Consider the following 224978-nt stretch of genomic DNA (forward strand, 5'->3'; position numbering starts at 1 on the left):
TCCGCGCTCTCCCTTCCTTTCCGTGTTGGTGGTGGGTCCTCCGGCCCCCACCCCCCCCCCCCCCCCCCCCCGGGGTGGGGTCAGACGGCTTGCTGGGCGTTGTAGACGTTGATCGCCGCGTCGCCGAAGTGCGGGCTGCGCTCCTCGTCGGAGTTGTCGTCGGAGTGGTAGCTCACGTTGCCGACGAGGTAGCCCCAGCCGCGGGCGAGCTGCAGGTCGTCGAGCCAGGGCCGCCGCTCGCGCCGTGGCCCTGGTCGCAGTGGATGGCCTCCTGGTCGGGCTGGAACGGCCAGATCCCCGGGCGCCACGTCGTCCCGGTGCAGTAGCGCAGCTGCTGCCCGGTGATGCCGGGGCGGGCCGGGTGCGTGTCGAACGGGTAGCCGAACTCGTAGACGTTCCAGTCGTAACCCTGGCCGAACTTGTAGCCCTGCCAGCCGGTCGCGTTCGCGACGCTCACACCGTTGCCGTTCGGCCACAGCGAGATGGCCGCGAAGTCGTAGTCGCTGTCCTTGCCGTCGAAGTAGCCGTTCGGTGTGGACAACGACTTCCAGGTCCACCGGCCCAGCGGCTCGCCGGAGCCGGCGTAGTCCGGGACGAAGACGAAGTTGCTGTACCAGTGCTTCGCGCCGTCGGTGACGCAGTGCCCGGCGGTCCAGACCATGCTGCGGTTGGCGGAGCTGATCACGCTGGCGGTGCACTGGTGACCGCCGTCGGGCTCGTCGAAGTAGAGCTTGCCGACGGTCGACGCGGGCATCTGGCCGTGCGCGGTCCAGACCCCCGACTGGCTGAGCGAGGTGAGCGCGGGCGGGCCCTGCGGAGCGGACTTCGGTCCGGCCGCGCCCGGCGCGGAAGTCGCCGGCAGGACGTGGCTCTGCGGTTCGGCGCCGTGCCGCTCGGCGGGCACGTCGGCCGGCTTGGCGGCGCGCATCCGCTCGGGTGTCCACTGGCTCAGGACGTCCTTCGCGGGTGTGGTCGCCTGCTGGACGACTGCCGCGGATGCCTTGCCGGGCACCGCGTCGGCTGTCGTCGCGGCTTGCGCCGTGCCGTGGACCAGCATTCCCCCGAGCACTACGACGGCAAGGACCGCCCCTGCCGATCGGGTACGTCTCACTGGGCACCTCCAGGTTCCCCCGGGCGGTGGTCCCGCCCGGCAGCCAGCCTCCCGCCGCGCGCCGGGCGGCGACACTGGACCTTGGAGTTGCGCCGTTCAGGGGAGACCGGGGTGCTCCGGCCGGGAGCTGAGCAGGCCGGCGACCGAGCCCGCCTGCAGCCGCGACTCGACGCGCAGCTTGATCAAGACGTTGCTGACGTGGAACTTCACGGTGCGCTCGCTGATGCCCAGCCGGCGGGCGATGCCGCGGTTGGACAGGCCGTGGCCGAGCAGGACGAGGATTTCGTGTTCCCGCCGGCTGAGCCTCCCGACGCGTTCGAGGACCTGGCTCCGCCGGTGTTCGAGTGCCACGAAGTCGTCGTTCATGTCATCCCCCCAAGCCGGAAACCCGCACCGAGAAGAGGGGGCAGGAAGGGGCGCAGATACGCCTAGTCGTCCGGACCGCTCTGGTGGCGCATGTTTTCGTCGGCCTGCCGGATGCGGTCGGGCGTCCAGTGGCGGTCGACCTCGGCCGGGTCCTGGGGGTTGGTGTGCACCACCGGGGTTTCGGGACCGGGTTGCCTCGCGGCGGCGGCGGCGCTGAGCCCGGCCGCCGCGAGACCCGCGATCACGGCGAGCACGACGAACGCTTTTTTCCGGGACATGGGAACCACCCCTCCGCCGCCGCAAGAATACCAGCGGGAAAGGACGGGCAGACCGCGTCAGCCGGGCGAGCCCACCGCGCAGACCTTGATCGGCGCGGCATGCACCGGGTCGAGGGCGCCCGAGACCAGGTGCCAGACATTGAGGTCGTACGCCTCGCCGATGTGGCCGACCGGGTCGAACGGGCACGAGTCCTGGACGTAGATGTTGTGCACCCCCGGCTCGCGGATGAACGACGTCTCCGTCGGGGTCACCAGCTCGTCGTAGCGCGAGGTGATGATCGTGTAGCCGATGCCCGGCTGGGCGACCGGGCCGGTGTTGAGGGCGACGATCGCCGCGCCGCCGTCCAGCTCGTCGGCGAAGATCGGGAGGCCGATCGTCTTCACGATCGTGTCCCAGGTGCCCTTGCCGAGCACGGTGTAGGCCAGCGTCAGGAGCCCGGACGCGTTGGCGCCGTGGGTCGGCGGGGCGATCGCGACGACCTGGCCGATCTCGCTCTGGATGCCCTGCATCTTGGCCAGGTAGATCGACTGGAGACCGCCTTCGGAGTGCCCGACGACGTCGACCTTGGCCGCGCCGGTCGCCGCGCGGACCTTTTCGACGAAGTTCTTGATCTCCAGCGACGACTCCGCGACCGGCTTGAGGCCGCCGACGAACGGGAACTGCGGGTAGGCGCCGTAGGTCAGCGAGAACGTGCAGTACCCGCGCGCGGCGAGGTCGGCCTGCAGGAAGTTGAGGTCTTCGTAGTAGGTGGCGAAGGTGCCGTGGAGCAGCACGACCGGGTTCGGGTGGGCGGCGCTCGGGTGGCAGCCGAAGTTGTTGTTCCCGCCGCTGGGCGCGGCCTGGGCCGGGGCCGCCGCACCCAGGGCCAGCAGGCCCGCGATCCCGAGTCCGGCCAGCCATCGTTTTGTTCCCCGCGCCATTCCTCGCGCCATTGCGAAGTCCCTTCGTCTGGTTGCTATGCACAGCATGAACCACACAATCAAGGCTGTCTGCTGGCAGAACGCGCAGAAACTTGCCGTGGCCGTTTGTGCATGGTGACAATACCGGGCATGGAAACCGTCGACAGGTTGTTCCCTCGGACGGGTGAGATCGCCACCGCGATGATCACCCGGTGTGCCGCCGAGATCCCGGCGTACCGGCTGCTGCCGGAGAGCGTGCTGGCCGGCGACCTGGTCGCGAACGCGCGGGCGGTGTTCGAGCTGTTCTTGACCACGGTCGCCGAGGACCGGCGGCCGACCGAGGACGAGCTGGCGCTGCCGATCGTGTGGGGCGCCGAGCGGGCGCGGGACGGCCTGCCGCTGGAGGCCGTGCTGAAGATCTACCCGCTCGCCGCCGGCGTCGCGTGGGAGCAGGCCGACGGCGACCGCGCGGTGCTCGGCGCGCGGATGCTGGACTTCCTCGGCGAGGTGATGCCGCGGGTCGCGTCGGCGTACCTGCGCGAGCGCGACGCCCTCGACTGGGAGCGGCGGGAGGACCGCCAGAACCTCGCGGCCAGCCTGCTCGCCGGCCGCCCGGTGCGCCACCGCGAGCTCGCGCCGAGCTACGACGTCGTGGTGTTCCACCTGCCGCTGCGGCCGGCGCCCCCGGATTCCCGCGAGGCGACGGACCTCTTCCGCGCGATCCGGTCCGATTTGGACGGTCAGGCGGGTGTCCTGGTGACGTTCAAGGGGGACGGCGGTGTGCTGCTGGTGCCCCCGTCGTCTTCGGCATCCTCGGCAGACGAGGTGGCGGCGCGGGTGGACGTCCTCTGCGGCCGTCCGTGCGTCGCGGCGTCGGCCCGCGCGGGTGCGCTCGAAGACATTCCCGCGGCGCATTCCGAAGCCGTGGAGATCCTGGCGCTGGCGGAAAGCCTGCGCCGTCCGCCGCGGTTGTACCGGCTGGCCGACCTGGCGATCGAATACCAGCTGGCCCGGCCGAGCCCGGCGCGGGAAGCGCTTGCTGCGGTTCTTTCGCCGCTGGAGGACCATCCGCACCTGATCGACGCGTTGCGCGCATTCGTGACGTCGGGCTACAACCGCGGCGAAGCGGCGACGGCGTTGAACATCCACCGCAACACGTTGACCTACCGCCTCGGCCGCATCCAGCTGATCACGGGTTACGACGCAACCCGCCCGGCGGACGCCCGCCACCTGGCCGCGGCGATGACGGCTTACGACATCAGCCGCCAGAACGGGTGAATGTCACGGGATAACGTTCGCGTCGCGATTCCCCCGGATCAAGTGCGCTTTCCGCCGTCCACCCGATTCCTGGGGCGGACACGGAAGATGCCGATCGTGGCAGCCACCTGACCCGGACGAAATGAGCCAGCCCATGCGCATCCTCCGCGCGACCGCCGCCCTCTCCGCCGTTCTCGCGCTGGCCGCCTGTGGCCTGCCGCGCACCGTCGCCGGAAGTCCCGCTCAGGCGCCCGCCACCGCGACCGTCACCGCGGCGGCCACGCCCACCGTCACCGTCGCGCCGCCGCAGACCGTTGTCGTGCAGCCGCCGCAAACCGTTGTTGTCGCACCGAAAGCCGTTGCTTCGAACCAGTGGTACGCGCAGCCGAGCTGGATCGCCGCGCAGCCGTGGATCACCATCACCCCTTCGGCCGGGCAGACGCCGTGCCAGTGGCTCCACGCCCGCGGGTACTCCTACGCGCAGGCGTACGCCGCCTGGGCGCAGAACGGTTATCCGGCCGGCTGGTCCGCCACCAACGACGGTTACCCGTGCCAGAAGTCCTACGGCATGCAGCACTGACCGACCCACGCGCGGACGACGTCGTCGAGCACCTTCAGGGGCAGCTGACCGCCGCCGAGCACGACGCCGTGGAAGTCCTTGAGGGAGAACGCTTCCCCGAGCGTCTCCGACGCGAACCGGCGCAGGCGCAGGATTTCCAGGCGGCCGGTCATGTACGCCAGCGCCTGGCCCGGCGACTCGATGTACCGGTCCGTTTCGGACTGCACCTCGACCTCGCTCAACACTGTGTGGGCACGCAGGAACTCGACGCACTGCTCACGCGTCCACCGCAGCGCGTGCAAACCGGTGTCGACGACCAGGCGCGCCGCGCGCACCGAATCCTCGGCCACCATGCCGAGGCGCATCAGGTCGCTGGAGAAGAGAGCCATCTCGTCGGCGAGCCGTTCCGTGTAGAGCGCCCAGCCCTCGCTGTACGCGGTGATCATCGCGATGCGCCGCAGCCGCGGCAACCCGGTCAGCTCCTGCGTCAGCGACTCCGCGAAGTGGTGGCCCGGCACGGCTTCGTGGAACGCCACGGTCTCGGCGATGAACCGGTCGCGCGTGCGCACCTCGTGGGTGTTGGTGTAGTAGACGCCCGGGCGGGAGCCGTCGAGGGCGGGCGGCAGGTAGTACGCGGGCGCGGCGACCGGCGCTTCCGCCTCCGGGACCGCTCGCACGACACATTCGGCGGCCGGGACGCGGGGAAACCAGCCCGGCGCGGCGGCGGTCGCGCGGGCGACGGCCGAGCGCGCGGTCTCGAGCATCTCCTCGGCGTCGCGCCAGCGGAGGCTTTCGTCGGTCCGCAGCCGGCGGCGCACCTCGGCCGGGTCGGTCAGCCCGAAAACCCGGCTGCCGAGCTCGGTGTACTCGGCTTGGAGCCCGGCGAGGACGTCGAGGCCCAGCTGGTGGAGTTCCTGCGGGGTGTGGTCGGTGGTCGTGTGCATGCGCGCCAAAGCCGCGTAGTGCGCTTCGCCGCCTTCGAGCCAGCAGATCCCCGGCTCGTGGTCGGGTCGGCCGCGGCCGGCCAGCTCGGTCGCGACGAACTCGCGGTAGCGGGCCAGCGCCGGCCGCACCACGTCGGCGACCAGCCGGTCGCGGCGCTCGGCGCGGTCGCCGGTCAGCGGCAGGGCGAACGGCTTGTCCCGCGCCAGGAACCGGTCCAGGAACCCGATCGTCGTGTGCGCCATCCGCTCGACGTGCCGGTGCGAGCCGGCGCGCTGGCGCTGGGCCAGCGCGGCGTAGAACGCCGGGAACGCGGCCAGCCGGGCCAGGAAGTCTTCCTCCGCCTGCGCGCCGGACGTCGTGAGCTGCGGCAGGAAGGTCAGGAGGCTGGTCCCGGCCGCGAACATCGGGTCGGCCAGGGTGAACTCGACGTCCCGCGCGTCGAGCCGCGCCAGCACCGCCTCGGCCTGCTGGACGACCACGCCGAGCGTCACGCGGTCGGCGTCGGGCGAGACCCGCGCCCGCGCCAGGACATCGGCGGCGCGGGCGCGCAGCCGCGCCTGGCCGGCCTCGCTCGGGTCGCCCAGCTCGGCGTCGTGCCCGGGGATGCCGACGAAGGTCGCTTCGAGCGGGGACCAGGTGGCCAGGATGTCCACGAGCTCGTCCGCGAGCGCGGAAGCAGAAGTCATCCGGTCATTGTGTCGGCGCGCTCACCCTCGATCGAGGGGATTTCGCACCCCCGGAAACGAACCGGGCCGGGAGCTTCGCGCTCCCGGCCCGGCCGGCACCTAGGTCAAACTCGAACAAGGTCTCGCATCAGGATCCTTCGCCCCGTTGGGGACCCACCGCACGTTCGCGAACGACGCCTGGAACGCGGCGTCGGTGTAGACCAGGAACGGCGTGTTGATGTGCTCGAAGTCCAGCCCGTTGTTGAAGCAGGACAACGGGATCTTGACCGTCGTCTTCGGGCCGCCCGCCAGGTCGGTGAACAGCTTCGTCGCGTTCACCTCCGAGAAGCACGGGTAGACGCAGTGCATGCTGATCACCGTCCGGTTGACCGGCGCCTGCTGCACGATCGTGTCGAACTCCAGCGCCCCGTCCGCGTTCAGGTAGCTGCGCAGGTCGTTCGTGCCCGCCGTGTTCTGCATGTAGAGCTGAGCCGCTCCGGTACCCGTCCAGGTCGCCTTCAGGCCGTCGCCCTGCACGTTGACGTCCGTCGGGACGGTGTTGATCTCGGGGTGGTCGGCCGCGCCGTCCGGGCCGATCACGGTGCCGCCCCAGTTCGAAGCCGAGCCGATCTGGCTGGTGTACGGCGCGACGTCGGTCCGGTCGTAGATCGACAGGTCCTCGGTCGCCGTCCCGCCACCGCCGGTGGACCCGCAGGTCGCCGGGCCGGGGGTCTCGTCCAGCTGGCCGATCGTGACGCGCTGGCCCGTCTTCAGGCCGTAACCCAGCTTGAACAGCGGGTCGTAGTCCGGCGACCACGGGTTGAGCGGCGACTGGCACGCGCTCTTCGGCCACGAGTAGGACAGCTTGGCCGTGTACCCGCCGTTGACGTCCTTGCCCTTGACCATCAGGTCCGCGACGCCGCCGCCCTCGGAGCCGGGCAGCCAGGCCGCCACGAACGCGTCGGAGCGGTTGATCTCCTTGTTCATGTACAGCGGGCGGCCGCCGACGTAGACGGTGGCGACCGGGGTGCCCTTGCCGCTGACCTTGTCCAGCACGGCGAGGTCCTCGGGGTAGAGCTTCGACGCCTCGAGCGTCTTGCGGGTCAGGTCGCCGACACCCTCGGCGTACGGCGTCTCGCCGATGACCGCGATGACCGCGTCGTAACCCTTCGGGTCGGTGTTGCCGGTGGCGTCGAAGGTGACGTTGGCGTCCCCGAGGTCCTCCTTGAGCCCCGCGAGGATCGAGGTGGCGTTCGGGAAGTCGGCGTTCGTGTTGCCGGTGCCCTGCCAGCTCAGCGTCCAGCCGCCGGTCTGGTTCTGGATGCTGTCGGCGCTCTTGCCGACCACCAGGACCTTCGACTTCGGCTTGAGCGGCAGCACGTTGCCGTTGTTCTTCAGCAGCACCTGCGACTCGCGGGCGGCCGCGCGGGCCAGCTGGTGGTCGGTCAGCGCCTCGGCCGACTCGGCGAACGAGCGGTCCGACGGCGCCTGCGCCTCGAACAGCCCGTCACGCAGCTTGACGCGCAGGATGCGGGTCACGGCGTCGTCGATCCGGGCCATCGGGATCTGGCCGTTCTGGACCTGGGCGATCGTGTTGGTGATAAACGCCTTCCAGTCGGCGGGCACCATCACGATGTCGATGCCGGCGTTGATCGCCTGCGGGCAGGAGGAGTTGGTGCAGCCGGTGACCTGGCCGATGCCGTTCCAGTCGGACACGACGAGGCCGTCGAAGCCCATCTTGCCCTTGAGGATCTGGTTCAGCGCCTTGTCGCTGCCGTGCAGCTTGCCCTCGTTGATGCCGAGGTCGGTGTTGGTCCAGCTGTTGAACGACACCATCACGGTCTGGGTGCCGGCGGCGAGCGCGCCGTAGTAGCCCTGGCCGTGGATGTTGATCATGTCGGCTTCGGAGGAGGGGTTGACACCCTGGTCCTGGCCCTTGAGCGTGCCGCCGTCGCCGATGAAGTGCTTGGCGGTGCCAATGACACCGTCGCGGCCGATGCGCTTGGTGGCCTCGTCCTGGAGGCCGTCGATGGCCTCGTAGCCGTAGGCGCGGGTGATGCGCGGGTCCTCGGAGAAGCCTTCGTAGGTGCGGCCCCAGCGGTCGTCCTGGACGACGGCGAGGGTCGGCGAGAACGCCCAGTCCTGCCCGGTGGCGCGGATCTGCCGCGCGGTGGCGGCGGCGACGTCGCGGGCCAGGCACGGGTCGTGCGCCGCGCCGAGGCCGATGTTGTGCGGGAAGACGGTGGCGCCGTAGACGTTGTTGTTGCCGTGCACGGCGTCGATGCCCCAGATGACGGGGATCTTCGTGCGGCTCGACTTGGAGGCGTACCAGTAGGAGTCGGCGAGGTTCAGCCAGTCCTGCTGGGTGGCGTGCTTGTTGCCGCCCGGCCACGCGCCGCCGCCGTTGAGGACGGAGCCGATGGCGTACTGCTTCACCTCGGCGGGGGTGATCGAGGTGATCTCGGGCTGCGTCATCTGCCCGACCTTCTCCTCCAGGGTCATCCCGGAGACGATCTGGGCGATGCGCGCCTCGTCACCGGCCTTGCCCTTGAACCGGCTGTCGACCTTGGGCCAGTCCGCGAGGGTGGGCAGGCTCGGCTCGATCTTGGCGCAGCCGTACTTGTCCTTGGCGGGCTGCCCGATGACGGGCTGCTCCGCGGCTTGGGCCGCTTGGGGGATCGCCTGCGCGACTCCGCCCAGCAGGCTGAGGCTCATCAGGGTGACGAGCGAACTTCGGCGCGCACGGGACCACGCGCGGGATCTTCTGGCCATGGTCTGGTCCATTCTGCGATGAACGGCGGACCGGCCGATCCTCACCGGGCGAAGGGGACGGCGTCAATAGTTTCGGACGCTTGCGGGGCAAGTTAATTCTCGACATAAAATAAGAGTCGCCCGGTGGTTGGGCGCGTCTAGCGGGTGTGGTGCTTGCGGTCAAGGTGCTGCGGGGCAAAGGTCTTGCCCGGGATCACGGGTGCTGCAGCATCTCCGCGATCGCCTGCACCCGGACCAGCGTGATCCCGCCCCGCTGCTCGACGGCGAGCGGGTGCCCGGTCGGCTCCACCTCGACGAGCGGCCGCTCACCCGGCGGCCGTGTGTGCAGGTTGATCTTGAGGTTCAGGGTGCCGGGCTCGTAGCAGGGCAGCTCGGTCGTGAGCCACCCGAAGTACGGCTGTTCGCTCACCCGGTCCGGACGATCCCAGACTTCCTACGCGCGGAAGAAGTTGTCCTTGCTCACCGAAACCCAGACACCCCACTCGAAGTCGGTGTCGGCGTCGAGGACCGGCAGCACCAGGCGGCCGCGGAGAAAGAAGTGCTCACCGCCGATCACGCAGCGTTCGGGTTCGAGGACGCTGTCCGGAAGGCCGTCCTGCCAGGAAGCCGGCGCTGGAGCGCTGTAGGCGAAGGGGAGTTCGTCGTGTCTCTCGCCGCAGCAGGTGCAGGTGTACCCCAGGTCGGTCGTCATGGTGACAGAGTAGGAGGCACGAGCCGAGGGCTGCCCCGACCGGGCGAACTTCCGGTGCTCGGCCCGAAAACTGCGATCCTGGAACGATGGCGGATGGTTCAGGGGGAAACCGGCTGCTCTCGAACCGGACGATCGCCGTTTCGGCGGTTGTCCTGGTCCTCGTCGCTGCGGCGGCGTGCTGGGTGTTGCTTTCGCTCTACGGCCAGGGGACCGACGCCGACAAGGCGCGGCTGGAAAGCGTCAGGACAGTCGGCACGATCGTCCTCGGCGCGGGCGGGTTCATCGCCTTGCTGCTGGCCGCCCGACGGCAGCAGACGGCCGAGCAGGACGTGGCCACCAAGCGGAACGACCTCCTCCTGCGTGAGCAGGCCAACGAGGACGCGCGCCACGACGCCGCGGAGCGGAGGATCAGCGATCTCTACCTCAAAGCGGTGGAACAGCTGGGTGCGGAGAAGGCGCCAGTCCGGCTGGCCGGACTGTACGCCCTGGAGCGGCTCGCACAGGACAACCACGCTCACCGGCAGACCATCGTCAATGTGATCAGTGCGTACCTGCGGATGCCGTACGACCCGCCGGCCGAAGGCGCCGAGGAGCCCGGCCGGGCCTGCCTGGAGGAGCGCGAGGTGCGGGTCACCGCCCAGCAGATCCTCACCGACCATGTCGCTCCGGCAGGGGCCGACCGTGCCCGGTTCTGGGCCGACCTCGATCTGGACCTCGGCGGCGCCGTGCTGATCGACCTGAAGCTCCACGACTGCTCGTTGCGGAACGCGAACTTCGCGCGGGCCAGGTTTGTCGGGCAAGCTTCCCTGCTGGGCATCAAGTTCCACGGGAGCACGAGGTTCGACGACGCGGTGTTCGAGGGCGAGGCGTGGTTCGCGGAGGCGGAGTTCTCCGACAGCACCCGGTTCGACGGCGTCACGTTCCTCCGGGACGCGAGGTTCGACGAAGCCAGGTTCTTCGGAGCGACTGTGTTTCGCGACGCGCGGTTCCATGGCTTCGCGCGGTTCGAGAAGGCCGAGTTCGCGGGCAAGGCCATCTTCAGCAAGGCCACGTTCGCCGGCGGCTCGGACTTCTCCCGTGCGCGGTTCGCCGACGAGGCCTACCTGCCAGGGGTCGACTTCGGTCGTGACGCCCGGTTCGTGGAGGTCACCTTCGCCCGGGAAGGCTGGTTCATCAACGTCGAGTTCGGCGGTTACGCCGACTTCAAGGACGTGACGTTCAGTGAGGACGTCCGGTTCGTCGACTGCCTGCTGGACGGCGTTCCCTACAGCCCGCCGGAGTGGAGTCCGCGGCCACCGGACGACGACTTCGACTGAACGGCGTCAGCCGAGCACCGAGCCCGGCAGCTCCTCGAAGATCAGCCACGTCCGCGTCGACCGGACCCCCTCCAGTGCCTGCAGCCGCTCCAGGACCACGTCCCTCAGCGTTGTGTTGTCGGGTGTTCGCACCAGCAGCAGGATGTCGAAGTCGCCACCGACCAGCGCCACGTGGTCGACGTACGGGATCGCGTGGAGGTCCGTGGCCATCGTGCGCCAGGACGTCTGCTCCACCGTCACCATGATGTACGCCGACGTGCCCAGGCCTGCCCGGCGTGGGTTGATGCGGGCGCCGAAGCCCGTGATCACCCCTTCGGCCATCAGGCGCTCCAACCGCGCGTACGCGTTCGTGCGCGAGATGTGCAGCTTCTCCGCCAGCGCGCGCACCGCCAGGCGGCCGTCCGCGGACAGCTCCGCCAGCATCGCGCGGTCGACCTCGTCGAGGGCCGGGACCGTTCGTCCCGTGAGGCCGTCCAGCGGCTGGGAGGCGGAAGACGTTTGGTCCGGATAAGGGCCTATTGAAGGCCGTTTGTCGCTCATTTCCGCCAACCCTTGAACAGACGACCACAAAGAACCACCATTTCAGCATCATATGTCTGCGAGAGGTGGTGTGCGTCATGGCCGCGGAGACCCTGCTGCCGTCCGTGTCGCCGGTGCGGTTCGTCGCCGAGGACGGGACGCGCGTCGAGCAGCACGGCGAGTACGCCGAGCCCACGAAGGACCGGCTGAAGGCCGTCTACCGGCAGATGGTCCTGGGCCGCCGCTTCGACGTCCAGGCGACCGCCCTCACCAAGCAGGGCCGTCTCGCCGTCTACCCCTCCAGCGCCGGCCAGGAGGCCTGCCAGGTCGCCGCCGCGCTCGCGCTCCAGGACAACGACTGGCTCTTCCCGACCTACCGCGACTCCGTCGCCCTCATCGCGCGCGGCTTGAAGCCCGGCGAAGTCCTGACGCTCCTTCGCGGCGACGCGCACTGCGGCTACAACCCCGTCGAGACGCGCGTAGCGCCCCAGTGCACTCCGCTCGCGACGCAGACCCTGCACGCCGCCGGGCTGGCCCACGCGATGCAGCGACGCGGCGAAGACGCCGTCGCGCTCGCGCTCATCGGGGACGGCGCCACCAGCGAAGGCGACTTCCACGAGGCGCTCAACTTCGCCGCCGTCTTCAAGGCGCCCGTCGTGTTCTTCGTGCAGAACAATCGCTACGCCATCTCCGTCCCCTTCGAGAAGCAGAGCGCCGCGCCCGCGTTGGCGTACAAGGGAATCGGCTACGGCATGCGCTCGGAGCAGGTCGACGGCAACGACGCCGTCGCGGTGCTCGCCGTTCTCGACGACGCCGTGAAGCACGCCCGCGAAGGCCACGGCCCGGTCCTCGTCGAGGCCCACACCTACCGCATTGACGCCCACACCAACGCCGACGACGCCACCCGCTACCGCGACGCGGACGAAGTCGCGAAGTGGCGCGAAGCGGACCCGCTCAAGCGCCTCGAGACCTACCTCGGGGACGCCCTCACCGCGCACGAAATCGAGCTCTGCCACGCCGAAGCCGAAGAGTTCGCCGAGTCCGTCCGCGACACCCTGAACGCCGACGCCGAGCTCGACCCGATGTCGCTGTTCGACCACGTCTACGCCGAGCCGACCCGCCAGCTCGAACTCCAGCGGGCCGCACTGAAAGCCGAGCTGGAGGCCTGATGACGACCACGATGGCGCAGGCGCTCAACGCCGCCCTGCGGGACGCGCTCAAGGACGACGACCGGGTGCTCGTGTTCGGCGAGGACGTCGGCACGCTCGGCGGCGTCTTCCGGGTCACCGACGGCATCACCGCCGACTTCGGCGAGGACCGCTGCTTCGACACCCCGCTCGCCGAGTCCGGCATCGTCGGGTTCGCCGTCGGGATGGCGATGGGCGGCTTCCGCCCGGTCGTCGAGATGCAGTTCGACGCCTTCGCCTACCCCGCGTTCGAACAGATCACCTCGCACGTCGCGAAGCTGCGCAACCGCACGCGCGGCGCGCTCTCGCTGCCGATGGTCATCCGGATCCCCTACGCCGGCGGCATCGGCGGCGTCGAGCACCACTGCGACTCCAGCGAGGCCTACTACACGCACACGCCGGGCCTGCGCGTCGTCACGCCGGGCACCGCGCAGGACGCCTACGACCTGCTTCGCGACGCCATCGAGTCGCCGGACCCGGTCGTCTTCCTCGAGCCGAAGGTGCGCTACTGGTCCGGGGAAGAGGTCAGCTTCACGCGCAGCGGCCCGGGCATGGACAAGGCCGTCGTCCGCCGCGAAGGCAAGGACGTCACGCTCATCGCGTACGGCCCGATGGTCGCCACCGCCCTGGAAACCGCCGAAGCCGCGAAGGAAGAGGGCTGGGACGTCGAGGTGGTCGACCTGCGCTCGCTGTCGCCGTTCGACGACGAGACCGTGACGGCTTCCGTGCGCCGCGCCGGCCGCGCGGTGGTCGTCCACGAGGCCGCCGGCTTCGGCGGGTACGGCGCCGAGGTCGTCGCTCGCGTCACGGAGCAGTGCTTCCACCAGCTGCACGCGCCGGTGCTGCGCGTGACCGGGCTCGACATCCCGTACCCGGCGCCGAAGCTGGAGCGCCACGTGCTTCCGGACGTCGACCGGATCCTCGACACGATCGCGCGCCTGCAGTGGGCCGACACCCCGGTGGTGGCCGGTGCCTGACTTCCTGCTGCCGGACCTCGGCGAAGGCCTGACCGAGGCGGCCATCCTCAACTGGCACGTCACCGTCGGCGACACGGTCAAGATCGACCAGATCGTCGTCGAGGTCGAGACGGCGAAGGCCGCGGTCGAGGTGCCGGTGCCGTTCGCCGGCGTCGTGTCCGCGCTGCACGGCGAGCCGGGGCAGCTGCTCCCGGTCGGCGCGCCGCTGTTGTCCGTCGGCGGCTTCGCCGAACCGGGCGTAGCGACATCGAGTGGCAGCGGCAACGTCCTCATCGGCTACGGCACCGCGCCGACGACGCGCCGCAAGCGCGTCCGCCGCGCCGAGGCTCCCGCGCCGAAGGCCAAGGCGCCCGGCGTGATCTCGCCGTTCGTCCGGAAGCTGGCTTCGGACAACGGGATCGACCTCACGACGGTCACCCCGACCGGCCCGGGCGGGATCATCCGCCGGACCGACGTCGAAGCGCTCCTGAAGAAGCCGCAGGCGGAAGGGGAGCGCCGGATCCCGCTGACCGGCGTCCGCAAGGCCGTCGCGACCAAGCTCACGACGTCGCGGCGCGAGATCCCCGAAGCGACGGTGTGGGTGGACGTCGACGCGACCGAGCTGGTCGCCGCCCGCGCGGCCCTCAATGCCAAGACCGACCGGCCGGTGAGCCTGCTCGGGCTGATCGCGCGGTTCACCGTCGCGGGGCTCAAGAAGTTCCCGGAGCTGAACTCCCGCGTCGACGGCGACGAGATCGTCCTGCTGGACAAGATCCACCTCGGCTTCGCCGCGCAGACCGACCGCGGGCTGGTCGTCCCGGTCGTGCGCGACGCCGGCGAGCTGTCCACCCGTGACCTTTCGGCGGCGATCGGCGACCGCGCCCGCACCGCCCGCGACGGCAAGCTGCCGCCCGCGGACCTCACCGGCGGCACGTTCACCGTCAACAACTACGGCGTCTTCGGCGTCGACGGCTCGGCCGCGATCATCAACCACCCCGAGGCCGCGATCCTCGGCATCGGCCGGATCATCGACCGGCCGTGGGTGGTCGACGGCGCGCTGGTCGCCCGCAAGATCTGCGAGCTGACGCTGGCCTTCGACCACCGCGTCTGCGACGGCGGCACGGCGGGCGGGTTCCTCCGGTTCGTCGCGGACTGCGTCGAGTCGCCGGTCACGGCCCTGGGCGACCTCTAGCGACTCACCGCGCGCATTGGCCGGATGTGACGGCCGTGGCACTTAAAGTGTTCGCGTGACGACTCCAGCCCAGCACGACCGGGACCAGGCGGAAGCGCGCGTGGGCCGGCTCAAGCAGGACCTGCGCGACGGGCTGGTGACCCCGCCCGCCGACGTCGAGGTGATGGACGAGCTCGTCGCGACGGCCCACCGGCTGCTCGACGCCGAGCTGGCGTTCGACGAGGCGAAGCACCGGCTCGCCATCGCCGAGCTCGAGTCGCGGCACGCGGCGACGCAGCGCGCGGTGGTGTACTTCGCGGCCGCGCCGGTGCTGGTTCCGCTGGTCGCCGCGGCGCTGGTGCTGTTCGACGTGCTGTCGCCGGTTTGGCTGCTGGCGTTCGTCCCGCTGTTCGCGGCCGGGCTGTGGATCGGCTTCGGCCCGGTCCGGCGGGTCGGCGAAGTCATCCGCGAGCGGACGCGGGCCGCGTGGGCGGGCAGCATCACGGCCGTCGTGTTGGTGGCGGCGCTGGTGCCGTGGGCCGGGTCGGTCGTCTGCACGGTCTTGGCGGCGCTGGGCGTCGCGGCCACAGCCGCGTTGCTGTGGCGGGAAAGCCGGATCCCGTGAGCCACGGTTACGCGACCTACGGCGACGACCCCGGGTTCGAGCAGGAGTACGACGGCTACCCGGAGGCCGCGGACCCGACGCGCCGCGACCTCGACGAGCTGTTCGCGGCGGTCGACGGGCTGCGCGTCGCGGTCGAGGAGGCCGACGACCGCGACCGCGGGCTGCGGCAAGACGTCGCGGACCTGACCGACCGGCTCGAGCGCGGCGGCGGGCACCGGCAGGAGGACCGCATCGACGTGCTCGGCCGGCAGCTGGACCGGTTGCAGCAGCAAGTCCAGGCCCTGGAACGCGCGGTGCGGGTGTCCGACGGTGTGCCCCAGGTGAACCTCGACGACGTCGGCGCGGAGACCCGGGCGCTCGCGGCGGAGGCGGCGCGCTGGGACGACCTGCACAAGGAGCTCGTCACGAAGGAGCAGCGCGCCCGGCACGAGCAGGAGATCGCGCGGCTGGCTTCGGTGCACGAAGCGCAGGCCCGGTGTGACTCGGACCTGCTCGAGGTGATGCGGGTCCTGGCGTCGACGGACCGCGCTTCGCGGGCCCGAGGGGACGCGGAGTCGTCGTTGCGGGCGTTGTCGACCCGGCGCCGGACGCTGCTGGACGAGGAGATCCCGGCGGCGTCGGAGGCGGCGGACCAGGCGCGGCTGGCGTTGCGCGAGGCGGACGCGGTCGAGGCCCGGATCGTGCCCCAGCTGGAGCGCGCCGAGCGAGCGTGGCACGACCTGCAGGTGCGGCTGCGGACCCGGATCACGGACGCGCTCGGCTCGAACGCGCTGCTGCCGACGTGGTTCGGCCACGCACTGGGGGTAGCCCCACCGGCGGGGGCCGCGGGCGACACGTGGATCCGCACGGCGGCTTCGGTGCTGGCTTACCGCGTGACGTTCCGCATCGTGGACCCGGCGCTGCCCCTGGGCCCACCGGCCGGCGAGAACGCGGACACGACGGAACGGCGCTGGACCTGGCGCGCGAGGCTGGAAAGCGACTTGGACGAGCTGGCTCTCTAGCGAAATCCGCCCCGGCCGCCACCGGTGATGAACTACGTTTTGATCATGTCCTACCGCGACGCGACGGCCCACTACACCTCGCCCAAACGGCGTGATCCGGTCAAGACGATGCTGGAGGAACCGGTCACCCACCGGGTTCTGCGGGACGCCATCAGCCGGATCCGGCGCGAGCCCGGCCGGCCGCTGCGGGTGGTCGACGTCGGTTGTGGGACCGGGGACGGGCTCGCCCTGCTGACCGAGCCGCACGGCGCCCTCGCGCCGCTCACCGACGAGCACACTCTCGACTACCTCGGGGTCGACATCGATCCCGACATGGTCGAAACCGCTCGCGCGCTCCACGCAGGACGGCGGGCCATCTTCGCCGTCGCGGACATGCGGTCAGAACTGCCCGCGGGCGACTTCGACCTCTACCTCTCCTGCGGGGTGCCCTACTCGCACCTTCCCCACGAGGACGTCGTCGAGGTCCTCACCGGCCTCATGCGGCGGATCGTCGAGACCCGCGACAGCGCGGTGCTCGTCGTCGACGTCCTCGGCCGCTACTCGGTCGAGTGGACGCCGAAGTGGCCGGAGACCCGCTGGTCGTACAACATGAGCTTCTTCGAGGACGCGACCGAAACCCTTCACGACCGGATGAGCTTCTTCGACCGCGGGTCGCTCGACGCGGCGCTCGTCGAAGCCGCGATCCGGGCCGGGGCCCGGCTGAGCGGGACGACGTTCACCGACCGGTCGATCCTCGCGGGCCGGCACACCGCCACGCTGTCCTTCAACCCGGCGATCCCGCCCTACCGCACCCTCCTCAACGAGCTCGCCCGCGGCGCCACCGACGTCGACCCCGCCCGCCTGCGGTTCGAGCCGCCCGCCGGGCACGCGCCCCGGCCGGTCGAGCTGTTTTTCAACGCCTTCGCCGAGCGCTGGAACCGGATCCTCGCCGCGGCCGCCTTGCCGTCCGCCGAGCACGCGAAGGAGCTGGCGAGGTCGCTCTTCGCGTGGGAACAGCAAGCCCAGCAAGGGCTCGGGGTAGGGCACTCCCTGATGGCCACCGTGGTCGTCGAACGGCCCACCGTCACCTGAGCGCCGACTCCAGCTGCCGGTGCAGCTCGCCGAGCCGGGACTCGCCGGGTTCGCCGGGTGGGAAGCGGCTCAGGATGTCGCGTACCTCCGGTGGAGCGTGGTCGAGAGCCCAGCGGATCTCGGCCGCGGCGTCACCGCCGGCCAGTTCGTGCGCCAACGCCGTCTGCTGCGCGGGGCCGACGATGTGCTTCACCTGGTGCGGCGACTCCAGCGGGTGCAGGTAGGCCGCGCCCGCCGCGCCGACTGCCGCACGGGCTGCGGCGGCCGCCGCCGGGTCGGAAGTCGCGCCTGCCGCCTTCAGCGCCGCCCACGCGGCCGTGCGCAAGGCTTTCGTGCGGGGGCCGCCCGTAGCGAACTCCCGCGCCGCCGCGATCGCCGCCGCCGGGCGGGGGTCGTCCGGGATCAACGGCAGCGCCCGCGAAGCGCAGTCGGCGGCCCAGCCCGTCAACGCCCGCAGCTCGTCGAGAGTCAGCTCCATGTGGCTGAAGCGTATCTTTGAACCGCCGGTTGAGACTTCAGACGGCCGCCGGCACCCGAAGCGGACGTCGCAGGCGGTTGAACAGCTTCGAGTTGTTCAACGCGAACACCCCCACCGTCGCGCCGTCGCGGTGCCAGGTCGCCACGAAGGACGCGTCCGAAGGCCCGCCTTCGACGAACGTCAGCGTGTCGTCCGGGCGGGGGTGCCCGGCCAGCTGCAACCGTCCCGCGTACTGGTCCGACCAGACGTACCCGCTGGGGGTGTACGTCCGCGAGGTCTGCCCGGACAGGAGGTTCGCCACCGCGACCGGCGCCTGCTCGGACGCGTTCGTCCAGTGCTCGTGCCGCCGTCCCCCGTACCGCGCGACGTCGCCCACGGCGACCACCGAAGGCAGTTCCGTGACCAGGCCCGCGTCCACGCAGACTCCGTCGGAAACGGTCAGCCCGGACCCGGCCAGCCAGTCCGTCGCCGGGGTCATGCCGACGCCGGTCACGACCACGTCGGCCGGGACGAGCGACCCGTCGGCCAGGTGGACGCCCGCTTCGGACATGCCCGTCACCGACACCCCGCAGCGCAGCTCCGTGCCGTGCTCGGCGTGCAGCCGCGCGCAGACCGCCGCCAGGTCCGGGCCCAGCACCGGCGCGAGCGGCGCGGGCAGCGCTTCCAGGACGACCACGTCGAGGCCCAGCGACCGGCACGTCGAGGCCACCTCGGCGCCGATGAACCCGGCGCCGACGATCGCCACCCGGACCCCGGGCACCAGAGCCGCGCGCAACGCGAGAGCGTCGTCGATCGTCCGCAGCGTGTGGGCGGTTTCGAAGCCCGGCAAGGTGCGCGCCCGGCCGCCGGTGGCGATGACGACGCCGTCCGCGTGCACCGAGCCGCCGTCGGAGAGGCGGACCCGCCGGTCGGCCGGCTCCAGCGCCGTGGCCCGCGCGCCGAGCCGGAAGTCCAGCGCCAGCGACGCGAGATCGCCGGCGTCGAGCAGCTCCAGCGACGCGCGGGAAGCCGTCCCGGCCAGGAAGCCCTTGGACAGCGGAGGCCGGTCGTAGGGCAGGTGCGCCTCTTCGCCGACCAGCACGATCCCGCCGTCGTAGCCCTGCGCGCGCAGCTCCTGCGCGGCGCGGACACCGGCGAGCGACGCGCCGACGACCGCGATGCGCTTCACGCGGCGTCCTCGCGAGCCGTGCCCTCCACGTAGACGACACCTTCGTCGACGACGACCGCGTACGTGCGCACCGCTTCCTTCGCCGGCAGGCAGCTCGGCATGCCGGTGCGCAGGTCGAACAGCGCCGCGTGCAGCGGGCACTCGACGAAGCAGCCTTCGAGCCAGCCGTCGGCGAGCGAGGCGTCCTGGTGGGTGCACGTGTCGTCGATGGCGTACAGCTCCCCGTCGTCGGTGTGGAACACCGCGATGGCGGGCGACCCCGGGATCCGGACGGACTCACCCGGGGGCAGCTCGTCGACGGTGCATGCGCGAATCATGAGTCCTCCGAGACTGTTGCGCATAGGGGAACATCGACTGTGATCCGCAACAAAGTCTGAGTCCCGTGAAGCGCGTCGTCAAGGGGCTACGGCCGGGTAGTTTTCGTTACCCGCTGGCGGATATCCGGGCACGCCGAAGGCCCGTACCGAGGATGGCGGTACGGGCTGCGACGTCGGAGGCTAGTTCTCCCCGTGCCGGTAGAACGGCGTCTTGATCGGGGCCAGCGGGGTGTTGCCGAGGATGAGGTCGGCCGCCTTCTCGGCGGTCATCATCACCGGCGCGTAGATGTTGCCGTTGGGGATGTAGGGCATGACCGACGCGTCGACGACACGCAGGCCCTCGGTGCCGTGCACCCGCATGGTCTGCGGGTCGACGACGGACTTGTCGTCCACGCCCATCTTGGCCGTGCACGACGGGTGCAGCGCGGTCTCGGCGTCCTTGGCGACCCAGTCGAGGATCTCCTCGTCGGTCTCCACCGACGGTCCCGGCGAGATCTCCCCGCCGTTGTAGGTGTCCATCGCGGACTGGTTGAGGATCTTCCGCGCCACCCGCACGGCTTCGACCCACTCGCGCCGGTCGTTCTCCGTGGACAGGTAGTTGAACTTGATCGCCGGGTGCTGCCGCGGGTCGGTCGAGGTGAGTTTCACCGAGCCGCGCGTGTCGGCGTACATCGGGCCGACGTGCACCTGGTAGCCGTGCCCTTCCGTGGGCGCCGAACCGTCGTAGCGGATCGCCACCGGCAGGAAGTGGAACATCAGGTTCGGGTACTTCACCTCGTCGTTCGAGCGGACGAACCCGCCGCCCTCGAAGTGGTTCGTGGCGGCCGGGCCGTTCCGCAGGAACAGCCACTGCGCGCCGATGTAGGGCCGCTTCCACTTCGCCAGCGACGGCTGCATCGACACCGGTTCCTTGCAGGCGTACTGGATGTACACCTCCAGGTGGTCCTGCAGGTTCTCGCCGACCCCCGGCAGGTCCTTGACGACGTCGATGCCGAGCTTCTCCAGGTCCGCCGCGTTGCCGACGCCGGAGAGCTGCAGCAGCTGCGGGCTGTTGATCGCCCCGCCGCAGAGGATGATCTCCTTGCCGTAGACCTCACCCGGCACGCCCCGGCCCTCGGCGTACTCGACGCCGATCGCGCGGGTGCCGTCGAAGAGGATCTGCGACACGAACGCGTGCGTCTTCACCGTGAGGTTGGGGCGGTTCTCCACCGGGTGCAGGTAAGCGCCCGCCGCCGACAAGCGCCGTCCTTTTCGGACGTTGCGATCGAAGGCCGCGAAGCCTTCCTGCCGGTAGCCGTTGACGTCGTCGGTGCGCGGGTAGCCCGCCTGCTCGGCGGCGTCGAAGAAGGCCTGGAACAACGGGTTCGACGCCGGGCCGCGCTCGAGTTCGAGCGGCCCGTCGTGGCCGCGCCACTGCCCGTCGGGAGCGTCGGCGAGGCAGTTCTCCATCCGGTTGAAGTACGGCAGGCAATGGGCATAGTCCCAAGTGGACATTCCGGCGTCGCCGGCCCAGCGCTCGTAGTCCATCGGGTTGCCGCGCTGGAAGATCATGCCGTTGATGCTCGACGACCCGCCGAGCACCTTGCCGCGCGCGTGGTAGATGCGGCGGCGGTTCATGTGCGGCTCGGGCTCGCTGCGGTAGCCCCAGTCGTAGAACTTCGACCCGATCGGGAAGGTCAGCGCGGCCGGCATGTGGATGAAGACGTCCCACTTGTAGTCGGACCGGCCCGCTTCCAGGACCAGGACCTTGTTGTTCGGGTCGGCCGACAGCCGGTTCGCCAGCGCGCAGCCCGCCGAACCACCGCCGACGATGACGAAGTCGTAGTTTTCACTCATGCGTCCTCCTCAGCCGGGCAGTGAGTCCGGGGCGTTGTCCGGCATGTGCTCGGGGCTCGTGTGCGACGAGCCCCAGGTGCGGCGCCGGACGTAAAGCATGATCGCACCGATGATCACTATCAGCCCGGTGACGATCACCGCGCCCCACTGGAAGTACCAGTGATCGTCGCCGTAGACCTCGGCGCGCGGCCAGATCAGGTTGACCGTCATCGCCCCGCCGTAGAGCACCGCGACCAGGTTCACGAACGTGCCCCAGCGGCCGAGCTTGAAGTACGGGCCGTGGCCCGGGCGCGGCCACTGCCCGCGCAGGCGGCGCAGCAGCATCGGGCCGGTCACCATCAGGTAGGGGATGTAGAACAGGATGATCGCCGTCGAGGTCAGGATGAAGAACGCCCGCTGGTTGCCCAGGTTGATCAGCAGCACCACGACGGTGAGGCCGCCGGTGAGCAGCGCCGGCAGGATCGGCGTCTTCGAGCGCGGCGACACCTTCGCCATCGCCTTGCTGAACGGCAGCCGGCCGTCGCGGGCCATCGCCCACGCCATCCGGATCGCCGCGGTCTGCACGGCGAGGCAGCACACGGTGATCGCGATTGCCGAGCAGATCAGGAAAGCGTTGCCCAGTCCGGTGCCGAGTGTGCTCTTCAGCAGGTACGGCATGCCGGAGGTGCTCAGCTCTTCGGCGTTGATGTCGCCGACGGCCATCATGCCGACCAGCATCACCAGGCCGCCGACGATGAACGACGCCGTGATCGCCCGCAGGATCGCGCGCGGCGCGTGCTTGCGCGGCTGGGTGGTCTCCTCGGCGAGCGAGCCGGCGGTGTCGAAGCCGTAGAAGACGTACGCGCTCATCAGCGACGCCACCAGGAACGCCCCGAGGTACCCGAGCGAGTGACCGTCACCGGTGGCGTGCGTTTCGAAGACCACCTGCGGGCCGCGCTTGATGTGGATGGCCAGCGCGATGATCAGCAGGATGACCGCGGACAGCTCCACCGCGACGCCGAAGTTGTTGATCTTCGCCATCAGCTTGACGCCGATGACGTTCACGATCGTGGCGAACACGACCAGCACGAGGGCCAGGATGATGGCGTTCTGCGCGCCGCCCGGGGTCGACGTCAGGCCGGCGTCGGAGTCGCTGCCGACGATCTGGAACGCGGTCGAGACCTGCGGCAGGATGATCTGGTAGGCCACGGCGACCGCGCCGGCCGTGACGATCGCGCCGATGATCATGATCCAGCCCGCGAGCCACGACGTCGCGGGTTTCGCGATCTGTTTCGCCCACTGGTACACCGATCCGGCGAGCGGGAACTGGCCGGCGAGCTCGGCGAAGCACAGCGCGACGGCGAGCTGGCCCAGGAACACGAGCGGCCAGGTCCAGATGAACGCCGGCCCGCCCGAGCCGAAGCCGAAGAAGAACAGCTGGAACACACCGGTCATGATCGAGATGTAGGAGAACCCGGCGGCGAAGCTGGAGAACGAGCCGAGAGAGCGTTCGAGCTCCTGGCGGTAACCGAACTTCTCGAGGTCGGAGCTGTCGTCCGGGGCAGGCCCCCCGCCCGCCGGCTTTTCTTGCGTGGTCATGGCAGCGTCCTTAAGTGGTGGGGATCAGCCTTTGAACCAGTGCTGCGGAACGGGATCGATGTTCTGGTAGACGTGCTTGCTCTCCTGGTACTCCGCCAGCCCGGACGGTCCGAGCTCGCGGCCGATGCCGGACTTCCCGAACCCGCCCCACTCCGCCTGCGGCAGGTAGGGGTGGTAGTCGTTGATCCACACGGTGCCGTGGCGCAGGGCCCCGGCGACCCGCTGGGCGCGGGACGCGTCCGACGTCCACACGGCTCCGGCGAGCCCGTACTCGGTGTCGTTGGCCAGCGCGATCGCGTCGGCCTCTTCGGTGAAGCGTTCCACGGTGACGACCGGGCCGAAGACCTCTTCCCGGACGACCGCCATGTCTCCTCTGCAGTCGCTGAACACGGTCGGGCGGAGGAAGAAACCGTTTTTGTACTCCGGTCCTTCGGGGCGCTTGCCGCCCGCCCGGAGCGTGGCGCCCTCGGCGAGAGCGCTTTCGACGTACCCCTCGACCTTGGCGCGGTGCTGCGCCGAGACGAGCGGGCCCGTCTCGGTCGCGGGGTCGAGGCCGTCGCCGACCCGGATCCGGTCGGCGCGCGCGGCGAGGTCCGCCACGAACCGGTCATGGATTCCATCTTGGACGATCAGGCGGGCGCCCGCCGAGCAGACCTGTCCCGAATGGACGAACGCGGCCATCAGCGCGTAGTCGAGGGCGGTGTCGTAGTCGGCGTCGTCGAAGACCACGTTCGGGTTCTTGCCGCCGAGCTCGAGGGCGACCCGGCGGACACCCTTGGCGGCGGCCGTCATGATCTTCTCGCCGGTCGCGTAACCGCCGGTGAAGGAGACGAGGTCGACGGCCGGATGCTCGACCATCGCCGCGCCGACGTGGCCCGGCCCGAGCAGCAGGTTGACGACGCCCGGTGGGGTGCCGGCTTCTTCGAGCAGGGCGACGAGCTTGATCGTGGTCAGCGGCGTCACCTCGCTCGGCTTGAGCACGATCGTGTTGCCGGCGGCCAGCGCGGGGGCGACCTTCCAGGACATCTGGAGCAGCGGGTAGTTCCACGGCGCGATGAGCGCGCAGACCCCGACCGGCTCGTGCACGATCCGGCTCACGACGGACGCGCTGCCCGCGTCGACGAGGCGTCCGGCGTCCTTGTCGGCGAGGTCGGCGTAGTAGCGGAATACGTTCGTGACGTCGTCGATGTCGATGCGGCCTTCACCCAGCGTCTTGCCGGTGTCGAGGCTCTCGGTGCGGGCCAGCTCCTCGCGGTCGCGGACCAGCAGGGCGGCGACTTTGCGCAGGAGCTCACCGCGTTCGGTGGCGGTGGTCCGCCGCCACGGGCCGCCGTCGAAGGCCCGCCGCGCGGCGCCGACCGCGGCGTCGACCTCCTCGCGCCCGGCCTCGGCGACCTGCTCGATCACCTGGCCGGTGGCGGGGTTCAGCACGTCGGAGTGCGTGCCGGCGTCGGACCAGGCCCCGTCGATGTAAAGATCCTTCATGCGGCCCCTTCCGGATCGGTAGTGGCTGCTTCGTGTCAAGAGTGCGTACATTTGTACGCGATACGTGTACAGATGTCCACAAGGGGGCTCGATGGCGAAGAGCGAACCCGCCGCGGCGAGGCGCCGCGGCCCGAACGACCCCGAACGCCGCGCGCGCATCGCCAAGGCGGCGATCGAGGTGGTCGCGCAGCGGGGGATCGACGGGGTCACGCACCGGTCGGTCGCGGCGGCCGCGGGGGTGCCGCTCGGCTCGACGACCTACCACTTCGCGACGCTGGACGACCTCCTGGAGGTCGCGCTGGTCGAGGCCGCGGAGAAGAATGTCCACGCGCTGAAGGAGTGGGAGTCCGCCCTCCCGCCGGGCGCCGACTTCGCCGCGGCGCTCGCCGACCTCGTCATGGGGTACGTCAACGAGCAGTACCGCGACACGGTCGTCGAGTACGACCTGTACGTCGCGGCTTTGCACCGCCCCCGGCTCCGCAAGGCGAGCGCGGCCTGGGACGAGGCGCTGATCGCGTTCTTCGGCTCCCGCACCGACCCCCTGACCGGCCGTCTCCTGGCCGGCCTGTTCTGCGGCCTGCTGATGCAGGCGGCCCTCGCCGACCCCCGCCCGTCCCGCGAGGAGATCGAAACCCTCTTCCGCCGCGCCATCCACGGCCCCGCCAACCCGTAACTCGCGTGATCCGAGAGGCATCACTCGTGATTGAAGGGGCATCACGCGTGATTGGAGAGGCATCGCGCTGATGCCCGCTCAGTCACGCGTGATGCCCGCCCAATCACGCGTGATGCCCGTCCAGTCACGGGTGATGCCTGAAACCTGCCGGGGAGTCTTGGTGGGCGTTGAAAAACCTTTCTTGACAGCGTTGCCGGGTGGCAGTCACTCTGTTCCGGAGTGAGCAACAAGACGCGTTCTGCGCAACTCCCGTCCTGATCCGCGGAGAGGACCACGCCGGTGACCACTACCGATCTGCCGCCGAGCCTGCTCGCCACGCTGCCCGGCACCTACTACACCGACCCGGCGATCTTCGCGCTGGAGCAGGCGAAGATCTTCGAGGCGGACTGGTTCTGCGCCGTGCGCAGCGCGGACCTCGCCGGGCCCGGGGCGTTCGAGACCGTCCAGGTCGGGAAGGAGAGCGTGCTCGTCTCGCGGGGGCGGGACGGGAAGCTCAGCGCGTTCCTCAACGTCTGCCGCCACCGCGGCGCCCGGCTCTGCACCGAAGAGTCCGGCACCGTGAAGCGCGCCTTCCAGTGCCCGTACCACGCCTGGACCTACGGCCTCGACGGCAAGCTGGTCGCCGCGCCGAACCTCACCGGCATGCCGGACGTCGACCGCACGACGTTCGGCCTCACCCGCGTCCACCTGCGCGAATGGCTCGGCTACGCCTGGGTCTGCCTGGCCGACGAGCCGCCGCCGTTCGACGGCTCCGTCGTCGCCGCGGTCACCGAACGGCTCGGCGGCGCGGAGGCGATCGAGGCGTACGGCGTCGACGGCCTCGCGCTCGGCAAGCGCATCGAGTACGACGTGAAGGCGAACTGGAAACAGATCATCGAGAACTTCATGGAGTGCTACCACTGCGCGACGATCCACCCGGAGCTCACCGAGGTCCTCCCGGAGTTCGCCGACGGTTACGCCGCGCAGTACTACGTCGGTCACGGCGCGGCGTTCGGCGGGGACGTCCAGGGCTTCACCGTCGACGGCAGCGAGGGGGTCGACCGCCTCCCCGGCGTCACCGAAGACCAGGACCGCAAGTACTACGCCATCACCGTGCGCCCGCAGGTGTTCGTCAACCTGGTGCCGGACCACGTGATCCTCCACCGGATGTTCCCGCTGGCCCCGGACCGGACGCTGGTGCGTTGCGACTGGCTCTACCTGCCCGGCGTGGTCGAGTCCGGCCGCGACCTGACGCGCTCGGTCGAGCTGTTCCACCGCGTCAACCTGCAGGACTTCGAGGCGTGTGAACGTTGCCAGCTCGCCATGGACTCACGCTCCTACGCCGGCGGCGGGGTGCTCGTGCCCAGCGAGCACCACATCGGCGAGTTCCACGACTGGGTCCGCACCCGGCTGGGGTTCTAGGTCAACGCCCGGATGGCGGCCTCGAACCCGGTGACGTGCGCTTGTGTCAGCGCGGCCGCCTTCTCGGCGTCACCCTCGATGATCGCGGTGAGGAGGGGGACGTGCTCGTCGACGTGGCCGGCCATCCCGGACAGCCGCGGCACGAACACGCACCAGATCCGCGTCGCGAGGTTGTCGTACCGGATCAGCGTGTCCTCGAGGAACGGGTTGTGCACGCACCGGTAGATCGCCCGGTGCAGGGCGAGGTCGGTGCGCAGCAGCTCGGCGTTGTCCCCGCTCGGGACACCGGCGTCGAGCTGCGCGCGCAGCTCGGTGAGCGTCGCCCGGTCGGCCGCGGTCGCGCGCTCGGCCGCGGCAGCCGTCGCCATCGGCTCGAGCGTGCGCCGGACCTCGGAGATGTGGGCGAGGTCGGAGATGTTGACGTCGGTGGCGAACGTGCCCCGCCGCGGGTAGGCGACGACCAGCCGTTCGGACTCCAGCCGTTTCAGCGCTTCGCGGATAGGCGTGCGGCCCATGCCGAGCGTGGTGCCGAGCCACTCCTCGTTGATGGGCTCGCCCGGCCGGATGTCGAGCATGACCAGGCGGTCGCGGACGAAGACGTACGCCTGTTCGGCCAGCGACGGGGGATTGACCTGCGGGTGCATGCCGCTTAGCCTACATCGACGATTGATATATCAGAAGTCGACCACGGAAGGTTCGTGATGACCTCGACGATCGCCCCAGAGCTCGACCGCTCCCTAGCCGGCTACGACCCGGCCGTGGCGGAAGCGATCGGCGAGCGGCCGGCGCACGTCACGACCACCACTCCCAAGACCCTAGGGCCGTCCGCAGCGCGGAGGCACTGGCTGAGCGGCTCCTGTTCCCGCCGGAGGTCTCCGTGCTGACCGGTGGAACCGGCGTCCGCCTTGTGACCGCCTTGGCCGAGCAGTTCCCGCCCTACCCGCAGGAGACCCGATGACCCGCACACCCGGCGCGGACCTGCCCGAGCACCCGGACTTCCTCTGGGACAACCCCGAGCCCCAGCGCGCCTACGACGTGATCGTGGTCGGCGGCGGCGGGCACGGCCTCGCGACCGCGTACTACCTGGCCAAGGTGCACGGCATCACCAACGTCGCTGTGCTGGAGAAGGGCTGGCTCGCGGGCGGCAACATGGCCCGCAACACCACGATCATCCGCTCCAACTACCTCTGGGACGAGAGCTCCGGCATCTACGAGCACTCCCTCAAGCTGTGGGAAGGGCTCGAAGAGGACCTCGGCTACCCGATCCTGTTCAGCCAGCGCGGGGTGCTGAACCTCGCGCACAGCCTGCAGGACGTCCGCGACAGCGTCCGCCGCGTCGAGGCCAACAAGCTCAACGGCATCGACGCCGAATGGGTGGACGCCGACGGTGTCAAGGAGATCTGCCCGATCGTCAACACCTCGCCGGACGTCCGCTACCCCGTGCTCGGTGCGACCTTCCAGCCGCGCGCGGGTATCGCGAAGCACGACTACGTCGCTTGGGGATTCGCGCGGGCCGCGCACGAACTGGGGGTCGACCTCATCCAGAACTGCGAGGTCACCGGTATCTCCACGGTGGACGGCCGGGTCACCGCGGTGGAGACGTCGAGGGGCCGGATCGCCGCGGGCAAGGTCGCGCTGTGCGCCGCCGGGCACTCGTCGGTACTGGCCCGCATGGTCGGCCTGGACCTGCCGCTGGTCTCACACCCGTTGCAGGCCTTGGTGTCCGAGCTGCTGGAGCCGATCCACCCGACCGTCGTGATGTCGAACGCCGTGCACGTCTACGTTTCCCAGGCGCACAAGGGTGAACTCGTGATGGGCGCCGGGATCGACAGCTACAACGGCTACGGCCAGCGCGGCTCGTTCCACATCATCGAGCAGCAGATGGCCGCCGCGTTGGAGCTGTTCCCGGTGTTCGCGCGGGCGCACCTGCTGCGGACGTGGGCGGGCATCGTCGACGTCAGCCCGGACGCGTCGCCGATCATCGGCCTGACCCCGGTGGAGAACTTGTTCCTCAACTGTGGCTGGGGCACCGGCGGGTTCAAGGCCACGCCAGGTGTCGGTGACGTCTTCGCGGCCACCATCGCGCGGGGCAAGCCGCACGAGTACGCCGAACCGTTCACTTTGGACCGGTTCGCCACCGGTGCCCTCGTCGACGAACACGGCGCCGCCGCCGTCGCGCACTGAGTCGTTCAAAGCAGGAGTGTCCCCATGCAACTGATCCCTTGCCCCTGGTGCGGGCCGCGCGAAGAAGCCGAGTTCCACTACGGCGGCCAGGCCCACGTTGCCTACCCGTCAGATTCGGCCGCATTGTCCGATGAGGACTGGGCCAAGTTCGTCTTCTTCCGCGCCAACCCGAGCGGGCCGCTCGCCGAGCGCTGGAGCCACTCCGCGGGCTGCCGCCGGTGGTTCAACGCCGTGCGCGACACCCGCACCCACGACCTCCTGGCGGTCTACCGCCTCGACGAACCCAAGCCGGTGATCCCATGACCCGACTGTCCGGCGTCCCGCTCAAGTTCACCTTCGACGGCCGCGAGCTGACCGGTTTCCTCGGTGACACCCTGGCTTCCGCGTTGCTGGCCAACGGGATCCACCACGTCGCGACCAGCATCAAGTACGGCCGGCCGCGTGGCATCGTCGCGGCGGGGGTCGAGGACTCGAACGCGCTGGTGCAGATCGAAGCGCCGTTCCCGGAGCCGATGCTGAGCGCGACCACTGTCGAGCTGTACGACGGCCTGGAGGCTCGCGGCCTGCGCGGGCAGGGGCGGCTCGCGACCGAACCGGACCCGGCGCGGTACGACACCAAGCATGCCCACTGCGACGTCCTGGTCGTCGGCGCCGGTCCCGCCGGACGCGCTGCCGCGGCCGAGGCCGAGGGCCGCGTGCTGCTCGTGGACGACCAGCCCGGCGGTGAAGCTCCGGAGGGCGTCCGGTTCCTCTCGCGCACCACGGCGTTCGGCGTCTACGACGACGGGTTCGTGCTCGCTTTGGAGCACCGGGGCGAGCCCGCCGCGCCCGAACGGATCTCGCGGCAACGGGTGTGGCGGATCCGGGCCCGCAAGATCGTGCTGGCCACCGGCGCGCACGAACGGCCGATCGTGTTCCCGGACAACGACCGTCCGGGCATCATGCTCGCCGGTGCCGCGCGCACGTACCTGAACCGCTACGGCGTCCTGGCCGGGCGGCGGGTGGTCGTGTTCACCACCAACGACTCCGCGTACGAAGCCGCGTCCGACCTGGCCGCGGCCGGCGCCGAGATCGTGCGGATCGTCGACGCCCGCGAGGGCTACGGCGTCATCGGCACCGACGGCGGCACCCACATCACGGCCGCCCACGTCGCTCCGCTGGGAGAAACGCAGGGGGAGCGGGTCGAGTGCGACCTGCTGCTCGTGTCCGGCGGCTGGAACCCGGCCGTGCACCTCTACAGCCAGGCTCGCGGCACGCTGCGGTACGACGGCGGGCTCGGTGCGTACGTCCCCGACGGTGAGCTGCCGAACGTGAGCGTTGTGGGTGCCGCGGCGGGCGAAGGACTGCCGGAGACGAAGATTCTCTGGCAAGTGCCCGCACCCGAGTCCGAAGTGGACGCCCGGTTTGTCGACCAGCAGCGCGACGCCACCGTGTCGGACGTTCTGCGCGCGACCGGCGCCGGGCTTCGCTCGCTGGAGCACATCAAGCGCTACACCACCATCGGCACCGCGCACGACCAGGGCAAGACGTCCGGTCTCCTCGCCGCGGGCATCACCGCCGAAGCCCTCGGTGTCGACTTGGCGACCCAGCGCCCGACGACGTTCCGGCCGCCGTACACGCCCGTGTCGTTCGCCGCGCTGGCCGGGCGGAACCGCGGTGAGCTGCACGATCCCGTGCGGGTCACGATGATCCACCCGTGGCACGTCGAGCACGGCGCGGAGTTCGAGAACGTCGGCCAGTGGAAACGGCCGTGGTACTACCCGCGACCCGGCGAGTCGATGCACGACGCCGTCCAGCGCGAATGCCGGGCGGCCCGGACCGACGTCGCGCTGATGGACGGGTCCACTTTGGGCAAGATCGACGTCCAGGGTCCGGATGCCGGCGCGTTCCTCGACATGCTCTACACGAACATGATGAGCAACCTCAAGGTCGGCCGGATCCGCTACGGAGTGATGTGCGGCGTCGACGGCATGGTGATCGACGACGGCACGGTAATCCGCGTCGGCGAGGAGCGCTTTCTCGTCACCACCACAACCGGGAACGCGGCGATGGTGCTCGAGTGGATGGAGGAGTGGCTCCAGACGGAGTGGCCGCACCTGCGCGTCTTCGCGACGTCGGTCACCGAGCACTGGGCCACGATTCCGCTGGTCGGACCGCGTTCCCGGGAGGTCCTGGGCGCGCTCGCACCGGGTCTTGACGTGAGCAACGAGGCGTTCGGGTTCATGACCTGGCAGGACGCCGAGGTCGCCGGGCTGCAGGCGCGAGTCTGCCGGATCAGCTTCTCCGGCGAGCTGGCGTACGAGATCAACGTGCCTTCGTGGTACGGGCTCGCGCTCTGGGAGTCCATTGTGGAACAGGGCGCCACGCCCTACGGCACCGAGACCATGCACGTCCTGCGCGCCGAGAAGGGCTACCCGATCATCGGCCAGGACACCGACGGCACGGTCACCCCACAGGACCTCGGCATGTCCTGGGCGGTGTCGAAGAAGAAGGCCGACTTCCTCGGCAAGCGCTCGTTCGCCCGTGCCGAGAACAACCGCCCGGACCGCAAACACCTGGTTGGTCTGCTCCCCGTCGATCCGTCGGTGCTGCTGCCGGAAGGGGGCCAGGTCATCGAGTCCGAAACCGTGCCCGAACCACCGGTGCGGATGCTCGGGCACGTCACCTCCAGCTACGACAGCGCCGCGCTGGGCCGGACCTTCGCGCTGGCCCTGGTGCGCTCCGGCCGTGAGCGCGTCGGCGAGACGCTGTACGTCCCGGTCGGCGACCAGGTCGTGCCGGTGACCGTGACCGAATCCGTGCTCTTCGACAGGGAAGGAGCCCGCCGTGACGGTTGACGCGGTCGAAGAACCGTTCCGCACCCAGCTCACCGTCCGCCTCCGCGACGGGCACCGCCTGCTCGGCGTCGACCTGCCCGGGCCGTGCACGTTCACCAGCACCCACGGCGTCGACATCCTCTGGATGGGCCCCGACGAATACCTGGTGCTGGGCCCCGCACTTTCACGTGAAAGTGCGGAGCTGGAGGCTGCACTTTCACGTGAAAGTGCGGCCGTTGTGGACGTCTCGGCTCAGCGGAACGTTGTGCGGCTCACCGGGGCGCACGCCGCCGACGTGCTCGCGCACGGGTGCTCGATCGACCTGGAGATGTCCCCGCCAGGCACGTGCGTGCAGACGTTGTTCGCGCGCACCGGGATCGTGCTCATGGTTCGCGAAGACGGGTTCACAATCCTCGTGCGACAGTCCTTTTCGGACTACTTCAAAGCCTGGCTGGCCGACGCGAGTCTGGAGTACGTCTCGTGACCTTCACCTTGACGCTCAAGTGCCCCGAACGCTCGGGCATCGTGCACGCCGTGACGACGTTCCTCGTCGGGCAGGGCTGCGACATCGTCGAGCACCAGCAGTTCGACGACGACGTCCGCGGCTCGCTATTCCTCCGCACGTCGTTCACCGCACCCGAGACGACCACAGTGGACAGTCTGCGCCGCGACTTCGCCGTGGTGGCCGGGGGCTTCGGGATGGAGTTCGACCTCTCCGACGGGACGCCACCGCGGCTCCTGGTGATGGTGTCCAAGTTCGGGCACTGCCTCAACGACCTGCTCTTCCGCTGGCGCGCGGGCAGTCTCGGCGCGGACATCGCCGTGGTCGTCTCCAACCACGAAGACCTGCGGCCGATGTGCGAGGCGGCCGGGGTGCCGTTCGAGCACGTGCCGGTGACCCCGGAAACCAAACCCGAGGCCGAACAGCGGCTGCTCGACCTCGTCGGCGAATACCAGGCCGACCTGGTGGTGCTCGCTCGGTACATGCAGGTGCTGTCCAACGACCTGTGCCTCAAGCTCGAAGGCCGCGCGATCAACATCCACCACTCGTTCCTGCCCGGCTTCAAGGGCGCGAAGCCCTACCACCAGGCCTACGACCGCGGGGTCAAGTACGTCGGCGCGACCGCGCACTACGTCACGCCCGACCTCGACGAGGGCCCGATCATCGAGCAAGAGGTCGCGCGGGTCGACCACACCTACTCGCCGCGCGAGCTGGTGACCGTCGGGCGCGACGCCGAAGCCCTCGCCCTCTCCCGCGCGGTGCGCTGGCACTGCGAACGCCGCGTCCTGCTCAACGGCAACAGCACCGTCGTTTTCCGTTAGGAGTCCCGCCATGACCGCACCGAAAGTCGTGATCATCGGCGCCGGCATCGTCGGCGCGAACCTCGCCGACGAGCTGACCGCCCGCGGCTGGGCCGACGTCACCGTGCTCGACCAGGGCCCGCTGCCGCGCACCGGCGGGTCGACGTCGCACGCGCCCGGTCTGGTGTTCCAGACGAACGCGTCCAAGTCGATGACGGAGTTCGCGAAGTACACCGTCGCGAAGCTCCTGGAGCTGGACTGCTTCCTGCCGGTCGGCGGCATGGAGGTCGCGACCACCCCGGCGCGCTGGGAGGACCTCAAGCGCAAGCACGGCTGGGCGACGTCGTGGGGCGTGCCCGGCTCGATCATCGATGCCGGCGAGTGCGTCGACCGCTGGCCGCTGCTCGACGGCTCGCGGGTCTTCGGTGCGCTGCACACCCCGACGGACGGCCTGGCGCGGGCCGCGAAGGCCGTCGAGGTCCTCGCCGAACGGGCCACCGCGCGAGGGGCCCGGTTCGTCGGCTCGACGCGGGTGACCGACGTCCTGCAGGAAGGCGGGCGCGTCACCGGCGTCCGGACCGACCAGGGTGACTTCCCCGCGGACGTCGTGGTGTCGTGCGCCGGGTTCTGGGGGCGTGAGATCGGCGCGATGGTCGGCATGGACGTGCCGCTGCTGCCGCTGGCCCACCAGTACGTCAAGACCGGGCGGGTCGACGAACTGGTCGGGCGCAACACCGAAGCGGTCGAAGCGAGCCTGCCGATCCTGCGGCACCAGGACCAGGACCTGTACTTCCGCGAGCACGTCGACCGGATCGGCATCGGGTCCTACGCGCACCGGCCGATGCCGGTCGACGAGTCCACTTTGGACCCAGCGGTGACCGAGACCGCGATGCCGTCGATGCTGCCCTTCACCGAAGACGACTTCGCGCCGTCGTGGGAGGAGAGCAAGCTGCTGCTGCCCGCGCTGCGGCAGACCAAGGTCGAGGAGGGCTTCAACGGGATCTTCTCCTTCACCCCGGACGGCCAGTCGCTGGTCGGCGAGTCGGCCGACGTCCGCGGGTTCTGGCTGGCCGAGGCGATCTGGGTGACGCACTCGGCGGGCATCGCCAAGGCGGTCGCCGAGCTGCTCGTCGACGGGCACTCCGAAGTGGACGTGCACGACATCGACGTCCACCGCTTCGAGGAGGTCCAGCTCGCGCCGTCCTATGTGCACGAAACGGCGCAGCAGAACTTCGTCGAGGTCTACGACATCCTGCACCCGTTGCAGCCCAAGCTTTCCCCGCGCGACCTGCGCGTGACGCCGTTCCACGTGCGACAGCGGGAGCTGGGCGCGGTGTTCCTCGAGGCGGGCGGCTGGGAGCGGCCGCACTGGTTCGAGGCCAACGCGCCGCTGTTGAAGAAGCTGCCGCACGACGCGCTCCCGCCGGCGCGGGACGCGTGGTCGGCGCAGTTCCACTCGCCGATCGCGGCCGCCGAGGCCTGGCACACGCGCAACGGTGTCGCGATGTACGACATGACACCGCTGAAGCGCGTGGAGGTCAGCGGAACCGGGTCGCTGGCGTTCCTGCAGTCGCTGACCACGAACCAGCTGGAGAAGTCGGTCGGGTCGGTCACCTACACGCTGATGCTGGACGACGCGGGCGGCGTCCGCAGCGACGTCACCGTGGCCCGGCTCGGGCCGGAGCGGTTCCAGGTCGGGATCAACGGGAACATCGACGTCGACCACTTCGTGAAGCACGCACCGGCCGGGGTGCAGGTGTGGGACACCACCGGCGGCACGTGCTGCGTCGGCGTGTGGGGACCGCTGGCGCGCGACCTCGTCCAGCCGCTGAGCCGGGAAGACTTCTCCCACACGGGGTTGAAGTACTTCCGGGCGCGCGAGGCACGCATCGCCGGGGTTCCGGTCGTCGCGATGCGACTGTCCTATGTGGGCGAACTGGGCTGGGAGATCTACACCAGCGCGGACAACGGCCTGCGGCTGTGGGACGCGCTGTGGGCGGCCGGTCAGCCGCTCGGGGTGGTCGCGGCCGGACGCGCGGCGTTCAACAGCCTGCGCCTGGAGAAGGGCTACCGGTTGTGGGGCACCGACATGACCACCGAGCACGACCCGTACGAGGCCGGGATCGGCTTCGCGGTGCGTCCGGCCAAGGGGCCGTTCGCCGGCAGTGACGCGATCGCGGGACGCAGCGAGGAAGCCGCGTCACGGCGGCTCCGGTGCCTCACGGTCGACGACGGCCGCACGGTCGTGCTGGGCAAGGAACCGGTGTTCGTCGACGGTGTCGCGGCGGGGTACGTCACCAGCGCGGCCTACGGCTACACGATCGGCCGGCCGATCGCCTACGCCTGGCTCCCGGCGTCGGCGGACGTCGGCGGCAGTGTCGAAATCGAGTACTTCGGTCGCCGGGTCGCGGCCACCGTGGCCGCCGAGCCACTGGTCGACCCCGGCATGGAACGAATCCGGCGGTGAGTCGTGCGTGACCAGATCCTGAGTGACTTCCTGAAGGCCCTCGCGTCCGAGGCCTCCCCGGGTGGCGGGGCGACGGCGGCGTTGCACGTTGCCCAGGCCGCCGCCCTGGTCGGCAAGGCGTCGCCCGACGGGCGCGAGGCCGGGGCGCTGAGCATGCACGCGTTGCGGCTGGCGGAGAAGGAGGCGCACGCGGCGGCCATGCTCGCCCGGGCCCACCGGCTGCCGCCCGGCGAAGCGCGGGAGCTCGCGGTGACCGAGGCGCGCCGGCGCGCGTGCGGACCGGCGGCGGAGGTGATCACCGCCGCGGCCGCCGTGCTGGACCTGGCGGACCGGGTGCCGTCGGATCTCCTGTCGGCCATCGACCTGGCGGCGGTGGCGGAGGCGGCCCGGGCCGCGGCGACGACCGCTGGGATCAGCATCGAGATCCACTCCGACGCGGCCGCTCCGCCCGAGGTGGCGGCCGTGGGCGAGCACGCGGACCGCCTGACGGCTTTGGTCCGGCGGGGGGTGGTTCCGGCGTAACGTGGATCACGTCGGCATGCCGGAAGGTCGTCGCGGGTACATCCACAGCAACTCCATGGATCGACGCCAGGAAATTCTCAGGATCGCGGCGTTTCCTGGAGGGGCCGGAGGCTGGTCGAGGGCTGGAGCTGTGCATGAGTGAGTACGACCGAGGACCGCAGGGCGGCGGCGAGTACCCGTACGGCTACGGCCAGGGTGACCCGCGGGGCCACTACGGCCAGGGGTACCCGCAGCAGCCGTACGACCAGGGGTACCCCCAGCAGCCGTACGACCAGCACGGCCAGGCCCGTGACCAGTGGGGACGCCCGTACCCGCCGCAGTACACCCAGCCCCAGGGCTTCTACGGCCAGGCTCCCGGTTACGGCTACCCGCCGCCCGTTCCGCAGCCCCCGCGCCGGCGGCCGCTGCGCGCGCTGACCGTCGCCGTTGTCGCGGTCGCCCTCGCGGTGGTCGCCGGGCTCGGCATCGGGCACCTGATCTCGGTGAACAACCCCACGGCCGCCGGCAACCAGAACTTCGGCTTCTCCGGGCAGCCCACCGCGTCGGCCACCGTGCTCGACGTCGACGCCGTGTCCGCGAAGGTCAACCCGGCCATCGTCAACGTCAACACCGAGCTAGGGCTGCAGGGCGCGGCCGCGGCGGGCACCGGCATCGTGCTCACGCCGGACGGCGAGGTGCTCACGAACAACCACGTCGTCGCGGGCGCGACCAGCATCAAGGTCACCAGCATCGGCACCGGCGACACCTACAAGGCCGAGGTCGTCGGCTACGACCGCAGCGAGGACATCGCGATCCTGCAGCTCCAGGACGCCTCGGGGCTGCCGACCGCGTCGATCGGCGACTCGTCGACGGTCAAGGTCGGCGACCAGATCCTCGGCCTCGGCAACGCCGGCGGCAAGGGCGGCGACCCGGTCCCTGCGCCGGGCACGGTGAGCGCGCTCGACCAGTCGATCACCGCCTCCGACGAGTCCAGCGGGGCGTCCGAGCAGCTCACCGGGCTGATCCAGGTCCGCGCGAACATCGAGTCCGGCGACTCCGGCGGCCCGCTCGTCAACGCGAACGCGCAGGTGATCGGCGTCGACACCGCGGCGTCCACCGGCTACCAGCTCAACGGCCGCCGCAGCGGCGCGGGCGGCCAGGGCTTCGCGATCCCGATCAACCAGGCCGTCGACATCGCGCACAAGATCGTCGCGGGCACGGCCACCGACAAGATCCACATCGGCAAGACGGCGTTCATCGGCGTCTCGGTCGCCGACGGCCAGGGCCAGGGCGCCCAGGTGCGCGACGTCGTGGCGAGCGGCCCGGCGCAGGACGCGGGCCTGGCGGCCGGCGACGTGATCACGGCCATCAACGGCACGCCGGTCGACTCGGCGACCACGCTGACCACGGTGATGGACACCCACCACCCGGGTGACCAGCTGACGCTGACGGTGTCGAACGCCGCCGGCGCTCAGCGGCAGGTTTCGGTCAAGGCGATCGAAGGGCCCGTGGGCTGACGCAGCGGGACCCCGGCGTTCACGCATCGCCGGGGCCCCGCTGTCAGCCGGTCACTTCGCGGCGACGCACCCGCGGAAGGCGGACCAGGTGGCCGGCGTGACCACGAGGGTCCCGCCGTCGCGGTCCTTGGTGTCCCTGATGCCCACAACCGGGGCACCGAGGGCCACCTCCACACAAGTACTTTCGCCGCCACTGGACCAGCTGGACTTGCGCCACGCGGCGCCCGACAGCTCGTCGTAGCTCACTGTCATCCTCCTGCCGCCAGAGCGTCTATACGTTGCTCCAGCAGCGCGATCGTCTCACGCTCACCGGCGGCGTTGATGGCCAGGGAGTCGAACGTCAAGCGATAGACCTCGAGGACGGTCGCGCCGGACAGACAGTCCGTTCGCGTGAGATCTTCGATATTGACCCAGTGCGTGGCAGTGCCGCCGAGGTCGAGTGTCAGCAACGTGAAGGGGACGCCCAGAGCCGCATGCTCACCCGCGCTGAACGGAAAGATCTGCATCGTCACATTGTCAAGATCGGCGAGTTCTCGCAGGTGTCTGAGTTGTTCGAGCATTGCCTTCGGACCGCCGGCCATGATGTGGAGTGCGGCTTCGCCGAGCACGAGGTGAACCCGCGGTGGGCTTTCGCGGTGGAGCAGGCCACGCCGCCGCATCCGTGCTTCGACGACCTTCTCGACATCGGCCGCCGCGACCACGGGTGACCGTGAAATCAACCGGCGGGCGTATTCCTCCGTCTGGAACAGGCCGTGGATCAGCTCGCCCTGGAAGATCTCCAGCTTGGCCGCGTCCTGCTCGAGGCCGAGGAACGGCCTGGACCATTCCGGAACCTTGCCGTAGCTGCCGCGCTTGCGGGCCTGCTGGCCGATCTCGCGCAACTCGGCCGCGGTCGCTTCGTCGGCACCGAAGAGGTCCAGCAGCTTGTCGACTTCGGCCACCTTCAGGGTGGCCTGTCCGTTGTCCACCCGGCTCAGCTTCGAGAGGTCCCAGCTCATCTCGCGCGCGACCGTCTCGCGGTCCATGCCGGATGCGTCGCGCAGCGCCTTGAACTTGCGCCCCAGCGAGACGCGGTACGCCGCGGGCCCGGTTCCACTCATGGCGCGAAGGCTATCGCGCGCCCGAACTCGCCTCGCGTCCTGGTTGTGTAACTTGCATATGTAGGTTTACTGTGTGACTCACATCAACAACGTTCAGTGCGGGTAAGGACCGAAGATGAGCACTACAACGGCGGCAATGGACCGGATCGAGTACGCGGGCGCAAGCTGGTTCGCACGGCAGGACATCCAGTCCGGCGAAGTCCACTGGTTCTATGGGCCGCGGCTTCGCTCCGGCGCCGACAGGGCCTTTGCCTGGTGCGGAGTCCGGGAAAACCGCGCGCCGGTGTTCGCCGAGGCGGATCAAGCCGGCGCACCTCTCGGGAACGCCGCGCCCTGCACAACGTGCTCATGTCTTGCGCCGCTTCCGGCCGGGAGCGACCGGTGACCGCGCTCGACGAGCGATCCCGGACCTCCGCTCCGCGGCCGGTGTGCACCCGCTGGGAGTGGCATCTCTTCGAGGCGGACGGGTGGGCGCACCTGTACCCGGTCGCCGACCTGGCGGATCCGCGGCAGGAACTGCTGCGCCCGTGGTGCCTGTCGGGCGTGCCTTTCTCACTTGAACACGACCGGCCCAGCATCGATCGGCGCCGCCTGTCGACGCCCGGGCACGGCTGGACGTGCCCGGCGTGCGCGGCTCATGCCGCCATGAGTATTTCGTGGCCGGGAACGCCGCTTGCCGGGCAGTTCGCCGGCGACTTGTTCGAGGTGGCAACGCCGGTGAGCACGTTCGACGACCGAACGGAGCCCCAGCCATGACCGATGCGGCCCCTTTGCCGGCACTCATCGTCCTCGCGAGCGGACTCCGCGAGGCCCGCACCCGGCGCGGTATCAAACTGCGCCGGCTCGCCGACATGGTCGACCTCCACCCGGGTGTGCTGTCGGCCTTCGAGCTCGGCAGGCGTATCCCGCCGGACACCACGGTGGCGCACATCCTCGGCGTTCTGAGGTCCCCGAACAGCGTGCGCGACCAGCTCGTCGACCTTGCCCGGCGGGTTCATGAACGCGACTTCATCGACCACAGCGGGCGCGACGAAGATCTCCTGCACGCGACGTACGAACAGCGAGCGACGCATGTGACCGAGTGGTCGCCGTCGCTGATTCCCCAGGCGCTGCAAACCGTCGACTACGCCTATGCGTTGCGGGAGACCGGTCTGCTCAACCCCGACACCGCGGACATGCGCTCCCTTGCCCGAACGGTGCAGCAAATCACTTCGCCGGGCGAGCCGGGGCCGCGGCGCACGTTCTTGATCGGCGAAGCCGCTATGCGCGCCGAAGCCGGTTCGCCGGCCGTACTCCGCGACCAGCTCGACGCGGTGACAGCCATGACGCGGCATCCGCGCACGACCGTGCGCTTCGTTCCGACGACCGGTTGCCCGCCGGGCCTGGTCGAACCGTTCATTCTGTACGAAGACCGCGCCGGTGCCGTGGCGGTCGCGGTGCGGCATCACCAGGGCGCTGTGTTTCTCACGCACGACACGGCCTTGGCGACCTACCGGGACACCGCTCGATCGCTACTGCGCCGTGCAACAGGCAACGCGTGGGCTTGACAAGAACTCCCGGCCGGCGAGCCTTGCCTTCCGTTCAGGTGGCGCGCCGGCCGGGTTCCAGCTTCCCGCTCGCGGGGAGGCCGGCGCCCCCGGCGGTTCACGCAGCCGGGGGCGCTGTGCGTGACAAAGCGGCTAACGCAGCGTCTCGTTCAGCACTTCGCGGTGGGTCCGCTTCGCCTCGAGGTAGCGCTCGCGGCCGGCGTCGGTCAGGGTCACAAAGATCCCGCGGCGGTCGACGTCGCAGAGCGCGCGCTGGACCAGGCCTTCCTTCTCCAGGCGGGCCACCAGGCGTGAGGTCGCGCTCTGGCTGAGGTGGATCGCGCCGGTGAGGTCGGCCGAGCGGCACTGGAAGTCGCAGGTCGCGAGCCGTTCGAGGGCTTCGAACTCGTTCGCGCCGATGCCGTGGCGCTCCTGCAGGCGGCACTCGAGCGTGCCGAACACGGCCGAGTACCGCGCCAGAAGCTCGTGCCACTCCTGCACCAGGCCTTGCTCAGCGACGTCGCTCACGGCGACCAACTTAGCATGCGCGCACATCAGATGCAAAGACATTAAATGCTTAGACATTAGATGCGTATGCATGTACTGTCGCCGCCATGAGCTCTTCCGCTGCCTTGTCCACCACCTCGACCCGGTGGGACGCACGTCTCTGGGGTGTCCTGCTCACCGTGTCGATCGTCATCGGCCTCGACGCGCTCGACGTGTCGATGGTCGGGGTCGCCCTCCCGGCCATCCAGGCCGACCTCGGCCTGTCCACGAACGCGCTGCAATGGGTCGTCAGCGGGTACGTGCTGGGGTACGGCGGCCTGCTGCTGCTCGGCGGCCGCACCGCCGACCTGCTCGGCCGCCGCCGGGTGTTCCTGGTCGCCGTCGCCGTGTTCGCGCTGGCCTCGCTGCTCGGCGGCCTCGTCGACGACGGCGCGCTGCTGATCGCCAGCCGTTTCATCAAGGGACTGGCCGCCGCGTTCACGGCGCCGGCCGCCCTGTCCATCATCACCACGACGTTCCACGAAGGCCCGGCCCGCAACAAGGCGATCAGCATCTTCGCCGTGTTCGGCGCCAGCGGGTACTCCGCCGGGCTGGTGTTCTCCGGCCTGCTGACCGAGGTCGGCTGGCGCTGGACGTTCCTGCTGCCCGCGCCGATCGCGCTGGTCGCGTTCGTCGCGGCCTGGAAGCTGATTCCGTCCTACCGGCGCGAAGAAGGCCGCGGGTACGACTTCCCGGGCGCCATCACCGGCGCCGCCGGCTCGCTGCTGCTGGTGTTCGGCGTTGTCGAGGCGCCCGAGATCGGCTGGGCCGCGCCGCGCACGCTGATCACGTTCGCCGTCGCGCTCGCCCTGCTCGTGACGTTCGTGGTCATCGAGAAGCGCAGCGCCCACCCGTTGCTGCGGCTGGGCATCCTCAAGTCGGGGCCGCTGGCGAGGGCGAACCTCGGCGGCGCGCTGTTCTTCGGCGCGTACATCGGGTTCCAGTTCGTCGTGATGCTCTACCTGCAGCGGGTCCTCGGCTGGTCCGCGCTGCAGACCGCGCTCGGGTTCCTGCCGGCGGCGCTGATCGTGGCGTTCGGCTCGCCGCGCATCGAGCCGCTGATCGACCGGGTCGGCACCCCGCGCACGATCTTCGCGGGCGTCGTCGCCCACGTGCTGGGCTACGCGCTGTTCCTGCGCGTGGACGAGCACTCGGGTTACGCGGGGTACGTCCTGCCCAGCATGATCCTGCTCGGCATCGGCTTCACGCTGGCGTTCTCGTCCCTCAACATCCAGGGAACAGCCGGGATCCCGGACGACGAGCAGGGGCTGGCCGGTGGCCTGCTGAACACGTCGCTGCAGGTCGGCGGCGCGATCGGGCTCGCGGTGGTGACGGCGGTGCTGACCGCCAACGGCGGCCGTGAGGCCTCGCCGGCCGCGTTGCTGACCGGGCTGACCCCGGCGTTGAGCGTGGTCACCGGGATCGCGGTGCTGGGCCTGCTGATCGCGATCAGCGGCCTGGTGGCCCGCAAGCGCCCGGAACCGGTCGTCGAAGAGTCCGTCCCCGAGGATGACCTGCTGGCCCTCGCCGACTGACACCGAAAGCGGAAGAACCACCATCGCCGGGGGATGGTGGTTCTTCCGCGTTCAGGCCGGGACCGGAACGGCCCGGCGCGTGCCGCTGAAACGCAGGGCCGCCAACGCCGTCAGCGCGATTCCGGCCGCGGCCAGCAGAACCGCCGTGCGCAGACCGTCCACTACGGACGTTTCCGAGTTGGCCACCGCGACGAACACCGCCAGGCCCACCGAACCGCCGACCTGCCGCGCGGTCGAGGCGACGCCGGCCGCGATGCCCTGTTCCCGGGCGGGGATGCCCACCGCCGCGGCGCCGAACATCAGCGTGTACCCCGCGCCCTGGCCCAGTCCCAGCACGACCAGCGCCGGGACCAGCCCCAGGTACGACGCGTCCGCGGTCATCGACAGCCCGAGCGCCACCGCCCCGGCGCCGCCGACGACGAGGCTCACCACCAGCGTCGGCCGGGTGCCGTAGCGGGTGGGCAGCCGGCCCGCGGCCTGCGAACCCGCGGCGATCGCGACCATCGGGACGCCGAACGCGAGCCCGGTCGCCAGCGCGCCGTAGCCGTGCACACCCTGGAAGTACTGCGTCAGGAATTACAGCAGCGTGCCGAACGTGCCCATGTAGAGGAACGTCACGACCACGCCCGTGCCGAGGTTGCGCTCCCGCAGCAGCCGCAAAGGCAGCAGCGGGTCGAGGCCCCGGCGTTCGATCACGGCGAACGCGGCCAGGAGCGCCACGCCCGCCGCCGCGGCCACCAGGACCACGGCCGACGTCCAGCCCAGTTCCGGGCCTTCCACCAGCGCGAACACCAGCAGCGTCGTGCCGAGCGTCGCGGTCAGCGCGCCGCCGAGGTCGAACCGGCGGCCCGGCTCCCGGGCGGGATCCCCGGCCAGCAGCGGGAAAGCGAGCACGGCGGCCACCGCGGCCAGCGGGACGTTCACAAAGAACACCGCCGCCCAGCCGAACGCCTGCGTCAGCACCCCGCCCAGCAGGGAGCCGAGGATCATGCCGCTGCCGCCGGCGGTGCCCCAGACCGCGAACGCGCGGTTGCGCTCGCGGCCCGCCGCAAAACTGGTGCTGACCAGCGTCAGTGTCGCGGGGAACAACAGCGCCCCGCCGAGGCCCTGCCCGGCCCGGGCGCCAACGAGCAGGCCCGGGTCGGCGGCCAGCCCGCCGGCCAGCGACGAGCCGGCGTAGAGCGCGCAGCCCAGCGCGAACACCCGCCGCGGGCCGAACAGGTCGCAGGCCCGCCCGCCGAGCAGGAGGAACCCGCCGAACGCCACGGCGTACGCGCTCACCACCCACTGCAGGCTTTGCGCGGAGAAGCCGAGTTCGCGGCCGATGTCCGGTAGCGCCACGTACACGATGTTGTAGTCGAGGGAGATGATCAGCTGCGCGAACGCCAGCAGCGCCAGCACCGCGCCCGGGTGGCGGGTCACCGGGCCACCCGCTCGTCCGTGCCCGGCACCTTCGCCGTGGTGATGGCGATGCGGTTCCACGTGTTGATCGTGAAGATCAGCGCGAGCAGCTGGGCGAGCTCTTCCTCGCCGAACTGGCCGGCAGCGCGGGCGTAGACGTCGTCCGGGACACCGCCGGTGGAGATCAGCGTGACGGCTTCCGTGAGGGCCAGCGCGGCCTGCTCCTTCTCGCTGAAGAAGCTCGTGGCCTCGTGCCACACGGCCACCATGTGCAGCCGCTCCTCGCTCTCGCCGGCCTTGCGGGCGTCCGAGGTGTGCATGTGGAGGCAGTAGGCGCAGCGGTTGAGCTGCGACGCGCGGATCTGGACCAGCTCGACGAGCGCGGGGTCGAGCCCGGCGCGGGCGGCGGCGTCGAAGCCGATCAGGGCCTTGAAGGCCTTCGGGGCGGTCTTGGCGAAGTTCACTCGGTTCGTCATGACCAGAAATCTAGGGTCCGGTTGACCCCCGTATAGGGTGCATTTCCGTGGCAGAATCGTGGGTCAATTCCGGCGTCGACCTGCACCTCGAGCTGACCGGCTCCGGCGGCAGGCGGGCCGCGCTCATCACCGCGCTGCGGGACGCCGTCCGCACCGGACGGCTCGCCCCGGGCACCCGGCTCCCGCCGTACCGCGCCCTGGCCGTCGACCTCGGCGTGGCCCGCAACACCGTCGCCGACGCCTACGCCGAGCTGGTCGCCGAGGGCTGGCTCACCGCCGTCCAGGGCTCCGGCACACGGGTCGCCGAGCGGGCCGAGCCGTTGCCGCGGTCGCGGACGCCGAAGAAGGCGCCGGGACCGCCGAAGCCGCGGCACAACCTGCGGCAGGGCCAGCCGGACGCGACGACGTTCCCGCGGGCCGACTGGCTCTCCGCCGCGCGCCGGGCGCTGAACGCCGCCCCGCACGACGCCTTCGGCCCCGGTGACCCGCGCGGCCGTCCCGAACTGCGGGAGGCGCTGGCGGGGTACCTCGCGCGCGCCCGCGGGGTGCGGACGTCACCGGAGCGGATCGTCGTCTGCTCGGGCTTCGCGCACGCGTTGCGGCTGTTGTTCCCGGCGGTGCTGCCGGGGCCCCTCGCCGTCGAGTCGTACGGCCTGGCGTTCCACCGCTCGATCTTCGCCGCGGCCGGCGTCGAGACGCTTCCCCTGGCCCTGGACGAAAAAGGCGCGCGCGTCGAGGAACTGGCCGTCGCGAACGTGCTGCTGACCCCCGCGCACCAGTTCCCGACCGGCGGGCCGTTGCACCACGACCGCCGCACGGCGGTGGTCGGGCACGTCCACGCGTCCGGCGGGGTGCTCGTCGAGGACGACTACGACGGCGAGTTCCGGTACGACCGCAAGCCGGTCGGCGCGGTCCAGGGCCTCGACCCCGAGCACGTCGTCTACGCCGGTTCGGTCAGCAAGAGCCTGTCACCGGCGCTGCGGCTCGGGTGGCTGGTGCTGCCCGAGCACCTCGTCGACGCCGTGCTGGCGGTGAAAGGGGAGCGCGAGGCGTGGGCGGGGGTGCTCGACCAGCTCACGCTCGCCGAGTTCATCACCGCGGGCAGCTACGACAAGCACATCCGGCGCATGCGGCAGCGCTACCGGCGCCGCCGGGACGTCCTGGTCCAGGCGCTCGCCGAGCGGGCTCCGCACGTCGTGCCCACCGGCGTCGCCGCCGGGCTGCACGCCGTGCTGCGCCTGCCGCCGGGCACGGAGAAGTCCGCGGTCAAGGCCGCGGCGTGGCAGGGACTCGCGCTGGACGGCCTGGCCGCCTTCCGCCACCCGGCCGCCACGATGTCCACATCGGACGGACTGGTGGTCGGGTACGCGACGCCGTCCGAACCCGCCTACACCGCGGCCGTCGACGCCCTGTGCCGTGCCTTGCCGCCCGCCTGAGCCGATACCACCGAGCGCCCCAATGTGGCCTTCGGTGCGTTCAACGCACCGAAGGCCGCTTTGGGTGCGTTCAACGCAACCAATGTGGCCTTGGGGCGTTAGCCGACGATGTCGACTTCGAAGGGGTCGCCGGAGCTGTAGTTGATGTCGGCCCACACCGCGCCCGGCAGGTCGTAGCGGCGGTGGGACGTCAGCTTGTTGTTGTACCCCGGGGTCTGCGTCGGGTTGTGGCCGACACCCTGGCGGTCGTTGCCCCAGGCGAAGATGTCGCCGACCCACATCGGCTTCGAGAAGCCGTCGCCGCCGAGGCGGGGCCGGACGATGACGGCCGCGCCGGGGCTGCCGGACAGGAAGACCCGCACGGTGTTCTGCTCGGCGTTGGGCGGGGTGACGGTGATGCGCTCCATGATCTCCACTCCAGTCGAGGCGGATCCGATGCCGTCCACTCCGGGCCAGTAGTCGACGACCGACGAGACGTCGTAGCCCGGGGCGACGTTCCCGCGGTACTGCTTGGCCACCGCGCCGTCGGGGATGGCCGGATCGCCGTTGTAGTGGGCGATCCAGTAGTGCGGCTCGGCCACGCCGGCGGACGAGAACGCCGACCGCACCGCGGGCCAGGTCGACAGGCTGCAGTAGATGGTCGGGTCCGCGCCGGACGCGCGGCGCATCCGGACCCAGCCCGGCGCCTCGCCCGGTGTGGCGTCACCGGGTTCGACGTCGAGGACGTGGCCGTCGTTCGTGCCGGCCTTCTTGACGATGGTGACCTTGACGGCGCGGGGGAAGCGCGCCCAGTCCGAGGCCGACCAGGGTTCCAGTTTGATCTTGTCGATGTATCCCGCCACCATCTGGGCGTCGCCGGGGATGTTCGCGGCCGTGACCGCGTCGTACATCGTGCGCACGGGTTCGGTCTCCGTTCGGTGCCATTCGCCGCTTGCGGGCACGGCGAAATCGTCCTGCGATCCGCCATCGTGCTGTTACCCACGTGGGACGGGCGTCAAGCGGGAAACGTTACGCAGTTCCTGTCAATCACCAAAACGGCCGCACCGCGCAATTCCTTCACCACCGGCACACACACCCACGGTCACCTTTCGCCCGCGGTACTGGCTTCCCGCTCACCCGGCTGGCAAGCTGCCAGCACTTCACCGACGGAAGGCACGTGCATGGCGGCACCCCCGGCGCGGTCCCGGCGCTTCGACGCGCGGGTCGTCGTCCTGAGCGTGCTGCTCGTGCTCGCGCTGCTCGCCTGGGCCGGCGTCGACTACCTGCGGGACCGGCTCGCGTCCGGCGGCTGTGACACCACAACGCTGGTGCGCATCACGGCCGCGCCGGACATCGCGCCGGTGCTGACCACGCTCGCGCGGTCCACACCGGAGCGGGACTGCTACCGCGTCGAGGTCACGGCGAGCGCGTCGCCGGCCACCGCGGCGGCGCTGGAAGCCAACGGCGCGAACGGTCCCGACGTCTGGGTGCCCGAGTCGAGCACCTGGCTGCCGCAGGCCCGTGACGGCGGCGCGTGGAACCTGCCGGAGACCGGCCAGTCCGTGGCGAGCTCGCCGGTGGTGCTGGCGCTGACCGACGACGTCGCGAAGCAGGCCGGCTGGCCGGGAAAGGCACCGTCCTGGTCGGACGTCCTCGCGGGAGGCGCGGTCGGGCTGCCCGACCCGGGGCGCGACCCGGCCGGGATCGCCGCGCTGATCGGCCTGCAGCAGCTGACGAAGAACGCGCCCGACCCGGCCGCCGCGTTCACCGAGGAGATCCGCAAGCTTTCGGCCGTGAAGGCGCCCTACACCGCGTCGCCGGCGTCGGAACAATCCGTGCTGGTCCGCAAGCTCGTCGCCGCGTACCCGGCGGCGGGGGTGCCGAGCTTCGACTACCCGTACGTCGTGCTGCCGCGCGCGTCGGAAGCCTCCCGGTCGGCGGCCGAACGGTTCCTGCGGCTGCTGCTCGACCAGGCCGCCACGAAGACGTTCGGTGACGCCGGGTTCCGCACGCCGGCCGGGCAGCTGCTCGGCGACCGGCCGGCCGACACGCGCACGAACGCCGCGCCGCGCCCGGCCGGGCCACCCGCGCCCGAGGCGATGTACGGCGTGCTCCAGGCCTGGGCCGGGGCGAACCTCAGCGCGCGCGTCCAGGTCCTGCTCGACGTCTCCGGCTCGATGGCCGCCACCGTGCCCGGCACCGGCCGCAGCCGGATGGCGCTCACGCTGGAAGCCGCGACGCAGGGGCTCGGGCTGTTCAAGCCGACGACCGAGCTCGGGCTGTGGCTGTTCTCCACCCGGCTCGACGGCGACAAGGACTACAAGGAACTGCTGCCGATGCGCTCGATCGCCGACCAGCTCGCCAAGGGCGGCCTGGCGACGCTGCAGGCGGTCAAGCCCAAGCCCGGCGGCGCGACCGGGCTGTACGACTCGATCCTCGCCGCGTACCAGAACGCCCGGCAGAGCTGGCAGCTCGGCCGGATCAACGTGGTCGTCGTGCTCACCGACGGCCGCAACGAGGACAGCGACTCGATCGGGCTGCCCGGCCTGCTCGCCGAGCTCGGCCGGCTGCAGGACCCGCGGAAACCGTTGCCGGTCATCGGGATCGGCATCGGCCCGGACATCGACGCGGGTGAGCTCGAGCAGGTTTCGGCCGCGACCGGCGGCGAGTCCTTCACCACGCCCGACCCGCGCAAGATCTCCGACGTCTTCTACCAGGCGCTGAGCAAGCTCATGTGCCAGCCGCCCGCCTGCAAGAATTGAGGATGCCATGTCTTTTGGGGCCGAGCCCCAAGCCCCCCTGGACCCCCCAAAGCAGGGGGTGCTGGAGACCGAAAACCCCGCGGCACGGGCCCGCCGAAGACCGTCCGCGCTGGTGCTCGTGGCGTTCGTCGCGGGTGCGGTCCCGTTCGCCCTGCACGCGTGGGCCGCGCTGCACGGGAGTTTCGCCCAGGACGACTTCGTCGTCACCTACCGGGCCGCCGCGGCCGGGCCGTTCGACCTCGGGTTCCTCTTCCAGGACTACCACGGGCACCTGCAGCCGGGCGGGTTCTTCCTCGCCGCGGTCCTGACGGCCTGGGCGCCGCTGAACTTCGCCGTGCTGATGGTGCCGCTGCTGCTGATGCGGGCGCTCGCCGCGGTGTTCTTCTGGTGCTTGCTGGTGCGGTGCTTCGGCGCCCGGTGGGCGATCCTGGTGCCGTTCACCGTGTTCAGCGCCTCGACCCTGCTGCTGGTGCCGACGCTGTGGTGGTCGTTCGGAGTCCAGCTGGTGCCCGTGGTGCTCGCCGCCGCCGGCGCGCTGCACGCCCACGTCCGCTACCTCGCCGACGGCGGCCGGTGGTGGATCGGCGCCTTCGCCTGGACGCTCTTCGGGCTCGCGTTCTACGAGAAGGCCGCGGTGATCCCGGTGCTGCTGGCCGGGGTGACCGTCCTGCTCGGACAGTCCTTCCGGGAGCGCGCCCGCTACTGGCTCGGCCACGCCGGCCTGCTGGTGGCGTTCGTCGCCGTCTTCTTCGCCTTGACGTCGAGCCAGGTCGGCGCGGGCGCGTCGCCGCTGTCGGCCGGGACGGTCGCCGACCTGACCGGCCGGATGGTCGGGGACACGCTGCTGCCGGGCCTCGCGGGCGGGCCTTGGTCCGGCCCCGGCCCGGGCGCGACCTGGGCGCCGTCGCCGTTCGTGGTGGTGGTGCTGCTGATCGCGGTCGCGTTGGCCCTGGTGGTCGCGGGGGTGCGGGCCGGCGGGCGGCGCGCGGGAGGCGCGTGGCTGCTGTTCGGCGCGCTGTTCGCGGTCGACGTCGGGCTGCTCGCGCTGACCCGGATGAAGGAGGTCGGGCCGGCCGCGGGCGACGATCCCCGGTACGTCGCCGATCTGGTGCTGGCGGCCGCCCTTTGTGGAGGGTTCGCTTTCCTGCCCCGCGGCGAAGTTGCGCCGTCCGGCGGAAAGCGTGAACGGCCGATCGCGGTAGTGGTGTGCGTGCTTTTGCTCGCCGGCTCCGCCGTGGGGTTCCTGCGGCTCTCCCCGCCGTTGCGGTTCGAGCATTCGGGACAGTACGTCGCCCACGTGCGCGCGGCCGTCGCCGAGGACCCGGATCTGGTTTTCTACGACACTTTTGTGCCCTCCGAGGTGGTCCACGAGTGGTTCGGCGCGGACTCGCGCGCGTCCCGGGTGGTCGGCCTGCTGCCCGGCACGCACTTCGACCAGCCTACGAGCCGGATGCACCAGCTCGACGCGACCGGCACGCCGCACCGGATCACCGGCGTGGAACCGGTTTCCCGCGGGGTGGCGGGCCCGGTGCCGAACTGCGGAACGGCGGTCGGCGAGGCGACGGCGCGCGTCGCGCTGGACACCCCGGTGCTCGGCCGGTACCTGCTGAAGATCGATTACTACACTTCGGACGGTGGGGAAGGCCTGGTGGACCGGACCCCCGTCTGGTTCCAGGCCGGGCTGCACTCGCTCTACCTGCCGGTGGACGGCCTGTTCGACCACCTCGACCTGCGGCTGTCGAGTGCGGGCGCGCCGGTGTGCGTCGCGAAGGTGGAGGTCGGGAAACCCGTCGTGAGTGGTAATTAGGGTTAGAACCCGAATTGCCACTCACGACATCAGTAGGGGTCGTACGGGCTGTCGTGGCCGAACAACCGGGCCACCGGCCGCAACCGCAGGCGCAGCAGCACCTTGATGCCGACGTTGCGCACGAACCACGGCAGCTGCGCGAGCACCCGCAGCCGGTCCGCCGCGGACGGCGGCGAAAGCCGGAAGCGCGCCAGCGACGTCGCCCGGTCCACATAGGTGTAGCGCCGTCCGAAGAGGACTTTCGCGACCGTGCCGAGGGTGACGCCGATGGAGGAGAAACAGTCGTGGACCAGGATTTCCGCGCCCGGCGGCAGGTGCGCCGACCAGCGCAGGTCGTCGGTGTAGGTCCAGTAGTCGTGCTTGCCGTCGATGTAAAGCAGCTGTAAGGGCCGGTCCCAGTCAGGACGCAGTGCCGTGCTGTAACCGGCGACGAGCTCGACGACGTCGTCCAGCCCGGCCCGGCGGATGTTGCGCTCGAACAGTTGCCGCGTCGGCGATCCGCCGAAGAGCCGGCCGTCGACGAACGGGTCGACGGCGATCACCGTGGCGCCCACCGTGCGGGCGGCGGCGCCCAGCACGATCGTGGATCTGCCCTGGTGGCTGCCGATCTCCAGGACCACGTCACCCTTCTCCAGCCGGCACGCGGCGTGCCAGAGCGCTTCGCCCTGCGCGCGCGTCATCCAGCCCTTGACCGGCTCGGCCAGAGCCCAGGCGTCTTCGAACGAGATGGCGCACCTGCCAGGAGTTCGGGGGACTCGAGGAAAATCGTCGGCACATGGTAGCCAGGTTTCGGCCTAGTATCTACCGGATGGTAACCGCCACTCGCGAACGAGCCCGGGACGACGCCCCGCCCTCCGGCGGCGCCCGGAAGTTCTCGATGGGCGCGTTCCTCCGCCGCCCGAGCACGTGGATCGTGCTGGCGCTGACCACGTTGTCGTTCCTGCAGATGCCGGGGAAGACGACGTTCGACACGAAGCTCGACCTCGCCGTCGACCCGCTCGCGTTCCTCGGCCGCGCGCTGCACCTGTGGAACCCCGAGGCCACCGCCGGCGAGCTGCAGAACCAGGCGTACGGCTACCTGTTCCCGATGGGCCCGTTCTTCGCGCTGTGCCAGGCCGCGGGGATGCCCGCGTGGATCGCGCAACGGCTGTGGGGCGCGATCCTGCTGTCGGCCGCGTTCGGCGGGGCGCTGCTGCTCGCGCGCGCGATGAAGATCGGCACCGAGCGCACGCGGCTGATCGGCGCGCTCGGGTACGCGCTCGCGCCGCGGATGCTGACCGAAATCGGTGGTCTGTCCGCGGAAATGCTGCCCGCCGTCTTGCTGCCGTGGGTGCTGGTGCCGCTGGTGCGGGCGGGGCGGACCGGCTCGCCGCGACGCGCGGCCGGGCTGTCCGCCTTGGCCGTGCTGTGCATGGGCGGGGTCAACGGCGCCATGGTGGTGATGGCGCTCGTGCTGCCGGGACTCTGGCTGCTGACGCGGAAGTGGACCCGCGAGCACGTCCGGCTCGTCCTGTGGTGGACGGTGTTCGTCCTCGGCGCGACGCTGTGGTGGATCCTGCCGCTGCTGCTGCTCGGTGAGTACAGCCTGCCGTTCCTGGACTACATCGAGTCCGCGACGAACACCACCGCGCCGACGTCGCTGTTCGAGGTGCTGCGCGGGACCAACCAGTGGGTCGCCTACGTCGTGCAGGGCACGCCGTGGTGGCCGGGTGGCTGGTCGCTGATCGACAACCCGGTGCTGATGCTCGCGACCGGGCTGGTCGCGGGCGTCGGCCTGTTCGGCCTGACCCGGCGCGGGCTGCCCGAGCGGCGGTTCTTGGTGCTGGGTGTGCTCACCGGGCTGACCCTGCTGACCATCGGGTACGTCGGCACGCTCGACAGCCCGCTGGCCGAGCAGGTCCGGCACCTGCTCGACGGGCCGCTGGCCCCGCTGCGCAACGTCCACAAGTTCGAGCCGGTGCTGCGGCTGCCGCTGATGCTGGCGTTCGTGCACGGTATCTCGAGCCCGGCCCGGCTGAAGTCCGCGCGCCGGTTCCTGCGGCCCGTGCTCGGCCTGCTGCTGGTGCTGGTGATGGCCGCGCCGGCGTGGCTGCTGAACCTGCGGTCCGGCCCGGGCTGGGACGAGGTGCCCGCCTACTGGCACAACGCGATGGACTACGTCGCGAAGGCCGATCCGAACGCGCGGACGCTGATGCTGCCGGCCACCGGGTTCGGCGAGTACGACTGGGGCCGCACGGTCGACGAGCCCGCGCAGGCGATCGCGAAGAGCCCGTGGGCGGTCCGCAACCAGGTGCCGCTGGGGTCCGAAGGCAATACACGCCTGATGGACTCCGTGGACGCCGCGCTCGCCGACGGCCGCGGTGATCCCGGGCTCGCCGCGCTGCTCGCGCGGTCGGGCTACCGGTTCTTGTTGCTGCGCAACGACATCGACCGGGAACGGACCACGGCTCCGCCGATCGCCACGCTGCGCGCCGGGCTGGCCGGATCGCCGGGCATCGGCAAGGCGGCGGAGTTCGGGCCGCTGGAGGTCTACGAGGTGCGGCAGAAGGTGCCGCTCGCCACCGCGACGTCCACAAAGGACGTCCCGACGGTCAGTGGCGGGCCGGAGAACCTGCTGCCGCTGATCGACTCCGGTCAGCTCGACCCGGCGACGCCGACCGTGCTGACCGGCGACGGCGGCTCGCCCGGCGGGCCCCGGCTGGTGACCGACGGCCTGCGGCGCGCCGAGCGGAACGTCGGCGGGGTGCGGGACAACCTCAGCCAGACGCTGACCGCCGGCGAGGCCTACCGTCAGCAGCGCGCGGCCGGGGACGTGCTGCCGTTCCCGGGGCAGGAGCACCAGACCGTGGCCGCCTACCGGGGCATCCGCTCGGTGACGGCGTCGACGGCCGCGTCGTTCGCCGACGCCTTCGGCGGCTCGGACCCGGGGCACCAGCCGTTCGCCGCGATCGACGGCGACCCGCGCACGGCGTGGCACTCGTCGTCGTTCACCGGGCCGATCGGGCAGTGGCTCGAGGTGGAGCTGGACACCCCGCGGCTGGTGACCTCGGTGGACCTGCAGATGGTGGACGACATCCGGGTGGGCTGGCCGGCGACGCGCGTCCGGATCACGACCGACAACGGCTCGGTCGACCAGCAGGTCGTCCGCGGCGCCGGAGCGCACAGCTACTCCGTCGCCGCCGGGGTGACGCGCAAGGTGCGGATCACGTTGCTGTCGCTGGTGGTCGGGCGGCAGGACGGGAACGTCGGCATCGCGGAGCTGGCCATTCCCGGCACCCAGCCGCAGCGCGCGCTGGAGGTGCCCGCGGACCTGCCGGCCGGCCCGGCGCCAGGGTTCGCCTTCACGCGCGGCGCGTCACCGCGGTACGCGTGCCTGCCCGCCGACGGCGCGGTGCGGTGCGACGCCTCCGCCGCCCGCGACGGCGAGGAGCCCGACGGCATCCGGCGGCTCTTCAGCACCACGGCCGAGCAGACGTTCCTGGTCGGCGGCTCGGTGCTGCCCGCCGGGGGCGGGAAGAACCCGGTGCAGCTGCCCGGGGTTTCGGTCGCTTCGACGTCACAGCTCGGCGGCGACCCGGCGGCGGGCGGGTTCGCGGCCGTGGACGGCGACGCGGGCACGACGTGGCGGCCCGACATCACCGACCTGCGGCCGACGCTGACCCTCGGGTGGACCGGGCCGAAGCGGATTTCCGGTCTGCACATCGGGGTTTCGCCCTCGAGCGGGGCCCGGGTGCCGCGGCAGGTGCAGCTGATCGGCCGCACGGGCAACCGCACCGTGGAGCTCGACGCGAGCGGGTCCGCGAGCTTCGAGCCGCTGGACACCGACCAGCTGCAGATCGTGCTGCCCGGGGACGACGACGATCCCACGGCCCGCTCGGCGGTGGGGATCGGCAACCTCTCACTGTCCGGAACGGACGGTCTGCTGCCCGGGCCGGACCCGGCGTTCACGGTGCCGTGCGGGTCCGGGCCGAACGTCCACCTCGATGGGCTCGACTACCGGACGTCGGTGCAGGGCACGCTGGCCGACATCACTGCGCACCGGCCGCTTCAGCTGCGGATGTGCCGCGACTCCGAGGGCGGGATCGTGCTCCCGGCCGGCGGGCACGAGCTGCGGACGGACCGGTCGGAGTCGTTCGTGGTGCAGGACCTCTGGCTGCGTCCGGCGACTACCGCGGCGCCGGCCGTGCACCGCGCGGTCCAGGTGGGCAAGTGGGACGCGGCGTCGCGGTCGGTGACGGTGGCGCCCGGCGAAGAGGCCGTGCTGGCGGTGCCGGAGAACGCGAACGCGGGCTGGACGGCCACTTTGGACGGTCGCGAGCTGACCCGCACCCGGGTCGACGGCTGGCAGCAGGCGTGGATCGTCCCGGCCGGCGCGGGCGGGGTGGTGTCCCTGTCGTTCGGACCGGACTCTTCGTACCGGCTGGGGTTGCTGATCGGCGCGTTGGCGGTGCTTTTGCTGCTGGTGGGGGTGTTCTGGCCGGCCCGGCGGAAGGTTTTCGCGGTGGCTCCAGGCGGGTCGCTGGTGCCGGTGGTGCTGATCGGGCTGCTCGTGGCGCTGGGCGGGATGCTGCCGGTGGTGCTGCTGATCGGGTGCCTGCTGGCGCGGCAGTTCTCCGAGCGGGCGCCGCGGTACGTCGCCGTGGGCGGGGTGGTCGTGGCGGTGGTGGTGTCGGTGTTCGGGCGGGTGCTGGGGCACGGGCAGGAGTGGGCCTACGGGCCGGTGACGCAGGCGGCGTTGCTACTGGCTGCGGCCGCGATGGTGTCGACCTGTGTGGACTGGTTCACCCGCAAAGATGTCGTGAGTGGTAATTCGGGTTAGAACCCTAATTACCACTCACGACGGCCGCGGCAGACCGGCGCGCTCGCAGCTCAAGCGCCACCCCGGCCACCGCCAGCCCGCCGGCACAGCAGGCCGCCACCGTCACCACCTGCGCCGCCGACGCGTGCAGCCAAGCCGTGATCAGCAGTGCCTCCACGGCCACCGCCGCCCACATCAGCACCGTCACGCGGCGGTCGCCGTCGGCCAGGCGCGCGTACAACAGGATCTGCACCAGCGCGAGCATCGACCCGGCCAGCGCGAACGGCCACACCGGCATCGTGCTCCCGGCGTACTTCCCGCCGCCGATCAACGCCAGCAGCGACGGGCCCAGCACCACGGAAACCAGCAGCACCACCGAGTCCAGCGCCGCGCACACCGCCAGCGCCACCGGCAGCACCCGGCGACGGCCGGCCGACAGCGCGAACCGGGGGAGCACCAGCACGCCCACCGCCTGCGGCAGCCAGTACGCGATCTTCGTGACGATCGCCCCCAGCGCGTACTCGCCGGCCGAAGCCGCCGGAAGCGTGTGCCGCGCGAGGACCAGGTCGAGGTTCACCAGGAGCACCAGCGCCAGCATCGCCTGGGCCGTGTGCAGCACCTCGGCGCCGTGGCGGTCGGACCACCGGGGACGCGGGCGGCCGCAGACCTGCCAGCCCGCCGTGACCACCGCGAGCGAACCGATCGCCGTGCCGGCCAGCGCGCCCGTCGTCGACCCCGAAACCAGCAGTCCTACCAGGGAACCGCCGACCTTGCCCGCCCCCTCCAGCGCGATCAGGCCGGCCAGCGTCGCGAACCGGTGGCCGCCCTGCAGGAGCCCGTGGAACAGCCCGAGCAGCGTCAACGGCCCCAGCGAGGCCGTCAGCAGCAACGCCGGCGCCAGGGAGCCCAGGTGCAGCAGGAGCACCAGCAACGGGCTGAGCGTCAACGCCGCCGTCGCGACGATCGCGCTGGTCATCAGCCCCAGCGCGAACAGCGAGCCGGTGTGCTGCGGCGAGCGGGCGACGCGCAGCGCGACCACCGTCTGCAGGCCCATCGCCGGGACGACGCCGATCACCAGCACCGCCAGCAGCGAGCTCAGCTCCCCGAACGCGCCGGGCGCGAGGAGCCGCGCGGCCACCAGGCTCAGCACGTAACTGCCGGCGTTGTTGCCCGCGAGCGCGAGCGAGACGAGGATCGCCGCGACCCGGTTGCCCGTCCGCGTCGGCACTTCGGTGTCTACGCTCAACGGCGGGCTCCCGTTACCGGCGGGTAATGACCAGGCACCATAACCGTGCCCGCACCGGAAAGGAAGGGCAGTGGACACACCGAGCAGACGCTTCGCGCTCCCCGTGCTGTCCGCGGTGCTGGCGTTCGCCGTCTGCGCGCCCCTGCTCGGGCGCGGGTTCGTCCTGAGCTACGACATGGTATTCGCGCCGCGGCAGTATTTTGTGCCGGACGCCTTCGGGCTCGGCGCCGTGCTGCCGCGCTCGGTCCCCGCCGACGCCGTCGTCGCGCTCGTGACCACCGTGGTGCCCGGAGACGTCGTCCAGAAGATCGTCTTGCTGCCGGCCATCTTCTTCGCCGCCCAGGGCGCCGGCCGGCTCGTCCCGACCGAACACCTCGGCACCCGGCTCGTCGCCGCGACGGCGTACGCCTGGACGCCGTACGTCGCGGAGCGGTTGTTCATCGGGCACTGGCCGCTGCTGCTGACGTACGCGTGCCTGCCGTGGATCGTCCGGGCGGGACTGTCGGCACGTGACCACGAGCCGAACGCCCTGCCGAGGCTGGTGCTCGCCTGCGCCCCGGCCGTGCTGACACCGCCGGGCGGGGTGCTCGCGGCCGCCGTCGCGATCGTGGCGGCCGGCCCCCGCCGGATCCGGCAGACGGTCGCGCTCTCCCTGCTGCTCAACCTGCCGTGGCTGGTGCCGGCGTTCCTCAACACCGGCGGCACGTTCTCCGACCCGGCCGGCGTCGCGGCGTTCAGCGCCCGCGCGGAAAGCTGGGGCCCCGCGCTGCTCAGCGTGCTCGGCCTCGGGGGCATCTGGAACGCCGAAACGGTGCCGGGCAGCCGGAGCATGCCGCTGATCCCGGTGCTCGTTCTCGTGGTCGTCACCATCGCGGTCGCCGGGTTCCGCCCGCTCGCCGCGCGGTGGGGGACCCCGCCCGTCCGCGCCCTGGTCCTGCTCGGCGTCGCGGGGGTGCTCCTGGCGTCCCTGGCGACGTTGCCAGGTGGGACGACGCTGCTGGACTTCGCGACGCGGCACGTGCCCGGCGCGGGACTGCTGCGGGACGCCCAGAAGTGGGTGGCCTGGTGGGCGTTGCCGCTCTCGCTGGGGTTCGCGCTGGCCATCGAGGTCGCCGCGGCGAAGCTGCGGACCGCGGGCGGCCGCGCCGCGCTGGTGACCGCGGCGGTCGTCTTCCCGCTGCTCACCATGCCGGACCTGGCCTGGGGCGGCTGGGGACGGCTCGGCACCGCGCAGTACCCGCCCGACTGGCAGGCAGTGTCCGAAGTGCTCGGTGACCGGCCGGGTGACGTGCTGGCGCTGCCGCTCTCGGCGTTCCGCGGCTTCGCCTGGAACGACGGCCGCACGCAGCTCGACCCGGCGCCGCGCGTCCTGCCGAAACCGGTGCTGATGGACGACGCGCTGCAGGTCGGTCCCGAACGCATCGCCGGTGAGGACCCGAGGATCGGCGACGTCCGCGCGGCGACGTCGGCGCGGCAGCTCACCGACGCGGGCATCGGCTGGGTCCTCGTCGAACACGGGACACCCGGCGAGGTCGACACGCGGTTGCTCGACGGCGCGACGGAGGTGTGGTCGGGTGACTGGCTGACGCTGTACCGGACCCCGGGTGTGCCGGCGGTGAAGGAGATCGTGTGGGCGCCCGCCTTGGTGGCGAACGGAGTAGCGCTCGGGTTGCTGTGCGTCGCACTGTTGTGCCGCATGTTACCGATGCGTACATTGGGCCGCGGCAGGAGTTCCCCGCCGCGGAAGGAGTGACACGTGGGCACGGTCATCGGCGTGGTCGCCGCCGTCATCATCGGAGGCGGCCTGGCGACGGGGGCGGGCTTCGCACTCACCAAGGGCGCGGATCCGGACAGCACCGCGCAGGTGCAGGAAAAGCTCAACGCGCCGTTGAAGTACAACCCCGCCGACCACCCGGCCAAGCTCTACGGGAACCGCTGACGCGGTGCCCCGGCTCGCCTCCGACCACGCGCACCGCGTCGTCGGGCTCTACGGCGACCCCACCGTTTCCTGGAGCATCCTCCTCGAAGCGGAGCTCGGCACGGCCGTGCCCGACCCGGAGAAGCTCCGCTCGCGGCTGGCTGCCGCCGCTCAGCAGCACCCGCATCTCGGTGTGCTGCCCGAAATCGAGCTGACCACCTCGGCCGACCTGCCCGCCGTGCGCGAGCGGTTCGCTGTCGCGCCTTACGAACGCGCCGATCCGCTGGTTCGCGTCGCCGTCTGTGTGGACGAGCTGACGCTCCTGGTCGCGGCACACCACGGCGCGCTCGACGGTCTCGGCCTGCTGGCCCTGCTCGGCATCCTCCTCGACGTCCCGGTGTCCTCGGGCGCGACCGGGATCGGCGAACGCGTGGCGGGCAAGGCGTTCCTCGTCTCCGCCGTCCAGCGGCTCGCTGAAGCGCTTTTCACGCCGCCCGCGCGGATTGCTCCCGACCGGGCCGCTCCGGCCGCGGGAGACGTCTTCGCGGCCGCGTACGAGCAGCGGGTGCGCCTGGGCGCCGCGGGGTTCGTCGCCGCGGCGGCCCGCACGACCGAACGCTGGAACCAGGCCCACCGGAAGCGTGCCGACCGGATCGTGGCGGCGCTGGGCGCGTCGTGGCGGCCGGGCGCCGCACCGGAACCCGTGCACGACAGCGCGTTCTTCCGGCTGCGGCTGGGAAACCACCCGGCGGCGGGCGACGTGGCGACGGTGCTGCACGAACAGCCGCCGGAGCCCGACTTCCCGGCCCGCAGCAGCCGGCTGGCCCGGCTGGGCACGCGCCTGCTGGCGAGCCGGCTCGGCTCGACGTTCCTGATGTCGAACCTGGGCGTGGTGTCCACGGGGGACACCGTGCGCTCACTGGCGTTCTACCCGGCGGCCAGCGGCCGGTCCGGAGTGGCGTTCGGCGCGGCGACCACCGGCGGCACCACGACGGTGACGGTCCGCGCCCGCCGCAAGGACTTCGACGCGCTGGCGGCCGCGCGGCTGCTGGGTGAGTTCCGGGACGCGGTGCGGGAGCAGGCACCGCGGCACTGACGTGCGTGACTCATTCATGGCGCTGGGCGAGCTCCGGGACCCGGGCCGGGACCAGGACCCGCGGCCGCGGCGCCGGCCGCCCGGAGACGTCCTCCACCAGCGAGGCGAACTCGCCGACACTCGCGTCCCAGCTGAACCGGCCGGCCCGCTCGGCTCCGGCCAGGCCCATCTCCGCGCGCCGCAGGCCGTCGGCGAGGAGGCCGTCGACCCGGGCCGTGAAGTCGTCGAAGTCGTCCGCCAGCAGGCCGGTGCGGCCCTCCACAATGGATTCGGCGACCCCGCCCGCCGACCGGTAGGCGACCGACGGCACCCCGTGCGCCGCGGCCTCCATGATGACGATGCCCCAGCCCTCCTTGACCGACGGGCACAGGTGCAGCCACGACCGCGCGAGCACCTCGTGCTTGGCCTGCTCGTCGACCCAGCCGTGCAGGACCACGCGGTCGGTCACCCCGCGCGACGCCGCGTGCGCGCGCAGCACCTCGTCCCACGGCCCCTGGCCGACGACCTCGAGCCGCAGCTCCGGCCAGCGCCGGGCGAGCTGTGCGACGACGTCGATGGCGTGCTCGATCCGCTTGTGCGGCACCAGCCTGCTCACCGCGACGAGCGTCGGCGAAGCGTCCCGTTCGGACACGCACACCGGTGGCGCGTCGAGCCCGTTCGGCACCACGCTCACCCGCGCGCGCTCGACGCCCAGCCCGGCCAGCTCGGCCTTGGTGACCTCGGAAACCGTGACGTACCGGCACTTCCGGAACAGCCACGGCGCCAGCCGCGACTCGATCCACCAGCCGGCCCGGCCCAGCACCTCGCCGAGCGCGCTGATCCACTGTTCCTTGTGGACGTGGTGCACGAGCACCAGCACGGGACAGCCGGCGACCAGCCGGGCGAAGAACGGCATGCCGTTCTGGACGTCCACCACGAGGTCGGCGCGGGCCCGGCGGATCGCCCGCAGCGCGTGCGCGTAGACGCCGAACTTGTTGCCCCGCCGCCGGTAGCGGACGCCGTCACGCCACTCGCCGTCGGTCGCGCCCGGGTAGGCGGCACACTGGATCTCGACCCGGTACCCCGCTCTCGCGAGCCCTTCGGCCATCCGCTCGACGTACCGCTCGGACCCGCCACCTTCGGGGTGGCCGGTGTCGCGCCAGTTGACGAGGAGCACTCGAGGTCGTTCCATCGGGTTATCCAAACGTTAGCGACGATGCTAGGTTACCGGTGCGTACACAGTAGAGGAACGTATTCGGGAAAGCGACGGTTCAATGGTAGGCAATCGGATTTCCCCCGTGGCCGGGCAGCCGCACCGCGCGACGCTCCGCCGTTCCGTGACGCTGTTCCGCACGTTCCTCACCGAACAGTCCGACCCGGACGGCTTCTATTCCGCGCTGGCCGCCGATTCGGTGCGGCAACTGGCCGCGCACACTCCGCTGTCCGGCCGCACGGTCCTCGACGTCGGCGGCGGCCCCGGGTACTTTTCGGACGCCTTCCGCGCGGCGGGCGCGGTGTACCTCGGGCTCGACCCGGACGTCGGCGAGCTGTCCGCGCGGGGTGAGCCCGGCGAGAACATGATCCGCGCCAGCGGCACGGAACTGCCGGTGCGCACCGGATCCGTCGACGTCTGTTACTCGTCGAACGTGCTGGAGCACGTCGCCGAGCCGTGGGTGATGCTCGAGGAGATGTGCCGGGTGACCAAGCCCGGCGGCACGGTCTTCGCGTCGTTCACGCCGTGGTACTCCCCGTGGGGCGGCCACGAGACGGCGCCGTGGCACTTCCTCGGCGGCGACTACGCCCGGCAGCGTTATCTCCGGAAACTCGGGAAGCAGCCGAAGAACAAATTCGGGGAAAGCCTGTTCCCCGTTTCGGTGGGCGCCGCGCTTCGCTGGGCGAAGGCGACGCCGCTCGCCGACGTCGTCGCCGGGTATCCGCGTTACCACCCGAGCTGGGCGATGTGGATCGTGCGGATTCCCGGCCTCCGGGAAATCGCGTCCTGGAATCTGGTGCTGGTGTTGCGCCGGCGGTGAATCAGGTCTGGGCGAAGACCACCTGACGCCGTTTCCGCGGCGCCGGCGGTTCGGGGCGCCGGCGCCGGAACAGCACCACGAGCGAGGCGATGATCAGCACGCCGCCGCCGATGCCGAGCCAGAGCGGGCCGGTGCTGGACAGGAACTCCAGCTTGCCCTTGTTCGCGTCCACCTGGTCGACCATCTGCGCGATGGTCCTGCCGTTGTAGGCGAGCGTCCCGTCGAACACGATCGTCGCGGTGGTGAGGGTGCGCAGCTCCTGGTGCTGTTGCTGCTGCTGCTTGACCTCGATGCCGGTGACCGGCTCGACCCACATCGTGTTGACACCGCGGTAGTAGAGGTCGGCCTTGACCGTCGGCTCGGTGCGGCCGACGAGCGCGCCCGGCACGTCCTTGGTGGCGATCTTCGTGTCGGGGATGTCCTGGACGTACCGGTAGGTCTCGATCCCGTTCACCGTCTCGGTGCCGACGTACTTGGCGGTGACGGCCTTGCCGGTGTTGTCGTCGTAGACCGGGTAGTCCTTCTGCTCGGCGCCGAACGGGAACTTGAAGTTCAGGCCGGGCTGCGCCTTGTAGTCGTTGGTTTCGGGCGGCTTCTGCCCGTCCTTGTCGGCCTTGTCCTTCAGCTCCGTGACGAAGCTGCTGTTGGCGTCGCACGGCGGGTCGGACTCGCCGTGCGGCTCGTAGCCGGCACCGGTGCGCCGGTCGAAGCAGACCTGCCGCTTGCTGGCGGAGAGCACGGTGTTGTCGGCGTCGTCGGTGACCTGCACCGCGAGGAGCCAGACCGCGTAGTCGGTGTCCTGACGCATCTCCGGCGCGGCGAAGTTCGCCTGCACGTGCCCGGTCGCGGTCAGCTTCGCGTCTTCGCGGATGTTCGAGACCGGACCGGATCCGTTGTCGGTCACGGCGAGGACCTTGCTCGCGGTGCCTTCCAGCACCGACGTCGAGTCCTGGTCGAGCGGCACCTTGGCGAGCTCGGGGTACACGTAGGTCGGGAGGAGCACTGCCCCTGCGACCGCAAACACGCCCAGTGCCAGCAAGATCAGGCCGAAAGCACGTCGCAACGGTCCTCCTGGGTCGTCGTCGACACCACGCAAATTACCCGGCGGTAATCAGTGCCCGGATAGTGGCCCGCGCCACGCCGCGCGTCAAAGTGTGACCGGCGGTCACAGCCACCCGGTGCGACCGGAAGGTGGCATGTGCGCGGCCGTTCGGACCAAGCGACCAAACATGTTTGTTCCCGGGCACAACGGGCATGGGCCCACCATCGGACGATCCTCACTCCGCCGCGCCGGACCACCAAGGAGAACTCCTCTTTTGCCCCAGGACCCATCGATGGTCGCCATCGCGGCGACCGCGCACTGGCGGGCCCGGATCGTGGCGGCGGCCGCGAGTGCGGGGATCACCCTCACCGATCCGCTGGCCGGCGTGCCCGGCATCCGCATGCTCGCCTGCACTCCGGGCGACCTCGGCGTGCTCGTGCCCCGGCTCGTCCGTGACGAAGTGCCGTCACGAGCGGCGATCGGCGCGCATTCGGACTCGATCGCCGACCCGGAGCTGCGTGACGCCGTCGCCGACGTCGCGGCGCTGCTTTCGTTGCACGGCAACGTGGTGCTTGACCTGGACGCCGGCGGCCGCCGGCGGGCCCCGGCCCGGCCGGACGTGGTCGTCTCGGCCGGTGTGGACCGTCCCCAGTGGACGGAGCCGGCGGTGACGCTCCCGGTGGGCACGGCCCGCCGCGGGGGCCCGCTCACGGTGGCGCTCACCGCCGGTCCCGGCTTCGAAGGCCTGCTGCTCGACCTGGCCCGGCTGGTGGAGGCCGACGCTTAGCGCGGACGGAACTCGGCGTCTTCGAAGGTGGGTGCGTGGGTGAAGGACGCCTCTTGGACGGTGTGGTCCTCCGGGAGGATCGCTCCGTCGAAGGCGGCCTTGCCGGCGAACGAGCTCCGCACGAATACCGTGTCGTCCCTGAAGTCGGTGCCGAAGAACTGGGCCTCACCGGAGAAGGTGACGTCACCGAACCACGCGGTGCTTTCGAAGATGCGGTAGCCCAGGAGGCTGAACTCGACGAGGGTGGCCCCGGTGAGGTCCAGGTCGATGTGGGGCCAGAACGTGGGTTCCGGGTGTCTCGGGTCCGCGCCGGGTTGAGGTGCTGGGTGAGGATCCACTGGACGGTGCGCCGGACCCCGCGTTCTTACCGGGTCTGGTCGGTCTGCGCGGCGACGCCCGCCGGCACCGGGCGAAGGCCGAGCCTGTGGGTGGTGACGAGCGGCCGCCGCACACCGGTCTTCGTCGGGTTTGCCGCCGCCCGAGGTTGTCCTGTGCGACGCGTTCGAGCGCGTTCTGCGCCGCTCGTCACCAATCCGGCCGCGGTCACGGCGGAAACCGGCACGTCGGGCTGATCAGTCGCGAAACGTGCGCCGTCCGTTGAGGACCAGCGCGACCGCGCCGCCGGTGCCGGCGCCGACCGTCAGCCCCGTCTTGATCAGTTCGATCCGGTCCGCGGCGGCGATCACCGCGACCGGCACGACGATGACGACGATGCCCCACCACCACGTCCCGCCGCGCCGCCGCCACCCGCGGCCGGCGCTCTTGAGCAAGTTCACGCGGCCCAGTCTGGCCGACCGGCTCAGCCGACGACGGCGGTGGCCCGGATCTCGACCCGCATTCCCGGCGCGCCCAGCGCCGTCACCCCGAGCTGCGTCCAGATGGGCGCGCGGTCGCCCATGCGCTTGCGGAACTGCTCGACCATGACCCGGGTGTGGTCGTCGCCGATGGTGTCGGGGGCGGTCGGGACGTGGAAGGAGTCCACCGCGACGACGTCCGCCCAGCCGGCGCCCGCCGTGGCGAGCGTGCGCTCGACGTTGTCGAAGGCCCGCACGATCTCGTCCTCGAGGGACTCGGGGAAGACGGTGTCGTCGTCCCAGCCGCCCTGGCCCGAGATCTCGACGCGGTCGCCGATCCGGACCGCCTGGCTGTAGTGCAGGGCTTCGAGGTGCCGGGGGCCGTAGCCGGGGGTGACGAAGAACTGCGGCATGGTGTTCCCTTCGGTTGACTTCACGCTTGAAGTCAACCTAGCACGGTTTTACTTCAAGCGTGAAGTCATGGGGGTCCGGGTAGGGTGCCGCCATGGCGTCCACCGACGAGCCCCGATGGCTCAACCCGGCCGAAAAGGAAGCCTGGACGGGCCTGGTTTCGCTCGTCCTGCTGCTGCCGGGCCGTCTCGAAGCGCCGCTGCAGCAGGAAGCGGGCCTGACGCTCTTCGAGTACCTGACGCTCAGCCACGTCTCGGAAGCGCCGGAGCGCCGGCTGCGGATGAGCGAACTGGCTTACCTCGCCAACGGTTCGCTGTCCCGGCTGTCCAATGTGGTCAAGCGGTTCGAGCAGCGCGGCTGGGTGGCTCGTTCGCCGGACCCGGAGGACGGCCGGTACACGCTGGTCACCTTGACCGACGCCGGGTTCGCGGTGGTCGAGGCCGCCGCGCCGGCGCATGTCCGGAGTGTGTTGCAGGTGCTGGACCCGCTGACGGCCGCCGACCAGCAGGCGCTGGCCCGCATCGCCGCGAAGCTCCGGGTGCGACCGGTGGACCTGGCCTAGTCGTCCACCCACTCCAGCAGGTCGCCGGGCTGGCACTCCAGGACCCGGCACATCGCCTCCAGCGTGCTGAACCGGACCGCCTTCGCGCGGCCGTTCTTCAGCACCGCCACGTTGGCCGGGGTCAGCCCGACCTTCTCGGCGAACTCCCCGACACTCAGCTTGCGCTTGGCCAGCTCGACGTCGATGCGCACGACGATCGCCATCAGATGACCGCTTCCAGGTCGGTCCGCAGGCTGGTCGCCTGGCGCAGTAAGGCGCGCATGACGATCATCAGCAGGCCGAGCACCGTGATCCCCACGGTCACCAGGAACAGCAGCATCGGCATCCCCGGGTCGTCCGCGTTGAAGCCGACGAAGATCAGCATGCCGACGACCACCAGCCAGGCCGCGCCGACGGCCCAGACGATCACGTCGACCCACTTCAGGGACGCCGTGGTGAAGATGCGGTCCTTCTTGACCAGCGTCAGCAGCTTCCAGGTCGCGACGACCACGACCTCGACGCACAGCACCAGGAACACCGCGATGGCGGTCAACGGCCAGCGCAGCGGCGCGTCGTGCGGATTCTGCGCCGTCTGGTAGGCGATCCCGCCCGGCAGGGAGAGCGTCTGGAACACGAGCAGGACGCCGAACAGCACGACGAGGAAGGCCCGGAGCGCCGCAACAGCGCGTCTTTCGGTGAGCATGCGACGACTATCGCCGGTTATCTATCGAAAGTCAATCGGTAGTTGTCGATTTACGATGGCTCCGGCTCGAGCCGCACCGATTCGAGGGCGACGTACAGCTCGCCGATGTCCGCCGGGTCCGTCAGGTCGCGCTTGGTCAGGTCCTGGACGCGGCGGAGGCGGTAGCGAACCGTGTTGGGGTGCACGAACAGCCGGTCCGCGGCCTCCTTCGCCGAGCCGTGGCCGGCGAACCACGCGAGCAGCGTGTCGAGCAGGACCTTGCGTTCCGCGCCGGGCAGGGCGAGCACGCCGGACAGCGCGGAGCGCACGACCTCGCGGGCCATGCCCGGCGCGGCCGCGACCAGCGTCGTCACCGGGGAGTCGCCGAACACGACCACCCCCGGGGTGGCCGACGGCAGCGACCGGCGGGCGATCCGGGCGCGGTGCAGCGCGTCCGGGACCTCGGGGAACCCGGTGAACGGCCGGCTCATCCCGGCCGCCAGCGGCAGGGAACCCAGCACCTCGCGCAGCCGCCGGACGTCCTCGATCCGGTCGATCGCCACCAGCCCCGCCTCGCCGCCGGGCCGCCACGCCGAACGCCAGCGGCGCGCCCGCAGGAGCGCCTCGACGGAGTCCTGCTCGTCCGGCTCGATCCGTTCGGTGACCACGACGACGAACATCCCCGCGGTCGGCAGGCCCAGGTCGCGGGCCGCGGCCTCCATCTCGGCCTGGCCGGTGAGCCGGCCGCGCAGCAGGTCTTCCAGCCGTCGCACGTTCGCGTGCGACGGCTCGGCCGCGACCTCGTCGTACGCCGTGGTCAGCGCGTCCGAGTAGAGGTCGATCGCTTTCCAGACGTAGGAGTTGATCTCGATCGTCCGGGCCGGGTTGAGGAACCCGGGGCCGGCGAGCTCGAGCAGGGCCTCGTAGACGAAGGTGCCGCCGATCCGGAACGCGCGCAGCACCGCGGGCAGCGGGATGCCCTGGCGCGCCTGGACGAGCCCGGTCTTGCGGGCGGCGTCGAGGGCCAGGCCGCGGCCTTCGGCCAGCGCCGACAACGCGCGTTCGAGGTTGGCGCGGCAGACCTGCCGCAGCTCGTCGGGGGCGACGTCGTCAACCTGGCGGTAGAACTCGTCTTCCGTGCTGAGCAGCCGGGCGAGGCGGTCGGAGAACTCCGGGAGCCGGGCCAGCATCTCGCGCACGAGCTCGCGGTGTTCGCGAGGTACCGGCCCGGCCAGAGTGCCCATCCCTCACTTTAGCTCGGGTCCGGGGTCGGGGACATGCACGAACTTGAGCAAAATTCATGTCCAACGGGTGATCGTCGGTGTGAGGGGTTGCTCTGCCTTTCATTGCCAATCCGGTCACAGCTACGGCCGCATGGCTCTCGGGCCACGGTTGCCTGGCGCTCGAAGGGCGGCCTGCCTTTGGCCGGATCGGCAATGGCACGATCGACCCATCAAGGCTTGCGCGCGGTCAGGTAGACGTGCGGCTCGGGCGTGGCGCCGGGGTGGTCCGGGACGAACTCCGCGTGCTCCTCGCGCACGATCTCCAGGCCCGCCGCCCGCAGGCGCTCGGCCAGCGCGTCGGCCGCGAAGCTGCTCGCGCGCACGGGGTGTCCCATGAAGACGATGTCGACGCCGTCCACATCGGCCGGCACGGTCGCGAACACCAGCAGGCCGCCGGGCTTCAACCAGGTCGCGCACCGGCCGATCATCGTCTCCTGGTCGGGCCGGGGGAGCTGCAGCATCGAGAAGAACGCCGTGATCGCGTCCCAGGAACCGTCGTCGAAGCTCAGCTCACGCATGTCCCCGAGCTCGAAGCGCGCGGCGGGCACCTGCGCCCGCGCGAGCTCGACCATCTTCGGGGCGACGTCGTAGCCGGTCACCTCGTGGCCCGCGGCGGCCAGCCGCTCGGCGACCGGGCGGCCGGTGCCGGCGCCGAGGTCGAGCACCTTCGCGGCCGCGGGCAGCGTCTCGAGCAGGTCGGTGATCGTGTCCCGCTGCGCGGTCGCGGCGCGGAAAGCGGTTTCGTAGTCCTTGCCGAGCGCGTCGAAGACCTCGGCGGCGGTTTCGGGACGAGTCATGGGTTCACCCTGCCAGACGTCGGGTTGCGCAACTTCTGTATTGATACGTGCAAGTACCGAGTAAATTTGGGCAAAATCGGGGCAACACCTTGTGGGTTCGGGTGTGCGCGACCTACTCTTCCGCCGCACTCCCGAGAGAATCGAGGCCGCGATGTCGCTGCGCACGTTCGGAGCCACGCTCGTCGCGGTGGTCACCGCGCTCGTTTCGGTCGCGGCCCCCGCGACCGCCGCCGCGGACCGGCCCGTCGTGACGCGCGCGGCGCTCGACCCGGGCCTGGTCGCCGGGCGCGGCGCTCCCGTCGGCTTCTTCGAACAGGAAGCCGAGAACGCCCGCACGAACGGCGTCGTGATCGGCCCGGACCGCTCGGCCTACACGCTGCCCGCCGAGGCGTCCGGGCGGCGCGCGGTCCAGCTGAGCGCCGGGCAGCACGTCGAGTTCACGCTGCCCGCCGCGGCGAACGCGGTCACCGTCCGGTACAGCATCCCGGACGCGCCGGGCGGCGGTGGGATCACCGCGCCGCTCGACGTCACCGTGAACGGCGCGCACCGGCAGCGGATGACGCTGACCTCGCAGTACTCCTGGCTCTACAACCAGTACCCGTTCACCAACGACCCGGCCGCGGACCTGCTGCACCCCGACTGGTGGATCACGGAGTGCTCGTGTGTGCCCGCGGCCACCACCCCGGCGCCGGTGATCACGAAACCCTTCCGCCCCAGCCACTTCTACGACGAGCAGCGCCTGCTGCTCGGCAGGACCTACCGGGCGGGGGACAAGGTCGAGCTGACCGTCCCGGCCGGGACGGCCGCCGCGTGGACGGTTGTCGACCTGCTCGACTCCGAACTGGTCGCGCCGCCGCGCGTCGACCTCTTCGCCGCGAACGTGCTGCTCTTCGGAGCCGACCCGACCGGCCGGCGCGACTCGGCCGACGCGATCGACCGCGCGATCGCCTTCGCCCGCCGGGCGCACCTCAAGGTCTACCTGCCGCCGGGCACCTACCAGGTCAACCGGCACATCATCGTCGACGACGTCACGATCGAAGGCGCGGGCAGCTGGTACACGATCGTCCGGGGGCACGAGGTCAAGCTGGACAGCCCGGCGCCGGACGGCTCGGTCCACACCGGAGTCGGCTTCTACGGCAAGGACGCCGCGGTCGGCGGCAGCCACGACGTCCACCTCTCCGGCTTCGCGATCGTCGGCGACGTCCGGGAGCGCGTCGACACCGACCAGGTCAACGCCGTCGGCGGCGCGCTCAGCGACTCCACTGTGGACGGTCTGTACCTGCACCACACCAAGGTGGGCCTGTGGTTCGACGGCCCGATGAAGAACACGCGCGTCACCGGCAACGTCATCGCCGACCAGATCGCCGACGGGCTGAACTTCCACACCGGCGTCACGGATTCGGTGGTGGCGGGCAACTTCGTCCGCAACACCGGCGACGACGGCCTCGCGATGTGGTCGGAGAAGACCGAAAACGCACGGAACACGTTCAGCCGCAACACCGTCCAGACCCCGGTGCTGGCCAACGGGATCGCGATCTACGGCGGCACGGACACAACCGTGTCCGGCAACCTCGTCGCCGACCCGATCCGCGAAGGCAGCGCGATCCAGGCCGGCTCGCGCTTCGGCGCCGAGCCTTTCACCGGGAAGCTGCGGATCACGGACAACACCACCGTTCGGGCGGGCACCTTCGAGCTGAACTGGCGGATCGGGCTGGGCGCGCTCTGGTTCTACGCGCTGGAGCGGGACATCGCCGCCGACGTCGAGGTCACCGGTGACCACTTCCTCGACAACACCTACAACGCGATCATGCTCGTCAGCGACTTCCCCGTGAAGGACAAGTACTCGATCACCGGGCTGAAGTTCGCGGACCTGCGGGTCGACGGCGCCGGGACGTCGGTGCTGAGCGCCCGGTCGGCCGGCTCGGCGTCGTTCCGGAACGTCGACGCGCGCAACGTCGGCGCGGTCGGGGTCAACAACTGCGGGTCGTTCAACTTCCCACCGACCGGGTCGGAGTTCGCGCTGACCGACCTCGGCGGCAACGACGGCGGCTGGCTCGCGCCGTGGCTGCTGCCGAACACCATCACCTGCGACGACCGGCCGCCGGTCGTCGCGCCGCCCGCCCCCGCCACCTGGTGAGTGCCCGCCCGGGGTCGTGAGTGGTAATGAGGGTTCTAACCCCAATTACCACTCACGACCAGCCGCGGCAGGGTCAGGCCGCTAGGGTTTGAGCGTGGCGGAGTTGCGGAAGGTCTTTGCGGGGATCGGCAAGAGCAAGGCGTTCGCGGCGGTCGGGCGCGCGCTCGCGCCGGCCGACCGGGTGCTGCTGCGCGTCAGCGGCGGCCGGTTCGGCGTCGGCACGGCGGTCGGGCTGCGGACCATGCTGCTCACCACCGTCGGGCGTCGCAGCGGGGAGCCGCGGCAGGTGCCGCTGCTGTACGTCGAGCGCGCCGGCGGGTACGTCGTCATCGGCTCGAACTTCGGCGGTGAGGCGCACCCGGCGTGGTCGGGCAACCTGCTCGCCGAGCCGAAGGCCTCGATGACCATCGCCGGCCGCGCCGTCGAAGTCACCGCGCGGCTGCTGGCCGGCGACGAGCGCCAGGAGATGTGGGACGCGGTCGCCGCGTACTGGCCCGCGTACGACCAGTACGCCGTGCGGGCCGAGCACCGCGAGATCCGCGTCTTCCTGCTGGAGCCGGTCAGTCCATGAGGTCGGTGTGCCGGATCCGGTACACCTGCAGCCGCAGGTTGTAGTACTTGTCGGTCTCGCCGACCCACTGCATGCCGAGCCGCTTGGCGACGGCGATCGCGCGGGTGTTGTTCGGCCGGGCGACCGCGAACAGCTCGTCGGTGTCCTGCGTGAACGCCCACTGGATGAGCGCCTGCGCCGCCTCCGACGCGTAACCCTGGCCCCAGACACCGGGGCTGAGCTGCCAGCTCAGCTCGAGGTCCTCTTCGTACGGCGGCAGCAGCCGGATGCCGAGGCCGCCGATCACGGCGCCGTCCTCCTTGCGCTCCACGGCCCAGCGCCCGCGCGGCGGCCAGAGGTTGGGCTGCGCCTCCTGCCACGCGTTCAGCACGGCGCGCATGGCGCCGACGTCGCCCACCCGGTCCATGGCCGGGGTCAGCCAGTGCGTGACGTCTTCCGCGCCGTAGATCTCGAACGCGGCTTCGGCGTCGTCCACCGTCCAGTCCCGGATCACGAGCCGGTCGGTGCTGAGCGCAGTCTCCATATCAAGACGCTACGCCGGGAGGGTCCCGATTGTTCCCACGGCAAAGTGCTCAGAAGGTGAACACTTCACCCCTGATGATGTGGGCATGGAGGCTTTGGAAGGCGTCGCGGTGCTGAAGGTCACGTCGGTCGCCGAGTGGCGGGAGTGGCTGGCGTCGTGCGGCACGACGTCGTCGATCTGGCTGGTGATCCGGCGCAAGCACAGTGCCGCGCCCGGCGTGCTGGTCCACGAAGCGATGGAGCAGGCGCTGTGCTTCGGCTGGATCGACAGCAAGGCGCTCCGGCGCGACACGGAGAGCACGTACCTGTGCTTCACGCCGCGCAAGCCGAAGAGCACGTGGAGCCGCGTGAACCGCCTGCGCGTGGAGCGGCTGACGTCGGCGGGGCTGATGACCCCGGCGGGACAGGCGATGGTCGACCTCGCCCGGCGGACGGGGACCTGGGACGTGCTGGCGCCGGCTCAGGACGGAGTCGTGCCGGCGGATCTGGAGCGGGCTTTCGACGCGGTTGCGGCCGCGCACTTCGCGGCGTTCCCGCCGTCGTCGAAGCGGCTGATCCTGGAGTGGATCGCGAAGGCCAAGCGGCCGGAGACCTGGCAGCGCCGGATCGCGACGACGGTCGAGCTGGCCCGCGAGAACCGTCGCGCGGCCCACCCGAAGGCGGCCTGGCGGGGCCTAGAGTCGGGCCGTGGACGAGATGCGTGACCTCCTGGCCCGGGCCGCCGAGCTGGCCGCCGACCACCGCGAAAGCCTGCCGGAGCGGCCAGTCGCCCGGTCCGTCGATCCCGCCGCCCTGCGTGCCGGGTTCGGGGAGCTGCGTGACGACCCCACGCCGCCGTCCGCCGTGCTGGAGGAGCTCGCCCGGGCCGCCGGGCCCGGGCTGGTCGCCACCGCCGGGCCGCGGTTCTTCGGGTTCGTCATCGGCGGGTCCCTGCCCGCCGCCACCGCCGCCGACGTCCTCACCGCGGGCTGGGACCAGAACGCCTTCAACGCCGTCCTCTCGCCGGCCGCCGCGGCCGCCGAAGCCGCCGCCGGTGACTGGCTGAAGGACCTGCTCGGCATCCCCGCCACCGCGTCGGCCGGGTTCGTCACCGGCGGGCAGGCGGCCAACACCGCCGGGCTCGCCGCCGCGCGGCACCACGTGCTCGCCGCAGCGGGCTGGGACGTCGAGCGGGACGGGCTCACCGGCGCCCCGCGCGTCCGCGTCATCGCGAGTGAAGAGCGGCACGCCACCATCGACCGGTCCCTGCGGCTGCTGGGCTTCGGCACCCGGGCCGTCGAGCCGGTGGCCGCCGGGCCGCAGGGCGCGATCGACGTCGCCGACCTCGCGCGCGTCGTCGACGCCGGCGCCGGGCCGGCGATCGTCTGCGTCCAGGCGGGGAACGTGAACACCGGCGCGTGTGACGACCTCCGCGCCGCCCGCGAAGCCGCCAAGGATGCCTGGCTGCACGTCGACGGCGCTTTCGGGCTCTGGGCCGCGGCCAACCCGGCCACCGCGGGCCTCGTCGACGGGGCCGGGCTGGCCGATTCCTGGGCCTGTGACGGGCACAAGTGGCTGAACGTCCCGTACGACTGCGGGTTCGCCTTCTGCGCCCACCCGGACGCTCACGCCGCCGCCTTCGCCAACCGCGCGGCCTATCTCACCGGCGCCGGTGAGGTGTCCGGGATGGGGGACCTGACGCCCGAGTCGTCGCGCCGCGCCCGCGGGTTCACGGTCTGGGCCGCGCTGCGCGAACTGGGCCGCGACGGCGTCGCCGAGCTCGTCGACCGCTGCTGCCGCCTGGCCCGCCGCTTCGCGCGGACGCTCGCCGACGGCGGCGCGGAGATCGCGAACGACGTCGTGCTCAACCAGGTCCTGGTGTCCTTCGGCGACGACGCCCGGACCGACACGATCGTCGGGAACGTCCAGCGCGAAGGCACCTGCTGGCTCGGCGGCACGACCTGGCGCGGCCGCCGTCTCCTGCGGATTTCGGTGTCCAACTGGGCCACCACGGAGGAAGACGTCGACCGCTCGGCCGCGGCGATCCTCCGCCTGGCCGCTCAGTAGCCTTCGCGCACCGAAAGCGAGTCCGTCCGCCAGCCGATCTTCTTCTCCGCGCCGGTCGGCCAGCTCGACGAGAGCCGCCGCCGGACGCTGCCGAGCGCGCCGAGCCGCACGAGGTCCACCCGGGATCCCTGCGCCGCCAACGAGGTCACCTCGGCCGCGGTGAGCGGGACGTAGTCGAAGTACTGCGCGTCCTCGCCGCCGGACCAGTCGACGAACTCGGAGAAGATCGCGGCGAACGCCTGGCCGCATTCGGGACATTCGCGCAGGGAGATGCCGAAATGCGACTGTTCGACCAGGCGGTGGGTTTCGCGCAGGCGGGTCGTGCAGAACGCCAGCGCGGTCAGGGCGTCTTCGCCGGAGCAGCGGGCGCAGCCGAACTCGGTCATCGCGGGATCATCCCATGCGGTGAATCCGGACCCGGCTCCGGGGCCAGTGCGAAACCCTTTGACCGCAACGATTCACCCTGGTCCGCAGTGGTCTGGACCTGTTAGCCTCAGCGCGTCCGACCGGCCGGCTCGCCGAAGGAGAATTCCGTGCTCCGCTTCAGGAAAAGCATCGCCGCCGCCGTAGTGGCGTTGGCCGGCGCCTCGGTCGTCGCGCCGCCCGCCGAAGCGGGGCAGTCCCAGGGCAAGGTGATGGCCTACTTCGCCGACTGGGACGTCTACGCCCGCAACTACCACGTCAAGGACATCGAGACGTCCGGGTCGGCCGCGAAGCTGACCCACATCAACTACGCGTTCGGAAACGTGACGGGTGGCGGCTGCGCCGTCGGCGACCCGTGGGCCGACCACGACATGCCCTACGACGCCGCCATGAGCGTCAACGGCCAGGCCGACAGCGGCACCCTGCACGGCAGCTTCAACCAGATCCTCCAGCTGAAGAAGCTGCACCCGAAGCTCAAGGTGCTGTGGTCCTTCGGTGGCTGGACCTGGTCGAGCGGCTTCACCGAGGCGGCGAAGAACCCGGCCGCGTTCGCCGAGTCCTGCTACAACCTCGTCAACGACCCGCGCTGGGCGGGGGTCTTCGACGGCATCGACATCGACTGGGAGTACCCGAACGCCTGCGGCCTGACCTGCGACACCAGCGGGCCGAAGGCGTTCACGGCGCTGGTCAAGGCGCTGCGCGACAGGTTCGGGCACAAGCAGCTCGTCACCGCCGCGATCACCGCCGACGGCTCGAAGAACGGCAAGATCGACGCGAACGACTACGCCGGGGCGAGCCGCTACCTCGACTGGTACAACGTGATGACCTACGACTACTTCGTCTCCGGCGCCAGCCCGACCGGGCCGACCGCGCCGCACTCGCCGTTGCGGTCCTACCCGGGCATCCCGACCGCCGGGTTCTTCGCCGACGCGGCCATCCAGAAGCTGCGCCACCAGGGTGTTCCGTCGTCGAAGATGTTGCTGGGCCTCGGGTTCTACGGCCGCGGCTGGGACGGCGTCACGCAGAAGCAGCCGGGCGGCGCCGCGACCGGTCCGGTGACCGGGACGACGACCGGCGAGGACGGCGTCGAGAACTACAAGGTCCTCAAGACGACCTGCCCGGCCAACGGCAAGATCGCCGGTACGGCGTACGCGAAGTGCGGCTCGCAGTGGTGGAGCTACGACACCCCCGAGACCGCGTCGGCCAAGGCCGGCTACGCGAAGTCGCAGGGGCTCGGCGGGGTGTTCGCCTGGGAGCTGTCCGGGGACACCACCAACGCGGAGCTGCTGCGGGCCATCGCGGGCCGCTGCTGAACCCCTTAGCTGGAGGGCCCGGGCGCGAACCCGCCCGGGCCCTTCGTCCACTCAGGACCGGGCCGGGAAGCCGTGCCGCCGGGCGCCGAGGACCACGGCGAGCACCGGCAGCAGGAGCACCAGCAGCGTCCACGGGAAGGACGCCGGCCCGGCGGCGTCGAGCAGCACCCCGCCGGCCACCCCGCCCGCGGCCATCGCGGCGTTCCACAAGGTGACGAGCATGGCCTGCGCGTTGTCCGCCGCCTCGCCGCCGGCGTTCCCGGCCGCCGTCTGCAGCAGCGTCGGGACACCACCCCAGCCGAGGCCCCACAGCGCCACCGCGGCGAAGACGAGCGCCGGGCTGCCCGCGAACACCGCGAGCAGCGTCGCCGCCCCCGCGACGAGGATCGTGCTCAGCACCATCAGGGTGCGCAGCGCACGGTCGATCACCGCGCCGACGACGAAGATCCCGGCCATCGACGCGACGCCGAACACGAGCAGCACGGCGTCGACCGCGGTGATCCCGGCGTGGCCGAGGAACGCGGCGATGTAGGTGTAGAGCACCGTGTGGGCCAGCACGAACACCAGCGTCACGGCCAGCACCGGCAGCACGCCCGGCACGGTGAGCGTGCGCAGGACCGGCACGCGGCCGCCGGCCTGTCCAGGCTGGTCCGGGACCCGCGCGGCGATCCAGGCGAGCAGCACGACGGCGATCACCGACATGACGCCGAACGCCGAGCGCCAGCCGGCCAGGCCGCCGAGGAACGTCCCGGCCGGGATGCCGAGCGAGAGCGCGAGCGGGATGCCGGCCATCACGACCGCGATGGCCTTGCCCTGGTTTTCCGGCGACGCGAGCCGGCGCGCGTACCCGGCCAGCAGCGCCCAGACGACCCCCGCGGCCACCCCGGCGACGAACCGGGCCGCCATCGTCAGCGCGTAGTCGGGCGAGAGCGCCGTGACGGTGTTCGCGACGGCGAACCCGGCCACCCCGGTCAGCAGCAAACGCTTGCGGGGCCAGGTCGCGGTGGCCGCGGCGAGGGGGATCGCGGTGAGGGCGGTGCCGAGCGCGTAGATCGTCACGGCCTGGCCCGCGGCGGGCTCGCCGACGCCCAGGCTCGCGCTCATGCCGGGCAGCACGCCGGCGGGCAGCGCTTCGGTGAGCACGGTGACGAACGCGGCGGTGGTGAGGGCGAGAAGCGAGCTCTTCATGCCGTTATGCTCGAACCTTCACATACGTGTGAAGGTCTACGTGAGGTGGCGCACATGCGGATCGGCGAACTCTCGGAGCGCACCGGCACGGCCCGCCGGCTGCTCCGGTACTACGAGGAGCAGGGCCTGATCATCGCCGCCCGCGGCCCCAACGGCTACCGCGACTACGCCGAGCCGTCGGTCGACCGCGTCATCCAGGTGCGCGGGCTGCTCGACGCCGGGCTGCCCACCCGGATCATCAAACAGATCCTGCCGTGCCTCGACAAGCCCCGCGCGATCCACTTCCCGGACGCGACCCCGGAGATGATCGCGACCCTGGAGGCGGAACGCGACCGCATGACCCGGCGCGCGGAATGCCTGCTGCGCAACCGGGACGCGATTTCGGAGTACTTGGACGTCGTGCGGGCCGGTTAAGCGGTCTTCTCGGGGTCCGCGGGCGCGGTCTGGCCGACCCAGTGCAGGGTGTCGGCTTCGGGCCACCAGCCGGGCGGCTCCGGCCGGGGGCGGGTGCCCTCCTCGGCCCACCAGCGCGGCGGCGCGTCGTCTCCCATGCGATCGACGGTAGGAGCCCGGACGGCGCGGCGCACCGGTCGAGGGCGGCCAACGTCCGGTTCCGGCCGGGCGGACAGTGGCCGGAACCGGACACTGGCCGAAGCCGCCCCTGCCGGTGAGGTGCCGGGGGTCTTACTTTGGGGCCGGGGAGATCACGGCGCGGAAGGAAGAGGCATGGCCAAGCGCGTGCTGGCGAGCTTGCTCGCGGCAGCGGCGATGGTGACGGTGACAGCACCGGTGGCCGCGGCGGACGGCGGTCCCCCGGGGGTGCGGGGGCCGGGGGTGTGCATCTGGATCTGGACCCACGGGCCGCCGGAGTGCAAGAAGCTGGAGTAGCGCGAGGTTCGGAGAGGTGGGTCGAGGTCGCGGCCGCGGGTTTGCCTGGCGGCGATTTTCGCCGGTTCGGGCTGCGATCCCGCGCTCGGCCTCGGCCCGGCCTGCGAGCCGCGCTTCGGGCCGCGCCCCGCGGTGCAGCCGGGCGTCGGCGATCTGCTGCTGAATTCGCCGCCGCGACCGGGCCTCAGCCCAGCCAGCCCAGCCGGGTCGCGGCGAAGACCGCCGCCACCCGGTTGTCCGCCTGCAACGCCTCCAACAACCCCTGCACGTGCCTCCGGACCGTTCGCTCGCTCACGTCGAGGTGGCGGGCGATCGCTCCGTCCGTCATGCCCGTGGCCAGGAGGTCCAGGACCTTCTCCTGCGTCGGGGTCAGACCGTGGCGGGGTTGCGCCGCCGGGCCGTGGACCGCCACCGACTGGCTCCAGACCAGCTCGAACAGCATGCGCAGGGCCGCCACGATCGTCGGGCTGCGGACGAACACCGCGCCCTCCATGCCGCTCGGGTCCAGCGGCACCAGCGCGGAATGCCGGTCCGCGACCACCATCTTCATCGGCAGCTCCGGGGCCACCCGCATGGTCCAGCCCGCCGCGACACTCGCGTCGACGATCTCCTTCGCGCCATCGAACTCCAGGGCCGCGCGCTCGTAGACGTTGCGCAGGCGCACTCCGCGCTCCGTCACCGCTTCGGGCAGGCGCATCACGGTGCTCGCGTCCGGCTTCCGGCGGAAGTGGCGCGTGGTGAACGTCAGGAACTCCTCGCGCGCCGACAGGCACAGCTCCAGCGACAGCGAGCCGATCCGCCGCGGGTCGGTGAGCACCTCGACCGCCGAGTCGCCGCCCGAACCGTTCGCGGCCCGGTACACCGCCTGCAGCATGTCGAGCTGCTGACGCGCGGCGACGATCTGGCGCTGCTGCTCCAGCAGCCGCTGCTGGGCGCCCAGGATGGCGTGGTCGACCGCCCGGACCGGCTCCATCGGCGCGATCACCGGGTCTTCGCGGTAGTCGCGGCGCACGAACCCGCGGTCGAACAGCTCCCGCATCTCCGGGCTCTCGGCCCGCGGGTCGTCGAGCGGCACCGGCCCGGTGCGCACCATCGTGTCGTACAGCGCGCCGGCGCCGGCCGTCAGCAGCCCTTCCAGCATCCGTGTCCCTCCGCGGCGGGGGCGGGGCCCGGCCGGATCCGGACGCTGACCGCTCTGCCACCTACCCTCACGCGCCGGACGGGGGAAAGGATTAGGCCGCTCGCGGAAATCGGGGGACCGGACCCGTCGTGGGGGCGGGTCCGGTCACCTCACCAGCGCCGCGAAGGGTCGATCACGTGCACGGCCGCTTCCTCCGCAGACGCCGCTCCTCCGTCGATCCCCGCGTCGGACGCGTAGAGCTCTTCGTCGCTGTCTTCGCCGAAGCCTTCGTCGGTCGCGACCAGGCGGCCCGCGCGGACGTCGCCGACCTCGTCGTCGATCAGCTCGCCGTCGGTGTCGTCGCTGTCGCCGAGGCCGTCACCCTCCTCGTCCTCGACGTCCGGGACCTCGCGCGCCAGCCGGCCTTCCCAGCTCTCGCCTTCGGCGGCCTCGCGCGCGGTGGTGCCCCATTCTTCGGTGCCCCGCGGGCGTTCCGGCGGTGAATAACCCTCCGCCTGCTCGTCGCGGTCGTCCAAAGTGTCCTCGGGATCGAGGATGCCTTCGTCGGCGTGGTCTTCGATGTCGTCGTCCATGCGCCCATCCTCGCGCAACTCCTTGGCCGCGGCGGGCGCGGGTGATATCACCGTGCAGGCCGCCGCACGGGCGGTGTTCCGGTGAAAGGTGATTCCCCATGCCGATGAGACGCAGGGTGCTGGCCGCGGGGCTGGCCGGGGTGTTCGGCGCCGCGCTGTCCGGGCGGACGGCCCAGGCCGCGCAAGCGACGCCGCCGGTGCGGCTCGACCAGCTGAACCTGGTCAACCTGTCGCACGTCAACGACCCGGCCACGACCAACGTGTTCCCCGGCGACCCGGCCTTCGAGCTGGAAACCATCGCCACGATCCCCGACGACGGCTACTACCTGCAGTTCGTCCGCGAAGGCGAGCACACGGGGACGCACTGGGGCGCGCCCGGGCACTTCACCACCGGCGAGCCGCTCGCGGACGACATGGACCCGGCCGATCTATTCCGGCCCGCCGTCAAGATCGACGTGAGAGCGAAGGCCGCGCGCAACCCCGACTACGCCGTCACGGTCGACGACCTCAAGGCGTGGGAGCGGAGCCACGGCCGGATCCCCGACGAGGCCGTCGTGGTGCTCTGGACCGGCTGGGACGCCAAGTGGGGCACCCCGGCCTACCCGAACACCGGCGCCGACGGCGTGCTGCACCAGCCCGGCTTCTCGATCCCGGCGGTGAAGTGGCTGATCGACACCGGCCGGCTGGGCCGCCGCGGCGGCACCGGCACCGACACGTTCAGCCCGGACGTCGGCCTCGACGAGACCTACACCGTGTCGAAGCTCGTCTACCGGCGCCACCGGATCAGCCTGGAGATCCTGGCGAACCTGAAGGCGCTGCCGACGACGGGGGCGTGGGTGCTGGCGGGCGGTCCGATCAACCGCAAGGGCGCGGGCTCGACGGCGACGATCTTCGGCGTGCTGCCGCCGGGAGTGCGCGCGAGCTGAGCGCCCCAAGGCGGCCTTGGGTGCGTCAGACGCACCGAAGGCCACATTGGGCGCGGTCAGTTCGCCGGGATCGTCGTGAGCCGTAGCGCGGACAGCGGCGCCGGGCGGCCGAACCGGTACCCCTGGGCAGCGGGACACCCCGCCCGGACCACCAGTTCGGCCTGCTCGGCCGTCTCGATCCCCTCGGCGACCACGTCGAGGTCGAGGTCGGCGCACAGCCCGACCAGCGACCGGCAGAGCGCCGCGTCGCGCTCCGGCTGGACGCCGGTCGTCAGCGCGCGGTCCAGCTTGATCAGGTCGACCGGCAGCGCGTGCAGCACGGTCAGCGAGCTGTACCCGGCGCCGAAGTCGTCGAGCGCCACCCGGACGCCGAGGGCCTGCAGGCGGCGGATCGCGGCCGCGCCCGCGGCCAGGTCGGGCACCGGCACCGTCTCGGTGATCTCGACGACCAGCCGGGACGCGGGCAGCCCGTACCGGCCCAGGGCCGCCGCGACGCTCTCCTCCAGCGCGGCCGCGCCCAGCCGGCTCGCGCAGACGTTGACGTGCACGGTCAGGTCCAGCCCGGCCGCGGTGATCTCGCGGCAGGCCAGGTCGAGCACCAGCGCGTCCAGCTCGGCGCCGAGCCCGGCGCTTTCGGCCGCGCGGACGAACGTCTCGGGCGAGACCGACGTGCCGTCGCGCGTGGTCCAGCGGGCCAGCGCCTCCACGGCCACCGGGGTCTCGTCGGCCAGCCGGACGATCGGCTGGAACACCAGCCCGAAGCCCTCCGGGATGCCGCCGGAAGCCCGGCGCAGCGCCGCCGGGAAGTCGGGCGGGCCGTCCTGGGACGGGCGGTAGACGACCGTCGTGTCCTTGCCCAGCCGCTTGCCCGCGTACATCGACGTGTCCGCGCGGCCCAGCAGCACGTCCGACGTCACCAGCGGCTCGGCCGGGTCCGGCACCACCAGGCCCATGCTCGCGCGGACCGGGACGAGCGTGCCGTGCACGGCGAACGGCCGCCGCAGCGCGCCCTGGATCCGGTCGGCGACCGCCTGCGGCGCGTCCAGCTCACCTTCCAGCAGGATCGCGAACTCGTCGCCGCCCAGGCGCGCCACCGTGTCGGTCGCGCGCACGCAGCTCAGCAGCCGCTGGGCGACGGCGTGCAGCAGGACGTCGCCGCCCGCGTGCCCGAACCGGTCGTTGACCTCCTTGAAGTCGTCGAGGTCGACGAAGATCAGCACCAGCGGCCGGTCGACGACCTCGACCGCGCGGTCGAGCCGGTCGGCGAACAACGCGCGGTTGGCCAGCCCGGTCAGCGGGTCGTGGTAGGCCTGGTGGGTCAGCGCCTGCTGTCCTTCGTAGACGCGGCGCAGCAGCAACCGGTTGTCCAGCAAGGAAAGCAGCTGCCGGGCGAGCACGAGGAACACCACGAGCACGCCGACGAACACCTCGACGCCGTCCGGGCCCGCGCCGGCCAGCAGCTGCCCGGTGATCAGCAGCGCGACGGCGGTGACCGGGACGTACGGCAGTGCCAGCTGCCACCAGTCGACCCCGCCCGCCGTCGCGGCGTCCTCACGGCGCCGCGCGCCCGGCGTCACCAGCAGCGCGAACGCGATGAACAGCGGCCCGAGCACAAAACCGCCGTCCGACCACGGCTTCATGCTCTCCGCGCCGATGCTGACCAGGTAGGCGAACACACTGTCGGACGCGGCCAGCGCGACGATCCCGACCGCGGCCAGCAGCAGGTTCGCGCGGTAGGGGCGGTCGACCCGGTCGAACACGACCAGCAGCACCGCGACGACCACGATCACCAGGTCCGACAGCGGGTAGGAGATGGCGACGGCCCAGGTCGGCTTGTCCGGCGCGGTGGCCCGGACCAGCTGCCCGAGCGCCGCGGTCCAGGTGAGGATGAACAGCGAGCCGGTGACGATCAGGCCGTCGAGCACCACCGCGACGCCGAAGTGCGCGGTCCACTGCGCGGGCTGGAAGCGTTCGCGGTCCGGCCGGATCCGCGCCCGGGCCAGCACGAACAGGGCGGCGAGCGCGAACACCGGGAAGCTCAGGTACCCGACGTCGGCCAGCGACGGCGAGGGCAGCCCGCGCCCGTCGACCAGCTGATACCAGGACCAGATGCACTGGCCGAGCGACCAGCCGGCCATGCCGACCGCGACCAGGACCCGCCACCAGCGCTGGTGGCCGCGGACCCGGCGGGCCACCAGGAAGCCGCAGACGACCGCGCCGACGCCGGCGCTCAGCTGCATGGCGTCGTCGATCCACAGCGCGAACGTGTCGCCCCAGAACGCGAAGCCGTTCACCACGACCAGGGCCACCGTGACGAGGACGAGCAGGACCGCCACTGGGTACCGCCGCACTGTCATGGCACCTCACGTGGGTCACCCGCCGGTCGGACCGGCAAACAGTACACCGCGCGGGCGGTGGCGCCGGCTCACCGCACCGGTGGCCGGCACCCCGCGTCAGGCGATGTCACGGCGGTGCAGCAGCCAGCCGCCGAGCGCCCCGAACACGAGCACGTAGCCGGCCAGCACGGCCGTGGCCTGCCCCGATCCGACGATCTGCCCGACGCCGGGCGCGTTCGCCCCGAACGCGGCGGCCAGCGCCCCGGCGTTCGGGCCGGGCAGCGCCTTCTGCAGCTGCGCCACCCAGTCGAGCAACGGCGCGGCGATCGAGGCGAGCAGGTTCTGCACCGCCAGCAGCCACACCAGGCCGAGGCCGATGGGCAGCGCGACCGAGCGCAGGCCGATCGCCAGCAGCACGCCGAGCGTGCCCCACATGGTCGCGACGAGCCACCCGGCACCGAGGCCGCGCAGGATGTCGGTGACGGGCGGCCAGACCGGCGCCTGGCCTTCGAGGGACGCGACGAGCGCACTCGCACCGGCGGTCGCGGCGAACAGCGCGAGCACCACGGCCAGCGCCGCGGCGGCGACGGTGACCAGCTTCGCGCCGTAGACCGCGACGCGCGAGGGGTGCTGCACGAGGATCGTCTTCCAGGTGCCGTAGCCGTACTCGCTCCCGGCGACCAGCACACCGAAGATCAGCGCGAGGGCGCCGACGAAGATCGGCAACCCGCCCAGCGCGCTGCCGACGAAGGCGTCGGGCAGCATCGCCGCCAGGCCGCGGTTCGAGCCCGGCGGCCCGGACGTCGCGCCGCTCAGGCCGGCGTAGGGGATGGCGTAACCGAAGGTCAGCGACAGCACAACTGCGACGGCCAGCAGCAGCCAGCTCGCCGGGCGGCGGGCCTGCTTGGTCAGCTCGGCTCGGATGTCACGCAACATCGGGGGTCCCTCCGGTCAGGGCGAGGAAGGTCTGTTCCAGGTCGGGTTCGTGCCAGCGCAGCTCGGTGACGGTGAGCCCGGCGCCGACCAGTTCCGCGTTGACCCGCCCGGCTTCGCCCGGGTCGACGTCGAGCTCGAGGGCGTTGCCGTCGACCCGGACGTCGCCGTACAGCCGGCGCAGGTGGTCGCGGGCCAGGTCGATCGGGTCGGCGACCACGCGCAGCGCGCCGCCGGCGCGCAGGTCCTCGACCGTCGTCTCGGAGACGAGGCGGCCGTGGTCGAGCACGCCGACGCGGTCGCAGATCTGCTCGACCTCGGCCAGCAGGTGGCTCGAGAGCAGCACCGTGCAGCCGTCCGCGGCGAGCTTGCGCAGGGTCACGCGCATGTCGGCCATGCCGGCCGGGTCGAGGCCGTTGGTCGGCTCGTCGAGCACCACCAGCTCGGGGTCCTTCAGCAGGGCCGCGGCCAGGCCGAGGCGCTGCTTCATGCCGAGCGAGTACGTCGCGTACCGGTCCTTCGCGCGGTCGGTGAGCGTGACGACGTCGAGGACTTCGTCGACGCGGCCGCGGCTCACCGCGGCGTGGTCGGCGAGGATCCGCAGGTTCGCCCGGCCGGAGAGGTACGGGTAGAAGGCGGGGCCTTCGATCAGCGCGCCCACGCGGGCGAGGCTGCCGGGGCCCGGTTCGGCGCCGAAGAGCCGGACGCGGCCGGACGTCGGCCGGATCAGGCCGAGCAGCATCCGCAGGGTCGTCGTCTTGCCCGCGCCGTTGGGGCCGAGGAAGCCGTAGACCTCACCGGCGCGCACCGACAGGTTCAGGTCCTCGACGGCGGCGGCGGGTCCGTAGCGCTTGGTCAGTGCGGTTGTCCGAACGGGCTCGGTCATGGTTCTCCTTCCGGAGGCGGCCCCACGGCTTGAAGACCGAGAGGACGCCGGCGAACAGCAACAGGCTCGGAGCGACGATCACGGGGTAGAGCAGGCCCTCGACGTCCTGGCCGGATCCGGCGGCCGCGGTGATGCCGGGCCGCAGCGCGACGAGGATCAGCACCGCCATCAGGACGTTGACCGCGAGCTTCGCGGCGACCCACCAGTAGCGGACGAGGCCGTACTTCGACCCGAGGGCGAGCACGGCGCCGGTGGCGAGCGCGAGCAGCGCGGCGACCAGCATCGGCCACACGGCGAACAGCTCCAGGGCCTTCAGGCTCGTCACGCGGACGGCGGCGTCGTCGGTGACCAGCGCGGTGCAGACCAGGATCCCGAGCACCGCGTCGATCCCGATCCACGCGCCGGTCGACACGATGTGCGCCACCAGCCACCACTTCCGGGACCGGTTCTTCAGCGTCATGGCGTCTCCTTTCCGACGCCTTACATCGTCTGGGTCCGGGCGCCTCCGGTCGTCCGGCTGCGGACGGCTCTTGCGGCTACGCCGGAGCGCGTACGCGGGTACGTTCGGTGTGGTGATCGTCCGCATCCGGGGGTACGCGCTGCCGCACGGCGAGTTCGTCGACCTCTACGCCGACGGGGACCGCTGGACGACCGACCCGGTCCCCGGCGCGTCGCTGGTCGGCGAGGGCTGGCTGCTCCCGGGCCTGGTCGACGCGCACACCCACCCCGGCGCGGTCGAGGTCGGGCAGCCGATGGACGCGGACCTGCTGCGGGAGCAGCTGCACCAGCACGTCGACGCCGGGGTCACGCTGATCCGCTCGCCGGGCCTGCCGGGCGAGCCGCCGCCGTGGTTCGGCGAAGACCCGGACGTGCCGCGGGCGCGGCACGCGGGCCCGTGGCTGGCCCAGCACGGCCAGTTCTTCGACGGCTGGGGCCGCCGCGCGGACCACGACGAGCTGCCGGCGCTGGCCGCCGCGCAGGCCGCCCGGACCGGCTGGGCGAAGCTGATCGCGGACTGGCGGATCGGCGACTCCGCGGTGCCGGTGGACGTGCTGCGGGCGGTGGTGCGCGAGGTGCACGCGGCCGGCGGGCGCGTGGCGGTGCACAGCCAGCACCCGGAGGGCGGCGCGGCGGCGGTCGCGGCGGGGGTCGACTCGCTGGAGCACGGCATGTGCCTCGACCCGGACCTGCTGGCGCGCATGGCCGCCCAGGGCACGGCGCTGACCCCGACGTTGTCGACGCTGGTCGCGGGCCTGCCGAACGCGCAGAAGGCGCCCGACAGCCCGAAGCGGACGTGGTTCCTGCGCGGCGCGGGGGCGCACGGCGCGCTGACGGCGGCCGCGGCGGAAGCCGGTGTGCGGGTGCTGGCGGGCACGGACTCCCTGCCCCACGGCGGGATCCACGCCGAGATCCGGGCCATGGCGGCCGCCGGGATGCGCCCGGAAGCGGCGCTGGCGGCGGCGTCGTGGAGCGCGCGCGAATACCTGGGCCTGCGCGGTCTGGAGCCCGGCGCCCCGGCCGACGCGGTGGTGTACGACCGGGACCCGCGGGCCGACCTGGACCAGCTCGCCGACCCGGTCGCGGTGGTGCTGCGGGGCCGTTGTGTGCGGAGCCGCGCTTGACCGCTGTCACAGTCGGCCGCTTCCGTTCGTCAAAGCCGCATGAGCACCTCATCCGCGCTGAGCGAGCGGCCGCAGCTGGTCGGCGTCGCCTACCGGCTCCTGGGATCGCTGAGTGACGCCGAAGACGTCGTCCAGGAGGCCTACGGGCGCTGGTTCGCGCTGTCCGAGCCGCAGCGCGCGGCGATCCGTTCACCCGGCGCGTGGCTCACGACCGTGGCCGGCCGCATCTGCCTGGAAGTGCTCGGCTCGGCGCGCGTCCGGCGGGAGCGCTACGTGGGCGAATGGCTGCCCGAGCCGCTGCCGGACGCCGGCCCGGCGGACCCGGCCGACCGTGTCACGCTCGACGAGTCGGTCACCATGGCGTTCCTCGTCGTGCTGGAGGCGATGACGCCGGCCGAACGGGTGGCGTTCGTCCTGCACGACGTGTTCGGCTATCCCTTCGGCGAGGTCTCCGGCGTCCTCGGCCGCAGCCCGGCCGCGTGCCGGCAGCTGGCGTCGTCGGCGCGCCGCCGGGTCCGCGCCGCCCGGGAGCCGGAGCCGTCCCCGGCCCGGAGCGCGGCGATCGTCCGGGACTTCAAGCTGGCGTGGGAGGCGAAGGACATCGAGGGGCTCGTGCGGCTGCTCGACCCGCAGGCGACCGTGACTGCCGACGGCGGCGGCCTGGTGAGCGCCGTGCTGCACCCGGTCACCGGCGCCGAGCTGATCGCGCGCCGCTCGGTCGAGATCGGCGCGCGGATCCTGGCGTCGACCGTCCTCCGGGAGCGGACGGTCAACGGCCGCCCGGGCCTGGTGATGGAGCGCGACGGCGCCGTCGTCACGGTGATGGCGTTCGAGTTCGCCGGCGAGCGGATCAAGCGGATCTGGGCGGTCCGGAACCCCGAGAAGCTCCGGCCGTGGTCGGTCAAGTGCTCGATAGAATGAAATTCGGCAACCACGAAGTGACGGGCGGTGCAGGTGACGGAGGCCAAGGAGCGGACCCGGGACCGGATCTCCCGCCGCCAGGTCGACAAGTTCGAGCAGCGGCGCGCGCAGCTGGCCGAGTCGGCTCTGCAGACGCTCGCCGAGCTCGGGTACGCGCGCACCAGCCTGCGTGAGATCGCGCAGAACGCGGACTTCTCGCACGGCGTGCTGCACTATTACTTCGCCGACAAGGTCGACCTGCTGACCCACTGCGTGCGGCAGTTCGAGGAAGTGTGCGTCACCCGGTACGACGAGATCGTCGCCCGCGCGCGGACCGCGGAGGAGCTGGAGCGGGACTTCGCGGCGGCGATGGCCGCGACGCTGCGCGCGGACGCCAAGATGCACCGGCTCTGGTACGACCTGCGCAACCAGAGCCTGTTCGAAGAGTCGTTCCGCGCCGACGTGCTCGAGATCGACCGGCGCCGCGAGGAGATGATCTGGCACGTCGTCTCGCGGTACGCGGACCTGGCGTCCGCGGCGGTGGACGTGCCGCCGCCGGTGGCGTACGCGCTGCTCGACGGCCTGTTCCAGCAGGCCCTGCTCCGGCACCTGGCCGGCGCGGAGACGGCGGCGGGGGAGCTCGACCGGGCGGTGCCGTCCGTGCTGGCCCGCCTGGTGGCCGGCTAGCTGCCCAGGCGCTCGTGCTGGGTCTGCGGCGGACGGCGCCGCGCCGATCAGGAAGAGCTGCGGCGCCCCGAGATCAGCGAGCGCCGCCGACGATCACCCGGCCGTGGTGACGGCTCCCGGGCGAGCGTCACCACGGCCCGGCGGTCAGCCGAGGAAACCGGCCAGCAGGGCCAGGACCAGCCCGATCGCGTGGGTCTGCATCGCTACCGCACCTCCTTCGCGGGCTCGGTGTGCGCGACGACCACGGGCGTGTCCGGCACGGGCGGTGCGGTGTCCCCGTGCTGCCCCAGCGCGACGCCGGCCACCAGGGCCACCGCCGTCAGCCAGAAAGCCAGCCGCAGGAGCTGCGAAAACGAACAGATGACCTTCATTTCGACTCCTTCGACAGGAGCGCACGAGGGCAGCGCGGGGCCACCCGGGAACACCCCGTGGTCTTGTGGGTTTTTCGCCGCGTAATCGATGCGGCCCACTCAGAATGCGGCCGCCGGTAACCGCGCGGCAAGGCGTTTCCCGTTTCCCGCCGAGGTGGGACGGGAAACCGCGGGATAACGATCCGTTTGCCGTGCCATGATCGACTGGACAGGGGCGGCGAGGCTGACGAATATTGATCCCCGTGCGTGGAACGGCGAGGGGAGGAACGGTGGACTTCAGCCCGGCGGACGTGGTCGGAGAGCTGAAGGTCCTGCGCAAAGGGAGGGGAATTTTCACCACACCGCTCGCGGATCGCGTCGGGCCCGCATTGCGCACCGTGTGCGGCATTCTGGAAGATGACGACACGGTGGAGATGCGGCGTAAGCTGTCGGGTCGTTTGCGCCCGCTCGTCGAGTCCTTGCCGGACGACCTGAAGATCGCCCTGCTCGCCGCGTTCGCGCTGGACGAGCGGGCGCGCAAGCCGTTCTACCAGGAACGGGTGCACTGGGCGGCGGTCACGATCGACCGCGACGACCGCACGGTGCGGCGGCGGATCGACGAGGGAATCGAGCAGGTCGCGGCAATGGCGGTCGCGGCGGGCGCGCCGGAAGCCCGGCCGCGCTATCCGAGCCGGAGTTGGCACACCGAAGAACTGCGCGTCTCACTGGCGCTGGATCAGCCGGTGGCGGAGGCGTTCGAATTCCGCCGGGTCGTCGCCGACGCCGACGAAATCGCCGAACTGGACCTGGCGTTGACGCTGACCGCGCCCGGCGAATCCGTCGAATCGGCGCGCGCTTCGGAACTCGAGGTCGATGTGTTCCACGGCGGTGTGCTGGCCGGTCGCGTGATGGAGTCGAGTGACCGCGTCGGGTTGTCGTTGCGCCTGCCGGAACCGTTGCGCCGTGGTGAAAGGCACGAGATCGGGCTGCGATTCCGTGCGCCGATGACGGAACCGCACTACGTGTGCGTGCCGCGCCATCCCTGCGATCTGTTCGACCTGCACGTCCGCTTCGGCGACCGCGTGCCGGACCGGATCGTCCGGCTGGAGAAGGCGTTCCAGGTCGACACGCGCGACCGGTCACCCCGCGGGACGGCCTTGGAGACGGACGGTTCGGGCGAAGTCCACGTCCGCTTCCGGCACCTGGCGCCGGGGTTCGCGTACGGGATCAGGTGGCAGGCCGGCTGAGCTGACCTTCGAGGGTCAGCACCGAGTCGACCACCGCCAGCGGCAACCGCACGACCCGTTGCGCGGCCCGGGCTTTGCCCCGAAGAGCCCCGACGGCATCCCGGGCGGCGTCGTCGACGAGGGCGGTGGCGCGTTCGCGGGGTCCCTTGCCGCTGAGGGCGAGCGCGAGCCCCAGGTCGAGGCGGCTCTCGACGGTTTCGGGGTGGCTCCGGCCGAGAAGCCGGATCTGCGCGCGGACGACGTCCTCGAGGAGGTCGGCCTGGCGGTCGAAGTCCCGCAGCCGGGCGTGGGCCAAGGCCATGGCGTGGCGGATCCGGTGGTTCAACGGGTGGTCGTCACCGAGGGCTCGCAGGGTGATCCGTTCGGTCTCGGCCAGGGCTTCGAGGTCCGGGTGGGCTCGGGCGCGGGCGGTCAGGGTCAGGGGGTGCTCGGGGCCGTGTCGGTCGATGTAGGTCTTGAGGAGTTCGGTGGGGCTCCGGCCGTTGGCCAGGTCCAGTGCGAGGGTTGAGTCGGCCTGGAGCAGCTGGGCTTCGGTGTGCTGGGGGTGTCGTTCGGGGAGCCGCAGTTCGAGTTCGGCGGCGACGTCGTGTGCCTTTTGGGGGTCTCCGGCGAGGAGGAGGCACTTGGCGCGCTCGAGGTCTCGTTCGGCGGTGGGAGCTGCGGCTTCGAGGAGTCTGAGGGCTTCTTGGACGTGGCCGCGGAGTCTTTGGGCGCGTGCTGCTGGGGTTCCTTCGGCGTGCGCGGTGTGCCAGAACGTCCGGTCGGCTTCGGCGTAGTCGCCTTGGCAGTCGAGGGCCTGCGCGGCGACCATCGCCGCGGCGTGTCGTCCGGGCCCGTCGAGGGCGAGGGCTTCCCGCGCGTGCTCGACGGCTTCCGCGTGGAGGCCACAGGCGATTTCGACGCGGGCTGCGGCGGTGAGGTCGGCCGCAGTGGCTTCACCGGTGGCGAGGATCGCGGCGTGGATTTCGCCCGCGGTGGCGGGGTCGCCGTGGGCTTCGAAGGCGGTGGCGACGGGGCGGAGCAGGCGGACTCGGTGAGCGGGTGAGTGCTCGGCGACCACGCGGGAGTGGGCGAGGAGACCGGCGTCGAGGACGGCTTGGGGTGCTTCGCCGAGGAAGGAGCCGAACTCACCCTGGGCAACCTCGACGGCGAGGGCTTGCAGCCACAGCTCCCCGTCGGCAGGTGGAAGGCCGCGGCGGGTCGGGGCGGCGGGCTCCCCTGCGGCCGGCGCCGGTTCGCTTGCGACCCGGGTGCTCGTTCCTTGGCTCGCGGGTTCCTCGGCGCTGGGCCACGGTTCGCGGCCGGTCGGCCTAGCGGACTCCTCAGCAGCCGGCAGTTCGCTCGCAACCTGTCCGCTCGACCCTTCGATCGCGAACTCCGCAGCGGCCGGCGGCGGTTCACTCACGACCCTCACTGCTCGGCTCGCAGTCTCCAGCTCTCCGGCGGTCCACGTCGCAAACCCGTGCCCCACCAGCTCCTCCACCGCCGCGTCGAACTCCTCCTCGCCCGGCGACCCCAACGCCACCCGAGCAACCTCCGGCGGCACCGGCGCCGGCGCGAGCACCCCGCCGAGCCGAAGCAAGTCGCGCGCCAACCCGCCCAACCCCCGGACCACCACCCGGATCGCTTCCGGCGCCGAATCCAGCACACCGTGCCCCGCGTCGGCCGCCGCTCGGATCGTCATCGGGTGGCCGTCGCCACCGCGCACCGTCCGGCGCTCCGCCTCGTCCGCACCCGGGCGGATCGACGTGAACAGCCGTAACCCCTCCTCCGGCGTGAGGCCGGGCAGGTCCACCGTCTCCGCGGCCCACAGCGACGGCGGGAACCGGCTCGTGACCAGCGTGCGCACCGAACCGGCCGGGACCAGGAGCCGGTCGAGGACCGCCGGGGGGAGCGCGGCCGGAAGATCGTCGACCAGCACCAGGACCCGCTCCACGACTCGGTCGGCGATTGCCGCGCGCAAGCGGTCGAGGTCCAGGCCGGACGCTGCCACGCCCAAGCCGACCGCCGCCCGGGCCAAGGCCAGGTGGAAGCCGGGCAGGAAGTCGTCCGGGGCGAGGTGGCCGAACGGGCCCGTCCGGAGCACCGGGCCGGGGAAGAGGGCCGCGTACTGCTCGGCCAGCGTCGTCTTGCCGATGCCGGGCAGGCCACCGACCACGACCAGCCGTCGCGCGTCCAGTGCGGTGTGGACTTCCCGCAGCTCCGCAAAACGGCCGATCGAACCCGGACCACGGGTGGCCGCTTTGCGGCGGACCCGCTCGACGAAGTCCGGCCCGGAATTCGCGCAATGGGTAAGGAGCACCCGGGCCCCGGCCAACGCCTCGACGCGTTCGCGCGTGATCATGTCGAATTCGTCGATACGGCCGTCGCGGAACACGCGCAGCCCGCCCGCCCGGAGTTCCTTTTCGACCCGGTCGGCCGCCTCTCCGGTGGCGCGGAGGAACACGTCGAACCGGTCCGCCGTGGTGCTCAATGGGTGATCATGAGTTCGGTCCCTGGTGATCGGCTGCCGTCACGCGCGGTGGATCGGCGCGCGGCGGGATTTCGCTACCGATTTCCGCCGAGTGGCGCGGAACTGTCCACTATTTGACCCGTGTGCGCCGGGTGACCGGCGGGGAGCCCGAACGGTTAACGGACAATTGCTGGACAAGAAGTACGCTCTTGCAACGTTGCTGGTCAGCGCCTCGATTACTCCGTATGTCGGATCGCGGATCGTCCAAGGACCATTGTGGTCCATTGTGGACGGCGGGTCCGGTGGACGGAGCGAGGAGGGAACCGTGGACACCACGACCTTGGAGACGCCGGCCCCGGTCGAGGGCTATGTCGTACTGGAGGAACTGCCGCGCCCGGACGGCAAGCTGACCAAGGAGCAGCTCGACCCGGTCGTCGCGGCGGCGCGGACCGGCGACCCGGACGCCGTCCAGGCGCTGCTGCGGCTCATCAAGCCGACGGTCGTGCGCTACTGCCGCGCCCGGATCGGCGGCCGGGACCTGTCGTACCTCTCCGCCGACGACGTCGCGCAGGAGGTGTGCCTGGCGGTGCTGAAGGTGCTGCCGAACTACCAGGACCGCGGCGGCTCGTTCCTCTACCTCGTGCGCGCGATCGCGGCGAACAAGGTCGCGGACGCGTTCCGCTCGGTCGCGCGTGACCGGTCGAAGCCGGTGTCGGAGCTGCCGGACCGGCCGCTGGGCGGCAACGAGCCGGAAGCGCACGTCCTGGAGCAGGACCTCGGCGTCCGCCTCGGCCGCCTGGTGGCGCTGCTGCCACCGCTGCACCGGGAGATCCTGTCGCTGCGCATCGTGGCCGGCCTGTCGGCGAACGAGGTGGCGGACGCACTGGGCATCTCGGCGGGCAACGTCCGCATCACCCAGTACCGCGCCCTGACCAAGCTCCGCGGCATGATCGGCGACGGCGAGCTCTGAGCGGGCCGCACGGCGTTAAGCTGGCCGTGTGGGAACCAGCGAAGCCGGGCTGTCTGGTCTCGCGAACCTGCCTTCGCCGCTTGCGGAGCTTCGTGACGAGCGGATCGAGCGCCGCGGTGTCCACTTGCAGCTCAAGCGGGACGACCTGATCAGCCCGGAGATCCCGGGCAACAAGTGGCGCAAGCTCCGCCACAACCTCGAAGCGGCCCGGGAAGAGGGCTTCACCAGGCTCTTGACCTTCGGCGGCGCGTTCTCGAACCACCTCCGGGCGACGGCCGCCGCGGGCCACCACCTGGGGTTCGAGACGGTCGGCGTCATCCGCGGCGAGGAGCACGAGCCGCTCAACGCATCCCTCGCCTACGCGGCCGAACGAGGGATGGCACTGACCTACCTGGACCGTGCGGCTTATCGGCGCAAGACGGAGCCTGCCGTGCTCGCGGAGCTGGTCCGCCGGTTCGGTCCCTGCTACGTCCTTCCCGAAGGGGGTAGCAACGGTCTCGCCGTGCGGGGGGCCGCCGAGCTGGTCGAGGAGATCACGACGGACTTCGACGTCATCTGCTGTGCCACCGGAACGGGCGGCACGCTCGCCGGTATCGCCGGTGGCCTGACCGGTCCCCGGCGCGCGATCGGGTTCGCCGTCCTCAAGGGCGGAGGGTTCTTGGCCGGCGAAGTCCGACGGCTTCAGCAGGACGCGTACGGGAAGGCCACCACGAACTGGACGATCGACCTCGACTTCCATTTCGGTGGTTATGCCAAGCGCAGCCCCGCGCTCGACCGGTTCATCGCCGACTTCGACGACCGGCACGGTGTCACGCTCGATCGGGTGTACGAGGGCAAGATGCTTTACGGGCTCTTCGAACACATCGAGGTCGGAGCCTTCGCGCCGGGCACTCGGATCGTCGCGGTGCTGAGCTAGCCGCTGTTTCACGCGTCCTGAGGGTCACTCCAGCCATTCGGTGATGAAGTGGTCGCTTTCGTGGATGTGCACGGCCTCGTAGACGCCGGGGCCGAGCACGGCGAACTTGTGCGGCGTCCCGGCCGGGACGACCAGGACGTCGCCCGCGGTGCCGTCGCGGTGGGTGTCGCCGATCGTGAAACGGGCGCTGCCTCGGATGATCACGAACGTTTCCGTGTACGGGTGGCGGTGCAGGCGCGGTCCGGAGCCGACGACGTCGCTGCTTTCGCGGATGACCGAGATCCCGGACCCGACGTCGCGCCCTTCGAAGTTGTCGCTCACTTCGCCAGGCTAGCCCGAAACGACCTTTCGCAGCTGGCCGAGCGCCCGGTGCTGGGCGACGCGGACCGCGCCCGGGGTCGACCCGACCGCCGCCGCCGTCTCCTCCGCGGACAGGCCGACCACCACCCGGAGGACGACGATCTCCCGTTGTTTGTCCGGCAGCACCTGCAGCAGCTTCGCCATCCGTTCGCCCAGCTCGCGCCGGAGCGCGTGGTTCTCCGGGTCCACGGCCGGGTCGACCTCGTCGGGCAGTTCGGCCACCGGCTCGTCCCGCTGGCGCGCGGCGGCCTTGCGGGCGGCCGCGACCTGGTGGCGGGCGATGCCGCAGACGAAGTTCGGGAACGGCCGGTCCGGCGGCCGGCCGGGCAGGGCCTCGAGCAGCGCGACGCACACGTCCTGCGCGACGTCGTCGGCCGCGTTCGCGCCGAGGCGGGCGCGGCAGTAGCGCACCACCAGTGGCCGCGCCGCGGCGAGCAGGCGGGTTTGCCGGGTGGTCATGACTTCCTCCCCACAGCGGACATCCGCGAGGGGGGCTACCCACTTTCGGCCCGGACCCACCCGGTCCGGGCGGATTCCCGGCTATTTCCGGTGCGGGCCCGCCCGGAACGTCGATTCGGAGGTCAACTCGGCCGGAGCCGGCGTCGGACAGGTGGCCACCGGAATGTGGGGAAAAGCGGCTCAGTGCTCCGGTGACCGGAACGCGTCCAGCACGCGACGCTCCCTTTTGGTCGGTCGGCCCGCGCCGCGGTCGCGCCGGGCGACCGGCACCACCGCCTCCGGGGACGGCTTCGGGGTCCGGTCGACGAAGCACGTCGCCGCGTCCGCCGCGCCGACGCGTTTCTGGATCACCCGTACCACGTCAAGGATTCTGGTCGTTCCGCCGACGCGCACGCGCACCTCGTCACCCGGCACCACCGTCGTCGCGGGCTTCGCCGGCTTGTTGTTCACGCGCACGTGTCCGCCCCGGCACGCCGCCGCGGCGTCCGGTCGCGTCTTCATCTGCCGGACCGCCCACAGCCAGCGGTCCACTCGGGTCGACTCCACAGTCGTCCATCATGGCCCATTCAGCGGAATCCCCGCACAACCCACGGATGTTACTTGCGGGTATATGTCGACTTGTCTGCACCACTGAGTTATAACCTGTTCTAATATACCTCAACGGTGAGGACTATCACATGCGTGACGAACCCGTGTGGAGAACAGCTTCTGACGCAGTTTCCCGCCGTCTCTTCATTGCTGGAACCGGTTCTATATTGGCGGCCGCGGCAGTGGGGGGCCGTGCGGCCGCCTCTCCGTCCCCCGCCATCGCCGACGCGGCGCGCGTGCCCGCCCTCGTGATCGGCTCGGGGTACGGCGGCCAGGTCACCGCGCTGCGGCTCGCCCAGGCCGGCATCGACGTCCAGCTGGTCGAGATGGGCATGGCCTGGGACACCCCGGGCGCCGACGGCAAGATCTTCGCCAACACGACCACGCCGGACCAGCGCTCGTTCTGGTTGCGCACCAGGACGAAGCAGCCGCTGTCCAACTTCCTCGGGTTCCCCATCGACAAGGACATCCCGAAGTACACCGGCATCCTCGACGCCGAGGAGTTCAGCGGCATCACCGTGTACCAAGGCCGGGGCGTCGGCGGCGGCTCGCTCGTCAACGGCGGCATGGCCGTCACGCCGAAGCGGGAGAACTTCGGCGCGATCCTCCCGACCGTCAACGCCGACGAGATGTACAACACCTACTACCCGCGCGCCAACGCCGGGCTCGGGGTCGGGCTCATCGACCCGGCCTGGTTCGACACCGCCGAGTGTTACCAGTACGCGCGGGTCGGCCGGAAACAGGCACAGCGGTCCGGGTTCCCGTTCGTGTTCGTCCCGGACGTCTACGACTGGAACTACATGAAGCAGGAACAGGCCAACACCGTGCCTCGGTCGGCGCTGGCCGGGGAAATCCTGTACGGCAACAACTACGGCAAGAAGTCGCTGCAGAAGACCTACCTGCCGCAGATCCAGGCGACCGGGCGCGTCACCATCTCGCCGCTGCACCGCGTGGCTTCCGTGGCACCCGCGTCCGGCGGCGGGTACACGGTGACGATCGAGCAGCTGAACACCACCGGCGCCGTGACGGCGACCAAGGTCGTGACGGCGGACAAGGTGTTCTTCGCCGCCGGCAGTGTCGGCACGAGCAAGCTGCTGGTGAAGCTGAAGGCGACCGGCGCGCTGCCGAACCTCAACGGCGAGGTCGGCAAGAACTGGGGTGACAACGGCAACGTGATGTGCGGGCGCGCCAACCACATCTGGGACCCGACCGGCAGCCTCCAGTCGTCGATTCCCTGCGGGGGCATCGACAACTGGGCCGCGGGCGGCGCGTTCGCGGAGGTCGCGCCGCTGCCGACCGGGATCGAGACGTGGGCGTCGTTCTACCTGTCCATCACGAAGAACCCGAACCGCGCGCAGTTCTCGTGGAACCCGGCGACGCAGAAGGTGGACCTGAACTGGCAGACGGCGTGGAAGCAGCCGTCGATCGACATGGCGAAGTCCATCTTCGACAAGATCAACTCGAAGGAGGGGACGATCTACCGGACCGACCTCTTCGGCGTCTACAAGATCTGGGGTGACCACCTGACGTACCACCCGCTCGGCGGCGCGGTGCTGGGCAAGGCGACCGACAACTACGGCCGGCTCACCGGGTACCAGGGCCTGTACGCGATCGACGGGTCCCTGATCCCGGGCAACACGAGCGTCAACCCGTTCGTCACCATCACGGCGCTGGCCGAGCGGAACATCGAGAAGATCATCGCCACGGACTTCTAGCGATGTCGTGAGTGGTAATTCGGGTTCTAACCCGAATTACCACTCACGAGCGGTGGGACGGCAGCACGCAGACGACGTCGAGGCCGAGGACGTGGTTCAGCCGTCCGAACGCGAGCCACGAGCCCAGGCACATGCTCAGCTCGACGATCTGCTGCTGGCTGTAGGCCGACGACATCCGCTTCCAGAACTCGTCGTCCAGGTTGTGGTGGTCGGTCGCGTAGCGCTCGGCGTACTCGGCCGCCAGGCGCGTGCGCTCGTCGAAGAGCTCCGTGGTGCGCCAGTCGGAAACGGCGTCGGCGAACTCCTCTTCGACCTTGACGCCGTCGCGTTCGGTGCGCCAGTCGAGGCAGAAGACGCAGCCGTTGACCTGCGCGATCCGCAGCCGCGCGGCCTCGAACTCCCGCAGCCCCAACGTGGTGTGCTCGTAGACCGCGAGGGAGAACTGCGCGGCGGCGATCCCGATGCCGGGCACCATCTCGCCCCACACGTACCCGATCGGGTCCTTGCCCTCGGGGATGTCGATGTTCACGAGCGCCTCCTTCCGAGCTTGCCGGCTGCCGGGCGCAGCGGGACGTCGAGTGCGTCGTAGAGACCGGGTTCCGCGGCGGTGAGCCAGTCGATCGCGCCGACGAGGCGGCCGACGGCGGTGGCGTTGCCGCCCGCGGACCGGTTTTCGCCTTCGTCGGAAGCTTCGATGCTGACCTCGATGCGCGGCCGGCCTTCGATGATCACGCGGTGGGCGCCGTCGCCGCTCGGCGGGGTCGGCCAGTCCGGCGCGCACGACGGGTGGATGCGGGTGACGTGCTCGATGACGATCCGCGGCTCGCCGTCGACGATGCCCTGCACCGCGAACCGGACCGCGCCCTGGGTGCCCTTTTCGAACTCGCCCATGGTCCGCGTGGAGACGGTTTCCTCGAGCGGACGTCGTTGCAGCGTCTCGCGCAGTTCGGACACCTCGACGCCGAGGCCGCGCGCGATCAGCCGGACCTGCCCGCCCCAGACCATCGACGGCACGCCGGTCATCAGCATCGGCGGGTCGTAGTCCATCGGCTGGCCCATGCCGACCAGGTACCGGACGGAGTCGGGCTGCTCGTAGGTCGAGTAGTCGAAGATCTCCTGGCAGCGGATGACGTCGACGTCGGTGCCCAGGCCGCTGATCAGCAGCGGCAGCACGTCGTTGCCCCAGCCGGGGTCGACGCCGGAGACGAACAGCGAGCCGCCGCCGTCCTTGACCGCGGCCAGCACCGGGTCCCGCAGCTCCGGCGGCGCGTTGCGCTGGTCGTAGAGCGGGTAGAGCGCCGGCGTGACGACCACCGCGCCCGCCCGGACCGCGCGCACGATGTCGGCGAGCGCGTCGTCGAACCGGATGTCGCCCGAAGCGGCGTACACGATCGCGCCGGGGCTCGCCGCGAGCACGGATTCGACGTCGTCGGTGGCGGTGACCCCGAGCGGGCCGACGCCGGCGAGCTCACCCGCGTCCTTGCCGACCTTGCCGGGGTTGTGCACGAGGACTGCGGTCAGCTTCAGCGCGGGATGGGCCTCGACGGCCCGGACTGCGGCACGGCCGACGTTGCCCGTGCCCCACACCACTGTGGCGATCATCTGCCCGAGTTTTCGCCGGTTCGCCGGAGTCCGGGAAGCGAATCGTTCCGGCCAGCGGACCGCGCGGACGCGGGTAGCATGCAGTGCGTCCGAACGTCGTATCGGAGGCCCGCTGAGATGACCATCGACCCGAAACCCCGCAGCCGCACGGTGACCGACGGGATCGAGGCCGCGCCCGCCCGCGGCATGCTCCGCGCCGTCGGGATGGGGGACGGCGACTGGCGCAAGCCGATCATCGGCGTCGCCAGCTCGTGGAACGAGATCACGCCGTGCAACCTGTCCCTGGACCGGCTGGCGCAGGCGTCCAAGGAGGGCGTGCACGCGGCCGGGGGCTACCCGCTGCAGTTCGGCACGATCTCGGTGTCCGACGGCATCTCCATGGGCCACGACGGCATGCACTTCTCGCTGGTTTCGCGCGAGGTCATCGCCGACTCGGTCGAGACGGTCATGCAGGCCGAGCGGCTCGACGGCTCGATCCTGCTGGCCGGCTGCGACAAGTCGCTGCCGGGGATGCTGATGGCCGCGGCTCGCCTGGACCTGGCGTCGGTGTTCCTCTACGCGGGCACGATCGCCCCCGGCTGGGTGAAGCTCACCGACGGCTCGGAGAAGGACGTCACGCTGATCGACGCCTTCGAGGCGGTCGGCGCGTGCCGGGCGGGGCGGCTCGGGACCGCCGACCTGGACCGCATCGAACGGGCCATCTGCCCTGGTGAGGGCGCCTGTGGCGGCATGTACACGGCGAACACGATGGCCTCGGCGGCCGAAGCGATGGGGATGAGCATGCCGGGGTCGGCCGCACCGCCGTCCGCGGACCGCCGCCGCGACCACTACGCGCACCTGTCCGGGGAAGCCGTGGTCGGGCTGCTCGAAAAGGGCATCACCGCCCGCGACATCCTGACGCGCGAAGCGTTCGAGAACGCGATCACCGTCGTGATGGCCCTCGGCGGCTCGACGAACGCCGTGCTGCACCTGCTGGCCATCGCGCACGAGGCGAAGGTCGAGCTGACGCTGGACGACTTCAACCGTGTCGGCGACCGCGTGCCGCACCTGGGCGACCTGAAGCCGTTCGGCAAGTACGTCATGAACGACATCGACCGCCACGGTGGCATCCCGGTGCTCATGAAGGCGCTGCTCGACGAAGGCCTGATCCACGGCGACGCGCTCACCGTCACCGGCCGCACCGTGGCCGAGAACCTCGCCGAGCTGGACCCGGACCCGATCGACGGGGAGGTTCTGCGCACCTTCGCGAACCCGCTGCACCCGACCGGCGGCATCACCATCCTGCGCGGCTCGCTCGCGCCCGAAGGCGCCGTCGTCAAGTCCGCCGGGTTCGACAGCGAGAACTTCGAAGGCCCGGCGCGCGTGTTCGAGCGCGAGCAGGAGGCGATGGCCGCGCTGACCGAAGGCCGGATCGAGGCGGGTGACGTCGTGGTCATCCGCTACGAAGGCCCCAAGGGCGGGCCGGGCATGCGCGAGATGCTCGCGATCACCGCGGCGATCAAGGGCGCCGGGCTCGGGAAGGACGTCCTCCTGCTGACCGACGGCCGGTTCTCCGGCGGCACCACCGGCCTGTGCATCGGCCACGTCGCGCCCGAAGCCGTCGACGCCGGCCCGATCGCGTTCGTCCGCACCGGCGACCGGATCGCCGTCGACATCAAGGGCCGCAGCATCGACCTGCTGGTCGACGCGGCCGAGCTGGCGCGGCGCCGGGAGGGCTGGGAGCCGCTGCCCAACAAGTTCCCGGAAGGGGTGCTCGGCAAGTACGCCAAGCTGGTCCGGTCGTCGTCCTACGGCGCCGTCACGAGCTGAGCGAGGGCGCGCTTGTCGACCTTGCCGACCTCGGTGAGCGGCAGCGCGTCGGTGAAGGTGACGCTCGCCGGGACGTAGTGCTCCTGGCCGAACTCGGCTCGGGCGTGCGCTTTCAGCTCGTCTTCGGTGACCTTTCCGGCGACGACGACGGCGTGGAGCCGGTCGCCCCGGCCGAAGACGGCCGCGCTCGTCACGGCCGGGTGCGCCGCCAGCGCGTGCTCGACGACGGTCGTGGGCACCTTCGAGCCGTGCTCGCCGACCACGACGACGTCGTCCGCGCGGTCGAGCAGGTAGAGGTAGCCGTCGGCGTCGAAGCGGCCGAGGTCGCCGGTGCGCAGCCAGCCGTCGCCGATCGGCTCGGCGCCCAGGTAACCATCCATCATGGACAGTCCGCGGACCAGGACCTCACCGTTGTCGATGCGGGCTTCCATCCCGGGGACGATCCGGCCGACCGAGCCGAGGAGCTCGGGGCGCGCGACGAGCTCGGCGGCGGAGATACTGGCGATCATCGGGGCTTCGGTGAGGCCGTAGCCCTGGCCGACGACCGGGCCGAAGACGTCGAGGGCCTGGGCGAGCCGGTGCGGCGGCAGCGGCGCGGCGCCCAGCGAGAGCGAACGAACGCTGCTGAGGTCGGTCGATCCCCGTGCCGGGTGGTCGAGGACGGCGGCTAGCCGCGGCGGCGTCAGCGAGAGCGTGTCGATGCGGTGCTCCTGGATCGCGTCGAGGACCGCGCCCGCGTCGAACCCGTCGTGGAGGACCACGGTGTCGCGCCGCAGGATGGCGCCGAGCACGGTGGCGTTGCCGGTCATGTGCGTCATCGGCGCGACGAGGAGCGTGCGCCCGGGACCGCCGGGATCCGGCGCGAAGATGTGCGCCATGCCGTCGTAGATGCCGCTGTGGCGGATGAGCTTCGGGGTGCCGGTGGTGCCACCGGTGGGGAAGAGGAGGCCGACTTTCCCGGGCAGGTCCAGGGGTTCGGGTTCGCCGTCGAGGTCATCGAGGGTTTTTGCGTCGGCGCCGGGCCAGTCGTGCGGGCGGTCGGTGACGACCGTGGCGCCCGCCGCGGCGGCGAGCCGGTCGCGGGCCGGCGCCGAAGCAGGGACGAGCACGACGGTTGCGCCGCGGATCAGCGCCGCGAGCTGCACCAGGACCGTCTCGGGCCGGTTGCGCAGGTCGATGGCGACTTTTGCGGCGTTGCCCAGGCCGCCGTGCAGGCGTCGCAGCCGGTCGCGGGCCTGGTGGTAGGTCGTGACGCCGCCGAAGTGGAACAGCGGCCGGTCGCCGCCGTCTTCGAGCGCGGCGAGGACCTTCGTCAGGAAGAAGCTCACCCGCCGGACGGTACTCAGTCCTGGTAGGAGAGCTTCGCGAGTTCCTCGTCGAAGTCGAACCAGTCGCTCTCGCTCCCGCCCGGGATGCTCTCGTAGGTGCGGTCGAGGAAGGCCGCGATCTCCTTCGCCGGCGCTTCGAGCACCGCGGCGCCGTCGGGCGAGTTCAGCTCCACCACGACCAGCGCGGGGTCGCCGGCCGGGCCGACGCGGACGTCACCGTCGCCGCAGCGGGCGAGCAGGCCGTCGGCGAGCAGGTCGCGGCCGAACAGCCACCGGACGGCACTCGGGCCGGCGTGCAGCACGACGGCGACCGCGTACGGGTCACGGGTGTCGTACTCCAGCTCCGCCGGCACCGGCCGCGGCGCCGCCCCGAAGGTCCGCAGGGCGAAGTCGATGCTGGCGCTGGTCACGCTGTGCGGGTCGGCCATGGGGACAACCTTTGCTACTCGTCGGTTAACTTCGTCGGGTTCCAGAGATAACCCATGGTGAGTTCAACGCCCAGCGTTCCGAAAAACTTTCACGCTTCAGAGTGATCAAGAAGTGCCGGAAGTCACCGGCGCTGGGAAAAAAGGGCAACCGGGTGACACACGGTGACTGCCTTCGGTCACGGCGGGTGGGTGCCGAGCCAGACATTCGGAGCTGCGGGCCCGGCGGACAGGTCTGAGCGCCGGAGTTGCCCCGTCCGAGTGGGACACGCCTCCTCGTGGGCTCCCGGACCAGTCCGCGCCGCCGACCGGCCGCGAACCCCTCGTACCGGCCGGAGGGCCGGTGGGTGAGGTGGAGGTTGCCGGGCATGGGTGAGCGAGGGCGGCTACGGCTGCAGACGGACGACAGCCCGTCGTCCGTCCCGACCGCCGAAGAGCTGCTACGGCGCGTGGCGGCCGGGGACGAACCGGCGTTCGCGTCGCTGTACGACCTCGTTGCCGGTCCGGTGCTGGGGCTGGTGACGCGCGTGCTGCGCAACCACGCCCAGGCCGAGGAAGTGGCTCAGGAGGTTCTGGTGGAGGTGTGGCGCAAGGCCACGAGGTACGTCCCGGAACGCGGCAGCGCGCTGTCGTGGGTGCTGACGATCGCGCACCGCCGGGCCGTCGACCGCGTGCGCTCGCACCAGGCCGGGCTCGACCGGGAGGAGCGGGCCGGCCGGATGGACGTCCAGCGGCCCTTCGACGAGGTCACCGAGTCCACCCTGGCCACGCTCGACCAGGAGCGGGTGCGCCAGTGCCTGTCCCAGCTGACCGAGCTGCAGCGCGAGTCGATCGTGCTCGCCTACTACAACGGCTACACCTACCCGGAGGTCGCCGAGGTGCTGAAAGTGGCGCCCGGCACCGTGAAGACGAGGATCCGAGACGGCCTGATCCGGCTGCGCGACTGCTTGGGGGTGGATCGATGACCGCCGAGGCGCACACGCTGACCGGCGCCTACGCGCTGGACGCCGTGTCCGATGTGGAGCGTGCCGGGTTCGAACGGCACCTCGAGGAGTGCGACGCTTGCCGGCAGGAGGTGGCCGAGCTGCGGGCGACCGGAGCCCGGCTGGGTGCGGCCGCGGCGGTCGACCCGCCGTCGTCGCTGCGGGCGGCGGTGCTCGCCGAGGTGGCGGCCACCCGTCAGCTGCCACCCCAGGTGCCGAAGCTGCCGGTGGCGCGGAAGCTCGGCCGCGCCAAGACCGGGGGGCTGCGGATCGCGCTCGTCGGCGCCGCCGCGGCGGCCGTCGTGGCGGTCGCGGTCGGGGTCACGAACGTGGCGACCGCCCCGCCGCAGCCGGTCGACTCGGTGCTGGCCGCCTCGGACGCTTCGGCGATCCAGGGCGTCGGCAAGGGGTCCACGACGCTGGTCGTTTCGCGCAGCCGCAACCAGGCCGTGCTGCTCGCCTCCGGTCTGCCGGTCCTCGACGCGGGCCACGCCTACCAGGTGTGGTTCCTCGGCAAGGACGGCGCGCGGTCGGCCGGGCTGATGCAGCCGGAGACCCCGGACCGGATGCGGCCGATGCTGGCCGGGCTGCCGGCGGGGGTCGACCGGATCGGCATCACGGTCGAGCCCGCGGGTGGTTCCGGCGGCCCGACCACGCCGTTGGTCAGCACGATTGCGCTCGCCTGACGTCGGGAAAGTGCCGCAAGCGCTTTCCTGACGTGCGTGACCCTCATCACCCGATCGAGTGCCAATCCGTTTCTCCCGCAGTGTCGAATGCCTCACAAGAAACAGTTCGATGAACTGTCCAAGCCGCTTATTGGAGTGATTTTCGTGACCAAGCTTCGTGTCGCCGGAATTGGCCTCGCCGCTGTCGCCGCCCTGTCGCTGACCGCGTGCAGCGGCAGCGACACCGCTTCCTCGGGCAGCTCCAGCGCCCCCGCGCCGTCCTCGTCGGCGGCCGCCCCGTCGTCCAGCGCCGACTCGGGCGCCTCCAACGGCATGACCACCAACGCCGACGTCTTCGGCCCGGCCTGCTCGCAGCTGCCGCAGGGTTCCGCGCCGGGTTCGCTGGACTCGATGGGCCCGCAGCCGGTCGCTTCGGCGGCGTCGACGAACCCGCTGCTGACCAAGCTGGTCGCCGCGGTGAAGGCCACCAACCTGGTGGACACGCTCAACAGCGCGCCGTCGATCACGGTGTTCGCGCCGGCCGACCCGGCGTTCGCCGCGCTGGGTGACGCGAAGTTCGCCGAGCTGGCGGGCAAGCCGGCCGAGCTGTCGCCGATCCTGCAGTACCACGTCGTCGGCAAGCGTTACGACGCCAAGGGTCTCGAGGGCGCTGGCACGCTGGAGTCGCTGAACACCGCCGGTGGTCCGCTGAAGATCGAGGGCTCGGGCGAGAACATGACCGTCAACGGCGCGAAGATCCTGTGTGGCAACATCCCCACCAAGAACGCCACGGTCTTCGTGATCGACAAGGTGCTCACCCCGGGCACCAACAAGTAAGTCAGGATTCGCGGCCCAGTTCCGGGCCGAGCCGTTCCGCGATGTCGGTGAGGATCTGCACGTAATCTTCGTGGTCGAAGGTGAACGGCAGGGCGAAAGCCACCTCATCGACTTCGCGGAATCCGGCGTTTCCGTGCAGTTTTTCGGCGATTTCCGCCGACGTCCCGACGAAGTCGGGGGAGAACAGCATCCGCGCCGGGCCTTGCGGCTCTTTTGTCCGCGGGAGTCGTTTCTCCGCATAAGCCTGGTACTTCACGCGCTGCTCCGGGGTCGCGCTGTCGGTCGGCACGACGACCAGGCCCTGGGAGACCCGCGCCGCCTCGCCGTCCGGGTGGGCGGCGCGGAACGCCTGGATGTGCGAGCGCTGGATCTCGGCGAAGTCCGTGCTCTCGCCTTCGGCCTTGACCACGCTGCTGGTCAGGAAGTTCATGCTGTGCTTGCCGGCCCACTCGGCCGAGCGCAGGCTCGCCCCGCCGTACCAGAGGCGCCGGCCGAGGCCGGGCGACTGCGGCTGCACCCGGTCGGAGAAGACTTCGAAACCCTGGGTGCCGCTGAAGCCGGTCGCCGGCTCACCGCGCACGAAGTCCAGCAGCCGCCGGACGCGGTCGTAGCCGAAGTCCTCGGCGTCGGCGGTGTCCGGGTAGAGCGCGCGCTTGACCTCGTCGTAGCGCATCGGCGGGCCGACGCTGATCCCCGGGTTGAGCCGCCCGCCGGAGAGCAGGTCGACGGTCGCGAGGTCCTCGGCGAGCCGCAGCGGGTTTTCCCAGCCGAGCGGGATGACGGCGGTCCCCAGGTCGATCCGGCGGGTCCGCTGCGACGCGGCGGCGAGCACGGCAACGGGCGACGAGATGCCGTACTGCAGGTGCCGGTGCCGCACCCAGGCGCTGTCGAACCCGAGCCGTTCCCCGAGCTCGATGATCTCCAGGGTCGACTCGTGCCCCCGCCGCGGGTCGGCCGCGTCGAAGAGGCCGATGGTCAGGAAGCCGAGCTTCCGCAGAGGTCGGGACACGGGATCGATTCTGCCTGCGGTGGGCGGGGTGGCCGCGGGTGTTCCACCAGGTGAACTACGCCGGGTCTCTCAGGCGGTCCAAACCGTCGAGAATGATGTCCAAGCCGAACTCGAACTCCGTCTGGTCGTCGCACCAGCCCAACGTCGAGTCCGGGTCGTCGTGGGCGATCTCCGTCAGCATGCCCACCAGGTTCGGCAGCTGGGCCGCCATTTCCGCCGGCACATCCGTCGACTCTCCCGCCGCCGGGTCGAACAGCTCCTGGCTGAACCCCAGCGCCCGGCTGCCGAGTGCGTGCAGGGCGTGGTGGACCAGGTCGTGGGAAAACCCGCCCTCGCGCATCAGGCCGACCAGCGCGTCGTAGTACCTCAGCACCGTCAGGCTCGTCGACGACCGCGTTTCGAACAGCTCCGGCGCCCAGCGGTGGCGGAGGAACACCTCGCGCGCGGTGAGGATCCGGCGGCGCACCGCCTGCTTCCAGTCAGCGGCGGGCTCGAGCCGCCCGACACTCTCGTTGATCTCCTGCGCGACGACCTCGACGATCCCGTCGAGCACGTCTTCCTTAGTCCGTGCTCGTCGGCGAGCGCGACCGCCGCGCGACATGAAAGCCCTGGTCCTGCGCGCGTACGGCACCCTGACCTTCGAAGACGTCCCCGATCCGGTGCCCGCCGCGGGGGAGGTGCTCGTCCGGGTGCGCGCCACCTCCGTCAACCCGTACGACTGGCACCACCTGAGAGGCGAGCCGTACATCGCGCGGGTGATGCCCCGCGGGTTCGGCCTGCGCCGGCCGAAGCTCGGCATCCTCGGCTGCGACCTGGCCGGACGGGTCGAGACGGCGGGCAAGATCTTCCGCCCCGGCGACGACGTCTACGCCCTTCTCCCCGGCGGCGGGCACGCCGAGTACGTCTGCGTGCGCGAGGACCTGCTGGCGCCGATGCCGGGGAACTTCACCCACGCGCAGGCCGGGGTCATGCCGGCGGCCGCCGTCACCGCGATGCTCGCGCTGCGCGGGGTCGAAGCGGGACAGCGGGCGCTGGTCAACGGCGCTTCCGGCGGGGTCGGCACCTTCGCCGTCCAGCTGGCCAAGGCGCTCGGGGCGCAGGTCGACGCCGTGTGCGGCGCGGCCGGCGACCTCGTCCGCTCGCTCGGCGCCGACCACGTCGTCGACTACCGCGAAGCGGACTTCACGCGCAGCGGGCGGTGCTACGACGTCGTGCTGGACATCGCGGGTGGCCACTCGCTCGCGGCGTGCCGGCGGATCCTGGCTCGGGACGGGGTGTTCGTCGCCGTCGGCGGCCCGGCCGGCCGGTGGCTGGAGCCGGCCGGGCACACGTTCGCGGCGCTGGCCGCCGCTCCCTTCGTCCGGCGGAAGGCCGTGCTGGCGGACGTGGTGGCCTGCCGGGACAAGAAGGCGATTCTGGCCGAGCTCACCGCGCTGGCGGAACGCGGCGCGGTCACGCCGGTCGTCGACCGGAGTTATCCGTTCGGCGACCTCCTCGCGGCGTTCGCGTACCAGGAAGCCGGGCACGCCAAGGGAAAAGTCGCCGTCACGCTGTGACCCCGGGAGGCACGCGCGGGCGCCTCCCGGGGCGGGCTCAGCCGTTGTGCGGGCAGTTGCCCCGGTAGTCCGAAATGGACAGGCTCGTGCTCGGGATCGGGCACAGGAACTGTTCGTACCGCGTGTCGTTGTCGATGAACCGCTTGAGCCACGACAGCGTGTACTTGGCGATCGTCGTGTTCGCCGAGTTCGGCGCGAAGTGGCTGGCGCCGCGCAGTTCCAGGTACGCTTTGTCCAAAGAGGACGGAAGGCTCGTGTAGAACGGGATCGAGTGTGACGCCACCGGCGCCACGGTGTCGGACTGCGCGCCCACGACGAGCGTCGGCACGCGCAGCGACGACCAGTTCTTCGTCAGGTTCCAGCCGGTCAGCGGGATCGCGGCCTGCAGGGACGGCCGCGAGCGCGCCGCCTCCAGCGTGCCGCCGCCGCCCATCGAGTGCCCGACGACGCCGAGCCGGCTGCTGTCGATCCGCGACCGCACCGAGCTCTGCTGCGTCAGGTAGTCGAGCGAGGCCAGCAGCTGGCGGCCCCGGCTGTCGGGCTGGTCGCTGGTGGTCAGCGTGTCGATGGTGAACACCACGAAGCCCTGCGACGCCAGCCTCGGGCCCAGCCAGGAGATGCTGGACTGCGTGGCCGTGAAGCCGGGCGCGATGGAGAGCGCGCCGAACGTGCCGGCGGTGGTCGAGGTCGGGTAGTAGATCGTGCCGCCGCCGAAGCCGGAGACGGCCAGGCGCGACACGGTGGTGGTGCTCGTCGCGAAGGAGCCCCGGCTGGCTTCGACGCTGGAGGTGGTCGGGGCCGGGCCCCGTTCGTAGGGGTTCGCCGCGGCCGGGGCCGGTGAAGCGACCCCGGTCGTGAGCGCGAGGGCGGTCAAGACCACACCGGCGGCCTTGGCGCGCCACCCCCGGCGGCGGGAAACGCTCTCACCCAGGCCAGACGGCGTCGGCGGGCTGGTGAGTACGGACATGGTTCGCTCTCTTTCCCCGGGCAGGCGAAAGCGCGCCCGGACAGGACGGGCAGACCGATGGAACCGTTGCGCGGCAACAGAAGAGCGTGCCGCAAGCGGGGTGCGGGGTAACCGCTTTCCCGTCGCCCTATGAAACACTTAGGCGAAATGTTCCACAACGGCCGAACGGGTGAGGAGTTGGCCGACTGGGCGCTGGTTCCCCATCCGGCCAGAAGTAGGCCGACCATCGAGCGGCAGGTAACCGTCGCCACAAAAGCCTTTCGGCCGTGACTGTGGTCGGATGGGGAACGATGGGCACAGTCAGTGAACGACGGCGGGCTCCAGCGCGCCCTGGACCAGCGTGTCGAGCAGCGTGGTCGCGACGGCGAGGTCGACGGTCCGCGCGGCCAGGACGTCGGAGTACAGGAACGACTCGCCGAGCCGGACGACGGCGAACGCCAGGTCCGGCAGGCCGACCAGCGGGGTCAGCCCGGCCGCCTCGGCGTCGGCGCGGAAGAGGTCGACGTGCGCGTCGACCAGGGCCGGCTGGACCGCGCCGCGCGGATCGGTGAGCACGCGCAGCGCCACCGTCGACTCCGCCTCGATCAGCTTCCGCATGCCTTCGTTGCCGGCGACTTCGCGGCGGTACTCCTCCATGACCCACAGGGACCGCAGCCGGCCTTCGGGGGTTCGCGCCGCGTCGCCGTGTTCGGCCCGCCAGTGGTCGAGGGCGCGCTGCCAGGTCCGGTCGGACAGCAGCCGCAGCCCGGCGCCCATCAGGTCGTCGCGGTTGCCGACCCGGCGGAAGAACGTCGTGCGCGAGATCCCCAGGTCGGCGGCCATCCGGCCGAGGTCGAGGCGGGTCCCGGCGAACAGCAGCCGCGCCGCGTGCCGGACGATGTCGTCGGTCGAGACGGTCACCGGCCCACCCTAGTCCGGGCCGGTTACCTTGAAGTGCGTGCCACCACCGGGGTTACCGTGGTGGGGTGCGCGTAGACATCTGGTCCGATCTCGTCTGTCCCTGGTGCTATCTCGGCAAACGCCGCTTCGAGCGGGCGGTGGCCGAGCTCGGTGTCGACGTCGAGGTGGTGCACCACTCGTTCCAGCTCGACCCGTCGTTCCCGCGCGGGGAGTCCCGGCCGACGCGGGAGATCCTTTCCGAGAAGTACGGGCGGACGCTCGAAGAAGCCGACGAGATGGAGGCGCAGATGGAACAGCGCGCCGCCGCCGACGGCCTCGAGTACCACCTCGACGGTGTCCACATGGGCAACACCGTCGACGGCCACCGGCTGGTGCACCTGGCCGCCGACCGCGGGCTGGCCGACGCCGTCGTCGACCGGTTCTACCGCGCGCACTTCACCGAGCGGCGCTCGCTGTTCGACCGTGACTCGCTCGTCGAGCTGGCGGCCGAAGCGGGCCTCGACGCCGAGGAAGCGCGTGCGGTGCTCGAGTCGGACACCTACGAAGCCGAGGTGGCGGCGGACGGGGAGCAGGCGCGGGCGCTCGGCGCCACCGGGGTGCCGTTCTTCGTGTTCGACAGCCGGTTCGGTGTCGCCGGCGCCCAGTCGCCCGAGGTGTTCACCCAGGTGCTGCGGCGCGCGCTGGAGCCCGCGGCGGGCTGAGCGTCAGCGACGGCGGCGGCTGCGCGAGAACCGCGAGCGGTCGGTGGCCACCCCGGCCAGGTGCAGGGCGACGCACAGCAGGCCGGCGGTGGTCAGCGTCCCGGTGGTGATGACCGGGCCGAGCCCGAACCCGGCGAGCTCCATGATCAGGGCCAGTCCGAAGAGCACGGCGGCGAGGATGGCGAGCACGATGGCCTCGTTTCTGCTGCGGTAGGGCCGAATGGTCCACACCACTGCGACATTCGCGATACCGGGGGATCCGGCTCGGTGGCCAGTAATGCCCCGGCTTCCGGACGGTCAAACGAGATTCTCGGGCGGGGGCGGCGCCGTGCTGGAGCGGACCACCAGCTCGGTCGGGACGCTCACCGGCTCACCGGCCTCCGCGCCCGTCTCGATCTCGGCCAGCAGCGCCGAAACCGCGTGCCGGCCCACCGCCTCGAACGACTGGCGGATCGTCGTGAGCGGCGGCCAGAAGTGCGCCGACTCCGCCATGTCGTCGAACCCGACGACGCTCACCTCGCCCGGCACCGACCGGCCCGCCTCGTGCAGCGCGCGCAGCAACCCCAGCGCCATCTGGTCGTTCGCGACGAACACCGCCGTCACCGCCGGGTCGGTCGCCAGGGTCAACCCCGCCTGGTACCCCGATGACGGCGACCAGTCGCCGGTCAGCACGTCCGGCACCACGCGGCCCGCACGCTCCAAAGTGGTCTGCCACGACTTCCGGCGCCGCTCGGCGGAGTAGGACTGCGGCGGGCCCGCGATGTGCCAGACCGTCCGGTGGCCGAGGTCGAGCAGGTGCCGGGTCGCCGTGGCGGCGCCGTCGGCCTGGTCGGTGTCGACGACCGGGTAGTCGTAGCGCGCGCTGGAGTCGATGACAACGACCGGAAGCCCGTGCGGCAGCTCGATTTCGCTCCGGTCGAGCTGGTGCTGCTCGATCAGGATGATCACGCCGTCGACGGCCTGCTCGTTCAACGTGCTGAACGCGCCGGTGACCTCACCCTGCGTCGGCCGCGTCACCGGCATCAGGATGATCGAGAACCCCTCCGGGACGACCGCCGCCGCGATGGCGTCGAGCGTGCGGCTGTTGCCGAACGTCGGCAGCGCCGAGATGATCACGCCGATGCTGCGGAACTTGCCGTTGCGCAACGCCCGCGCCGCGCTGTTCGGCCGGTAGCCGACCCGGCGCATCGCCGCGAGGACCCGCTCGCGGGTGGCGTCGTCGACGTTCGTCTTCCCGTTCGCGACGCGGGACACCGTCTGGCCCGACACGCCGGCCTCGCGGGCCACGTCCGCCATCGACGGTCCACGACGCGGGGCTGCAGCCGGCACGGGTACTCCTCGGGTGTCCTGGACATGTTTACGTCAACACGTTACCCTCCGGTCGTCCATGTTGACGTTAACATCCGCGCGAACCACCGGAGGGACGATGACGTCCACAGCGGCTCCGCCGATCCCGGCGCCGCCCCGCGCGAAAGCCGCCCGGCGCCCGAAGCGGCAGTGGCGCGGCTGGCTCTTCGTCGCCCCGTTCATGCTGGTGTTCCTGCTGACGTTCCTCGCGCCCGTCGGGTACGCGTTCGTGCTCAGCCTCTTCCGCGACCAGGCCTTCTTCGGCGGCACGGTGTTCGTCGGCGCGGACAACTACGTGCAGGTGCTCGGCGACCCGAAGTTCTGGGAGTCCTTCCGGCGGGTGCTGGTGTTCCTCGCCGTGCAGGTGCCGGTCATGCTGCTGCTCGCGCTGGTCGCGGCGCTCGCGATCGACAGCGCCCGGCTGCACACCGCCGGGTTCTTCCGGATCGTGATCTTCCTGCCGTACGCGGTGCCCGCCGTCGTCGCGGCCCTGATGTGGGGCTTCCTGTACGGCGACCACTTCGGGCTCGCGGCGGACCTCAACCACCTGCTCGGCCGGGACGTCGTGAAACCGCTGTCGGAGAACTGGATGCTTGCGTCCATCGGCAACGTCGTCACGTGGGAGTTCGCCGGGTACAACATGCTGATCTTCTACTCGGCGCTGAAGGTGATCCCGAAGGAGCTGTTCGAGGCCGCCGCGATCGACGGCGCCGGCGCGTTCCGCACCATCTTCAGCGTCAAGCTCCCGGCGATCCGGGGCGCGATCGTGATCGCCACGATCTTCTCGATCATCGGCAGCTTCCAGCTGTTCAACGAGCCCAACATCATGCGGACGCTGGCGCCGAACGTGATCGGCACCTTCTACACACCGAACATGTACGCCTACAACCTCTCCTTCGGCGGCCAGCAGTACAACTACTCCGCCACGGTCGCGATCGTGATGGGCGTGATCACCGCGGTCATCGCCTACGTCGTGCAGCTGCGCGGCACCCGGAAGGGGATGTGACGTGGCCGCGTTCTCGGTGACGCGGCCTCGCCGCTCGCGCGTCCTCACCGCCGTCATGGCGTTGTACCTGCTCTACACCCTGGTGCCGCTGGTGTGGCTGCTGATCAACGCGTCGAAGACGCAGACGGCGCTGTTCTCGACGTCTGGCCTGTCCTTCGGCGGCCCGTTCGCCCTGTTCGACAACATCGCCCAGACGTTCACCTACAACGACGGCATCTTCTTCCGCTGGCTGGGTAACACCCTGCTCTACGTCGTGGCCGGCGCCGGCGGCGCGACGGTCCTGGCCACCGCGGCGGGCTACGGCCTGGCCAAGTACCGCTTCCCCGGCCGCCGGGGTGTCTTCGCCGTGGTGCTCGGCGCCGTGGCCGTGCCCGGGACCGCGCTCGCCGTGCCGACGTTCCTGATGTTCAGCAAGCTCGGCCTGACGAACACCCCGCTGGCCGTCATCATCCCGTCGCTGATCAGCCCGTTCGGGCTCTACCTGATCTGGGTCTACGCCGCCGACGCCATCCCGGACGAGCTGCTGGAGGCGGCGCGGATCGACGGCGCGGGCGAGCTGCGGATCTTCCTCACCGTGACGCTGCGGCAGCTGGTCCCGGGGATCGTGACGGTCGCGCTGTTCACGATGGTGCAGACCTGGAACAACTACTTCCTGCCGCTGATCATGCTCAGCGAGCCCAAGTGGTACCCGCTGACCGTGGGGCTCAACCAGTGGAGCGCGCAGGCGAACGGCGCCGGCGCGCAGCCGATCTTCCACCTGGTGCTCACCGGATCGCTGCTCACGATCGTTCCCCTCGTCCTCGCTTTCCTGCTCATGCAACGGTTCTGGCAATCGGGGCTGAGCGCGGGGAGCGTCAAGCAATAGCCGTCACACCGTCGTGAAGGGACACTCGATGTCACGCATCCGCAGTCGCGCCAAGGCGGTCCTCGCCGTGGCGCTCGCCGCGACACTGGCCGCCGGCTGCTCTTCCGGGAGCTCGTCCGGGCCCGCCGCCGCGACCGGCACCCAGGACTCCGTCGACGCCGCGCTGAAGGCGGGCGGGACGATCACGTACTGGAGCTGGACGCCGTCGGCCAAGGACCAGGTCGCCGCGTTCGAGAAGGAATATCCGAACGTCAAGGTCAACTACGTGAACGCGGGGACGAACAAGGAGGAGTACACCAAGCTGCAGAACGCGATCAAGGCCGGCACCGGCGGCCCGGACGTCGCGCAGATCGAGTACTACGCGCTCCCGCAGTTCGCGCTGACCGACTCGCTGGCCAACCTCGACCAGTTCGGCTTCGGTGCGTTCGAAAAGGACTACAGCGCTTCGACGTGGTCGAGTGTTCGCGTGAACAACGGCACGTTCGGCCTGCCGCAGGACTCCGGGCCGATGGCCCTGTTCTACAACAAGGAAGTTTTCGACAAGAACGGCATCACCGTGCCGAAGACGTGGGACGAGTACGTCGCCGCGGCCAAGAAGCTGCACGCGGCCGACCCGGCGAAGTACATCACCTCCGACACCGGTGACCCCGGGTTCGCGCTCAGCATGATCTGGCAGGCGGGCGGGCGCCCGTTCAGCGCCGACGGCCGCACCGTCAAGATCAACCTGGCCGACGCGGGCGCGAAGAAGTGGACCGCGCTGTGGGACCAGCTGATCCAGGGCAAGCTGCTCGCCCCGGTCAAGGAGTGGTCCGACGACTGGTTCCGCGCGCTCGGTGACGGCACCATCGCCTCCCTGGTCACCGGTGCCTGGATGCCCGGCAACTTCAAGTCCTCGGTCCCCGGCGGCACCGGGAAGTGGGCGGTCGCGCCGATGCCGACCTACGACGGGCAGCCGGTGACGGCGGAGAACGGCGGCAGCACCCAGTCCGTGCTCAAGCAGAGCGCCAACCCGGCGCTGGCGGCGGCGTTCGTGCGGTGGCTCAACCACGGCAACGGCGTCAAGCCGTTCATCTCCAGCGGCGGGTTCCCGGCCACCACGGCGGACCTAACGTCGCCGGCCTTCGTCGACGAGGCCGTGCCGTACTTCGGCGGCCAGAAGATCAACCAGGTGCTGACGCAGGCGTCGAAGGACGTCGCCAAGGGCTGGACGTACCTGCCGTACCAGACCTACGCCAACAGCGTCTTCAGCGACACCGTCGGCAAGGCCTACCTGAACGGCACCGGGCTCGACGCCGGGCTCGCCGAGTGGCAGAAGGCGCTCGTAGACTACGGCAACCAGCAGGGCTTCACGGTCAGCGCCGGATGAGCGTCGTGATCGAAGGCGACGCGGGCGAGGTCGCCGGCCCCGTCCCGCGCCGCCTGTTCGGCTCCTTCGTCGAGCACCTGGGCCGGAGTGTCTACACGGGACTGTTCGAGCCCGGTCACGCCACTTCGGACGAACGCGGGTTCCGCGGCGACGTCCTGGAACTGGTCCGGGAGCTCGGGCCGACCGTCCTGCGGTACCCCGGCGGCAACTTCGTCTCCGCGTACCGCTGGGAGGACGGCGTGGGCCCGGACCGCCCGGCCCGGCTCGACCCGGCCTGGCACAGCGTCGAGTCCAACCGCTTCGGGCTGCACGAGTTCGCCGCGTGGGCCGAAGCCGCGGGAGCCGAGGTGATGTACGCGGTCAACCTCGGCACCCGCGGCCTCCAGGAGGCCGCCGACGTCCTCGAGTACTGCAACCACGCGGGCGGCACCGAGCTGAGCGAACGGCGGCGCGCGAACGGCGCCGACGAGCCGTTCGCCTTCAAGCTGTGGTGCCTCGGCAACGAGGTGGACGGCCCGTGGCAGATCGGCCACAAGACGGCCGGCGAGTACGGCCGCCTGGCCGCCGAGACCGCGCGGCTGATGCGGATGATCGACCCCGACGTCGAGCTGGTCGTCGCGGGCAGCTCCCACGCGGACATGCCGACGTTCGGCGAGTGGGAGCGCACGGTGCTGCGCCACACCGCGGGCCTGGTCGACCACATCTCGCTGCACGCCTACTACCAGGAGCTCGACGGCGACACCGCGAGCTACCTGGCCAGCGGGGCCGCGCTGGACCGGTACATCCGCGCGGTGGCGGGGATCATCGACGAGCTGGGGCTCGACGTCGGGATCAGCGTCGACGAGTGGAACGTCTGGGACCTGCGCCGCTGGAACGAGGCCGACCAGGCCCGGCTCGCCGCGGGCGGCTGGCGGGAGCACCCGCGGATCATCGAGGACGACTACACGGTGACCGACGCGGTGGTCGTCGGCTCGCTGCTGAGCTCGCTGGTGCGCAACGTCGACCGCGTCACGATGGCGAACCAGGCGCAGCTGGTGAACGTCATCGCGCCGATCCGCACCGAACCCGGCGGGCCGGCCTGGCGGCAGACCACGTTCCACCCGTTCAAGCTCGTCACGGAGCTGGCCCGGGGGTCGAGCCTGCGGCTGTCGGTGACCGGCGACCGCCTGCACACCGCTCGGCACGGGGAAGTCGACCTCGTCGACGCCGCCGCGACGCTCGGCGACGGGCGTGGCGCGGTGTTCCTGACCAACCGCGCGACGGCGTCGAGCACCGTCGTCGAGATCCGGCTGCGCGGCGCGCACTTCGACGCCGTCACCGCCGAAACCCTCACCGACGCGCAGCCGGCGCCACTGCCCGCCACCGCCACTTCCGATCCCGGAGGGACCACGATCACCGTGACACTGCCGCCCGCGTCCTGGACCGCGCTCCGGTTGGCGGGTCCGCATGCCTGAGTTCGTGCTGGGGGAGAACGACTTCCTGCTCGACGGCCACCCGTTCCGGATCCTTTCCGGCGCCCTGCACTACTTCCGGGTGCACCCGGACCTGTGGGCCGACCGGATCGACAAGGCCCGGCGGATGGGGCTGAACACCATCGAGACGTACGTGCCGTGGAACGCGCACGCGCCGTCGCCGGACGTGTTCGACCTCTCCGGCGGCCTCGACCTCGGCCGGTTCCTGCGGCTCGTCGCCGACGCCGGGATGTACGCGATCGTCCGGCCCGGCCCGTACATCTGCGCGGAGTGGGACAACGGCGGCCTGCCGGCGTGGCTGTTCCGCGACCCTGCCGTCGGGGTGCGGCGGTTCGAGCCGCGGTACCTGGCCGCCGTGCGCGAATACCTGAGCCACGTCTACGAAGTGGTCGCGCCTCAGCAGATCGACCGCGGCGGGCCCGTACTGCTCGTGCAGATCGAAAACGAGTACGGCGCGTTCGGCGACGACAAGCGGTACCTGCGCGCGCTGGCCGAGCACACGCGGTCCCGCGGGATCACCGTGCCACTGACCACTGTGGACCAGCCGGACATGCTCGAAGCCGGCAGCCTGGACGGCCTGCACCGCACCGCGTCCTTCGGGTCGAACGCCGAGGCGCGGCTCGCGACCCTGCGCGCTCACCAGCCGACCGGGCCGCTGATGTGCAGTGAGTTCTGGAACGGCTGGTTCGACCACTGGGGCGCCCACCACCACACCACCCCCGCCGCGGCCGCGGCGGCCGAGCTCGACACGCTGCTCGCCGCGGGCGCGTCGGTCAACCTCTACATGTTCCACGGCGGCACCAACTTCGGGCTCACCAGCGGCGCCAACGACAAAGGTGTCTACCAGCCCTTGGTGACCTCCTACGACTACGACGCGCCGCTCGACGAAGCCGGGGATCCGACCCCGAAGTACCACGCCTTCCGCGACGTCATCGCCCGCTACCACAAGGTTCCGGATTCGGTGCCGCCCCCGGCGCGGCCCGCCCCGGCTCTTCGTGCCGCGTTGGGCGACCCCGTCCGGCTGCTCGACGCGCCCGATCGCTGGGGCACCTGGGAGTTCCACGAGGAGGTTCCGGCGTTCGACGACCTGACACCGACACCGCGGCTGGCGTTGCTGCGCACGTCCGTGACGGGTGAGCGGCCCGGCGTGCTGACCTTCGGCGAGGTCCGCGACCGCGCGACGGTGTTCTTCGACGGCGAGCCCGTGGGCACGCTGCTGCGGGAGCACCACGACCGCGCGATCGCCCTGCCCCGGGCGACCGGCGAGCTGCTCGTGCTGGTCGAGGACCAGGGCCGGGTCGACTACGGCCCGCGCATCGGCGAGCCGAAGGGTGTCATCGGCGGCGCCGTCCTGCACGGTGAGCCACTGACCGGCTGGGACGTACTCCCGCTCGACCTGGCGGTGCTGCCCGAGCCGACTTATCGGTCCACTGTGGAGGGACCGGTCGCCGGGCCGGTGCTGCTGCGTGCTTCGGTGGACGTCGAGACGCCGGCCGACCTCTTCCTCGACACCGGGGAGTGGGGCAAGGGAATGGTGTGGTTCAACGGGTTTCCGCTCGGCCGGTACTGGCGGCGCGGGCCGCAGCGGACGCTGTACGTGCCGCGGCCGGTCGTCCGGGCGGGCGCCAACCGGCTCGTGGTCCTCGAACTGGACACGATGCTCGACCCGGCGGCCCGGTTCGTCCCGCGGCCGCTGCTGGGGCACACGGAGGCCTGAAAGTCGCTCCACCGGAACGAAAGGCAGTTCGACGATGAACCTGCGGCGTTTCCTGACCGTCCTTTGTGTACCACTAGCCGCGGCGGGAGTCATCGCGGCGCCGGCGTCCGCGGCCACCGCCGTGACCGTGAAACCCGACCCGACGTACCGGCAGCAGCCGTTCGAAGGCTGGGGCGCCAGCCTGGCGTGGATGGCCGAGGCGACCGGCGGGTACCCGGACGCGGTCCGGACCAGGCTGGCCGACCTCGTCTTCGGCGCCGACGGGCTGAACCTGAACATCGCGCGCTTCAACATCGGCGGAGGCAACGCGCCCGACGTCCCGCCGTACCTGCGTCCGGGCGGCGCTGTCCCGGGCTGGTGGCGGGCGCCGGCCGGCACCACCCGAGCCGACCAGGACTGGTGGACCCCGGCGACCCCGCCGAGTTCACCACCGCCGCCGACCCGAACCAGCGCTGGTGGGTCGACCGCATCAAGGACCGCGTCTCGAAGTGGGAGGCGTTCAGCAACTCGCCGCCGTACTTCCAGACGGTCTCGGGCTACGTCTCGGGCGGTTTCATCGCGACCGCCGAGCAGCTGCGCACCGACCGGATCGGTGACTTCACCGCGTACCTGGCGCAGGTGGTGCGGACGCTCGAACGCGCGCACGGCATCAGGTTCTCGTCGGTCGACCCGCTGAACGAGCCCACCACGAACTACTGGAAGACCACGCTGGGCGCCGACGGCAACCCGACCGGCGGGCGCCAGGAAGGCGCGCACGCCGGGCCGTCGGTCCAGGCGCAGCTGATCCCGGCGATGGCCGCGGCGCTGCCGGGGACCACGGTCTCCGCGCCCGACGAAACCAACCCGGACCTCTTCGCCGCGGACTGGGCCGGCTGGTCCGCCGCGGCGCGCGCGGCGGCCGGACGGCTCAACGTGCACACCTACGGCACCGGCAACCGGACGGTCCCACGGGACATCGCCAAAGGCGCGGGCAAGCCGCTGTGGATGAGCGAGGTCGGCGGGAGCTGGCTGGACCGGCAGGACTTCACCAGCATGGACCCGGGACTCGGGATGGCCGCGCAGATCACCGACGACCTCCGGCTGCTCGAGCCCGGCGCGTGGGTGGGCTGGCAGCCGATCGAGGACTACGACAACATGAAGCCCGGCGGGGAGACCGCGGCCGGGATGAACTGGGGCGAGATCCAGGTGCCGTTCGGCTGCTCGTCAGTGGACTGTCCGATCAGGACGAACACGAAGTTCGACACCATGCGGAACTTCACCCACTACATCCGGCCGGGCGACCGGCTGGTGGCGGTGAACGACCCCGCGTCGACGGCCGCGATGCGCGGCGAGAACCTGGCGACGGTCGTCCACACGAACTCCGGGACGACCGAGCAGGACGTCACGCTGGACCTGTCCGGCTTCGGCACGATCCGGCCCGGCGCCTCGGTGACGCCGGTCGTCACCGACGTCACCGGCGCGCTCAAGCGGGGCAAGCCGGTGCGGGTGACGTCCGGGCGCGCGACGCTGCGAGTGCCGGCGCGGTCGGTGACGACGTTGGTGGTCGACGGTGTCTCCTCGGCGGCCGCGGGGACAGGACTCGGCTCGGGCAAGCCGTTCAGCTTCACCGGCGTCCAAAGCGGAAAGTCCCTGTCGGCGGAGAACGGGGTGCTGCTCCAGCGCACGACGGACGCTTCGGCGGCCGCGCAGCGCTGGACGCTCACCGACCGCACGGGCCGCTACGGCAACCGCGACCGGTTCACGATCACGTCGGCGGCGACGGGCCAGGTGCTCGCCGCGTCCGGCGGGGCGGTGACCCTGGCGCCGCCCGGCGCGACCGGAGCTCTGTGGACGCTGTCGACGACCGGTGACGGCACCTGGACGTTCGTCAACGCCGCGGACGGGCAGCTGCTCGACGTCACCGGTGAGGCACGGGAGGACGGGGCGCGGGTGGGGCTGTACCGGCCGACGAACGGGCCGAACCAGCGCTGGCAGGCCGTGGCTCGCTGACCCGGGCGGGGCGGGCGGCCAGCAGAACACCCGCCCCGCCGAGGACCAGGCCGGTGATGGTGACGGCGTCCAGGGTCTGGCCGTTGATCAGCCAGGCCAGCAGCGCCGTGACGGCCGGGGTCAGGAAGAACAGCGTGCCGACGCGGCTGGCGGCCTGCTTGCGCAGCATGAGGTTGAGCAGGAGGAACGTGCCGACGGAGTTGACGAGCACGATCCAGGTCAGCGAGAGGCCGAACGCCGTCCAGTCGCCGACGTGCTGCGTCTCGAGCAGCAGCGACCCGAGTCCGACGACCGGCGCGCTGACCAGGAACTGCACCGCCGTGCTGCTGCGGACGTCGGTGCCCGTGGCGAAGCGTTTCTGGTACACCGTCCCGAAACTGAGGCCGAGGAGGCCGACGAAGCACAGGACGATGCCGAACGCCGAGACGTGCAGCTGGTCGGCCACGGCCAGCGCCACCCCGGCGCCGCCGATCGCGAAGCCGAGCCACTGCGCGCGGGTGATGCGCTCGCCGAGCACCCCGCCCGCCAGCAGGGCGATGACCACCGGGTTGAGGCCTTGGACGAGGGCGACGACCCCGCCGGGCAGACCGTGCGCGATCGCGACGTAGAACGCGCCGAACTGCACGGCCTGCATGAGCAGCCCGGTGACGGCGACGTGCAGCAGCTGCTTCCCGCGCGGCCACGGCGAGCGCGTGACGAGGGCGATCCCGGCGAGCAGCACCCCCGCGAGGGCGAACCGCCAGAACGTCAGCAGCAGTGGTGGCACCGCACCCGTCCCGAACACGGCGGCGATGAAGGCGCTGCTCCACAGCACCACGAACAGCGGGCGGACGGCCTGCTCTGCCTTCATCGGACTCCCCGGTAACCGGTCTGTGTAGTTACCGAGAAGCTAACAGCCTTGGCGGTAACCTGTCCAGGGGGTTACGCTGAGAGGGTGGAGCTCAAGTTCGGCACCGGCAACCTCGCCCTGGACCTGGTCGGCACGGTCGGCCACCGCCGCAGCGACGTCCAGGAGCTGCTCGCGACCCCGGCCGACCTGGCCCGCTGGGTGGCGGGCGCGGACCTGGTCAGCCGCCCCGTGACGGTTTCCGAGGAGGGGCTCGCGGCGGCCGTGCGTCTGCGCGAAGCGGTGTACCAGCTGGCGTTGGCGTCGATCGGCGGAACCGGCTTCCGGGCGGCCGACCGGAGGGTGCTGAACGAGGCGGCGGCGGGCCCGGTGGTGCGGACGAGCCTCGCGGAGGACGGTTCGGTGCGCCGGACCGGCGACCTGGAGGCGGTGCTGACGACGGTGGCTCGCGCGGCGGTGGACCTGCTCGGCGGCCCGGCGACGATCAAGGAGTGCGCGGCGCCGGACTGCACTCGGTTGTATGTCGACAACTCCCGGAAGCAGGCTCGGCGGTGGTGTGACATGCGGTCGTGCGGGAACCGGGCGAAGGTGGCGGAGTTCCGGGCGCGGCAGAAGGTCTGACCCGCGCCGCCCCGAGCGGCGGCCTGCGTTCATCCCGGGGGTACGGCCGGTAGAGTCCTCGCGGACCCGTTGAAACGCCAGCGGTGGTCTCGGTTGACGCTGCTGGCGAGCCCCTTCTCGTGCTCGCCGCTTGACGCATGGGGAGAGGTGGGCTGTGCCGAGCACCGGTGACGGCATGGCGGAGCGGGTCGACGAGCTGAACGCCGTGCTCGCCGACCTTGTCGGGGTCCTCGAATCGGCGTCCGGCACCCCGGGCCTGCTCGACGCCGTCTGCGGCGAAGCGGTCCGGGTGGTGCCCGACGCGGACCTGGCCAGCATCCTGGTGGTCCGCGACGGCTCGACGCAGACCGCGGCCTTCACCGACGAACGGGCGAGGCGCATCGACGACGTCCAGTACGCCGCGGGGGACGGGCCCGGCCTGCTCGCCGCGCTGACCGGCGAGGTCGTGCGGGTCGCGGTCGGCGAGACCGGGGCACGGTGGCCCGAGTTCGTCGCCGCCGCGAAGGAGCTGGGGGTCGGCAGTTACCTCGCGGTGCCGCTGCGTGTGGACGACACGCTCGTCGGCGCGATCACGCTGTTCGGCTTCGGGGCCCACGGCTACCACGAGTTCGACACCAAAGTGCTGCGCCTGTTCACCCTCTGCGTGGAGACGGTCCTGCGCCTGACCCGCCGCTACCGCGAAGCTCGCGGCCTCGCCGACGAGCTCAGCAACGCGATGGAGAGCCGCGCGGTGATCGAGCAGGCCAAGGGCATGCTGATGCTGATCCACCGGGTGAGCGAGGACGCCGCGATGCAACGGCTGATCGTGGAGTCGCAGCACACGAACACCAAGCTGCGCGACGTCGCGGCGCGGTTCACGAAGCGGATGAGCCGGCAGTAGGTCCCAGCGCGAACGCCGCGACCAGCGTCGCGGCCGGTGAACCACGTCGGGATCGGGAGCATCTCCAGCTTGACGTCGGCGCGCAGCAGCCGCACCGGCGCATTCGGGGTCGGCTCGGGCGAACGCGTCGACGTACCGGTCGAGCACCGCGCTCTGCCCGGCCGGTTCGGCCAGGTCCGCCTCCACCGGGTTCGCCTGGGCCAGCCGGTCGCGGGCGCGGCGCAGCGTGCTGTCGACCGCCGCCGACGTCGTGTCGAGCAGCTCCGCGACCTCGGCGGCGCGGAACGCGATCTTGTACAGCCGGCGCCGCACCGACGAACGCCGCTCGAACGCGGCGAACCCGCGCCACGCGCGTCGTGGATCGAGCCGAGCAGGCGGTAGCAGTGCGCGAGCAGCTCCGGCCGGAACGGCTCGGTCTCCGCGGCGAAGTCGGGCATGGCTTTCAGAGCGTACGCAGTCAGCTGGGGCAGGAGCGTGGCGAACCGGAGGCCGAGGTCCGCGCGGTCCGACTCCTCCGCGGCGTACGCGCGCAGGTACCGGATCGCGGCCTTCGCGCTCGCGTACCCGCCGCTGAGCGGTGAGCCGCCGATGGCCGCCCCGCTGGACGTCGAGACGACCACGCCGCCGGGCGCGAGGGGCTGCCGCAGCGCGGCGCGCGTCCAGGCGAAGACGTGCCGCGTGTCGACGTGCCAGTTGCGGCTGAAGGTCTCCCCAGGTCTGCTCGTGCACCGGCGCCAGGTGCGGCACGGCGCCGGCGTTGAGGACGAGCAGGCCGGGCCGGTGCTCGCGGAGCACGTCTTCGGCGAGGTTCTCCTCGGTGACGTCGGCGGTGAGCGGGACGAACTTCGCGATGCCGACGACGGTGCGTCCGGTGGCGACGAGGGCGGCGGCGATCGCGCGGCCGAAGCCGCGGCCGGCTCCGGTGACAACGGCGGTGGCAGGCATCAGGCTCTCTCGGGGTGGTTGACGCGGTGTGGACCGGATCAAGACCTGGGGGAGCGCGGAAAACCGTCGCGAGGTGACTCAGGTCACACGGACTTGGCGGACGGTCGCCGGTGCAGCAGGTCGAACCGCGACCACATCGCCTCCGCCGCCTCGATCGACTCGCTCGTGCGCGCCGGGTCGACCGCCGCCAGCTGGGCGACGATCGCCTGGGCCAGCGCCATGCCCGCGGTCAGCGACGGGAAGAACGTCACGCCCTCCGCCGGCACCATCAACACGTGCTCCGCGGCGCTCGCCAGCGCCGGGCTGGCCGCGTCCGTGATGGCGAAGACCCGCGCGCCGCGGCTCTTCGCCTCGTTCGCGGCCAGGACCGTGCTCTCGTACAGCCGCCAGAAGCTGATCGCCACCAGGACGTCGTCGGCGGTGAGCTTCGCGGTCTGGTTCGCGAGCTCCGCGTCGCCGCCCGTGACGGCGTGGACGTCGTAGCCCGCGAGCCGGGCGTTGTGCGCCAACGCGATCCCGACGGCCGCGTAGCTGCCGTCCGCGATCACCAGCGTGCGGCGCGCCGCGGCGATCGCGCGAGCGACCTCGCGCAGCACGCCTTCGTCGAACCGGCGGTTCAGCAGGGCCAGGCTGTCGAGGTCCCGGCGCAGCGACGCCGACCCCGGCGAGTCGACCCCGCGGTGCTCTTCGGCGACCTGCGGCGCGCTCAATGACGACATGTACCGGGCCCGCAGCTCCTGCTGCAGCGCCGGCCAGCCGGCGAAGCCCAGCGCCTGGGCCGTGCGGGTCACCGTCGCGACGTTGACGCCGGCGAGCTGCGCCAGCTCGGCCGTCGAGCCGAAGGAGGCCCGCCTCGGCTGGGAGACCAGCACTTCCAGCACCGCGGCCGACTTCGGCCGCAGCCCGCGCTCGGGCAGCCGGTCCCGCAGCCAGCCCTCGAAACCGTCGTCGGTCTCCGCCACCTCGGCCCCCTCCCTCGATCGCGTAGACCGTATCGCAGGAATGTCGTCCTGCAATGAACGTTGCAAAACTGCGGAAACGCAGTATACGTTGTCCGCACTCCCCACCCTTCGACGCTGGACACGGAAGGCGTTCCCCATGACGCTGCTGGCTCGACTGGATCGGCTCCCGCTGAGCCGGCCCCACCACAAACTGCTGCTCATCGGCGGCCTCGGGTACACCTTCGACGGCATGGACTCCGCGGTGGTCGCCTTCCTGCTGCCCAGCGCGAAGGCGGCGTGGGGCCTCGACAACGGCCAGCTCGGCCTGATCGGCTCGGCGACGCCGTTCGGCTTCCTCTTCGGCGCCGTCGCCGCCGGCCTGCTCGGCGACCGCATCGGCCGCAAGAAGGTCATGATGTACGCGCTGGCCTTCTACGCGCTGTTCTCCGTCATCGCGTCCTTCTCGCCCAACTACGAGATCTTCCTCGGCGCCCGGGTGCTGGCCGGCGCGGGCGCCGGCGCGGAAAGCGCGATCATCGCGCCGTTCCTGTCGGAGTTCGTCCCGGCCAAGCGGCGCGGCTGGTTCGTCGGCGCGCTCGCCGGGTTCTTCTCCTTCGGTTTTGTCGCGGCCGCGCTGATCGGGCGGTTCGTGGTGCCGTCGTTCGACGAAGGCTGGCGGGCCGCGCAGCTCGTCACCGCGTTGCCGATCGTGATGCTGCTGTGGTGGCGGCGTTCGCTGCCCGAGTCGCCGCGGTTCCTGCTCGCCCAAGGTCGGACCGCCGAGGCCGAAAACGTCGTCGCGAAGCTGGAGCGGGACGTCGAAAAGGCCACCGGCGCGGCACTCCCGCCGGTGCCGCCCGCCGACGCCCAACCCACGACCGAAACCCCGAAGGTCACCCTCTTCAGCGCACTGAAGTTCCTGTGGAGCCCCGCGATGGCGCGCCGGACGGCGGTGATCTGGACCGTCTGGTTCGTGATCACGTTCTCCTACTACGGCTTCTTCTCGTGGATCCCGACGCTGCTGGTGGAACGCGGCATCACGGTGACGAAGAGCTTCGAGTTCTCGATCATCATCTACCTGGCCCAGGTGCCCGGGTACTTCTCCGCCGCGTGGCTGTCGGAGCGGCTCGACCGCAAGCACACGATCGCGCTGTACCTCGCCGGTTCGGCGGTGAGCGCGTTCTGGTTGAGCCAGACGAGCGCGCCGTGGTCGATCACGCTCGCCGGGGCGGTGCTGTCGTTCTTCCTCAACGGCACCTACGCGGGTGTGTACTCCTACACCCCCGAGGTGTTCCCGACCTGGATCCGCGCCAGCGGCACCGGCCTGTCCAGCGCGTTCGGCCGGGTCGGCAGCATCCTCGCGCCGACGATCATCGGCCTGTCCTCGGCGAGCCTCGGCTTCGCCGGCGTTTTCGGCCTGACGACGGCGGTCCTGGCGGCCGGGGTGCTCTGCGTGCTCGTGTTCGGCCTGTCCACCGCGGGCCGGTCCCTGGAAGAACTGACCGAACACGGCGCCCCGGTGGCGGCCGCGAAGGAGATGACGAAGTGAGTCTGTCCACTGTGGAGGAACGGGTGCGCGACGCCATCGGGGTGCGCCTGTTCACGGTGCTCGCCTGGGTCCCGGAGCGCCGCGCGCTGCGGCGGGTGCACAGCAGCCACCCGGCGGAGTACCCGGTCGGCGGGGAGAAGACCGTCGAGGTCGCCGCGGGCTGGCTCGAGAAGTGCATCAGCGCGCAGCAGCCGTACTTCGGGCCGGACCGCGCGGCGGTGCGGGAGATCTTCGCCGACCACGACCTGATCGAGGGGCTCGGCTGCGGCTCGGTCATCAACGTGCCGGTGGTCGCCGACGGCCGGACGCTCGGGGTGCTCAACATCCTCGACGCGGAAGGCAGTTACGACGACGATGCGGTGGTGGTGGCCGAGTCGCTCGCGCCGCTGGCCGTGTCCGCCCTGCTCGACCTGGCCGTGCTCGAAGAGAAGGAGGAGAACCAGTGACCGGATCCCTGCTGCTGCGCAACGCCCGGCTGCTCGACCCGCTGTCCGGGGAGTACACCGAAGGCGACCTGCGCGTTTCGGACGGGCGCATCGTGGAGGCCGGGCCGGGTCTCGCTCCCGCCGACGTGCCGACGCTGGACGCGCGCGGCGCGGTCGTGCTGCCGGGCCTGGTCGACGCACACGTGCACGTGACGGCGTCGACGGCGGACCTGGGGTCGCTGCCGTCGTCGTCACCGTCCTATGTGGCCGCCCACGCGGCCCGCACGATGAGCCGGATGCTCGACCGCGGGTTCACCACGGTCCGCGACGCCTCGGGCGCGGACTTCGGGCTCGCCGACGCACAGGCGGAAGGGCTGTTTCGCGGGCCACGGCTGCTGTTCTGCGGGCGCGCGCTGAGCCAGACCGGCGGCCACGGCGACAGCCGCACCCGCGGCGCCCACGCGCGGGACGACCACCCGTGCTGCGCGGGCCTCGGCCGCGTGGCCGACGGTGTCGACGCCGTTCGCGCCGCGGCTCGCGACGAGCTGCGCAAGGGCGCCCACCACATCAAGGTGATGGCGTCCGGCGGAGTCGCGTCCCCGACCGACCGCATCGACTCGACGCAGTATTCGGCCGACGAGCTGCGCGCGATCGTCGAGGAGGCGACGGCCGCGAACCGTTATGTGGCGGCACACGCGTACACCGCCCGGGCGATCAACCGGGCGCTGGAACTGGGCGTCCGGTCGATCGAGCACGGCAACCTGCTGGACGACGAGAGCGTTTCGCTGTTCCTCTCGCAGGACGCGTTCTTGGTGCCGACCCTGGTGACGTACTGGGCGCTGAAGGAGGAAGGCCGCGAGCACGGCCTCCCGGAGTCGAGCTGGCGCAAGGTCGACGACGTGCTCGGCGCGGGCTTGGCGGCCCTGGAGCGCGCGGCCCGCGCCGGCGTGAAGCTGGTCTACGGCACCGACCTGCTGGGCGGCATGCACCGCCACCAGAACCACGAGTTCCGCCTGCGCGCCGAGGTCCAGTCTCCGCTGGACGTCCTCCGCTCGGCGACGTCGACGGCGGCGGACCTGCTGAACCTGACGGGCGAGATCGGCACGCTGGCCGTGGGCGCGCACGCGGACCTCCTGGTGGTGGACGGAGATCCGCTGGCCGACATCGGGGTGCTGGCCGAGCCGAAGCACTTCCGCCACGTCATCCAGGGCGGCGACGTCGTCGCCGGCTGACCCGCGGCGGCTCACGACCGGCGCCGGCCGAGGCGGAAGTGCTCGTCGCGCCGGCCGGGGCCGCCCACACTGACGACCAGCTCACCCGCGAGCACCGTGTTGCCGTGGTCGAAGCGGGCCCGGACCGGGCGCTCGTGCGCCGGAAGCCGGCTGAGCGAGGCCAGCTCCCGCAACCGCCGGCCCGTCGCGACCCACACGAACGCGGCCACGGCCGCGGGCCCGGCTTCGTCGTGGCCGAGGAGCGTGGTGTCGCCGGTGTGGTCACCGAGCAGCAGCTCCGCCGGGCCGATCACGACCGCCGCAATGGCCAGTCCGGGGTGCCGGTCGAACGCCGCGGCCAGTTCGGCCCGGCCGTCGGCGAAGCAGGACCGGGGTGGCGCGATCAAGGCGTCGGCGCGGCCGTTCCCGTTGGGCGAAACCTCGGTGACGACCGTGCCGCGGCGATGTCCGCACGTGAAGTGCCAGCTGTCATCGGGTGCCATCGTTTACTCCTCGTGGGTTGTCCAGTTGTTGTCACGAGGGTGGGCCACGCCGTTGAGAAAATGCTTTCGGCCTGTGGTTCCGCCGGTTGACAAATGATCAACGAAGATCGTCAACCGCGGCGCTGACGTGGTGTTTCCGGCGCGGCAGTGGGAAAATGGCCACGGAGGAGCGGGTGGTGAGCGCCCTTCACCACGGCGAAGGGGGTCGGGGTGGAAATCGGGTTCGGAATACTCGGGCAAACGGCCATGCTGCTGCACGGGAAAACGGACGTGAAGTGGGCCCAGCCGCGGTCGCGGCAGGTGCTCGCCGCGTTGCTGACCCACCCGAACCACCGGTTTCCCGTCGACGCGGTGGTGGAATGGGTGTGGGCCGACCACGAAAACGTGCCGCGCGGCGCCTTGGCGACCTTGCACCAGAACGCCGCGCACCTGCGCCAGGCGCTGCAGGCGAACCGCGTGCCGGCGCACGTCGGCGTCGGCAAGAACGGGTGTGTGGTGGAAATCGACCCGGCGCTGGTCGACCACGTCGTGTTCGGCACCGTGCTCGGCCGCGCGCGGGAGCTGCGTGACCGGGGTGACCACCACCGCGCCCAGGTCGAGGCGCAGGCGGCGATGCGGCTGTGGCGGGACGAGCCGCTGTTCGACCTGCGCACCCGGCGCGCCGATGACTGGCGCGCGCGGTGGCTGCGCAGCCAGTGGTTGCCCGCGAACGCCTTCCTGGTCGGCGAACTGCTCGCCGACGGCCAGGCCGACGTCGCGCTCGGCCGGCTGCTGGAGCTCGACCACGCCCACCCGCTGGAGCTGAGCCTGGCGAAGCTGCGGCTGCGGGCCCTGGTCGCGTCGGACCGGCCGGGTGAGGTGACCGAGTTCTACCTGGCGACGCGCCGGCGGTACCTCGAAGCGGGAGAGCAGCGAGCCGCCGACGAACTGCGGGCCGTGCACGAGGAGGTGCTCGACGGCGACGGCGGCTTCCCGCGTCAGGTGGTGCGGGTGCGCGCGGAAGAAGAGCCGGAACGCCCGGCGGTGTGGCACGTCCCGCCGGACTGCGACGAGCTCGAAGGCCGGGCCGGACTGCTCGCGGAGCTCGACGCTTTCACCTCCGACTCCAGCGGGGCGCCGCGCCCGGGGGTCGTCGTGGTGACCGGGGCGCCGGGCGTGGGCAAGTCGACGGCGGTGGTGCGGTGGGCGCACCGGGCGCGCCGCCGCTTCCGGCACGGCGTCGCGCTGCTGGACCTGCGCGGTGACAGCCAGGCGGCGTCCGCGGACAGCGGTGAGGTCGTCGACACCTTGTTGTCCCTGCTGGACTTCCCGGTCGACCAGGTGGTGAACCCGGTGGCGCGGGCGGCGAAGCTGTCGGCGCTGCTGCGGCAGCGGCCGCTGCTGGTGCTGCTCGACAACGTCCGCAGCCGCGAGCAGGTCGCGCCGCTGCTGGGGGTGCTGGCCGCGTGCACGGTGCTGGTGGTGTCACGCTGGCGGCTGCCGTCCCTGGCCGCGACGGTGTCCCCGCCGGTGGTGACGGTGGCGCCGCTGGACCCGCCGGCCGCGACGGCGTTGCTGGAGCGCCGGATCGGCCGCCGCGCCCGGGAGGACCGCCTCGGCGTGGCCGAGCTGGTGCGCGTCTGCCGCGGCAACCCGCTGGCGCTGACGCTGGTGGCCGACCGGGCGCTGGCCCGCACGGGCACCCTGCTCCCGACGTTGGCCGGGCAGCTGCGCGACGCGGACATGTTGCTGGACCTGGGGCACGAAGAGCGGAGCCTGCGTGCCGCGTTCACGGTGTCCTACCAGGCTTTGGGGCCGGGCGAGCGGCGCGCGCTCGCGGTGATCGGCGTCCACCCGGGCGCGGAGGTGACGGCGGAAGCGGTGGCGGCGGCAGACGGCCGCCCGCTCCCGGCGGTGCGGCGGTCGCTGGACGTGCTGGCGGCGGCGCACCTGCTGGAGCACCCCAGTGATCTGGACCGCTACCGCGTTCACGACCTCCTGCACGCGTACGCCGCTTCGCTGGCGGCGCAGCTGGAAGACGTCACAGCGGTGCGACGCCGGATGTTCGAGTTCTACTTGTTGATGGCCCGCGACGCGCACCGCGTGGTCTTCCCGCACAAGCCGCCGCCGCAGCTGCCGGCCACCAGCCTGAGGTGGCCGGGCGCCGGGTTCGCAGGCGCGGCCCCGGCCCGGCAGTGGGTGGTGCGCGAGAAGAACCTGCTGGTCGAGATCGTCGCGGTGGCCGCCGCGGCGGGGCTGCCGGAGATCACCTACCTCCCGGCGCTGTTCACCGAGCTGTTCATCGAGAAGGGGTACTTCGCCGATGTGATCAGTTGTTTGACGACCGCGATCCGCAGTGTCGAGGAAGTCTTGCCCGGGGCGGGTGATGCCGCTCCGCAGTTGCGTCAGGTGCTGGGCTCGCATTTGAACGACCTCGGGGTCGTCTTGATGCACGTCGGTGAGGAACAGCAGGCGGAGAGCCACCTCCAGCGCGCCGTGGTGCTGGCCGAACGGGACGGGTTTTCCCTGGGACGAATCGTCTCGACGTTGAACCTGGCGCGCTGGCACCTGCGCGCCGGTCGCGCGCCGGAGGCCGCGGTGCGGTGCCGGCTGGGACTGGAGCTGGCCTACGAGCTGGGGGAGCCGTCGTTGTGCGCGGGCGCGACCTACCGCTTGGCGAACGCGCTGGTGACCGCGGGCGGCTTCGACCAGGAGGCCTTGCGGCTGTACACCGAGGCAGTGGACTACCTGCGGGATTCGGACGACGCGACGGCACGGCTGCAGATCCACACGGCCCAAGGAGCGCTGCTGACGGACCTGGGCCGCTTACCCGAGGCGGACGAACAGTGCCGTCGTGCGTCGGAGCTGGCGCCGAAGAGCTTGAACCTGCCGTCGGTGATGAAGCTGAACACGGTGCTGGCCCGGCTGCGGCACGAGCAGGGCAACCCGCGGGCCGCGCTGTGGTACGCCCACCGCGCGGTCCAGCTGGCGGACCGGACCGGGCACGCCACGGGGCAGGCCAGGGCGTTGTCGACGCTGGCGGCGATCCTGCGTGAGCACGGGAACCGGACGGACGCCCGGGCGTTGTGGGTCGAGGCGGCGGAGCTCTACCGCGGCCGGGCCCGCGCCCAGCGGGCGGCGGAGCTCGACAAGCTGGTCGCGGAGCTCGACGCGGCGGAGCCGGTGATCCCTCCGGCCCGCGAGGGGGAGCCGGACACGGTGGCGATGCTGCCGCCTCGCCCCCGCCGGGACCGTTAGCCTGTCAGTCTTTCCGGTTGTTCGTGAGTTTCCGACGTCCACCATTCGCGACAACGGGATTCCCGGATTCCCTTGCTCACGTCGACCATGAGGGCCATGACTGTCCACAGTGGTCGACAACGCACTCGAAATCCCGGTTGGGCCGCTGGTGTAACCGCGGACACAAATGGTCGAATCCGCGTCATGGTTTCCCGGCAACCCACTCGCACCAGGGCAAGGCAAGCCACGCACCTAGCCAAGGAGCGAAGCACGCCATGACCACGATGTCACCACCCGGTTGGCGGTTTTGCCCGTCGGCAGCGATGTCGTTCGCTGGAAGCGGACCGTGCGACCAGCTGTTCGGGGCGGCGATGATCTGGTGAGCGACGAGCACAGAGCCTCGCCTTCGCCGGACCCGATCCCCGACGACGTCGTGCGGCAGCTCGTGGCCGACTACGTCGCCGGCGAAACCATCGAAAGCCTCGTCGGGCGCCATCCGTACAGCTACCGCCGGATCCGCCGGGCGCTGATCGACGCCGGTGTCACGCTGCGGCCGCCCCGGATTCCGTTGCCGCCCACTCCGCCCGGTCTGGTCAACGCCTACCGCGACGGCCGGACCATCCGGCAGCTCGCGGCGACCTACGGAATGTCCTACGGGCGAACCAGGAACATCCTGCTCGCCGAAGGAGTCGTCCTTCGGCGCCGCCGCCGGGACTGACGGCCGGCGGCGCCGGGCCCCAGCGGGGCCCGGCCCGACCTGGGTGCGGCGGGCTCTCACATGAGGACCCACCACAGCGGCATGAATGCACGCAAGGTGATATCTCCTTCGTGAATCAGGGACCGGCACCTTGCGTGACCATGAGGCGGATGAGGTGCGATCCGCGGGCTCATGAATCTCCTCGGGGTGGTTTTCTCGGTTTCATCCGGTCGGGGTTGGCAGAACCCTACAGGCGGATCAGGTGTGATCCGAGACCGGGTGTCACTCGGCCGAGAAGCACGTTCGAGGGAGTGTCACTCCATGGCCTGACCAGGCAACTTCGCTGCGGAGTCAGGACATCCCGCCGTGCCCGATGCTCCACTGTGGAGCGTCCACCGCGAACCGCGTGAACCGGACAGAGCAGCGCGGCCACCCGTCGGAGTGACGCCATTTCTCCGACGGGCCCGGCCGCGCCCAGGAATGCGAATACTTTTCACTCGATAGGGGACATCAAGCTGGTTCCGGTGATACCGACGGTGACTACCAGTTCCGCACCGCGGGTGCGTACCCCGCCGGTTTGTCCCCGATCTTGAGGTCCGGGCTGACGATCCAGTTCTGGTACCCCGGCGTGAACATCCGGTACACCGACGCCGGCGGCGCCGCGCTCGCCTCGTCCAGCAGGGTCCGCAGCTCGGCCGGGATTTCGAAGTCCAGCGCGGCCATGCTCTTGCCGAGCTGCTCGGCGCTGCTCGCGCCGACGATCGCCGACGCGATGCCCGGCTGGGTGGCCACCCAGTTGAGCGCCACCTGGGCCATCGTCACGCCCAGCTTGCCCGCCACCTCCTCGAGCGGCTTCAGCAGCTGCCAGTCGCGCTCCGACCACGTCTGCGACTCCGCCGAGCTGAAGCGGCCTGACGTGCCGTCGCGGTACTTGCCCGTCAGGAAGCCGCCCGCCAGGGGGCTCCACGCCGTGATGCCGAGGCCGAGGCCCTGGCCCATCGGGACGTGCTCGGTCTCGATTTCGCGCTGCACCAGGGAATACGGCAGCTGCAGGTTGATCATCGGCGTGAGCGAGTGCGCCTCGGCGTACGTCTGCGCCCGCGATGCGTACCAGCTCGGCACGTCGGACAGGCCTGCGTAGCGGATCTTGCCCGCGCGGACGAGGTCGTCGAGCGTGCGCACGACCTCCTCGACCGGGGTGAGCCGGTCCCACGTGTGCAGCAGGAACAGGTCGACGTAGTCCGTGCCCAGCCGCCGCAGGGACGCCTCGAGCGCGCGGATCATGTGCTTGCGCCCGTTGCCGCCCGCGTTGGGGTCGCCCGGGTCGACGCTGTTGGTGAACTTGGTGGTCAGCACGACGCGCTCGCGCACACCCGCTTCGGCGATCAGCCTGCCGAGGATGGTCTCGCTCTCGCCCGCGGTGTAGAAGTCGGCGGTGTCGACGAAGTTGCCGCCCTCGTCGAGGTACTTGCGGAAGATCGGGCGGACCTCGTCCTCGGTCTTCCCGTACGCGGCGTGGAACCCGCCGGTGCCGAAGTTCATGGTGCCGAGCGCGAGCCGGCTGACGCGCAGGCCGGAGCGGCCGAGCAGGTAGTACTGGTCAAGAGGCATGGAAAGTGCTCCTGGGGCGAAGAAATCCGTGGACCGTTTCAGCGTGCTCCCGGAATTTTGGACCCGCAAGTCCAGTCCGGGTGGGCCGGAACCGGCTCCGGCCCACCCGGGCTCACCTCAGCGGCAGCGGTAGCTCGACGCCACCGCCGGGTCGCCGTGACCGGTGTAGCGCGACACCTTCGGGTACGCGCACAGGTCGCGCGTCGCCTTCCCGTCGAGGGTCGCCGCCGCCAGCGTGGCCGGCGCCTTGCCGTGCTCGACCCAGCCGACCAGCGCGCCCAGCGCGTCGGTCGGCTGCGCGCCGGCGCCACCGCCGCAGTGCTCGACCCCCGGGGCGAGGAACAGCCGGTAGAAGTCGTTCACCCGCTGCGAACCGCCCATCGTGCGTTCCACCCGTTGGCGGTACTGGAGCGTGCCGCCGGGCGGGATCAGCTGGTCGTCCGCGCCCACGAACGTGAGCAGCTTGCCGCCGGCCCGCCGGAACGCCGACAGGTCGGGGTCGGCCGTGCCGATGACGTCGTCGTACTCACGGACCGACTGCCGGAACAGGTCGGTGAACTGGGCATACGTGAGCTTCGAGGTGTCGAAGCCCGGCTGCTTCGCCAGGAACGACTGCACCCAGAGGACGGCCACCTGGAAGCCCGGCGCGGTCAGCTCGCCGGTGACCGGGTCCGGCGCGGTCCCGGCCAGGTAGGTGAAGTCCGCGCCCTTCGGGAGGCCGTCCCAGAGCTTGCGGCCGCGCTCGTCGGTGGGGCCGGCCCAGATCTTGCGCATGACCTCGGCGTCCGTCGCCGTGACGGTGACTTCCTTGCCGTCGCAGAGCAGCTTCGTGCCGACCAAGCCGCGCGGGTCGTAGCCGCACTCGTCCGGCCGGTCGACGATGCCGTCGGTGACGCCGTCGCGGGCGTCACAGGCCTGGATCGCGGCCTGCCGGAACGCCGTGAGCACGCAGGTGCTGAGGACGTCGTGGTCTTGGTTCATCACGATCTGCGGCCAGAGCGTCGCGACCGCGAACTGCGTCCACTGGACGGCGGGCGCGTTGGCGAGGACGCCGTCGAAGTCGCCGGGGAAGCGCTGCGCCTCGGAGTACCCCTGACGGCCGCCGGTCGAGCAGCCGTTCCAGTAGGAGTAGGTGATCGGCCGGTGGTAGTGCCGCTGCGTGACGTCCTTGCCGATCAAGGCTTCTTCGTGCGCCGAGCGGGTGGCGAAGTTGGTCAGGAGCGTTTTGTCGACCTTCCCGCCGGGCGTCACCGCCCACGACGTGTCGAGGCCGTTCGTGGACACGCCGGCGTCGGTCGTCACGCCGCTGTAGCCGTCCTTGACCGCCTGGACGAGCGGGGCGTCGAAGTTGCCCGCGGCGTAGGCGCTGCCGCCGACCGCCTGGAGCCGTCCGGTCCAGCCGGTCTCGGGCAGCGCGACGGCGACCTTGACGTGGTCCTGGCCGGAGTGGGTCAGCGTCACGGTGATCAGGCAGTAGCCGGTCTTGCGCTCCGCGGTCACCGACTCGATCTTCGCGCCGGGCGGGGCGGGCACCGAGACGGCGGTGCAGGCCGGCGTCGCGGCCGCCGCCGGCGGGGCGAGCGGGACCAGACCGGTCAGCAGGAGCGGCACGGCGGCCGCCAGGAACTGGGGGAAACGTCTCATCGCTTTCCTCTGTGTGGGTTCCGTCCGATGTGGACGTGTGGTCAAGCTAGGGCGGCGGCCCGGGCGCCCGCGCCCGTCGGATGACGCTGTCGCCGTACGTCACTCGGCTCTGAGCTGGGGAAACGTGCCTTGGGTAAGGTCGTTTCCATGGTGCTGCACGGGCGGGAAGCCGAGCTGAAGGAGCTGACCGAGCTCGTCGACGGCGCGGGAGACCGCAGCGGCGTCCTCATCCGCGGCGAAGCCGGCATCGGGAAGTCCGCCCTCGTGGCGGAGACGGCGGCCGCGGCGTCGGTCGCGGGGCTGCGGGTGCTGCGGACGACGGGGGCCGAGGCCGAGCAGCACTTCGCGTACGCCGGGCTGCACCAGCTGCTCCACCCGGTCCGCGCGGGCGTCGCGGACCTGCCGGCACCGCAGCGCGATGCCCTCCGCACGGCGCTGGGCCTGGCCGAAGGCCCGGAGCCGAGCGCCTACCTGGTCGGCCTCGCGGCGCTGACGCTCCTGTCCGAGGCGGCGGCGGCCAAACCGGTGCTGCTGGTGGCCGAGGACGTGCACTGGCTCGACCGCGCGAGCGCGGACGTCCTGGCGTTCGTGGCGCGCCGGATCGAGACCGAGCCGATGGTCTTGGTGGCGACGTCGAGAGACGACGCGGAGACGCCGTTGCGCGACGCGGGTTTGGCGCAGATGCCCCTGGACCGGTTGCCTCCCGACGCGTCGGCCGATCTGGTGGACGCGATCGCGCCCGGGCTGGCCCCGGCGGTCCGCACGAGGTTGCTGACCGAGGCGGCGGGCCATCCGCTGGCGCTGACGGAGCTGCCTTCGGCGGTGGCCGAGCTGGACGGGCTGGACCTGGAGCTGCCGTTGACCGAGCGGCTCGAGCGGACGTTCACGGCTCGGGTCACGGGGCTTCCGGCGGAGGTCCGGACGGTGTTGTTGGTCGCGGCGCTGAACGAGGCGACTTCGCTGGCGGAGACGCTGGCCGCGGCTGGTGCGCTGCTCGCGGGGGCGGGTTCCGGTGGCGGCCGGGATGGCGGCCTCGGGCCGGGGCTCGCGCCAGGCGTAGCTCCCGCCGGAACCCCTCTCCGCACTCCAGCCGTGCCGGGGCCCGACATCCTCGCCCCCGCCGTCGAGGCTCGGCTGGTCGATCTCTCCGCCGGGGCCGTCACCTTCCGCCACCCCCTCATGCGCGCCGCCATTCCCGCCGCTGCCTCGCCCGCCGATCGGCGCCGCGCTCACCTCGCGCTCGTCGAAGCCCTTCACGACCAGCCCGACCGCAGGGCCTGGCACCAGGCCGCCGCCACCGCCGGGCCCGACGAAACCGTCGCCGCCGAACTCGAACGGACCGCCGAGCGCGCCCGGTACCGAGGCGGGGCCGCAGCCGCGATCGCCGCTCTCGAACAAGCCGCCCGGCTGAGCTGTGAGCCGGACTGCCGGGCCGATCGGCTGCTGCGAGCCGCCGAGCTCGCCGTGGAATCCGGCCGGCGGGAGACCGCCGAACGGCTGGTCCTCGCCGCCAAGCCGGCCGGGCCGCGGCGGAACGCCACCGCCGCCCGGCTGCTCAGCGAGTTCGAAGACGGCGTCCGGGAAGATCCCGCCCGTGTCGCCGAACTGGCCGCCCTCGCCACGACCGTCGCTAGGGACGGCGAGACCGATGCCGCCGCCCGGATCCTCTGGAGCGCCGCCATGCGGTGCTTCTGGATCGAACCCGGCGCGCCCGCCCGGCAGGCCCTCCTCGACGTCGCCGACCGGCTCCCTCTGCCCGATGACGACCCGCGCATGGTGGCCGTCACCGCCTACGTCGCGCCCTTCGAACGGGGTGACGTCGTGCTGGAACGGCTGCGGGAGCTGGTGGGCGCCACCGGCGCCGACCCCGAAGTCGACCGGTACCTGGGCAGCGCTGCCCTGCAGGTCGGCGCCTTCGACCTGGCCGCGCGGTTCTCCGCGGCCGCCGCACCCGGGCTGCGGGCCCAGGGCCGGCTCGGGCTGTTGCCGCGGGCGCTCGCCGTCCTGGCCTGGAGCCGGGTGCGGCTCGGCGATCTCGCCGGCGCCGTGCCCGCCGCGGCCGAAGCCGCCCGCTTCGCGCAGGAGACCGGGCAGCCCTTCATGTTCGGCCTCGCCGTCGCGGTCCAGGCCGAGATCGCCGCCCTGCGCGGTGACCACAAGCAGGCGAAAACCCTCGCCGACGAGGCCGAACGCGCCGGGCTCGCGGCCGGCGCCCGGCCCGTGCTCGCCACCGTGCAGCTCACGCGCGGGCTCACCCACCTGAGCGAGGGCCGCTTCGAGGACGCGTTCGCCGACCTGCGCCGCCTCCACGACCCGGCCGACCCCGCCTACCAGCTGGCCCTGCGCGCGTACTGCGTCCCGGAGCTGACCGAGGCCGCGGTGCGCGCCGGGCAGACCGAGGCGGTGCGCGACATCCTCGCCGAGCTCGAGCCGCCGGCCGCGCGCACGCCGTCACCCGCGCTGCACATCGGCCTGCGCTACGCACGAGCGGTGCTCGACCCCGGCGACGCCCGGTTCGCCGAGGCTCTCGGCGCGGACCTGACCGGCTGGCCCGCCGAACGCGGCCGCGTCCACCTGGCGTTCGGCGAGTGGCTGCGGCGGCAGCGGCGGGTCGTCGAGTCCCGGACGCACCTGCGCACCGCCCGCGAGACCTTCGACGCGCTGGGCATGACGGCGTGGGCCGAACGAGCGCGCCGCGAGCTGCGCAGCGCGGGTGAGCCGAGCCCGAACCGGGGCCCGGACGCGCGCGAGAAGCTGACCCCGCACGAGCTGAGCATCGCGCAGCTCGCCGCGGCGGGGCTGACCAACCGCGAGATCGGCCAGCGGCTGTACCTGTCGCACCGGACCGTCGGCACCCACCTGCACCGGATCTTCCCCAAGCTGGGCGTGAGCTCCCGCGCCGACCTCGCCGGAGTCGTGAAGCCCCTGGACGGGTGACTTACACCGGCTGCGTCGTCCGACGGGCGCGAAGATCACCCGAAGCTCCCTAACGTCGCGAAAGTCCCACGGTCTTTCGCACAGGAGCTTCCAGATGATCAGCAGGAGAAGGTTCGGGCAGGCGTTCGCGGCGGGACTGGCGGCGACGTCCTTGGCGGCCTGCTCGTCGGACGCGGCCACACCCGCCACCGCGTCCGGCCCGGACCCGCGCGCCGGGTCCGGTGAGCACACCTCGCTCGGCGAGCTCAAGCACGTCGACGCCGGGGTGCTGACCATGGCCTACGCCGAGGCCGGCCCGGCCACCGGGCAGCCGGTGATCCTGCTGCACGGCTGGCCGTACGACCCGCACAGCTACGTCGACGTCGCGCCGATCCTGGCCGCCGCCGGGTACCGGGTGATCATCCCGTTCCTGCGCGGGTACGGGCCGACGACGTTCAAGTCCGCCGAGACCGTCCGCAATGGACAGCAGGCGGCGGTGGCGCTGGACGTCGTCGCCCTGATGGACGCGCTCAAGATCGACAAGGCCGTGCTCGGCGGCTACGACTGGGGCGCGCGGACCGTCGACATCATCGCCGCGCTGTTCCCGGAGCGCTGCAAGGCGGTCGTCGCGGTGAGCGGGTACATCGTGACGAACCTGGTGGCGAACCAGCAGCCGCTGGCGCCGGTCGCCGAGCTCGGCTGGTGGTACCAGTACTACTTCGCGACCGAGCGCGGCCGCGCCGGGTACACCGCGAACCGCCACGACTTCAACAAGCTCATCTGGCGCAACGCCTCCCCGGCGTGGCACTTCGACGACGCGACGTACAACCGCAGCGCGGCGGCGTTCGACAACCCCGACCACGTCGCCATCGTCGTCCACAACTACCGCTGGCGGCTGAGCCTCGCCCCGGGCGAGCCGCAGTACGAGGCGTACGAACGGAAACTGGCCACCGGACCGGCGATCTCGGTGCCGGCCATCACGATCGGCAGCGACTTCGACGCCGCGGCCAAGGACGGCAAGCCGTACCGCGCGAAGTTCACCGGCAAGTACGAGCACCGGATCTTCGACGGCATCGGCCACAACGTGCCGCAGGAGGCGCCGCGGCCGTTCGCCCAGGCAGTCGTGGACGCCGACCGGATGTGAAGTCTGCCGCGGCCTGTCGTGAGTGGTAATTAGGGTTCTAACCCGAATTACCACTCACGACGACTTGCGCCGAGGGTGCGTCGACGGGTCACCGCAGCCGCCCGTCTTCCAGCCGGAGCCGGCGCTCGATCCCGATCTCCGCGAGGAAGCGTTCGTCGTGGCTGACCACGACGAACGCGCCGCGGAACGCCGTCAGCGCGCTCTCCAGCTGCCCGGTGCTGACCAGGTCGAGGTTGTTCGTGGGCTCGTCGAGCAGCAGCACGTCCGGCCGCTTGAGCAGCTGCGCGGCGAGACCCAGCGAGACGATCCGGCCGCCGCTGAGCGTGCTCAGCGACCGGTCGAGCCCGACGTCGGCGAGGCCGAGCCGGTCGAGCTGGGCGCGGGTGCGTTCCTCGACGTCCCAGTCGGTTCCGATGGTGGTGAAGTGGTTTTCGTCGACGGACAGGGGAGGTCCTGCGGGAGGGTAGCCGAGCACGCCGTCGACGGGGTGACACTGTCCGCGGACGGGGTCAGCACACCGGCGACGAGCTTCAGCAGTGTGGTCTTGCCGGAGCCGTTGGGCGCGACAAAACCGGTGCGGCCACTGGGACCTCGGAGGGTGAGGAGGAAAGGTGGTCGACAAAAGGCGGCCACACCGGTGCTCACCGGGGGCCCGCACACTCCGGAGCTATCCGGAGATGTCGACGTCACCTGCCACGACCGCGCTCCTCTTCGAAAGGATCTTCTCCCCGACGATGACACCCGCGCCGTGCCGAACTCCGGCTACGGCTCAGGCGAGTTCGGACGAGACGACGGCGGGCAGCTCGCGCAGCCGCTCGAGCAGGGGCTCGATCTCCTCGGTGCTCAGCAGCAGGGCGCAGACGAGGCTGCTTTCCCGGACGCCGTCACGGATGTCGACCGACAGTTCGTGCGCCAGGCGGCCGTCCCTGGCGAGCGCGGTGATGAGGGCCGGAACCGCCTGGGCGCCCCCGACGAAGTACGTCGCGATGCGGCGGCGCAGGAGCATGGGGGCGAAGGAAGCGGGGCTGGACATGGCTGGTCTCCACGGGGAAGTGCGGAAAGGGAGCGGGGCCAGGTCCGCCGAAGAGAGGTGCCGCAAATCCACGGGTCGCCAACGCTGCGCGCCGGCAACCTGGTTCAGCCGGCGCGCCGGGTTACGAGTCGCGAAGACTTGATCAGGCGCTGCACGGCGACAGGCTAACACGGGTCCGGGTGGGCGGTGCAAGACGCGGAGTCGGCCTGGGTGGGTGGGGTGGTGCGGGGCGGGGACTCGGCTCCGGCGAGCTACGCGGGGTGCGGAGTTGGCCTGGGCGGTAAGTGCGGCTCGGGTGGGCGGCGCGAGCCACGAACCTCAGCCCGGCCGGGCGCCGCAAGCCGCGCACCTCAGCCCGGCCGAGCGGTGCGAGGTGTGGAACTCTGCCCGGCCGAGCGGTGCGAGGCGCGAACCTCAGCCCGTCCGGGCGGCGCGAGCCACTAACCTCAAGCCCGGCCGGGCCGCGCAAGCCCCGAATCTCAGCCCGGCCGGGCGGTGCAAGCCGCGAACCTCAACCCGCCCGGATGACCGCCAAACCCAGCGGCGTGCTCTCGTGGATCTGCGACTTGCCCGCCCGTGTGCTCGTGATCAGCCCGCTCGCCCGCAGGATCGACGCGTGCTGGCTCGCCGTCGCCAGGGAGATTCCGGTCAGCGCCGCCAGCTCGCTCGTGTTGCACGGCGTTGTCGCCAGCGTCACCAGCACCCGGGCCCGCGTGGCGCCCAGCAGCGCGGACAGCGACGCCCCGGGCTCGGCGTCGCGGTCGAAGCGGGGTTGGCTGATCGAGTAGACGAGGACCGGGGGCAGGTCCGGGTCCTTGTACGTCGTCGGCATGCCGTGTGCGAAGAACGCCGGGATCAGACGGAGTCCTCGGCCGTCGAGGTGCAGCTCCTGCTCGACCGGGAAACGCACCCGCAGCACCGGTGGTGACCACGTGATGTCCGGGTGCAGAGTGGAGAGCAGCAGCTGCGGGCCGCCGCGGTCCAGGGCCGAGCGCAGCCGGAGCCGGTCGCGGGCGACCGCGGCGCGCACCGCCGGCCAGTCCGGCGCCAGGCAGTTCCGGTAGTAGTCGTGCAGCGATGTGCCGAGCCGCCGCAGTTCTCGCGATTCGCCGCCGGCGAGGCGGCGCAGCCACGGCTGGACGCGGGTGCCCTGCGCGACGAGCTCCGCGACGTCCGCGGCCAGCTTCGGCGACGGCGTCCCGAGCACCGCCGACACCCCGTCGGTGATCGTGCGGGCCCCCGCCGGGGTGAGGAAGTCCGGGCAGTAGCCGTACGGCGGGACGGCCGACAGCAGCAGCCGGCCCGAGTCGGGGACCGCGGAGCGTGACCCCCGGCGCCACCGGCCGAAGAACGGCTCGCCTTCCGGCCGCCGGATCCGGTAGCTGCTCATCAGCAGCTCCCACATCGGGTCGGCGTCCTCGGCGATGGTCAGCTTCGCCAGGTCCGCGTCCGTGAAGTGAACTCTCAACATCGCCGCTGTGCCCCCTTTCCGCGCCGAGGGTAGCCGGGGGAGGAATTCACCGGATCCCCGGGCGGTTCCGTGCGTTCTTGAGGATTTCTTCACCCTCCGCGAGGGTAAAAAACCGCGCTGTCGAAGATTACCCTGTGTAGCTGATGCGTACGGGGGAAACGGCTCGCATTCCTTGACAACACCACGGCTCGCAGAGTTACGTCGGCGGCCTGAATTCTGCGAGAAAAGGACCCGGAAATCGTTCTCGGGCACCGGTACGAATCGAGCCAAGCCACCGATGAAAGAAGAAGAACCCGCGGCCCGTCGTGCGGCCGCCCGCTGGAAACCCGGCACCTGGCGGCTGCGCACCAAGATCTCCGTCGTGTTGCTGCTGCCCGTGCTGGTCGCGCTCCTGCTGGCCGGCGGCCGGGTGCAGGCCGAGCTCGCCCGGGCGGGTGATCTGAGCGCCGTCCGGGACCAAATGCCGGTCGTGCAAGGGATCGCCGAGCTCGGCGGGCTGGCCGACGACGAGATGAGCCACGGCGGCGGCGCCGCGCAGACCGCGGCCGTCGACGAGAAAGCCGCCGCTGTCCGGCACGACGCCGCATTTTCGCAGCTCAACCCGGATTTGTCGCGAACGCTGGAAGATCAGCTGGAGAAATTGGCCGGACTGCGTCAGCAGACCGGTTCTTCCACGGCCAGGACCGCCGCTTACCACGACTTCGTCGTCGCGCTCAGCGAAGTGGTCCCCGGCATCGTCGGGCAGGCCGGGAATACCGATCTCGACGACGCCGCCGACGTCACGAAAGCGTTGGTGCAGCTGAGGACGAGCCTGGCCGGCCGCACCGACGCCTCGGCGGCGGCGGGTGAGGGCGTCGCCGCCGCCGAGGAAGCCGTGCTGACCGGGCAGCTCCGCCGCGCCCTGCCCGCCGGTGCGGCGGCCGCCCGGTTCGCCGCGGCGACCAGCCCCGGCGCCGGCGGCCCCGCGGCCCGGCGCGCGTTGCTCGGCACGATCCTGACCGAGCAGGTGAAAGCGCTTTCGGACGCGGTCGGCGTGCAGACCAACGCCGCCCGCTCCGACGCGCTGCGCGACACCGCGCTGGTGCTCGCGTCCCTGCTCGGCGCGCTCGCCATCGCGCTCGGCGTGGCGCGGTCGGTGGTCGCCCCGATCCGGCGGCTGCACACGGCCGCGCTCGACACCGCGCGCCGCCGGCTGCCCGGGACGATCGAGCGGATCCGCGACGGCGAAGAGGTCGACTGGCAGGCGACCCCGCCGCTGCCGGTCGACACCGAGGAGGAGATCGGCCAGCTCGCCCGCGCCTTCGACGACATGCACCGGCAGGCGGTGCGGCTGGCCGTCGGCGAGCAGGCCGAGATGCGCATCCAGGTCAGCGAGATGTTCATGACGCTCTCACGGCGCAGCCAGTCCCTGGTCGAGCTGCAGCTGTCGGTGATCGAAGACCTCGAAGCCGACGAGCAGGACCCGCAGCGGCTGGCCGAGCTGTTCCAGATCGACCACATCGCCACCCGGCTGCGGCGCAACGGCGAGAACCTGCAGGTCCTGGCGGGCGGGCGGCCGGTGCGCCGCGACGTCGGGCCGGTCGCGACGGTCGAGCTGCTGCGGGCCGCGACCTCGGAGGTCAAGGACTACCAGCGGGTCGCGCTCGGGAACGCGCCGCGCGGGTCGGTGCAGTCCGAGGCCGCCGCCGACGTCGTGCACATCCTCGCCGAGCTGCTGGAGAACGCGATCCGGTCGTCGCCGCCGGACGAGGTGGTGGTGCTCACCGCCGACCGCGGCTTCGACGGCGGCGTGCTGATCGAGGTCGTCGACGTCGGGCTCGGCATGAGCCGCGAAGACATCGAGGCGGCCAACGCGCGGCTCGCCGCCGGGGCCGCGGTCAGCCCGGAGACCACCCGGCGGATGGGCCTGTTCGTGGTGAGCAGGCTGGCCGCGTCGCACGGGATCACCGTCCGGCTGCGGCCGACGACCACCCGCACCGCGAGCGCCGGCATCACCGCCAGCGTGCACGTCCCCGGGGTGCTGATCCAGGTCGACCTGCCCCCGCGCTCCGGCCCGCCCGCGCTGCTCCCCGCGACCAACGGCGTCAGCGGTGTCAACGGGCTCAACGGCGGCGGCGCCCGCTCCGACCCCGAACCCCGCTGGCCCGCCGAAGACCCCGGTCCCGCCGTCCTCGAGCCCCCGCCGTTGCCGACGCCGATCTTCGACCACATGCTGTCGCACTGGTTCGCCGACCCGCCGGCCGAACCGGCGGCGCCCGGCGCCTGGGCGACCCCGGCCGACGACGTCCGGCAGGCCGCGGAAGCCGCGGTCGGCACGCCGGCCGACGTCGAGCTCACCGAGTCGGGACTGCCGACGCGGCAGCCCGGCGCGCAGCTCGCCCCGGGCTCGGTCGCCGAGCGCAGGCCCCAGCCGGCGGACACCTCGTTCCGCGATCCGGCCGCGGTGCGGAGCAACCTTTCGCGGCACTACAGCGGTATGCGCGCGGCCCGGCACCGGGTCACGGCCGATCCGAAGGCGGAACAGTGAGCACGCGGCGGGAAGGAGCGGATGTGGCCGAGAGGTCCCGGAACTGGCTGGTGTCGGCGTTCACGCAGGAGGTGCCCGGTGTCGCGCACGCCGCGCTCGTTTCGGCGGACGGCCTGCTCGTGGCGGCGAACGAAACCCTGCCGCGCGACCGGGCCGACCAGCTCTCGGCGATCGCGTCCGGCCTCTCGAGCCTCGCGCTCGGCACGGCCGACCTGTTCACCGCGGGCCGGGTCGTGCAGTCGGTGATCGAGATGGAGCAGGGCTTCCTGCTGCTGATGAACGTCGGCGACGGCTCGAACCTGGTCGTGCTGGCCAACCCCGGCTGCGACATCGGCCTGGTGGGCTACGAGATGACGCTGCTGGTGGACCGGGTCGGGAAGCAGGTCGACACCCCGGCGCGGCCCACGGCGGCGGCGCCGGGAGCGAGCCGGTGACCCCAGGCCGGCGACGTGCGGGCGGCCGGCACGCGGCTTCGCTGGCCCGCCCCTACGCGTGGACCGCCGGGCGCACCCGGCCGACGGTCGACCTGGCGGTGGAAGCCCTCGTGGAGACGACCGCGCAGGGGCGCACCGCCCCGTACAGCCCGACCGACCCCCTGGGCGTGGTGACGCAGCTGTGCCTGCACCAGCGTTCGGTGGCCGAGGTCGGGCTCCACCTGGGCGTGCCGCTCGGCGTGGCCCGGGTGCTCATCGGCGACCTGCTGATCGCCGGCCAGGTGTCGATCCGCGACACGCTCACCGCGGACGCCTCCTTCGACGAACGGAACGACCTGCTCGAAAGGGTCCTCAGTGGACTACGCGCACTCTGAACGACGGATCACCTCGGCCAAGATCGTCGTGGCCGGCGGGTTCGGGGCCGGCAAGACGACCTTCGTCGGCGCCGTCTCGGAAATCAACCCGCTGCGGACCGAAGCCCTGATGACGGCGGCGGCCGTCGGCGTCGACCGGACCGAGGCGGTGCCGGGGAAGTTCGCGACCACCGTCGCGATGGACTTCGGCCGGCTCACCCTGGCCGACGACCTGGTGCTCTACGTGTTCGGCACCCCGGGGCAGCACCGGTTCTGGTTCATGTGGGACGACCTGGTCTGCGGCGCGGTCGCGGCGATCGTCCTGGTCGACACGCGCCGGCTGGCGGACTGCTTCGCCTCGATCGACTTCTTCGAGTCGCGCGGCCTGCCGTTCCTCGTGGCCATCAACCAGTTCCAGGACACCCGCCCGCACGCGCCCGACCAGGTGCGCGAAGCCCTCAAGATCCCGGCGGCGGTGCAGGTCGTGACCTGCGACGCGCGGTCGCCGGAGTCGACCAAGCACACGCTCATCGCCGCGGCCGAGCACGCGCTCGCCGAGCTGCACGCGCCGCGTGCACAGAAAGCCTGACAGGAGCCGGAAAATGCACATGGACCACGACGACTTCGCGATGGGGCACTGGCTCGTGGTGCTCGCCTACCTGACTTCGGTGGTGGGCTGTGCGCTCGGCCTCGCCTGCACGCTGCAGGCGCGGTCGACCGACCAGCCGCGGACCCGGCTGATCTGGCTGGCGCTGGCGGCGGTGTCGATCGGCGGTGTCGGCATCTGGGTCATGCACTTCATCGCGATGCTCGGGTTCTCGACGCCCGGGCTGCCCGTGCGTTACGACATCTTCCGCACGGCGCTTTCGGCGGTCCTGTCGGTGGTGGCGGTGTTCTGCGGGCTGCTGGTGTTCGGCGTCCGCAACCGGTTCGCCTGGAAGCGGCTGCTGCTCGGCGGGCTGCTGACGGGGCTGGCGGTCAACGTCATGCACTACACGGGGATGTGGGCGGTCCAGATCAAGGGCACGATCGGTTACGACCCGACCCTGGTGACGCTCTCGGTGGTCATCGCGGTGGTGGCGGCGACGGCGGCGCTGTGGTGCACGGTCGCGCTGGACAAGCTCCTGCCCCGGCTGGCGGCGGGCCTGGTGATGGCCGCGGCGGTCACCGGCATGCACTACACGGGCATGGCGGCGGTCCGGCTGCACCTGGACCCGGCGGCGCCGGACCCGTCGGGCACGGAGGTGTTCTCGTTCCTGTTCCCGGTCTTCGTGCTGGCGGCGCTGGCGATGGCGGTGCCGATCTGCGCGGTGCTGATGGCGTCGGCCGGTTCGGAGTCGCGCCACACCGCTACCGCGGCTTCGGGAAGCGGTCTGCGCTGAAGTGCACGAGGATCGCGGTGGCCGACGCGCACACGACGTCACCCGCGCGCAGGGTTCCGGTGGCGTGCAGCTTGCGCCCGTCGCGCCGCACGAGCCGCCCTTCCGCGGTGAGCGGCACGGCGTACGGCGTCCCGCGGTGGTAGTCGACCGTGAGGGACGCCGTCATGCCCGGAAAGCCGGCCGCGGCGGTCGCGCGGCCCAGGACGTGGTCCAGGACCGCCGCGACCCAGCCGCCGTGGACCCGCCCCGGCGGCCCCTCGTGCGCGGCGCCGAGGAGGACGTCGGCCCGGACGGACTCCGGGCCGACGTCCACCCAGGACAGCGGCGGCGCGAGCGGGTTGCCGGGGCCTTCGAGGGGGTTGTTGACACTGAGGTGACCACCACCCTCGAGGGCGGCGAGCAGCAACGGCGCGGAGCCGCCCGCCGCGCGCAGGGCCGCCGTCACCGCTTCGACCCGGCCGGCCGCCGCGACGAGGTCGGCGGAGTCGCCGACGCACACGGACGCCTCGATCAGCTCGCGGATCCGGTCGCCGAGCAGCGCCCGCTCGGCCGGGACACCGTCGACGACCGGGAAAGGGCTGGCCATCACACCCCCAGAACTAGAACACGTTTCAGTGCAGTCTAGCTCCGGGGGAGCGGCTCGCCCAGGAACACCGGTGCCGGGCCGCGGTCACCTTCTTCGGCCGCTTGTGCGGCGGCGCGCCGATCCGCGCGGGCCCAGGTCCCAGCGGATGTCGCGTTCGTCGGGTCGAGGAGCAGGCTCGAGCCGAGCTGTTCCTGCGGCGCCGAGCAAAGCAGCCGCGCCGGCGCGGCCAAGGCGCCGCAATTTCGGCGATGGGGCTCCTCGGCGACGCGTCGACCTGGGCAGTTCGACAATCCGGAGTTCGTCATCCTCGGCACGCTGCGGCGCGCGGGGGAGCCGTACGAGCTGTCGCTGGCGGAGATCGCCCGCTGGATGCTGGCCGGCAACAGCACGATGACCAGCCGGCTGGACCGCCTGGTGGCGGCCGGGCTGGTCGACCGGCAGCAGAATCCCGCCAACCGCCGCACCGCGCTCGTCCGCCTCACCCCGGCGGGCCTGACCCTGGCCGACGAGGCGTTCACCGCGGAGCTGGCGACCCAGGAGGAGCTGGTCAGCGGCCTGAGCGGCCCGGACCGCCGGGAGCTGGCCGACCTGCTGCGCCGCCTCTGCCGCTCGATGGGCGAGGTCCCGGACTGAGCGTCACCAGGTCGGGCGCGCCGTGACCCCGCCGTCCACCACGAGGTCGTGGCCGGTGATCCACGACGCCAGCGGTGAAGCGAGGAAGAGACACGCGTTGCCGACGTCTTCGGGGGTGCCCAGCCGCCCGAGCGGCGCGGCGCGGTGCCAGCGTTCGACACCTTCAGGCCAGTCCCGGTCGAGCCCGGGGCGGCCGATCAGCCCGGGGGACACCGTGTTGACGCGGATCCCGCGCGGCCCGTACTCCAGCGCCGCGCCCCGGGCGTGCATCACCAGCGCCGCTTTCGCCGCGCTGTAGTGGACGTGCCCGGCCGCGGGCTGCCGGGCTTCGATCGAGGCGACGTGCGTGACGCTCCCGCCGTCGCGCATCAGCCGGGCCGCCGCCTGGGTGCAGGAAAAAGCGCTCGTCAGGGACGCGTCGAGCATCGCCCGCCAGCGTTCGGCCGTCAGGTCCGCGAGGGACTCGACCGGCTGGACCCCGGCGTTGTTGACCAGCGCGTCCAGCCGGCCACCCCACTCCGCGACGGCGTCGAGCAGCGCATGGCAGGCGCGGTCGTCGGTGAGCTCCGCGGTGAACGCCTTCGCCCGGCCGCCCGCGGCTTCGATCGCCGCGACGACGTCGTCACCGGCCCCGGGACGGCGGTGGTGCACGGCGACGGCGCTCCCGGCCGCGGCGAACCGGAGCGCGATGCCACGGCCGATCGTGCCGGCCGCGCCGGTGACGCAGGTGGTCGTGCCGGACAGGTCGGGCGCGGTGGTCATCCCGGGATCGTTTCACCGCAACGCGTGTCGCGCGCCTCCGGCACGTCGTAGGTTGGGGCCATGGCCAAAAAGTTCGCCGGGCTCCTGCAGGAGCAGATCCGGCACGAGTTCACCGCCGCCCAGCAGTACATCGCCCTCGCCGTCTGGTTCGACGCGCGCGACCTGCCGCGACTGGCCAAGCGCTTCTACCGGCAGGCGATCGAAGAGCGCAACCACGCGCTGGCGATGGTGCGGTACCTGCTCGACCGCGACCAGCCGGTGGTGATCCCGGGCAGCGGTGAGGTCCGCAACGACTTCTCGAGCGTGCACGAGGCGATCGAGCTGGCGCTGACCCAGGAGCGCACGGTCACCGCGGACATCGAGGCGATGGCGAAGGCCGCGCGCGCCGAGGAGGACTACCTCGGGGAGCAGTTCGTGGCGTGGTTCCTCACCGAGCAGGTGGAGGAGATCGCGCAGATGTCGACGCTGCTCACCGTGGTCGAGCGCGCCGGGGGCAACCTGTTCGAGGTCGAGAACCACCTGTACCGCGAGGCGGCGACGGCGGTCGAGGACGCGCCCGACATGCCGCCGGTCGCGGGCGGGAAGCTGTAGCGGTCACATCAGCGTGGTGAGCCGGATCGCGAGCCACAGCGTCTGGCTCAGCAGCACGGCGAGCAGGCCGAGCCGGGCGAGGCGCCCGCGCCGCTGCTGAGCCCAGTACAGGACGTCGCTCACGACGGCGAACACCGCGGTGACGGCCACCGCGGCGGTGCGGGCGAGGCCGCGCCCGGCGGGCCGTCCGGCGGCGGGACCGGCCGGAAGAGCGGGTGACCGCGGGGTCGCCGTGGTGTTCCTCGGGGGCGCCGGCCGCGAAACCCGCCACTGCGCAACGGAGATCCAGGTGGCGATCACGGCGGCAAACGTTCGATCTGCGCCTTTTGCCCGGAAACGGCGGAAGCGGCACACCCCCACGAGAGCCGCTTCCGCCGTCTTTTCAGTGGCAGAACAAGACTTCCGGATCACCCGGCCGGTCGAGCACCGGCCGCGGCTTCCCCCGGAGGTGCTGGTCGAAGAACGCGTTCACGTACGTCCGCGTGATCTCCTGCGTCCGGAGCGCCCCGGTCTTCGCCCCGAAGTCGACGCCGAGCTCGTCACCGACCAGCCCGACGTCGGTGAACGACGCGTGCTGCGTGCCCGCCACTTCGGCCCAGCGCTTCCAGCCGCTCAGCTGGGCCCAGTCCCGTTCCCACGGCTCGTTCCCCGGCGCGCAGGCCGTGAGCGCCGGCTGGTGGCTCACGAACATGAACGGCCGCGAAAGGGGCGCCGTGAGCCCCACCTCGGTGGTGCCATCGATGTCGATCCCGGCCTTGATCCGGGGGTCGGCGACCATCGTGGGCAGGGTGCTCGCCCCGCCGACGGAGTGCCCGGCCATGCCGATCCGGGACGCGTCGACCAGCCCGCCCCACGCCGAACGGGTCAGCGAGTCCAGCACGAACGCCACGTCGGCCGCGCGGCCGTGCTCCAGCTTCTGCCAGAACGCGCTGTCGTGCGGCACTTCGCACGACGCGCAGCCGGCGAACCGGCCGTCGGGGAAGCTCGTCCCGGCGTTCTCGTAGGTGTGGCCGACCACCGCGACGGCATACCCGTGGCCGGCCAGGTCCTCGGCCAGCGCGGTGAGCGTCGCGCGGGGTTTGGTGTACCCGGGCGAAAGCACGACCAGGGGCAGCCCGTGCCCGGCCGGCCGGGCGCCGGCCACGGAGTTCGTCACCATCGTCGTGAGCCAGTCCGGTGGCACGGCCAGGCCGCTGCTGGTCAGCAGGGCCGCGGACTCGGCGGCGGTCAGGTACGGCGTCTTCGGGCCCTTGGCCGACGCCGCCGGGTAGAACAGCGACACCATCAGCTCGCGGTAGGGCACCGACGGCACCCACGGGTCGGGCCGCGAGGTGTCCTTCAGATACACCGCCGTGCTGCCGACCGGCCGGTCCCCGGTCGGCGCGGGCAGGTACGGCGTCGACGTCCGGGCGAAGCCGACCTCCGGGTGCCGCGAAGACGGCTGGTCCAGCAGCGGCTGGGCCCGGCCGCGCAGGTGCTGGTCGAAGAACGCCCGGACGTATGCCGCCGTGATCGCCTGCCCCCGCGCGGCCGGAGTCGTCGCACCGAAGTCGAGACCGAGCTGCTCACCCACCAACCCGATGTCGGTGAACGACGGGTGCGCCATACCCGTGACGACGAGCCAGCGCTTCCACCCCGTCAGCTGCGCCCAGTCCCGTTGCCAGGTACCGGATTCCTGGCCGGTCCCGGGCGTGTACGTGTTCGCTCGGCCGAGGAACAGGAACGGCCGGTCGAGGCCCGGCGCGAGCAGCGGGACGTCCGTCGTGCCGTCGATGTCGATCCCCGCCTTGATCCGCGGGTCGGCCACCATCGCGCCGAGCGCGCTCGCGCCGCCGACCGAGTGCCCGGCCATGCCGATCCGGGACGCGTCGATGAGCGAAGCCCACTTCGAGTGCGTCAGCGAGTCCAGCACGAACGACACGTCCGTGGCGCGCCCGCGTTGCAGCTTCGTCCAGAACGCGTCGTCGTAGTTGCCGCAGGCCGCGCAGCCGGTGACATGGCCGTCGGGGAACGTCGTGGCGACGTTCTCGTAGGTGTGGTCGACCACGACGACCGCGGTGCCGTGGCTCGCCAGGTCCTCGGCGAGCGACGTCAGCTCGGCGCGGGGCCGCTTGAACCCGGGTGACAGCACGACCAGCGGCAGGTGGCGCCCGGCCGGCCGGGCGTCGACCACGGCGTCGGTGCGCACCGACGTCAGCACCGCCGGGGGGATGCCGGTGATCCCGGCCTCCTCGAAGACGGCCGCCGCCTCGGTTTCGGTCATGAACTGCTTCTTCGGTCCTTGCGCCGGAACCGCCGGGTAGAACAGGGACACCATCAGCTCGCGGTAGGGCACGGTCGCGACCCACGGGTCCGGCCGCGAAGCGTCCTTGAGGTACAGGGAGGTCGTGCCCACCGGCTGGTCACCGGTGGGCTTCGCCAGCGTGAGCGCCGGGGACGCCGAGGCGGTCGGCGCCGGCAGCGTGAAGGCCAGCGCCGTGACGCTCAGGAGGATCGTCTTATTCATCCGATGAACGTCACTTCCGGGTAGGCGGGTGAGGGCGCGGCCAGCAGCGGTTGCGGACGGCCGCGCAGGTTCCGGTCGAAGAAAGCGCTTACGTAGTTCCGCGTGATCGTCAGCGCGCGGTCTCCCGGGATCGACGCGCCGAGGTCGACGCCCAGCTGGTCGGCGAGCACACCGAGGTCGGTGAACGACGCGTGCGCGGTGCCGGACACCATGAGCCAGCGCTTCCACCCGGTGAGGTGCGTCCAGTCGGTTTCCCGGTCGTCGTAGGGACCCGGCTGCCCCGGGGTGTACTCGTCCACGCTGCCCAGGAACAGGAACGGCCGCGCCGGCCCGGACGCCGGGAGCGGGACGTGGATGCTGCCGTCGATGTCGGCTCCGGCCCGGATGCGCGGGTCGGCCAGCATCGCCTGTGTCGTGATCGCGCCGCCCGCGGAGTGCCCGGTCATGCCGATCCGCCGCGGATCGATCAGGGCGCCCCACTTCTTCGAGCGCAGCAGCGAGTCGAGCACGAACGACGTGTCCTTCGACCGCACCTGCGCGACCTTCTCCCAGATCCCGGGCTGGTCGTCGACCTCGCAGGCGGCGCAGCCGGTGACGTGGCCGTCGGGGAAGGTCGTGGCGCGGTTTTCGTAGGTGTGGTCGATCGCCGCGACGGCGTACCCGCGGCTGGCGAGGTCTTCGGCCAGCGCGGTGAGCGTCGCCCGCGGTTGGGTCCAGCCCGGCGAGAGGACGACCAGCGGCAGGTCGTGCCACCGCCCGGCCGGTCTCGCGTCGACGACCGCGTTCGTCCGGACGGTGCTCAGGACGTCCAGCGGCAGCCCCGGGATGTTCTGCCGTTCGAGGTTGCGTTCGGACTCGAGCGGGGTCATGTACTGCTTCTTGGGCCCGTTCGCCGAGGTCGCCGGGTAGAAGACGGAGACCATCAGCTCCCGGTAGGCCGCCGAAGCGGGTGACGCGGAGAGCGTGAGCGTCAAGGCGGTGGCTACCGCGAGAGTGCGCATGATTCCCCCAGGAACCGGCTCAGGACAGGTGACGGATGCGACGGAAGCAGAACCAGGTGAGCAGGGCGGTCATCGCGAGGAAGAGCGCGAGCTCGAGCCACTGCAGCGGCCAGAACCGCGAACCAGGCTGATAGGTCAGGCGCTGCTGGTAGCCGTGCGTGCCCAGCTGGGCCATGCACTGTTCGAGGGAGCCGCGTTCCGGCGGGCCGCCACCCGGGCGCGGCAGGCAGTTCTGCACGAAGTCCGGCAGCGGCGAGGCCACGTTCCCGTTCGGGTCGACGGTCTCGTTGGCCAGTACCCACGCGCCGGCCGGGTTCCGCACGCCGATCTCCTGCACCCGGCCGGTTTCGTCGCCGGTGATGTTCGTGATGTCCTCGCCGACGATCGCGACCGTCAGCTGCTGCGGCGGCAGCAGGTACGGCCGCACGAAGTTCGGCACGAGGAGCAGCACGGCGGCGAGCACGACGAGCGTCACGGCCATGGCGGCCACCGTCCGCTTCAGCAGCATCCCGACCGCGACGCCGAGCGCGAGCGCGAAGGCCGCGTAGCCGATCGGGACGATGCCGCGCGCGCCGAACACCACCGGCATGATGCGCGAGAGCATTCCGCGATCGGTCTGCTGCGCCGCGAGCGCGTCGATCGGGCTCGCCCACCACGACACCGCCCAGCCGAGCAGTCCGGCCGCGACCATCGCGGTGAGCAGGCCGATCCCGAGCTTGGTGGTGAGCCACCGCTTGCGCGTGACGGTCTGGTTCCACACGAGGCTGTGCGTGCCGCTCTCCAGCTCACGCGTGATCATCGGGACACCCCAGAACACGCCGATCACCGCGGGCAGCAGGTAGAGCACCAGGATCGTCCCGCCGAACATCGTGTCCTGGTCGGAGAAGCTCGTACGGCCCACCAGCTCCGGCCCGGTGATCGCGAGCACGACGCCGATCACGACCAGCGCGGCGAACACGGACAACGCGGGCGTGCGGAACTGGCGCCAGGTCAGCCAGGTCATCGGAGGACCTCCAGGGCGGGGCGGGCGGCGGCGGGGTTGCTCATGTACTCGAGGACGAGGTCCTCCAGGCCGATCTGCCCGACGGTCCACGCGGGGTCGAGGATCGGCGCCTCGGTGCGGACGAGCACGGTGGTCTGGCGGTCGGTGTGCTTCGCCGAGATGACGTGCTGGTCCGCCGGCAGCGTCTCGACGTCGCGGCGCGCCCCGGTCAGCCGGTGGTGGGTGGCGAGCAGCTCGTCGACGTCGCCGATCACCCGCACCTGGGAGGCCACCAGCACCACGAGGTGGTCGCAGACGCGTTCGAGGTCGTTGACCAGGTGCGAGGACATCACCACGGACAGCCCGTGCTCGGCGACCGACTCCATGAGGTCCTGCAGGAACTCGCGGCGCGCCAGCGGGTCCAGCGCCGCGACCGGCTCGTCGAGCAGCAGCAGCTCGGGGCGTTTGGCGATGCCGAGGGTGAGCGCGAGCTGGGCGCGCTGGCCGCCGGACAGCTTCCCGGCGGCCTGCTTCGGGTCCAGGCCCAGCCGCTCGACCCGCTTGGTGGCGAGCGAGTCGTCCCAGCGCGGGTTGAGGTGCGCGCCGAGCCGCAGGTGCTCCTCGATGGTCAGTCCACTGTAGACAGGTGTGCTCTGGGCGACGTAACCGACTTTCGCCAGCTGCTCCGGCCCGCTGCCCGGCACCCCGCCGCACACCTCGATCGTGCCGGTCGTCGGCTCGAGCATGCCGGCGGCGATGTTCAGCAGGGTCGACTTGCCGGCGCCGTTGGGGCCGACGAGCCCGGTGACGTGCCCGGCCTCGATCTCGAGCGTGCAGCCGGTCAGCGCCTGCTTGCGCTTGTACTTCTTGCCCAGTCCCTGGGCGCGCAGGACAGTCACGCTATGTCCTCTCTGGCGGAGTCGCGAAACGTGGACATCAGCAGGGCCTCGATGCTCTCTTCGTCGAGACCGGCCTTGCGGGCCTTCGCCAGCCAACGGCTCAGGTCCTGCCGCAACGGCCCGAGTGCCGCGATCGAGGCGCCCCCGTTCAGCGTCGCGGTCACGAACGTGCCGACCCCCGGCCGGGCCGACACGAGCCCGTCGTGTTCGAGCTCGCGGTAGGCCTTCAACACGGTGTTGGGGTTGATCGCCAGGCCGGCGACCACGTCCTTGACCTTCGGGAGCTGGTCTCCCTTGCTCAGCAGGCCCAGCCGCAGCGCGTGCCGCACCTGCTGGACCAGCTGCTGGTACGGCGACAGGCCCGACCGGGCGTCGAGGTGGAACTCGATCATCGGCAACTCCATTTAACTAGGTGACTAGCACTGTAGCTAAAGAGAGGAAGTGAGCGCCAGGGGTTCCTCGCGGCCGGAACCCGAACCGGGCTTTCCGCGAAGTACCCCGGGGCGGCCGGTGAGCTTTTCCGGCCGGCCTGCCAACCACACCACCTCTTCGCCCGTCTGGAGGGGTGATCGTTTTCCCGGCGAAAGGGTTCTTCGTGCGTCGTCTCACTGGGGGAGGTCTGGTGCGCGGCTTGGTCGTCGCGCTCGGGGCCTCACTGGCCGTCGCGGCCGGACCGGCGGTGGCTTCGGCTTCCGTCGACAGCGTTCCCACTCCGAAACTGAGCTGGACCGGCTGCGAAGACGGCTTCGAATGTTCCACGGCGAAGGTGCCGCTGGACTACGACCGGCCGTCCGGCGCGAAGATCGACCTCGCGCTGATCAAGCTGCCCGCCACCGATCCCACCCACAAGATCGGCACGCTGTTCGTCAACTTCGGCGGCCCGGGCGCGTCCGGCCTGCAGCGGCTGCGCGAGCGCGGGAAGTGGCCGTGGCTGTTCTCCGACCGGCTGCGCGCGCGGTTCGACGTCGTGTCGTGGGACCCGCGCGGGATCGGGAACAGCACCGCCGTGCGCTGCTTCGGCACGCTGGCCGAGCAGGAGTCGTTCTTCGGGGCGTTCCCGGAGATGCCCGGCGACCCGAGCGGCAACGCGGCCTTCTCCGCGAAGTCGAAGGAGCTCGCGGACCGCTGCGCGGCGAACGCGGGCCCGATCCTCGAGCACGTCTCGACCGCGAACACCGCGCGGGACCTGGAGCTGCTGCGTCGCGCGGTCGGCGACCCGAAGCTGACCTACCACGGCATTTCCTACGGGACGCACCTCGGCGCCACCTACGCCAACCTGTTCCCGAACCGCATCCGCGCCATGGTGTTCGACGGCACGATGGACTTCATCGGCAACGCCACCGGCCACGACGGCAGCGGTCGCAGTGTTCCGCTCGACACGCGGCAGGACGTCGCCACCGGGATTGCGCAGACGTTCGACCAGTTCCTCCGCCTGTGCACGGAAGCCGGGCCGAAGTGCGCGTTCTCCCCGGGTGACCCGAAGGCGAAGTGGGCGGCTTTGACGGCCCGGGCGAAGCAGGCCCCGATCGTCAGCGACGGCGAAACCTGGACGTACTCCGGGATCATCAACGCCGCGGGCGACCTGTCCGACTCGCGGGGCTGGCCGGACATCGCGGCCCTGCTGCAGCGGCTGTACGACGCGCCCAAGACGGTCTCGGCGTTCAAGGCGGGCGAGCCCTACACGGCCAACCGCACCGAAGCCTTCAACGCGATCCAGTGCAGTGACAGCGATGTGCCGACCGACCCGGCGGTCTACAGCCGGTACGCGGAGTCCGAAGACCAGCGGGTCCCGTACTTCGGCCGGATCGCCGTACTGGACATGATGAGCTGCGCGTTCTGGCAGGCGCACGACGCGGACCGGTACACCGGCCCGTGGAACCGCCCGACGGCGGCGGAGATCCTGGTGCTGAACAACCGCTACGACCCCTCGACGCCGCTGGCCGGCGCCCGGGACGGCGCGGCGGAGCTGGCCCGGGCGCGGGTGTTCGTCACCGAGGGGTACGGGCACTCGTCGATGTACGTGCCGAGCACCTGCACCGAGCAGGTGAAGCGCGACTACCTGATCTCGGGCGCCTTCCCGGCCGCCGGCCGGACCTGCGCGGTCGACGCCAGCCCGTTCGCCGCCTGACCGGGGCGGTGGGCCGCGCCGGAACCTCCGGTGCGGCCTGCCGCCACGAACGCGTCACGCGGGTGCTGCACCGACGCCAGCGACAGGATGTCGCGCCCGAAGACGGCCGCCGTCAGCCACACCGCGAGGACCCGGACCTTGCGTTCCCAGCTGGGCACCGCCAGCACGTGGTAACCGCGGTGCAGCAGCCACGCCGGGAAGCCCGTGACCACCAGCCGCCGGTACTGGAAGACGCCGCGGCCGAGCCCGAGCGTCGCGATCGCGCCCAGGCTGTGGTGGACGTACGGCTTCGGCGCGCGGCCGCGCAGGGTCGCGATGATGTTGCGGGCCAGCAGTTTTCCCTGCCGGTAGGCGTGCTGGGCGTTGGGCACCGTGCGCGCGCCCGGGACCGGCGAGGCGAGGTCGGGCACCGCGGCGTCGTCCCCGGCCGCCCAGGCGTCCGGCACGGGCTCGGCTTCGGTGCCGACACGCAGGTCCGGCCGCACGACGACCAGGCCGCGCTCGTCGACCGGGAGGTCGGTGTGCCGGCCGACCACCGGGTTGGCGCCGTTGCCCGCGGTCCAGACGATCAGCTCCGAGTCGAACTCCTCCCCGGTCGAGAGCGTCACGTGCCCGTTCGCCGCCGACGTCACCAGTGTGTCCAGGTGGACGTGCGCGCCTCGCCGCTGCAGCTCCCGCACGACCCAGCGGCCCGGGCGGTCGGTGACCTCGGGCAGGATGCGGCCCGACGCCTCGACGAGGTGGAAGCGCAGCTCGTCGCGGTGCAGCTCCGGGTAGCGCTTGAGCAGCGCGGTCGCCAGCGACAGCAGCTCGCCGAAGCCCTCGACCCCCGAGAAGCCGCCGCCGACGAAGGTGACCGTGAGCAGCTTCCGGCGGTGCGCGCCGGCCGGGAGGGTCGCGGCGCGGTCGAACGCGGTGAGCAGCCGGTCCCGGATCGCGACGGCCTCTTCGACGTGCTTGAGACCGATCGCCTGCTCGGCGATCCCGGGCACGGGCAGCGTCCGGGTGACCGCGCCGGCGGTGACGACGACCAGCTCGTACCCGAGTTCGAACGCCTCGCCGTCGGCGGGCCGTACGGTGACGACGCGGTGCGCGTGGTCGACGGCGGTCACCGTCCCCGCGACGATCCGCGTCCGGCGCAGGTGCCGCCGCAGCGACACCGCGGCGTGCCGGGCTTCGACCGCGCCGGCCACGACCTCGGGCAGGAACGGCTGGTAGGTGAGGTAGGGGCGGGGGTCGACGAGGGTGACCTCGGCCTCGCCGTGACGCAGCTTCTTCTCGAGCTTCCACGCGGCGTAGAAACCCGCGTAACCACCACCGACGATCAGGATCCGGCGCATCTTGTCCTCTTTTCTCGCGTCACCCCCTGGACGAGGCGCCCGGCCCGGCCGTGACGAGTGCGCGAGGTTCCCCCGGTCACACCGGGGAGGCGGCCCGGCCGGCGGTTAGGGGACGCCGACCGGGCCGTTCGTCTGCCGGTGACGCCGGCACCACGCGGACGGTCCGTGACCGGTTGAGCCCGGGGCGGAACGACCCCCGAACGCAGCAACGCCCGGCGGGGTGAGCCCGGCTTGACAGGGGGACCTCCCGTCTCGCAGTATGCGAACAAGTGTTCGATGAAATGGTTCGCCGGTGTCTCCGGTACGAGTACGTGGTGCTGGAGGTGGGTGGTGATGGCGGTGCCCGAGGCGGTGGCCGGACTGACGGCGATCCCGGGGGTGAGCACGGCCGCGCAGCTGCGCGGCCCGGCCCCGGCCGCCGAGGACGTGCTCGCGGTGTCCCCGGTGCTGGCCCGCCTCCTCCCGGGCGGCGGCCTGCGCCGCGGCACGACGGTGGCGGTCCGCGGCGCGACGTCCCTGGTGCTGGCCCTGCTGGCGTCGGCCACCCGTGACGGCTCCTGGGCGGCGGTGACCGGGCTGCCGGAGCTGGGCCTGGCCGCGGCGGCGGAGCTGGGGGTGGACCTGGACCGCGTCGCCCTGGTGCCCCACCCCGGCGCGGAGCTGGCCGCCGTGACCTCGGCGCTGGTGGACGGCTTCGACCTGGTGGTCCTCGGCCCGGCCCTGGTGGGCGGGGTCCAGCCGCAGCTGGCCCGCCGCCTGGCGGGCCGGGTCCGCAACCGGGGAACGGTGCTGCTGGCGGCGGGGGCGTGGCCGGGCGCGGACGTGGAGCTGAGGGTTTCCGGCCGCCGCTGGCAGGGCCTGACCCCGGACGGCCACGGGCACCTGCGGAGCCGCGAAGTGCTGGCGACCAGCCGGGGCCGGGGAGCGGCGGCCCGCCCGTCGTCGGCGCGGCTGCAGCTGCCGGGTCCGGAGGGCGGGATCACGGCCGCTGCGGACCGGCGGCTGGCCGGGGTGGCCGGGGTGGCCGGGTCCCCGGGCGCGTGAGGTGGCCGAGGCGTGTGCGGCTGTAGGTGCCGGGTTCGGAGGGCGGGATCACGGGCGCTGCGGACCGGCGGCTGGCCGGGGTGGCCGGGTGAGCGAAGGACCTCGGGCGCGTGAGGTGGCCGTGGCGTGGGCGGCTGGCCGGGCGCGTGAAGTGACCGAGGCATGTGCGGCTTTCGCTTCCGCCACCAGGGTTTTCCGGGTGGTCTCGGCGACCGTGTTCGTGGCGTCGGCCGTCGCGGTGAGAGTGGTCGCGGTCCACGTGCCCGAGATCGCGACGTTCGCCGTCGCGCCGCGGCGATCGGTCCGCACGCCCGAAGCGCGACCTCGGCAAAGCCCCGCGACGATCCACCGGCGGGCCGAACCGGCATGACCGACGCACCACGGCTGCTGGTGCTGTGGTGTCCCGACTGGCCGGTCGTCGCCGCCGGTGCGGCCGCCGGTACGCCGCCGCTCGCTCCCGCCGCCGTCTTCTCCGCCAACCGGGTTGTCGCCTGCTCCGCCGGCGCCCGCCGCGGTGGGGTCGGGCGGGGGATGCGCCGGCGGGACGCGCAGTCCCGGTGCCCCGAACTCGTGGTGCACCAGCACGATCCGGACCGCGACGCCCGGCTGTTCGAGCCCGTCGCCGCCGCCGTCGAGGCTCAGGCCGTCGGGGTCGAGGTGGTGCGGCCCGGGATCGTCGCCGTTCCCGTCGCCGGTGCCGCCCAGTATTTCGGGGGCGAGGCCGCCCTCGCCGAGCTGCTCGTCGACGAAGTCGGCGCCCGGGCCGGTGTCGAGTGCCAGATCGGGATCGCCGACGGGTTGTTCGCCGCGACCCTCGCCGCGCGGCGGTCGGTCCTCGTGCCCGAGGGCGGAACGAGGGACTTCCTCGCGCCCCTCGCCGTCACCGAGCTGGACCAGCCGGGGGACGACCGTGGTGAGCTCGTCGGGCTGCTCCGGCGGCTTGGCCTGCGCACCCTCGGCGCCTTCGCGGCGTTGACCGAACGCGACGTCGCGGGCCGCTTCCCGCGGGACGCCATCGTCGCCCACCGCCTCGCGCGCGGCCTGTCCGAACGGCCGCCCGTGCGGCGCGCCCTGCCGCCGGACCTCGCGGTCACCGAAGACTTCGAAGATCCGCTGGCGCGCGTCGACGAGGCCGCGTTCGTCGCCAAGACCCTCGGTGAGCGCTTCTTCGCCGGACTCGCCCGCCACGGCCTCGCGTGCACCCGGCTCGCGATCACCGCCCTCACCGAAGCCGGCGAGGAACGCGTCCGCGTCTGGCGTTGCGCCGAACCCCTGACCGCCCGCACGACGGCCGACCGCGTGCGCTGGCAGTGCGAAGGCTGGCTCACCGAACGCGACCGGCCCAGCGCCGGCATCGTCCGGCTGCGCCTCGACCCCGAGGAAGTGGTCGGCGGGCAGGCGCTCCAGCTGCAGCTCGGCTCGATGGGCCGCGACGCCGACGCCGCCGAACGCGCCGGGCGGGCCCTGGTCCGGATCCAGGGCCTGCTGGGCCCGGACGCGGTGGTGACGCCGTTGCTCGACGGCGGCCGCGGCCCGGCCGAACGGGTCCGGCTCGTCCCGTGGGGCGAACCGCGCCGCCCCGCCACCGAAGACCGGCCGTGGCCGGGACGGCTGCCCGCGCCGTCACCTTCGCTGGTGCCGCCGCGGCCGCCCGCGGCGAAGGTGCTCGACGCCGTCGGTGACGTCGTTCGCTGCACCGCGCGCGGCGAGCTCACCTACCCGCCGGCGACGGTGAGTGTCGATGGCGGCCCGTCGAGACGGGTCCTCGGCGCGGCCGGCCCGTGGATCGTCCACCCGGCGGTCGTGCGGGTCCAGGTGGTGCTGGAGGGCGCCGAGGACGACATCGCCCTGCTGCTCAAGGGAACCGTCGGCGATGCTCCACAGTGGACCGTCGAAGGGGTCTACGACTGACCGGCGGTGAGCTGCTCGCGGAGGATGTCACCGTGGCCCGCGTGCCGCGCGAAGTCCTCGATCGCGAGCAGGTAGATGAACCGCAGGGTGACGTCGCCGAGGTGGGGATGGGTCCGGACGTCGTCGAGGCCGAACCCGGCCGCGAGAGACCGGGAACGCGCACTGGCCCGCTCGAACTCGGCGATCACCTCGGCCAGTGTTTCGCCGTCGCCGACCAGGAAACTGGGGTCACCGCCGGTCGTGCCGCCGTCGCACTCGCTCTCGGGCACCCCCGCGAGGATGTGGTGGAACCAGATCCGTTCGGCGACGGCCGCGTGCTTGAGCAGCGCGATCGGCGTGGTCAGGGACGCCACCAGCCGACGGCGGGCGTCCACTTCGGACAGACCGCGCACGGTGGCGACCAGCTCGGCGCGGTTGCGGTCGAGGGTGCGTTCGAGCAGGTGGCGTTCGCTTCCGGTGGTGGTCTGCGGGATGGACCAAGGCATGACAGGGCTCGATTCTCGGGAGGAGGGCAGGGTTGCGCGCGGAGTGCGCTGACCGGTGGTGGTTCGCAAGAGCGACGAGGTCCGGGAAGTCACGGACCCGCGCAGGCGATGGCCGGACCCTACCGCAGGGCCGATCGCCGTGGCAACGAGTAACCGGTGAAGTTCGCTTTGACAGGTTACGACGACGTGGCTAACCTGCAAAACACCAGAAGAACAGTTACGGCGAGGGAGTCACGTCATGGGCAGGACCCGGCAGCAGAAGGCCGACGAGCTGCAGAGCCTCAACAAGAGCGGCACCTACGTCCTGCCGAACGCGTGGGACGCGGGAAGCGCCGTGCTGTCGGTGAACGCCGGCGCCCAGGTCGTCGCCACCACCAGCGCCGGGGTTTCGTGGGGCAAGGGCCTGCCCGACGGCCAGCACCTGACCCGCGAACTGGCGCTGAGCGTCGTCCGCGAGATCGCCGCGGCGGTCGACGTGCCGGTCAGCGCCGACATCGAAGGGGGGTACGGACCCGAGCCGGCCGACGTCGCCGAGACCGTCCGCGGGGTGGTCGACGCCGGCGCCGTCGGCGTCAACCTCGAAGACAGCGGCGCCCCCGGCGGCGGCCTGTTCGACGACGAAGCGCAGGCCGCGCGGATCACGGCGGCGCGGGACGCCGCGACGGCGGCCGGGCTCGCGAACCTCGCCATCAACGCGCGGACCGACGTCTACCTGGCCGGGATCGGCGCGCCGGAAGGCCGTTACGACGAGACACTGCGCCGCGCGAAGGCCTACGCGGACGCCGGCGCGGACACGATCTTCGTGCCGGGCCTCACCGATCTCGACGTCATCACCCGGCTCGCCGGGGAGTCCCCGATCCCGGTGAACATCATGGCCGGGCCGGGCGCGCCCCCGGTCGGCGAGCTGGCCGAGGCGGGCGTCCGGCGGGTCAGCCTGGGCGCCTCGGTCGCGTTCGCGGCGTACTCGCTCGTCGTCCGGGCGACCCGCGAGGCGCTCACCGCCGGGACCTACACCGAGGTGGCGAACATCGAGACCTGGGATGTGGTCAACGGCGGCTTCGCCGCCCGCTGACCGGTGATAACCTCCAAAACGGGCTGAAGAGAGTTACGGGGCAGGTGGACAGGCATGGACGGCACCGAGCTGGCCAACACCGGCGACCACCCCGCGCTGAACTTCCTCAACACGTGCTCAGCGCCGTGGGGCGAGCGGATCGACCTGCTCGCCTCCGGCCGGAGCTTCCTCGACTGGCTCGTGAGCACCGGGCTGCTCGACGGCGCCGAGCGGGCGCGCCTGGCGAGGAAGTTCCCGGCCGGCGACCTCGACGAGGCGGCCGCGCAGGCCCGTGAGCTGCGCGAATGGCTCCGGGACGTCGTCTGCGCGTGGGCGGGCCCGGACGGCGGGCTCGCGCCCGCGGCGGAAAAGCGGATCAACCGCATCCTCGCCACCGACGACCAGCACGTCCAGCTCGTCACCACCGGCGCCGGCGCGCCCGAACTGCGGGCGCGACGCCGCTGGGAGCGAGCCGGTCAGCTGCTGGTGTTGCCGGCCGTGTCCGCCGCCGAGCTGTTCGCGCACGGCGACCGCGGGCTCGTGCACGTCTGCGACGGGCCGCAGTGCGCCCTGTGGTTCTACGACCGGACGAAGTCGCATCGGCGGCGGTGGTGCTCGATGGCGGTCTGCGGCAACCGGGACAAGGCGAAGAACCACCGCGAACGCGCGCACCCGGGGCGCTGAGCGATGGCACCCGAGGAGGGCCAGGTCCTGCCCGACGTCCTCGCCGAGGGGCTGGACGTGGTGTTCGTCGGCATCAACCCCGGCCTCACGTCCGCGGCGGCCGGCCACAGCTTCCACACGCCCGGCAACCGGTTCTGGCCCGCCCTGCACCGCTCCGGCTTCACGCCCCGGCGGCTGCGCGCCGAAGAAGAGCGGCTCCTGCTGGGCTGGGGCCTGGGCATCACCAGCATCGTGCGCCGCCCCACCGTCCGCGCCGCGCAGCTGTCCCGCGAAGAGCTCGTCGCCGGCGGTCGCGACCTGGCCGAGCGGATCCGCCCGCTGCGGCCGCGGTGGCTGGCGATGCTCGGCGTCACCGGCTACCGCGCGGCGTTCGGGACGCCCCGCGCCCGGCTCGGTCCGCAGGCCGAGCCGATCGGCGGCGCTCGCGTGTGGATCGTCCCCAACCCCAGTGGTCTCAACGCGCACTACCCACCGGAGGCGCTCGCCGCCGAGTTCGCCCGCCTGCGCGCGGCCACCGGCACCCCGGACCGCTCCGGCCTCGTGTGACGGTGCCGACTACCCGCGGCCCGCGGTTGACAGCGGCCCGCCCGCCGTCGCAAGCTCGACGGTGAAGATCGCACGTGTGTTCGAACCGTAGTCGCTGGCTTCCCCACAGCGAAATGTGTGGCAGGAGCCGGTTTTGGCGTTCGACAACCCGAGTGTGCCGTGGTCCGAAGTGGAGCGGATCGCCTCCGGGCGGGCACCCGTTCCCGGCGACGGCAACGACGCCCCGGCGTGGTCGCGCAAGCGGGAGGGCTACGCCGGCGCGCCGGCGGACCTGCTCGGGCGGCGCGCCCGGGACGACGGTGGTGACCGGATCCGGGCGCCCTACGCCGAGCTGCACGTCCACTCCAACTTCAGCTTCCTCGACGGCGCCTCCCACCCCGAGGCGCTCGTCGAGGAGGCCGCGCGGCTCGAGCTCGACGCGCTGGTCCTCACCGACCACGACGGCCTCTACGGCGCGGTCCGGTTCAACGACGCCGCCCGGGAGCTCGGCGTGCGGGTCGGGTTCGGGGCCGAGCTGTCGCTCGACCTGCCCGCGCCGCAGGCCGGCGAGCCCGATCCGGCCGGGTCGCACCTGCTCGTGCTCGCCCGGCAGCAGGCCGGGTACCACCGGCTCTGCCGCGTCATCTCCCACGCCCAGCTCGCCGGCGGTGAGAAGGGCCGGCCCGTCTACGACCTCGAAGAGCTCGTCGACGAGCTGGCCGGGCACGTGGTCGTGCTGACCGGCTGCCGCAAGGGCGCCGTCCGCCGCGCGCTGGCCGAACGCGGTCCCGCGGCCGCGCACGCCGAGCTGGCCCGGCTCGTCGACCGGTTCGGCCGGGCGCACGTCGCCGTCGAGCTGATCGACCACCGCCAGCCCCTGGACGACGCCGCCAACGACCACCTCGCCGAGCTGGCCCGCGCCCTGCGGCTGCCGACGATCGTGTCGAACAACGTCCACTACGCGCGCCCGGAAGACGCGGTGGTGGCCGACATGGTCGCCGCGGTCCGGGCCCGCCGGTCGGCCGAGGACCTCGAAGGCTGGCGGCCGCCGTCGGGGCAGGCGTTCCTGCGGTCCGGGATGGAGCAGCGCCGCCGGTTCGAGCGCCGGTACCCGGGCGCGGTGGGCCGGGCGGCCGTCCTCGGGGTCGAGGTGGCCTTCGACCTCAAGCTCGTCGCTCCCGACCTGCCGCCGTTCCCCGTGCCGGCCGGGCACGACGAGATGTCGTTCCTGAGCGAGCTGACCCGGCGCGGCGCGGCGAAGCGCTACGGGCCGCGGGCGGAGAACCCCCGGGCCTACGCCCAGCTCGACCACGAGCTCGAGATCATCGAGAAGCTCGGCTTCCCCGGGTACTTCCTCGTCGTCTGGGACATCGTCCGGTTCTGCAAGGAAGCGGACATCCTCTGCCAGGGCCGGGGTTCCGCGGCGAACTCCGCGGTCTGCTACGCGCTGGAGATCTGCCACGCCGACCCGGTGAAGTGGAACCTGCTGTTCGAACGCTTCCTCGCGCCGGAGCGGGACGGCCCGCCGGACATCGACATCGACATCGAGTCCGACCGCCGGGAGGAGGCCATCCAGTACGTCTACGAAAAACACGGCCGCTTCCACGCCGCGCAGGTCGCGAACGTCATCACCTACCGGGCGCCGTCCGCGATCCGGGACGCCGCGAAAGCGCTCGGGCACAGCCCGGGTCAGCAGGACGCCTACGGCAAGCTCGTGGACCGCTGGGGTGGCGCCAAGCAGCAGACGGCCGGCGAGATCCCGGCCGACGTGCTCGAGCTGGCGGCGCGGATCGAGGACTTCCCGCGCCACCTCGGCATCCACTCCGGTGGCATGGTGATCTCGAAGCAGCCGGTGTCCGAAGTGGTCCCCGTCGAGTGGGCCACGATGAAGGACCGCAGCGTGCTGCAGTGGGACAAGGACGACTGCGCGGCCGTCGGGCTGGTCAAGTTCGACCTGCTCGGCCTCGGCATGCTTTCCGCGCTGCACTACATGACCGACCTCGTCGCCGAGCACCACGGATCTACAGTGGACATCGGCAAGCTCGACCTCGCCGACGGGGGTGTCTACGACATGCTGTGCGCCGCCGACGCCGTCGGGGTGTTCCAGGTGGAGTCCCGCGCCCAGCTCGCGACGCTGCCCCGTCTGCGGCCGCGCGAGTTCTACGACCTCGTGGTCGAGGTCGCGCTGATCCGGCCCGGTCCGATCCAGGGCGGTTCGGTGCACCCCTACATCCGGCGCCGCCGGAAGGAAGAGCGGTGGCAGCACGCGCACCCGCTGCTGGCGTCCAGTTTGGACAGAACGCTCGGGGTGCCGCTGTTCCAGGAGCAGGTGATGCAGATGGCCGTCGACGTCGCGTCGTTCACCCCGGCCGAAGCCGACCAGCTGCGCCGCGCCATGGGCGCCAAGCGCTCCAGCGCGAAGATGAAGGCGCTGATGGCGCGGTTCTTCGCGGGCTGCGAGGCCAACGGACTCGACCGCGAGCTGGCGACCCGGATCTTCGAGCAGATCCACGCCTTTTCCGGGTACGGCTTCCCGGAAGCGCACTCGATGTCGTTCGCGCTCCTGGTGTACGCGAGCGCGTGGTTCAAGCGCTACTACCCGGCCGCGTTCTGCGCCGGGCTGCTGCGCGCGCAGCCGATGGGCTTCTACAGCCCGCAGTCCCTGGTCGCGGACGCGCGCAGCCACGGCGTCCGCGTCCGGGAGCCGGACGTCAACACCAGCCTCGCGCACGCCACCCTCGAGCCGGACGCCGCGAGCACGGGCGGTGTCGCGCTGCGCCTCGGGCTCGCCGGCGTCCGCCACCTGGGTGACGACGTCGCCGAGGAGATCGTCGCCGAACGCCTCGCGCACGGCCCGTACGCCGGCGTCGGCGACCTGACCCGGCGCGTCCGGCTGAAGAAGAACGCCGTCGAAGCCCTGGCCACGGCGGGCGCGTTCGGCGGCGACCGGCGGCAGGACCTGTGGGCCGCCGGCGCGGCGGCGACCACCCGGCCGGGGCACCTGCCCGGCCTGGCGCCCGGTCTCGACGCACCCGCGCTGCCGGGCATGACCCGGCTGGAGGTCACCGCCGCGGACCTGTGGGCCACCGGCGTCTCGCCGGACAGCCACCCCGTGGAGTACCTGCGTGAGCTGCTCACCGCGCGCGGCGCGATCACCACGGCCGAGCTGGCGGCGGTCGAAGACGGCACCCGGGTGTGGGTCGGCGGCGCGGTCACCCACCGCCAGCGTCCCGCGACCGCGGGCGGGATCACTTTCCTCAACCTCGAGGACGAGACCGGCATGGCGAACATCCTGGTCTCACCGGGGTTGTGGCACCGGCAGCGGCTGGTCGCCCGGACCAGTTCGGCGTTGCTCGTCCGCGGGCAGGCGCAAGCCGCCGAAGGAGTTGTCACGCTCGTCGCGGACCGCCTCGAAAAGCTCGAACTGCGCGTGGAACCCGGGCCGTCCCGGGACTTTCGTTGACTTCGCGCCGCCATGGTGGTTCTCTGCCTGGGAGCGCTCTCAGCCATCCGTTCGTTTCCCGACGAGTGAGGATGGACCTTCATGACAGTTCGACGTCTGCGCTGGGCGGTGTGGCCGGTGACCGCCGTGCTCGCCGCGGCGCTCCCGGCGGCCGGCCCCGCCGGGGCGGAGCCGCCGCCCGCGGCCACGGTCACCGTGAACGCGCGAGCGGGGCTGGCCACCGTGCCGGACACCGCCTACGGGGTCAACCACGCCGTGTGGGACAGCGAGCTGGGCACCCCCGCGGTGGCCGACCTGCTCGGCGGCGCCGGCGTCCGCACGATGCGGTACCCGGGCGGCTCCTACGGCGACATCTACCACTGGAAGGACAACACCGCGCCGGGCGGTTACGTGGCGCCCGGCACCGACTTCGACACGTTCATGGGCGGGGTCCGGCGCGCCGGCGCGCAGCCGATCGTCATCGCCAACTACGGCACCGGGACGCCGGAGGAAGCCGCCGACTGGGTGCGGTACGCCAACGTGACCCGGGGTTACGGCGTCCGGTACTGGGAAATCGGCAACGAGCTCTACGGCAACGGCCACTACGGCGCGAACTGGGAAGCCGACAACCACGCGGACAAGAGCCCGGCCGCCTACGCGCGCGGGGTCGTGGCGTACGCCGACGCGATGAAGGCCGTCGACCCGACGGTGAAGATCGGCGCGGTGCTCACGACCCCGGCGAACTGGCCGGACGGCGTGGTCGGCGCCGGGGACACCGGCACCTGGAACCAGACGGTGCTGTCGATCGCCGGCCCGCACGTCGACTTCGTGGTGCTGCACTGGTATCCCGGCGGGTCGACGGCCGCGGAGGCGCTCACGAAGACCGAACAGGTGGACGACATGATCTACCTGGCGCGCGACCAGATCACGCGGTACGCGGGCCGGCCGCTCGGCATCGCGCTGACCGAGACGAACACCCCGGTCGGCATGAACACCCAGCCGGGCGCGCTGTTCGCGGCCGAGGCCTACAGCGCGTTGCTGGAGAACGGCGTCTTCACGGTCGACTGGTGGGACACGCACAACGGCGCGACCGCACTGTCCACTGTGGCCGGTCAACCGGACTACGGCGACTTCGGCCTGCTCTCCAGCGCGACCTGCCTCGCCGGCGGTTGCGAACCCGCGCTCAACACGCCCTTCGCGCCCTACTACGGCTTGAAGCTGGTCAGCGCGTTCGCGCGGCCCGGTGACCAGTTCGTCCGAGCGTCGGCCGACGACCCGCTGATCGGCGCCCACGCCGTCCGCCGCCCCGACGGGGACGTCGCGGTGCTGCTGGTGAACAAGGACCCGGACCGCGCCCGGACGGTGAGCCTGGACTTCGCGGGGTACACCCCGGCGGCGCAGGCGTCGACCTACACCAACGGCGCGACGTCGATCACCAGCACGCCGTGGGATCGGACCCTGCCGCCGTATTCGCTCACGACGCTGGTCCTGCACCCGGTTGCGGCGTTCGCGGGCCCCTCGGCGCCGGGGCAGCCGACCGGCACGGCGACCGACCGGACGGCGACGATCAGCTGGCCGCCCGCGGCGCCCGGCGGGCACCCGATCGCGAAGTACGAGGTGTACTCGCGCGACGACCAGTGGGGCGAGACCGCCGGGACGTCGCTGACGGTCGGGAACCTGGTGCCCGGCCACCGGTACCAGGTGAACGTGCTGGCTCGGGACACGGCCGGGAGCGTCTCGTGGGCGTCCCCGCCGCTGACCCTGACGACGGGCGCGCCGGTCACCAGTAGCTGCGCAGTCCGGCTGACGGACGTCAACGACTGGGCGAGCGGCTTCGTCGGCGGCCTCCACGTCACGGCCACGGACCCGGTGGGGGACTGGACGCTGACGTTCACCTGGCCGACGGCGCGCCAGCGGATCACCGGCGGCTGGAACGGGACGTGGACCCAGTCGGGCACGACGGTGACGGTGACGTCGTCGTCGGTGCCGCCGGCGGCGGACATCGGGTTCACCGCGGACTACGGCGGCCCGAACATCCTGCCGACGGCGTTCACCCTGAACGGAGCGATGTGTTCGCTGGGGTGAGGGAAGTTTCGCGCAGGATCCGCCAGCAGACGTAGAGGCAGGCGCCCGCCGCGGGGGTGCCTGCACGCCGCTGGTGACGCTGACCCGGTCGGCGCCCACCGGCATGGTCAACGTCCAGATCCTGGGGCTCGCGGTGGCCCGCTACATCGTGCGCGTCGAGCCGATCGCCTCGGCGCCGGTCGACGAGCTGGTCGCCGCGTTCGGCCCGGTCGTGCAGCGCTGCCTGACCGGCTGAGGCTCAGTCCTGGTTGGCCAGGTGCACCAAGGCCGACCGCAACGCGCGCCGAACTTCGGGAGTCAGTCCGGCGAGCTTCCGGTCCTCCACCACGCGGATCGCGTCACGGATCACCGCGTGCCGCCGGATTCCCGACGGTGTCAGCCGGACGATCCGCGCCCGGCGGTCGGCCGGGTCCGGCTCGCGGGTGACCAGGCCGTCCGCGACCAGGCCGTCCAGCAGGGTGATCAGGCGCGTCTTGTCGTAGCGGATCTGCTGGGCCAGGGCCAGCTGGCTGGCCGCCGAGCCGTGGGCCAGCGTCGCCAGCACGACGTACTGCCACATCGAAAGCCCGTGCTCGGCCAGGATCGGCCCCTCCGCCTCGGCCAGGGTCCGGCCCGCGCCGGCGCAGAGGGCCGCCAGGTCGTCGTCCTCCGTCACCCGAGGGATCTTACGCGTGGACAAATGATAAGCATGTGCGTATCGTTCGAGGCATGACATCAATTGAGACGGGGCGCGCCGAGACGCGCACGATCACGGTCGCCACCACACCCGAGCGCGTCGTGGAGTACCTCGCGGACGCGCGTCACATCCCGGAGTGGGCGCCGGACTTCGCCCGCGTCGTCGAGCACGACCACGAGGACATCTGGCGCGTGCACAGCGGCGACGAGCCACGCCGGGTCGCGGTGCGGGTCGCTCGGGAGCACGGCGTGGTGGACTTCGTCGCGGCGGACGCGCCGAACCTGGGCATGTTCACGCGGGTGGTCCCCAACCTGGCCGGCGCGGAGGTGATCTTCAGCCTGTTCTTCGCGGCCGGAGCCGAGACGTCGGCGATCGACGCGCAGATGGCCGTGGTGGACAAGGAGCTCCGTGCGGTGCGGGAGCGCGTCGAAGGATGAGCAGGGAGATCCGCTCGGTCGACGACCTGCTGCGCATGCTCGACGGCCTGGTCGGGGACAACGTCGAGTGGGACCGCTTCTACGCCGACCGCGAGCGCCCCGTGCCGTTCTTCGTGACCCGTCCCGACGAAAGCCTCGACGCGTGGCTTCGCAACGGGCCTCTTCGCGGCGGCCGCGCGCTGGAGCTGGGGTGCGGGCCGGGGCGCAACGCCCGGCGCCTCGCCGAGGCGGGTTACGACGTGGACGCGGTCGACGCCTCGCCCGAAGCGATCGCCTGGGCGCGGGAGCGCGCGCCCGGCGTTCGCTTCCACTGCGCGGACATCTTCACCGTGGACCTGCCGCACCCCACCTACGACCTGGTCTACGACTCGGGCTGCTTCCACCACCTCGCGCCCCACCGGCGGATCAGCTACCTCGAGCTCCTCGACCGCCGCCTCCGGCGCGGCGGGCACTTCGGCCTCGCCTGTTTCGCCGCGGGCACCGGGGACGAGAACTCCGGGACCGAGCTGTCCGACGAGCAGCTCTACCGGGACCGCAGCCTGCACGGCGGTCTCGCCTACCACCCGGACGACCTGCGCCGGTTGTTCGACGCCTACACCGAGGTCGAGCTGCGCACCATGAACCCGGACAGCGGGCTGTACGGCGAGCCGTTCCTGCTCGCCGGGCTCTTCCGGCGGGACTAAGCCACACGCCTGAACCCGGCCGACAGCCGCAGTTCGGTGACGTCGCCGGCGTTGAACACGTTGAAGTCCGGGGTGGCGACCCTGGTGTCCGGCCAGCTCGGCCAGGGCAACCAGTTCCCGCTCAAGCTCGCCGCGGCGCTGCTGATGACGCTGCCGGTGGCGATCGTGTACTTCGTGTTCTCCCGCCGGTTCACCCAGGGAACCTACGAAGGAGCCGACAAGTAGCTCAGCGGATCAGGTTGTCCGCGACCCACTCCACAACGCCGTCGGGATAAGGGTTCCCGAGGCCGAGGACGACGTGCCCGAACCCGGCGTCGACCGCTTCGGCGATCTTCTCCTTGGTAGCGGTCGGTTTGTCGTAGTCGACCGGCAGGAAGATCGAGCGGGTGATCGACGCCGGGTCGCGGCCGATCTCGGCGCAGTAACGGTCGAGCAGCCGGCTGCGGCCGGCGAGGTCGTCGATGTCGCCGCCGCCCGGGATGTTCCACTGGTCGGCGTGCTCGGCGACCACCCGCAGGGTCGCGCTCGCGCGGCCGCCGATCATGATCGGCGGGTGCGGGCGCTGCACCGGCTTGGGGTTGCCGAAGGCGCCCTTCAGCTTGACGTGCTCGCCGTCGAAGTCGAACGGCCGCTCCTCCGTCCACAAGCGACGGATGACCGTGCAGGCCTCGGCGAGCGCGGCGACGGCGTCGTCCTGGGTGTGGTAGGGCAGGCCGTGGCCGTCGTACTCGCGGCGGGCCAGCGGGTGGCTGGGGCGGGAGCCGGCGCCGATGCCGAAATCGAGCCGTCCGCCGGACACGACGTCCACCGTGGTCGCGATCTTCGCCAGCACCGCCGGCGGGCGGAAGCGGTTGCTGGTGACCATCAGGCCGAGCCGCAGGCGTGACGTCTGCGCGGCCAGCGCCGAAAGCAGCGTCCAGCCTTCGAAGATCGGGCCGTCCGGGTCACCGCCGATCGGCATGAGGTGGTCGAACAGCCAGGCGTGCTCGATCTCGGGAACGGTGTCGGCTTCGCGCCAGACGCGCAGGATCTCGTCGTAGCCGACGTTCATGGGTGCGGTCAGGATGCCGAAACGGGGGGTCATCAGCGCCTCCGGAGGGACGGGTCGAGCAGGGCGGGCGGGGTGTCGAACTTCTCGTGGGCGGCCAGGTCGACGCCGGGCGCGACGATCGTGTCGATCTCGTCGAGCACGTCGCGGGAGAGCACGGTGTCGGCGGCCGCGAGCTGCGCCTTCAGGTGGTCGACCGTGCGCGGCCCGATGAGCGCGCTGGTCACGCCCGGGTGCGCCGTCACGAACCCGAGCGCCAGCTGGATCAGCGAAAGCTGCGCCTGGTCGGCGAGCTTGGCCAGCTTCTCGACGGCGTCGAGCCGGGCCTTGTTGGCCGGGTCGGTGAGGTCGAAGCGCTGCGGCACGACCGTCGCGCGGTTGGTGGTGATCTCCCGGCCCGCGCGGACCGCGCCGGAGAGCCAGCCGGACGCCAGCGGGCTCCACGCGAGCACGCCGAGCCCGTACTCCTGCGTCACGGGCAGCACGTGGGCTTCGATCCCGCGCTGCAGGATCGAGTAGCTGGGCTGCTCGGTGACGTGGCGGCCGAGGTGGTGCTCGCGGGCGGCCCACTGCGCCTGGACGATCCGGTACGCCGGGAACGTCGACGACCCGAAGTAGCGGATCTTGCCCGCGCGCTGCAGGTCGGTCAGCGCGGAAAGCGTTTCCTCGTCGCTCGTGCGCGGGTCCCAGCGGTGCACCTGGTACAGGTCGACGTGGTCGACGCCGAGGCGGCGCAGGCTGTCTTCGAGCGCGGTGACCAGCCAGCGGCGCGAGCTGCCCTGGTGGTTGCGCTCGTCGCCCATCGGCATGTACGCCTTCGTGGCCAGCACGAGGTCGTCGCGGCGGCCGGCGACGGCTCGGCCGACCATCACCTCGGACTCGCCCTGGCCGTACATGTCGGCGGTGTCGACGACGTTGACCCCGCCTTCGAGCGCGGCGTCGACGATGGCGGTGGCCTCGTCCTGGGTGGTGCGCCCGATCGCGCCGAAGTTCATCGCGCCGAGCGCGAGGGTGCTGACCTGCACTCCGGTGCGGCCGAGCGTGCGGTACTGCATGGTGGGGTCCCTCCATGGTTTCATGGGAAACGGAACGTTGCTCCGCTAACGATACGGAGCATTGTTCCGGTTAGCAACCTCGGGAGGTGCCGGTGACTGAAAGCAGGCCGAAACGCGCGGACGCGCGGCGCAACGAGAAGACGTTGCTCGACGCGGCGGCCGCGGTCTTCGTCGCGTCCGGCGTCGACGCGCCGGTGCGCGACATCGCGGCGAAGGCCGGTGTCGGGATGGGCACGATCTACCGCCACTTCCCGACCCGCGCGGACCTGATCATCGCCGTCTACCGGCACCAGGTGGAGGCGTGCGCCGCGGCCGGGCCGGAGCTGCTGGCGGCGTCGGACTCCCCGCACGCCGCGCTGGCGCGGTGGATCGACCTGTTCGTCGACTTCCTGGTGACCAAGCACGGCCTGGCCGGGGTCCTGCAGGGCGACGGCTTCGACACCCTGCACGCGTACTTCCTCGAGCGGCTCGTCCCGGTGTGCGCGCAGCTGCTCGAAGCGGCCGGGCTGACCGCGCGGGTGCGGCCGCTGGAGCTGATGCGGGGGGTCGGCAACCTGTGTGTCGGCGCGGAGGACAACCCGGAGTACGACGCGCGCCGCCTGGTCCGGCTCCTGATCGCGGGGCTGCGGGCGTGATCGAGCAGCTCACCGGAGAGCCGTACCCGTTGCTGGCCCGGCTTCGCGCGACCGAGCCGGTGGCCTGGCTGCCGGCGTTGAACGGCTGGCTCGTAACGCGGCACGACCTGGCGTCGGAGGTGATGCGCGACGCGGCGACGTTCACCGTGGACGATGCCCGCTTCTCGACGGCGCGGGTGGTCGGCCCGTCGATGCTTTCGCTGGACGCGGCCGAGCACACCCGGCACCGGACGCCGTTCTCCCGGCACTTCCGGCCGCGGGAGATCGAAGACCGGTTCGCCGGGTTCGTGCGTGCCGAATGCGCCCGGCTGGTCGACGGGTTCGCCGCGGCCGGGCGGGCCGAGCTGCGGCGGGCGCTGGCCGGACCGCTGTCCGTCGCGGTGGTCGCCGAAGCCCTGGGCCTGGCCGACACCGACACGGCCCGGGTGCTGGCCTGGTACGACGCGATCGTGTCCACAGTGGACGACATCTCGGCCGGTCGTGCGCCGGGGTCCCGTGGCGAGGAGGCGTTCGGCGAGCTGCGCGCCCACCTCGAAGGCTCGGTCGGCCGGCGCTCGCTGCTGACCGACGCGGCCACGGCGCTGGAGCTGCCGGAGGTCGTGTCGAACGCAGCGGTGCTGATGTTCGGCGGCATCGAGACGACCGAAGGCATGATCACCAACGTCCTGCTGCACCTGCTGCGCGACCCGGCGCCCCGGGACCGCGCGCTCCTCCCGGCAGCGATCGAAGAGTCGCTGCGGCTCGAGCCCGCGGCGGCGGTCGTCGACCGGTACGCGACGCGCGACGTCTCGCTCGCGGGGGCGTCGATCGCCCGCGGTGACCTCGTGACCGTGTCGCTCACCGCCGCCAACCGCGACCCCGCGGTGTTTCCCGACCCGGACGTCTTCGACCCGCACCGCCCGAACCTGCGCAAGCACGTGGCCTTCGCCGTCGGGCCGCACTTCTGCCTCGGCGCCGACCTTGCCCGGCTCGAAACGCGGATCGCCGTGGAGACCGTGCTCGACCGGCTGCCGGGGCTCACCCTGGCGGAGCCGGCCGCGGCGGCGGGGCTGGTGTTCCGCAAACCCGCGGCGCTCCACGCCCGGTGGCTGCCATCATGACCGCATGACGACGTGGCGTGAGGTCGAAGCGGCGGAGCCGGAGTTCGCCCGGCGCGTGCAGGGGCTGTTCGACGCCCATCGGCACAAGACGCTCGCCACCCTGCGGGCCGACGGGTCCCCGCGGATCTCCGGCATCGAGACGAAGTTCACCGACGGCGAGCTGACGTTCGGCTCGATGCCCGACGCCCGCAAGGGCGCCGACCTCAAGCGCGACCCGCGGCTGGCGCTGCACAGCGCGACGGTCGACCCGATCGACGGCGAAGAGGCGAAGTGGCCGGGGGAAGCGAAGATCTCCGGCCGGGCCGTCGAGGCGGGTGACGGCTTCCGCGTGGACGTCACCGAGGTTGTCCACACACACCTGAACCCCGAGGCGACACTGCTGGTCGTCGAGTGGTGGACGCCGGCGCAGGGGCTGCGCAAGGTCGAGCGGGAGTAACCGCACCCGATCCCGGTTTCGGGGTCTTTGTCGGTCTCGTCGTTAAATCAACTGCTTGACTTAGTGTGGGTTCGTGGCCAAGCTGCAGGGCAGGGGACATTCACCACCGAGGAGCCCGTGATGACACCAAGCCACGCCGGCCCGTTGCCGCGCTTCCCGTTCCGCTCCGCCGCCCCGCTGGAGCCGCCGGCCGAGTGGGCCGAGCTCCGGGCGGAGTGCCCGGTCGCACGGGTCGCGCTGGCCAGCGGGGACGAGGCGGCGCTGGTCACGCGCTACGCCGACGTCAAGAGTGTGCTGTCCGATCCGCGGTGGACCCGGCCGACCCCGGCGGACAACGCCGCGCGGGTCGCCGACACCGAGTCGGGCGGGGTCTTCAACAGCGAGATGGCCACCGTGCTCCCGCAGCACGGCGAGGGCCACCTGACCTGGCGCCGGACCCTCGGCAAGTGGTTCACCGCGAAGCGGATGAACGCGCTGCGGCCCGGCATGGCCGCGATGGCCGAGCAGCTCGTCGACGAGATGGTCGCGAAGGGCGCGCCCGGTGACCTCAAGGCCGGCGTCGCCTTCCCGCTGCCGGTCTGGGTGATCTGCGCCATGCTTGGTGTTCCCGACGCCGACCGCGACCGGTTCGCGCACTGGTCGGACGTCATGCTCAGCATGACCCGCCACACGCAGGCCGAGTTCGACGCCGCGCAGCAGGAGTTCGGCCGGTACATGGGCGGGCTCATCGCCGCGAAGCGCGCCGAACCCGGCGAAGACATCCTCAGCGCGTTGCTCCCCGAAGACTGGTCCGACGCCATGCTGATCGCCACCGGCATCGGCCTGCTGATCGCCGGGCACGAGACCACCGCGAACATGATCGCCAAGATGGTGGCGATGCTGCTGGCGGACCGGAGCCGGTGGGAACGCCTGCTGGCCGACCCGGCGCTGGTGCGGACCGCGGTCGAGGAGTCGCTGCGCCTCGACGCCAACGCCGGGCTGGGCATGCTGCGCTACCTCGCCGACGACTTCGAGGTCGCCGGCGAGGTGCTGCCCGGCGGAACCACCGCGATGTGCAGCATGGCCGCGGCCAACCGCGACGAGCGCGCGTTCGAGAACGCGTCCGAAATGGACCTGGGCCGCAGCCCCAACCCGCACCTGGCCTTCGGCGCCGGCGCGCATGCCTGCCTCGGGCAGCCGCTGGCGCGCACCGAGCTGCAGGTGGTGCTGGAAGTGCTGCTGCGCAAGCTGCCGTCGCTCGAGCTCGCCGTCCCGCCCACCGAGCTGCGCCGGGTCGAGGGGCTCGCCGTCGGCGGCCTGCGGGAACTGCCCGTGCGCTGGTGACCCCGCTGCGCAGGGCCGTCGCCGAGGAGACGCCCCGTCACCCATCCAGGAGAGGAACGCTGATGAAAGTCACTGTGGACAAAGAAAAGTGCTGCGGCGCCGGGACTTGTGTGATGCTCGCGCCGGACGTGTTCGACCAGGGCGAAGACGACGGCATCGTGATCCTGCTCGACGCGACCCCGGGCGAGGAGCTGCACCCGATCGTCCGGGAGGCGGCCACCGTGTGCCCGGGTGTCGCGATTTTGGTGAGCGAGGACGCGTGACCCGGGTTCACTCCACGGTGACGGACTTGGCCAGGTTACGCGGCTTGTCGATGTCGTAACCCAGCGTCAGCGCCGCGTGGTAGGCGAGCAGCTGCAGCGGGATCGTCAGCAGGATCGGGTCGAGCTCCGGCGCGGTCCGGGGCACCACGATCCGCGGGACGTCGAGCTCGCCGAAGTCGACGTCTTCGTGCGTCACGGCGAGCACCGCGCCCCCACGGGCCTTGATCTGCTGCACGGCGGCCAGGTTGCGCTCGGTCAGCTCGTCCGAGGGCACCACAGCGACGGTCGGGAGCGACTCGTCGATCAGCGCGAGCGGGCCGTGCTTGAGCTCCGACGTCTGGTAGGCCTCGGCGTGGCGGTAGGAGATCTCCTTGAACTTCTGCGCGCCTTCGCGGGCCACCGGGAAGCCGCGGACGCGGCCGATGAAGAACAGGCTGTTCGCGGCCGCCGCCGTCTTCGCGTGCTCGGCGATCTCGGCTTCCGCGGCCAGCACCGTCCGGATCTGGTCCGGCAGCGCGCGGATCGCCTCGATGATCCGCTGACCGTCCGCATTGGACAGATCCCGGACGCGTCCGAGCGACAGCGCGATCAGCGCGAACCCGACGGCCATGTTGGTGAGCGCCTTGGTCGAGGCGACGGCGATTTCGGGGCCGGCGTGCAGGTAGACACCGCCGTCGCAGGCGCGGGCGATGGTCGAGCCGACGACGTTGACCAGCCCGGCGACCCGGCCGCCCTTGCGCTTGATCTCCTCGACGGCGAACGCGGTGTCGATCGTCTCACCGGACTGGCTGACCGCGATGTAGAGCGTGTCCGCCTCGATGATCGGGTTGCGGTAACGGAATTCCGACGCGGCTTCGGCGTCGGCGGGGATCCGGGCCAGCTCCTCGATCATCGTGGCGCCGATCTGGCCGACGTAGTAAGCCGAGCCGCAGCCGAGGATCTTGACGCGGCTGAACCCGCGCAGCTCCCGGGGCGTCAGGTTGAGCCCGTCCAGGCGGGCGACGCCGAACCGGTCGTCGAGCCGGCCGCGGATCATCCGCTCGACGGACTCGGGCTGCTCCTGGATCTCCTTAGCCATGTAGTGCGGGAAGCCGCCCAGGTCGAGGTCTTCGGCGGCGATGTCGATCTCGGTGGCCGGCTTGGTGGTGTCGCTCTCGTCGACGGTGAAGGTGCGGTAGCCGGTGGCGAAGACGGTCGCGAACTCCCCGTCGTCGAGGTGCGCGACCTGCGAGGTGTGCCGCACGAGCGCGGCGAGGTCACTGGCGACGAACATCTCCCGTTCGCCGACCCCGATGATCAGCGGCGACCCGTTGCGCGCGATGACCAGCCGATCCGGGTGCCCGGAGTCGGTGACGGCGATCGCGTAGGTCCCGGTGATCCGGGAGACCGCTTCGACCACGGCGTCCTCGAGCGTGTCGGCGCCCGAGCGGGCGATGAGGTGGGCGAGCACCTCGGTGTCGGTCTCGGAGGTGAGGGTGACCCCGGAGTCGGCGAGCTGGGCGCGCAGGCTGTCGGCGTTGTCGATGATGCCGTTGTGCACCACGGTGATCCGGCCGTCTTCGGAGGTGTGCGGGTGGGCGTTGGCCTCGGAGGCGGGGCCGTGCGTGGCCCACCGCGTGTGCCCGATGCCGATTTTGCCGCCGAGCCGCTTGGGCAGCGCGGCGGCGAGGTTGCGAACCCGCCCGACGACCCGGTGCACCTGCACGCCGCCTTTGGCGCCGAGCACGGCGATGCCCGCGGAGTCGTACCCGCGGTACTCGAGCCGGGTCAGGCCTTCGAGCAGGATGGGGGCGGCGTTCTGGCCGCCGATGTAACCGACGATTCCGCACATGGCGAACCTCTCTGTTCGGGCTCGGCTTGATCAGCTTGCTCAGCAGTGCTCAGCTTGCTCAGCCGTAGACGATGCGGCGAAGCTGCCGTTCTGACAGCACCGGCGCGGCCACGAGCCGGCCGCGAAGCTCGGTGGCGATCAGGGGGAAGATCTCGGGGTTCTTCCGGCCTTCGGCCTGCAGTTCGGCATGCCGCCGACGCACGTACTGCTCGGCGGGGGTCCGGTAGAAGGCCAGGACATCGTCGACAACCCGAGCAGCAACCCCCGGCGCCAAACCGGTGGACGCGGCTACTCGGTCGACGATGTCTGTGTCCTCCACGGGGGCCATCATGCACTGTGGAGGTGGCTGGGGGCAAAAACTTGCCCGAAATCGGGCAAGTTCGATGGTCTGGGGTGCGGTGGGGGTGGGATGGGGTGTCTCGGGGTGGGCTGCGGGGTGCGGGTGAGCCTGCGGGCGCGGCGGACTAGCGCTCGGGAGCGGGGGCGACCGTGGATTGCCTCGCTGAGGTGGCTGAGGGTGACGGTGCTTGGGTGCGCCGCCGCCACCGCTGCCGCCGCCGCTGCTACTGCCGCCGCTGCTGCTGGCGCTGCCGCTGCTGCCGCCGCGACCACGCCGCTGCCGCCGCGACCACGCCGCCGCCGCCACCGCCGCTGCCACTGCCGCCGCCGCCACCGGCGCCGCTGCTGCTGTCGCTGCCGCCCGGCCGGCGGCGGCGGCGCGGGCCTGGTCGCGGAGCGTCCCACTTCTGCCAGGCGTGTCGCCCCGGTTGGTGCTCGACTGGCCGTGCGACGGGGCGATCCCGCTTGGTTGCCTGAACGCGCGAGTTGCGGTTGGTCCGCAGCGCCCTATCTGACGGGAAGGGCTGGGTTGATGAGGCGGCTGTCCGGGGTTGCCGGAGCGTGGTGCGGATCGAACCGACAGCTGGTTCAGGGCCGGGGGCGGTGGGGCATCAGGCTCGTGGCTGGACAAGCCTGTCGTGGAAGCGGGGACTGAGTTGCGGTCGCTTTTTCAGTCTGCCGGGTGCGGCGGAGCTGGCGCTTACTGGGCGGCTGGCCGGGTTTGCATCGGAGTCTTGGCGCCGGGCGTGTCGTCTGTTGATTGCGGACCGATTTCGGGCGTGGGTGTAGGCCCGTAGCCGGTGGCTGCGGGCCTTTCCCCGTATTCGATTCCTCAAGCCGCGAACGGCAAGGGCTGATGCAGGTTGTTGCGCCTGGGTTTTCGGCGCCTGTCCAAGAACGCCGGCGGTAAGAACTCCGGGAGGCCATCGGCGGCGATGCGGACCTCCCAGCCGGAACGGTGCAGCAACCGGTGATGGTGCGCGCACAACAACACCAGATTGCCCAGATCCGTCGGGCCGCCCTCAGCCCAGTGGCGGATGTGATGACCCTGGCAATGCCGCGGCGGGCGGTGACAGCCCGGGAACGCGCACCCCCGGTCACGCAGGAACAACGCCCGCCGCAGTCCCGCCGAGATCAACCGGCGTAGGCGGCCCAGGTTCAGCGGTTCGTTCTTCTCACCGAGGACCGCGGGGATCACCATGCTGTCGCAGGCATGCACCCGGGCCTCGGCCGCGGTCATCGTGGCGGTGTCGCCGAGGGTGGCCTCACCGATACCCGATCTGAGCGCGTCGAGGTGGACGGCGACCATGACGTGGGTGCGTTCCCCCGCCTGCAATGGCAGGTCGGGGGAGTTCAACGCGAGGTCGAGCGCGTCGGAGAACGCGTCGCCGTGGCGTTGCCGCGGGGACCGGATGTCCGCGCCTTCCTCGGTCGTGTAGCGCTGGGCCAACGAGTCGAGCAGGGCGCTGGCGCGGGTGCCGGTTTCGTCGTCGAAACGCCCCGTCAGCTCCCAGATCCCGGTTCTTTTCCGGCGCAGCGAGAGTTCGCGTTCGGGGATGGCGGGTTCGGTGGTGTCGGGTGGGGTGCCGTCGGGGTCGAGATGGGCCAGGATCCGGGTGCCGAGCGCGGCGACTTGTCGGTGGCCGGCTTCGGCGGTGTAGGACAGCAGGCTTTGTTCCGCTTCGTCGCGGTGCTCAACGGGCACGTGGGTGAGGACCTCGACGATGGTGTCGATCATCAGGGTGCTCAACGACCCAACGGCAGCCACAGTGCCGGTGGCGGGGGCGAGCGCGGGGAGTGGGGTGCCGTCCAAGGCGAGGGTGGGGTTGAGGGCGCGGGCGCGTTTCACGATACGGTCAGCGGCAGCCCGGGAAATGTCGGCGAGGTGCTCGAACAACCGCGTGACCGAGCGGTACCCGAAGAGTTCGAGAACACCCCGTGTTTCGATTTCCATGAGCAGCGAACCGATTTCGGCTTCGGCGGACCGCACCACAGCAAGCAGCGTGCTGACGCGGTCGGCCAAGGCCGCCGCGTCTGCTTGCCACACCGTTTCGCTGTCCACGTGCCAAGATTACCGGCGGTTCGAACATGTGGTCATCACTCAATGGGATGAACGTCAGCTGCCCAGGCACGTGAACCCGGCCGCGGCGGCCAGCGACCCCGGATCACCCTCCCGCAGTTCCAGCTGAGCCGCCGCCAGCGCCGGGGCCGCCGCTTCTCCCGCCGCCAAGCGGCGGTGCAGGGACACCATCAGCGGCACCGTCTCGGCGTCCGGGATCGGGATCACCGACGCCACCAGCTGGGCCGTTCCCTGCGCGATGAACGTCGCGCTGAGGCCGAGCAGCTCGTCTCCCGTGTGGACGACCGAGCGGCCGCTGTCGCACGACGCCAGCACCACCGTGTGCGGCACCCGCGGCAGACGATCGAGGTCGTGGACCATCAGGGGACCGTCGTGCAGGCGCAGGCGGGAAAACAGCGGGTTGTCCGTCGACAGCTTCCCGTGCGCCGCCAGGTGTGCCGTGCCCGCTGTGCCCAGCGCCGCGAGCACCGCCTCGACCGTTCCCGGCAGCGGTGCGCACCCGTGGATCTCCGCCACCGCACGGGCTTCCGCCGTCGCGCCGGCCAGGCCCGGCCCCGCGGCCACCGCCACCGGGCCCGCCCGGGGTGGGGTCCGCACGGCCGACAGCCACAGCGCCGCCGACGGGGTCACGCTCACCGCGCGGCCCGCGCACGAGGGCAGGACCGACCACGGGACGCCGTGCAGGGCCCCGGTCGGCGCGATCACCAGGGGCCTGCCGCCGGTTTCGCGCAACGGCTCGAGCAGCGCCGCGTCCAGCCGGTGTGCGCTCGCGGTCAACAGCTGGGCGAGTGCCGGCCCGCGGCGGTCCAGGCGGGCCAGGCGATGCAGGGCGAAGCGCAGCCGGTCGACGAGGTCCGCGACCGGGGCCGCCGGACCCAGCTCGTGCCGGCGCAACCGGCCGCCGGCCAGGGTCAGCGCGTGGAGCTCGCCGTCCAGCTGGAGGAACTCCACGAGCGCGCGGTCGCCCAGCGCGGCTCCGAGAGCGCCGGCCGACGCCGGGGCGGGCGGTGGGCCGGCGGCCGCGCCCGGGTGGCGGCGGCTGTGGTCGCGGATCCGCCGCTCCAGCGTGATCCGGCGGTGCGCGGGCACCGCCGTGCCGCGGTCGATGTCCGCGACGACCGCCCGCAGCCGGCCCAGCAGGTCCGCCAGCACCGGGTCGTCGGCGGGCCGGACCGGCCGGTGCAGCAGCCGACTGGCCCGGCCGCGTTCGGCCCACTCCAGCACCGCCGCCGGCCGGCCTTCGCGCAGGGCCGACCGCAGCCCCAGCTCGGTCAGCTCCCGGCGGTGGGCCGCCGAGTGCACCCAGAGGTCGGTCGCGCCCAGCGCCGCCGCGTGCTCGTCGAGGATCCGCAGCCCGTTGCGGGCCGCCCGCCGGGCCCCGGGAACGTCCTTTTCGGACTGTCGCAGCACGGCTTCGGCGTACCACCCGCGGGCCCGCAGGGTCGCCGTGCCGTGCTTGCGGACGTCGCTCGCCCGCCGCAGGTGCTCGCGCGCGTCCGTGTCCTTCCGGCGGCGCAGCAACACCTGCGCGGCGATCAACCGCGCTTCGACGGCGGCCGCGGGCCAGCCCGCCTCGGCGAGGGTGCCGGCCATCCGCTCCACGGCGTCGAGCGGGACCCGCGGCGCCCGCCCGGCCGCCGATCCGGCCCGCAGCACGGCCAGCCGGGCCAGCGCGGCCCACTCGTCCCGGCCCTGGTGAGCGAACTCGCGGCTCGCCCGCCGGGCGTGCGTGACGGCGGTTTCCCAGTCCCCGCCCAGAAAAGCCGCCTGAGCGAGCAGCAGCCGGGCCTCGGGGACGTTGAGCAGCCGGCGTTCACGGCGGTAGGTCGCGACAGCGCGTTCGGCCGACTCCCGCGCCTCCGCGGCGACACCCGCCGACAGCAGCAGCTCGGCCCGGTGCCGGTGCATCCAGCCGAGCTGGGCGCCGTGCTCGGAGATGATCCGCTCGGCCCGGTCGAGGTGGCCGAGCGCGGCGGGGACGTCACCGCGGTAGGTCTCGACGCGGCCCAGGTTCTCGGCGATGATCCCGACGGTCAGCTCGCGGCCCAGCTCGCGTGCGAGCTGCTCGGCTTCCAGGAGGTCGGCCTTCGCGGCGCTGAAGGCGTACCGGTCGGACTGCAGGAACGCCCGGTTGATCAGCATGCGCTGCACCCCGAGCAGGTCGCCGGAGCGCCGCAGCGCCGCCAGCGCCGTGCGGAAGTCCGCCAGGGCCTCGTCGAGCCGGCCGGCCTGGTTCAGGACGATGGCCCGCTGGGCGAGCGCACGGGCCCCGGACGAGCCGGTGAGGTCGGGCAGCGCCAGGTCGACCTCACGCAGCGCCGCCGCCGGCCGCCCCTGCTGCGCGAGCGCGTAGGCCAGCTTCATCCGGGCCTCCGCCACCAGCGCCGCCGACTCGGCCGCGCGCCCGGCGGCCATCGAGCGGCGGAAGTGGTGGACCGCGTCGCCCATCTCACCGCAGTGCAGGAGTGCGTGGCCCCAGGCCCGCTCGGCGACGGCCAGCGCGGCCGGGTCCCGGTCCCGCCGGGCCCGGACGACGGCCGGGCCGGTGAGCGGGAGGGCCCGGCGCGGGTCGAGGTCGGCCATCCGCATCGCCTCGTCGGCGGCGTCTCGCGCCGTGTGATGCATCAGGACGGCCATCAGCGACTCCGAAAGGTAGACGCCATCAATCGAAAGGTACCCACCATGGCTACTCCGGACGAACCGTTTCCCGCTGTCGTACCGGGTGAAATCGTCGTTGATTCCGAACACCTCGAGGTGGTCGAAGCGGAGCTGGCCCGGCTCGGCGCCGGCCACGCGGAGGCCGCGCGCGACGAGCGGCTCGGGCTGGTGCTGCTCTCGGGTTTCGACCCGGCCGTGGGGGCCGTGGACGACATCCTGTACGAGCTGCGGCGCCGGTTCAGCGGCCGGTACGGCGGCTGGTTCCCGCCGGTGGGCAAACACCGGGTCGCCGACCTGATCCGGCCGGCGGGGCCGAAACCGATGTCCGAAAGTCTGCCCGAACCGGCACCGACCGGCACCATCACCGGCCTGACGACGAGCGCCCCCATCCGGGTCGGGGTCATCGACACCCCGATCCACCGGCACGTGGCCCTACCCGAGCCGTGGGTGAAGACCGACGACTGGCGCACCGAAGCCCCGGCGATCCTCCGCGGCGGCCACGGCACGTTCGTGACGAGCGTGATCCGGGCGGCCGCGCCGGCCGCGCACATCGAGGTGAAGGGGGTGCTGAACAGGCCCGATTACACCGCGACCGGCTGGTGCGTCGCGGCCGCGATCGCCGAGCTGGCCGAGCGGGTCGACGTGCTCAACCTGTCGTTCGCCTGCTTCACCGAGGACGGCGAGCCGCCGCTGGTGATCCGCCGCGCGATCGAGCGGGTGCCCGCCGGGGTCACCGTCGTCGCGGCGGCGGGCAACCAGGGTGATGTGGTCGGCATGAAACGCGGGCGGACTTCGCAGTCGCCGAGCTTCCCGGCGGCGCAGCCGTGGGTGTACGCGATCGGATCGTCCGGGCTGCCGGACACGCCCGACGGCGAAGCGCTCTCGGCGTTCACCCCGCTGGCGCCCTGGGTGAACTACACGACCCGCGGCATCGACGTCAAAGGCGCGTACCCGGCCGACCCGGGCGACGACGGCGTCTTCACCGGCTGGGCCACTTGGAGCGGGACGTCGTTCGCCGCGGCCACGGTCACCGGCCTGCTCGCGAAGGAGCTGACGGCCGGGGTGAGCGCGTCCGAAGCTCTGGACGGACTGGTGCACGCGAAGCTCGTGCAGAAGTTCGAACTGCCGGACAGCTCCTGCTGAGCAGGCGGCCGGGCCACCTCGCGGGGTGGTCCGGCCGCTAGGCGGTGCGCCGTTCCATCCAGCGCGCGACGTTGGACGGGAGGGCCAGCAACAGCAGCACGTAGTACGCGAGGCCGGGCTCGATGAAGGCGACCACGACGGCGAGGGCGAACACCCCCGTGTTCAGCACGAAGCTGTGCACCCACTGGTCCGTCACGGGTTCGGCGTCCCCGTGGACGGCCGGGTCGCGGCGGACGATCAGCACCAGCGCCGTGTGGCACAGGCTGCTGGCCAGGAGTGTGGCGAGGTAGAACACGACGGTGAACCGGTCGGTCCGGTACGCGCCGATGAGCTCGGTCGGGAACGGCAGGACCGCGATGGTGAGCAGCCAGCCGAAGTTGGCCAGCAACAGCGGCCCGCTGTAGGCCCGCACGTGCTCGAAGACGCGGTGGTGGACAAGCCAGAACCGGCCGATCACGGCGAAGCTGAGCAGGAAGCTGAAGATCTTCGGCCAGTTCCCGGTCACGGCTTCGGACGCGGGCGCGTGTTCGGCCACCAGCTCCGGCACGAGGTCCGTCAGCGGCAGCACCAGCAACGTCAGCGCGATGGCGACCACGGCGTCGGTGAAGAACACGAGCCGCTCGGGTGACTTCTTCCGTTCCACGCCGTCATCCAACCAGGGCCCGTCAGGCCTGCGCGGCGAAGGCGTCCTCGGCACTCGGGTAGCTGGGGAAGAACCCCGCGAGGCCGATCAGGCTGAACGTCCGCAGGATCCGCTGCGGGACGGCGGCCAGCGCCACCCCGGCACCGGCGGCCTCGGCGGTGTTGCGGGCCGCGATCAGCGCCGAAATGCCGCTGGAGTCGCAGAACGTCACGCCGGCCAGGTCGATCACCAGCAGCCGGCCGCGGCTCAGGCCGACCTCGCCGATCTGCGCCCGCAGGCGGGGCGAGGTGGCCACGTCGAGCTCGCCGGCGACCGTGACCACGGTTCCGGGCCCGGCGGTCCGGGCGGCGACGGAGAAAGTCACAGCTGCTCACTTTCGGCGTGGATCGGCGCTGCGCACCCCCCATCCTGCCACCTCGGTGGGGCGCCTCAGCGCCGGCGGGCGGCAAACCGTCGAGCAGGCAGCCGGGGCCGAGGTGCCCGCGGCGCGCTGCGTCTCCCGGTAGGCCAAGATGAACAGCAGGAAAACTTCGCACCTACGTCAGGTGACGGATGTCTGACGCGTACATTGCGCGGAGCATCGCTCCCCGGAGCTCGTGACGCTCCGGACCTCGAACCCGAGGAGGAGCGATGTCCCGCGGTGCCGCCCTTTCCACGCTGGTCGTGTTCGCCCTGGCCCTCAACCTGCGGCCGGCGGTGACGAGCCTGGGCGCCGCCCTGCCGGACATCACGGTCGCCGGTGGCCTGGTCGCCGCCGTGCTCGTCGCGCTGCCGCTCTGGGCGATCGACCTCGGCGGCTGGGCCACCCCCTGGCTGTGCGGCCGGGTGGGGTCGCACCGGACGGTCACCGTCTCCCTGCTCGGGCTGGCGTCGTCGCTGGTCGGGCGGGTGCTCGGCGGCTCGGTGCCGCTGCTGGCCGGGACGGCGCTGGCGTGCCTGTCCATCGCCGTGCTGGGGACCATGCTGCCGCTGCTGGCCAGGGGGTCCGCGGCCTTCCCGCTCGGGCTCGGCCTGGGCAGCACGGCCGGCGCGCTGGTCACCCCGGCCGCGGTGACGTCGTCGTCGTGGCGGATCGGGCTGGGGCTGTGGGCGCTCGGCGCGATCCTCGCGCAGCGGGTTTGGCGGCGCACGCCCGCCGAGCTCCTCGTGCCGCACGCGTCCGCCCGGTCGGTGCGCACCGGCACCCTGATCGTCCACTTCGGACTGATCTCGACGGTGACGTTCCTGGTCATGGGCTGGCTCCCCGGCATCCTGCGTGACGCGGGCGTGCCGCCGGCGACCGCGGGCGCGTGCCTGGCGCTGTCGATGGCCATGGGGCTGCCGATGATGTGGCTGGTCCCGGGCTGGACACGCCGCCGGCAGAACCAGACGCTGCTCGTGGTCGCCCTGGCCGTGCCCAACGTCATCGGCGTGGGCGGGCTCCTCCTCGCCCCGGCGGCCGCGCCCTGGCTGTGGGCGGCGGCCACCGGGACGGGCATGGGGTCACTCGCGTTCGCCCTGACGACCATCTCGCTGCGCAGCAAGGACAACTCACCCGCGCTGTCGGCCGCGGTCCAGGGCGCCGGTTATCTGATCGCCGGTTTCGGCGTGCTGGCGTGCGGCTGGCTGCACGCCTACACCGGGGGCTGGCGGACGCCGCTGCTGCTGGTCCTGCTGATCCTGCTCGGCCAGGTGGTCAGCGGGCACAGCACGGTTTCGGACCACCGGACACCGATCCGGTGGCTGCCCCGTCACGCGCCCGAACCGAGCGCGTGACGGAGGCGCCGGTCACCAGCCGACGGCGACCGCCAGCCACTGCGGGTCGCCGTGGGAGACGAACGACGACTGGCCGGCCACGTCGTCGTACGGGAAGCCGTACGCCAGGCGGTTGATGCCGTGGTCGTGCCAGTACTTCGCGTAGTAGTTCGCCGGGGCGGCCTTGTAGTAGTTCGCCGGGTCCTGCTGCTGCGACGCCGGCAGCTGCGCGGTGTGCCGGTTCAGCGCCGCGCACATGTTCGGGTTTCCGGCCAGCGAACCGGCGCAGCCGGTGATGTTCGACGTCGGCTCGTTGACACCCACGGACTGCGCGTAGGCGGTGAAGTAGTTCGCGTACCGGCCGCCGGCGCGGAAGTCCGGAGCGCTGCCCGGCGCGGGGATCCGGTAGGGCGCGTTCACCGTCGCCAGACCCTTGAACTCGGTGGGCACCTCGGCCTGGAACTTCGCGAACGTGGCCGCGCGGTCCTCCTGGAAGGTCCCGTAGTCGTCGCCGACCTGCACGTCGTACCCGTCGTGGGCGTGCAGCCGCATGGCCAGCTTCAGCGCGAACGCGTCCACCCGCGTGGTGTTGCCGTTGAACACGTCCGGGCCGACGGTGAACTCGATGAAGTCGGCGTACTGGCCGTTCGGGGTGCCGAGGTAGAAGTACATCCGCCCGGCCGAGTTGGCCGGCATGTCGATGTAGGGCTGTTCGGCGATCGAGTGCGTCTGCCCGCCGAAGTTCCAGAACACCTGGCTGTCCGGGTACTTGCCGTTGGTCCGGTTGAGCACCTTCACCATGAGCACGTTCCGCGCGGCCGGGATGCTGCCGGTGTCACCCCAGAACGAGTCGGGCGGGGTGCCCGCGCCGGGCTGAGTGGTGCCGCCGCCGGTGCCGTAGACCTGGAACTCCCACAGCGAGACGCCGTAGGGCGTGGCGCGCGCGGTGGTGTACACCCGCACGTACCGGCCGGCGCCCGACACGTTCAGTGTCTGCGTGCCGCCGGTTCCGGTGGTGGTCTGGTACACAGTGGACCAGCTGGATCCGTTGTCGGACAGCTGGATCTGGTACGCCGTGGCGTAGGCGGCCTCCCAGTTGAGCACGACCCGGCTGACCGTCGCCGCGCCGCCGAGGTCGACCTGGATCCACTGTGGATCGCTGAACTGCGACGACCAGCGGGTGCCGGTGTTGCCGTCCACGGCGGCGTTCGCCGGGGTTCCGGCGTTTTCCACTGAGGACGCGGAGACGGCTTTCCCTTGGGAGATCAGGGTATCGGCCGCTTGGGCGGAGGGGGTGGCGAAGCCGAGCGTGGCGGCCACGAGGGCCACCGCCAGCGTCGCCAGGCGGGTACCGGGGCCGCGGCGCCGTCGCCGCGGCAGAGCGTTCGTGGGCATGGTTCCTCCCTGGCCGGGAAAGTGGGGCGGACCCCGCCGCCGGTCAGGGGACGGCGTCGTCCGGTGTGTCCCGCGGCCGCCGGGCAGGAGCATCCGAGACCGGCCGAGGACTCGGTGAAAGGTTCATACCACCGGGCCCAGCCTGTCAAGTCGGCCAAAAGTAGGCCGACCGCTCGAGCGAGAGGCAACCGTTGATGCGAGAGCCATTCGGCCGTGACTGTGGTCGAGTTGGCAGCTGACGGCACTGTCAAGGGTTGACAACCTGGGCCCGGCGGGCGATATTCGGAACCGGTTCCAGCTCACCCTCTGCGTGGCGCCGCCACCCGCTCAGGGGCCGACTTCACCAGGAGTCCGCCATGTCCTGCAGCGCGGTTCGACCGTCCATTGTGGACGTCAAAGCGAGTCGAGGTGCGTGCGCAGCCGGTCGACGTCGGCGTCACGGCCCAGTCGGGTGTACAGCTCCATCGCCTCCTGCCAGGCTTTCCGGGCCTCCGCGTCCCGGCCGAGCGCGGCGTGGGGATGTCCGACCCCTTCGAGTGCCAAGGCGACCTCGATCGTGAACTCGAGCGACCGGTACAGGTCGAGGGCCTGTTCGTAGTCCCGGACGGCCTCGTCGTGGCGGCCGGTGTGGAACCCGAGGAATCCCAGGTTGGCCAGCGCGTACGCCTCGCCGTCGGGGTTGTGGTGCTCCCGGTTCCGGACGAGCGCGGCCCGGCTGTACTCGAACGCCGTCTCGTGCTCGCCGACCCGTGCCAGGCACCAGCCCATCAGGTTGAGCGCCCGCCCTTCGCCCAGTGAGTCGCCGAGCTCGCGGAAGCGGCTCAAGGCCTGACGCGCGTGCTCCAGTGCCCGCCGGCCGTCTCCCGACTCCTCCCAGGCCCAGGCGAGGGCGCGGTGGAGGTGCGCCGCCTGCGAGGGATCGTGCTGTTCGGCGAGGGCCAGCCCCTGCCGGAACTGGCTGATCGCCTCTTCCCGCCGGTCCAGCCGGCCGTAGGAATAGCCGAGGTTGCGGTGCGCACGGATGCGGAACCCGGGATCTTCGAGCCGGCGCGCCGAGACCAGCGCCCGCCGGCACACTTCCAGATCGGCTTCGCGCAGGCCGCGCCGGTCGTTGAAGACGACCAGGCCCGACGCCAGCTGGCACACGACGTCGTGCCGGTCCTGCTCGGCGGCGGTGAGCTGGGCGGCTAGCACGCTCGGGTGCTCGGTGTCCAGCCAGGCCAGCGCATCCGCGGCGCCGGACAGCGGCTCGGTCGCCACGCCGGGCGCGGCCACCGGGAGGTCGAGCGGCGGGATGATCCGGGGGAGCAGGAGGTGCTGCGCGGTGTGGGTGGTGTGCAGGAAGAAGTCGACCACCCGGCGCAGAGCCTCGCCGCGGACGCCGGCCGGCAGGTCCGCGGCGGTCGTGGCCGCGTACCCGCGGATCAGGTCGTGCATCCCGTACCGGCCCTGGGTGTCGCGCTGCAGCAGGGACGCCTCCTGCAACGCCTGCAGCACCTGTTCGGTGTCGGCGGGGGACCGGCCGGCGAGGCTCGCCGCCGCGGACAGCCCGATGTCGGCGCCCGGCGCGATGCCGAGCAGGCCGAACACCGTCCGCTGCTCGTCGGTCAGCGCCCGGCGCGACGTCGCGAGCACGGCGGGCAGGCTCGCGGTCGGGTCGTCGTCGTCCAGGGCGTCGACGCCGGACTCGCGCACCTCCGCGGCCAGCTCGGCGAGGGGGAGGTGGGGGTGCGTCTGGGCGCGGCCGGCGAGGATGCCCAGCGCCAGCGGGAACCCGCGGCACCAGTCCAGCAGCGCGGTCACGGCGCCCGGGTCGGCGGCCGGGCGCGCCGCGCCGAGCCGGTGCTCCAGCAGCGAGCGGCCGTCGGTGGTGTCGAGCACGTCGAGGCGCACGTGCCGGGCGGTCAGACCGGTGAGCAGGCGGCGGCTGCTGACCAGCACGGTGCACGCCCGGCCGCCGGGCAGCAGCGGGGCGACCTGTTCGGCGGTGGCCGCGTTGTCCAGCACGACCAGCATCCGCCGCTCCGCGACGAGGGTGCGGAAGAGCGCCGACATCGCGGGCAGGCCCGCCGGGACCCGGCCGGCGTCGACCCCCAGCGCCTCGATGAACCCCCGCAGCGCCGCGGCCGGGTCGAGCGGTGTGCTGTCGACGCTGAAGCCGCGCAGGTCGACGAACAGCTGCCCGCCCGGAAACCGCCCGGCGTGCCGGTGGGCCCAGTGCAGCACCAGCCACGTCTTGCCGATGCCGCCGGCGCCGGTGACCACGCCGGTGTCGCCGTCGGTCATCGCGGCGTCGAGCCGGCGCAGCTCCGCACGGCGTCCGACGAACGGCGCCGGCGCGGCCGGCAGCTGGCGCGGGACGGGCCCCGCGCCGGCGTCTTCGCCGAGGAGCCGCTGGTGCAGGTCCCGCAGCGGCGCGCCGGGGTCCGCGCCGAGCGCTTCCACCAGCCGGGTCCGGACCCGCCGGTAGTGCGCGAGCGCGTCGGCCGTGCGCCCGGCCTGGTGCAGCGCCAGCATGTACTGCGCCGCAACACGTTCGTCCAAGGGGCGCTCGGTGCTGCGCGCGGCCAGTTCGGCGGTCACCCGCGCACCCTCGCCGGCGCCGAGCCGGGCGTCGACCAGGTCGTGCCGCGCGGCCAGCCGTTCGCTCCCGAGCCGGTCGCGCTCGGCCTCGGCCCACTCGCCGGGCAGGCCGGCCAGCGGCTCCCCGCGCCACAGCTCGAGCGCCTCGGTCAGCAGCCGCGCGGCCCCCGAAGGATCCTCGGCGCGCGCCCGGGCACACAGCTCCCGGAACCGGTGCAGGTCCACCTCGGCCGCCTCCAGGACGTACCCGCCGGACCTTCGCACGATCTCGACGTCGGGGCGGCCGGAAAGCGCTTGCCGTAGCCGGGACACATAACTGTGCAGGGTCGCCCGTCCGCGGCGCGGGAGGTCGGCGCCCCAGACTCGTTCGAGCAGCCGGTCCGCCGGCACCACCCGGCCGGCGTCGACCGCCAGCGCGGCCAGCAGGCACCGCTGCTTGGCGTGGCCCAGGTCCACGGCGTCCACGGCCACCTCGCCGAGCAGGCGCACCACGGCTGTCCCCTCCTCCGGCCGACACGGATCCCCGGGAGACCGTAGCGCGTGCCCGGTTACCGCCCGGGCGGGCGTTCCGCCACTCAAGTCGGACAAAAACCAACCATCGTTGCATTGTTTTCAGAGAACTACTTTCGTAGCTAACCGGCACCCGAGACCGTCTGGTCTGCTCGTGACAACCACCTTCCAGGTCCCCGAAGGGAGATGTTCATGCAGGTAGACGGACGTTCCGTGGTGCGCAAGGCCGCCGTGGTCCTCGCCGCGGCCGCCACCGCCGGAGCCCTCGCGCTGGTTGCCGCGCCGGGCGCGTCGGCCGGTGACCCGCGGATCGTGGGCGGCTCGCCGACCACCATCGACGAGTTCCCGGCCACCGTCATCTTCAACGTCAACGGCGCGCAGCACTGCGCGGGCACGCTGGTCGCGAAGAACAAGGTGCTGACCGCCGCGCACTGCACCGACGGCGTCCAGGCATCGCAGATGGAGATCATCGGGGGCCAGACCAAGTTCAGCGACACCTCGGGTGAGAAGGCGGGGGTCAGCGACGTCTGGCAGAACCCGGACTTCGACATGAACGGCATGCAGCACGACAACTCCGTGCTGACGCTGGACAAGGACCTGCCGTACGAGCCGGCCACGCTGGTGCAGTCGGCGGACGACGCCGCGTACCAGGCGGGCGCCGATGTGACGGTGGTCGGCTGGGGCGCGACGTCCGAAGGCGGCGACGTCTCCGACACGCTGCTGAAGGTCTCCGTGCCGGTCGTGGACAACGCCACCTGCGCGGAGAAGTACAGCGCGAGCGGCTCGAACTACGACAAGGCGTCGATGTTCTGCGCCGGGGTGCCCGAAGGCGGCAAGGACTCCTGCCAGGGCGACTCGGGCGGGCCCGCCTACGTCGACGGCAAGCTCGCCGGCATCGTCTCGTGGGGCCAGGGGTGCGCACGGAAGGACTTCCCGGGCGTGTACACCAACGTGGGCAACGACTATTCGGTGCTCAGCTCGCACATCGGCTGACCCGGCCCGCAAAGCCCCGCACCGGAGGCGGTGCGGGGCTTTTGCGTGCTCAGCGTCCGGTGGCGCCGTCGATGAGCTCACGCAGGATGTCGGCGTGGCCCGCGTGCCGGGCGGTCTCCTCGATCAGGTGCGTCAGCGTCCAGCGCTGGGACGGCGTCAGGCCGGGCCAGGACGCGATCTCCTCGTTCGTTTCGGCGGTGGTCTTCCGGTAGCCGGCGAGGATCGTCTCGGCCGTCTCCCGCGGGCCCGCGTGGAACGTCGCCTTCCAGCGGGTGACCTTCTCGCCGAGCAGCCAGTGCCGTTCGACGTGGGTGAGGTGCTTGACCAGGCCGAGCAGGTTGGTCCCCGAGGGGACCCCGGCGGCGCGGGCCTGTTCTTCCGGCACCCCTTCGGCCTTGGCGGCGACGGAGGTGCGCAGGTAGTCGAGGAAGCCGGTGAGCACGTCCTTCTCGCCGGGGCCCGTCGACGGCGGCCGGTTGTCGCTCATCGCCGCACGACCAGGACGTGGTCGACGACCGTCGCGGTGCGGCCCCCGGGCCCGGTGGCCTGCCGCGGCAGCCGTTCCGCGCGTTCGACCGTCCATTCCGCGGGGTCGAGGTCCAGCTCGGCGGCCACTTCCTCCGGTGTGGGGTACCGGAGATCGGGGTCCTGATTCCATGACCACGGCGCGGTGGAGCCGTGGTCGACGACGACCAGCCGGCCACCCGGGTTCAGCGCTTTCGCCGCGGTCCGCAGCACCGCGGCGCGGTCCAGGGCGAACGGCGTGTGGAAGTACTGCGCCGAAACCAGGTCGAAGGTGCCGGCGGGGAACTCCTCGGCGAGGTCGACGCGCAGCGCCGTGACCGGCCCGGCCAGCGCGCACACGGCAGTCTCGGAGATGTCGACGGCGGTCACCGCCCAGCCGCGGCCGGCCAGCCACCGCGCGTCACCGCCGGCGCCGCAGCCGAGGTCGAGTGCGCTCCCCGGCGGCAGCGGCCCGGCGATCTCGGCCAGTCTCGGGTTCACCTTCGAGGTGGTGATGCGGGTGTAGTGGTCGTCCCAGAAGCGGGCTTCAACGCTCATGCCCCCACCCTCGCGCCGGGCCGCCGGGAACGCACGAAAACTTGCCGGCCTGGCAAGATCGGCGGCATGGCGGACGAGACGGAGCAGGTGCTGGACGCGGTCGGCCCCCGGCTGCGGGCCCTGCGCAAGCAGCGCGGGCTGACCCTCGCCGAGCTCTCGGCGGCGACCGGGACCTCGGAAAGCACGTTGTCCCGCCTGGAAAGCGGCGGCCGGCGGCCCACCCTCGAACTGCTGCTGCCGCTCGCGCGGGTGCACGGGGTGCCGCTCGACGACCTCGTCGGAGCCCCGCCCACCGGCGACCCGCGCGTGCACCTGCGGCCGATCCACCGCCACGGGATGACCTACCTCCCGCTCACCCGCCGCGCGGGCGGCGTGCAGGCGTTCAAGCTGCTGATCCCGGGCCACCCGGCCGAGCCCACGCCGCAGACGCACGGCGGTTACGAGTGGGTGTACGTCCTCAATGGACACCTGCGGCTGCTCACCGGCGACCGCGACCTGGTGCTGCCGCCCGGTGAGGCGGCCGAGTTCGACACCGCGCTGCCGCACTGGCTCGGCTCGGCCGACGGCCGGCCGGTCGAGACGCTCGTCCTGTTCGGACCCCAGGGCGAGCGCGCGCACGTGCGGCCGCGCGGCGCCTGACCGTCACCGGGCGACGACCTGCTGGCCGCCGTCGACGTCGTAGGTCGCCCCGGTGAGCGCCGTTGGTGCACAATTCACCTTCGTCCCGGCAGTCCCGGCAGCGGCGGTCGGCCGCCCCCCGTCATGTCGACCGGGCCCGCCCAGCGATTCCTCGCCCGCCGACGGCAGGTCCCGAGGCGGCGCGCGCTCCGGCCAGCCGAGAACCTCCCGCCGTCACGAGTTCGTAGACAAAACCATCCGGGCCACGGAAATGCTGCCAGCTCGGCCCAGCCTCACCCACCAGCTCCACACCCGCCGCCCGCAGCCCGGCGACCGCCCCCGGCAGATCCTTGACCGCGAACCCGGCCACCGGACCCGTGTCGAAGTGCTCATGAGCCAACGGAAGCCCAAGCACCTCACGATAGAACCGCGCCAACGCGGCCGCCTCCGAAGTGCGGGTGCCGAGCCAGCCCAAGCCGATGATCTCCATGGGAACCATCCGACAACCTCGACCCCACCGGAGGTCAAGCGACCAACGGAACTGTCCGGACAAGATCCGGCGCGGCGGTTGACAGCCCCACCCCCGCGCAGGACCGTGAAAACGGCTGCCCGCACGGGCGGAAGGGATGGGGTCCGTGGTCCGCCTCGCGCGCGCGTCGCTCGTTGTCCTCCTGGTCGCCCTCGCCGCGCTGGTGCCCGCCGCCCCGGCGAACGCCGGAACACCCTGGGAATACCCGGAGTTCCCCTATCCGGCCACCACCTACCAGGAGCCGTTCCGAGGTCAGTTCCACTTCAGCTCGCAGTCCGGCTGGATGAACGACCCCAACGGGCTCGTCCACGCCAACGGCCTCTACCACTTCTTCTACCAGCACAACCCCCACGGCCTCGAGTGGGACACGATGCACTGGGGCCACGCCACGAGCCCGGACCTGGTGCACTGGACCCAGAAATCGGTCGCGCTGGAGCCGGACGTCCACCCCGGCACCCTGTTCTCCGGCGGCGGTGTCGTGGACCGGGACAACACGTCCGGGCTGAAGACCGGCTCGCTTGACCCGATCGTGGTGTTCAGCAACACGAACGGCGTAAGCATCTTCTCCAGCAACGACAACGGCCGCAGCTTCCAGGCGTACGACAAGGGGCGCAAGCAGATCGAGATCCCGGAGGAGAGCCGGGACCCGAAGGTCGTCTGGGACGCCGCGCGCCACCAATGGGCCATGGTCGTCTGGTCGAACCGGGGCGGGAACGGCGTTGACCTCTACACCTCGCCCGACCTGCTGCACTGGACCTTCGCCAGCCGGTACGCGGCGGACTGGCTCTTCGAATGCCCCGACCTGTTCCCCCTGGGCGGCCAGTGGGTGCTCACGTCGGCGACCGGCGAATACGTCGTCGGCGTGTTCGACGGCCGGACCTTCCGGACCGGCCGGCCGCAGCCGAAGAAGATGAACCTCGGCACCACCTACGCCGGCGGCACGTTCTACGCCGCCGAAACCTTCACCGGCACGCCGGACGGCCGGGTCGTCCAGATGGCCTGGCAGGGCGGCAACCGCGGCAGCACCTGGACCGGCAACGCGACCTTCCCCGTCACGCTCGGCCTGGTCGACTCTCCCGACGGCTCGCGGGTGACGCGCACCCCGGTCGCCGAGCTGGACTCACTGCGCGCCGACAGCCGGACCTGGCGCGACGAGACCGTGAGCGACGGCGGGCGCAACCCCTTCGCCGGGATCCTCGCCGACACCTACGAGATCACCGCGACCTTCGACGTCGCCGGCGCGACCGCCGGGCAGTTCGGCTTCGCGCTGCACAGCCGGTCCGACGGCAGCGCCGACCGCACCGTCGTGTACGACCGCGCGGCGGGCACTCTGGACGGCAAGCCGTTGCCGCCCACCGGTGGTGAGGTCAGCGTGCGGCTGCTCGTGGACCGCGGTCAGCTGGAGGTCTTCAGCGGTGACGGGCTGTTTTCCCTGGCGGACAACGTGAACTTCGACTCCGCCGCGGTCAGCCAGGGCATCCGGCTCTTCGCGACCGGCGGCGCGGTCCGGCTGAAGAGCGCCGAGTTCACCCGGCTCAGCACCAGCTGGGGCACCGCCCAGTCGACACTGGAGAGCACCCTCCAGGGCCCGTGGCACGCGGCCGGCGGCTCGTGGACCGACACCGCCGGGGGCAAGCAGGCGCAGGCGTCCGGTGACGCCTTCTACCTCAGCGCGAGCACTGCGGCGGACGCCGTCTACCAGGGTGACGTCCGGCTGGACACCGCGCAGGCGGCCGGTTTGACCTTCCGGGCCTCCGCCGACGGCGCCGGGTACACCGTGAACGTCGACCGGAGCGGCGTGGTCAAGCTCTGGCGGCCCGGCCGGGACATCGCCACCCACGCGACGCCCATCGAGCCGGGCATCACCCATCACCTGAAGGTCCAGACGACCGGCTCGCACATCCAGGTCTGGCTCGACCACGGCACCACGCCGGTCATCGACGCCACCGACACCGCCTACCCGTCCGGGCGCTTCGGCGCGAACGCCTACCACGGCTCGGCCACCGTGCAGAACCTCAACACCGGTCCGAACGGCTTCACCACCTTCACGTCCGGGCCGTGGACAACCCGGGGCGGCGTCTGGACGACCACGCCGGCCGGGCTGCACGGAACCGCGTCGGGCAACGGCTTCTACCTCAGCGACCGCACCGGAACCGACTTCACCTACGACGGCGACGTGTCCGTCACGAACGGCACAGCGGCCGGCCTGACCTTCCGCGCCACGGCGGACGGCGACGGGTACACGGCGAACGTCGACACGAACGGCCTGGTGAAGCTCTGGCGGCCCGGCCGCGACATCGCGACGTACCCGGCGCCGGTGATCGAAGGCCGCACCTACCACCTCACGGTGCGGACGACGGGCGCGCGCATCCAGGTCTGGCTGGACCACGGCGCGGCGCCCGTCATCGACACCACCGACCCGACCTACGCCTCCGGGAGGTTCGGTGTCAACGGCTTCGCCGGCAACACCACCGCCCAGAACCTCGCGATCACCTGACCCTAGCGGACTTCGACGTAGAAGCCGTCGGAGTCGAGGATGTGGTCGCGGATCAGGAACTGCCCGTAGATCGCGCCGGCGCTGCGGTTGTGCGACGCGTTCAGCGCCCTCACCGCATAGCTCCACGGCGAGGTTTCGTCGACCTTGGCGGTGTTCTCGTAGGTCGTCGCGAACGGGTATTCGTCGCAGTCGTGCGGCGTGTTGTTCGCCCCCTTGGTGTAGTTGACCCCGAAGTAGAACCGGCAGGCGCTGCGGACCTTCCGGCGTGACCCCGCGATCTTGTTGCCCGTGTCGTACCCCTTCCACAGCCGGTGCAACGGCTCCGCCTTGTCCTTGCGGCCCGCGACCCGCTTGCCGGGCACCCCCGGTTTGGTGACCTGGAGGTTGTTCTGGGCGTCGCGGATGAACAGGGCCGAATCCTTGTACTGCGTGCTCGCGGCGTCCAGGACCAGCGACGAGACCACCCGGTTGAACACGCAGTGGCTGCCGGTGACGTACCCGGTGTCGGTCACGACGTCGCAGCGGAACTGCTCGTCCGGGATCTGGTTCGACCGGCTCTCCCCGCCCGGGCTCTTCGACGTGAACTTCAGGTTGAACGCGAAGAGGCCCCGGTTCTCGGGCTGGTACTTGTCGGCGGGCACGCTGGTCGTCGTCGCGGTCGCGGTGAAGAAGACCGGGTCGGTGGCGCCCTCGTCGTCCCACTGCTGCACCGTCTTCTCCACGGCGTTGGCCGGAAGGGTGCAGGTGCTTTGCCGGGCGGTGTCGGCGTTCCCGCAGCCGAGCGTGATCTCCAGCCGGTTGGTGTCCTTGTGGGTTTCGCCGGTGTCTTCCAGGTGGACGAGCCGCACGCCGAACTGGACCTCGTTGAGCTGGTCGCGGCCGGTGGCGATGAAGTCGGCCCGGAAGATGCTCCGCCCGACTTCGATTTCGAAGCCGCCGACGTTTTCGTAGTAGATGTACTCGATGTTGCCCGAGAAACAGGCGTTGAACCGGTCCTTGAACCAGTACGGCGCCGCGGGTGTGGAGGTGAAGTCCTTGCACTCGTCGAACGTGACGGGGGTGACGGCCGCGTCGACGTCTTCGGCGCGGGTCTCGGTCACGTAGTCCTGCTGCGAAGGCTGGTAGTTCTGGCTGAGCGTCACGCCGCTGGTCGGCCCGGGCAGCTCGTGTCCGGTGGCGGCCGGGGTCTCGGCCACCAGCGAGGTCATCAGCAGCAGCGTGACGACGGCGGAAAAAACGGTTCTCTTCTGCACGGGGATCACCTGTCCGGCCGAGGGGAAGGGGGAGACGGGAGCGAGCCGGTCACGTGATCAGATCCATGATCTGCCACCCGCTGCCGACCTGCACGCCGGCTCCGAAAGCCGGCGACTTCCCCCAGCCGAGGAACGGGTAGGCCAGCAGCTTGCCGTCCGGAAGGCGCTTGAGGAAGTCGTCGGTGCCGTTGCCGTTGATGTCCAGCAACGAAAGCGAAGTGGTGGTCTTCCAGTCGAAGACCGTGCCGGGCAGCACGACTTCGTCGGCGAAGGTCGCCGTGCCGGCGAACTTCTGGGTGTGGTGACCGTCGAGCACTTCGCCGCTGCCGTTCACCGTGATGATCCGGTCGGGGTTCTCCCGGAACCACGGCGTGGCGAGCACCCAGCCGATCCACTCCAGGCTGTCGTGCCCGACCGACACGCGCGGGAGGTAGGTCTGCAAGCCCTTGAACGTGCCGCTGTGCGGGTAGACCCACCAGTTCCCGTCGGCGTCGAAGGAGAGGATGTCGTCGAACCCGTCGGCGGTGACGTCCGCGATGACGATCTTCGTCTGGCTGTTCCACCCCGAGCCGACCTGGACCGGTGTCCCGAACGTGACCACGCCGTTGACGACGCCCCGGTTGGGGTAGACCAGGAGGGCGCCGTCGGTCGCCCGCCGCGCGATGATGTCGGCCGGCGCTTCCGCGGCGGCCTCGGTCTCGTCGCCGGTGACTTCGGCGTCGGCGACCCAGTTGTAGACGTTCCAGCCGGTGCCGATCTTCGTCTTGGCCGAAAAGGTGCTCGTGCCCTGGAACTTGCCGGAGTGCGTGTAGGCCCAGAGCGTCCCGTTGCCGACGCCGGGCTCGCGGGCGAGGATGTCCGGCCACCCGTCCCCGGTGAGGTCGTGGGCGCGGCCGCTGCTGCGCTGGACGCCGTCGTTGGCGGTGGCCGGCTGGGCCGGTGACGCGCTGCTCCCGGCCGGCGCGGCGGATCCCGCCACGGCGACCGGTGCGCTCAGCGTCGCACCGGCCGTCAGCAGGACGGCGGCGAGAATACTCGAACGTCGGTGCATGGAACCCCCTGGTCTCGAGCGATCGGGCGGAACACTCCGAGCCGGGGGGAAGGGTTGGGGTCCCGGGACGGAAGCCACCCGATCGGCGCAACGGCAGCGTCTCTCCACAGTGGACAAACGGTGCGCAGGCGCCGTCGAATCGACACACTGTCGATTTTTCTAGACGGGGTGTAGAGTCGAGCTCATGACCCCACGAACCTTCCTCATCACCGGCGTCGGCAGCGGTCTCGGCCGCGCCTTCGCGCAGGGCGCGCTCGACGCCGGGCACACCGTGGCCGGCACCGTGCGCCGCCCGGAGGACCTGGCCGCGTTCGAGGCGCTCGCGCCCGGCCGGGCCCATGCCCGCCGGCTCGACGTCACCGACGACGACGCCGTGTTCGCCGTGGTGGCCGACGTCGAGGCGACCGTCGGCCCGGTCGACGTCCTCATCGCCAACGCCGGGTACGGCTACGAAGGCGTCTTCGAGGAGTCGCCGCTGGCCGAGCTGCGGGCGCAGTTCGCCGCCAACGTGTTCGGGGTGGCGGCCACCGTGCAGGCCGTGCTGCCGGGCATGCGGGCCCGGCGGTCGGGGCACGTCTTCGCCGTCAGCTCGATGGGCGGGCTGATGACCGTGCCGGGGCTGGCCTACTACTGCGGCAGCAAGTACGCCGTCGAAGGCATCCTGGAGACCGTCGCCAAGGAGGTCGCCGGCTTCGGGGTGCACGTGACGATCCTCGAACCCGGCTCGTTCCGCACCGACTGGGCCGGCCGGTCGATGGTCCGCGGCGAGCGCTCGATCCCGGACTACGACGAGCTGTTCGAGCCGGTCCGCGCCGCCCGGCAGGCGGCCAGCGGGCGCCAGCTGGGCGACCCGGCCCAGGCCGCGCAGGCCGTGCTGGCGGTGCTCGACGCCGATAAGCCGCCGGTGCACCTGGTGCTCGGGTCCGACGCCCTGCGGCTGGTGGGCGCCGGCCGGGCCGCGGTCGCGGCGGACCTCGAAGCGTGGGAGGAGCTGTCCCGGTCCACGGACTTCCCGGACGGCCACCAGATCGCGGCGAGCTGACGGCGTGGGCGAAATCGCGAAGGCGGGACGGCGGCGGTCCGCCACACCGTCCAAAGGGGACCAACGAGAGCGGAAGATTCTCGACGTCCTCGAAGAACTCTTGTCCCACAAGGGCTTCGATGCCCTCACGATGACCGACCTCGCCGACGGCGCCGGGCTGTCCCGCGCGTCGCTGTACTTCTACTTCGCTTCCAAGCAGGACGCGCTGGTCGCCCTGTTCGCCGAGCAGGTGGAAGGACTGCGCGAGAAGTCCCGCGCGGCGGCGGAGGACCCGGCCGCGCCCCGCGAAGCGATCACGACGGCGGTGGCGCGCACCCGCGACCGGTGGCTCGAGCACGGCGTGATCATGCGGGTCGCCATCGACCAGTCCGCGGCGATCCCGCAGCTCGACGCACTCTGGATGGAGACGGCGGAGATCTTCATCGAGGCGATCACCGTCCTCCTGACCCGCGCCGGAGCAGCGGACGGCGACGGCCCGGACGGCGCGCCGGCCCTCGCCCGGGCGCTGTGCTGGATGATCGAGCGGACGTTCTACCGCGCCTCCGCGGTCTCGGCCGCCGAGCTGCACCGGGCCGCCGACACCTGCCTCGAGGTCTGGCTCCGCGTGGCCGGGCTGGCGGAGTAGGTCACTCAGGCAGCGGCAGGACACGAGCCGTAGATGATCACCGTCACTGGCGGACGGCCAGGTTCACCAGGGCATCGGTCCTGCCTGCCATTCGTCCAGGACCGGTGTGTCGACTTCCACGCCCGTGGAGGAGGATTCTTCCGGCCAGAACGTGGCGGAGAACCGCCCATGGGCGGCAGCATCCTCTTGAAAACTGCCCGAGCCCGAGTCGCTGTCGTCAAGTGCGATGACGTCGGCTGACATGTCGACGTCGAAAGTGCCTTGTGCGACAAAGACGGAGTCGATGATGTCGAAGGTCAAGGTTTTCACTTCGATGTCTCGTCGTCCGACCGGCTCTCCGACCTCGAGACAGGTGACGCCGGATCTCTCCAGGTCGGCGGCCATGTCGCCCTGAATGTGCTCGGTGATCACCGTTTTCAGGGCTGAGCCGACATCGATCAGAACATCATCGATGTTCAGGTCGTAGTGATCGATGAGGATTATCTGAGTTCGCCGCCCGGCTTCATCCAGGTTGACGAGGGTGCGAAGGGTTTCGTCCTCGCTCGGATCGCGGAGCTCGTGGCTGACCGAGTACTGGGTCAGTATCGCAGGTGCAAGTGTTGCGAACCGCTGGACCACGAGCGGCCCGAGGTTGCCGAGCGCCTGGCGGGCGCCCGGATCGGACAGGTCGGCGGTTGAGATCGCCAGGAGTGCCTTGGTTACCGAATTCGACGACCGGAACCTTCGGATGAACTTCGCGACCTCTGGGTACAAGCGTCGGGCTGTTCTCAGGTTCAACGTCAGAATGCCCAACCCGCGAAAGGTCCAGTCTCCTTTTGCTCGATTGTTCGGGGTGCAGGCCGGTGCGAGATTGTATGCCGAGTGTACGTCAAAATTGTCCCGATGCTGCTCAGGGACGTGCTCGAGCAGAAGTTCTCGGAGATCTCCCGGCGTTATCGTGTGTGGAACGATGTGGTCTATCTCGATTTCGGAGAAGTCCTTCGGCTCGTGGCACAGGTAACAACGGCGCCCCCACGCCTCCAGAAGTGCAAGGCGAAGCACCGCGTTTCCGTCGGCGTCCCCGGCTCTGTAGCGCAGCTCTTCGCTCACCTGCGAAATCATAGCTCGCGCGATTTCCGTGCGGCCCCGTCAGCCGACCAGGTCGGGGAAGTTCTCGGTGTACCCGAGGAAAAGCAGCCGCCGCTGCGGTAGCAGAGCGGCGAGCTCCGCCCAGCCGGCAGCACCGGGCGCGCCGAAGAGGTGCTTCAGATCGGCGACGACGGCCGCCCCTTCCTTGGCGGAAGGAGCGGCCGCCCGGTCGAACCCGAGCAGGGAGGCGCCGATCCCGATGTGGCGGTAGCCGTGCGTGGCGAGCCGCCGGATGATCGTGTGGTTCTGGAAGACGTCCCAGTCAGCGCTGAAGTAGCCGTTCGGGAGGCCCGCGACGGCGAGGTCGTCGCGGGCCACGGGAACCCGCTGGACGAGCACGAGGTCGTCGAGGAAGCGGTCCGGCTCCCGGTTCACCGCGACGAGGGCCGCGACGTCGGCTTCCCCGCCGAGCCTCTCACCGGGCAGCTCGTCCCAGGCGACCCGGTACCGGGGATCGTCGAGGGCGGCGGCGATGTGAGCGGCCCGGCCGTCGGCGTCGTCGCCGTCGAACCACAGCCGGTCGTCTTCGGTGGCGTGCCCGCTGGTGTAGGCGCACTGGCCGACGTCGTCGAGCGTGCAGAGGACGGGCCCGTGCTCGGCCCGGAGTTCGGCGAGCACGTCGAGCAGCTCGGCGACGGTGGCGACGCCTTCGAGGCGGGCGACGGTGTTCGTGTCCAGCCGCTTCCGCCCGACGTCATCGGACGGTTCGAGGCGCATCACCCGCATGGGCGCATCCTGTCACGTGGTCACGACGAGACGGGCACGCCCATCAGCGCGAGCAGCGAGCCGGCGGCCGCGGCGGCCAGCAGCGTCGTGACGACCCCGCGTTTCCAGGCCGGCAGGAGGATCGCCGCGCCGGCCAGGACGGCGAACTGCCAGACGTGGTCGAGGCTGAGAGCCAGCGGGATCGCCGAGCCCAGGATCGCCCCGACCGCGGCCGGGCCCGCGCCGTCGAGGAAGGCGCGCGCCGACGGGTTGTCCCGCAGGCGGTCGAAGTGGCGGGCGCCGACGAGGACGAACAGGAACGACGGCGTGAACGCGACCACGGACGCGAGCACACCCCCGGCGAGGCCGGCGGCGGCGTACCCGACGACGGCGACGGTCTGCACCACCGGGCCGGGGGTGATCTGGCCGAGCGCGACCGCGTTGAGGAACTGGCCGCCGGTCATCCAGTGGTAGTGGTCGACGGCGTCGGCGCGCATGAGCGGGATGATCACGAACCCGCCGCCGTAGGAGAGGGTCCCGACCTTGAGCGCCACCCAGGCCACGGACAGGAAGACGCCGGCCCCGGCCGCCGCCCCGACGAGGGACTTGGCCGGGACGAACAGCAGGCTCGGGGTCCGCGCCCGGCGCACCACCAGCTCGACGACCCCGCAGCCGAGCAGGACCAGCACCAGCCACGGCCCGACGGTGGCCGCCGCCAGGGCGCCGAGGCCGAGGTAGGCGGCCCAGCGCACCCGGCTGGTGTCCGCCGCGCGCCGCCAGCCGGCCGGGACCAGGCCGGCACCCGCGTGCACGGCGACCGCCGCGACCGCGGCGCCCGCCCCCGCCCCCGCGCCGCGGATCCACAAAGGCGGGGTGCCGGTGAGGAACAGGGCGGCCAGGGCGAGGATGACGATCAGGCCGGGCACGATGAACGCGGCCCCGCCGACGAGCGCCCCGGCCCGCCCGCGGACGCGCCAGGCGCAGAAGATCGCGAGCTGGGTGGAGGCGGGCCCGGGCAGCAGGTTGCACGCGGCGATGGCGTCTTCGAACTCGCGGGCCGAGAGCCACTGGCGGCGTTCGACGCACAGCGCGCGCAGCAGGGCGATGTGCGTCGGCGGGCCGCCGAAGCCGATGCACCCGATGCGTCCCCACTCACGCAGCACGGTGCCGAGACCCGGTTTCGCCGTCATCGGACGAGGAACCGGATCCGGTCGTCCAGCTCGGCCGCCGTCCGCCGGAACGCGGGGAGCGAGTCGGCCTCACGGGCGGGGTCGGGGATGCTCCAGTGGATCGTCTCGGGGTGCCCGGGGAACTCCGGGCAGACCTCCCGGACGCGGTCGCACAGGCTGACCACCAGGTCGAACCGGCGGCGCCGGAAGGTGTCGAGGTGGGTGGGCTCGTGCACCAGCGGGACGCCCAGCTCGGCCGCGGCGCGCACGGCGTCGGGGTGCAACGGCTTCGGGTGGCTGCCGGCGCTGGCCACCTCGGCCCGGCTCCCGGCGCGGTGCCGCAGCAGCGCCTCGGCCAGCGGCGAGCGGCCGCTGTTGCCGGTGCAGAGGAACAGGACCCGGCCGACGGGCGCCTCGGAACCGGCCGTGAGACCCGGGTGCAGCGACGCGCCCGCCTCCGTCCACGATCGCGCGCACCGGGCGAGGTCCAGGTGGTAGTAGGTGTCCCGGCCGTCGAAACTGCTGCGCCGTGACGTCACGAGCCCGGCGGCCCGCAGCTGCCGCAGGTGGTAGGAGACGAGGTTCTGCGGCTGCCCGACCGCCGAGACCAGCTCCCGGACCCGCCGGTCGCTCGTGGCCAGCTCACGCGCCAGCTGCCACCGCAAGGGTTCACTCAACAGCCGCACGAACGACGGCGGGGCAGTGGTCACGAGCGGAGAATACATCAACCTGGATTGATGTACCCGGCGTCCCAGCGGTGTCCCACCGGGGTCGCATTCCCGCTGGTCCACCGGGGTGGGACTGTCCCGGCGTCCCGACTTGGCCGCGGACCGGCGACCGGCACGGCGCCCGCTGCCAGCCTCCTGGCCATGCAAAGACTCGCTCTGGCCGTCGCGGTGCTGCTGGTGCTCCCCGCCGCGGCCGCCACCACCGCCGCGGCCGCACCCGTCGCGGTGTGCGGGCACACCAGCGCCCAGCCCACCCTGAAACAAGGGGCGACCGGCACCGAGGTCGCCGAGGCCCAGTGCCAGCTGAACCTGGCGACCAAGGCCGGCAAGTACACGCCGATCGGCGCGGACGGCTCCTTCGGCCCGGCCACCGACGCGCGTGTGCGCGTGTTCCAGCGCTGCGCCGCGTTGAGCGTGGACGGCCAGATCGGGCCGAACACCTGGGCCGCGCTGAACACGTGGTCCGCGCACCCCCGCAAATGCGCCACCCAAGGCACTTCGGACACGGCGCAGAGCGTGGTGTGCGGCCATTCCACCGCCCGCCCGACCCTGCAGAGCGGCTCCAGCGGCGTGGAGGTCAAGGAGCTCCAGTGCCGGCTGAACCTCGCCATGGAGCCCGGCCACTACCCGCCGCTGACGATCGACGGCAACTTCGGCGACGGCACCCGCAACCGGGTGATCCAGTTCCAGCACTGCGTCAACGCCGGCGCCGACGGTGTCGCCGGGCCCACCACCTGGGCGAAGGTCACCGACTGGTCCGCCCGCAACGCCTACTGCGTGCCGCCGAAGCCCGCCGGGCGCCCGATCGACGGCGTCGACACCGCGAAGTACCAGCACCCCGGCGGCGCGCCGATCAACTGGGCCGCGGTGAAGGCGTCCGGCGTCGAGTTCGCGACGGTCAAGGCGACCCGCGGCCTCAACGTCACCGACGAGTACCTGGCCACGGACCTGCCCGCCGCCCGCAATGCCGGACTGGCCGTGGGCCCGTACCACTTCTACACCGGCACCGCGGCCGGCACCGGCGGTGCGCAGGCGGACCGGTTCATCGCGGCGGTGAAGGCCACCGGCTACACCGGCAAGCGCGCCGGTGACCTGCCGCCCGTGTTCGACCTGGAGTGGAAGGACGACGGCTCGGGCGGCTGCCCGCCCTACGTCACCGTCGCCGACGCCAAGGCGTGGCTGGACAAGGTGGCCGCGGCGTTCGGCCGGACCCCGATCATCTACACCCAGAAGTCGTTTCTGGACTCATGCCTGGGCGGCACCACGGCGTTCGCCGCCTATCCGATGCAGCTCGCGGACTACCGCCAGTCCGTCACGCAGCCGGCGCTGCCCGCCGGGTCGAGCACCTGGCTGATGTGGCAGTACACCGACGCGGCCATCCCCGACGGCATCCCGGCGCCCGCGACCGGCGACGTCTTCAACGGCACCCAGGCCGCCCTCGACCAGCTCGCCAACCGCTGAATCCCCGCTACGAAAGGACAAGAATGAGTCTCCCCATGAGCCGCCGCACGGTGCTGCGCAGCGCCGCGGTGATCGGCACCGCCGCCGTGGTCAGCCCGCTGTGGCTGCCCGGCGTCGCCCAGGCGTACCCGTGGTCCCGCACCCTGACGCAGGGCAGCACGGGCGCCGACGTCACCGAGCTCCAGATCCGGGTCGCGGGCTGGGCGGCCGACTCGCCCAGCCACAGCCGGGTCTCGGTCGACGGCGAATTCGGCCCCGGCACGGCCGCGGCGGTCCGCCGGTTCCAGTCGGCCTACGGTCTCGGCGCGGACGGCCAGGCCGGCCCGGCCACCCAGGCCGCGCTCAACGCGCTCGAGCAGAGTGACGGGTCCACCGCGCACTTCAACTTCAGCGAGTTCACCGACCGGGTGAGCGGCACGTTCAACGGCGGCAAGGTCAGCGCGGCCACCGCCAAGGAGAACGCCCGCCGCTGCATGTACAAGCTGGAGGCGGTGCGCAAGAAGCTGGGGAACAAGCCGATCACGGTGAACTCCGGGTTCCGCAGCATCGCGCACAACGCCGAGATCGGCGGCGCGAGCGACAGCATGCACATGTACGGCACGGCGGCCGACCTCGACGTGCCGGGCGTGGCCAACAAGACCGTCTACCAGAAGGCCGAGACCAGCGGGTTCTCCGGCCTGGAGACGTACAACACCGACCACCAGCACGTGGACAGCCGGGCCGACCTCGGCCGCGCGTGGTGGTGGGAGAACGGCACGGTCTGACCCGCGCCGCCTGGGGGTCCGGCGCCGGAAGCCGCATCGGGGTTTCCGGCGTCGGCGGGCGTCAGCGCGGCGGGTTCTGCAGCGCCGCCGAGCAGGACGGCCAGTCGTGGAAGTCGTGGCGCGCGCTCCACAGGCGGTGCGCCGCGTCGATGTTCCAGACCGGGTCGAACGCCTGCTGCGGGGTGCCGCCCAGGTCGAGCAGACGGGCGTCGGAGATCTGGAAGACGCCCCAGTTGCGGCTGCCGTTCGTGTTCGGCAGCACCCACAGCGGGTCGAGGAACGACGCGCAGCGCGCGATCGCGACGGCGGTGTCCGGCGTCTCGGTGAACACGGCCCGGATCCGCTGCTCCACCCGGGCGGGCGGCCAGGTCGCCATGCTGGTCCGGTGGTCGTAAAGCGCGTTTTTGGTGGCCTCGTCGACAACTCCGCGCGCGGGCAGGCCGGCGAGCACCTGGAACGCGGTGACCCGGCGCAGCGTCTCCGGGCCGAAGGAGCCGTCGACCGAGAGCCGCCCCTGGGCCGAGACCAGCAGGTTCTGCACTTCGGTGACACATTCGTCGTGCTGCCCCATGCTCACCGGCGGCCGGCAGGCGGCGGAGAAGAGCATCCGGTCGCCGTAGCGCCCGGCGTCCGGCCCGGACCGGTCGGCGGTGACCCAGACGAGGCCACCGGCCAGCAGCGCCACGATCGCAACGGCCACGGCGAGGTACCCGCGTCTTCGCGGCGCCCGCACATCGTCGGCCGCGGGCTCGACGGGCTCCGCCGGCAGTTCGTCGACCCGCCCGGCGTCGGCCAGGGCCCACAGCTGGTGCAGTTCGCGCAGCTCGTCGGCGGAGGCCCCGCAGACCTTGGCGAACGAGTGGACGACGCGGTAGTCCGCGGGCACGCTCTTGCCCGAGCAGTACCGGTGCAGGCTGGAGCCGCTGACCCCGGCCTGCCGGCCGAGCCGCTCGTAGCCCTGCCCGCTGCGGTCCTTCAACCTGCGGAGATAGGCGGCGAACCTGTCCGCGTGCAAAGTCACGGTCACTGTTACACCTCACTCGGCCGGCGAATGACCGACGGAAGTTAACACCGTCCGGCGCCACACCGGGCGGAAACCGACGGATTGCGCCACACGGCTGATCACCTGCCGTCCGAGTGACGGCGCCCGGGTGTGGCCACCCTGTCGCCGAGCCGAGCCGAGCCGAGCCGAGCCGAGCCGGGCCGGGTGCCGGTGGCGCCGACGCGGACCGGGCAAGCCGGTCGAGGCACGGCCGCCCCGGAGGGATCCTGTACGGCGCCGCCCGGGGTGGCCCGGGACCTGGTGACCACCGTGCTCGAGCGGCCGGGTGCACGGATCGCCGCTCATCCGGCTCGGCGGCCACCCGTCGTTCAGCACGGGAACCGGCTTCGGCTCGTGCCCCGGCTCGGCTTTGCCGCACGCGCGATCCACGCAAAGTGTCTGATGTGGACAGTCGGCTTGGTGTGATGGTTCCTGCGATTTCCGCCATTCGGGGTAGTCTTGGGAGTGTCGCGGAATTCGCGGGCCGGATCGGGAGTCTCAAATCGGGATTTGGTGTGTAATGCGCAACAGGGCAGGTGTCGCGCCGCCGATCAGGTGATTCTTCCTGGTTGCGGACAGTTCCGGCGACCAGGTGGCCGGTCGTGAAGGGTGCTTGCGACGAGCGCTCAGGCTGGTGATCCAGTTGGCTTTTGGCTATGCTCCGCTACGGATCGTTGCTTGTCGACGATCCGCGGCAAGGCGGTAACCGGCGCCGAAACCATGGCGCGAGGGGGGATACAAGGATTGTGCGTAATCGTTTTCTTGCGTGTTCTGCTCCTGGGGTGGCGCCGGGAAACGTGGCGCCATTCAGGTTTGTGAACCGTTTCGTGCCAGACCGCGTTGACGGGTGGGTCCGCGGCCTCTGGTGAATAGGCGATCGTGCACGGCAAAACCGTGTTCGAGTAGCCGAAAAGAACAGGGTTGACTGTTGTGGCGTGTCCGCGGCCCCGTCGAGGCCGGGTCGTCGTCTTTTCGGCGCGCCCGCTGTCATTTCCAGCCGACGAAAGGGGAGGATCGGCCGTGCATCACCTGGCTGCAGCACACGACGGATCGGCGATCGCGGACGAGGCCGCGAGTGGCGTCTTCACCGTGGCCGTCGATTCGCTGGCCGGCGGCGACTCGCCGCGGCTCGACGGCGTCGACGAACGGCACGTGCGCGTCTTGGCACAGCTGGACCGGCTGCCGCCACTGCTCGTGCACCGCGGGTCGATGCGCGTCGTCGACGGCATGCACCGCCTCGCCGCGGCGAAGGCGCGAGGTTCCACGACGATCGCCGTGCGGTTCTTCGACGGTGATCCGGATTCGGCGTTCGTCGAGGCCGTCCGCACCAACGGCGTCCACGGCCTGCCGTTGACCCTGGCCGACCGCCGGGCCGCCGCCGCGCGGATCGTGCGAGGCCACCCCGAGTGGTCGGACCGGCGGATCGCCGAGGTGGTCGGGCTTTCACCCAAGACCGTCGGTGCGGTGCGCGGGCGCGTGACTGAGGAATTTCCTCAGTCGGCGGCCCGGGTCGGGCGGGACGGCAAGGTTCGCCGCCTGCCGGTCCGGTCCGCCCGGGCCGAGCCGGAAATCACGAAGACCGGCTCCGGTTCGAAGGCCATCCCGTCACCTCGCGCGGAATCCGACGCCGAGCGCTGCCGGATGACGCTGTCGGCCCTGGCTCAGGACCCCTCCCTTCGGATGTCGGAAAACGGGCGCTTCCTCCTGCGGTTGCTAAAGCTGCACATCGCGCGCAGCCGTGAGTGGGAACAGCTGCTGTCGAACGTGCCCGCCCACCGTGCGAGCGTGGTCGCCAACCTGGCTCGCGAGTGCGCCAGGACGTGGCTCGAATTCGCCGAAAAGGTCGTCACCGACGACGAAGTTTGACCGCGAGGACGGCGCCCGCCGAGGCGGGCTATTCAATTTGTTGGCCGGTCCCTAGACTAGCGTCAGCGGCCCCGCGCCGGCGGGAAGACCAGATGGTGGGACGCCTCGGGGCCTAGCGATCCACTTCGAAAATGGCTGCCGATCGCCGTGCGGCCGACGATGAGCTCATCGTCGGCCCGTCGAACGCTGACCTCGAACGGCGCTTTCTCGACAATGGGGTGAGGAAATGGAAAAACTCGAACAGGCTGCCCTCGAATACGAGAAGAACGGTTATGCGATCATCCGGGACGTGGTGCCGCACGGCCTGATGGAAGAGGTCCGAGCGCACGTCGACTGGCTCATCGCCCGATACCCCGAGCTGCGGCCGGAACACCTCCACCACCCCCTGGTCAGGGACGACGCGTTCTGGGCGCGGATGATCCTCGAACCGTCCCTGGTCGACATCGCCGAGTGCTTCCTCGGGCCCGACATCGCATGCTTCACCGCGCACTACGTCTGCAAACCCGCCGTCGACGGGCACGCCGTGCTGTGGCACCAGGACGGTGCCTACTGGAAGCTCGACCCGATGGAGGCGCTGACGGTGTGGCTCGCGGTGGACGCGAGCACTGCGGAGAACGGCTGTCTCCGCATCATCCCCGGCACCCAGGACCTGCCCCTGCAGGACGTCTCGGCACGCAGTGACGTGCCGAACCTGCTGTTCTCGTCGGCCGACCAGCGGCTGGTGGACCAGATGATCGAGCGCCACGGCATCGTGGACATCGAGCTGCAGCCGGGAGACGTCTCCATCCACCACCCGAACATCCTGCACTCGTCGGCCGCGAACACCTCGGACAAGCGTCGCTGCGGCCTCGACCTGGGCTACATTTCCGCCGCCACCCGGATCTTCAGCGAAGGGGTGTACCTGAATCCGTTGCTGGTGCGCGGAAAACCCGTCCCGGGCGGCACCGGATACCGGCAGTTTCCGCTGTACCGGCGCGGGGCGACGATCGAGTTCGCGGGCCACGAGCAGTGGAACGAGAAGGCCCGCACCTTGAACGAGGCGCTCGGCACCGGCGGCCAAGACCTTTCCGCAGAAGCGCCGATCGAGGCCGCGCTGCACATGGTCTCCCGCCTGCAGGACGGGACGATCGCCCGATAGCGCTCGCACCGGAGCGCACCCACGACAGAAAGGGTCCATCATGGACAGCGGGAACTTCGCCTCGGCGATGGCCGAGATCGCCGAGATCAAGGAGCAGTACACCCGGGACCGCACCGTCTTCGTCGAAGGCGAACGCCTGGTCCGGATCCTGTCGGCGTTCGGCAGCACGCCGGAGAGCGTCGAGAACTTCAAGAAGGTCACCGAGAACCTGCCGCCGGACCCGACGCTCGACTTCCGCCGCGCCCGCAACGGCCGGTACTGCCTCGACCTCGACGCCGGTCAGGCGTACCGCACGGAGTTCCAGCCCTTCGTGCTGTCGGTCGAGGAGGACTTCGTCCGCCACGACTCGGGGAAGATGCGGAAGTTCGCCGAAATCAACGCGGAGACCCAGCTCAACCCCACCTTCAAGGCGCTCCTGGTGTTCAAGTCGCTGATGGCGGAAGACATGGAGATCGTGCACCGCCCGTTCCAGGACTACGCCGTGTCGAGGTGGATCTGCACGGTGTTCCACACCCGCACGATCACCACCCGCGAGCTGACCGGGGAGCCCGCGCTCGAGGGTGTCCACAGCGACGGCGTGGACCACACGATGACCGTCTTCCTCGGCGGCGAGAACATGACTGCCGGCAGCGCGGTGACCCGCTACCACGACATGGCCGAAAAGAACGCGGTGCGGTGGGACGCCGTGGACCCGGCGCTTGTCGTCGGCAGCGCTCAGCACCGGCACTTCCTCGACACGATCCTCATCGTGGACCACGAGCGCAAACACAGCGTTTCGACGATCGACGCACAGGACGAGGACCGGCCGGCCTGGCGCGACATGCTCGTCTTCTTCACCAGGAAGCCGAGCGTGCCGGGGCACGTCTCGGCCGCTTACGACTCCGTGGCGCCGCACACTTCGCTGCCGATGACCGTCGAGCTGCCCGCTCCCCTGCACCGCTAGCCGGCGAACCCCGAACCCGAGCGAAGAGAGGTCGACCGTGCTTCGTCGTTTTCTCAGACTGGCCCTGCCCCGCGTGCTCACCGGCGCGACGACGCTGGAGGTGGCCGGGCACGGGCCCGTGGCGGCGCCGGAGAGCACCGCGAAGGCCGAGATGCGCGCGCTGGACGTTCTCCTCGGCACCTGGCGCTGCACCTCGATCGTGCACCCGCCCGAAGGCCCGCCCGTCGAGGGTGTCGTCCACGGCACGCTGGCGCCGGTCCTGGGCGGCGCCTGGTACCAGTGGAACTTCACGCAGGAGCCCAACGACGTCGTGCCGCGCCCGCAGCTGGGCCGGTACACGTTCGGCTGGAGCCCGGCCACCGCGCGGTACGTGGCCATCTACTACGACGACCGCGGGAACTACCTCGTCGAGACCACTCCCGGTCCGGAGTGGGAGGACGGCCACCTGCGCTTCCAGGGAACGACCACGCTGGTGGGCGAGGGCGAAGTGCACTTCACCGACGACATCACCTCGCGCGGGCCCGGGCACTTCCGCAACGAAGTCTCCATCACCACCGGTGGTGAAACGCGCTTGCACGGGATCTTGGACTGCGTACACGAAAAGCCGTAGCGGACGCGCTTTCGGCGTGCCGAATTCGACCGGAGGACCGCATGCCCCGCATCATCCTGGCGAACGTCAGGGCCGACTACTCCGAATCCGTCCGCGAGAGTTCGGGGTTCCTGAAGGGGACCAGAGCAGGCACGGACACGTGCGGCCGGTTCCTGTGGCACGCCGAGGACGGAGACGTCCTCGTCATCCCCGACGCCGTCGATCCGGCGTTCAAGGACTACGTGGGTGCCGTGGCGGGTTTCGCGCCGGAGAGCGTCGAGGTGCTCACGGTGGACCGGCTGCTCACCGACGAGACGCTGCTCGACGACGAGTTCGTGGACCGGCTCCGCGCGTTCGTTCCGCGGCCGGCGGACTGGTCGCTGTTCCCGTTCGTGGTCACCAGGGGAGTTGTCGAACTGACGGCGCGGCTCGGGCTCGAACCGTTGCCGGGCGCGGCGTTCGCCGCGCAGAATGGTGTCGACCTGCTGAACATGAAGTCCACGTTCCGCCGGTTGGCGGCGGGTGCCGGCACCCCGATCGCCGAAGGGGTGGTGGCGAGGTCGGCGCGGGAGCTTCGGAGCGCGCTGACCGAGCTGGCCCCGCTGACCGGGATGGTGGTCGTCAAACAGGATCGCAGCGGCGGTGGCCACGGCAACATCGGGCTGACTGGCACGCGGGGCGTCTCGTTGCCGGGAACGCGCGAGACTCGGCCGTTCGGCGCGGATCCCGGCCGGCTCGCCGACGACCTGTGGGCGGACCTGAGCGACGTCCGGAACCAGCTGGTCGTCGTCGAGGCGTACCACCCGGCCGAGCACCGGTTCTACCTCGAGTACCACCTCGGCGATGGCGGTGTCGAGTTCCTCAACGGCGGGATGGCCCGGTACGCGCACCGCCCGGGGACGACCGAAGGCAGCCCGGAGTGGGTCGGCCTGGACCTGCCGCTGGAGCTGGGCTCGTGGTCGTACACGGAGGTGATCACCCGGGCGCGTGAGTTCCTCGACCTCGTCGCGGCTCTCGGCTACCGGGGATACGTCAACATCGACGGTCTGGTGACGCCGGACAGCCGGCTCGTGTTCCACGAGATCAATGCCCGCTGGGGCGGCAGTCTCGTCTACCACGCCGTTGCCGCGCGTCTCCTCGGCCGGACCTACGCGGACTCGCACGTGGCGTCCTCGGTGCTGAACGTCGAACCCGGTCCGCTGAGTGGCCTGCTCGAAGCCATCGAACGGGCCGGCATCGGGTACCGGGCCGACAAACGGGAGGGCGTCGTCGTCCTCGCGGCCAACTCCGATCTCGGCAGCGGCGCCGAGTGCCTCGTCCTCGCCGAAAGCGGGGAGCGCGCCCGGATGCTCGAAGCCGATCTCCACCGGTGCACCGGAAACCGGTGAGCGCCATCAAGCCGCGCCGGCCGAACCGGCCGGACAGCAGAGGGGAAGAAAAGATGTCGCTTGCGGCCGGGGAAGACGTTCCGGTGTCCGGCTGGGAGTCCGCGAACCTGCACATGGCCACGGTTCTGTACGGGGGCGTGGTCATCGGGCCGATGCTGGCGGCCGTCGCGGAGCTCGGCTTACCCGACCTCGTCGGTGACACACCGAAGCCGGTCAGCGAGCTCGCGCGAGCGACGGGCACGCACCCGCACGCCCTGAGCCGCGTGCTGTCGGCGCTGGCCAGCCTGGGCGTCTTCGCGGAAACCGAGCCGGGTGTCTTCCGGTCGACCGCGCTGTCCGACACGCTGCGAGCGGGCACCGAAGGCTCGCTGCGGGACCTGGCGATCCTCTACGGGCGCCCGGAAACCCTCGTCTCGGGACCACAGCTGCAGCAGTCGATGACCGGCAACCGGCCGTTCTTCGACGAGGTCCACGGCCAGGACTGGCACTCCTACGTCGCCGAACACGTCGAGCTCGGCCAGGTCTTCAACCGGGCCATGGGCGGTGTGGCCCGCAACCTGAACACCGTGGCTCTGCGCTCGTTCGACTTCTCCGGGGCCGGCGTCGTCGTCGACGTGGGCGGCGGTGCGGGTTATCTGGCCGAGATGATCGTGAAGAACCACGAAGGAGTCCGTGCGGTCGTCCACGACCGCCCGGCGGTGGTCGAAGCCGCCGCGGCCCGCTTGAGTGGTTCGGTGGCGGGCGACCGGATCACGTTCGTTCCGGGCGACTTCTTCGGCGAGATCCCCGGCGGGGCGGACGTCTACGTCCTGTCGAAGGTCGTGCACAACTGGAGTGACGAGGAAGCGTTGTCGATCCTCGGGAACGTGCGTCGCGCCATGGGCGCGGAGAGCCGGCTCGTGGTGATCGACCCGATCATCTCCGACCGGCTCAACGAGCCGCACTCCGGGAAGCTGATGGACGTGATCGCGCTGACCAAGTACACGGGGTGGGAGCGCCGGGAGTCGGAGGTGCTCAAGCTGCTCGCCGGCGCCGGGCTCGCCCACGTCGACACCCGGGTTCTGGACGGGCCCTGCAGCCTGATCGTCGCGCGGTGCGCGTGAGAGCCGGCCCGGCGTTCCGTGGGTCCGGTACCGACAACGAGGGATGTGAGGCTTGATGGAAACCGAGACCGAGACCAGCTCGTCCACCGGGCAGAAGCTCTATTGGCGGGACGGGGCGTGTCACTGCGAGAACGTGTCGTTTTCGGTCGCGCTCACCCTGCAGCTGACGGTCGGCACCTGCACCTGCGGGATCTGCCACAAGTCGGGGCACCAGGAGATCATGCTGCCGGAGGAGCGTTTCCGGCTGCACCGGGGCCTGGAGTTCCTGAAGCCCTACCGGTTCGGCGACAAGATCGCCGACCACACGTTCTGCGTCGTGTGCGGGATCATGCCGTTCTACCGGCCCAAGTCGCATCCGGTCGGGTTCTTCAGCGTCAACGCCCGCTGCCTCGACCTGACGTTCGCGGAATCCGTCGAGTGGTTCGAGTTCGACGGCAAGAACTGGCAGGCGAGCATGGACGCCGGCATGCACCGGCAGACCGACTGACCGTCGTGCCCGGAACGGGAGGAGTCCGATGAAGACCCGTGGCGCGGTGATCCGCCAGGCCCCCGGCGAGTACGAGGTGACCACCCTGGACGTCGACGAACCCCGGCAGGGTGAGCTGCTGGTCGGGATGGTGGCCGCCGGCCTGTGTCATTCCGACGACCACCTGGCCACCGGCGATCTGCCGGCCGGGAGCTATCCCGTCGCGGGCGGTCACGAGGGCGCCGGTGTCGTGGAGTCGGTCGGGCCGCACACGCCGGGCTTCGAGGTCGGGGACAAGGTGGTGCTCTCTTTCGTCCCCAGCTGCGGCCGGTGCCGGTGGTGTGCCGGCGGCCGCCCCCAGCTTTGCGAGCTCGGCGCTCAGGTCGGCACCGGTGCCCGGCTGACCGACCCGGGCAGCTTCCGGCTGCGCACGGAGGACGGCACGCCGGTCGGGCAGATGTGCGGCGTGTCGACGTTCTGCGAGCACACGACGGTGGCGGTGGAGTCGGCGGTGAAGGTCCCGGCGGACACCCCGCTGGACAAGGCCTGCCTGCTCAGCTGCAGCGTGGGCACCGGCTGGGGATCGGCGGTCACCGCGGGCGGTGTGCGCCCGGGCGACACGGTGATCGTCGCCGGTGCGGGCGGTGTCGGGGTGAACGCGCTGCAGGGCGCGGCGCACGCCGGCGCGACCGCGGTGATCGCGGTGGACCCGGTGGCGGGCAAGCGCGACGTGGCGAAGGTGTTCGGGGCGACCCACGCCGTGAGCGGGCTGAAGGAGGCCGGCGAGCTGGCGAAGAGCCTGACCCACGGCCACGGCGCCGACGTCACGATCGTCACCATCGGCGTGGTCGCGCCCGAGCACCTGCGCGCGGCGTACTTCACCGTCCGGAAGCAGGGCACGCTGGTGCTCACCGGGCTCGGGAACATGCGGGAGACCGGGCTTCCCATCCCGCTCGGCAGCCTCGTGCTGTCGGAAAAGGTGATCAGGGGATCGGTCTTCGGGTCCTCGAGCCCCCGCGCGGACATCCCGCGCATGCTGGAGCTGTACCGCAGCGGTCATCTCCTGCTCGACGAGCTGGTCACGGCCGAGTACGGCCTCGACGAGATCGCCAAGGGCTACGAGGACATGCACGCGGGGAAGAACATCCGGGGCATCATCCGGTTCTGAGCGGGTACGTCCGCGCCGGCGCCTCGGCCGAGGCGCCCGGCGCCGTCGTGCGTTCAGCGGCGGGCCGCCCCCGCGTCCTCGGCCGGCAACTCCGGGACGAGCGCGCGGAGCTCGTCCTTCCGGATCTTGAGGGTGCCGGGGCTGCGGGGGAAGTCGTCGACCACGAACACGTGCTCCGGGACCTTGTACCCGGACAACCCGGCGCGGACGAACGCGCGGAGTTCCGCCTCGTCGAGGTGGGCCTCGGGAACCGCTTTCACGAACGCGACGCCGATCTCGGACTTCACCGGGTCGGGGACCCCGACGACGGCGGCCTCCGCGACACCCGGGTGGTGGCACAGCCGGTTCTCGACCTCGGCCGGATAAACGTTGAAACCGCTGGTCTTGTACATCTCCTTCGACCGGCCCAGGAGACTGAGGTTGCCCGCGTCGTCGACCGCGCCGATGTCACCGGTGTCCCACCAGCCGTCGGCGCGCAGCGCCGGATCGGGGTCGAGGCCGAGGTAGCCGGCGTGCAGGGCGAAGCCGCGGATGAAGATGTCCCCTGGCTCACCAGGGCGGCTCTCCTCGCCGGTGTCGCGGTTCACCACGCGCAGCTCGATGCCGGGCATCGGCCGGCCGGCCGTGCCGACCCGAACGGCGAAGGGCTCGTCCCAGCTCGACTGGGTGATGAAGGCACTGACCTCGGTCATCCCGTAGATGTGGGTCAGCCCGCCGATCGCCAGTTCGTGTTCGAGGGCGTGGGCGAGACCGGCCGTGATCGTCCCTCCCGCGATGCATCCCTTGGTCAGGCTGCTCAGATCGTGCGAGCGCCCGGCGGCGCGGTGGGCGGCGGCCAGGAGCGCGTAGTGCGTGGGGACGCCGTATATCGTCGTGATCCTTCGGGCGACGACCTGGTCCAGCACCTCGGCCGGTTCGAAGCCGGGTTCGACGTCGAGCCGGAAACTCCTGGTCAGCGACACGAGGAGGGCGTTCACCGCCCCGAACGTGTGGGACATCGGGACAAAGCACAGCAGCCGGTCGTCCTCGTCGAGGCCCATCCGCCCGCCGCCGTTGAAGGCGTTCGCCAGCGCCGCTCCGTGCCGGGTCATGCTGCCCTTCGACAGGCCGGTGGTGCCCGAGGTGAACATGACGTAGAGGATGTCGTCCGCGTCGGTGCCGGCGCCCGCCGTGGCGATCATCTCGTCGTCGGGTTCCGTCCCGGTGAGCTCGCTCCAAGACGTCGCCCCGGCGCCGTCCGCCGGATCGAGCGCCGCGGTCCAGCGCAGGGAGTCGCCGGTCAGGGCCGCGGTGAAGTCCGCGCCCGGGGGCTGCGCCGCGATGAGCCCGCGGGAGCCGGACCGGCTCACGAGCGCAGCGACTTCACCGGAGCGGCTCCGGGAGTTGGCCAGCACGTTGACCACCCCCAAGCGCGCCAGTGCGCACGCGCAGACCACCCATTCGACGCCGTTCGGCAGCCAGGTGGTGACGTGGTCACCACGGCGGAGGCCGCGTCGGGCCAGTGCCGTGGCGACGTTCCCGGCGAGCCGCCAAAGCCCGCCGTAAGTGTGCTCTTCGCCGGCCGCGGTGAGGTAGACCCGGTCCGGGTGAGCCCGGACGTGCGCTTCGAAAACCTGGCCCAGCGTCATCCGAAGCAGGTCGTCCGCTCGCACGTCCAAGGCCGCGCTTCGCGCCATGAGTCCTCCGATCGCGGGGGCCGCGCCGAACGCGGCCGGAGTTGACGATGGCGGCGCCGCAGGGACGGGGAAACCCGTCGCGCACTGCGAAAAGGGGAATCGGGCAAGAATTCTTCGCCGCCGCTGGCTGCTGCTGTTTCAGAATGCTCGTGGCGTCGAGGCAAAGTCAATGGCCATGAATAGTGCGAGTCCAATTTTATCATCGCTGTTTCCGGACCGGGCGAACGGGTTGCCGTGAGCATCCGTGAACGGAGAGTTACCCTCGCAGGGTGGAAACCACCAGTGAATCCCATCTGTCCACCACGGCGCAGGCATACGATGCCATTGCCGCCGATTACGCCGCCTTCGTCAAGGACGGCCTCACCGGGCTGCCGTTCGACCATTCCGCGGTCGCGGCGTTCGCGGGTCTCGTCCGGCAGTCCGGGGGCGGGCCGGTCGTCGACGCGGGCTGCGGTACCGCCTACATCGCCGGCCACCTGCGAGACCTGGGTGTGAACGTGTCCGGGGTCGATCTGTCGGCGTCGCTGATCGAGCACGCCCGCCGGCTCCACCCCGATCTGCGGTTCTCCGTCGGCTCCATGGCGTCGCTCGACGCGGCCGACGGCACGCTCGGCGGCCTCGTTTCGTGGTACTCGCTCATCCACACGCCGCCGGCCGAGGTGCCCGCCTACCTCGCGGAGTTCCACCGGGCGCTGGCACCCGGCGGACACGTGCTGCTCGCGTTCTTCGACTCCGAAGGCGGTCCGGTCACCCCGTTCGACCACGCCGTGACCACCGCGTACCGCTGGCCGATCGACGGCCTGGCCGAGCTCGCGGGCACGGCCGGGTTCCAGGAGGTGGGCCGCCTCGTGCGGAAACCGCTGGAGGGCGAGCGGTTCGAGCGGGGCCGGCTGCTCCTCTGCAAAGCCTGACCGGCCGGGGTCGCGGCCGCCGGTGCCGCCGCGACCCCGGGGTCAACTGTGCATTTTCCTCAGTCGCCGCACGGCTTTTCCGGGCCGGAAAGCGGTGTCATGATGCGCCGGTGGCGATCAACGAGATCGAACTGCGTCCGGACTTCAAGCCCGCGCGGTTCAAGTGGTCGGAGTTCGCCGGCGCCGCGATCGGCGCCGGCGCCGCCGAGATGGACTTCGGCACCGCGCCCGCCGTCCGGGAAGCCGTGTGCGCGGCCGTCGACGAGGGCCTGCACGGCTACCTGGCGCCCGATGTCGCGGACGAAGCCAAAGTGGCCAGTGCCCGGTGGCAGCGGGAGAACCACGGCTGGGCGGTGGACCCGGCGCACGTCCGGCTGGTTCCGGACACGGTCACCGCCCTGTGCCTGGTCGTCGAGCACTTCACGGCGCCGTCGGCCCCGGTCGTCGTTCCCTCGCCCGCGTATCCGCGGTTCGCCCGCATCGCGCGCGCCCTGGGGCGGCGGGTGCTTTCGCTTCGCTTGGACCACGACGCGTCGGGGCGCCACCGGTACCCCCTCGGCCGGCTGGAGGAGCTCCTCGCCCCCGGCGGTGGCCTGCTCGTCCTTTGTCATCCGCACAACCCCACCGGTTGCGTCGCCGGCGAGGCGGAACTGCGGGAGATCAGCCGGATCGTTTCCCGTTGCGCGGGAAAGGTCTTCGCCGACGAGATCCACGGACCGCTCACCTACCCACCCCGGTCTCACGTTCCGTACGCGTCTCTTCCGGGTGCTTCACCGAGTCACACCATCACGGCGGTTTCCGCGTCGAAGGGGTGGAACCTGTCGGGGATGAAGTGCGCGGAAGTCGTTCTGACGAACGAGGCCGATCGAAAACGCTGGGACCGGCTGGACCGGATCGGGCTGGCGGTCAACCCGACGGCGACGCTGGGTGTGGTGGCGGCGGCCGCCGCCTACAGCCGTGGCCGGCCGTGGCTCGACCTGGTCCGTGACCGGCTCCGGCGCAACGCGCTGATCATCGACGACTTCGTGGGAAGCGAACTTCCCGGGGTCGAATACCGCGTGCCGGAGGCAGGGTTCCTGGCTTGGTTCGACGTCCGCGGGCTCGGCGGGATATCTCGTGATCCGGCGCGCTACTTTCTCGACCGGGCGCGAGTTGCTATGGTCAATGGGAAGGATTTCGGGCCGGGCGGCGAAGGATTTGTCCGGCTGAACTTCGCGACTTCCGAGTCCGTGCTCGTCCAGGCACTGGAACGGATCAAAAAGGCCGTCGGCGCGCGCCCGATCGGTTAGCGAGCGACGTCACCGCCGGGGAAACCGTCCGGGTACTGCGTCGCAGGCTCATCTCTGGAGTGCTCATCATGTGTTCAGAACGCAGGACCGCACTGGGCTTCGACGAGGGCCGCACCACGGAGGCCGCCTGGTTCAACGAACTCACCAGGAAGCGCGGTACCGGGCCGGTTTCACCGCAGCACCGCGTCGTTCCGAGGACGTCGTCGGCGCACACCATCGCCGTTCATTCGGGTACCTACGAAGATCCGACGACCGGCAGCGTGGGGACGCCGATCTTCCAGACCACCACCTTCCGGCTCAGCGAAGACAGTTATTCGGCGTTTTCCGACGGCGCTTTGCGCGACGTGCCGATCTACACGCGTTACGGCAACCCGGGGCAATGGGCGGTGCAGGAGAAGGTCGCCGCGCTCGAGGGCGGGGAAAGCGCAGTCGTCACGGCGTCCGGGATGAGCGCCATCGCGAGCACGATCTTCACACTGACCAACAAGGGCAGTCACATCATTTCCGGCTACGACGTCTACGGCGGGACCTACAACCTGCTGCGGGAGGACATGGCTTCCTGCGGCCGGGACGTCACTTTCGTCGACCCGCTGAACGCCGACGCCATCAAGAACGCACTCCGGCCCGAAACCCAGCTCCTGCTCTTCGAATCGCTGACGAACCCGCTGCTGAAGATGCCGCCGATCGAGGCGATCGCGGAGATCGCCCGGTCGGCCAACGCGCTGCTCGTCGTCGACAACACGTTCCTGACGCCGGTCAACATGCGCCCGCTGGCCCTCGGCGCCGATCTGGTGGTCCACAGCGCGACGAAGTACATCGCGGGGCACAGCGACGTCACGGCGGGGTTCGTCGTCGGGCGCCGCAAGTTCCTCGACAAGATCTGGGCCCAGTCCCTCAGGTTCGGCGGGACTTCGGACCCCTTCTGTTGTTTCCTGCTGGAGCGCGGCGCGAAGACGCTTCCGCTTCGGGTGGAACGGCAGAACGCCAACGCGGCCGCGATCGCGGAGTTCCTCGACGGCCACGACGCGGTCGGGCGGGTGCACTACCCGACCGTGAACGGCGAGGACCGAAGCCGTGGCTACGGCGGGGTGGTCGCCTTCGAAGTGGCCGGAGGTGACGACCGCGCGCTCGAAGTCATGGGCGGGCTGCGCATTCCGTACGTCGCGACGAGCCTGGGCGGAGTCGAATCGCTGGTGAGCATGCCCGGGAACACGTCGCACAGTTCACTGACCGTCCGCCAGAAGGCGCTGATCGGGATCAACCCGGGCCTGATCAGGATGTCGGTCGGCATCGAAGCGGTGGACGAGCTGATCGAGGACCTGGACCAGGCCCTCGGCCGAGCCGGCGAGGTGCGGGGATGAGGAACGGGTTCAACACCGCCGGCTTCAGCGAAACGGTGCACGAGATCATCCACGAGCCCGCCGAAGCGTACTTCGACTACTGCGTGCACGGCCGCCGGAGCCCGCACAACGGGTTGTCCGCCCGCCTCGGCCCGGCGCTGTTCGGGTCCGTCAAGTCGAGCCGGGAAGCGACGATCTCGCTCCGGGAAGACGCCGAGACCGAGTGGCGCGACCGGTCCGTCCCGACCGTGGTGGACCTCGCGCTGACCGGGATCGGTTCGTGCATGCTCACGACGTTGATCGGGGGCGGGAGCGCCCGCAGCGCCGTGTTCGACACGGCGAGGCTGGCCGTCGACTACGACGTGAGCCGGGCCGGCGGTGCGGAGAACGCGGTCGTCCGGTGCACCTTCAAGATCAGCGGGGCGTCCTCGGCCGCGCTGTTCGACGAGCTCGTCGGGCAGGTGCAGTCGTTCAGCCCCAACTTCGTCTCCGTCCGCGAGCCGGTCCCCATCACGATGAGGCCGGCCTCGGCCGGCTCGTTCGCCGCCTTCACCTACTTCGGAGACCCGGCCGTGCCCGGCATCGGCTCGGGTTGTGACCTGCGCTGGGTCAGCGGCCCGCAAGCCGAGTCGCGGCCGCGGCAGGAGGGTGACGCGCCGGTGTTGCGGGTCGACGCGCCCAAGCAGCTGACCGGTGTCGACTGGGGCCCGAACCCCCAGGAGTACCTCCTGATGGGGCTGGCCGCGGAGCTCGCGGGCAAGCTCTTCGAGCTGTCGTCGGCCACCGAGCTGGCCGGTCTGCCCTGGGAGGTCACGGCGACCGCCCGGGAGGACGTGCGCGGGTTCTTCCACTCGGACGCCGAGGTGGCCGTGCACCTGCAGGACGTCGTGTGCACCGTGGCGCCGCCTCGCGACGACGTCACCGGCCTGCCCGGGCTCGTCGAGCGCGCCGCGGCGGACTCGGTGGTCTGCGCCCTGCTGACCGGCAAGCACGCGATCGAGGTGCGCTGGGAGCCGGAGGAGCTCGACGACGAGGAGCTCTACCGCCAATACCCGTCGTTCCGGCCGGCGATCGGGGAATGACCGTGCACAACGGTCGAGCAGCCGAAACCCGGATCCGCGGCCAGGCCGGCGTGCTCGCCATCGGCGGCGGGCCCGCCAACCTGAGCCTGGCGGCGCTGGCCGAGCCGATCGACGACCTGGACGTCGTGGTCCTGGAATCGCGGTCGTCGGTCAGCTGGCACCCGGGTCTGCTCTGGAGCGACTCGCGGCTGCAGGCCAGCCCGCTGAAGGACCTCGTGACGCCGGTCGATCCGACGAGCCGGTTCAGCTTCCTGAACTTCCTGCGCGAACACGGCCGGTTGTACCGGCACATCATCGCGAGCCAGGGCTACGTGCACCGCGCGGAGTTCAGCCAGTACTTCTGCTGGGCCGCGCACCGGCTCGACGTCTCCCTCGACGAACGTGTCCTCGACGTCGGCCACGGTGCCGACGGGTTCGTCGTCACCACCAGCCGGGGCCGGTGGACCGCCCGGAACCTCGTGCTCGGCACAGGCGCCGTCCCCGATGTGCCGGCCTGCGCCGCAGGCCTGCCCGAAACCCACGTACGGCACGTGGCGGCGCACTTGACGTCGCCGGTTCCGCTGGCCGGCCGCCGGGTCGTGGTGGTCGGCGGCGGCCAGAGCGCCGGCGAGGTGGTCCTCGACGTGCTCTCCGGCGATCGCGGGACGCCTCGGTCGCTCACGTGGGTCACCGGCCCGTCCGGCCTGCGTCCCCTGGACGACTCGCCCTTCACGAACGAACTGTTCACCCCCCGGTTCGCCCGGTACTTCCAGGCACTGCCGGAAGAGCAGCGGTGGGCGCTGCTCCCGCGGCAGATGCCGGCGGTGAAGGGCATCACGGCCGACCTGCTGCGCCGGGTCTACACGCGACTGTACGAACTGGACTACCTGGCCCCGGAACGGCTTGAGCACCGCATCGTGGCCGGGGCGGAGCTCGAGTCCCTCGCGCGGACTGCCGACGGCGTGACGGCGGAGTTCGCGGAGCGGGCCTCCGGCCGCCGGTGGGCCGAGCAGTGCGACGTCGTCCTGCTGGCGACCGGGTTCCGGCCGGAGCTGCCGGAGTTCATGGCGGGGCTCCGCCCACGGCTCCCGGTCGTCGACGGCGCCTACCCGGTGGACGGCAGTTCGCGGGTGCTGTGGGACGGCCCGGACGACCACCGGATCTACGTCCAGGGCGCCGGTCTCGTGAACTTCGGCGTCGGCGACCGGACGCTGGGCCTGTCGTCTTGGCGGAGCGCCACGATCATCAACAGCCTGCTGGGGAAGTTGCACTACACCGTGGACGGCGACCGGATCTCGATCGACCTCCCGGCTCGGCCACCGGGCTGAGCACGTCCGGGCGGTGCCGGCGGAGGTGGACCGAAGGAGGGGAATCCGCGGACGATGAAAGAAAAGTATGCGTTCTCGAACATCAAGAAGGTCTCGTCGATCAGTGCGCCGTTCTGGGACGAGGCACTGGACACGGGTGTGCACGGGCAGGTCTTTTCGCCGCGGCCGGGAGCCGGGGTGGCGTGGGCGCGGGGTGGCCACGGCTGCGTGAACATGTCGTCGTACTCCTACCTCGGCCTGGACGAGCACCCGGAAATCCTGCGGGCGGCCGCCGAGCAGCTGCAGGCGAGCGGAGTGCTGAACAGTTCGCTGTCGCGGGTGCGGATGACGCTTCCGATCCTCGAAGAGGTGGAGGCCGAGCTGTCCGACCTGTTCGACGCGGACGTCGGCACCGTGACCTCGTGCGCGGCGGCGGCCTGGTCGATGCTGCCGGTGCTCGCCTCCGGCCTGCTGACCGGTGGCACGCCGCCGCTCATGGTGTTCGACCGCTACGCCCATTTCTGCATGAACGCCATGAAGGCGGTGTGCGCCGACGAGGCGAGTGTCGTGACGATCGGGCACAACGACGTCGAGGCGCTGGAAGACCTGTGCCGGCGCCACGACGTCGTGGCGTACGTGGGTGACAGCGTTTACAGCACCGGCGGCAGCGCAGCTCCGATCTCGGAGCTGGCCGGCCTCCAGCGGCGGTACGGGCTGTTCCTCTTCCTCGACGACGCGCACAGCACTTCGGTCGTCGGGCGCAACGGCCGGGGTCACGCTCTCGAGTCGCTGGGCGGGATGAACGACCGGACGGTCGTCATCACCTCGCTCAACAAGGGCTTCGGCGCGACCGGCGGAGCCGTCCTGTTCGGGCCGAAGGGGGACAAGGGGGTCAGGCGCACCGCGATCCGCAACGGCGGGCCGTTCATGTGGTCGCAACGGATCAACACGGCCGGGCTGGGCGCGATCCTCGCTTCGGTGCGGCTGCACCGCGGGCCCGAGCTCGTGGTGCGCCAGCGCGCGCTGCAGGACAACATCCAGTTGTTCGACAAGCTCTACGACGCGGTCGGGTCGGGGAACGGGCTTCCGGTGCGCTACGTGCCGATGTCCTCGGAGAGTGCCGCCATCCGGTCGTCGGCTCACCTGCTGCGGCACGGCTTCTACGTCGAACCCGACTTCTTTCCGATCGTGCGGCGCGGCGATGCCGGCCTGCGCGTCCGGCTTCGCTCGACGATGTCACCCGCGGACATCACGAACTTCTGCTCGATGCTGACCGCCGTGCGGGACAGCCAGGACACCCCGGACGAAGAGGGAGCCCACCATGTCACTCGCTGAAGCGGTGATCGCCGGCGCGACACCGGACGAGCTGGCCGGCGCGGAACTGCCCGCCGATTTCCTCGCCGCCCACCTGCGGGTCGAGGACGAACACGCCTTCGCCCAGGTCGACGGCGACCGGGACGTGCGCAAGACGCTCCACGTCGGGAGCGTGCCGATGCCCGAGATCGCCCCCGACGAGGTGCTCGTCGCGGTCATGGCCAGTTCGATCAACTACAACACGGTGTGGGCGTCGACCTTCGAGCCGGTGTCCACGTTCGGCTTCCTCCGGGCCGCCGGCCGGCAGGGCGGCTGGGCCGCCCGGCACGACCAGCCGTTCCACGTCCTCGGCTCGGACGGCGCCGGGGTGATCGTGCGGACCGGCGCGGGTGTGCGGCACTGGCGCGTGGGCGATCACGTCATGGTCAACGCCGCGCACGTCGACGACCAGGAAGCTTCCGTCCAGGCCGACGGCATGTTGAGCGAGCATCAGCTCGCCTGGGGTTTCGAGACGAACTACGGCGGGCTCGCGCAGTACACCGTCGTCCGGGCGAGCCAGCTGATCCCGAAACCCGCCCACCTGACCTGGGAGGAGGCGGCCACGGTGCCGGCGTGCGCGGGGACCGCCTACCGGATGCTGGTCGGTGAACGCGGCGCCCGGATGAAGCAGGGCGACGTCGTGCTGATCTGGGGCGCCGCCGGTGGGCTCGGCGCCTACGCGGTCCAGCTGGTGAAGAACGGCGGCGGGGTGGCCGTCGGGGTCGTCGGCTCGGAGCGCAAGGCCGAGGTCGCCCGTGCCGTCGGGTGCGACCTCGTGGTCAACCGGTCGGAGATCGGTCTCGGCGAGGACGACGGGAACGATCCCGCCGCGGTCGCCGCCCAGGGCAAGCGGCTCGGGCGGCTGATCCGGCGGGAGTTCGGCGAGGACCCGCACATCGCCTTCGACCACGTCGGCCGGTCGACCTTCGGCGTCTCGCTGTACATCCTCCGGCGGGGTGGCACCGTCGTGACGTGCGGTTCGAGCACGGGCTACCAGCACCAGTTCGACAACCGGTACCTGTGGATGCGGCTCAAGCGCATCATCGGCAGCCATGTGGCGAACCTGCAGGAGCAGGTGGACACGGCCCGGCTGTTCACGCAGGGCAGCCTCGTCCCCGCGCTCTCGGCGCTCTACCCCCTGCGGGAAGTCAGCTCGGCGGCCCGGCTCGTGCAGCTCAACGAGCACGTCGGCAAGGTGGGCGTGCTGTGCCTGGCCGACCGGCCGGGTCTCGGGGTCACCGATCCGGTCAAACGAGCCGGCATCGGCGAAGAACGGCTCACCCGCCTGCGCGCCTTCGCGCCGACCGGCGAGCGGGCGTGGTGAAGGTGCCGGACGGCGACGAGAAGACGACCGTC

At 71.5% G+C, this 224978-nt stretch carries 213 protein-coding genes and 4 pseudogenes (1 of these 217 only partly in view); 119 read left to right on the plus strand and 98 right to left on the minus strand.

Annotated elements, in window-relative coordinates:
- Window positions 1-172: 172 nt before the first annotated feature.
- The 4 genes from ACZ61C_RS05920 to ACZ61C_RS05935 form a co-directional block, all read right to left on the minus strand.
- Window positions 173-1111: a trypsin-like serine peptidase gene (locus ACZ61C_RS05920; protein WP_465303339.1), complete on the minus strand. Its 939-nt coding sequence runs from the start codon at window positions 1109-1111 to the stop codon at window positions 173-175.
- Window positions 1112-1207: 96 nt separating this feature from the next.
- A complete protein-coding gene (locus tag ACZ61C_RS05925; RefSeq protein ID WP_465303341.1) occupies window positions 1208-1477 on the minus strand; it encodes a helix-turn-helix domain-containing protein in 270 nt (89 codons plus the stop codon).
- A gap of 62 nt (window positions 1478-1539) precedes the next feature.
- On the minus strand, window positions 1540-1755 hold the full coding sequence (locus tag ACZ61C_RS05930; protein WP_465303343.1) for a hypothetical protein: 216 nt from the start codon (window positions 1753-1755) through the stop codon (window positions 1540-1542).
- 57 nt (window positions 1756-1812) lie between these two features.
- Window positions 1813-2688, minus strand: coding sequence for an esterase/lipase family protein (locus ACZ61C_RS05935; protein WP_465303345.1), 876 nt, complete (start codon window positions 2686-2688; stop codon window positions 1813-1815).
- 117 nt (window positions 2689-2805) lie between these two features.
- On the opposite strand from ACZ61C_RS05935, the gene ACZ61C_RS05940 reads away from it, so the two are divergent.
- Together ACZ61C_RS05940 and ACZ61C_RS05945 are read left to right on the plus strand one after the other, a co-directional pair.
- Window positions 2806-3933 carry a PucR family transcriptional regulator gene (locus ACZ61C_RS05940; protein WP_465303347.1) on the plus strand — a complete coding sequence of 376 codons (1128 nt, stop codon included), beginning with the start codon at window positions 2806-2808 and terminating at the stop codon, window positions 3931-3933.
- A 133-nt stretch (window positions 3934-4066) separates the two neighbouring features.
- Window positions 4067-4492 carry a hypothetical protein gene (locus tag ACZ61C_RS05945; RefSeq protein ID WP_465303349.1) on the plus strand — a complete coding sequence of 142 codons (426 nt, stop codon included), beginning with the start codon at window positions 4067-4069 and terminating at the stop codon, window positions 4490-4492.
- Here ACZ61C_RS05945 and ACZ61C_RS05950 read toward each other — a convergent pair.
- From ACZ61C_RS05950 to ACZ61C_RS05960, 3 genes and pseudogenes are all read right to left on the minus strand, one after another.
- The gene (locus tag ACZ61C_RS05950) at window positions 4474-6102 is read right to left on the minus strand and encodes a DUF885 domain-containing protein (protein ID WP_465303351.1); all 1629 of its coding nucleotides are present in this window, start codon (window positions 6100-6102) and stop codon (window positions 4474-4476) included. The genes ACZ61C_RS05945 and ACZ61C_RS05950 overlap by 19 nt on opposite strands.
- Before the next feature lie 99 nt (window positions 6103-6201).
- Window positions 6202-8796, minus strand: coding sequence for a glycoside hydrolase family 3 N-terminal domain-containing protein (locus tag ACZ61C_RS05955; protein ID WP_465304201.1), 2595 nt, complete (start codon window positions 8794-8796; stop codon window positions 6202-6204).
- A gap of 250 nt (window positions 8797-9046) precedes the next feature.
- Window positions 9047-9544 (minus strand): annotated as a pseudogene (locus ACZ61C_RS05960) (DUF2199 domain-containing protein).
- 86 nt (window positions 9545-9630) lie between these two features.
- Between ACZ61C_RS05960 and ACZ61C_RS05965 the strand changes: the two are divergent.
- Window positions 9631-10860 (plus strand): pentapeptide repeat-containing protein, encoded by a 1230-nt coding sequence (locus ACZ61C_RS05965; protein ID WP_465303353.1) that lies wholly within the window; start codon window positions 9631-9633, stop codon window positions 10858-10860.
- A 6-nt stretch (window positions 10861-10866) separates the two neighbouring features.
- Here the strand turns inward: ACZ61C_RS05965 and ACZ61C_RS05970 are convergent, their stop codons facing one another.
- Window positions 10867-11400, minus strand: a complete 534-nt coding sequence (locus ACZ61C_RS05970) for an Lrp/AsnC family transcriptional regulator (protein ID WP_465303355.1) — start codon at window positions 11398-11400, stop codon at window positions 10867-10869.
- Between the two features lie 77 nt (window positions 11401-11477).
- Here ACZ61C_RS05970 and pdhA point away from each other — a divergent pair, with 77 nt between their 5' ends.
- From pdhA to ACZ61C_RS06000, 6 genes are read left to right on the plus strand one after another with little or no spacing between them, the layout of a single operon-like run.
- A complete protein-coding gene (gene pdhA / locus ACZ61C_RS05975) occupies window positions 11478-12548 on the plus strand; it encodes a pyruvate dehydrogenase (acetyl-transferring) E1 component subunit alpha (RefSeq protein ID WP_465303357.1) in 1071 nt (356 codons plus the stop codon).
- The gene (locus ACZ61C_RS05980) at window positions 12548-13543 is read left to right on the plus strand and encodes an alpha-ketoacid dehydrogenase subunit beta (protein WP_465303359.1); all 996 of its coding nucleotides are present in this window, start codon (window positions 12548-12550) and stop codon (window positions 13541-13543) included. The genes pdhA and ACZ61C_RS05980 overlap by 1 nt, the downstream gene beginning before the upstream one ends.
- Window positions 13536-14714, plus strand: a complete 1179-nt coding sequence (locus ACZ61C_RS05985) for a dihydrolipoamide acetyltransferase family protein (RefSeq protein WP_465303361.1) — start codon at window positions 13536-13538, stop codon at window positions 14712-14714. The genes ACZ61C_RS05980 and ACZ61C_RS05985 overlap by 8 nt, the downstream gene beginning before the upstream one ends.
- A 55-nt stretch (window positions 14715-14769) precedes the next feature.
- Entirely contained in the window at window positions 14770-15318 is a 549-nt protein-coding gene (locus ACZ61C_RS05990) for a hypothetical protein (protein WP_465303363.1), read from the plus strand.
- A complete protein-coding gene (locus ACZ61C_RS05995; RefSeq protein WP_465303365.1) occupies window positions 15315-16319 on the plus strand; it encodes a hypothetical protein in 1005 nt (334 codons plus the stop codon). Before ACZ61C_RS05990 ends, ACZ61C_RS05995 begins: the two co-directional genes overlap by 4 nt.
- Before the next feature lie 45 nt (window positions 16320-16364).
- Window positions 16365-17390 (plus strand): class I SAM-dependent methyltransferase, encoded by a 1026-nt coding sequence (locus ACZ61C_RS06000; RefSeq protein WP_465303367.1) that lies wholly within the window; start codon window positions 16365-16367, stop codon window positions 17388-17390.
- On the opposite strand, the gene ACZ61C_RS06005 is transcribed toward ACZ61C_RS06000, so the two are convergent.
- The 6 genes from ACZ61C_RS06005 to ACZ61C_RS06030 all read right to left on the minus strand — a co-directional run bounded on the left by ACZ61C_RS06005 (window position 17383) and on the right by ACZ61C_RS06030 (window position 24252).
- A complete protein-coding gene (locus ACZ61C_RS06005; protein ID WP_465303369.1) occupies window positions 17383-17868 on the minus strand; it encodes a putative immunity protein in 486 nt (161 codons plus the stop codon). The genes ACZ61C_RS06000 and ACZ61C_RS06005 overlap by 8 nt on opposite strands.
- 37 nt (window positions 17869-17905) lie before the next feature.
- On the minus strand, window positions 17906-19036 hold the full coding sequence (locus ACZ61C_RS06010; RefSeq protein ID WP_465303371.1) for an NAD(P)/FAD-dependent oxidoreductase: 1131 nt from the start codon (window positions 19034-19036) through the stop codon (window positions 17906-17908).
- Window positions 19033-19353 (minus strand): bifunctional 3-phenylpropionate/cinnamic acid dioxygenase ferredoxin subunit, encoded by a 321-nt coding sequence (locus ACZ61C_RS06015; RefSeq protein ID WP_465303373.1) that lies wholly within the window; start codon window positions 19351-19353, stop codon window positions 19033-19035. The genes ACZ61C_RS06010 and ACZ61C_RS06015 overlap by 4 nt, the downstream gene beginning before the upstream one ends.
- Before the next feature lie 180 nt (window positions 19354-19533).
- Window positions 19534-21189, minus strand: a complete 1656-nt coding sequence (gene betA, locus ACZ61C_RS06020) for a choline dehydrogenase (protein ID WP_465303375.1) — start codon at window positions 21187-21189, stop codon at window positions 19534-19536.
- Window positions 21190-21198: 9 nt separating this feature from the next.
- On the minus strand, window positions 21199-22767 hold the full coding sequence (locus ACZ61C_RS06025) for an amino acid permease (RefSeq protein ID WP_465303377.1): 1569 nt from the start codon (window positions 22765-22767) through the stop codon (window positions 21199-21201).
- 24 nt (window positions 22768-22791) lie between these two features.
- Window positions 22792-24252, minus strand: a complete 1461-nt coding sequence (locus ACZ61C_RS06030) for an aldehyde dehydrogenase family protein (protein WP_465303379.1) — start codon at window positions 24250-24252, stop codon at window positions 22792-22794.
- Window positions 24253-24343: 91 nt separating this feature from the next.
- Between ACZ61C_RS06030 and ACZ61C_RS06035 the strand changes: the two genes are divergently transcribed.
- Complete coding sequence (locus ACZ61C_RS06035; protein WP_465303380.1) at window positions 24344-24925, plus strand: TetR/AcrR family transcriptional regulator; 582 nt, start codon at window positions 24344-24346, stop codon at window positions 24923-24925.
- 279 nt (window positions 24926-25204) lie between these two features.
- Window positions 25205-26326: an aromatic ring-hydroxylating oxygenase subunit alpha gene (locus ACZ61C_RS06040; RefSeq protein ID WP_465303382.1), complete on the plus strand. Its 1122-nt coding sequence runs from the start codon at window positions 25205-25207 to the stop codon at window positions 26324-26326.
- Here the strand turns inward: ACZ61C_RS06040 and ACZ61C_RS06045 are convergent.
- Complete coding sequence (locus ACZ61C_RS06045) at window positions 26323-26970, minus strand: GntR family transcriptional regulator (protein WP_465303384.1); 648 nt, start codon at window positions 26968-26970, stop codon at window positions 26323-26325. The two genes, ACZ61C_RS06040 and ACZ61C_RS06045, sit on opposite strands and share 4 nt — an antisense overlap.
- Before the next feature lie 310 nt (window positions 26971-27280).
- Between ACZ61C_RS06045 and ACZ61C_RS06050 the strand changes: the two genes are divergently transcribed.
- From ACZ61C_RS06050 to ACZ61C_RS06085, 8 genes are all read left to right on the plus strand, one after another.
- Window positions 27281-28510, plus strand: a complete 1230-nt coding sequence (locus ACZ61C_RS06050; RefSeq protein WP_465303386.1) for a sarcosine oxidase subunit beta family protein — start codon at window positions 27281-27283, stop codon at window positions 28508-28510.
- 24 nt (window positions 28511-28534) lie between these two features.
- Window positions 28535-28813, plus strand: a complete 279-nt coding sequence (locus tag ACZ61C_RS06055) for a sarcosine oxidase subunit delta (RefSeq protein ID WP_465303388.1) — start codon at window positions 28535-28537, stop codon at window positions 28811-28813.
- A complete protein-coding gene (locus tag ACZ61C_RS06060; RefSeq protein WP_465303390.1) occupies window positions 28810-31347 on the plus strand; it encodes a 2Fe-2S iron-sulfur cluster-binding protein in 2538 nt (845 codons plus the stop codon). Before ACZ61C_RS06055 ends, ACZ61C_RS06060 begins: the two co-directional genes overlap by 4 nt.
- On the plus strand, window positions 31337-31810 hold the full coding sequence (locus ACZ61C_RS06065) for a sarcosine oxidase subunit gamma (RefSeq protein ID WP_465303392.1): 474 nt from the start codon (window positions 31337-31339) through the stop codon (window positions 31808-31810). Before ACZ61C_RS06060 ends, ACZ61C_RS06065 begins: the two co-directional genes overlap by 11 nt.
- A complete protein-coding gene (gene purU, locus ACZ61C_RS06070) occupies window positions 31807-32649 on the plus strand; it encodes a formyltetrahydrofolate deformylase (RefSeq protein ID WP_465303394.1) in 843 nt (280 codons plus the stop codon). Before ACZ61C_RS06065 ends, purU begins: the two co-directional genes overlap by 4 nt.
- Before the next feature lie 10 nt (window positions 32650-32659).
- Window positions 32660-35095 (plus strand): GcvT family protein, encoded by a 2436-nt coding sequence (locus ACZ61C_RS06075; RefSeq protein WP_465303396.1) that lies wholly within the window; start codon window positions 32660-32662, stop codon window positions 35093-35095.
- A gap of 3 nt (window positions 35096-35098) precedes the next feature.
- Window positions 35099-35617 (plus strand): cyclodeaminase/cyclohydrolase family protein, encoded by a 519-nt coding sequence (locus ACZ61C_RS06080; protein WP_465303398.1) that lies wholly within the window; start codon window positions 35099-35101, stop codon window positions 35615-35617.
- A 134-nt stretch (window positions 35618-35751) separates the two neighbouring features.
- Window positions 35752-37113 (plus strand): S1C family serine protease, encoded by a 1362-nt coding sequence (locus ACZ61C_RS06085; RefSeq protein ID WP_465303400.1) that lies wholly within the window; start codon window positions 35752-35754, stop codon window positions 37111-37113.
- 51 nt (window positions 37114-37164) lie between these two features.
- Here the strand turns inward: ACZ61C_RS06085 and ACZ61C_RS06090 are convergent, their stop codons facing one another.
- Entirely contained in the window at window positions 37165-37359 is a 195-nt protein-coding gene (locus tag ACZ61C_RS06090; RefSeq protein WP_465303402.1) for a DUF397 domain-containing protein, read from the minus strand.
- A 2-nt stretch (window positions 37360-37361) separates the two neighbouring features.
- Entirely contained in the window at window positions 37362-38213 is an 852-nt protein-coding gene (locus ACZ61C_RS06095; RefSeq protein WP_465303404.1) for a helix-turn-helix domain-containing protein, read from the minus strand.
- 381 nt (window positions 38214-38594) lie between these two features.
- Here ACZ61C_RS06095 and ACZ61C_RS06100 point away from each other — a divergent pair, with 381 nt between their 5' ends.
- Window positions 38595-38969 (plus strand): hypothetical protein, encoded by a 375-nt coding sequence (locus ACZ61C_RS06100; protein WP_465303406.1) that lies wholly within the window; start codon window positions 38595-38597, stop codon window positions 38967-38969.
- Window positions 38966-39760: a helix-turn-helix domain-containing protein gene (locus tag ACZ61C_RS06105; RefSeq protein ID WP_465303408.1), complete on the plus strand. Its 795-nt coding sequence runs from the start codon at window positions 38966-38968 to the stop codon at window positions 39758-39760. The genes ACZ61C_RS06100 and ACZ61C_RS06105 overlap by 4 nt, the downstream gene beginning before the upstream one ends.
- 132 nt (window positions 39761-39892) lie before the next feature.
- Here the strand turns inward: ACZ61C_RS06105 and ACZ61C_RS06110 are convergent, their stop codons facing one another.
- Window positions 39893-40267 carry a MarR family winged helix-turn-helix transcriptional regulator gene (locus tag ACZ61C_RS06110; RefSeq protein ID WP_465303410.1) on the minus strand — a complete coding sequence of 125 codons (375 nt, stop codon included), beginning with the start codon at window positions 40265-40267 and terminating at the stop codon, window positions 39893-39895.
- Window positions 40268-40353: 86 nt separating this feature from the next.
- Here ACZ61C_RS06110 and ACZ61C_RS06115 point away from each other — a divergent pair, with 86 nt between their 5' ends.
- Complete coding sequence (locus ACZ61C_RS06115; protein ID WP_465303412.1) at window positions 40354-41820, plus strand: MFS transporter; 1467 nt, start codon at window positions 40354-40356, stop codon at window positions 41818-41820.
- Window positions 41821-41871: 51 nt separating this feature from the next.
- Here ACZ61C_RS06115 and ACZ61C_RS06120 read toward each other — a convergent pair.
- Window positions 41872-43302 (minus strand): annotated as a pseudogene (locus tag ACZ61C_RS06120) (MFS transporter).
- Window positions 43239-43697 (minus strand): carboxymuconolactone decarboxylase family protein, encoded by a 459-nt coding sequence (locus ACZ61C_RS06125; RefSeq protein ID WP_465303414.1) that lies wholly within the window; start codon window positions 43695-43697, stop codon window positions 43239-43241. The pseudogene ACZ61C_RS06120 and the gene ACZ61C_RS06125 overlap by 64 nt, the downstream one beginning before the upstream one ends.
- 47 nt (window positions 43698-43744) lie before the next feature.
- On the opposite strand from ACZ61C_RS06125, the gene pdxR reads away from it, so the two are divergent.
- Window positions 43745-45133 (plus strand): MocR-like pyridoxine biosynthesis transcription factor PdxR, encoded by a 1389-nt coding sequence (pdxR, locus tag ACZ61C_RS06130; protein ID WP_465303416.1) that lies wholly within the window; start codon window positions 43745-43747, stop codon window positions 45131-45133.
- A gap of 98 nt (window positions 45134-45231) precedes the next feature.
- Here pdxR and ACZ61C_RS06135 read toward each other — a convergent pair whose 3' ends face one another.
- Complete coding sequence (locus ACZ61C_RS06135) at window positions 45232-46032, minus strand: hypothetical protein (protein ID WP_465303418.1); 801 nt, start codon at window positions 46030-46032, stop codon at window positions 45232-45234.
- Between the two features lie 261 nt (window positions 46033-46293).
- On the opposite strand from ACZ61C_RS06135, the gene ACZ61C_RS06140 reads away from it, so the two are divergent.
- Together ACZ61C_RS06140 and ACZ61C_RS06145 are read left to right on the plus strand one after the other, a co-directional pair.
- Entirely contained in the window at window positions 46294-47874 is a 1581-nt protein-coding gene (locus ACZ61C_RS06140) for a substrate-binding and VWA domain-containing protein (RefSeq protein WP_465303420.1), read from the plus strand.
- Between the two features lie 61 nt (window positions 47875-47935).
- Complete coding sequence (locus ACZ61C_RS06145; protein WP_465304203.1) at window positions 47936-49681, plus strand: hypothetical protein; 1746 nt, start codon at window positions 47936-47938, stop codon at window positions 49679-49681.
- Window positions 49682-49710: 29 nt separating this feature from the next.
- Here ACZ61C_RS06145 and ACZ61C_RS06150 read toward each other — a convergent pair whose 3' ends face one another.
- Window positions 49711-50361, minus strand: a complete 651-nt coding sequence (locus ACZ61C_RS06150) for a class I SAM-dependent methyltransferase (RefSeq protein WP_465303422.1) — start codon at window positions 50359-50361, stop codon at window positions 49711-49713.
- Between the two features lie 128 nt (window positions 50362-50489).
- On the opposite strand from ACZ61C_RS06150, the gene ACZ61C_RS06155 reads away from it, so the two are divergent.
- On the plus strand, window positions 50490-54500 hold the full coding sequence (locus ACZ61C_RS06155; RefSeq protein WP_465303424.1) for an alpha-(1->3)-arabinofuranosyltransferase: 4011 nt from the start codon (window positions 50490-50492) through the stop codon (window positions 54498-54500).
- 4 nt (window positions 54501-54504) lie between these two features.
- Here ACZ61C_RS06155 and ACZ61C_RS06160 read toward each other — a convergent pair whose 3' ends face one another.
- Window positions 54505-55725 carry an oligosaccharide flippase family protein gene (locus ACZ61C_RS06160; RefSeq protein WP_465303426.1) on the minus strand — a complete coding sequence of 407 codons (1221 nt, stop codon included), beginning with the start codon at window positions 55723-55725 and terminating at the stop codon, window positions 54505-54507.
- A 70-nt stretch (window positions 55726-55795) separates the two neighbouring features.
- Here ACZ61C_RS06160 and ACZ61C_RS06165 point away from each other — a divergent pair, with 70 nt between their 5' ends.
- Genes ACZ61C_RS06165 through ACZ61C_RS06175 form a run of 3 tightly spaced genes read left to right on the plus strand, consistent with a single transcriptional unit; the run spans window position 55796 to window position 58739 of the window.
- Window positions 55796-57478: an MmpA family trehalose lipid delivery protein gene (locus ACZ61C_RS06165; protein ID WP_465303428.1), complete on the plus strand. Its 1683-nt coding sequence runs from the start codon at window positions 55796-55798 to the stop codon at window positions 57476-57478.
- Window positions 57479-57481: 3 nt separating this feature from the next.
- Entirely contained in the window at window positions 57482-57664 is a 183-nt protein-coding gene (locus ACZ61C_RS06170) for a hypothetical protein (RefSeq protein WP_465303430.1), read from the plus strand.
- Window positions 57665-57668: 4 nt separating this feature from the next.
- Window positions 57669-58739 (plus strand): hypothetical protein, encoded by a 1071-nt coding sequence (locus ACZ61C_RS06175; protein ID WP_465303432.1) that lies wholly within the window; start codon window positions 57669-57671, stop codon window positions 58737-58739.
- Between the two features lie 10 nt (window positions 58740-58749).
- Here ACZ61C_RS06175 and ACZ61C_RS06180 read toward each other — a convergent pair whose 3' ends face one another.
- Entirely contained in the window at window positions 58750-59895 is a 1146-nt protein-coding gene (locus ACZ61C_RS06180; RefSeq protein WP_465304205.1) for a glycosyltransferase family 4 protein, read from the minus strand.
- A gap of 160 nt (window positions 59896-60055) precedes the next feature.
- Here ACZ61C_RS06180 and ACZ61C_RS06185 point away from each other — a divergent pair, with 160 nt between their 5' ends.
- Window positions 60056-60751 (plus strand): class I SAM-dependent methyltransferase, encoded by a 696-nt coding sequence (locus tag ACZ61C_RS06185; protein WP_465304207.1) that lies wholly within the window; start codon window positions 60056-60058, stop codon window positions 60749-60751.
- Window position 60752: 1 nt separating this feature from the next.
- Here ACZ61C_RS06185 and pgfA read toward each other — a convergent pair whose 3' ends face one another.
- Window positions 60753-61847, minus strand: coding sequence for a cell envelope lipid trafficking protein PgfA (pgfA, locus tag ACZ61C_RS06190; RefSeq protein ID WP_465303434.1), 1095 nt, complete (start codon window positions 61845-61847; stop codon window positions 60753-60755).
- Between the two features lie 238 nt (window positions 61848-62085).
- Between pgfA and ACZ61C_RS06195 the strand changes: the two genes are divergently transcribed.
- Complete coding sequence (locus ACZ61C_RS06195) at window positions 62086-62580, plus strand: hypothetical protein (RefSeq protein WP_465303436.1); 495 nt, start codon at window positions 62086-62088, stop codon at window positions 62578-62580.
- Here the strand turns inward: ACZ61C_RS06195 and ACZ61C_RS06200 are convergent.
- From ACZ61C_RS06200 to ACZ61C_RS06210, 3 genes are all read right to left on the minus strand, one after another.
- Window positions 62577-62918 (minus strand): hypothetical protein, encoded by a 342-nt coding sequence (locus ACZ61C_RS06200; RefSeq protein ID WP_465303437.1) that lies wholly within the window; start codon window positions 62916-62918, stop codon window positions 62577-62579. The genes ACZ61C_RS06195 and ACZ61C_RS06200 overlap by 4 nt on opposite strands.
- A 234-nt stretch (window positions 62919-63152) precedes the next feature.
- Window positions 63153-63356 (minus strand): hypothetical protein, encoded by a 204-nt coding sequence (locus ACZ61C_RS06205; protein ID WP_465303439.1) that lies wholly within the window; start codon window positions 63354-63356, stop codon window positions 63153-63155.
- Window positions 63357-63379: 23 nt separating this feature from the next.
- A complete protein-coding gene (locus tag ACZ61C_RS06210) occupies window positions 63380-63811 on the minus strand; it encodes a RidA family protein (protein WP_465303441.1) in 432 nt (143 codons plus the stop codon).
- A gap of 68 nt (window positions 63812-63879) precedes the next feature.
- Here ACZ61C_RS06210 and ACZ61C_RS06215 point away from each other — a divergent pair, with 68 nt between their 5' ends.
- Window positions 63880-64347, plus strand: a complete 468-nt coding sequence (locus tag ACZ61C_RS06215; RefSeq protein ID WP_465303443.1) for a MarR family winged helix-turn-helix transcriptional regulator — start codon at window positions 63880-63882, stop codon at window positions 64345-64347.
- Here ACZ61C_RS06215 and ACZ61C_RS06220 read toward each other — a convergent pair.
- The 4 genes from ACZ61C_RS06220 to ACZ61C_RS06235 form a co-directional block, all read right to left on the minus strand.
- Window positions 64344-64550 carry a helix-turn-helix domain-containing protein gene (locus ACZ61C_RS06220; protein WP_247056639.1) on the minus strand — a complete coding sequence of 69 codons (207 nt, stop codon included), beginning with the start codon at window positions 64548-64550 and terminating at the stop codon, window positions 64344-64346. The genes ACZ61C_RS06215 and ACZ61C_RS06220 overlap by 4 nt on opposite strands.
- Complete coding sequence (locus ACZ61C_RS06225; RefSeq protein ID WP_465303445.1) at window positions 64550-65029, minus strand: DUF2975 domain-containing protein; 480 nt, start codon at window positions 65027-65029, stop codon at window positions 64550-64552. Before ACZ61C_RS06225 ends, ACZ61C_RS06220 begins: the two co-directional genes overlap by 1 nt.
- A gap of 50 nt (window positions 65030-65079) precedes the next feature.
- Window positions 65080-66252: a PucR family transcriptional regulator gene (locus tag ACZ61C_RS06230; RefSeq protein ID WP_465303447.1), complete on the minus strand. Its 1173-nt coding sequence runs from the start codon at window positions 66250-66252 to the stop codon at window positions 65080-65082.
- A 209-nt stretch (window positions 66253-66461) separates the two neighbouring features.
- Window positions 66462-67088, minus strand: coding sequence for a class I SAM-dependent methyltransferase (locus tag ACZ61C_RS06235; RefSeq protein WP_465303449.1), 627 nt, complete (start codon window positions 67086-67088; stop codon window positions 66462-66464).
- Between the two features lie 151 nt (window positions 67089-67239).
- Here ACZ61C_RS06235 and ACZ61C_RS06240 point away from each other — a divergent pair, with 151 nt between their 5' ends.
- Both ACZ61C_RS06240 and ACZ61C_RS06245 read left to right on the plus strand, forming a co-directional pair.
- Window positions 67240-69225, plus strand: a complete 1986-nt coding sequence (locus tag ACZ61C_RS06240) for a glycosyl hydrolase family 28-related protein (protein WP_465303451.1) — start codon at window positions 67240-67242, stop codon at window positions 69223-69225.
- A gap of 94 nt (window positions 69226-69319) precedes the next feature.
- Window positions 69320-69796, plus strand: coding sequence for a nitroreductase family deazaflavin-dependent oxidoreductase (locus tag ACZ61C_RS06245; protein ID WP_465303453.1), 477 nt, complete (start codon window positions 69320-69322; stop codon window positions 69794-69796).
- On the opposite strand, the gene ACZ61C_RS06250 is transcribed toward ACZ61C_RS06245, so the two are convergent.
- Entirely contained in the window at window positions 69786-70319 is a 534-nt protein-coding gene (locus tag ACZ61C_RS06250) for a GNAT family N-acetyltransferase (protein ID WP_323322308.1), read from the minus strand. The two genes, ACZ61C_RS06245 and ACZ61C_RS06250, sit on opposite strands and share 11 nt — an antisense overlap.
- Window positions 70320-70404: 85 nt before the next feature.
- On the opposite strand from ACZ61C_RS06250, the gene ACZ61C_RS06255 reads away from it, so the two are divergent.
- Window positions 70405-71022, plus strand: a complete 618-nt coding sequence (locus ACZ61C_RS06255) for a YdeI/OmpD-associated family protein (protein ID WP_465303455.1) — start codon at window positions 70405-70407, stop codon at window positions 71020-71022.
- A complete protein-coding gene (locus tag ACZ61C_RS06260; RefSeq protein ID WP_465304209.1) occupies window positions 71015-72364 on the plus strand; it encodes a pyridoxal phosphate-dependent decarboxylase family protein in 1350 nt (449 codons plus the stop codon). The genes ACZ61C_RS06255 and ACZ61C_RS06260 overlap by 8 nt, the downstream gene beginning before the upstream one ends.
- On the opposite strand, the gene ACZ61C_RS06265 is transcribed toward ACZ61C_RS06260, so the two are convergent.
- Window positions 72358-72750, minus strand: a complete 393-nt coding sequence (locus ACZ61C_RS06265; protein ID WP_465303457.1) for a hypothetical protein — start codon at window positions 72748-72750, stop codon at window positions 72358-72360. The two genes, ACZ61C_RS06260 and ACZ61C_RS06265, sit on opposite strands and share 7 nt — an antisense overlap.
- 147 nt (window positions 72751-72897) lie before the next feature.
- Here ACZ61C_RS06265 and ACZ61C_RS06270 point away from each other — a divergent pair, with 147 nt between their 5' ends.
- Window positions 72898-74100, plus strand: coding sequence for a glycoside hydrolase family 18 protein (locus ACZ61C_RS06270; protein ID WP_465303459.1), 1203 nt, complete (start codon window positions 72898-72900; stop codon window positions 74098-74100).
- A 51-nt stretch (window positions 74101-74151) separates the two neighbouring features.
- Here ACZ61C_RS06270 and ACZ61C_RS06275 read toward each other — a convergent pair whose 3' ends face one another.
- Window positions 74152-75288 carry an MFS transporter gene (locus ACZ61C_RS06275; protein ID WP_465303461.1) on the minus strand — a complete coding sequence of 379 codons (1137 nt, stop codon included), beginning with the start codon at window positions 75286-75288 and terminating at the stop codon, window positions 74152-74154.
- A gap of 54 nt (window positions 75289-75342) precedes the next feature.
- On the opposite strand from ACZ61C_RS06275, the gene ACZ61C_RS06280 reads away from it, so the two are divergent.
- Window positions 75343-75702 carry a MerR family transcriptional regulator gene (locus ACZ61C_RS06280; RefSeq protein ID WP_465303463.1) on the plus strand — a complete coding sequence of 120 codons (360 nt, stop codon included), beginning with the start codon at window positions 75343-75345 and terminating at the stop codon, window positions 75700-75702.
- Here the strand turns inward: ACZ61C_RS06280 and ACZ61C_RS06285 are convergent.
- Window positions 75699-75839, minus strand: coding sequence for a hypothetical protein (locus tag ACZ61C_RS06285; RefSeq protein ID WP_465303465.1), 141 nt, complete (start codon window positions 75837-75839; stop codon window positions 75699-75701). The genes ACZ61C_RS06280 and ACZ61C_RS06285 overlap by 4 nt on opposite strands.
- A 175-nt stretch (window positions 75840-76014) precedes the next feature.
- Between ACZ61C_RS06285 and ACZ61C_RS06290 the strand changes: the two genes are divergently transcribed.
- Window positions 76015-76176, plus strand: a complete 162-nt coding sequence (locus ACZ61C_RS06290) for a hypothetical protein (protein ID WP_465303467.1) — start codon at window positions 76015-76017, stop codon at window positions 76174-76176.
- Between the two features lie 184 nt (window positions 76177-76360).
- On the opposite strand, the gene ACZ61C_RS06295 is transcribed toward ACZ61C_RS06290, so the two are convergent.
- Both ACZ61C_RS06295 and ACZ61C_RS06300 read right to left on the minus strand, forming a co-directional pair.
- The gene (locus tag ACZ61C_RS06295; protein WP_465303469.1) at window positions 76361-77317 is read right to left on the minus strand and encodes a LuxR C-terminal-related transcriptional regulator; all 957 of its coding nucleotides are present in this window, start codon (window positions 77315-77317) and stop codon (window positions 76361-76363) included.
- Window positions 77318-77466: 149 nt separating this feature from the next.
- A complete protein-coding gene (locus ACZ61C_RS06300) occupies window positions 77467-77889 on the minus strand; it encodes a DUF5709 domain-containing protein (protein WP_465303471.1) in 423 nt (140 codons plus the stop codon).
- Between the two features lie 98 nt (window positions 77890-77987).
- On the opposite strand from ACZ61C_RS06300, the gene ACZ61C_RS06305 reads away from it, so the two are divergent.
- On the plus strand, window positions 77988-78815 hold the full coding sequence (locus tag ACZ61C_RS06305) for a cyclase family protein (RefSeq protein ID WP_465303473.1): 828 nt from the start codon (window positions 77988-77990) through the stop codon (window positions 78813-78815).
- 56 nt (window positions 78816-78871) lie between these two features.
- On the opposite strand, the gene ACZ61C_RS06310 is transcribed toward ACZ61C_RS06305, so the two are convergent.
- The 4 genes from ACZ61C_RS06310 to ACZ61C_RS06325 all read right to left on the minus strand — a co-directional run bounded on the left by ACZ61C_RS06310 (window position 78872) and on the right by ACZ61C_RS06325 (window position 83430).
- Entirely contained in the window at window positions 78872-81172 is a 2301-nt protein-coding gene (locus tag ACZ61C_RS06310) for a putative bifunctional diguanylate cyclase/phosphodiesterase (protein ID WP_465303475.1), read from the minus strand.
- Window positions 81173-81268: 96 nt separating this feature from the next.
- Complete coding sequence (locus tag ACZ61C_RS06315) at window positions 81269-82087, minus strand: ABC transporter permease (RefSeq protein WP_465303477.1); 819 nt, start codon at window positions 82085-82087, stop codon at window positions 81269-81271.
- On the minus strand, window positions 82077-82970 hold the full coding sequence (locus tag ACZ61C_RS06320) for an ABC transporter ATP-binding protein (RefSeq protein ID WP_465303479.1): 894 nt from the start codon (window positions 82968-82970) through the stop codon (window positions 82077-82079). Before ACZ61C_RS06320 ends, ACZ61C_RS06315 begins: the two co-directional genes overlap by 11 nt.
- Window positions 82879-83430 carry a hypothetical protein gene (locus ACZ61C_RS06325; protein ID WP_465303481.1) on the minus strand — a complete coding sequence of 184 codons (552 nt, stop codon included), beginning with the start codon at window positions 83428-83430 and terminating at the stop codon, window positions 82879-82881. Before ACZ61C_RS06325 ends, ACZ61C_RS06320 begins: the two co-directional genes overlap by 92 nt.
- Window positions 83431-83542: 112 nt before the next feature.
- Between ACZ61C_RS06325 and ACZ61C_RS06330 the strand changes: the two genes are divergently transcribed.
- The 3 genes from ACZ61C_RS06330 to ACZ61C_RS06340 are packed head-to-tail and all read left to right on the plus strand — an operon-like array spanning window position 83543 to window position 86179.
- The gene (locus tag ACZ61C_RS06330) at window positions 83543-84592 is read left to right on the plus strand and encodes an amidohydrolase family protein (RefSeq protein WP_465303483.1); all 1050 of its coding nucleotides are present in this window, start codon (window positions 83543-83545) and stop codon (window positions 84590-84592) included.
- 39 nt (window positions 84593-84631) lie between these two features.
- Window positions 84632-85513, plus strand: a complete 882-nt coding sequence (sigJ, locus tag ACZ61C_RS06335; protein WP_465303485.1) for an RNA polymerase sigma factor SigJ — start codon at window positions 84632-84634, stop codon at window positions 85511-85513.
- 33 nt (window positions 85514-85546) lie between these two features.
- Window positions 85547-86179 (plus strand): TetR/AcrR family transcriptional regulator, encoded by a 633-nt coding sequence (locus ACZ61C_RS06340; protein ID WP_465304211.1) that lies wholly within the window; start codon window positions 85547-85549, stop codon window positions 86177-86179.
- A gap of 203 nt (window positions 86180-86382) precedes the next feature.
- On the opposite strand, the gene ACZ61C_RS06345 is transcribed toward ACZ61C_RS06340, so the two are convergent.
- Window positions 86383-86550, minus strand: coding sequence for a hypothetical protein (locus tag ACZ61C_RS06345; protein WP_465303487.1), 168 nt, complete (start codon window positions 86548-86550; stop codon window positions 86383-86385).
- Window positions 86551-86819: 269 nt separating this feature from the next.
- Between ACZ61C_RS06345 and ACZ61C_RS06350 the strand changes: the two genes are divergently transcribed.
- Window positions 86820-87776 (plus strand): hypothetical protein, encoded by a 957-nt coding sequence (locus tag ACZ61C_RS06350; RefSeq protein WP_465303489.1) that lies wholly within the window; start codon window positions 86820-86822, stop codon window positions 87774-87776.
- On the opposite strand, the gene ACZ61C_RS06355 is transcribed toward ACZ61C_RS06350, so the two are convergent.
- Window positions 87757-90249 (minus strand): hypothetical protein, encoded by a 2493-nt coding sequence (locus ACZ61C_RS06355; protein WP_465303491.1) that lies wholly within the window; start codon window positions 90247-90249, stop codon window positions 87757-87759. The genes ACZ61C_RS06350 and ACZ61C_RS06355 overlap by 20 nt on opposite strands.
- Window positions 90250-90553: 304 nt before the next feature.
- Between ACZ61C_RS06355 and shbA the strand changes: the two genes are divergently transcribed.
- Both shbA and ACZ61C_RS06365 read left to right on the plus strand, forming a co-directional pair.
- Entirely contained in the window at window positions 90554-91198 is a 645-nt protein-coding gene (gene shbA / locus ACZ61C_RS06360) for an RNA polymerase sigma factor ShbA (protein WP_465303493.1), read from the plus strand.
- 28 nt (window positions 91199-91226) lie between these two features.
- Window positions 91227-92114 (plus strand): 1-aminocyclopropane-1-carboxylate deaminase/D-cysteine desulfhydrase, encoded by an 888-nt coding sequence (locus ACZ61C_RS06365; protein ID WP_465303495.1) that lies wholly within the window; start codon window positions 91227-91229, stop codon window positions 92112-92114.
- Between the two features lie 24 nt (window positions 92115-92138).
- Here ACZ61C_RS06365 and ACZ61C_RS06370 read toward each other — a convergent pair whose 3' ends face one another.
- The 3 genes from ACZ61C_RS06370 to ACZ61C_RS06380 form a co-directional block, all read right to left on the minus strand.
- Window positions 92139-92435 carry a cupin domain-containing protein gene (locus ACZ61C_RS06370; RefSeq protein WP_465303497.1) on the minus strand — a complete coding sequence of 99 codons (297 nt, stop codon included), beginning with the start codon at window positions 92433-92435 and terminating at the stop codon, window positions 92139-92141.
- A gap of 9 nt (window positions 92436-92444) precedes the next feature.
- Complete coding sequence (locus ACZ61C_RS06375; RefSeq protein WP_465303499.1) at window positions 92445-92933, minus strand: sigma-70 family RNA polymerase sigma factor; 489 nt, start codon at window positions 92931-92933, stop codon at window positions 92445-92447.
- A 180-nt stretch (window positions 92934-93113) separates the two neighbouring features.
- Complete coding sequence (locus ACZ61C_RS06380; protein ID WP_465303501.1) at window positions 93114-93479, minus strand: RNA-binding S4 domain-containing protein; 366 nt, start codon at window positions 93477-93479, stop codon at window positions 93114-93116.
- A 278-nt stretch (window positions 93480-93757) separates the two neighbouring features.
- Between ACZ61C_RS06380 and ACZ61C_RS06385 the strand changes: the two genes are divergently transcribed.
- Window positions 93758-95236 (plus strand): GMC oxidoreductase, encoded by a 1479-nt coding sequence (locus tag ACZ61C_RS06385; RefSeq protein ID WP_465303503.1) that lies wholly within the window; start codon window positions 93758-93760, stop codon window positions 95234-95236.
- A gap of 43 nt (window positions 95237-95279) precedes the next feature.
- Here ACZ61C_RS06385 and ACZ61C_RS06390 read toward each other — a convergent pair whose 3' ends face one another.
- Complete coding sequence (locus tag ACZ61C_RS06390; RefSeq protein WP_465303505.1) at window positions 95280-95765, minus strand: carboxymuconolactone decarboxylase family protein; 486 nt, start codon at window positions 95763-95765, stop codon at window positions 95280-95282.
- Window positions 95762-96838 (minus strand): NAD(P)H-dependent amine dehydrogenase family protein, encoded by a 1077-nt coding sequence (locus ACZ61C_RS06395; protein WP_465303507.1) that lies wholly within the window; start codon window positions 96836-96838, stop codon window positions 95762-95764. Before ACZ61C_RS06395 ends, ACZ61C_RS06390 begins: the two co-directional genes overlap by 4 nt.
- 117 nt (window positions 96839-96955) lie before the next feature.
- Here ACZ61C_RS06395 and ilvD point away from each other — a divergent pair, with 117 nt between their 5' ends.
- Window positions 96956-98647, plus strand: coding sequence for a dihydroxy-acid dehydratase (ilvD, locus tag ACZ61C_RS06400; protein WP_465303509.1), 1692 nt, complete (start codon window positions 96956-96958; stop codon window positions 98645-98647).
- On the opposite strand, the gene ACZ61C_RS06405 is transcribed toward ilvD, so the two are convergent.
- Both ACZ61C_RS06405 and ACZ61C_RS06410 read right to left on the minus strand, forming a co-directional pair.
- Window positions 98626-99975, minus strand: coding sequence for a class I adenylate-forming enzyme family protein (locus ACZ61C_RS06405; protein ID WP_465303511.1), 1350 nt, complete (start codon window positions 99973-99975; stop codon window positions 98626-98628). The two genes, ilvD and ACZ61C_RS06405, sit on opposite strands and share 22 nt — an antisense overlap.
- A gap of 14 nt (window positions 99976-99989) precedes the next feature.
- Window positions 99990-100403, minus strand: coding sequence for an SsgA family sporulation/cell division regulator (locus ACZ61C_RS06410; protein WP_465303513.1), 414 nt, complete (start codon window positions 100401-100403; stop codon window positions 99990-99992).
- Between the two features lie 365 nt (window positions 100404-100768).
- On the opposite strand from ACZ61C_RS06410, the gene sigK reads away from it, so the two are divergent.
- From sigK to ACZ61C_RS06425, 3 genes are all read left to right on the plus strand, one after another.
- Entirely contained in the window at window positions 100769-101365 is a 597-nt protein-coding gene (sigK, locus tag ACZ61C_RS06415) for an ECF RNA polymerase sigma factor SigK (protein WP_465303515.1), read from the plus strand.
- Window positions 101362-102069, plus strand: coding sequence for an anti-sigma factor (locus ACZ61C_RS06420; RefSeq protein ID WP_465303517.1), 708 nt, complete (start codon window positions 101362-101364; stop codon window positions 102067-102069). The genes sigK and ACZ61C_RS06420 overlap by 4 nt, the downstream gene beginning before the upstream one ends.
- A 144-nt stretch (window positions 102070-102213) precedes the next feature.
- Window positions 102214-102885 (plus strand): fasciclin domain-containing protein, encoded by a 672-nt coding sequence (locus ACZ61C_RS06425; RefSeq protein WP_465303519.1) that lies wholly within the window; start codon window positions 102214-102216, stop codon window positions 102883-102885.
- A gap of 1 nt (window position 102886) precedes the next feature.
- Here ACZ61C_RS06425 and ACZ61C_RS06430 read toward each other — a convergent pair whose 3' ends face one another.
- On the minus strand, window positions 102887-103894 hold the full coding sequence (locus tag ACZ61C_RS06430) for an LLM class flavin-dependent oxidoreductase (protein ID WP_465303521.1): 1008 nt from the start codon (window positions 103892-103894) through the stop codon (window positions 102887-102889).
- Window positions 103895-103949: 55 nt separating this feature from the next.
- Window positions 103950-104447: a TetR/AcrR family transcriptional regulator C-terminal domain-containing protein gene (locus ACZ61C_RS06435; protein ID WP_465303523.1), complete on the minus strand. Its 498-nt coding sequence runs from the start codon at window positions 104445-104447 to the stop codon at window positions 103950-103952.
- Window positions 104448-104493: 46 nt separating this feature from the next.
- Here ACZ61C_RS06435 and ACZ61C_RS06440 point away from each other — a divergent pair, with 46 nt between their 5' ends.
- Window positions 104494-105450, plus strand: a complete 957-nt coding sequence (locus ACZ61C_RS06440) for an NAD(P)-dependent alcohol dehydrogenase (RefSeq protein WP_465303525.1) — start codon at window positions 104494-104496, stop codon at window positions 105448-105450.
- 37 nt (window positions 105451-105487) lie between these two features.
- Here the strand turns inward: ACZ61C_RS06440 and bdeA are convergent, their stop codons facing one another.
- Both bdeA and ACZ61C_RS06450 read right to left on the minus strand, forming a co-directional pair.
- Entirely contained in the window at window positions 105488-106417 is a 930-nt protein-coding gene (gene bdeA, locus ACZ61C_RS06445; RefSeq protein WP_465303527.1) for a bis(hydroxyethyl) terephthalate hydrolase, read from the minus strand.
- Between the two features lie 300 nt (window positions 106418-106717).
- On the minus strand, window positions 106718-107317 hold the full coding sequence (locus ACZ61C_RS06450; protein WP_465303529.1) for a QsdR family transcriptional regulator: 600 nt from the start codon (window positions 107315-107317) through the stop codon (window positions 106718-106720).
- A 65-nt stretch (window positions 107318-107382) separates the two neighbouring features.
- Between ACZ61C_RS06450 and ACZ61C_RS06455 the strand changes: the two genes are divergently transcribed.
- Window positions 107383-108018 carry a DsbA family oxidoreductase gene (locus ACZ61C_RS06455; RefSeq protein ID WP_465303531.1) on the plus strand — a complete coding sequence of 212 codons (636 nt, stop codon included), beginning with the start codon at window positions 107383-107385 and terminating at the stop codon, window positions 108016-108018.
- 3 nt (window positions 108019-108021) lie between these two features.
- On the opposite strand, the gene ACZ61C_RS06460 is transcribed toward ACZ61C_RS06455, so the two are convergent.
- The gene (locus ACZ61C_RS06460; RefSeq protein ID WP_360683721.1) at window positions 108022-108207 is read right to left on the minus strand and encodes a hypothetical protein; all 186 of its coding nucleotides are present in this window, start codon (window positions 108205-108207) and stop codon (window positions 108022-108024) included.
- A 108-nt stretch (window positions 108208-108315) separates the two neighbouring features.
- Window positions 108316-109314 carry a LacI family DNA-binding transcriptional regulator gene (locus ACZ61C_RS06465; protein WP_465304213.1) on the minus strand — a complete coding sequence of 333 codons (999 nt, stop codon included), beginning with the start codon at window positions 109312-109314 and terminating at the stop codon, window positions 108316-108318.
- Window positions 109315-109444: 130 nt separating this feature from the next.
- Here ACZ61C_RS06465 and ACZ61C_RS06470 point away from each other — a divergent pair, with 130 nt between their 5' ends.
- From ACZ61C_RS06470 to ACZ61C_RS06495, 6 genes are all read left to right on the plus strand, one after another.
- Window positions 109445-110371, plus strand: a complete 927-nt coding sequence (locus ACZ61C_RS06470) for a carbohydrate ABC transporter permease (protein ID WP_465303533.1) — start codon at window positions 109445-109447, stop codon at window positions 110369-110371.
- A gap of 1 nt (window position 110372) precedes the next feature.
- Window positions 110373-111236, plus strand: coding sequence for a carbohydrate ABC transporter permease (locus ACZ61C_RS06475; RefSeq protein WP_465303535.1), 864 nt, complete (start codon window positions 110373-110375; stop codon window positions 111234-111236).
- Between the two features lie 28 nt (window positions 111237-111264).
- Entirely contained in the window at window positions 111265-112602 is a 1338-nt protein-coding gene (locus tag ACZ61C_RS06480) for an ABC transporter substrate-binding protein (protein WP_465303537.1), read from the plus strand.
- Complete coding sequence (locus ACZ61C_RS06485; protein ID WP_465303539.1) at window positions 112599-114056, plus strand: alpha-N-arabinofuranosidase; 1458 nt, start codon at window positions 112599-112601, stop codon at window positions 114054-114056. Before ACZ61C_RS06480 ends, ACZ61C_RS06485 begins: the two co-directional genes overlap by 4 nt.
- Window positions 114049-115791, plus strand: a complete 1743-nt coding sequence (locus ACZ61C_RS06490; RefSeq protein WP_465303541.1) for a glycoside hydrolase family 35 protein — start codon at window positions 114049-114051, stop codon at window positions 115789-115791. The genes ACZ61C_RS06485 and ACZ61C_RS06490 overlap by 8 nt, the downstream gene beginning before the upstream one ends.
- A gap of 399 nt (window positions 115792-116190) precedes the next feature.
- Entirely contained in the window at window positions 116191-117780 is a 1590-nt protein-coding gene (locus ACZ61C_RS06495; RefSeq protein WP_465303543.1) for an RICIN domain-containing protein, read from the plus strand.
- On the opposite strand, the gene ACZ61C_RS06500 is transcribed toward ACZ61C_RS06495, so the two are convergent.
- On the minus strand, window positions 117689-118630 hold the full coding sequence (locus ACZ61C_RS06500; protein ID WP_465303545.1) for a DMT family transporter: 942 nt from the start codon (window positions 118628-118630) through the stop codon (window positions 117689-117691). The genes ACZ61C_RS06495 and ACZ61C_RS06500 overlap by 92 nt on opposite strands.
- Before the next feature lie 84 nt (window positions 118631-118714).
- On the opposite strand from ACZ61C_RS06500, the gene ACZ61C_RS06505 reads away from it, so the two are divergent.
- From ACZ61C_RS06505 to ACZ61C_RS06515, 3 genes are all read left to right on the plus strand, one after another.
- The gene (locus ACZ61C_RS06505) at window positions 118715-119248 is read left to right on the plus strand and encodes a CGNR zinc finger domain-containing protein (RefSeq protein WP_465303547.1); all 534 of its coding nucleotides are present in this window, start codon (window positions 118715-118717) and stop codon (window positions 119246-119248) included.
- A gap of 175 nt (window positions 119249-119423) precedes the next feature.
- Window positions 119424-120128: an ANTAR domain-containing response regulator gene (locus ACZ61C_RS06510; RefSeq protein ID WP_465304215.1), complete on the plus strand. Its 705-nt coding sequence runs from the start codon at window positions 119424-119426 to the stop codon at window positions 120126-120128.
- 36 nt (window positions 120129-120164) lie between these two features.
- A complete protein-coding gene (locus ACZ61C_RS06515; RefSeq protein WP_465303549.1) occupies window positions 120165-120509 on the plus strand; it encodes a hypothetical protein in 345 nt (114 codons plus the stop codon).
- A gap of 647 nt (window positions 120510-121156) precedes the next feature.
- On the opposite strand, the gene ACZ61C_RS06520 is transcribed toward ACZ61C_RS06515, so the two are convergent.
- Window positions 121157-122035: a MurR/RpiR family transcriptional regulator gene (locus ACZ61C_RS06520; protein WP_465303551.1), complete on the minus strand. Its 879-nt coding sequence runs from the start codon at window positions 122033-122035 to the stop codon at window positions 121157-121159.
- Window positions 122036-122171: 136 nt separating this feature from the next.
- On the opposite strand from ACZ61C_RS06520, the gene ACZ61C_RS06525 reads away from it, so the two are divergent.
- The 3 genes from ACZ61C_RS06525 to ACZ61C_RS06535 are packed head-to-tail and all read left to right on the plus strand — an operon-like array spanning window position 122172 to window position 125220.
- A complete protein-coding gene (locus ACZ61C_RS06525; protein ID WP_465303553.1) occupies window positions 122172-123563 on the plus strand; it encodes an MFS transporter in 1392 nt (463 codons plus the stop codon).
- Window positions 123560-124009: a GAF domain-containing protein gene (locus tag ACZ61C_RS06530; RefSeq protein WP_465303555.1), complete on the plus strand. Its 450-nt coding sequence runs from the start codon at window positions 123560-123562 to the stop codon at window positions 124007-124009. The genes ACZ61C_RS06525 and ACZ61C_RS06530 overlap by 4 nt, the downstream gene beginning before the upstream one ends.
- The gene (locus tag ACZ61C_RS06535) at window positions 124006-125220 is read left to right on the plus strand and encodes a metal-dependent hydrolase family protein (RefSeq protein WP_465303557.1); all 1215 of its coding nucleotides are present in this window, start codon (window positions 124006-124008) and stop codon (window positions 125218-125220) included. Before ACZ61C_RS06530 ends, ACZ61C_RS06535 begins: the two co-directional genes overlap by 4 nt.
- Window positions 125221-125231: 11 nt before the next feature.
- On the opposite strand, the gene ACZ61C_RS06540 is transcribed toward ACZ61C_RS06535, so the two are convergent.
- Entirely contained in the window at window positions 125232-125702 is a 471-nt protein-coding gene (locus tag ACZ61C_RS06540; RefSeq protein ID WP_465303559.1) for a hypothetical protein, read from the minus strand.
- Window positions 125703-125912: 210 nt separating this feature from the next.
- On the opposite strand from ACZ61C_RS06540, the gene ACZ61C_RS06545 reads away from it, so the two are divergent.
- Together ACZ61C_RS06545 and ACZ61C_RS06550 are read left to right on the plus strand one after the other, a co-directional pair.
- Window positions 125913-128939, plus strand: coding sequence for an AfsR/SARP family transcriptional regulator (locus tag ACZ61C_RS06545; RefSeq protein WP_465303561.1), 3027 nt, complete (start codon window positions 125913-125915; stop codon window positions 128937-128939).
- A 358-nt stretch (window positions 128940-129297) separates the two neighbouring features.
- Entirely contained in the window at window positions 129298-129636 is a 339-nt protein-coding gene (locus ACZ61C_RS06550) for a helix-turn-helix domain-containing protein (RefSeq protein ID WP_465303563.1), read from the plus strand.
- 519 nt (window positions 129637-130155) lie between these two features.
- Here the strand turns inward: ACZ61C_RS06550 and ACZ61C_RS06555 are convergent.
- A complete protein-coding gene (locus tag ACZ61C_RS06555; RefSeq protein WP_465303565.1) occupies window positions 130156-131226 on the minus strand; it encodes an aldo/keto reductase in 1071 nt (356 codons plus the stop codon).
- A gap of 117 nt (window positions 131227-131343) precedes the next feature.
- A complete protein-coding gene (locus tag ACZ61C_RS06560) occupies window positions 131344-132870 on the minus strand; it encodes a tannase/feruloyl esterase family alpha/beta hydrolase (protein ID WP_465303567.1) in 1527 nt (508 codons plus the stop codon).
- Between the two features lie 147 nt (window positions 132871-133017).
- Here ACZ61C_RS06560 and ACZ61C_RS06565 point away from each other — a divergent pair, with 147 nt between their 5' ends.
- Both ACZ61C_RS06565 and ACZ61C_RS06570 read left to right on the plus strand, forming a co-directional pair.
- A complete protein-coding gene (locus tag ACZ61C_RS06565) occupies window positions 133018-135807 on the plus strand; it encodes an AAA family ATPase (protein WP_465303569.1) in 2790 nt (929 codons plus the stop codon).
- A gap of 94 nt (window positions 135808-135901) precedes the next feature.
- A complete protein-coding gene (locus ACZ61C_RS06570; RefSeq protein ID WP_465303571.1) occupies window positions 135902-136930 on the plus strand; it encodes an alpha/beta fold hydrolase in 1029 nt (342 codons plus the stop codon).
- Between the two features lie 88 nt (window positions 136931-137018).
- Here ACZ61C_RS06570 and ACZ61C_RS06575 read toward each other — a convergent pair whose 3' ends face one another.
- The 4 genes and pseudogenes from ACZ61C_RS06575 to ACZ61C_RS06590 form a co-directional block, all read right to left on the minus strand.
- On the minus strand, window positions 137019-137405 hold the full coding sequence (locus ACZ61C_RS06575) for an ATP-binding cassette domain-containing protein (RefSeq protein ID WP_465303573.1): 387 nt from the start codon (window positions 137403-137405) through the stop codon (window positions 137019-137021).
- Window positions 137406-137458: 53 nt separating this feature from the next.
- Window positions 137459-137671 (minus strand): annotated as a pseudogene (locus ACZ61C_RS06580) (hypothetical protein); the annotation flags it as partial.
- Window positions 137672-137699: 28 nt separating this feature from the next.
- The gene (locus tag ACZ61C_RS06585; protein ID WP_465303575.1) at window positions 137700-137963 is read right to left on the minus strand and encodes a hypothetical protein; all 264 of its coding nucleotides are present in this window, start codon (window positions 137961-137963) and stop codon (window positions 137700-137702) included.
- 511 nt (window positions 137964-138474) lie between these two features.
- Entirely contained in the window at window positions 138475-139434 is a 960-nt protein-coding gene (locus ACZ61C_RS06590; RefSeq protein WP_465303577.1) for an ArsR/SmtB family transcription factor, read from the minus strand.
- A gap of 277 nt (window positions 139435-139711) precedes the next feature.
- Between ACZ61C_RS06590 and ACZ61C_RS06595 the strand changes: the two genes are divergently transcribed.
- From ACZ61C_RS06595 to ACZ61C_RS06615, 5 genes are read left to right on the plus strand one after another with little or no spacing between them, the layout of a single operon-like run.
- Window positions 139712-141961: a HAMP domain-containing sensor histidine kinase gene (locus ACZ61C_RS06595; protein ID WP_465303579.1), complete on the plus strand. Its 2250-nt coding sequence runs from the start codon at window positions 139712-139714 to the stop codon at window positions 141959-141961.
- A 23-nt stretch (window positions 141962-141984) separates the two neighbouring features.
- Window positions 141985-142395 (plus strand): roadblock/LC7 domain-containing protein, encoded by a 411-nt coding sequence (locus ACZ61C_RS06600; protein WP_465303581.1) that lies wholly within the window; start codon window positions 141985-141987, stop codon window positions 142393-142395.
- A complete protein-coding gene (locus ACZ61C_RS06605; protein ID WP_465303583.1) occupies window positions 142392-142769 on the plus strand; it encodes a DUF742 domain-containing protein in 378 nt (125 codons plus the stop codon). Before ACZ61C_RS06600 ends, ACZ61C_RS06605 begins: the two co-directional genes overlap by 4 nt.
- Complete coding sequence (locus tag ACZ61C_RS06610) at window positions 142750-143337, plus strand: GTP-binding protein (protein ID WP_465303585.1); 588 nt, start codon at window positions 142750-142752, stop codon at window positions 143335-143337. Before ACZ61C_RS06605 ends, ACZ61C_RS06610 begins: the two co-directional genes overlap by 20 nt.
- Before the next feature lie 19 nt (window positions 143338-143356).
- Complete coding sequence (locus ACZ61C_RS06615; protein WP_465304218.1) at window positions 143357-144130, plus strand: MHYT domain-containing protein; 774 nt, start codon at window positions 143357-143359, stop codon at window positions 144128-144130.
- Here the strand turns inward: ACZ61C_RS06615 and ACZ61C_RS06620 are convergent.
- On the minus strand, window positions 144099-144716 hold the full coding sequence (locus tag ACZ61C_RS06620; RefSeq protein WP_465303587.1) for a PaaI family thioesterase: 618 nt from the start codon (window positions 144714-144716) through the stop codon (window positions 144099-144101). The two genes, ACZ61C_RS06615 and ACZ61C_RS06620, sit on opposite strands and share 32 nt — an antisense overlap.
- A gap of 300 nt (window positions 144717-145016) precedes the next feature.
- Here ACZ61C_RS06620 and ACZ61C_RS06625 point away from each other — a divergent pair.
- A pseudogene (locus ACZ61C_RS06625) lies at window positions 145017-145349 on the plus strand (MarR family winged helix-turn-helix transcriptional regulator); the annotation flags it as partial.
- Window positions 145350-145352: 3 nt separating this feature from the next.
- Here ACZ61C_RS06625 and ACZ61C_RS06630 read toward each other — a convergent pair.
- On the minus strand, window positions 145353-146111 hold the full coding sequence (locus ACZ61C_RS06630) for an SDR family NAD(P)-dependent oxidoreductase (RefSeq protein WP_465303589.1): 759 nt from the start codon (window positions 146109-146111) through the stop codon (window positions 145353-145355).
- A 60-nt stretch (window positions 146112-146171) separates the two neighbouring features.
- Between ACZ61C_RS06630 and ACZ61C_RS06635 the strand changes: the two genes are divergently transcribed.
- Window positions 146172-146702 carry a ferritin gene (locus ACZ61C_RS06635; protein WP_465303591.1) on the plus strand — a complete coding sequence of 177 codons (531 nt, stop codon included), beginning with the start codon at window positions 146172-146174 and terminating at the stop codon, window positions 146700-146702.
- Between the two features lie 3 nt (window positions 146703-146705).
- On the opposite strand, the gene ACZ61C_RS06640 is transcribed toward ACZ61C_RS06635, so the two are convergent.
- The 6 genes from ACZ61C_RS06640 to ACZ61C_RS06665 form a co-directional block, all read right to left on the minus strand.
- Window positions 146706-147002 carry a hypothetical protein gene (locus ACZ61C_RS06640; protein ID WP_465303593.1) on the minus strand — a complete coding sequence of 99 codons (297 nt, stop codon included), beginning with the start codon at window positions 147000-147002 and terminating at the stop codon, window positions 146706-146708.
- Between the two features lie 82 nt (window positions 147003-147084).
- Window positions 147085-149208, minus strand: coding sequence for an alpha/beta hydrolase family protein (locus ACZ61C_RS06645; protein ID WP_465303595.1), 2124 nt, complete (start codon window positions 149206-149208; stop codon window positions 147085-147087).
- A complete protein-coding gene (locus ACZ61C_RS06650; RefSeq protein ID WP_465303597.1) occupies window positions 149205-150209 on the minus strand; it encodes an alpha/beta hydrolase family protein in 1005 nt (334 codons plus the stop codon). The genes ACZ61C_RS06645 and ACZ61C_RS06650 overlap by 4 nt, the downstream gene beginning before the upstream one ends.
- 19 nt (window positions 150210-150228) lie before the next feature.
- Window positions 150229-151212 (minus strand): transporter, encoded by a 984-nt coding sequence (locus tag ACZ61C_RS06655; RefSeq protein ID WP_465303599.1) that lies wholly within the window; start codon window positions 151210-151212, stop codon window positions 150229-150231.
- The gene (locus tag ACZ61C_RS06660) at window positions 151209-152090 is read right to left on the minus strand and encodes an ABC transporter ATP-binding protein (RefSeq protein WP_465303601.1); all 882 of its coding nucleotides are present in this window, start codon (window positions 152088-152090) and stop codon (window positions 151209-151211) included. Before ACZ61C_RS06660 ends, ACZ61C_RS06655 begins: the two co-directional genes overlap by 4 nt.
- Window positions 152087-152482: a GntR family transcriptional regulator gene (locus ACZ61C_RS06665; RefSeq protein WP_465303603.1), complete on the minus strand. Its 396-nt coding sequence runs from the start codon at window positions 152480-152482 to the stop codon at window positions 152087-152089. Before ACZ61C_RS06665 ends, ACZ61C_RS06660 begins: the two co-directional genes overlap by 4 nt.
- A 230-nt stretch (window positions 152483-152712) precedes the next feature.
- On the opposite strand from ACZ61C_RS06665, the gene ACZ61C_RS06670 reads away from it, so the two are divergent.
- Window positions 152713-154218: an alpha/beta fold hydrolase gene (locus tag ACZ61C_RS06670; RefSeq protein ID WP_465303605.1), complete on the plus strand. Its 1506-nt coding sequence runs from the start codon at window positions 152713-152715 to the stop codon at window positions 154216-154218.
- Here the strand turns inward: ACZ61C_RS06670 and ACZ61C_RS06675 are convergent.
- On the minus strand, window positions 154146-155558 hold the full coding sequence (locus tag ACZ61C_RS06675; protein WP_465303607.1) for an NAD(P)/FAD-dependent oxidoreductase: 1413 nt from the start codon (window positions 155556-155558) through the stop codon (window positions 154146-154148). The genes ACZ61C_RS06670 and ACZ61C_RS06675 overlap by 73 nt on opposite strands.
- Window positions 155559-155891: 333 nt before the next feature.
- On the opposite strand from ACZ61C_RS06675, the gene ACZ61C_RS06680 reads away from it, so the two are divergent.
- From ACZ61C_RS06680 to ACZ61C_RS06690, 3 genes are all read left to right on the plus strand, one after another.
- Window positions 155892-156602, plus strand: coding sequence for a hypothetical protein (locus tag ACZ61C_RS06680; RefSeq protein ID WP_465303609.1), 711 nt, complete (start codon window positions 155892-155894; stop codon window positions 156600-156602).
- 199 nt (window positions 156603-156801) lie between these two features.
- A complete protein-coding gene (locus ACZ61C_RS06685) occupies window positions 156802-156972 on the plus strand; it encodes a hypothetical protein (RefSeq protein WP_465303610.1) in 171 nt (56 codons plus the stop codon).
- Window positions 156969-158513: a DNA polymerase Y family protein gene (locus ACZ61C_RS06690; protein WP_465303612.1), complete on the plus strand. Its 1545-nt coding sequence runs from the start codon at window positions 156969-156971 to the stop codon at window positions 158511-158513. Before ACZ61C_RS06685 ends, ACZ61C_RS06690 begins: the two co-directional genes overlap by 4 nt.
- Here ACZ61C_RS06690 and ACZ61C_RS06695 read toward each other — a convergent pair.
- The gene (locus ACZ61C_RS06695) at window positions 158504-158998 is read right to left on the minus strand and encodes a DinB family protein (protein ID WP_465303614.1); all 495 of its coding nucleotides are present in this window, start codon (window positions 158996-158998) and stop codon (window positions 158504-158506) included. The two genes, ACZ61C_RS06690 and ACZ61C_RS06695, sit on opposite strands and share 10 nt — an antisense overlap.
- Before the next feature lie 238 nt (window positions 158999-159236).
- Here ACZ61C_RS06695 and ACZ61C_RS06700 point away from each other — a divergent pair, with 238 nt between their 5' ends.
- The 6 genes from ACZ61C_RS06700 to ACZ61C_RS06725 all read left to right on the plus strand — a co-directional run bounded on the left by ACZ61C_RS06700 (window position 159237) and on the right by ACZ61C_RS06725 (window position 167020).
- Window positions 159237-160070 carry an isocitrate lyase/PEP mutase family protein gene (locus ACZ61C_RS06700; RefSeq protein ID WP_465303616.1) on the plus strand — a complete coding sequence of 278 codons (834 nt, stop codon included), beginning with the start codon at window positions 159237-159239 and terminating at the stop codon, window positions 160068-160070.
- A gap of 54 nt (window positions 160071-160124) precedes the next feature.
- Window positions 160125-160733 carry a CGNR zinc finger domain-containing protein gene (locus ACZ61C_RS06705; RefSeq protein ID WP_465303618.1) on the plus strand — a complete coding sequence of 203 codons (609 nt, stop codon included), beginning with the start codon at window positions 160125-160127 and terminating at the stop codon, window positions 160731-160733.
- A gap of 3 nt (window positions 160734-160736) precedes the next feature.
- Entirely contained in the window at window positions 160737-161279 is a 543-nt protein-coding gene (mug, locus tag ACZ61C_RS06710) for a G/U mismatch-specific DNA glycosylase (protein ID WP_465303620.1), read from the plus strand.
- Window positions 161280-161412: 133 nt separating this feature from the next.
- Window positions 161413-164721, plus strand: coding sequence for an error-prone DNA polymerase (locus ACZ61C_RS06715; RefSeq protein ID WP_465303622.1), 3309 nt, complete (start codon window positions 161413-161415; stop codon window positions 164719-164721).
- An 81-nt stretch (window positions 164722-164802) separates the two neighbouring features.
- Window positions 164803-166785, plus strand: coding sequence for a cellulose binding domain-containing protein (locus ACZ61C_RS06720; protein WP_465303623.1), 1983 nt, complete (start codon window positions 164803-164805; stop codon window positions 166783-166785).
- A gap of 73 nt (window positions 166786-166858) precedes the next feature.
- On the plus strand, window positions 166859-167020 hold the full coding sequence (locus ACZ61C_RS06725) for a TetR/AcrR family transcriptional regulator (RefSeq protein ID WP_465303625.1): 162 nt from the start codon (window positions 166859-166861) through the stop codon (window positions 167018-167020).
- A gap of 3 nt (window positions 167021-167023) precedes the next feature.
- On the opposite strand, the gene ACZ61C_RS06730 is transcribed toward ACZ61C_RS06725, so the two are convergent.
- Window positions 167024-167440: a MarR family winged helix-turn-helix transcriptional regulator gene (locus tag ACZ61C_RS06730; protein ID WP_465303627.1), complete on the minus strand. Its 417-nt coding sequence runs from the start codon at window positions 167438-167440 to the stop codon at window positions 167024-167026.
- Window positions 167441-167493: 53 nt separating this feature from the next.
- Here ACZ61C_RS06730 and ACZ61C_RS06735 point away from each other — a divergent pair, with 53 nt between their 5' ends.
- The 3 genes from ACZ61C_RS06735 to ACZ61C_RS06745 are packed head-to-tail and all read left to right on the plus strand — an operon-like array spanning window position 167494 to window position 168806.
- Window positions 167494-167898: an SRPBCC family protein gene (locus tag ACZ61C_RS06735; protein ID WP_465303629.1), complete on the plus strand. Its 405-nt coding sequence runs from the start codon at window positions 167494-167496 to the stop codon at window positions 167896-167898.
- Window positions 167895-168581 carry a methyltransferase domain-containing protein gene (locus ACZ61C_RS06740; protein WP_465303631.1) on the plus strand — a complete coding sequence of 229 codons (687 nt, stop codon included), beginning with the start codon at window positions 167895-167897 and terminating at the stop codon, window positions 168579-168581. The genes ACZ61C_RS06735 and ACZ61C_RS06740 overlap by 4 nt, the downstream gene beginning before the upstream one ends.
- Before the next feature lie 36 nt (window positions 168582-168617).
- A complete protein-coding gene (locus ACZ61C_RS06745; RefSeq protein ID WP_465303633.1) occupies window positions 168618-168806 on the plus strand; it encodes a hypothetical protein in 189 nt (62 codons plus the stop codon).
- A 1-nt stretch (window position 168807) separates the two neighbouring features.
- Here the strand turns inward: ACZ61C_RS06745 and ACZ61C_RS06750 are convergent, their stop codons facing one another.
- Together ACZ61C_RS06750 and ACZ61C_RS06755 are read right to left on the minus strand one after the other, a co-directional pair.
- Complete coding sequence (locus ACZ61C_RS06750; RefSeq protein ID WP_465303636.1) at window positions 168808-169665, minus strand: LLM class flavin-dependent oxidoreductase; 858 nt, start codon at window positions 169663-169665, stop codon at window positions 168808-168810.
- On the minus strand, window positions 169665-170684 hold the full coding sequence (locus ACZ61C_RS06755) for an aldo/keto reductase (protein WP_465303638.1): 1020 nt from the start codon (window positions 170682-170684) through the stop codon (window positions 169665-169667). Before ACZ61C_RS06755 ends, ACZ61C_RS06750 begins: the two co-directional genes overlap by 1 nt.
- A gap of 92 nt (window positions 170685-170776) precedes the next feature.
- Between ACZ61C_RS06755 and ACZ61C_RS06760 the strand changes: the two genes are divergently transcribed.
- The 5 genes from ACZ61C_RS06760 to ACZ61C_RS06780 all read left to right on the plus strand — a co-directional run bounded on the left by ACZ61C_RS06760 (window position 170777) and on the right by ACZ61C_RS06780 (window position 174441).
- On the plus strand, window positions 170777-171319 hold the full coding sequence (locus tag ACZ61C_RS06760; protein ID WP_465303640.1) for a TetR/AcrR family transcriptional regulator: 543 nt from the start codon (window positions 170777-170779) through the stop codon (window positions 171317-171319).
- Window positions 171316-172419, plus strand: a complete 1104-nt coding sequence (locus ACZ61C_RS06765) for a cytochrome P450 (protein WP_465303642.1) — start codon at window positions 171316-171318, stop codon at window positions 172417-172419. The genes ACZ61C_RS06760 and ACZ61C_RS06765 overlap by 4 nt, the downstream gene beginning before the upstream one ends.
- Before the next feature lie 4 nt (window positions 172420-172423).
- Window positions 172424-172855: a pyridoxamine 5'-phosphate oxidase family protein gene (locus ACZ61C_RS06770; RefSeq protein WP_465303644.1), complete on the plus strand. Its 432-nt coding sequence runs from the start codon at window positions 172424-172426 to the stop codon at window positions 172853-172855.
- 120 nt (window positions 172856-172975) lie between these two features.
- Complete coding sequence (locus tag ACZ61C_RS06775) at window positions 172976-174178, plus strand: cytochrome P450 (RefSeq protein WP_465303646.1); 1203 nt, start codon at window positions 172976-172978, stop codon at window positions 174176-174178.
- A 62-nt stretch (window positions 174179-174240) separates the two neighbouring features.
- Window positions 174241-174441, plus strand: a complete 201-nt coding sequence (locus ACZ61C_RS06780; RefSeq protein ID WP_465303648.1) for a ferredoxin — start codon at window positions 174241-174243, stop codon at window positions 174439-174441.
- 7 nt (window positions 174442-174448) lie between these two features.
- On the opposite strand, the gene glmS is transcribed toward ACZ61C_RS06780, so the two are convergent.
- The 4 genes from glmS to ACZ61C_RS06800 all read right to left on the minus strand — a co-directional run bounded on the left by glmS (window position 174449) and on the right by ACZ61C_RS06800 (window position 181328).
- Entirely contained in the window at window positions 174449-176272 is a 1824-nt protein-coding gene (gene glmS, locus ACZ61C_RS06785; protein WP_465303650.1) for a glutamine--fructose-6-phosphate transaminase (isomerizing), read from the minus strand.
- Between the two features lie 58 nt (window positions 176273-176330).
- Window positions 176331-176603: a hypothetical protein gene (locus ACZ61C_RS06790; protein ID WP_465303652.1), complete on the minus strand. Its 273-nt coding sequence runs from the start codon at window positions 176601-176603 to the stop codon at window positions 176331-176333.
- Between the two features lie 840 nt (window positions 176604-177443).
- The gene (locus tag ACZ61C_RS06795; RefSeq protein WP_465303654.1) at window positions 177444-178673 is read right to left on the minus strand and encodes an HNH endonuclease signature motif containing protein; all 1230 of its coding nucleotides are present in this window, start codon (window positions 178671-178673) and stop codon (window positions 177444-177446) included.
- A 54-nt stretch (window positions 178674-178727) separates the two neighbouring features.
- The gene (locus tag ACZ61C_RS06800; protein ID WP_465303656.1) at window positions 178728-181328 is read right to left on the minus strand and encodes a CHAT domain-containing protein; all 2601 of its coding nucleotides are present in this window, start codon (window positions 181326-181328) and stop codon (window positions 178728-178730) included.
- 45 nt (window positions 181329-181373) lie between these two features.
- On the opposite strand from ACZ61C_RS06800, the gene ACZ61C_RS06805 reads away from it, so the two are divergent.
- A complete protein-coding gene (locus tag ACZ61C_RS06805; RefSeq protein ID WP_465303658.1) occupies window positions 181374-182492 on the plus strand; it encodes a S8 family peptidase in 1119 nt (372 codons plus the stop codon).
- A 37-nt stretch (window positions 182493-182529) separates the two neighbouring features.
- Here ACZ61C_RS06805 and ACZ61C_RS06810 read toward each other — a convergent pair whose 3' ends face one another.
- Both ACZ61C_RS06810 and ACZ61C_RS06815 read right to left on the minus strand, forming a co-directional pair.
- Entirely contained in the window at window positions 182530-183135 is a 606-nt protein-coding gene (locus tag ACZ61C_RS06810) for a TMEM175 family protein (protein WP_465303660.1), read from the minus strand.
- Window positions 183136-183157: 22 nt separating this feature from the next.
- Window positions 183158-183499 (minus strand): STAS domain-containing protein, encoded by a 342-nt coding sequence (locus ACZ61C_RS06815; protein ID WP_465303662.1) that lies wholly within the window; start codon window positions 183497-183499, stop codon window positions 183158-183160.
- 266 nt (window positions 183500-183765) lie between these two features.
- Between ACZ61C_RS06815 and ACZ61C_RS06820 the strand changes: the two genes are divergently transcribed.
- Window positions 183766-184890: an MFS transporter gene (locus tag ACZ61C_RS06820; protein ID WP_465303664.1), complete on the plus strand. Its 1125-nt coding sequence runs from the start codon at window positions 183766-183768 to the stop codon at window positions 184888-184890.
- A gap of 12 nt (window positions 184891-184902) precedes the next feature.
- On the opposite strand, the gene ACZ61C_RS06825 is transcribed toward ACZ61C_RS06820, so the two are convergent.
- Window positions 184903-186264 (minus strand): beta-1,3-glucanase family protein, encoded by a 1362-nt coding sequence (locus ACZ61C_RS06825; RefSeq protein ID WP_465303666.1) that lies wholly within the window; start codon window positions 186262-186264, stop codon window positions 184903-184905.
- A gap of 393 nt (window positions 186265-186657) precedes the next feature.
- Window positions 186658-189339, minus strand: a complete 2682-nt coding sequence (locus ACZ61C_RS06830; protein WP_465303668.1) for an AfsR/SARP family transcriptional regulator — start codon at window positions 189337-189339, stop codon at window positions 186658-186660.
- A 210-nt stretch (window positions 189340-189549) separates the two neighbouring features.
- Here ACZ61C_RS06830 and ACZ61C_RS06835 point away from each other — a divergent pair, with 210 nt between their 5' ends.
- On the plus strand, window positions 189550-190350 hold the full coding sequence (locus ACZ61C_RS06835) for a S1 family peptidase (protein ID WP_465303670.1): 801 nt from the start codon (window positions 189550-189552) through the stop codon (window positions 190348-190350).
- 49 nt (window positions 190351-190399) lie between these two features.
- Here the strand turns inward: ACZ61C_RS06835 and ACZ61C_RS06840 are convergent, their stop codons facing one another.
- Entirely contained in the window at window positions 190400-190837 is a 438-nt protein-coding gene (locus tag ACZ61C_RS06840) for a DinB family protein (RefSeq protein WP_465303672.1), read from the minus strand.
- The gene (locus tag ACZ61C_RS06845) at window positions 190834-191412 is read right to left on the minus strand and encodes a class I SAM-dependent methyltransferase (protein WP_465303674.1); all 579 of its coding nucleotides are present in this window, start codon (window positions 191410-191412) and stop codon (window positions 190834-190836) included. Before ACZ61C_RS06845 ends, ACZ61C_RS06840 begins: the two co-directional genes overlap by 4 nt.
- A gap of 66 nt (window positions 191413-191478) precedes the next feature.
- On the opposite strand from ACZ61C_RS06845, the gene ACZ61C_RS06850 reads away from it, so the two are divergent.
- Complete coding sequence (locus ACZ61C_RS06850) at window positions 191479-192051, plus strand: helix-turn-helix domain-containing protein (protein WP_465303675.1); 573 nt, start codon at window positions 191479-191481, stop codon at window positions 192049-192051.
- 121 nt (window positions 192052-192172) lie between these two features.
- Here ACZ61C_RS06850 and ACZ61C_RS06855 read toward each other — a convergent pair whose 3' ends face one another.
- A complete protein-coding gene (locus ACZ61C_RS06855) occupies window positions 192173-192520 on the minus strand; it encodes a VOC family protein (protein ID WP_465303676.1) in 348 nt (115 codons plus the stop codon).
- 145 nt (window positions 192521-192665) lie between these two features.
- Here ACZ61C_RS06855 and ACZ61C_RS06860 point away from each other — a divergent pair, with 145 nt between their 5' ends.
- The gene (locus ACZ61C_RS06860; protein WP_465303678.1) at window positions 192666-195056 is read left to right on the plus strand and encodes a glycoside hydrolase family 32 protein; all 2391 of its coding nucleotides are present in this window, start codon (window positions 192666-192668) and stop codon (window positions 195054-195056) included.
- A 2-nt stretch (window positions 195057-195058) separates the two neighbouring features.
- On the opposite strand, the gene ACZ61C_RS06865 is transcribed toward ACZ61C_RS06860, so the two are convergent.
- Window positions 195059-196309, minus strand: coding sequence for a NucA/NucB deoxyribonuclease domain-containing protein (locus ACZ61C_RS06865; protein WP_465303680.1), 1251 nt, complete (start codon window positions 196307-196309; stop codon window positions 195059-195061).
- Between the two features lie 49 nt (window positions 196310-196358).
- On the minus strand, window positions 196359-197360 hold the full coding sequence (locus ACZ61C_RS06870; RefSeq protein ID WP_465303682.1) for a hypothetical protein: 1002 nt from the start codon (window positions 197358-197360) through the stop codon (window positions 196359-196361).
- A 184-nt stretch (window positions 197361-197544) separates the two neighbouring features.
- On the opposite strand from ACZ61C_RS06870, the gene ACZ61C_RS06875 reads away from it, so the two are divergent.
- Together ACZ61C_RS06875 and ACZ61C_RS06880 are read left to right on the plus strand one after the other, a co-directional pair.
- On the plus strand, window positions 197545-198402 hold the full coding sequence (locus tag ACZ61C_RS06875; protein ID WP_465303684.1) for an oxidoreductase: 858 nt from the start codon (window positions 197545-197547) through the stop codon (window positions 198400-198402).
- A gap of 4 nt (window positions 198403-198406) precedes the next feature.
- Window positions 198407-199027: a TetR/AcrR family transcriptional regulator gene (locus tag ACZ61C_RS06880; RefSeq protein ID WP_465303686.1), complete on the plus strand. Its 621-nt coding sequence runs from the start codon at window positions 198407-198409 to the stop codon at window positions 199025-199027.
- A gap of 63 nt (window positions 199028-199090) precedes the next feature.
- On the opposite strand, the gene ACZ61C_RS06885 is transcribed toward ACZ61C_RS06880, so the two are convergent.
- Genes ACZ61C_RS06885 through ACZ61C_RS06900 form a run of 4 tightly spaced genes read right to left on the minus strand, consistent with a single transcriptional unit; the run spans window position 199091 to window position 202739 of the window.
- Complete coding sequence (locus ACZ61C_RS06885; RefSeq protein ID WP_465303688.1) at window positions 199091-200116, minus strand: HNH endonuclease; 1026 nt, start codon at window positions 200114-200116, stop codon at window positions 199091-199093.
- Window positions 200117-200155: 39 nt separating this feature from the next.
- A complete protein-coding gene (locus ACZ61C_RS06890; RefSeq protein ID WP_465303690.1) occupies window positions 200156-200881 on the minus strand; it encodes a hypothetical protein in 726 nt (241 codons plus the stop codon).
- Between the two features lie 20 nt (window positions 200882-200901).
- Window positions 200902-202050, minus strand: a complete 1149-nt coding sequence (chrA, locus tag ACZ61C_RS06895; RefSeq protein ID WP_465303692.1) for a chromate efflux transporter — start codon at window positions 202048-202050, stop codon at window positions 200902-200904.
- A complete protein-coding gene (locus tag ACZ61C_RS06900; protein WP_465303694.1) occupies window positions 202047-202739 on the minus strand; it encodes an arsenate reductase/protein-tyrosine-phosphatase family protein in 693 nt (230 codons plus the stop codon). The genes chrA and ACZ61C_RS06900 overlap by 4 nt, the downstream gene beginning before the upstream one ends.
- Before the next feature lie 159 nt (window positions 202740-202898).
- Here ACZ61C_RS06900 and ACZ61C_RS06905 point away from each other — a divergent pair, with 159 nt between their 5' ends.
- A complete protein-coding gene (locus ACZ61C_RS06905; RefSeq protein WP_465303696.1) occupies window positions 202899-204218 on the plus strand; it encodes a GH25 family lysozyme in 1320 nt (439 codons plus the stop codon).
- Window positions 204219-204241: 23 nt separating this feature from the next.
- Window positions 204242-204982 carry a D-Ala-D-Ala carboxypeptidase family metallohydrolase gene (locus tag ACZ61C_RS06910; RefSeq protein ID WP_465303698.1) on the plus strand — a complete coding sequence of 247 codons (741 nt, stop codon included), beginning with the start codon at window positions 204242-204244 and terminating at the stop codon, window positions 204980-204982.
- Between the two features lie 61 nt (window positions 204983-205043).
- On the opposite strand, the gene ACZ61C_RS06915 is transcribed toward ACZ61C_RS06910, so the two are convergent.
- Entirely contained in the window at window positions 205044-206009 is a 966-nt protein-coding gene (locus tag ACZ61C_RS06915) for a helix-turn-helix domain-containing protein (protein ID WP_465303700.1), read from the minus strand.
- A gap of 1035 nt (window positions 206010-207044) precedes the next feature.
- On the opposite strand from ACZ61C_RS06915, the gene ACZ61C_RS06920 reads away from it, so the two are divergent.
- From ACZ61C_RS06920 to ACZ61C_RS06955, 8 genes are all read left to right on the plus strand, one after another.
- Window positions 207045-207890, plus strand: coding sequence for a ParB/RepB/Spo0J family partition protein (locus ACZ61C_RS06920; protein ID WP_465303702.1), 846 nt, complete (start codon window positions 207045-207047; stop codon window positions 207888-207890).
- 226 nt (window positions 207891-208116) lie between these two features.
- The gene (locus ACZ61C_RS06925) at window positions 208117-209028 is read left to right on the plus strand and encodes a phytanoyl-CoA dioxygenase family protein (RefSeq protein WP_465303704.1); all 912 of its coding nucleotides are present in this window, start codon (window positions 208117-208119) and stop codon (window positions 209026-209028) included.
- 40 nt (window positions 209029-209068) lie between these two features.
- Window positions 209069-209971, plus strand: coding sequence for a 2OG-Fe dioxygenase family protein (locus ACZ61C_RS06930; RefSeq protein ID WP_465303706.1), 903 nt, complete (start codon window positions 209069-209071; stop codon window positions 209969-209971).
- A gap of 37 nt (window positions 209972-210008) precedes the next feature.
- Window positions 210009-210581 (plus strand): DUF1579 family protein, encoded by a 573-nt coding sequence (locus tag ACZ61C_RS06935; RefSeq protein WP_465303708.1) that lies wholly within the window; start codon window positions 210009-210011, stop codon window positions 210579-210581.
- Window positions 210582-210622: 41 nt separating this feature from the next.
- Window positions 210623-211948 (plus strand): preATP grasp domain-containing protein, encoded by a 1326-nt coding sequence (locus tag ACZ61C_RS06940; RefSeq protein ID WP_465303710.1) that lies wholly within the window; start codon window positions 210623-210625, stop codon window positions 211946-211948.
- A gap of 53 nt (window positions 211949-212001) precedes the next feature.
- Complete coding sequence (locus tag ACZ61C_RS06945; RefSeq protein WP_465303712.1) at window positions 212002-213051, plus strand: methyltransferase; 1050 nt, start codon at window positions 212002-212004, stop codon at window positions 213049-213051.
- 55 nt (window positions 213052-213106) lie between these two features.
- A complete protein-coding gene (locus tag ACZ61C_RS06950; RefSeq protein ID WP_465303714.1) occupies window positions 213107-213538 on the plus strand; it encodes a GFA family protein in 432 nt (143 codons plus the stop codon).
- A 28-nt stretch (window positions 213539-213566) separates the two neighbouring features.
- Entirely contained in the window at window positions 213567-214685 is a 1119-nt protein-coding gene (locus ACZ61C_RS06955) for an NDMA-dependent alcohol dehydrogenase (protein WP_465303716.1), read from the plus strand.
- Between the two features lie 53 nt (window positions 214686-214738).
- On the opposite strand, the gene ACZ61C_RS06960 is transcribed toward ACZ61C_RS06955, so the two are convergent.
- A complete protein-coding gene (locus ACZ61C_RS06960; RefSeq protein ID WP_465303718.1) occupies window positions 214739-216361 on the minus strand; it encodes a class I adenylate-forming enzyme family protein in 1623 nt (540 codons plus the stop codon).
- Window positions 216362-216630: 269 nt separating this feature from the next.
- Here ACZ61C_RS06960 and ACZ61C_RS06965 point away from each other — a divergent pair, with 269 nt between their 5' ends.
- From ACZ61C_RS06965 to ACZ61C_RS07000, 8 genes are all read left to right on the plus strand, one after another.
- Window positions 216631-217272 (plus strand): class I SAM-dependent DNA methyltransferase, encoded by a 642-nt coding sequence (locus tag ACZ61C_RS06965; protein ID WP_465303720.1) that lies wholly within the window; start codon window positions 216631-216633, stop codon window positions 217270-217272.
- A gap of 110 nt (window positions 217273-217382) precedes the next feature.
- Entirely contained in the window at window positions 217383-218561 is a 1179-nt protein-coding gene (locus tag ACZ61C_RS06970; protein ID WP_465303722.1) for a MalY/PatB family protein, read from the plus strand.
- A gap of 68 nt (window positions 218562-218629) precedes the next feature.
- On the plus strand, window positions 218630-219922 hold the full coding sequence (locus tag ACZ61C_RS06975; RefSeq protein ID WP_465303724.1) for a trans-sulfuration enzyme family protein: 1293 nt from the start codon (window positions 218630-218632) through the stop codon (window positions 219920-219922).
- Window positions 219919-220983 (plus strand): hypothetical protein, encoded by a 1065-nt coding sequence (locus ACZ61C_RS06980; protein WP_465303726.1) that lies wholly within the window; start codon window positions 219919-219921, stop codon window positions 220981-220983. The genes ACZ61C_RS06975 and ACZ61C_RS06980 overlap by 4 nt, the downstream gene beginning before the upstream one ends.
- The gene (locus ACZ61C_RS06985; RefSeq protein ID WP_465303728.1) at window positions 220980-222290 is read left to right on the plus strand and encodes a lysine N(6)-hydroxylase/L-ornithine N(5)-oxygenase family protein; all 1311 of its coding nucleotides are present in this window, start codon (window positions 220980-220982) and stop codon (window positions 222288-222290) included. The genes ACZ61C_RS06980 and ACZ61C_RS06985 overlap by 4 nt, the downstream gene beginning before the upstream one ends.
- Before the next feature lie 54 nt (window positions 222291-222344).
- A complete protein-coding gene (locus tag ACZ61C_RS06990; protein WP_465303730.1) occupies window positions 222345-223604 on the plus strand; it encodes an aminotransferase class I/II-fold pyridoxal phosphate-dependent enzyme in 1260 nt (419 codons plus the stop codon).
- The gene (ccrA, locus tag ACZ61C_RS06995) at window positions 223591-224946 is read left to right on the plus strand and encodes a crotonyl-CoA carboxylase/reductase (RefSeq protein WP_465303732.1); all 1356 of its coding nucleotides are present in this window, start codon (window positions 223591-223593) and stop codon (window positions 224944-224946) included. The genes ACZ61C_RS06990 and ccrA overlap by 14 nt, the downstream gene beginning before the upstream one ends.
- Window positions 224940-224978 carry the 5' end (the start) of a 3-oxoacyl-ACP synthase III family protein gene (locus tag ACZ61C_RS07000; RefSeq protein ID WP_465303734.1) on the plus strand. Its footprint extends 999 nt past the window's final position, so 39 of the gene's 1038 nt are visible here — the first part of the coding sequence; the start codon lies at window positions 224940-224942; the stop codon falls past the right edge of the window. Before ccrA ends, ACZ61C_RS07000 begins: the two co-directional genes overlap by 7 nt.

The organism is Amycolatopsis sp. NPDC104587, from assembly GCF_055583645.1.

Excerpts from the sequence above, each read along its gene's own strand:
- ACZ61C_RS05925 (WP_465303341.1), bottom strand. The coding sequence starts at position 1,477 with ATGAACGACGACTTCGTGGCACTCGAACACCGGCGGAGCCAGGTCCTC.
- ACZ61C_RS05930 (WP_465303343.1), bottom strand. The coding sequence starts at position 1,755 with ATGTCCCGGAAAAAAGCGTTCGTCGTGCTCGCCGTGATCGCGGGTCTC.
- ACZ61C_RS05935 (WP_465303345.1), bottom strand. The coding sequence starts at position 2,688 with ATGGCGCGAGGAATGGCGCGGGGAACAAAACGATGGCTGGCCGGACTC.
- ACZ61C_RS05940 (WP_465303347.1), top strand. The coding sequence starts at position 2,806 with ATGGAAACCGTCGACAGGTTGTTCCCTCGGACGGGTGAGATCGCCACC.
- ACZ61C_RS05945 (WP_465303349.1), top strand. The coding sequence starts at position 4,067 with ATGCGCATCCTCCGCGCGACCGCCGCCCTCTCCGCCGTTCTCGCGCTG.
- ACZ61C_RS05950 (WP_465303351.1), bottom strand. The coding sequence starts at position 6,102 with ATGACTTCTGCTTCCGCGCTCGCGGACGAGCTCGTGGACATCCTGGCC.
- ACZ61C_RS05955 (WP_465304201.1), bottom strand. The coding sequence starts at position 8,796 with ATGAGCCTCAGCCTGCTGGGCGGAGTCGCGCAGGCGATCCCCCAAGCG.
- ACZ61C_RS05965 (WP_465303353.1), top strand. The coding sequence starts at position 9,631 with ATGGCGGATGGTTCAGGGGGAAACCGGCTGCTCTCGAACCGGACGATC.
- ACZ61C_RS05970 (WP_465303355.1), bottom strand. The coding sequence starts at position 11,400 with ATGAGCGACAAACGGCCTTCAATAGGCCCTTATCCGGACCAAACGTCT.
- pdhA (WP_465303357.1), top strand. The coding sequence starts at position 11,478 with ATGGCCGCGGAGACCCTGCTGCCGTCCGTGTCGCCGGTGCGGTTCGTC.
- ACZ61C_RS05980 (WP_465303359.1), top strand. The coding sequence starts at position 12,548 with ATGACGACCACGATGGCGCAGGCGCTCAACGCCGCCCTGCGGGACGCG.
- ACZ61C_RS06000 (WP_465303367.1), top strand. The coding sequence starts at position 16,365 with ATGTCCTACCGCGACGCGACGGCCCACTACACCTCGCCCAAACGGCGT.
- ACZ61C_RS06005 (WP_465303369.1), bottom strand. The coding sequence starts at position 17,868 with ATGGAGCTGACTCTCGACGAGCTGCGGGCGTTGACGGGCTGGGCCGCC.
- ACZ61C_RS06015 (WP_465303373.1), bottom strand. The coding sequence starts at position 19,353 with ATGATTCGCGCATGCACCGTCGACGAGCTGCCCCCGGGTGAGTCCGTC.
- betA (WP_465303375.1), bottom strand. The coding sequence starts at position 21,189 with ATGAGTGAAAACTACGACTTCGTCATCGTCGGCGGTGGTTCGGCGGGC.
- ACZ61C_RS06025 (WP_465303377.1), bottom strand. The coding sequence starts at position 22,767 with ATGACCACGCAAGAAAAGCCGGCGGGCGGGGGGCCTGCCCCGGACGAC.
- ACZ61C_RS06030 (WP_465303379.1), bottom strand. The coding sequence starts at position 24,252 with ATGAAGGATCTTTACATCGACGGGGCCTGGTCCGACGCCGGCACGCAC.
- ACZ61C_RS06035 (WP_465303380.1), top strand. The coding sequence starts at position 24,344 with ATGGCGAAGAGCGAACCCGCCGCGGCGAGGCGCCGCGGCCCGAACGAC.
- ACZ61C_RS06045 (WP_465303384.1), bottom strand. The coding sequence starts at position 26,970 with ATGCACCCGCAGGTCAATCCCCCGTCGCTGGCCGAACAGGCGTACGTC.
- ACZ61C_RS06050 (WP_465303386.1), top strand. The coding sequence starts at position 27,281 with ATGACCCGCACACCCGGCGCGGACCTGCCCGAGCACCCGGACTTCCTC.
- ACZ61C_RS06055 (WP_465303388.1), top strand. The coding sequence starts at position 28,535 with ATGCAACTGATCCCTTGCCCCTGGTGCGGGCCGCGCGAAGAAGCCGAG.
- ACZ61C_RS06060 (WP_465303390.1), top strand. The coding sequence starts at position 28,810 with ATGACCCGACTGTCCGGCGTCCCGCTCAAGTTCACCTTCGACGGCCGC.
- ACZ61C_RS06075 (WP_465303396.1), top strand. The coding sequence starts at position 32,660 with ATGACCGCACCGAAAGTCGTGATCATCGGCGCCGGCATCGTCGGCGCG.
- ACZ61C_RS06085 (WP_465303400.1), top strand. The coding sequence starts at position 35,752 with ATGAGTGAGTACGACCGAGGACCGCAGGGCGGCGGCGAGTACCCGTAC.
- ACZ61C_RS06095 (WP_465303404.1), bottom strand. The coding sequence starts at position 38,213 with ATGAGTGGAACCGGGCCCGCGGCGTACCGCGTCTCGCTGGGGCGCAAG.
- ACZ61C_RS06105 (WP_465303408.1), top strand. The coding sequence starts at position 38,966 with ATGACCGATGCGGCCCCTTTGCCGGCACTCATCGTCCTCGCGAGCGGA.
- ACZ61C_RS06115 (WP_465303412.1), top strand. The coding sequence starts at position 40,354 with ATGAGCTCTTCCGCTGCCTTGTCCACCACCTCGACCCGGTGGGACGCA.
- ACZ61C_RS06125 (WP_465303414.1), bottom strand. The coding sequence starts at position 43,697 with ATGACGAACCGAGTGAACTTCGCCAAGACCGCCCCGAAGGCCTTCAAG.
- ACZ61C_RS06140 (WP_465303420.1), top strand. The coding sequence starts at position 46,294 with ATGGCGGCACCCCCGGCGCGGTCCCGGCGCTTCGACGCGCGGGTCGTC.
- ACZ61C_RS06150 (WP_465303422.1), bottom strand. The coding sequence starts at position 50,361 with ATGACGCGCGCGCAGGGCGAAGCGCTCTGGCACGCCGCGTGCCGGCTG.
- ACZ61C_RS06155 (WP_465303424.1), top strand. The coding sequence starts at position 50,490 with ATGGTAACCGCCACTCGCGAACGAGCCCGGGACGACGCCCCGCCCTCC.
- ACZ61C_RS06195 (WP_465303436.1), top strand. The coding sequence starts at position 62,086 with ATGGTCGCCATCGCGGCGACCGCGCACTGGCGGGCCCGGATCGTGGCG.
- ACZ61C_RS06215 (WP_465303443.1), top strand. The coding sequence starts at position 63,880 with ATGGCGTCCACCGACGAGCCCCGATGGCTCAACCCGGCCGAAAAGGAA.
- ACZ61C_RS06220 (WP_247056639.1), bottom strand. The coding sequence starts at position 64,550 with ATGGCGATCGTCGTGCGCATCGACGTCGAGCTGGCCAAGCGCAAGCTG.
- ACZ61C_RS06225 (WP_465303445.1), bottom strand. The coding sequence starts at position 65,029 with ATGCTCACCGAAAGACGCGCTGTTGCGGCGCTCCGGGCCTTCCTCGTC.
- ACZ61C_RS06230 (WP_465303447.1), bottom strand. The coding sequence starts at position 66,252 with ATGGGCACTCTGGCCGGGCCGGTACCTCGCGAACACCGCGAGCTCGTG.
- ACZ61C_RS06235 (WP_465303449.1), bottom strand. The coding sequence starts at position 67,088 with ATGACTCGTCCCGAAACCGCCGCCGAGGTCTTCGACGCGCTCGGCAAG.
- ACZ61C_RS06240 (WP_465303451.1), top strand. The coding sequence starts at position 67,240 with ATGTCGCTGCGCACGTTCGGAGCCACGCTCGTCGCGGTGGTCACCGCG.
- ACZ61C_RS06250 (WP_323322308.1), bottom strand. The coding sequence starts at position 70,319 with ATGGAGACTGCGCTCAGCACCGACCGGCTCGTGATCCGGGACTGGACG.
- ACZ61C_RS06255 (WP_465303455.1), top strand. The coding sequence starts at position 70,405 with ATGGAGGCTTTGGAAGGCGTCGCGGTGCTGAAGGTCACGTCGGTCGCC.
- ACZ61C_RS06260 (WP_465304209.1), top strand. The coding sequence starts at position 71,015 with ATGCGTGACCTCCTGGCCCGGGCCGCCGAGCTGGCCGCCGACCACCGC.
- ACZ61C_RS06265 (WP_465303457.1), bottom strand. The coding sequence starts at position 72,750 with ATGACCGAGTTCGGCTGCGCCCGCTGCTCCGGCGAAGACGCCCTGACC.
- ACZ61C_RS06275 (WP_465303461.1), bottom strand. The coding sequence starts at position 75,288 with ATGAAGAGCTCGCTTCTCGCCCTCACCACCGCCGCGTTCGTCACCGTG.
- ACZ61C_RS06280 (WP_465303463.1), top strand. The coding sequence starts at position 75,343 with ATGCGGATCGGCGAACTCTCGGAGCGCACCGGCACGGCCCGCCGGCTG.
- ACZ61C_RS06285 (WP_465303465.1), bottom strand. The coding sequence starts at position 75,839 with ATGGGAGACGACGCGCCGCCGCGCTGGTGGGCCGAGGAGGGCACCCGC.
- ACZ61C_RS06290 (WP_465303467.1), top strand. The coding sequence starts at position 76,015 with ATGGCCAAGCGCGTGCTGGCGAGCTTGCTCGCGGCAGCGGCGATGGTG.
- ACZ61C_RS06295 (WP_465303469.1), bottom strand. The coding sequence starts at position 77,317 with ATGCTGGAAGGGCTGCTGACGGCCGGCGCCGGCGCGCTGTACGACACG.
- ACZ61C_RS06300 (WP_465303471.1), bottom strand. The coding sequence starts at position 77,889 with ATGGACGACGACATCGAAGACCACGCCGACGAAGGCATCCTCGATCCC.
- ACZ61C_RS06305 (WP_465303473.1), top strand. The coding sequence starts at position 77,988 with ATGCCGATGAGACGCAGGGTGCTGGCCGCGGGGCTGGCCGGGGTGTTC.
- ACZ61C_RS06310 (WP_465303475.1), bottom strand. The coding sequence starts at position 81,172 with ATGACAGTGCGGCGGTACCCAGTGGCGGTCCTGCTCGTCCTCGTCACG.
- ACZ61C_RS06315 (WP_465303477.1), bottom strand. The coding sequence starts at position 82,087 with ATGTTGCGTGACATCCGAGCCGAGCTGACCAAGCAGGCCCGCCGCCCG.
- ACZ61C_RS06320 (WP_465303479.1), bottom strand. The coding sequence starts at position 82,970 with ATGACCGAGCCCGTTCGGACAACCGCACTGACCAAGCGCTACGGACCC.
- ACZ61C_RS06325 (WP_465303481.1), bottom strand. The coding sequence starts at position 83,430 with ATGACGCTGAAGAACCGGTCCCGGAAGTGGTGGCTGGTGGCGCACATC.
- sigJ (WP_465303485.1), top strand. The coding sequence starts at position 84,632 with ATGAGCACCTCATCCGCGCTGAGCGAGCGGCCGCAGCTGGTCGGCGTC.
- ACZ61C_RS06345 (WP_465303487.1), bottom strand. The coding sequence starts at position 86,550 with ATGAAGGTCATCTGTTCGTTTTCGCAGCTCCTGCGGCTGGCTTTCTGG.
- ACZ61C_RS06375 (WP_465303499.1), bottom strand. The coding sequence starts at position 92,933 with ATGACCACCCGGCAAACCCGCCTGCTCGCCGCGGCGCGGCCACTGGTG.
- ACZ61C_RS06395 (WP_465303507.1), bottom strand. The coding sequence starts at position 96,838 with ATGATCGCCACAGTGGTGTGGGGCACGGGCAACGTCGGCCGTGCCGCA.
- ilvD (WP_465303509.1), top strand. The coding sequence starts at position 96,956 with ATGACCATCGACCCGAAACCCCGCAGCCGCACGGTGACCGACGGGATC.
- ACZ61C_RS06410 (WP_465303513.1), bottom strand. The coding sequence starts at position 100,403 with ATGGCCGACCCGCACAGCGTGACCAGCGCCAGCATCGACTTCGCCCTG.
- sigK (WP_465303515.1), top strand. The coding sequence starts at position 100,769 with ATGGGTGAGCGAGGGCGGCTACGGCTGCAGACGGACGACAGCCCGTCG.
- ACZ61C_RS06420 (WP_465303517.1), top strand. The coding sequence starts at position 101,362 with ATGACCGCCGAGGCGCACACGCTGACCGGCGCCTACGCGCTGGACGCC.
- ACZ61C_RS06440 (WP_465303525.1), top strand. The coding sequence starts at position 104,494 with ATGAAAGCCCTGGTCCTGCGCGCGTACGGCACCCTGACCTTCGAAGAC.
- bdeA (WP_465303527.1), bottom strand. The coding sequence starts at position 106,417 with ATGTCCGTACTCACCAGCCCGCCGACGCCGTCTGGCCTGGGTGAGAGC.
- ACZ61C_RS06465 (WP_465304213.1), bottom strand. The coding sequence starts at position 109,314 with ATGGCGGACGTGGCCCGCGAGGCCGGCGTGTCGGGCCAGACGGTGTCC.
- ACZ61C_RS06470 (WP_465303533.1), top strand. The coding sequence starts at position 109,445 with ATGACGTCCACAGCGGCTCCGCCGATCCCGGCGCCGCCCCGCGCGAAA.
- ACZ61C_RS06480 (WP_465303537.1), top strand. The coding sequence starts at position 111,265 with ATGTCACGCATCCGCAGTCGCGCCAAGGCGGTCCTCGCCGTGGCGCTC.
- ACZ61C_RS06485 (WP_465303539.1), top strand. The coding sequence starts at position 112,599 with ATGAGCGTCGTGATCGAAGGCGACGCGGGCGAGGTCGCCGGCCCCGTC.
- ACZ61C_RS06490 (WP_465303541.1), top strand. The coding sequence starts at position 114,049 with ATGCCTGAGTTCGTGCTGGGGGAGAACGACTTCCTGCTCGACGGCCAC.
- ACZ61C_RS06500 (WP_465303545.1), bottom strand. The coding sequence starts at position 118,630 with ATGAAGGCAGAGCAGGCCGTCCGCCCGCTGTTCGTGGTGCTGTGGAGC.
- ACZ61C_RS06510 (WP_465304215.1), top strand. The coding sequence starts at position 119,424 with ATGGCGGAGCGGGTCGACGAGCTGAACGCCGTGCTCGCCGACCTTGTC.
- ACZ61C_RS06525 (WP_465303553.1), top strand. The coding sequence starts at position 122,172 with ATGACGCTGCTGGCTCGACTGGATCGGCTCCCGCTGAGCCGGCCCCAC.
- ACZ61C_RS06540 (WP_465303559.1), bottom strand. The coding sequence starts at position 125,702 with ATGGCACCCGATGACAGCTGGCACTTCACGTGCGGACATCGCCGCGGC.
- ACZ61C_RS06555 (WP_465303565.1), bottom strand. The coding sequence starts at position 131,226 with ATGCCTCTTGACCAGTACTACCTGCTCGGCCGCTCCGGCCTGCGCGTC.
- ACZ61C_RS06560 (WP_465303567.1), bottom strand. The coding sequence starts at position 132,870 with ATGAGACGTTTCCCCCAGTTCCTGGCGGCCGCCGTGCCGCTCCTGCTG.
- ACZ61C_RS06565 (WP_465303569.1), top strand. The coding sequence starts at position 133,018 with ATGGTGCTGCACGGGCGGGAAGCCGAGCTGAAGGAGCTGACCGAGCTC.
- ACZ61C_RS06570 (WP_465303571.1), top strand. The coding sequence starts at position 135,902 with ATGATCAGCAGGAGAAGGTTCGGGCAGGCGTTCGCGGCGGGACTGGCG.
- ACZ61C_RS06585 (WP_465303575.1), bottom strand. The coding sequence starts at position 137,963 with ATGTCCAGCCCCGCTTCCTTCGCCCCCATGCTCCTGCGCCGCCGCATC.
- ACZ61C_RS06590 (WP_465303577.1), bottom strand. The coding sequence starts at position 139,434 with ATGTTGAGAGTTCACTTCACGGACGCGGACCTGGCGAAGCTGACCATC.
- ACZ61C_RS06595 (WP_465303579.1), top strand. The coding sequence starts at position 139,712 with ATGAAAGAAGAAGAACCCGCGGCCCGTCGTGCGGCCGCCCGCTGGAAA.
- ACZ61C_RS06615 (WP_465304218.1), top strand. The coding sequence starts at position 143,357 with ATGGACCACGACGACTTCGCGATGGGGCACTGGCTCGTGGTGCTCGCC.
- ACZ61C_RS06620 (WP_465303587.1), bottom strand. The coding sequence starts at position 144,716 with ATGGCCAGCCCTTTCCCGGTCGTCGACGGTGTCCCGGCCGAGCGGGCG.
- ACZ61C_RS06630 (WP_465303589.1), bottom strand. The coding sequence starts at position 146,111 with ATGACCACCGCGCCCGACCTGTCCGGCACGACCACCTGCGTCACCGGC.
- ACZ61C_RS06635 (WP_465303591.1), top strand. The coding sequence starts at position 146,172 with ATGGCCAAAAAGTTCGCCGGGCTCCTGCAGGAGCAGATCCGGCACGAG.
- ACZ61C_RS06645 (WP_465303595.1), bottom strand. The coding sequence starts at position 149,208 with ATGAATAAGACGATCCTCCTGAGCGTCACGGCGCTGGCCTTCACGCTG.
- ACZ61C_RS06650 (WP_465303597.1), bottom strand. The coding sequence starts at position 150,209 with ATGCGCACTCTCGCGGTAGCCACCGCCTTGACGCTCACGCTCTCCGCG.
- ACZ61C_RS06655 (WP_465303599.1), bottom strand. The coding sequence starts at position 151,212 with ATGACCTGGCTGACCTGGCGCCAGTTCCGCACGCCCGCGTTGTCCGTG.
- ACZ61C_RS06665 (WP_465303603.1), bottom strand. The coding sequence starts at position 152,482 with ATGATCGAGTTCCACCTCGACGCCCGGTCGGGCCTGTCGCCGTACCAG.
- ACZ61C_RS06675 (WP_465303607.1), bottom strand. The coding sequence starts at position 155,558 with ATGCGCCGGATCCTGATCGTCGGTGGTGGTTACGCGGGTTTCTACGCC.
- ACZ61C_RS06680 (WP_465303609.1), top strand. The coding sequence starts at position 155,892 with ATGGCGGTGCCCGAGGCGGTGGCCGGACTGACGGCGATCCCGGGGGTG.
- ACZ61C_RS06690 (WP_465303612.1), top strand. The coding sequence starts at position 156,969 with ATGACCGACGCACCACGGCTGCTGGTGCTGTGGTGTCCCGACTGGCCG.
- ACZ61C_RS06695 (WP_465303614.1), bottom strand. The coding sequence starts at position 158,998 with ATGCCTTGGTCCATCCCGCAGACCACCACCGGAAGCGAACGCCACCTG.
- ACZ61C_RS06700 (WP_465303616.1), top strand. The coding sequence starts at position 159,237 with ATGGGCAGGACCCGGCAGCAGAAGGCCGACGAGCTGCAGAGCCTCAAC.
- ACZ61C_RS06705 (WP_465303618.1), top strand. The coding sequence starts at position 160,125 with ATGGACGGCACCGAGCTGGCCAACACCGGCGACCACCCCGCGCTGAAC.
- mug (WP_465303620.1), top strand. The coding sequence starts at position 160,737 with ATGGCACCCGAGGAGGGCCAGGTCCTGCCCGACGTCCTCGCCGAGGGG.
- ACZ61C_RS06720 (WP_465303623.1), top strand. The coding sequence starts at position 164,803 with ATGACAGTTCGACGTCTGCGCTGGGCGGTGTGGCCGGTGACCGCCGTG.
- ACZ61C_RS06735 (WP_465303629.1), top strand. The coding sequence starts at position 167,494 with ATGACATCAATTGAGACGGGGCGCGCCGAGACGCGCACGATCACGGTC.
- ACZ61C_RS06740 (WP_465303631.1), top strand. The coding sequence starts at position 167,895 with ATGAGCAGGGAGATCCGCTCGGTCGACGACCTGCTGCGCATGCTCGAC.
- ACZ61C_RS06750 (WP_465303636.1), bottom strand. The coding sequence starts at position 169,665 with ATGACCCCCCGTTTCGGCATCCTGACCGCACCCATGAACGTCGGCTAC.
- ACZ61C_RS06755 (WP_465303638.1), bottom strand. The coding sequence starts at position 170,684 with ATGCAGTACCGCACGCTCGGCCGCACCGGAGTGCAGGTCAGCACCCTC.
- ACZ61C_RS06770 (WP_465303644.1), top strand. The coding sequence starts at position 172,424 with ATGACGACGTGGCGTGAGGTCGAAGCGGCGGAGCCGGAGTTCGCCCGG.
- ACZ61C_RS06775 (WP_465303646.1), top strand. The coding sequence starts at position 172,976 with ATGACACCAAGCCACGCCGGCCCGTTGCCGCGCTTCCCGTTCCGCTCC.
- ACZ61C_RS06780 (WP_465303648.1), top strand. The coding sequence starts at position 174,241 with ATGAAAGTCACTGTGGACAAAGAAAAGTGCTGCGGCGCCGGGACTTGT.
- glmS (WP_465303650.1), bottom strand. The coding sequence starts at position 176,272 with ATGTGCGGAATCGTCGGTTACATCGGCGGCCAGAACGCCGCCCCCATC.
- ACZ61C_RS06790 (WP_465303652.1), bottom strand. The coding sequence starts at position 176,603 with ATGATGGCCCCCGTGGAGGACACAGACATCGTCGACCGAGTAGCCGCG.
- ACZ61C_RS06800 (WP_465303656.1), bottom strand. The coding sequence starts at position 181,328 with ATGGCCGTCCTGATGCATCACACGGCGCGAGACGCCGCCGACGAGGCG.
- ACZ61C_RS06805 (WP_465303658.1), top strand. The coding sequence starts at position 181,374 with ATGGCTACTCCGGACGAACCGTTTCCCGCTGTCGTACCGGGTGAAATC.
- ACZ61C_RS06820 (WP_465303664.1), top strand. The coding sequence starts at position 183,766 with ATGTCCCGCGGTGCCGCCCTTTCCACGCTGGTCGTGTTCGCCCTGGCC.
- ACZ61C_RS06825 (WP_465303666.1), bottom strand. The coding sequence starts at position 186,264 with ATGCCCACGAACGCTCTGCCGCGGCGACGGCGCCGCGGCCCCGGTACC.
- ACZ61C_RS06835 (WP_465303670.1), top strand. The coding sequence starts at position 189,550 with ATGCAGGTAGACGGACGTTCCGTGGTGCGCAAGGCCGCCGTGGTCCTC.
- ACZ61C_RS06840 (WP_465303672.1), bottom strand. The coding sequence starts at position 190,837 with ATGAGCGACAACCGGCCGCCGTCGACGGGCCCCGGCGAGAAGGACGTG.
- ACZ61C_RS06845 (WP_465303674.1), bottom strand. The coding sequence starts at position 191,412 with ATGAGCGTTGAAGCCCGCTTCTGGGACGACCACTACACCCGCATCACC.
- ACZ61C_RS06850 (WP_465303675.1), top strand. The coding sequence starts at position 191,479 with ATGGCGGACGAGACGGAGCAGGTGCTGGACGCGGTCGGCCCCCGGCTG.
- ACZ61C_RS06855 (WP_465303676.1), bottom strand. The coding sequence starts at position 192,520 with ATGGAGATCATCGGCTTGGGCTGGCTCGGCACCCGCACTTCGGAGGCG.
- ACZ61C_RS06870 (WP_465303682.1), bottom strand. The coding sequence starts at position 197,360 with ATGCACCGACGTTCGAGTATTCTCGCCGCCGTCCTGCTGACGGCCGGT.
- ACZ61C_RS06875 (WP_465303684.1), top strand. The coding sequence starts at position 197,545 with ATGACCCCACGAACCTTCCTCATCACCGGCGTCGGCAGCGGTCTCGGC.
- ACZ61C_RS06890 (WP_465303690.1), bottom strand. The coding sequence starts at position 200,881 with ATGCGGGTGATGCGCCTCGAACCGTCCGATGACGTCGGGCGGAAGCGG.
- chrA (WP_465303692.1), bottom strand. The coding sequence starts at position 202,050 with ATGACGGCGAAACCGGGTCTCGGCACCGTGCTGCGTGAGTGGGGACGC.
- ACZ61C_RS06905 (WP_465303696.1), top strand. The coding sequence starts at position 202,899 with ATGCAAAGACTCGCTCTGGCCGTCGCGGTGCTGCTGGTGCTCCCCGCC.
- ACZ61C_RS06910 (WP_465303698.1), top strand. The coding sequence starts at position 204,242 with ATGAGTCTCCCCATGAGCCGCCGCACGGTGCTGCGCAGCGCCGCGGTG.
- ACZ61C_RS06925 (WP_465303704.1), top strand. The coding sequence starts at position 208,117 with ATGGAAAAACTCGAACAGGCTGCCCTCGAATACGAGAAGAACGGTTAT.
- ACZ61C_RS06930 (WP_465303706.1), top strand. The coding sequence starts at position 209,069 with ATGGACAGCGGGAACTTCGCCTCGGCGATGGCCGAGATCGCCGAGATC.
- ACZ61C_RS06940 (WP_465303710.1), top strand. The coding sequence starts at position 210,623 with ATGCCCCGCATCATCCTGGCGAACGTCAGGGCCGACTACTCCGAATCC.
- ACZ61C_RS06945 (WP_465303712.1), top strand. The coding sequence starts at position 212,002 with ATGTCGCTTGCGGCCGGGGAAGACGTTCCGGTGTCCGGCTGGGAGTCC.
- ACZ61C_RS06950 (WP_465303714.1), top strand. The coding sequence starts at position 213,107 with ATGGAAACCGAGACCGAGACCAGCTCGTCCACCGGGCAGAAGCTCTAT.
- ACZ61C_RS06955 (WP_465303716.1), top strand. The coding sequence starts at position 213,567 with ATGAAGACCCGTGGCGCGGTGATCCGCCAGGCCCCCGGCGAGTACGAG.
- ACZ61C_RS06960 (WP_465303718.1), bottom strand. The coding sequence starts at position 216,361 with ATGGCGCGAAGCGCGGCCTTGGACGTGCGAGCGGACGACCTGCTTCGG.
- ACZ61C_RS06975 (WP_465303724.1), top strand. The coding sequence starts at position 218,630 with ATGTGTTCAGAACGCAGGACCGCACTGGGCTTCGACGAGGGCCGCACC.
- ACZ61C_RS06980 (WP_465303726.1), top strand. The coding sequence starts at position 219,919 with ATGAGGAACGGGTTCAACACCGCCGGCTTCAGCGAAACGGTGCACGAG.
- ACZ61C_RS06985 (WP_465303728.1), top strand. The coding sequence starts at position 220,980 with ATGACCGTGCACAACGGTCGAGCAGCCGAAACCCGGATCCGCGGCCAG.
- ACZ61C_RS06990 (WP_465303730.1), top strand. The coding sequence starts at position 222,345 with ATGAAAGAAAAGTATGCGTTCTCGAACATCAAGAAGGTCTCGTCGATC.
- ccrA (WP_465303732.1), top strand. The coding sequence starts at position 223,591 with ATGTCACTCGCTGAAGCGGTGATCGCCGGCGCGACACCGGACGAGCTG.